The organism is Microbacterium sp. FW305-3-2-15-F-LB2 (genome assembly GCF_058787255.1).
Genome location: NZ_JBYSZO010000001.1, coordinates 783,551 through 1,009,214 on the forward strand (window position 1 = coordinate 783,551; position 225,664 = coordinate 1,009,214).

At 70.2% G+C, this 225,664-nt stretch carries 204 protein-coding genes, 1 tRNA gene, 1 pseudogene and 1 riboswitch (2 of these 207 cut by a window edge); of the genes and pseudogenes, 102 read left to right on the forward strand and 104 right to left on the reverse strand.

The window, feature by feature from the left end:
• On the forward strand, positions 1-1,108 hold the 3' portion of the coding sequence (gene hpaB / locus AC3WLZ_RS03815) for a 4-hydroxyphenylacetate 3-monooxygenase, oxygenase component (RefSeq protein ID WP_492469117.1). It extends 347 nt beyond the left edge of the window; the window shows 1,108 of its 1,455 coding nt (coding positions 348-1,455); its start codon lies off the left edge, out of view; it ends in the stop codon at positions 1,106-1,108.
• Between the two features lie 39 nt (positions 1,109-1,147).
• On the opposite strand, the gene AC3WLZ_RS03820 is transcribed toward hpaB, so the two are convergent.
• Positions 1,148-1,546 (reverse strand): HtaA domain-containing protein, encoded by a 399-nt coding sequence (locus tag AC3WLZ_RS03820; protein ID WP_492469118.1) that lies wholly within the window; start codon positions 1,544-1,546, stop codon positions 1,148-1,150.
• Entirely contained in the window at positions 1,543-2,457 is a 915-nt protein-coding gene (locus AC3WLZ_RS03825; protein ID WP_412923767.1) for a LysR substrate-binding domain-containing protein, read from the reverse strand. Before AC3WLZ_RS03825 ends, AC3WLZ_RS03820 begins: the two co-directional genes overlap by 4 nt.
• Positions 2,458-2,577: 120 nt before the next feature.
• Between AC3WLZ_RS03825 and AC3WLZ_RS03830 the strand changes: the two genes are divergently transcribed.
• Positions 2,578-5,556: a cytochrome P450 gene (locus AC3WLZ_RS03830; protein WP_492469120.1), complete on the forward strand. Its 2,979-nt coding sequence runs from the start codon at positions 2,578-2,580 to the stop codon at positions 5,554-5,556.
• A 13-nt stretch (positions 5,557-5,569) separates the two neighbouring features.
• On the opposite strand, the gene AC3WLZ_RS03835 is transcribed toward AC3WLZ_RS03830, so the two are convergent.
• The 6 genes from AC3WLZ_RS03835 to AC3WLZ_RS03860 are packed head-to-tail and all read right to left on the reverse strand — an operon-like array spanning position 5,570 to position 12,008.
• Positions 5,570-6,373, reverse strand: coding sequence for an HpcH/HpaI aldolase family protein (locus AC3WLZ_RS03835; RefSeq protein ID WP_492469122.1), 804 nt, complete (start codon positions 6,371-6,373; stop codon positions 5,570-5,572).
• A complete protein-coding gene (locus tag AC3WLZ_RS03840; protein WP_492469123.1) occupies positions 6,358-7,143 on the reverse strand; it encodes a 2-keto-4-pentenoate hydratase in 786 nt (261 codons plus the stop codon). Before AC3WLZ_RS03840 ends, AC3WLZ_RS03835 begins: the two co-directional genes overlap by 16 nt.
• 1 nt (position 7,144) lies before the next feature.
• Positions 7,145-8,296 carry a 3,4-dihydroxyphenylacetate 2,3-dioxygenase gene (gene hpaD, locus AC3WLZ_RS03845; RefSeq protein WP_412923771.1) on the reverse strand — a complete coding sequence of 384 codons (1,152 nt, stop codon included), beginning with the start codon at positions 8,294-8,296 and terminating at the stop codon, positions 7,145-7,147.
• 1 nt (position 8,297) lies between these two features.
• Positions 8,298-9,794, reverse strand: a complete 1,497-nt coding sequence (hpaE, locus tag AC3WLZ_RS03850; protein WP_492469124.1) for a 5-carboxymethyl-2-hydroxymuconate semialdehyde dehydrogenase — start codon at positions 9,792-9,794, stop codon at positions 8,298-8,300.
• Positions 9,795-9,837: 43 nt separating this feature from the next.
• Positions 9,838-10,524: a GntR family transcriptional regulator gene (locus tag AC3WLZ_RS03855; protein ID WP_412923773.1), complete on the reverse strand. Its 687-nt coding sequence runs from the start codon at positions 10,522-10,524 to the stop codon at positions 9,838-9,840.
• Positions 10,521-12,008 carry a fumarylacetoacetate hydrolase family protein gene (locus tag AC3WLZ_RS03860; protein WP_492469125.1) on the reverse strand — a complete coding sequence of 496 codons (1,488 nt, stop codon included), beginning with the start codon at positions 12,006-12,008 and terminating at the stop codon, positions 10,521-10,523. The genes AC3WLZ_RS03855 and AC3WLZ_RS03860 overlap by 4 nt, the downstream gene beginning before the upstream one ends.
• A 101-nt stretch (positions 12,009-12,109) precedes the next feature.
• Between AC3WLZ_RS03860 and AC3WLZ_RS03865 the strand changes: the two genes are divergently transcribed.
• Complete coding sequence (locus tag AC3WLZ_RS03865) at positions 12,110-13,501, forward strand: MFS transporter (protein WP_492469126.1); 1,392 nt, start codon at positions 12,110-12,112, stop codon at positions 13,499-13,501.
• An 80-nt stretch (positions 13,502-13,581) separates the two neighbouring features.
• Here the strand turns inward: AC3WLZ_RS03865 and AC3WLZ_RS03870 are convergent, their stop codons facing one another.
• Together AC3WLZ_RS03870 and AC3WLZ_RS03875 are read right to left on the reverse strand one after the other, a co-directional pair.
• Entirely contained in the window at positions 13,582-14,997 is a 1,416-nt protein-coding gene (locus AC3WLZ_RS03870) for an aldehyde dehydrogenase family protein (protein ID WP_492469127.1), read from the reverse strand.
• Positions 14,998-15,110: 113 nt separating this feature from the next.
• Entirely contained in the window at positions 15,111-16,085 is a 975-nt protein-coding gene (locus AC3WLZ_RS03875; protein WP_492469128.1) for an AraC-like ligand-binding domain-containing protein, read from the reverse strand.
• Positions 16,086-16,280: 195 nt separating this feature from the next.
• Here AC3WLZ_RS03875 and AC3WLZ_RS03880 point away from each other — a divergent pair, with 195 nt between their 5' ends.
• The 6 genes from AC3WLZ_RS03880 to AC3WLZ_RS03905 all read left to right on the forward strand — a co-directional run bounded on the left by AC3WLZ_RS03880 (position 16,281) and on the right by AC3WLZ_RS03905 (position 21,348).
• Positions 16,281-16,706 carry a carboxymuconolactone decarboxylase family protein gene (locus tag AC3WLZ_RS03880; RefSeq protein ID WP_412923778.1) on the forward strand — a complete coding sequence of 142 codons (426 nt, stop codon included), beginning with the start codon at positions 16,281-16,283 and terminating at the stop codon, positions 16,704-16,706.
• Positions 16,703-17,626 carry an NAD(P)-dependent oxidoreductase gene (locus tag AC3WLZ_RS03885; protein WP_492469129.1) on the forward strand — a complete coding sequence of 308 codons (924 nt, stop codon included), beginning with the start codon at positions 16,703-16,705 and terminating at the stop codon, positions 17,624-17,626. Before AC3WLZ_RS03880 ends, AC3WLZ_RS03885 begins: the two co-directional genes overlap by 4 nt.
• Position 17,627: 1 nt before the next feature.
• A complete protein-coding gene (locus AC3WLZ_RS03890; RefSeq protein ID WP_492469131.1) occupies positions 17,628-18,179 on the forward strand; it encodes a TRAP transporter small permease in 552 nt (183 codons plus the stop codon).
• A gap of 31 nt (positions 18,180-18,210) precedes the next feature.
• Positions 18,211-19,671, forward strand: a complete 1,461-nt coding sequence (locus AC3WLZ_RS03895) for a TRAP transporter large permease (RefSeq protein ID WP_492469132.1) — start codon at positions 18,211-18,213, stop codon at positions 19,669-19,671.
• Positions 19,672-19,793: 122 nt separating this feature from the next.
• Positions 19,794-20,942 carry a TRAP transporter substrate-binding protein DctP gene (gene dctP, locus AC3WLZ_RS03900; protein WP_492469134.1) on the forward strand — a complete coding sequence of 383 codons (1,149 nt, stop codon included), beginning with the start codon at positions 19,794-19,796 and terminating at the stop codon, positions 20,940-20,942.
• 76 nt (positions 20,943-21,018) lie between these two features.
• Positions 21,019-21,348: an EthD family reductase gene (locus tag AC3WLZ_RS03905; RefSeq protein WP_492469135.1), complete on the forward strand. Its 330-nt coding sequence runs from the start codon at positions 21,019-21,021 to the stop codon at positions 21,346-21,348.
• A gap of 54 nt (positions 21,349-21,402) precedes the next feature.
• Here the strand turns inward: AC3WLZ_RS03905 and AC3WLZ_RS03910 are convergent, their stop codons facing one another.
• Complete coding sequence (locus AC3WLZ_RS03910; RefSeq protein WP_492469136.1) at positions 21,403-23,052, reverse strand: thiamine pyrophosphate-binding protein; 1,650 nt, start codon at positions 23,050-23,052, stop codon at positions 21,403-21,405.
• A gap of 201 nt (positions 23,053-23,253) precedes the next feature.
• Entirely contained in the window at positions 23,254-23,958 is a 705-nt protein-coding gene (locus AC3WLZ_RS03915) for an IclR family transcriptional regulator (RefSeq protein WP_492469137.1), read from the reverse strand.
• A 97-nt stretch (positions 23,959-24,055) separates the two neighbouring features.
• On the opposite strand from AC3WLZ_RS03915, the gene AC3WLZ_RS03920 reads away from it, so the two are divergent.
• Positions 24,056-25,909 carry an FAD-dependent monooxygenase gene (locus AC3WLZ_RS03920; RefSeq protein WP_492469138.1) on the forward strand — a complete coding sequence of 618 codons (1,854 nt, stop codon included), beginning with the start codon at positions 24,056-24,058 and terminating at the stop codon, positions 25,907-25,909.
• A gap of 185 nt (positions 25,910-26,094) precedes the next feature.
• On the forward strand, positions 26,095-27,567 hold the full coding sequence (locus tag AC3WLZ_RS03925) for an NAD-dependent succinate-semialdehyde dehydrogenase (protein WP_492469139.1): 1,473 nt from the start codon (positions 26,095-26,097) through the stop codon (positions 27,565-27,567).
• 178 nt (positions 27,568-27,745) lie between these two features.
• On the opposite strand, the gene AC3WLZ_RS03930 is transcribed toward AC3WLZ_RS03925, so the two are convergent.
• Complete coding sequence (locus AC3WLZ_RS03930; protein WP_412923788.1) at positions 27,746-29,194, reverse strand: helix-turn-helix domain-containing protein; 1,449 nt, start codon at positions 29,192-29,194, stop codon at positions 27,746-27,748.
• A gap of 117 nt (positions 29,195-29,311) precedes the next feature.
• Between AC3WLZ_RS03930 and AC3WLZ_RS03935 the strand changes: the two genes are divergently transcribed.
• Positions 29,312-31,204 carry a phosphoenolpyruvate carboxykinase (GTP) gene (locus AC3WLZ_RS03935; RefSeq protein ID WP_492469140.1) on the forward strand — a complete coding sequence of 631 codons (1,893 nt, stop codon included), beginning with the start codon at positions 29,312-29,314 and terminating at the stop codon, positions 31,202-31,204.
• A gap of 285 nt (positions 31,205-31,489) precedes the next feature.
• Here AC3WLZ_RS03935 and AC3WLZ_RS03940 read toward each other — a convergent pair whose 3' ends face one another.
• The 10 genes from AC3WLZ_RS03940 to AC3WLZ_RS03985 form a co-directional block, all read right to left on the reverse strand.
• Positions 31,490-33,370, reverse strand: coding sequence for an ABC transporter ATP-binding protein (locus tag AC3WLZ_RS03940; protein ID WP_492469141.1), 1,881 nt, complete (start codon positions 33,368-33,370; stop codon positions 31,490-31,492).
• Positions 33,371-33,389: 19 nt separating this feature from the next.
• The gene (locus AC3WLZ_RS03945) at positions 33,390-33,602 is read right to left on the reverse strand and encodes an AsnC family protein (RefSeq protein WP_492469142.1); all 213 of its coding nucleotides are present in this window, start codon (positions 33,600-33,602) and stop codon (positions 33,390-33,392) included.
• A gap of 117 nt (positions 33,603-33,719) precedes the next feature.
• Positions 33,720-35,174 (reverse strand): MFS transporter, encoded by a 1,455-nt coding sequence (locus AC3WLZ_RS03950; RefSeq protein ID WP_492469143.1) that lies wholly within the window; start codon positions 35,172-35,174, stop codon positions 33,720-33,722.
• Between the two features lie 177 nt (positions 35,175-35,351).
• Positions 35,352-35,705 carry a Fe-S protein gene (locus AC3WLZ_RS03955; RefSeq protein ID WP_492469144.1) on the reverse strand — a complete coding sequence of 118 codons (354 nt, stop codon included), beginning with the start codon at positions 35,703-35,705 and terminating at the stop codon, positions 35,352-35,354.
• 83 nt (positions 35,706-35,788) lie between these two features.
• The gene (gene ribH / locus AC3WLZ_RS03960) at positions 35,789-36,262 is read right to left on the reverse strand and encodes a 6,7-dimethyl-8-ribityllumazine synthase (protein WP_412923794.1); all 474 of its coding nucleotides are present in this window, start codon (positions 36,260-36,262) and stop codon (positions 35,789-35,791) included.
• Positions 36,262-37,530, reverse strand: a complete 1,269-nt coding sequence (gene ribA, locus AC3WLZ_RS03965; RefSeq protein WP_492469146.1) for a GTP cyclohydrolase II — start codon at positions 37,528-37,530, stop codon at positions 36,262-36,264. The genes ribH and ribA overlap by 1 nt, the downstream gene beginning before the upstream one ends.
• On the reverse strand, positions 37,527-38,183 hold the full coding sequence (locus tag AC3WLZ_RS03970; RefSeq protein WP_492469148.1) for a riboflavin synthase: 657 nt from the start codon (positions 38,181-38,183) through the stop codon (positions 37,527-37,529). Before AC3WLZ_RS03970 ends, ribA begins: the two co-directional genes overlap by 4 nt.
• Positions 38,183-39,214, reverse strand: a complete 1,032-nt coding sequence (gene ribD, locus AC3WLZ_RS03975) for a bifunctional diaminohydroxyphosphoribosylaminopyrimidine deaminase/5-amino-6-(5-phosphoribosylamino)uracil reductase RibD (protein ID WP_492469149.1) — start codon at positions 39,212-39,214, stop codon at positions 38,183-38,185. Before ribD ends, AC3WLZ_RS03970 begins: the two co-directional genes overlap by 1 nt.
• 57 nt (positions 39,215-39,271) lie before the next feature.
• Positions 39,272-39,421: riboswitch (FMN riboswitch) on the reverse strand.
• Between the two features lie 69 nt (positions 39,422-39,490).
• Complete coding sequence (locus tag AC3WLZ_RS03980) at positions 39,491-40,354, reverse strand: Fpg/Nei family DNA glycosylase (protein WP_492469151.1); 864 nt, start codon at positions 40,352-40,354, stop codon at positions 39,491-39,493.
• Positions 40,355-40,445: 91 nt separating this feature from the next.
• Positions 40,446-41,468: an aldo/keto reductase gene (locus AC3WLZ_RS03985; protein ID WP_492469152.1), complete on the reverse strand. Its 1,023-nt coding sequence runs from the start codon at positions 41,466-41,468 to the stop codon at positions 40,446-40,448.
• An 83-nt stretch (positions 41,469-41,551) separates the two neighbouring features.
• Here AC3WLZ_RS03985 and AC3WLZ_RS03990 point away from each other — a divergent pair, with 83 nt between their 5' ends.
• Positions 41,552-42,136, forward strand: a complete 585-nt coding sequence (locus tag AC3WLZ_RS03990) for a TetR/AcrR family transcriptional regulator (RefSeq protein ID WP_412923800.1) — start codon at positions 41,552-41,554, stop codon at positions 42,134-42,136.
• 102 nt (positions 42,137-42,238) lie between these two features.
• On the opposite strand, the gene AC3WLZ_RS03995 is transcribed toward AC3WLZ_RS03990, so the two are convergent.
• The 8 genes from AC3WLZ_RS03995 to sdhC all read right to left on the reverse strand — a co-directional run bounded on the left by AC3WLZ_RS03995 (position 42,239) and on the right by sdhC (position 49,753).
• Complete coding sequence (locus AC3WLZ_RS03995) at positions 42,239-42,802, reverse strand: GNAT family N-acetyltransferase (RefSeq protein ID WP_492469153.1); 564 nt, start codon at positions 42,800-42,802, stop codon at positions 42,239-42,241.
• Between the two features lie 38 nt (positions 42,803-42,840).
• Positions 42,841-43,845, reverse strand: coding sequence for a tryptophan--tRNA ligase (trpS, locus tag AC3WLZ_RS04000; protein ID WP_492469154.1), 1,005 nt, complete (start codon positions 43,843-43,845; stop codon positions 42,841-42,843).
• 58 nt (positions 43,846-43,903) lie between these two features.
• The gene (locus AC3WLZ_RS04005) at positions 43,904-44,752 is read right to left on the reverse strand and encodes an exodeoxyribonuclease III (protein WP_492469155.1); all 849 of its coding nucleotides are present in this window, start codon (positions 44,750-44,752) and stop codon (positions 43,904-43,906) included.
• Positions 44,753-44,888: 136 nt separating this feature from the next.
• Positions 44,889-46,085, reverse strand: coding sequence for a YihY/virulence factor BrkB family protein (locus tag AC3WLZ_RS04010; RefSeq protein WP_412923804.1), 1,197 nt, complete (start codon positions 46,083-46,085; stop codon positions 44,889-44,891).
• 117 nt (positions 46,086-46,202) lie between these two features.
• Positions 46,203-46,985, reverse strand: a complete 783-nt coding sequence (locus AC3WLZ_RS04015; protein WP_492469157.1) for a succinate dehydrogenase iron-sulfur subunit — start codon at positions 46,983-46,985, stop codon at positions 46,203-46,205.
• 1 nt (position 46,986) lies between these two features.
• Positions 46,987-48,816 carry a succinate dehydrogenase flavoprotein subunit gene (gene sdhA, locus AC3WLZ_RS04020; RefSeq protein WP_492469158.1) on the reverse strand — a complete coding sequence of 610 codons (1,830 nt, stop codon included), beginning with the start codon at positions 48,814-48,816 and terminating at the stop codon, positions 46,987-46,989.
• A 47-nt stretch (positions 48,817-48,863) separates the two neighbouring features.
• A complete protein-coding gene (locus AC3WLZ_RS04025) occupies positions 48,864-49,319 on the reverse strand; it encodes a succinate dehydrogenase hydrophobic membrane anchor subunit (RefSeq protein ID WP_412923807.1) in 456 nt (151 codons plus the stop codon).
• A complete protein-coding gene (sdhC, locus tag AC3WLZ_RS04030; RefSeq protein ID WP_013583715.1) occupies positions 49,319-49,753 on the reverse strand; it encodes a succinate dehydrogenase, cytochrome b556 subunit in 435 nt (144 codons plus the stop codon). Before sdhC ends, AC3WLZ_RS04025 begins: the two co-directional genes overlap by 1 nt.
• A 213-nt stretch (positions 49,754-49,966) precedes the next feature.
• Between sdhC and AC3WLZ_RS04035 the strand changes: the two genes are divergently transcribed.
• The 8 genes from AC3WLZ_RS04035 (at position 49,967) to AC3WLZ_RS04070 (ending at position 59,567) form a co-directional block, all read left to right on the forward strand.
• Complete coding sequence (locus AC3WLZ_RS04035; RefSeq protein WP_412923808.1) at positions 49,967-51,085, forward strand: mannose-1-phosphate guanylyltransferase; 1,119 nt, start codon at positions 49,967-49,969, stop codon at positions 51,083-51,085.
• Positions 51,086-51,280: 195 nt separating this feature from the next.
• Positions 51,281-52,381 carry a BMP family lipoprotein gene (locus AC3WLZ_RS04040; protein ID WP_412923809.1) on the forward strand — a complete coding sequence of 367 codons (1,101 nt, stop codon included), beginning with the start codon at positions 51,281-51,283 and terminating at the stop codon, positions 52,379-52,381.
• A gap of 148 nt (positions 52,382-52,529) precedes the next feature.
• Positions 52,530-54,050: an ABC transporter ATP-binding protein gene (locus AC3WLZ_RS04045; RefSeq protein WP_492469159.1), complete on the forward strand. Its 1,521-nt coding sequence runs from the start codon at positions 52,530-52,532 to the stop codon at positions 54,048-54,050.
• Positions 54,047-55,411 (forward strand): ABC transporter permease, encoded by a 1,365-nt coding sequence (locus AC3WLZ_RS04050; protein WP_412923812.1) that lies wholly within the window; start codon positions 54,047-54,049, stop codon positions 55,409-55,411. Before AC3WLZ_RS04045 ends, AC3WLZ_RS04050 begins: the two co-directional genes overlap by 4 nt.
• On the forward strand, positions 55,408-56,706 hold the full coding sequence (locus AC3WLZ_RS04055; protein WP_412923813.1) for an ABC transporter permease: 1,299 nt from the start codon (positions 55,408-55,410) through the stop codon (positions 56,704-56,706). Before AC3WLZ_RS04050 ends, AC3WLZ_RS04055 begins: the two co-directional genes overlap by 4 nt.
• 43 nt (positions 56,707-56,749) lie before the next feature.
• Positions 56,750-57,151 (forward strand): cytidine deaminase, encoded by a 402-nt coding sequence (locus AC3WLZ_RS04060; RefSeq protein ID WP_412923814.1) that lies wholly within the window; start codon positions 56,750-56,752, stop codon positions 57,149-57,151.
• Complete coding sequence (locus tag AC3WLZ_RS04065) at positions 57,148-58,437, forward strand: thymidine phosphorylase (protein ID WP_412923815.1); 1,290 nt, start codon at positions 57,148-57,150, stop codon at positions 58,435-58,437. Before AC3WLZ_RS04060 ends, AC3WLZ_RS04065 begins: the two co-directional genes overlap by 4 nt.
• 23 nt (positions 58,438-58,460) lie before the next feature.
• Positions 58,461-59,567, forward strand: coding sequence for an adenosine deaminase (locus AC3WLZ_RS04070; protein WP_492469160.1), 1,107 nt, complete (start codon positions 58,461-58,463; stop codon positions 59,565-59,567).
• Positions 59,568-59,970: 403 nt separating this feature from the next.
• Here the strand turns inward: AC3WLZ_RS04070 and AC3WLZ_RS04075 are convergent, their stop codons facing one another.
• The 8 genes from AC3WLZ_RS04075 to AC3WLZ_RS04110 all read right to left on the reverse strand — a co-directional run bounded on the left by AC3WLZ_RS04075 (position 59,971) and on the right by AC3WLZ_RS04110 (position 67,589).
• Entirely contained in the window at positions 59,971-60,813 is an 843-nt protein-coding gene (locus tag AC3WLZ_RS04075) for an endonuclease domain-containing protein (RefSeq protein WP_492469161.1), read from the reverse strand.
• A gap of 275 nt (positions 60,814-61,088) precedes the next feature.
• Positions 61,089-61,868 (reverse strand): alpha/beta hydrolase, encoded by a 780-nt coding sequence (locus tag AC3WLZ_RS04080; protein WP_492469163.1) that lies wholly within the window; start codon positions 61,866-61,868, stop codon positions 61,089-61,091.
• Between the two features lies 1 nt (position 61,869).
• Positions 61,870-63,021 carry a mannitol-1-phosphate 5-dehydrogenase gene (locus AC3WLZ_RS04085; RefSeq protein ID WP_492469164.1) on the reverse strand — a complete coding sequence of 384 codons (1,152 nt, stop codon included), beginning with the start codon at positions 63,019-63,021 and terminating at the stop codon, positions 61,870-61,872.
• Complete coding sequence (locus tag AC3WLZ_RS04090; protein ID WP_492469165.1) at positions 63,018-63,458, reverse strand: PTS mannitol transporter subunit IIA; 441 nt, start codon at positions 63,456-63,458, stop codon at positions 63,018-63,020. Before AC3WLZ_RS04090 ends, AC3WLZ_RS04085 begins: the two co-directional genes overlap by 4 nt.
• A 100-nt stretch (positions 63,459-63,558) precedes the next feature.
• The gene (locus AC3WLZ_RS04095; RefSeq protein ID WP_492469166.1) at positions 63,559-65,208 is read right to left on the reverse strand and encodes a PTS mannitol transporter subunit IIBC; all 1,650 of its coding nucleotides are present in this window, start codon (positions 65,206-65,208) and stop codon (positions 63,559-63,561) included.
• Positions 65,209-65,264: 56 nt separating this feature from the next.
• A complete protein-coding gene (gene ptsP, locus AC3WLZ_RS04100; protein WP_492469167.1) occupies positions 65,265-66,947 on the reverse strand; it encodes a phosphoenolpyruvate--protein phosphotransferase in 1,683 nt (560 codons plus the stop codon).
• A 16-nt stretch (positions 66,948-66,963) separates the two neighbouring features.
• Positions 66,964-67,239 carry an HPr family phosphocarrier protein gene (locus AC3WLZ_RS04105; RefSeq protein ID WP_412923823.1) on the reverse strand — a complete coding sequence of 92 codons (276 nt, stop codon included), beginning with the start codon at positions 67,237-67,239 and terminating at the stop codon, positions 66,964-66,966.
• Positions 67,240-67,262: 23 nt separating this feature from the next.
• A complete protein-coding gene (locus AC3WLZ_RS04110; protein ID WP_412923824.1) occupies positions 67,263-67,589 on the reverse strand; it encodes a PTS sugar transporter subunit IIB in 327 nt (108 codons plus the stop codon).
• A 166-nt stretch (positions 67,590-67,755) separates the two neighbouring features.
• On the opposite strand from AC3WLZ_RS04110, the gene AC3WLZ_RS04115 reads away from it, so the two are divergent.
• Entirely contained in the window at positions 67,756-69,684 is a 1,929-nt protein-coding gene (locus AC3WLZ_RS04115) for a BglG family transcription antiterminator (protein WP_492469168.1), read from the forward strand.
• Positions 69,685-69,726: 42 nt separating this feature from the next.
• Here AC3WLZ_RS04115 and AC3WLZ_RS04120 read toward each other — a convergent pair whose 3' ends face one another.
• The 5 genes from AC3WLZ_RS04120 to AC3WLZ_RS04140 all read right to left on the reverse strand — a co-directional run bounded on the left by AC3WLZ_RS04120 (position 69,727) and on the right by AC3WLZ_RS04140 (position 74,894).
• On the reverse strand, positions 69,727-70,203 hold the full coding sequence (locus AC3WLZ_RS04120) for a nucleoside deaminase (protein ID WP_492469169.1): 477 nt from the start codon (positions 70,201-70,203) through the stop codon (positions 69,727-69,729).
• Positions 70,200-71,651, reverse strand: a complete 1,452-nt coding sequence (locus AC3WLZ_RS04125; protein WP_492469170.1) for a purine-cytosine permease family protein — start codon at positions 71,649-71,651, stop codon at positions 70,200-70,202. The genes AC3WLZ_RS04120 and AC3WLZ_RS04125 overlap by 4 nt, the downstream gene beginning before the upstream one ends.
• 99 nt (positions 71,652-71,750) lie before the next feature.
• On the reverse strand, positions 71,751-72,293 hold the full coding sequence (locus AC3WLZ_RS04130; RefSeq protein ID WP_492469171.1) for a hypothetical protein: 543 nt from the start codon (positions 72,291-72,293) through the stop codon (positions 71,751-71,753).
• An 88-nt stretch (positions 72,294-72,381) separates the two neighbouring features.
• Complete coding sequence (locus AC3WLZ_RS04135) at positions 72,382-74,064, reverse strand: phospho-sugar mutase (RefSeq protein ID WP_492469172.1); 1,683 nt, start codon at positions 74,062-74,064, stop codon at positions 72,382-72,384.
• Positions 74,061-74,894, reverse strand: coding sequence for a purine-nucleoside phosphorylase (locus AC3WLZ_RS04140; protein ID WP_412923828.1), 834 nt, complete (start codon positions 74,892-74,894; stop codon positions 74,061-74,063). Before AC3WLZ_RS04140 ends, AC3WLZ_RS04135 begins: the two co-directional genes overlap by 4 nt.
• 67 nt (positions 74,895-74,961) lie before the next feature.
• On the opposite strand from AC3WLZ_RS04140, the gene AC3WLZ_RS04145 reads away from it, so the two are divergent.
• Positions 74,962-76,422, forward strand: a complete 1,461-nt coding sequence (locus tag AC3WLZ_RS04145; RefSeq protein ID WP_492469173.1) for an NAD(P)H-quinone dehydrogenase — start codon at positions 74,962-74,964, stop codon at positions 76,420-76,422.
• A 322-nt stretch (positions 76,423-76,744) separates the two neighbouring features.
• On the opposite strand, the gene AC3WLZ_RS04150 is transcribed toward AC3WLZ_RS04145, so the two are convergent.
• Entirely contained in the window at positions 76,745-78,511 is a 1,767-nt protein-coding gene (locus tag AC3WLZ_RS04150) for an acetyl/propionyl/methylcrotonyl-CoA carboxylase subunit alpha (protein ID WP_492469174.1), read from the reverse strand.
• Positions 78,512-78,588: 77 nt separating this feature from the next.
• On the reverse strand, positions 78,589-79,236 hold the full coding sequence (locus tag AC3WLZ_RS04155; RefSeq protein ID WP_412923831.1) for a Maf family protein: 648 nt from the start codon (positions 79,234-79,236) through the stop codon (positions 78,589-78,591).
• Positions 79,237-79,293: 57 nt separating this feature from the next.
• Here AC3WLZ_RS04155 and AC3WLZ_RS04160 point away from each other — a divergent pair, with 57 nt between their 5' ends.
• From AC3WLZ_RS04160 to AC3WLZ_RS04175, 4 genes are all read left to right on the forward strand, one after another.
• Positions 79,294-80,541, forward strand: coding sequence for a class I SAM-dependent RNA methyltransferase (locus AC3WLZ_RS04160; protein WP_412923832.1), 1,248 nt, complete (start codon positions 79,294-79,296; stop codon positions 80,539-80,541).
• A gap of 61 nt (positions 80,542-80,602) precedes the next feature.
• Positions 80,603-81,268 (forward strand): response regulator transcription factor, encoded by a 666-nt coding sequence (locus AC3WLZ_RS04165; RefSeq protein ID WP_412923833.1) that lies wholly within the window; start codon positions 80,603-80,605, stop codon positions 81,266-81,268.
• Positions 81,261-82,517 carry a sensor histidine kinase gene (locus AC3WLZ_RS04170; protein ID WP_412923834.1) on the forward strand — a complete coding sequence of 419 codons (1,257 nt, stop codon included), beginning with the start codon at positions 81,261-81,263 and terminating at the stop codon, positions 82,515-82,517. The genes AC3WLZ_RS04165 and AC3WLZ_RS04170 overlap by 8 nt, the downstream gene beginning before the upstream one ends.
• On the forward strand, positions 82,514-83,554 hold the full coding sequence (locus AC3WLZ_RS04175; RefSeq protein ID WP_412923835.1) for a hypothetical protein: 1,041 nt from the start codon (positions 82,514-82,516) through the stop codon (positions 83,552-83,554). The genes AC3WLZ_RS04170 and AC3WLZ_RS04175 overlap by 4 nt, the downstream gene beginning before the upstream one ends.
• Positions 83,555-83,813: 259 nt before the next feature.
• Here AC3WLZ_RS04175 and AC3WLZ_RS04180 read toward each other — a convergent pair whose 3' ends face one another.
• Both AC3WLZ_RS04180 and AC3WLZ_RS04185 read right to left on the reverse strand, forming a co-directional pair.
• Positions 83,814-84,044, reverse strand: coding sequence for an acyl-CoA carboxylase subunit epsilon (locus tag AC3WLZ_RS04180; RefSeq protein WP_492469175.1), 231 nt, complete (start codon positions 84,042-84,044; stop codon positions 83,814-83,816).
• Positions 84,041-85,630 (reverse strand): acyl-CoA carboxylase subunit beta, encoded by a 1,590-nt coding sequence (locus AC3WLZ_RS04185; protein ID WP_412923837.1) that lies wholly within the window; start codon positions 85,628-85,630, stop codon positions 84,041-84,043. The genes AC3WLZ_RS04180 and AC3WLZ_RS04185 overlap by 4 nt, the downstream gene beginning before the upstream one ends.
• 158 nt (positions 85,631-85,788) lie before the next feature.
• Between AC3WLZ_RS04185 and AC3WLZ_RS04190 the strand changes: the two genes are divergently transcribed.
• From AC3WLZ_RS04190 to AC3WLZ_RS04220, 7 genes are all read left to right on the forward strand, one after another.
• A complete protein-coding gene (locus tag AC3WLZ_RS04190; protein ID WP_412923838.1) occupies positions 85,789-86,571 on the forward strand; it encodes a biotin--[acetyl-CoA-carboxylase] ligase in 783 nt (260 codons plus the stop codon).
• A 59-nt stretch (positions 86,572-86,630) separates the two neighbouring features.
• Entirely contained in the window at positions 86,631-87,185 is a 555-nt protein-coding gene (locus AC3WLZ_RS04195; protein WP_412923839.1) for a PH domain-containing protein, read from the forward strand.
• A gap of 65 nt (positions 87,186-87,250) precedes the next feature.
• Positions 87,251-88,384 carry a 5-(carboxyamino)imidazole ribonucleotide synthase gene (locus AC3WLZ_RS04200; RefSeq protein WP_412923840.1) on the forward strand — a complete coding sequence of 378 codons (1,134 nt, stop codon included), beginning with the start codon at positions 87,251-87,253 and terminating at the stop codon, positions 88,382-88,384.
• A gap of 94 nt (positions 88,385-88,478) precedes the next feature.
• Positions 88,479-88,946: a 5-(carboxyamino)imidazole ribonucleotide mutase gene (gene purE, locus AC3WLZ_RS04205; RefSeq protein WP_492470940.1), complete on the forward strand. Its 468-nt coding sequence runs from the start codon at positions 88,479-88,481 to the stop codon at positions 88,944-88,946.
• Complete coding sequence (locus AC3WLZ_RS04210) at positions 88,943-90,409, forward strand: LCP family protein (RefSeq protein WP_492469176.1); 1,467 nt, start codon at positions 88,943-88,945, stop codon at positions 90,407-90,409. The genes purE and AC3WLZ_RS04210 overlap by 4 nt, the downstream gene beginning before the upstream one ends.
• Complete coding sequence (locus tag AC3WLZ_RS04215) at positions 90,406-91,509, forward strand: glycosyltransferase (protein ID WP_492469177.1); 1,104 nt, start codon at positions 90,406-90,408, stop codon at positions 91,507-91,509. The genes AC3WLZ_RS04210 and AC3WLZ_RS04215 overlap by 4 nt, the downstream gene beginning before the upstream one ends.
• Positions 91,510-91,618: 109 nt before the next feature.
• Positions 91,619-92,776: a hypothetical protein gene (locus tag AC3WLZ_RS04220; protein ID WP_492469179.1), complete on the forward strand. Its 1,158-nt coding sequence runs from the start codon at positions 91,619-91,621 to the stop codon at positions 92,774-92,776.
• A gap of 78 nt (positions 92,777-92,854) precedes the next feature.
• On the opposite strand, the gene AC3WLZ_RS04225 is transcribed toward AC3WLZ_RS04220, so the two are convergent.
• Together AC3WLZ_RS04225 and AC3WLZ_RS04230 are read right to left on the reverse strand one after the other, a co-directional pair.
• Positions 92,855-93,595: an ABC transporter ATP-binding protein gene (locus AC3WLZ_RS04225; RefSeq protein ID WP_492469180.1), complete on the reverse strand. Its 741-nt coding sequence runs from the start codon at positions 93,593-93,595 to the stop codon at positions 92,855-92,857.
• Positions 93,579-94,442 (reverse strand): ABC transporter permease, encoded by an 864-nt coding sequence (locus AC3WLZ_RS04230; RefSeq protein ID WP_492469181.1) that lies wholly within the window; start codon positions 94,440-94,442, stop codon positions 93,579-93,581. Before AC3WLZ_RS04230 ends, AC3WLZ_RS04225 begins: the two co-directional genes overlap by 17 nt.
• 152 nt (positions 94,443-94,594) lie before the next feature.
• On the opposite strand from AC3WLZ_RS04230, the gene AC3WLZ_RS04235 reads away from it, so the two are divergent.
• Positions 94,595-95,362, forward strand: coding sequence for a LasA N-terminal domain-containing protein (locus tag AC3WLZ_RS04235; protein WP_492469183.1), 768 nt, complete (start codon positions 94,595-94,597; stop codon positions 95,360-95,362).
• A 287-nt stretch (positions 95,363-95,649) separates the two neighbouring features.
• Here the strand turns inward: AC3WLZ_RS04235 and AC3WLZ_RS04240 are convergent, their stop codons facing one another.
• On the reverse strand, positions 95,650-96,732 hold the full coding sequence (locus AC3WLZ_RS04240; RefSeq protein ID WP_492469184.1) for an IS110 family RNA-guided transposase: 1,083 nt from the start codon (positions 96,730-96,732) through the stop codon (positions 95,650-95,652).
• 68 nt (positions 96,733-96,800) lie between these two features.
• Between AC3WLZ_RS04240 and AC3WLZ_RS04245 the strand changes: the two genes are divergently transcribed.
• The gene (locus AC3WLZ_RS04245; RefSeq protein ID WP_492469185.1) at positions 96,801-98,471 is read left to right on the forward strand and encodes a hypothetical protein; all 1,671 of its coding nucleotides are present in this window, start codon (positions 96,801-96,803) and stop codon (positions 98,469-98,471) included.
• Positions 98,472-98,507: 36 nt separating this feature from the next.
• Here the strand turns inward: AC3WLZ_RS04245 and AC3WLZ_RS04250 are convergent, their stop codons facing one another.
• Genes AC3WLZ_RS04250 through AC3WLZ_RS04285 form a run of 8 tightly spaced genes read right to left on the reverse strand, consistent with a single transcriptional unit; the run spans position 98,508 to position 106,806 of the window.
• Complete coding sequence (locus tag AC3WLZ_RS04250) at positions 98,508-99,929, reverse strand: sugar nucleotide-binding protein (protein ID WP_492469186.1); 1,422 nt, start codon at positions 99,927-99,929, stop codon at positions 98,508-98,510.
• A gap of 3 nt (positions 99,930-99,932) precedes the next feature.
• Complete coding sequence (gene rfbB, locus AC3WLZ_RS04255; protein ID WP_492469187.1) at positions 99,933-100,931, reverse strand: dTDP-glucose 4,6-dehydratase; 999 nt, start codon at positions 100,929-100,931, stop codon at positions 99,933-99,935.
• On the reverse strand, positions 100,931-101,800 hold the full coding sequence (rfbA, locus tag AC3WLZ_RS04260; protein ID WP_492469188.1) for a glucose-1-phosphate thymidylyltransferase RfbA: 870 nt from the start codon (positions 101,798-101,800) through the stop codon (positions 100,931-100,933). The genes rfbB and rfbA overlap by 1 nt, the downstream gene beginning before the upstream one ends.
• Positions 101,801-101,843: 43 nt before the next feature.
• Positions 101,844-103,619 (reverse strand): hypothetical protein, encoded by a 1,776-nt coding sequence (locus AC3WLZ_RS04265; protein ID WP_492469189.1) that lies wholly within the window; start codon positions 103,617-103,619, stop codon positions 101,844-101,846.
• Positions 103,616-104,536 carry an NAD-dependent epimerase/dehydratase family protein gene (locus AC3WLZ_RS04270; protein ID WP_492469190.1) on the reverse strand — a complete coding sequence of 307 codons (921 nt, stop codon included), beginning with the start codon at positions 104,534-104,536 and terminating at the stop codon, positions 103,616-103,618. Before AC3WLZ_RS04270 ends, AC3WLZ_RS04265 begins: the two co-directional genes overlap by 4 nt.
• A complete protein-coding gene (locus AC3WLZ_RS04275; protein WP_492469191.1) occupies positions 104,526-105,533 on the reverse strand; it encodes a glycosyltransferase in 1,008 nt (335 codons plus the stop codon). The genes AC3WLZ_RS04270 and AC3WLZ_RS04275 overlap by 11 nt, the downstream gene beginning before the upstream one ends.
• Positions 105,530-106,360: a glycosyltransferase family 2 protein gene (locus tag AC3WLZ_RS04280; protein WP_492469192.1), complete on the reverse strand. Its 831-nt coding sequence runs from the start codon at positions 106,358-106,360 to the stop codon at positions 105,530-105,532. Before AC3WLZ_RS04280 ends, AC3WLZ_RS04275 begins: the two co-directional genes overlap by 4 nt.
• Positions 106,357-106,806, reverse strand: a complete 450-nt coding sequence (locus AC3WLZ_RS04285; RefSeq protein WP_492469193.1) for a GtrA family protein — start codon at positions 106,804-106,806, stop codon at positions 106,357-106,359. Before AC3WLZ_RS04285 ends, AC3WLZ_RS04280 begins: the two co-directional genes overlap by 4 nt.
• A 374-nt stretch (positions 106,807-107,180) precedes the next feature.
• Between AC3WLZ_RS04285 and glf the strand changes: the two genes are divergently transcribed.
• Together glf and AC3WLZ_RS04295 are read left to right on the forward strand one after the other, a co-directional pair.
• Entirely contained in the window at positions 107,181-108,317 is a 1,137-nt protein-coding gene (glf, locus tag AC3WLZ_RS04290) for a UDP-galactopyranose mutase (RefSeq protein WP_492469195.1), read from the forward strand.
• Positions 108,318-108,331: 14 nt separating this feature from the next.
• Positions 108,332-110,230, forward strand: a complete 1,899-nt coding sequence (locus AC3WLZ_RS04295) for a glycosyltransferase (protein WP_492469197.1) — start codon at positions 108,332-108,334, stop codon at positions 110,228-110,230.
• 54 nt (positions 110,231-110,284) lie between these two features.
• Here the strand turns inward: AC3WLZ_RS04295 and AC3WLZ_RS04300 are convergent, their stop codons facing one another.
• Positions 110,285-112,504: a hypothetical protein gene (locus tag AC3WLZ_RS04300; protein WP_492469198.1), complete on the reverse strand. Its 2,220-nt coding sequence runs from the start codon at positions 112,502-112,504 to the stop codon at positions 110,285-110,287.
• A 77-nt stretch (positions 112,505-112,581) separates the two neighbouring features.
• On the opposite strand from AC3WLZ_RS04300, the gene AC3WLZ_RS04305 reads away from it, so the two are divergent.
• The 3 genes from AC3WLZ_RS04305 to AC3WLZ_RS04315 all read left to right on the forward strand — a co-directional run bounded on the left by AC3WLZ_RS04305 (position 112,582) and on the right by AC3WLZ_RS04315 (position 117,813).
• A complete protein-coding gene (locus AC3WLZ_RS04305) occupies positions 112,582-114,609 on the forward strand; it encodes a DUF6541 family protein (protein WP_492469199.1) in 2,028 nt (675 codons plus the stop codon).
• 167 nt (positions 114,610-114,776) lie between these two features.
• Positions 114,777-116,882 carry an acyltransferase family protein gene (locus AC3WLZ_RS04310; RefSeq protein ID WP_492469201.1) on the forward strand — a complete coding sequence of 702 codons (2,106 nt, stop codon included), beginning with the start codon at positions 114,777-114,779 and terminating at the stop codon, positions 116,880-116,882.
• 82 nt (positions 116,883-116,964) lie between these two features.
• The gene (locus AC3WLZ_RS04315; RefSeq protein ID WP_492469202.1) at positions 116,965-117,813 is read left to right on the forward strand and encodes a hypothetical protein; all 849 of its coding nucleotides are present in this window, start codon (positions 116,965-116,967) and stop codon (positions 117,811-117,813) included.
• A gap of 22 nt (positions 117,814-117,835) precedes the next feature.
• Here the strand turns inward: AC3WLZ_RS04315 and AC3WLZ_RS04320 are convergent, their stop codons facing one another.
• The gene (locus AC3WLZ_RS04320; RefSeq protein ID WP_492469203.1) at positions 117,836-118,837 is read right to left on the reverse strand and encodes a glycosyltransferase family 2 protein; all 1,002 of its coding nucleotides are present in this window, start codon (positions 118,835-118,837) and stop codon (positions 117,836-117,838) included.
• A 78-nt stretch (positions 118,838-118,915) separates the two neighbouring features.
• Positions 118,916-120,334, reverse strand: a complete 1,419-nt coding sequence (locus AC3WLZ_RS04325) for an O-antigen ligase family protein (RefSeq protein WP_492469204.1) — start codon at positions 120,332-120,334, stop codon at positions 118,916-118,918.
• 63 nt (positions 120,335-120,397) lie between these two features.
• On the opposite strand from AC3WLZ_RS04325, the gene manA reads away from it, so the two are divergent.
• From manA to AC3WLZ_RS04345, 4 genes are all read left to right on the forward strand, one after another.
• On the forward strand, positions 120,398-121,552 hold the full coding sequence (manA, locus tag AC3WLZ_RS04330) for a mannose-6-phosphate isomerase, class I (RefSeq protein WP_412923862.1): 1,155 nt from the start codon (positions 120,398-120,400) through the stop codon (positions 121,550-121,552).
• 140 nt (positions 121,553-121,692) lie between these two features.
• Complete coding sequence (locus AC3WLZ_RS04335) at positions 121,693-122,016, forward strand: WhiB family transcriptional regulator (protein ID WP_492470941.1); 324 nt, start codon at positions 121,693-121,695, stop codon at positions 122,014-122,016.
• A 91-nt stretch (positions 122,017-122,107) separates the two neighbouring features.
• Positions 122,108-124,945 (forward strand): glycosyltransferase, encoded by a 2,838-nt coding sequence (locus tag AC3WLZ_RS04340; RefSeq protein ID WP_492469206.1) that lies wholly within the window; start codon positions 122,108-122,110, stop codon positions 124,943-124,945.
• Entirely contained in the window at positions 124,942-126,339 is a 1,398-nt protein-coding gene (locus AC3WLZ_RS04345) for a DUF5719 family protein (protein ID WP_412923864.1), read from the forward strand. The genes AC3WLZ_RS04340 and AC3WLZ_RS04345 overlap by 4 nt, the downstream gene beginning before the upstream one ends.
• Positions 126,340-126,369: 30 nt before the next feature.
• Here the strand turns inward: AC3WLZ_RS04345 and AC3WLZ_RS04350 are convergent, their stop codons facing one another.
• Positions 126,370-126,801, reverse strand: a complete 432-nt coding sequence (locus tag AC3WLZ_RS04350; RefSeq protein WP_412923865.1) for a hypothetical protein — start codon at positions 126,799-126,801, stop codon at positions 126,370-126,372.
• Positions 126,802-126,925: 124 nt separating this feature from the next.
• On the opposite strand from AC3WLZ_RS04350, the gene AC3WLZ_RS04355 reads away from it, so the two are divergent.
• Complete coding sequence (locus AC3WLZ_RS04355) at positions 126,926-127,132, forward strand: DUF3499 family protein (RefSeq protein ID WP_412923866.1); 207 nt, start codon at positions 126,926-126,928, stop codon at positions 127,130-127,132.
• Between the two features lie 38 nt (positions 127,133-127,170).
• Here the strand turns inward: AC3WLZ_RS04355 and AC3WLZ_RS04360 are convergent, their stop codons facing one another.
• Positions 127,171-128,013 carry an RDD family protein gene (locus AC3WLZ_RS04360; protein WP_492469207.1) on the reverse strand — a complete coding sequence of 281 codons (843 nt, stop codon included), beginning with the start codon at positions 128,011-128,013 and terminating at the stop codon, positions 127,171-127,173.
• Positions 128,014-128,029: 16 nt separating this feature from the next.
• On the opposite strand from AC3WLZ_RS04360, the gene AC3WLZ_RS04365 reads away from it, so the two are divergent.
• From AC3WLZ_RS04365 to katG, 3 genes are all read left to right on the forward strand, one after another.
• Positions 128,030-129,025 carry a stage II sporulation protein M gene (locus AC3WLZ_RS04365; RefSeq protein ID WP_492469208.1) on the forward strand — a complete coding sequence of 332 codons (996 nt, stop codon included), beginning with the start codon at positions 128,030-128,032 and terminating at the stop codon, positions 129,023-129,025.
• 70 nt (positions 129,026-129,095) lie between these two features.
• Positions 129,096-129,557: a Fur family transcriptional regulator gene (locus tag AC3WLZ_RS04370; RefSeq protein WP_412923869.1), complete on the forward strand. Its 462-nt coding sequence runs from the start codon at positions 129,096-129,098 to the stop codon at positions 129,555-129,557.
• Complete coding sequence (gene katG, locus AC3WLZ_RS04375; RefSeq protein ID WP_492469210.1) at positions 129,554-131,812, forward strand: catalase/peroxidase HPI; 2,259 nt, start codon at positions 129,554-129,556, stop codon at positions 131,810-131,812. Before AC3WLZ_RS04370 ends, katG begins: the two co-directional genes overlap by 4 nt.
• A 164-nt stretch (positions 131,813-131,976) precedes the next feature.
• Here katG and AC3WLZ_RS04380 read toward each other — a convergent pair whose 3' ends face one another.
• From AC3WLZ_RS04380 to AC3WLZ_RS04415, 8 genes are all read right to left on the reverse strand, one after another.
• On the reverse strand, positions 131,977-132,936 hold the full coding sequence (locus AC3WLZ_RS04380) for an NAD-dependent epimerase/dehydratase family protein (protein WP_492469211.1): 960 nt from the start codon (positions 132,934-132,936) through the stop codon (positions 131,977-131,979).
• On the reverse strand, positions 132,933-135,581 hold the full coding sequence (locus AC3WLZ_RS04385) for an alpha/beta fold hydrolase (RefSeq protein WP_492469212.1): 2,649 nt from the start codon (positions 135,579-135,581) through the stop codon (positions 132,933-132,935). Before AC3WLZ_RS04385 ends, AC3WLZ_RS04380 begins: the two co-directional genes overlap by 4 nt.
• Positions 135,578-136,600 carry a 3-oxoacyl-ACP synthase III gene (locus AC3WLZ_RS04390; RefSeq protein WP_412923873.1) on the reverse strand — a complete coding sequence of 341 codons (1,023 nt, stop codon included), beginning with the start codon at positions 136,598-136,600 and terminating at the stop codon, positions 135,578-135,580. The genes AC3WLZ_RS04385 and AC3WLZ_RS04390 overlap by 4 nt, the downstream gene beginning before the upstream one ends.
• Positions 136,601-136,822: 222 nt before the next feature.
• Complete coding sequence (locus AC3WLZ_RS04395) at positions 136,823-138,124, reverse strand: DUF58 domain-containing protein (protein WP_492469213.1); 1,302 nt, start codon at positions 138,122-138,124, stop codon at positions 136,823-136,825.
• Entirely contained in the window at positions 138,124-139,053 is a 930-nt protein-coding gene (locus AC3WLZ_RS04400) for an AAA family ATPase (RefSeq protein ID WP_412926106.1), read from the reverse strand. The genes AC3WLZ_RS04395 and AC3WLZ_RS04400 overlap by 1 nt, the downstream gene beginning before the upstream one ends.
• Positions 139,054-139,178: 125 nt before the next feature.
• A complete protein-coding gene (locus AC3WLZ_RS04405; RefSeq protein WP_492469214.1) occupies positions 139,179-140,342 on the reverse strand; it encodes a DUF4350 domain-containing protein in 1,164 nt (387 codons plus the stop codon).
• Positions 140,339-141,010, reverse strand: coding sequence for a DUF4129 domain-containing protein (locus AC3WLZ_RS04410; RefSeq protein ID WP_492469215.1), 672 nt, complete (start codon positions 141,008-141,010; stop codon positions 140,339-140,341). The genes AC3WLZ_RS04405 and AC3WLZ_RS04410 overlap by 4 nt, the downstream gene beginning before the upstream one ends.
• Positions 141,007-142,314, reverse strand: a complete 1,308-nt coding sequence (locus AC3WLZ_RS04415) for a DUF7847 domain-containing protein (RefSeq protein WP_492469216.1) — start codon at positions 142,312-142,314, stop codon at positions 141,007-141,009. The genes AC3WLZ_RS04410 and AC3WLZ_RS04415 overlap by 4 nt, the downstream gene beginning before the upstream one ends.
• Before the next feature lie 161 nt (positions 142,315-142,475).
• Between AC3WLZ_RS04415 and mtrA the strand changes: the two genes are divergently transcribed.
• From mtrA to hpf, 5 genes are all read left to right on the forward strand, one after another.
• Positions 142,476-143,156: an MtrAB system response regulator MtrA gene (gene mtrA / locus AC3WLZ_RS04420; protein WP_412923878.1), complete on the forward strand. Its 681-nt coding sequence runs from the start codon at positions 142,476-142,478 to the stop codon at positions 143,154-143,156.
• A gap of 7 nt (positions 143,157-143,163) precedes the next feature.
• A complete protein-coding gene (gene mtrB, locus AC3WLZ_RS04425; protein ID WP_412923879.1) occupies positions 143,164-144,849 on the forward strand; it encodes an MtrAB system histidine kinase MtrB in 1,686 nt (561 codons plus the stop codon).
• Positions 144,846-146,504: an LpqB family beta-propeller domain-containing protein gene (locus AC3WLZ_RS04430; RefSeq protein ID WP_412923880.1), complete on the forward strand. Its 1,659-nt coding sequence runs from the start codon at positions 144,846-144,848 to the stop codon at positions 146,502-146,504. Before mtrB ends, AC3WLZ_RS04430 begins: the two co-directional genes overlap by 4 nt.
• A gap of 92 nt (positions 146,505-146,596) precedes the next feature.
• Entirely contained in the window at positions 146,597-147,250 is a 654-nt protein-coding gene (locus AC3WLZ_RS04435; protein WP_492469217.1) for a ComF family protein, read from the forward strand.
• A gap of 116 nt (positions 147,251-147,366) precedes the next feature.
• The gene (gene hpf / locus AC3WLZ_RS04440; protein ID WP_412923882.1) at positions 147,367-148,029 is read left to right on the forward strand and encodes a ribosome hibernation-promoting factor, HPF/YfiA family; all 663 of its coding nucleotides are present in this window, start codon (positions 147,367-147,369) and stop codon (positions 148,027-148,029) included.
• Positions 148,030-148,090: 61 nt separating this feature from the next.
• On the opposite strand, the gene AC3WLZ_RS04445 is transcribed toward hpf, so the two are convergent.
• Complete coding sequence (locus tag AC3WLZ_RS04445; protein WP_412923883.1) at positions 148,091-149,401, reverse strand: coiled-coil domain-containing protein; 1,311 nt, start codon at positions 149,399-149,401, stop codon at positions 148,091-148,093.
• A gap of 180 nt (positions 149,402-149,581) precedes the next feature.
• On the opposite strand from AC3WLZ_RS04445, the gene secA reads away from it, so the two are divergent.
• Positions 149,582-152,383: a preprotein translocase subunit SecA gene (gene secA, locus AC3WLZ_RS04450; RefSeq protein WP_492469219.1), complete on the forward strand. Its 2,802-nt coding sequence runs from the start codon at positions 149,582-149,584 to the stop codon at positions 152,381-152,383.
• A gap of 114 nt (positions 152,384-152,497) precedes the next feature.
• Positions 152,498-153,724 carry a pyridoxal phosphate-dependent aminotransferase gene (locus AC3WLZ_RS04455; RefSeq protein ID WP_412923885.1) on the forward strand — a complete coding sequence of 409 codons (1,227 nt, stop codon included), beginning with the start codon at positions 152,498-152,500 and terminating at the stop codon, positions 153,722-153,724.
• Between the two features lie 6 nt (positions 153,725-153,730).
• Here AC3WLZ_RS04455 and AC3WLZ_RS04460 read toward each other — a convergent pair whose 3' ends face one another.
• The gene (locus tag AC3WLZ_RS04460) at positions 153,731-154,162 is read right to left on the reverse strand and encodes an Rv3235 family protein (protein ID WP_412923886.1); all 432 of its coding nucleotides are present in this window, start codon (positions 154,160-154,162) and stop codon (positions 153,731-153,733) included.
• 516 nt (positions 154,163-154,678) lie between these two features.
• Between AC3WLZ_RS04460 and AC3WLZ_RS04465 the strand changes: the two genes are divergently transcribed.
• Positions 154,679-156,175 carry a sensor histidine kinase gene (locus tag AC3WLZ_RS04465; RefSeq protein WP_412923887.1) on the forward strand — a complete coding sequence of 499 codons (1,497 nt, stop codon included), beginning with the start codon at positions 154,679-154,681 and terminating at the stop codon, positions 156,173-156,175.
• A 198-nt stretch (positions 156,176-156,373) separates the two neighbouring features.
• Here the strand turns inward: AC3WLZ_RS04465 and AC3WLZ_RS04470 are convergent, their stop codons facing one another.
• Entirely contained in the window at positions 156,374-156,622 is a 249-nt protein-coding gene (locus tag AC3WLZ_RS04470) for a WhiB family transcriptional regulator (RefSeq protein WP_013583608.1), read from the reverse strand.
• Positions 156,623-156,839: 217 nt separating this feature from the next.
• On the opposite strand from AC3WLZ_RS04470, the gene AC3WLZ_RS04475 reads away from it, so the two are divergent.
• Complete coding sequence (locus AC3WLZ_RS04475; protein WP_412923888.1) at positions 156,840-157,220, forward strand: histidine kinase; 381 nt, start codon at positions 156,840-156,842, stop codon at positions 157,218-157,220.
• 154 nt (positions 157,221-157,374) lie between these two features.
• Here the strand turns inward: AC3WLZ_RS04475 and bcp are convergent, their stop codons facing one another.
• Genes bcp through aroA form a run of 3 tightly spaced genes read right to left on the reverse strand, consistent with a single transcriptional unit; the run spans position 157,375 to position 160,256 of the window.
• Positions 157,375-157,848, reverse strand: a complete 474-nt coding sequence (bcp, locus tag AC3WLZ_RS04480; RefSeq protein WP_412923889.1) for a thioredoxin-dependent thiol peroxidase — start codon at positions 157,846-157,848, stop codon at positions 157,375-157,377.
• Positions 157,845-158,909: a ribosome small subunit-dependent GTPase A gene (gene rsgA, locus AC3WLZ_RS04485; protein WP_412923890.1), complete on the reverse strand. Its 1,065-nt coding sequence runs from the start codon at positions 158,907-158,909 to the stop codon at positions 157,845-157,847. Before rsgA ends, bcp begins: the two co-directional genes overlap by 4 nt.
• Before the next feature lie 3 nt (positions 158,910-158,912).
• Complete coding sequence (aroA, locus tag AC3WLZ_RS04490) at positions 158,913-160,256, reverse strand: 3-phosphoshikimate 1-carboxyvinyltransferase (RefSeq protein ID WP_492469221.1); 1,344 nt, start codon at positions 160,254-160,256, stop codon at positions 158,913-158,915.
• Between the two features lie 32 nt (positions 160,257-160,288).
• Between aroA and AC3WLZ_RS04495 the strand changes: the two genes are divergently transcribed.
• Genes AC3WLZ_RS04495 through AC3WLZ_RS04515 form a run of 5 tightly spaced genes read left to right on the forward strand, consistent with a single transcriptional unit; the run spans position 160,289 to position 166,401 of the window.
• Entirely contained in the window at positions 160,289-160,951 is a 663-nt protein-coding gene (locus AC3WLZ_RS04495; protein WP_492469222.1) for a sigma-70 family RNA polymerase sigma factor, read from the forward strand.
• Positions 160,948-161,190: a zf-HC2 domain-containing protein gene (locus AC3WLZ_RS04500; RefSeq protein WP_412923893.1), complete on the forward strand. Its 243-nt coding sequence runs from the start codon at positions 160,948-160,950 to the stop codon at positions 161,188-161,190. Before AC3WLZ_RS04495 ends, AC3WLZ_RS04500 begins: the two co-directional genes overlap by 4 nt.
• 48 nt (positions 161,191-161,238) lie before the next feature.
• Positions 161,239-162,537 carry a GNAT family N-acetyltransferase gene (locus AC3WLZ_RS04505; protein ID WP_492469223.1) on the forward strand — a complete coding sequence of 433 codons (1,299 nt, stop codon included), beginning with the start codon at positions 161,239-161,241 and terminating at the stop codon, positions 162,535-162,537.
• A gap of 37 nt (positions 162,538-162,574) precedes the next feature.
• Positions 162,575-165,100 (forward strand): phosphatidylglycerol lysyltransferase domain-containing protein, encoded by a 2,526-nt coding sequence (locus AC3WLZ_RS04510; RefSeq protein WP_412923895.1) that lies wholly within the window; start codon positions 162,575-162,577, stop codon positions 165,098-165,100.
• Positions 165,097-166,401 (forward strand): alpha/beta hydrolase, encoded by a 1,305-nt coding sequence (locus AC3WLZ_RS04515; protein WP_492469225.1) that lies wholly within the window; start codon positions 165,097-165,099, stop codon positions 166,399-166,401. The genes AC3WLZ_RS04510 and AC3WLZ_RS04515 overlap by 4 nt, the downstream gene beginning before the upstream one ends.
• Before the next feature lie 61 nt (positions 166,402-166,462).
• Here AC3WLZ_RS04515 and AC3WLZ_RS04520 read toward each other — a convergent pair whose 3' ends face one another.
• Positions 166,463-170,155, reverse strand: a complete 3,693-nt coding sequence (locus tag AC3WLZ_RS04520) for a multifunctional oxoglutarate decarboxylase/oxoglutarate dehydrogenase thiamine pyrophosphate-binding subunit/dihydrolipoyllysine-residue succinyltransferase subunit (RefSeq protein ID WP_492469226.1) — start codon at positions 170,153-170,155, stop codon at positions 166,463-166,465.
• Positions 170,156-170,294: 139 nt separating this feature from the next.
• Here AC3WLZ_RS04520 and guaB1 point away from each other — a divergent pair, with 139 nt between their 5' ends.
• Complete coding sequence (gene guaB1, locus AC3WLZ_RS04525; RefSeq protein ID WP_492469227.1) at positions 170,295-171,749, forward strand: GMP reductase; 1,455 nt, start codon at positions 170,295-170,297, stop codon at positions 171,747-171,749.
• Here guaB1 and AC3WLZ_RS04530 read toward each other — a convergent pair.
• Complete coding sequence (locus AC3WLZ_RS04530) at positions 171,739-172,713, reverse strand: glycoside hydrolase family 76 protein (protein WP_492469228.1); 975 nt, start codon at positions 172,711-172,713, stop codon at positions 171,739-171,741. The two genes, guaB1 and AC3WLZ_RS04530, sit on opposite strands and share 11 nt — an antisense overlap.
• Positions 172,714-172,863: 150 nt before the next feature.
• On the opposite strand from AC3WLZ_RS04530, the gene AC3WLZ_RS04535 reads away from it, so the two are divergent.
• Both AC3WLZ_RS04535 and AC3WLZ_RS04540 read left to right on the forward strand, forming a co-directional pair.
• Positions 172,864-174,207 carry a hemolysin family protein gene (locus tag AC3WLZ_RS04535; RefSeq protein ID WP_492470942.1) on the forward strand — a complete coding sequence of 448 codons (1,344 nt, stop codon included), beginning with the start codon at positions 172,864-172,866 and terminating at the stop codon, positions 174,205-174,207.
• Positions 174,204-175,265: a hemolysin family protein gene (locus tag AC3WLZ_RS04540; RefSeq protein ID WP_492469229.1), complete on the forward strand. Its 1,062-nt coding sequence runs from the start codon at positions 174,204-174,206 to the stop codon at positions 175,263-175,265. Before AC3WLZ_RS04535 ends, AC3WLZ_RS04540 begins: the two co-directional genes overlap by 4 nt.
• 49 nt (positions 175,266-175,314) lie before the next feature.
• Here the strand turns inward: AC3WLZ_RS04540 and AC3WLZ_RS04545 are convergent.
• Positions 175,315-176,372, reverse strand: a pseudogene (locus AC3WLZ_RS04545) (NADH:flavin oxidoreductase/NADH oxidase).
• 29 nt (positions 176,373-176,401) lie between these two features.
• Between AC3WLZ_RS04545 and AC3WLZ_RS04550 the strand changes: the two are divergent.
• The 4 genes from AC3WLZ_RS04550 to AC3WLZ_RS04565 all read left to right on the forward strand — a co-directional run bounded on the left by AC3WLZ_RS04550 (position 176,402) and on the right by AC3WLZ_RS04565 (position 180,362).
• Positions 176,402-177,253 (forward strand): ADP-dependent NAD(P)H-hydrate dehydratase, encoded by an 852-nt coding sequence (locus AC3WLZ_RS04550; protein ID WP_492469230.1) that lies wholly within the window; start codon positions 176,402-176,404, stop codon positions 177,251-177,253.
• Between the two features lie 114 nt (positions 177,254-177,367).
• A complete protein-coding gene (locus tag AC3WLZ_RS04555) occupies positions 177,368-178,672 on the forward strand; it encodes a hypothetical protein (protein ID WP_492469231.1) in 1,305 nt (434 codons plus the stop codon).
• Between the two features lie 9 nt (positions 178,673-178,681).
• The gene (locus AC3WLZ_RS04560) at positions 178,682-179,005 is read left to right on the forward strand and encodes a thiamine-binding protein (protein ID WP_492469232.1); all 324 of its coding nucleotides are present in this window, start codon (positions 178,682-178,684) and stop codon (positions 179,003-179,005) included.
• Between the two features lie 76 nt (positions 179,006-179,081).
• Positions 179,082-180,362, forward strand: coding sequence for an MFS transporter (locus AC3WLZ_RS04565; RefSeq protein ID WP_492469233.1), 1,281 nt, complete (start codon positions 179,082-179,084; stop codon positions 180,360-180,362).
• Positions 180,363-180,385: 23 nt separating this feature from the next.
• Here AC3WLZ_RS04565 and metX read toward each other — a convergent pair whose 3' ends face one another.
• Positions 180,386-181,591, reverse strand: a complete 1,206-nt coding sequence (gene metX / locus AC3WLZ_RS04570; protein WP_412923906.1) for a homoserine O-acetyltransferase MetX — start codon at positions 181,589-181,591, stop codon at positions 180,386-180,388.
• Between the two features lie 96 nt (positions 181,592-181,687).
• Here metX and AC3WLZ_RS04575 point away from each other — a divergent pair, with 96 nt between their 5' ends.
• Positions 181,688-182,386, forward strand: coding sequence for an SDR family NAD(P)-dependent oxidoreductase (locus AC3WLZ_RS04575; protein WP_492469234.1), 699 nt, complete (start codon positions 181,688-181,690; stop codon positions 182,384-182,386).
• Positions 182,387-182,516: 130 nt separating this feature from the next.
• Here AC3WLZ_RS04575 and AC3WLZ_RS04580 read toward each other — a convergent pair whose 3' ends face one another.
• Positions 182,517-183,839 carry a bifunctional o-acetylhomoserine/o-acetylserine sulfhydrylase gene (locus tag AC3WLZ_RS04580; protein ID WP_412923908.1) on the reverse strand — a complete coding sequence of 441 codons (1,323 nt, stop codon included), beginning with the start codon at positions 183,837-183,839 and terminating at the stop codon, positions 182,517-182,519.
• A gap of 152 nt (positions 183,840-183,991) precedes the next feature.
• Between AC3WLZ_RS04580 and AC3WLZ_RS04585 the strand changes: the two genes are divergently transcribed.
• Positions 183,992-184,774 carry an SDR family oxidoreductase gene (locus tag AC3WLZ_RS04585; RefSeq protein ID WP_492469235.1) on the forward strand — a complete coding sequence of 261 codons (783 nt, stop codon included), beginning with the start codon at positions 183,992-183,994 and terminating at the stop codon, positions 184,772-184,774.
• A 13-nt stretch (positions 184,775-184,787) separates the two neighbouring features.
• Here the strand turns inward: AC3WLZ_RS04585 and AC3WLZ_RS04590 are convergent, their stop codons facing one another.
• Entirely contained in the window at positions 184,788-186,275 is a 1,488-nt protein-coding gene (locus AC3WLZ_RS04590; protein ID WP_492469237.1) for an MFS transporter, read from the reverse strand.
• Between the two features lie 79 nt (positions 186,276-186,354).
• Between AC3WLZ_RS04590 and AC3WLZ_RS04595 the strand changes: the two genes are divergently transcribed.
• The 3 genes from AC3WLZ_RS04595 to AC3WLZ_RS04605 all read left to right on the forward strand — a co-directional run bounded on the left by AC3WLZ_RS04595 (position 186,355) and on the right by AC3WLZ_RS04605 (position 188,222).
• Positions 186,355-186,849 carry a phosphoribosyltransferase gene (locus tag AC3WLZ_RS04595; RefSeq protein WP_412923911.1) on the forward strand — a complete coding sequence of 165 codons (495 nt, stop codon included), beginning with the start codon at positions 186,355-186,357 and terminating at the stop codon, positions 186,847-186,849.
• Positions 186,846-187,532 carry a uracil-DNA glycosylase gene (locus AC3WLZ_RS04600; protein WP_492469239.1) on the forward strand — a complete coding sequence of 229 codons (687 nt, stop codon included), beginning with the start codon at positions 186,846-186,848 and terminating at the stop codon, positions 187,530-187,532. The genes AC3WLZ_RS04595 and AC3WLZ_RS04600 overlap by 4 nt, the downstream gene beginning before the upstream one ends.
• A 78-nt stretch (positions 187,533-187,610) precedes the next feature.
• A complete protein-coding gene (locus AC3WLZ_RS04605) occupies positions 187,611-188,222 on the forward strand; it encodes a GNAT family N-acetyltransferase (RefSeq protein WP_492469240.1) in 612 nt (203 codons plus the stop codon).
• 17 nt (positions 188,223-188,239) lie between these two features.
• Here AC3WLZ_RS04605 and AC3WLZ_RS04610 read toward each other — a convergent pair whose 3' ends face one another.
• The 8 genes from AC3WLZ_RS04610 to AC3WLZ_RS04645 form a co-directional block, all read right to left on the reverse strand.
• Complete coding sequence (locus tag AC3WLZ_RS04610; RefSeq protein WP_492469241.1) at positions 188,240-188,560, reverse strand: protealysin inhibitor emfourin; 321 nt, start codon at positions 188,558-188,560, stop codon at positions 188,240-188,242.
• Positions 188,547-189,605, reverse strand: coding sequence for a M4 family metallopeptidase (locus AC3WLZ_RS04615; protein ID WP_412923915.1), 1,059 nt, complete (start codon positions 189,603-189,605; stop codon positions 188,547-188,549). The genes AC3WLZ_RS04610 and AC3WLZ_RS04615 overlap by 14 nt, the downstream gene beginning before the upstream one ends.
• 61 nt (positions 189,606-189,666) lie before the next feature.
• On the reverse strand, positions 189,667-190,458 hold the full coding sequence (locus AC3WLZ_RS04620) for an ABC transporter ATP-binding protein (protein WP_412923916.1): 792 nt from the start codon (positions 190,456-190,458) through the stop codon (positions 189,667-189,669).
• Positions 190,455-191,273: an ATP-binding cassette domain-containing protein gene (locus AC3WLZ_RS04625; protein ID WP_412923917.1), complete on the reverse strand. Its 819-nt coding sequence runs from the start codon at positions 191,271-191,273 to the stop codon at positions 190,455-190,457. Before AC3WLZ_RS04625 ends, AC3WLZ_RS04620 begins: the two co-directional genes overlap by 4 nt.
• Positions 191,270-192,139, reverse strand: a complete 870-nt coding sequence (locus tag AC3WLZ_RS04630) for an ABC transporter permease (RefSeq protein ID WP_412923918.1) — start codon at positions 192,137-192,139, stop codon at positions 191,270-191,272. The genes AC3WLZ_RS04625 and AC3WLZ_RS04630 overlap by 4 nt, the downstream gene beginning before the upstream one ends.
• Positions 192,136-193,086 carry an ABC transporter permease gene (locus tag AC3WLZ_RS04635; RefSeq protein WP_412923919.1) on the reverse strand — a complete coding sequence of 317 codons (951 nt, stop codon included), beginning with the start codon at positions 193,084-193,086 and terminating at the stop codon, positions 192,136-192,138. The genes AC3WLZ_RS04630 and AC3WLZ_RS04635 overlap by 4 nt, the downstream gene beginning before the upstream one ends.
• The gene (locus AC3WLZ_RS04640) at positions 193,083-194,594 is read right to left on the reverse strand and encodes an ABC transporter substrate-binding protein (protein WP_412923920.1); all 1,512 of its coding nucleotides are present in this window, start codon (positions 194,592-194,594) and stop codon (positions 193,083-193,085) included. Before AC3WLZ_RS04640 ends, AC3WLZ_RS04635 begins: the two co-directional genes overlap by 4 nt.
• 124 nt (positions 194,595-194,718) lie before the next feature.
• Complete coding sequence (locus tag AC3WLZ_RS04645; RefSeq protein WP_492469242.1) at positions 194,719-195,636, reverse strand: alpha/beta fold hydrolase; 918 nt, start codon at positions 195,634-195,636, stop codon at positions 194,719-194,721.
• A 124-nt stretch (positions 195,637-195,760) separates the two neighbouring features.
• On the opposite strand from AC3WLZ_RS04645, the gene AC3WLZ_RS04650 reads away from it, so the two are divergent.
• The 3 genes from AC3WLZ_RS04650 (at position 195,761) to AC3WLZ_RS04660 (ending at position 197,526) form a co-directional block, all read left to right on the forward strand.
• On the forward strand, positions 195,761-196,273 hold the full coding sequence (locus tag AC3WLZ_RS04650) for a carboxymuconolactone decarboxylase family protein (protein WP_412923922.1): 513 nt from the start codon (positions 195,761-195,763) through the stop codon (positions 196,271-196,273).
• Positions 196,273-196,980, forward strand: coding sequence for a tyrosine-protein phosphatase (locus tag AC3WLZ_RS04655; RefSeq protein ID WP_492469243.1), 708 nt, complete (start codon positions 196,273-196,275; stop codon positions 196,978-196,980). The genes AC3WLZ_RS04650 and AC3WLZ_RS04655 overlap by 1 nt, the downstream gene beginning before the upstream one ends.
• Before the next feature lie 81 nt (positions 196,981-197,061).
• Entirely contained in the window at positions 197,062-197,526 is a 465-nt protein-coding gene (locus AC3WLZ_RS04660) for an SIP domain-containing protein (protein WP_492469244.1), read from the forward strand.
• Positions 197,527-197,535: 9 nt separating this feature from the next.
• Here the strand turns inward: AC3WLZ_RS04660 and AC3WLZ_RS04665 are convergent, their stop codons facing one another.
• The 4 genes from AC3WLZ_RS04665 to AC3WLZ_RS04680 all read right to left on the reverse strand — a co-directional run bounded on the left by AC3WLZ_RS04665 (position 197,536) and on the right by AC3WLZ_RS04680 (position 201,746).
• Positions 197,536-197,991 carry a Fe-S oxidoreductase gene (locus tag AC3WLZ_RS04665; protein WP_412923925.1) on the reverse strand — a complete coding sequence of 152 codons (456 nt, stop codon included), beginning with the start codon at positions 197,989-197,991 and terminating at the stop codon, positions 197,536-197,538.
• Positions 197,988-198,803 carry an arginase family protein gene (locus tag AC3WLZ_RS04670; RefSeq protein ID WP_412923926.1) on the reverse strand — a complete coding sequence of 272 codons (816 nt, stop codon included), beginning with the start codon at positions 198,801-198,803 and terminating at the stop codon, positions 197,988-197,990. Before AC3WLZ_RS04670 ends, AC3WLZ_RS04665 begins: the two co-directional genes overlap by 4 nt.
• A 58-nt stretch (positions 198,804-198,861) precedes the next feature.
• Positions 198,862-199,614: a PspA/IM30 family protein gene (locus tag AC3WLZ_RS04675; RefSeq protein WP_412923927.1), complete on the reverse strand. Its 753-nt coding sequence runs from the start codon at positions 199,612-199,614 to the stop codon at positions 198,862-198,864.
• A 92-nt stretch (positions 199,615-199,706) separates the two neighbouring features.
• Positions 199,707-201,746 (reverse strand): TPM domain-containing protein, encoded by a 2,040-nt coding sequence (locus AC3WLZ_RS04680; RefSeq protein ID WP_492469245.1) that lies wholly within the window; start codon positions 201,744-201,746, stop codon positions 199,707-199,709.
• Positions 201,747-201,869: 123 nt separating this feature from the next.
• Between AC3WLZ_RS04680 and AC3WLZ_RS04685 the strand changes: the two genes are divergently transcribed.
• The 4 genes from AC3WLZ_RS04685 to AC3WLZ_RS04700 all read left to right on the forward strand — a co-directional run bounded on the left by AC3WLZ_RS04685 (position 201,870) and on the right by AC3WLZ_RS04700 (position 205,909).
• Positions 201,870-202,703, forward strand: a complete 834-nt coding sequence (locus AC3WLZ_RS04685) for a DUF3097 domain-containing protein (RefSeq protein WP_412923929.1) — start codon at positions 201,870-201,872, stop codon at positions 202,701-202,703.
• A gap of 74 nt (positions 202,704-202,777) precedes the next feature.
• Entirely contained in the window at positions 202,778-203,497 is a 720-nt protein-coding gene (gene trmB, locus AC3WLZ_RS04690; protein WP_492469246.1) for a tRNA (guanosine(46)-N7)-methyltransferase TrmB, read from the forward strand.
• Positions 203,494-204,366: a CPBP family intramembrane glutamic endopeptidase gene (locus tag AC3WLZ_RS04695; protein WP_492469247.1), complete on the forward strand. Its 873-nt coding sequence runs from the start codon at positions 203,494-203,496 to the stop codon at positions 204,364-204,366. Before trmB ends, AC3WLZ_RS04695 begins: the two co-directional genes overlap by 4 nt.
• A 217-nt stretch (positions 204,367-204,583) precedes the next feature.
• Positions 204,584-205,909, forward strand: coding sequence for a glycosyltransferase family protein (locus tag AC3WLZ_RS04700; protein ID WP_412923932.1), 1,326 nt, complete (start codon positions 204,584-204,586; stop codon positions 205,907-205,909).
• 79 nt (positions 205,910-205,988) lie between these two features.
• On the opposite strand, the gene AC3WLZ_RS04705 is transcribed toward AC3WLZ_RS04700, so the two are convergent.
• Positions 205,989-206,264, reverse strand: a complete 276-nt coding sequence (locus AC3WLZ_RS04705) for a hypothetical protein (protein ID WP_412923933.1) — start codon at positions 206,262-206,264, stop codon at positions 205,989-205,991.
• Between the two features lie 111 nt (positions 206,265-206,375).
• Between AC3WLZ_RS04705 and AC3WLZ_RS04710 the strand changes: the two genes are divergently transcribed.
• From AC3WLZ_RS04710 to AC3WLZ_RS04720, 3 genes are all read left to right on the forward strand, one after another.
• On the forward strand, positions 206,376-207,557 hold the full coding sequence (locus AC3WLZ_RS04710) for a sensor histidine kinase (RefSeq protein WP_412923934.1): 1,182 nt from the start codon (positions 206,376-206,378) through the stop codon (positions 207,555-207,557).
• Between the two features lie 134 nt (positions 207,558-207,691).
• A complete protein-coding gene (locus AC3WLZ_RS04715) occupies positions 207,692-208,195 on the forward strand; it encodes an SRPBCC family protein (protein WP_412923935.1) in 504 nt (167 codons plus the stop codon).
• Positions 208,192-209,673, forward strand: a complete 1,482-nt coding sequence (locus AC3WLZ_RS04720; protein WP_492469248.1) for a phytoene desaturase family protein — start codon at positions 208,192-208,194, stop codon at positions 209,671-209,673. The genes AC3WLZ_RS04715 and AC3WLZ_RS04720 overlap by 4 nt, the downstream gene beginning before the upstream one ends.
• Positions 209,674-209,695: 22 nt before the next feature.
• Here AC3WLZ_RS04720 and AC3WLZ_RS04725 read toward each other — a convergent pair whose 3' ends face one another.
• The 3 genes from AC3WLZ_RS04725 to AC3WLZ_RS04735 all read right to left on the reverse strand — a co-directional run bounded on the left by AC3WLZ_RS04725 (position 209,696) and on the right by AC3WLZ_RS04735 (position 210,751).
• Positions 209,696-209,857, reverse strand: a complete 162-nt coding sequence (locus tag AC3WLZ_RS04725) for a hypothetical protein (protein ID WP_412923937.1) — start codon at positions 209,855-209,857, stop codon at positions 209,696-209,698.
• 182 nt (positions 209,858-210,039) lie between these two features.
• A complete protein-coding gene (locus tag AC3WLZ_RS04730; protein WP_412923938.1) occupies positions 210,040-210,381 on the reverse strand; it encodes a hypothetical protein in 342 nt (113 codons plus the stop codon).
• 1 nt (position 210,382) lies between these two features.
• A complete protein-coding gene (locus AC3WLZ_RS04735) occupies positions 210,383-210,751 on the reverse strand; it encodes a DUF7882 family protein (protein ID WP_412923939.1) in 369 nt (122 codons plus the stop codon).
• Between the two features lie 115 nt (positions 210,752-210,866).
• Between AC3WLZ_RS04735 and AC3WLZ_RS04740 the strand changes: the two genes are divergently transcribed.
• The 5 genes from AC3WLZ_RS04740 to AC3WLZ_RS04760 all read left to right on the forward strand — a co-directional run bounded on the left by AC3WLZ_RS04740 (position 210,867) and on the right by AC3WLZ_RS04760 (position 215,404).
• A complete protein-coding gene (locus tag AC3WLZ_RS04740; RefSeq protein WP_492469249.1) occupies positions 210,867-211,421 on the forward strand; it encodes a MarR family winged helix-turn-helix transcriptional regulator in 555 nt (184 codons plus the stop codon).
• Positions 211,418-211,597: a hypothetical protein gene (locus tag AC3WLZ_RS04745; protein WP_076490945.1), complete on the forward strand. Its 180-nt coding sequence runs from the start codon at positions 211,418-211,420 to the stop codon at positions 211,595-211,597. Before AC3WLZ_RS04740 ends, AC3WLZ_RS04745 begins: the two co-directional genes overlap by 4 nt.
• A gap of 74 nt (positions 211,598-211,671) precedes the next feature.
• Positions 211,672-212,025, forward strand: coding sequence for a hypothetical protein (locus AC3WLZ_RS04750; protein ID WP_412923941.1), 354 nt, complete (start codon positions 211,672-211,674; stop codon positions 212,023-212,025).
• A gap of 55 nt (positions 212,026-212,080) precedes the next feature.
• Entirely contained in the window at positions 212,081-212,713 is a 633-nt protein-coding gene (locus tag AC3WLZ_RS04755) for a hypothetical protein (protein ID WP_492469250.1), read from the forward strand.
• Positions 212,714-212,956: 243 nt separating this feature from the next.
• The gene (locus AC3WLZ_RS04760; RefSeq protein ID WP_492469251.1) at positions 212,957-215,404 is read left to right on the forward strand and encodes a bifunctional lysylphosphatidylglycerol flippase/synthetase MprF; all 2,448 of its coding nucleotides are present in this window, start codon (positions 212,957-212,959) and stop codon (positions 215,402-215,404) included.
• A 12-nt stretch (positions 215,405-215,416) separates the two neighbouring features.
• Here the strand turns inward: AC3WLZ_RS04760 and AC3WLZ_RS04765 are convergent, their stop codons facing one another.
• A complete protein-coding gene (locus tag AC3WLZ_RS04765) occupies positions 215,417-215,809 on the reverse strand; it encodes a DUF5684 domain-containing protein (RefSeq protein WP_412923945.1) in 393 nt (130 codons plus the stop codon).
• Here AC3WLZ_RS04765 and AC3WLZ_RS04770 point away from each other — a divergent pair.
• The 5 genes from AC3WLZ_RS04770 to AC3WLZ_RS04790 all read left to right on the forward strand — a co-directional run bounded on the left by AC3WLZ_RS04770 (position 215,808) and on the right by AC3WLZ_RS04790 (position 217,197).
• Positions 215,808-215,942: a hypothetical protein gene (locus AC3WLZ_RS04770; RefSeq protein ID WP_492469252.1), complete on the forward strand. Its 135-nt coding sequence runs from the start codon at positions 215,808-215,810 to the stop codon at positions 215,940-215,942. The genes AC3WLZ_RS04765 and AC3WLZ_RS04770 overlap by 2 nt on opposite strands.
• Positions 215,939-216,376, forward strand: coding sequence for a hypothetical protein (locus tag AC3WLZ_RS04775; RefSeq protein WP_412923947.1), 438 nt, complete (start codon positions 215,939-215,941; stop codon positions 216,374-216,376). The genes AC3WLZ_RS04770 and AC3WLZ_RS04775 overlap by 4 nt, the downstream gene beginning before the upstream one ends.
• 83 nt (positions 216,377-216,459) lie before the next feature.
• Positions 216,460-216,633, forward strand: coding sequence for a hypothetical protein (locus AC3WLZ_RS04780; protein ID WP_492469253.1), 174 nt, complete (start codon positions 216,460-216,462; stop codon positions 216,631-216,633).
• Positions 216,634-216,711: 78 nt separating this feature from the next.
• A tRNA-Arg gene (locus AC3WLZ_RS04785) sits at positions 216,712-216,787 on the forward strand.
• A 122-nt stretch (positions 216,788-216,909) separates the two neighbouring features.
• Entirely contained in the window at positions 216,910-217,197 is a 288-nt protein-coding gene (locus AC3WLZ_RS04790) for a hypothetical protein (RefSeq protein WP_412923949.1), read from the forward strand.
• Between the two features lie 56 nt (positions 217,198-217,253).
• Here the strand turns inward: AC3WLZ_RS04790 and AC3WLZ_RS04795 are convergent, their stop codons facing one another.
• The 3 genes from AC3WLZ_RS04795 to AC3WLZ_RS04805 form a co-directional block, all read right to left on the reverse strand.
• Entirely contained in the window at positions 217,254-218,360 is a 1,107-nt protein-coding gene (locus AC3WLZ_RS04795) for a fatty acid desaturase family protein (RefSeq protein WP_492469254.1), read from the reverse strand.
• A 28-nt stretch (positions 218,361-218,388) separates the two neighbouring features.
• Positions 218,389-218,889 carry a hypothetical protein gene (locus AC3WLZ_RS04800; RefSeq protein WP_492469255.1) on the reverse strand — a complete coding sequence of 167 codons (501 nt, stop codon included), beginning with the start codon at positions 218,887-218,889 and terminating at the stop codon, positions 218,389-218,391.
• A gap of 105 nt (positions 218,890-218,994) precedes the next feature.
• Positions 218,995-219,159, reverse strand: coding sequence for a hypothetical protein (locus AC3WLZ_RS04805; protein ID WP_412923952.1), 165 nt, complete (start codon positions 219,157-219,159; stop codon positions 218,995-218,997).
• A gap of 204 nt (positions 219,160-219,363) precedes the next feature.
• On the opposite strand from AC3WLZ_RS04805, the gene AC3WLZ_RS04810 reads away from it, so the two are divergent.
• The 7 genes from AC3WLZ_RS04810 to lysA form a co-directional block, all read left to right on the forward strand.
• Positions 219,364-219,618: a DUF6458 family protein gene (locus AC3WLZ_RS04810; protein WP_412923953.1), complete on the forward strand. Its 255-nt coding sequence runs from the start codon at positions 219,364-219,366 to the stop codon at positions 219,616-219,618.
• A gap of 31 nt (positions 219,619-219,649) precedes the next feature.
• Entirely contained in the window at positions 219,650-220,783 is a 1,134-nt protein-coding gene (locus tag AC3WLZ_RS04815; protein ID WP_492469257.1) for a serine/threonine-protein kinase, read from the forward strand.
• Positions 220,780-221,301, forward strand: coding sequence for a hypothetical protein (locus tag AC3WLZ_RS04820; protein ID WP_492469259.1), 522 nt, complete (start codon positions 220,780-220,782; stop codon positions 221,299-221,301). The genes AC3WLZ_RS04815 and AC3WLZ_RS04820 overlap by 4 nt, the downstream gene beginning before the upstream one ends.
• Positions 221,302-221,345: 44 nt before the next feature.
• A complete protein-coding gene (locus AC3WLZ_RS04825) occupies positions 221,346-222,155 on the forward strand; it encodes a transglutaminase-like domain-containing protein (protein ID WP_412923956.1) in 810 nt (269 codons plus the stop codon).
• A 40-nt stretch (positions 222,156-222,195) separates the two neighbouring features.
• Positions 222,196-223,860 carry an arginine--tRNA ligase gene (gene argS / locus AC3WLZ_RS04830; RefSeq protein ID WP_492469261.1) on the forward strand — a complete coding sequence of 555 codons (1,665 nt, stop codon included), beginning with the start codon at positions 222,196-222,198 and terminating at the stop codon, positions 223,858-223,860.
• Between the two features lie 2 nt (positions 223,861-223,862).
• Entirely contained in the window at positions 223,863-224,633 is a 771-nt protein-coding gene (locus tag AC3WLZ_RS04835) for an LmeA family phospholipid-binding protein (protein ID WP_492469263.1), read from the forward strand.
• Positions 224,634-224,812: 179 nt separating this feature from the next.
• Positions 224,813-225,664 carry the 5' portion of a diaminopimelate decarboxylase gene (lysA, locus tag AC3WLZ_RS04840; RefSeq protein ID WP_492469265.1) on the forward strand. It continues 597 nt past the right edge of the window, so the window shows 852 of its 1,449 coding nt (coding positions 1-852); its start codon is at positions 224,813-224,815; the stop codon falls past the right edge of the window.

Sequence of the window (225,664 nt, forward strand, 5' to 3'; positions counted from 1 at the left end):
GGGCTCGTCGGCGTTCTTCGCGCGGGCGGGTGATGTCTACGCCGAGCGCGTGCTCGCCTACGCCGAGCGCGTGCGCGCCGGCGACCTCGTGCTCTCGCACACGCTCCTGCCGCCCCAGGTCAACCGCGCGGTGCCCGCCGTCGGACAGGGCGACGGGCAGCTCGCGGCACGCGTGGTCGAGGAACGCGCCGACGGCATCGTGGTCCGCGGGGCGCGGATCCTGGCGACCTCGGCTCCCGTCGCCGACGAGCTGCTCGTGCTTCCCTCGACCGTGCTGCGCAACGTCCCCGAGGATGCCGCCTACAGCTTCGCCTTCGCGATCCCCACTGATGCCCCCGGCCTCCGGCTGCACTGCCGCACTCCGCTGCACCGCGGAGGCTCCGCGTTCGACGAGCCCCTCGCATCCCGCTTCGACGAGATGGATGCCGTGGCCGTCTTCGACGACGTGTTCGTCCCCGCGGAGCGCGTGTTCATCCTGGGCCGACCCGATCTCTGCAACACGCTCTACACCGAGACCGGTGCGGGAGCGCTCATGACCCACCAGGTCGTCACGCGCACCTTCGTGAAGACCGAGTTCTTCCTGGGCCTGGCATCCACGATGGCGGAGGCGATCGGCATCCAGGGGTTCCCTCACATCCAGCAGCAGCTCGCCGAGCTCATCACCTACGTCGAGATCGAGCGGGCCCTGCTCCGTGCCGCCGAGGTCGACGGGGAGGCGAACGAGTTCGGCGTGTTCCTGCCGCGCTGGGCGACGCTGAACGCGGCCCGCAACTGGTACCCCACGCACGTCGCCCCGCGTCTGACCGACATCATCCGCACGCTGGGGGCATCGGGACTCATGGCGACCCCGAGCGACTCCGAATTCGCGTCCGACGTCCACGGCGATCTGGAGCAGTACCTGCAGTCGGCGACGCTCGGCGCGCGCGAGCGCACCGCCCTGTTCCGTCTCGCGGCGGATGCCGCCGTCTCCTCGTTCGCCGGCCGGCAGTCGCTGTACGAGTACTTCTTCTTCGGCGATCCGGTACGCATGGCGTCCGCGCTCGTGGGCTCGTACGATCTCGGCGGTGCGCGTGCGCGGGTGCGCGGCATCCTCGACCGCTCGGAATGACGCCCGCGCCGCCCTCACGGGGTGACGGATGACGCACCGTCATGCCCGGATGGTGAAGTCCTCCAGCGGCGTGCCCGCCTCGTAGGGGCCGAAGAACAGATCAGCGCCCGCCGCCGTCAGCGAGACGCCCGTGCCGGTCGATCCGTCGAAGCTCGCGACCTCGGCGAAGGGCAGCCGCAGCGCGGCGTCGTCGGGGTCGGCGATCTCCAGCATCCAGGTCTCCCCGTGCGCGGTGAGAGACGGGTCGGCGAGGACGACGCGCATCATGCCGCCGTGGCCGGTGAAGGTGACGCTGCCCGAGAACACCACGCCCTCGCCGGGGAAGACGAAGCCGGCGGGGTCTTCCTGGGCGCCGCCCGTCGTCGCCACCACTCCGTCGCTCATCCCGCGTACGTACCCGAGCAGCGACCGTTTCACGGCCCACACGAGGGCGCTCACGCCGACGTCCAGCTGATCGAGCGGGCGAAGGACACCAGCGCCCGCACGCGCTCGGGCGGATCGATCGTCGCCGACCAGATCACGTCGATGCCGACGGGCTCGACGGGCGGGGAGATCTCCTTCATGGCGACAGGGTAGCCCTCGTAGCTCGCCGGATTCGCGGGACGTTGGACGAGGATGCCGTACCCCAGCCCCCTTCCCACGAGCGTGCGAACCGCCTCGTAACTTGCGGTGCGATGACGGATGCGAGGGGTGAGTCCGCGGGCTTCAAACAGGGAGAGCGTGTGCGCGGAGGACGGAGGCGCGTCCAGCAGGATGAGGTCTCGCGACGCGACGTCCTCGAGCCGGACGGTGTCGGCCTGGGCGAGCGGATCGTCAGCGGCCAGCAGCACGTGTGCGGGCAGCGCGAACAGGCGTTCGCGGCGTGGGTGGCCCGGGACGAGCGTGTCGTAGACGAACGCGACGTCGACCTCGCCCGATTCGATCCGCCCCTCGAGCTGGTCGTGGGTGGCCTCGCGAATGTGCAGGTCGACGCGGGGATGGGCCTCCCCGAAGTCGTGCAGGAGCGGGGGGAGGACGGTGGGGGCGAGGGTCGGATAGCAGCCGATCGTGATCGGTCCGACGAGTTCCCCGGGATCCGCGCGGAGCCCGATCATGATCTCGCGCGAGGCCGCCAGCAGCGGGCGGGCGCGGTCGACGACGTGAACTCCCGCGCTGGTCAGGGAGACGCCGTGCGCGCGCCGCCGCACGGTGAGCGCGGTGCCGACGACCCGGTCGAGTTCGGCGAGAGCCTCGGAGAGCGTCGAGGAAGACACGCGCAGTTCGGCGGCCGCGGCGGCGATCGTGCCGGCATCCGCCACCGCCGTGAGGTATCCGAGTTGCCGCAGGGTGAAGTCGGGAACGGGGAGCACGGGGACACCTCACATCGGATATGACGAAGACAAAACCCGGAAAAAGCCGCTTTCCCCGGTGTTTGACTCGAACGATACTCGAAGTGTTCGCCGCTGAACCACGACACGAGGAAGTGCGCCGTGAGCCGACCCGCCCCCATCGCCGACTGGGTGACGATCCCCGATCTCTACCGTGACCCGTTCCCGATCTACGACCGTCTGCGTGCCGAGGGCGGCGTGCACTGGGTGCCGAACGTCGGGCGTTACCTCATCACGAGCTACGACGCGGTGCACACGACCGAGTTCGACCAGGAGACGTTCTCGGCGAACGAGGAGGGATCGCTCCAGATCCGCGCCATGGGGCACTCGATGCTTCGCCGCGACGATCCGGAGCATTACCCGGAGCGAAAGGCCTGGCAGCCGGTGCTGCGGCCAGGCGTGGTCAAGCGCACGTGGACGAGCGTGTTCGAGCGCAACGCGGATCGCTACCTCGACGAGATGATCGCGAAGGGACCCGGAGCCGACATCGTCTGGGACTTCGCCGCGCCCTACTCCGCGGAGAACCTGCGGGAGATCCTCGGCTTCCACAATGTGCACCAGGAAGACCTGCAGCGCTGGTCGCAGACACTGATCGACGCCACCGGCAACTACGCCGACGACCCCGAGGTCTGGGCCAAAGGAAAGCGGTCGTTCGACGAAGTCGACGCCGCGCTGGACGAGATGCTCGCGTGGCATGCGAAGAACCCCGACCACTCGCTCATCTCGACGCTGCTGCGGATTCCCGACTACGAGATGCCGATCGAGAAGATCCGGGCGAACGTCAAGATGACGATCGGCGGTGGCCTGAACGAGCCACGCGACGCCCTCGGCGTCGCCGCGTGGGCGCTGCTCGAGCACCCGGATCAGCGCCGGGCGGTCGAGGCCGATCCCTCCCTCTGGCCCGCGGTCTTCGACGAGGCCATCCGCTGGATCGCGCCCATCGGGCTCTATTCGCGGCAGGTCACCACCGACACCGTGCTCGCCGGGGTGCAGCTTCCCGCCGGGGCGAAGCTCGGCATCTGCGTGCTCTCGGCCAATCGCGACGAGAACGTCTGGGCGGATGCCGCGCGGTTCGACATCCGCCGTGAGGTCAAGCCGCACCTGGCTTTCAGCAAGGGCGTGCACGTGTGCCTGGGGGCGTGGGTGGCGAAGGCCGAGGTCGCCACGGTCGGCCTTCCGCGCCTGTTCGAGCGCCTTCGCGGGGTCGACCCGCATCCCGAACGGCCGGCCGTGATCGGCGGCTGGGTGTTCCGCGGCATGCTGGAGCTGCCGGTCACGTGGGACGCAGCCGCTGCCGCCACCCCCGCGACAGAGATGCGACCCACTGATCCCGGCGTGGCGGCGCCGCGTGTCGCCATCGTCGGGTCGGGTCCCGCGGGCTGCTTCACCGCGCAGGCCGTCCGCCGCTCCTTTCCCGCAGCGGAGATCGACGTCTTCGAGCGGCTGCCCGTACCGTACGGTCTCGTGCGCTACGGCGTCGCCGCCGACCATCAGGGCACGAAATCGGTGGCACGCCAGTTCGACCGACTCTTCACCGAGGAGGGCGTGCGTTTCCACGGGGGCGTCACGATCGGGCAGGAGGTCTCGCTGGACGCGATGCGCTCGGCCTTCGACGCCGTCGTGCTCGCGTCGGGGCTGTCCGCGGACGCGCGCCTGAACATGCCCGGGGCCGATCTCCCCGGGGTCGTCGGCGCGGGAACGCTGACACGCGTGCTCAACGGGCACCCCGATCACTCGGACGACGACATCGCTCTCGGGCGGCGGGTGGTCGTCATCGGCCACGGCAACGTCGCTCTCGATGTCGTGCGACTGCTATCGCGCACGAGCGCCGACCTCGACGGGAGCGATGTCGACGACGCCGTCCACGCGCGGCTGGCCGGCGCCGTGCGCGTCGTCCACGTCGTCGGACGCTCCGCCCCCCAGGTGGCGAAGTTCGATCCCGTCATGGTGCGCGAACTCGCGAGCATCGCCGGGGTGGGGCACACGGTGCACCAGCCCGACCTCCTCGGCGTCGCCGACGGGAAGGATGCGCGGGTCGACGCCGTCCGCGCCCTGGCAGCCGCATCCGACGATCGCGCGCGAGTGCAGGTGCACTGGTGGTTCGGTCTCGCTCCGCAGGAGATCCAGGGTGCGGCGTCGGTGCAGAGCGTGGTGTTCCGGGGGGACGGCGGTGAGGTGCGCCTCGAAGCCGATGCCGTGGTCACCGCCGTCGGCTTCGCCGCCGGCCCGGCCACCCTCGTCGAGCCGGGAGCGCACCCGGATGGCCGCATTGAACCCGGGCTCTACGTGGCGGGCTGGCTGCGGCGGGGGCCGCGAGGGACGATCCCCGACCAGCGTTCGGACTCGCGCGCCCTCGCCCGCGCCCTCGCCGACGATCTCGCCTCGGGCGCGCTCGCCGGGGGCTCGAGAGGCATCGACGCCCTCGAGCTGCCCGCGCGCGTCGACTTCGACGGATGGCGGCGCATCGACGTCCGCGAGACGCTCAGTGCGGCGCCCGGGCGCGTTCGCGCGAAGCTGCGCACGCGCGAGGAACTGCTCGCCGCCGCGACGGACCCGTCGATCCCGCTTCCCGTGGCCGAGGTGTCGCGCCCGGGAGCAGGCGGCGCGGGCGCGGAGCACGTCACTATTCTTTTCGGCACCGAGTCGGGCAACGCCGAGCTCGTCGCGGAGGATCTCGCGCGCCACCTCGGCGATCGCGGCGAGACCCGTGTCGTCGACCTGGGCGACCTGGACCCCGCCGATCTCGACCCCCGACGCGTGCACCTGATTGTGTGTTCGACCTACGGCGACGGTGAACTGCCCACCAACGTCCGGGGGCTGCGTGAACGCCTCCTGGCCGAGCGTCCCGCGCTGGATGGCATCCGGTATGCGGTGTTCGGTCTCGGCGACCGCAGTTATACCAAGACGTACTCGCGGGGCAGCGAGATGATCGACGAGGCACTCGCCGCGTGCGGGGCGTCGCGGGTCGGCGAGTACGGTCGCCACGATGCCGGCGGCCCGTTGGATGCCGCCGAGGTGGCGCGCGAGTGGGCGGACGGCGTGCTCGCCGAACTGTCCGCCCGCGAACTTGCCACCCGCTGAGGCGGACGGGAGGTCAGTAGCTCGCGCGCCCCTCGTCGGCGGCATCCGACGACCAGCGCGCCGCGAGGGCCTCCGACCCCCGGGCCAGGAGAGCGACATCGGCGCCGACGAGGAGGAATGACGCTCCCGCCTCCACGTACGCCTGCGCGGCGAGGGGGTCGAAGGCGTTCACCCCCACCGGCTTCCCGACGGTGCGCACCGCCTCGAACGCCCGCAGCGCGGCGGCGACGACATCCGGGTGCGTCTGCCGGCCGAGGAGGTCCATGGATGCCGCGAGGTCGCTCGGGCCGACGAAGACGCCGTCGATGCCGTCGACGGCAGCGATCTCGCCCGCCGCGTCGACGCCGTCCAACGTCTCGACCTGGACGAACAGCGAGACGTGATCGTCGGCGCGGGTGAGGTAGTCGTCGACGCGGTTCCACCGGGCCGAGCGCGCGAGCGCCGACCCCACGCCCCGGACGCCCCGGGGCGGGTAACGCACCGCGGAGACGAGCTCCCGCGCCTGGTCGGCGGAGGACACCATCGGCACGAGGATGTTCTGCGCGCCGAGGTCGAGCACCTGCTTGAGCGTCACGGTGTCACCGATGGGGACGCGCACCACCGGCGTCGCCGGGTACGCGGCGATCGCCTGCAGCTGGCCGAGGACGGAGGTGAGCCCGTTGGGGGAGTGCTCCATGTCGACGAGGACCCAGTCGGCGCCCGACCCCGCGACGATCTCGGCGACGAGCGGGCTGCCCGAGCACACCCAGATCCCCGCGAGGGGACGGGAGGCGTCGGCCAGACGCTCGCGGAAGGTGGGGTCTAGACGAAGCGGCATTCGATTCTTCCCATCGGTCCGTAGTCGCACAGCACGCTATCGCCCCGCGACACCCACATCGGCCGAGTGAACGAACCGGCCAGGATGATCTCGCCGGCTTCGAGCCGGGCACTGTGCTGCGCGAACTTGTTGGCCAGCCACGCGACGCCGGTCGCGGGGTGTCCGAGCACGCCCGCGGCGACGCCGGTCTCTTCGATGTCGCCATTGCGGGAGAGGACACCGGGTACCCAGCGCAGGTCGATCTCGTCGGGACGCTTTCGGATGTCGCCGAGCACCATCGCGCCGTAGGCGGCGTTGTCCGAGATCGTGTCGACGATCGTGCGACCCTCGAGCTCGATGTGGGAGTTCAGCACCTCGAGCGCGGGGACCGCGTAGTCGATGGCCGCGAGAGCCTCCTCGAGCGTGCAGCCGGGCCCCTCGAGGGGATGCTTCAGCACGAACGCGAGTTCGACCTCGATGCGGACGTTCGAGAAGAGCTCCACCGGGATCTCATCGCCGGAGCGGTACACGGTGTCGTCGAACATGACACCGTAGTCCGGCTCGGTGATGCCGGTGGCCTGCTGCATCGCCTTCGAGGTCAGCCCGATCTTGCGCCCCACCAGGGTGCGCCCGGCGGCGACCTGCGCGTCGCGCCAACGGCCCTGGATCGCGTACGAGTCCTCGACCGTGGCATCCGGGAATCGCGCCGTGATGCGCGGGATCACCGAGTGGGTGCGGTCGGCCTCGGCGAGCTCCGCCGCGATCGTGCGGATCTGATCGTCCGACAGCATGTCAGAGCTGGTTGCCGAGCTTGAACTCGGGCGTGGGTGCGGTGTCCTCGGGAGCACGCGTGTAGCTGAAGCCGTCCGCGCCGATCGTCACGGCCATCTCGCTCGCGTCGGTGCGCGCGCGCACCGGCTGCGGGTTGCCGTCGAGGTCGAGGACGAGCGAGGCCTCGGTGTACCAGGACGGCACGACGGGGTTTCCCCACCAGTCACGTCGCTGGTTGTCGTGGACGTCCCACGTGACCACGGGGTTGTCCGGGTCGCCGGTGTAATAGTCCTGCGTGTAGATCTCGACGCGGTGACCGTCGGGGTCGCGGAGGTACAGGTAGAACGCGTTCGAGACGCCGTGGCGGCCGGGACCCCGCTCGATGGCATCCGACCGCCGGAGGGCGCCGAGCTTGTCGCAGATCGCGAGGATGTTGTGCTTCTCGTGGGTCGCGAAAGCGACGTGATGCATGCGGGGGCCGTCACCCCCGGTCATGGCGGTGTCGTGCACGGTGGGCTTACGGCGCATCCACGCGGCGTACACCGTTCCCTCGTCATCCTGGATGTCCTCGGTGACGCGGAAGCCGAGCGACTGCATGAAGTTCACCGCGCGGGGCACGTCGGGGGTGACCTGATTGAAGTGGTCCAGGCGCACGAGCTCCCCGGGGGTGTGCAGGTCGTAACGCCACGACAGGCGCTCGACGTGCTCGGTGGCGAAGAAGAACTCGTAGGGGAACCCGAGGGGGTCCTCCACGCGGACCGAGTCGCCGATGCCCTTCGTGAAGCCGCCGGGGCGCCGCTCGACGCGGCATCCGAGTTCGGAGTAGAAGGCGACCGCTTTGTCGAGGTCATCGGCGCTGCGCACGCGGTACGAGAACGCGGCGACGGCCGCGACCGGGCCCTCGCGCAGCACGAGGTTGTGGTGGATGAACTCCTCGGTGGAGCGGAGGTAGATCGCGTTCCCGTCCTCCTCCGTAACGTACAGGCCGAGCACGTCGACGTAGAACTCGCGGGATGCCGCGAGGTCGGTCACCACGAGCTCCATGTACGCGCAGCGAAGGATGTCGGGCGCCGGCGCCACGGGTGTCGGGATGGGGTTCTCGGCCTGGATCGGCGCCTCCTGCGAGACGAAGAACCCCGAGGAGGTGCGGGTCATCTGGCTGCGGTCGGTCATCTCAGGCTCCTTTGCCGAAGGTGGGGTTGTGGGCGGGTCCGAGCGTGATGTGCACGGCCTGCTGGTCGGTGTAGAAGTCGATGGAGCGGTACCCGCCCTCGTGGCCGAGACCGGAGGCCTTCACCCCGCCGAACGGCGTCCGGAGGTCGCGGACGTTGTTGGAGTTCAGCCACACCATGCCCGCCTCGACGTTCTGCGCGAACAGGTGGGCGCGCTTCAGGTCGTTCGTCCACACGTAGGCGGCGAGGCCGTATCTGGTGTTGTTCGCCAGCGCGAGGGCTTCCTCGTCGGTGTCGAAGGGCGTGATCGCGACGACCGGGCCGAAGATCTCCTCCTGGAAGATGCGGGCATCGGAGGCGACGTCGGCGAACACCGTGGGACGGACGAAGTTCCCCTCGGCGAAATCGTCCGGACGACCGCCACCGGCGACCAGACGCCCCTCGGTCTTGCCGAGCTCGACGTACGACATGACCTTCTCGTAGTGCTCGGGGTGCACGAGCGCGCCGACCTCGGTCTCGGGGTCGTCGGGGTACCCGACCTTGACGCGGTCGGCCTGGGCGGCATACCGCTCGACGAACTCGTCGTACACCGACCGCTCGACGAGGATGCGACTCCCCGCGGTGCAGCGCTCGCCGTTGAGCGAGAACACGCCGAAGATGGTCGCGTCGATCGCGGCATCCAGGTCGGCGTCGGCGAAGACGATCGCGGGGCTCTTGCCGCCCAGCTCCATCGAGAGGCCCTTGAGGAAGGGCGCGGCGTTGGCGAAGATGATCTGCCCCGTGCGGCTCTCGCCCGTGAACGAGATGAGCGGCACGTCCGGGTGCTTCACCAGGGCGTCGCCGGCGTCTTCGCCGAGGCCGTTGACCAGGTTGAAGACGCCCTCCGGGAGTCCCGCCTCCTCGAAGATCCCCGCCCACAGCGAGGCGGACAGCGGCGTGAACTCCGCGGGCTTGAGGACGACGGTGTTTCCCGTCGCGAGGGCCGGACCGAGCTTCCACGACTCGAGCATGAACGGGGTGTTCCACGGCGTGATGAGCCCCGCGACGCCGATGGGCTTGCGGTTGACGTAGTTCAGCTGTCGCCCGGGCACCTTGAACGCGTCGTCGGTCTGCGCCACGATCAGGTCGGCGAAGAACCGGAAGTTCTCGGCCGCGCGCCGCGCCTGCCCGAGCGCCTGGGTGATCGGCAGGCCCGAGTCGAAGGACTCGAGCTCCGCGAGGCGTGCGTCGCGCGACTCGACGATGTCGGCGATGCGGTGCAGCACGCGGGAGCGCTCGCGGGCGAGCATGCGCGGCCAGGGCCCTTCGGTGAAGGCGGTGCGTGCGGCAGCGACGGCGGCGTCGATGTCGGCCTTCTTGCCCGCCGCGGCGCGGACGTACGTCTCGTTGGTGACGGGGTCGAGGACGTCGAACTCGTCACCGTCGATCGAGTCGACGAAGCGTCCGCCGATGTAGTGCTGGATGCGCGTGGGCAGATCGGCCGGAGTGCGGCGGGTCATGGATGCTCCTTCGATGGAGGGGTGGATGCCGGTGGCATCCGGTTCAAAAGGCGGGGAGACCGAGCGACTCGTCGGGGTGCTCGTGGATGAGGTAGGCGTCGAGCGTCGCGGACCTGTGGCGACGGGCGGTCTTCTCGATCTCGGCGAGCGGAGCGCCGGTCTCGATGAGGACGAGGATGTTCTCGTGCTCACGCACCGACTCGGCGGCGCGACCGGGCACGAAGCTGAACGTCGAGTCGCGCAGATGCCCGAGGCGGGCCCATTCGGCCCGAACGAGCTCGAGCATGCGCGGGTTCGCGCACTTCTCGAAGAGGATGGCGTGGAACTCCTGGTTCAGCGCCGTGAAGGCCCGGGGGTCGAAATGCTGCAGGGTCTCGACCATCAGTTCGTTCACGGCGCGGGCTCGACGGACGTCGTCGACGGTGAGCGATCTCGCCGACAGCGCGGTCGCGGCCCCCTCGAGGATGCTGAGCGACTGCATGCTGAACCGGTACTGCGAGTCGTCGACCATGGACACCCGCGCCCCGACGTTGCGCTCGAAGGTCACCAGCCCCTCGGCCTCGAGCTGGCGGATCGCCTCGCGCACGGGGACGACGCTCATGTCGAGGTCGCCCGCGATCGAGCCGAGGACGAGCCGATAGCCGGGGGTGAACTCCTGACGCGCGATGCGCTCCTTGATCCAGTGATATGCCTGCCGTGACTTGCTGAGCGTCGCGTCGGGGGTGCTCACGAGCGCTCCTCCTCGAAGCGGGCGCGCCACTGCGCGTTCATCGGAAAGAGCCCCTCCACGGGGTGCCCGGCCGCCACTTGGTCCGCGATCCACGCGTCCTCCTCCTCCTGGGCGAGCGCGGCGTCGACGACCTCCTCGACGAGCGCGGGCGGGATGACGATGACCCCGTCGCGGTCGCCCACGATGACGTCGCCGGGCTGCACCGTCGTTCCCCCGCATCCGATCGTCACGTCGGTGTCCCACGGCACGTGCCGCCGACCCAGGACGGCCGGGTGGGCGCCCCGGGAGAAGACCGGAAGACCGACCTCTGCGACGGCGTCGTAGTCGCGCACGCCCCCGTCGGTCACGATGCCGGCGGCACCGCGGACCTTCGCGCGCAGCGCCAGGATGTCGCCGAGCGTGCCGGACCCCGACTCGCCACGGGCTTCGATCACGATGACCTCGCCCTCGCCGACGGTGTCGAACGCGCGCTTCTGAGCGTTGTAGCCGCCGCCGTGCGAGGCGAAGAGGTCTTCGCGGTGGGGGACGAAGCGGAGCGTGCGGGCGAGCCCGACGAGCGGGAGGCCGGGGTGCATCGCCGCCACGCCATCGATCGTGACGTCGTTCAACCCGCGCTTGCGCAATTGTGCGGACAGACCCGCGACGGGGACGCGCCGGAGTTTCTCCCGCAGCTCGCTCGTCAGGCGGAACGGTTCGGGGACGGGGGGAAGGCCCGCGCTCTCGCGCGAACCCCATGCCTCGGTGCGCTGGTGGTCGTCGACCGACGGCAGGGAACCGAGTGCGCCGTCGAACGCCGCGTCGCCCTGGACCACGGTCGTGACCAGGCGTCCCGAGCTCGGGGCGCCGGGCGCGCCGGGTGCGTCGACCTCGACCTCGACCACCGACCCCGGGAGAACCACGCTCGACCCCGCCGGGGTGCCGGTGAGGATGACGTCCCCCGGTTCGAGGGTGAAATGCTGCGAGAGATCGGCGACAAGCTGCGCGAGGGGGAAGAGAAGATCGCGGGTCGTGTCGTCCTGGACGAGCGCGCCATCGACCCACGTGCGCACGCGCAGTTCGGTCGGAGAGACGGTCGCCGCGGGAATGAGCCGAGGGCCGAGCGGGGTGTACCCGTCGCGACCTTTCGACCTCACGTTCGAACCCTTGTCGTTCGCGCGCAGGTCGTAGACGCCGAAGTCGTTCGCGGCCGTCACCGCGGCCACGTGGCTCCACGCGTCCGCCGCGGAAACACGGCGAGCGGGGGCTCCGATCACGAGGGCGATCTCGCCCTCGAAGGCGAGGAGCTCGGTGCCCGCGGGACGCTCGATCGTCGAACCCGAAGGTGCGAGCGAGCTCGAGGGCTTGAAGAAATAGGAGGGGTCGGCCGGACGTCGACCCCGTTGGTCAGCGCGAGAGCGATAGCTCAGGTGGACCGCGATGATCTTCCCGGGCCGGGCGGGCAGCGCCGCGAATCGCGGGTCGGCGGCATCCGTCGTGCTCACCATCGGGCTCCTTCGCTCGTTGCGTCGTATTCGAAATCGTATATGATCCGAGACGGCGGTTCAACCGACCACCTGACAGTGACGTCGAAAAGGGACACCCAACGATGAGTTCTCCAACCTCACCCACAGCGGGCGGATTCACGCCCACCGGCACCATCTCCACCACCGCCGACCGGAGGCGCGTCGTCTTCGCCACCGTCGTCGGCACCACGGTCGAGTGGTACGACTTCTTCATCTACGCGCAGGCCGCGGGGCTCGTCTTCGCCGCGGTCTTCTTCGAACCCGCGGGCCCGGGTATCGCGCTGATCCTGTCGTTCCTGACGGTGGGTCTCAGCTTCCTGTTCCGCCCCCTGGGCGCCTTCCTCGCCGGACACTTCGGCGACAAGTACGGGCGCCGCGTCGTCCTCATGGTCACGCTGATCCTCATGGGCGTGTCCACCACCCTCGTGGGTCTGCTCCCGACCTACGCGGCGATCGGCATCGCCGCTCCGATCCTGCTCATCTTCCTGCGCATCCTGCAGGGGATCTCCGCCGGTGGAGAGTGGGGCGGCGCCGTGCTGATGGCCGTCGAGCACGCCCCGAAGAACAAGCGCGGGCTGTTCGGCGCCTCCCCGCAGATCGGCGTGCCGATCGGCCTCCTCCTGGCATCCGGGATGATGGCGATCATGGCGCTCATCGCGCCCGGGGACGCCTTCCTCGAGTGGGGATGGCGCGTGCCGTTCCTCTTCAGCGTCGTCCTGATCTTCGTCGGCTACTACATCCGCAAGCGCGTCGAGGAGAGCCCGGTGTTCGTCGAACTCGCCGAGCGCCGCGAGGGGACGAAGACCCCCATCATCCAGCTGTTCCGCAAGCACTGGGCGCTCGTGATCATCGCCGCGTTCGTCTTCGCGGGCAACAACGCCGCGGGGTACATGTCCACCGGCGGGTACATCCAGAACTACGCGACCAACCCGGCGGGCCCGCTCGGTCTCGACCGTGGCCCCGTGCTGTGGGCGGTCGCGGGAGCCGCGGTGGGCTGGCTCGCCTTCACGTGGGTGTCCGGTTGGCTGAGCGACATCATCGGCCGGCGCACCACGTACATCATCGGCTGGATCGCCCTGGCGATCGGTGCGGTGACGCTGTTCCCGCTCGTGAACACCGGCTCGATCGGCCTGGTGTTCTTGGGGCTCCTCATCCTGACGGTGGGCCTCGGCTTCACCTACGGCCCGCAGGCGGCGCTCTACGCGGAGCTGTTCCCCGCCTCCGTGCGCTTCTCGGGGGTGTCGATCTCGTACGCGATCGGCGCGATCCTCGGCGGCGCGTTCGCCCCCACGATCGCCACCGCGCTCGTGCAGTCCACCGGCACCACCTGGTCGGTCTCGATCTACCTGGTGGGGATGGCGGCGCTCGGTCTGATCGCCACCCTCCTGCTGCGGGATCGCCGTGGCATCCCCCTCGGACCCGACAACGAGGCAGAGCAGGCCCTGTCGCCGATCTACGGCGTGTCCCGGTCCTGAGACCGCGGGTCGTCGCCGACCCTCACCGGCGCACCGGATGGGCACACGCCCACCCGGTGCGCCGGCGTTCACCGCCGGAATCACCGCGTGATGACCTTGGGGGCGGCGACGGCCTTCAAACCCTCCCGGCCGAACTCCATCCCGTACCCCGACCCCTTCACGCCGCCGAACGGGACGAGCGGGTTGAGTGTGCCGTGCTGGTTGATCCACACGGTGCCGGCCTCCAGTCGCGCCGCCACGACGAGCGCTTCGTCGACATCGGCGCCCCACACGGAGGCGCCGAGTCCCTGGTCGGTCGCGTTCGCCCGGGCGACGGCGTCATCCAGGTCGGTGTAGCGCAGGACCGGGATGACGGGGCCGAACTGTTCCTCGGCCACCAGTGCTGCGTCGTCGTCGATGTCGGCGACCACGGTGGCGCGGTAGAAGTGCGGTCCGAGTTCGGGGGCCGCCTCACCGCCCGTGACGATGCGTGCGCCGCGCGTCCGAGCGTCGTCCACCAGACGGGAGACGATGTCGAACTGCTGCGCCGTCGACAGGGGACCGAGGGCGCTGCCCTCGTCGGTCCCCGCACCCATGGGCGTCGTCTCGGCGAGCTCCGCGAGCGCCGACACCACGTCGTCGTACAGCGAGTCGTGCACGTACAGGCGCTTGAGCGCCGCACACGTCTGACCGGTGTTGATGAAGATGCCCCAGAACAGTCCCTGGGCGATCGCCGCGACATCCGTGCCCGGCAGCACGATGCCCGCGTCGTTCCCGCCGAGTTCGAGGGTGAGCCGGGCCAGATTGTGCGCCGAGCCCTCGATGATGCGGCGGCCCGTGGCGGTGGAACCGGTGAACATGATCTTGTCGAGGTCGGGGTGCGAGGCGATCGCCTCGCCCACGTCGCGCCCGCCGGCCACCACCGTCAGAACACCGTCCGGCAGGTGCCGATTCAGCAGCGCCGCCACCGCGAGAACGCTGAGCGGCGTGTACTCGCTGGGCTTCGCGACCACCGTGTTTCCCATGCGGAGCGAGGGAGCGATCTGCCAGATCGCGATCAGGTCCATCCAGTTCCACGGGCCGATCGCGCCGACGACGCCGAGCGGGGCGTAGTGCAGCTCGGAGCGCGTGCCCTCGGCCTCGAACAGCACCTCCGGCTCGAGCGCGGTGTCCGCCGCTTGACGGACCCACACGGCGCACCCCCCGGCTTCGAAGCGGGCGCCGGGGCCGTTGAGCGGCTTGCCCTGCTCGCGCGCGATGATCTGCGCGAGCTCTTCGGCGTGCAGATCGATCTCGTCGGCGGCCCGATGCAGGATCGCCGAGCGTTCGGAGTGCGTGAGGGCCGCCCACGCCGGTTGGGCGGCGCGCGCCGTCGCCACCGCCCGATCGAGGTCGGCCGCGGTGTGAACGGGCGCGTAGCCGATGGTGTCTCCGGTGGCGGCATCCGGGATCGCTCGGCCGACCGCTTCGTCGACCGTGATCTCGGCGAGCAGCGTCGCCGTCTGTGTCTGAGTCATCTGATCCTCCCTGAGCAGATTCGTGCGCCCAGTCAAGCCGCGCGGGCCGGATCGCTCTCGGGCTGTGGCGCACGCCACGTGTCGTGGAGCGAACAGTCCCGCGGCGCCGGGGATCAGCCGGCCAGAGCCGCGGCGTCGAGGTGCTGCAGACGGTGGTCGCGTGGGCCGTGCCCGTAGGTCGACTTGAACAGCTTGCTGAAGTGGCTCGGGTCGATGAAGCCCCAGGCTTGGGCGATCTGCACGATCGACCGTGAGGTCTGCGCGGCGTCTTCGAGATCGAGCCGGCAGCGCTCGAGGCGCCGGGAACGGATGTAGCCCGAGACGGTCTCGCCCTCCTCTTGGAAGAGGTACTGCAGCTGTCGCGCGGAGATGAAATGCGCCCGGGCGATCGAGTCGGTGTTCAGGCCGGGGTCGTCGAGGTGCCCGTCGATGTAGTGCGCGACGGCGTCGAGTGTCACACGCCAGGGTTCGCGGGCGGTCGAGCTCTGCAGCTCCGCCGAGAGCAACGCCGTGATGAGGTCGAAGGCGCTGCGGATGATGCGGGCGCCGTTGACGCCGTCCAGCTGATCGAGGTCCTCGGCCAGGTGCTGCATGAACGGGCAGATCACGCGGCCGATCCCCGTGTCACCGCGCAGGCGTACGGCCGTGACGGTGGGCACGAGGTTGGCGGAGAGCCCGAGCATGCTGTGGGGGAAGATCATCACGAGCGAGCGCATCTGACCGGCGTACTCGAGCGTGTACGGCCGGGCCGTGTCATAGATGGCGACGTCGCCGGGGGAGAGGTGGGCGCTGCGGCCGTCCTGCATCACGAGCGCGGTGCCGGTCAGCTGCATGCTGAGCTTCAGGTGGTGGGGGTCGTCGTCGCTGATCGATGCCCGGGAGCGGTGCACCCGGTGCGAGGATGCCGCGATGTCGGTGACGCACGTGCCGTCGACGACCCGCGTCCGAAGGCTTCCGGAGAATCCGTCGGGGTCGATCGTCGACAGGACGAGTGGCACGAACCGGTTGCCGACCAGTCGGACCCATTCGTCGAACCTCACACCGTCGTAGTTCTGCATGTCGCGTGCGGTCGTGTCGGTGTGCTCCATCGCCTGCCTCCTTGCAGTGACGTCGAAACGTGAACCCAGACTAAGTGCGCTCGCGCACGGGGGCGCGGTCACCCGATCGGTGTGCGCCGAACACCATGGCGCGTGCGCCGCCCGCCATGTGGTCGTGGCATCCGACCCGCCACACTGGTCCGACGGGACGCCGGTCCCGGACGAATCCATGCGAGGGAGCATCAGGTGATCCGCGACGAACTGTACGACACCGGTCTACGCCAGCGGCGTGACATGTTCGGGCCCGAGGGGGCGGAGGGACAGGTCGAGCACACGACCGACCTGAACGACAAGATCCAGGACTTCGTCACCCGCTACTGCTTCGGTGACATCTGGCAGCGCGACGGCCTGACCCTCACGGACCGCAGCAAGGTGACCCTCGCGATGCTGATCGCTCAGGGCAAGTCCCACGAGCTGCGCATCCACGCGCGCGGAGCGCTCGCCAACGGCGTGTCCGTGCTGGAACTGCGCGAGGTCATCGTGCACTCGATGCTCTACTGCGGGATCCCCGCCGCGGTCGAGGGGCTCCGCGCGCTCGAGGAGGTGCTCGCCGAGAAGGGGCTGCCTTCCAGCGTGGACGGCGAGGCGGCGAAGGCCGGGGTGCCGGCATGACCGGGGGCACCTCCGCGGCGGCCGACACGACGACCACGCGCGTGCGGACCGTCGGGTTCATCGGTCTGGGCACCATGGGCGACCCCATGGTCACCAACATCGCCGGGTCGGGCTCGTTCGAGCGCGTGCTCGTGCACGACGTCGATGTCGAGCGCGCCGCAGCCCTGGCCGCGCGCATCGGCGCCGAGGCGGCGGCCGACATCACGCAACTCGCGGACTGCGAGGTCGTCGTGCTCATGCTGCCCACGAGCGCGATCGTGCGCTCGGTGCTCGTGGACGACCATGGGACGCCGCGCATCCCGTCCGCGCGTGGCACGGTGTACGTGGACATGAGCTCGTCCGATCCGACCGAGACGGTCGAGACCGGACGCCTTCTCGCCGCGGCGGGACTGCACCTCGTGGACGCTCCCGTGTCGGGCGCCCGCGAGCGCGCGATCGCGGGCACCCTCGCGATCATGTTGGGGGCGGACGACGAGGATGCCTCCGAACGTGCGGTTCCCGTCATCGACACCATGAGCGCCCGCATCTTCCGCACCGGCGGCCTGGGCACGGGACACGCGATGAAGGCGCTGAACAACTTCGTGGCGGCGGCCGCGTACACCGCGTCGACCGAGGCGCTGACGGCCGGCGCCCGATTCGGACTCGACCCCGCGGTGATGGTCGACATCTTCAACGCGTCGACCGGGCAGAGCTTCGTGACAACGCACGTCCTTCCCGACCACATCGTCGGCGGCCGGTTCGCCTCGGGCTTCGCGCTGCCGCTCATGACGAAGGACGTGAGGATCGCGCAGAAGGTGCAGCGGGCGACCGGACACGAGGCTCCCGTGTGCGACGCGGTCGCCGGTGCGCTCGGCGATGCGCTCGATGCCCTCGGCAACGTCGACCACACCCGCGCGTACGAGTTCTGGAACGAGCGCTGACATGACCGTCACCGCCCCCGCGCCGGTGAAGACGTCGCGCTTCGACACCTACCTGCGTCGACAGAGCGCCGTCCTCGGGGTCGTCGCCGCCGGCGCGCTCGTCGTGCTGATGCTCGCCACCGTCCTCGACGTCGTCGTGCGCTTCATCGCCCGCGCGAGCGTTCCCGGAATGCTCGAGGTCGCCGAATCGGCCCTGGTCGCCTCGGTGTTCCTCGGCCTGGCGTGGACGTCGATGCAGGGCGGGCACGTCGCGGTGTCGATCGTCACGGACCGCCTGCGGCCCGCGCTCGCGCGCGCCGTGTCCGTCGTGATCTGGGTGCTCAACGCGGGACTGCTGGCCTGGATGACGTATGCCTCGGTCGCGCGCGCGATCCAGGCGACGACGCGGAACGAGACGCGATTCGGTCTGGTCCAATGGCCGGTCTGGCCCCTGCGCTGGGTGATCGCGATCGGACTCGGGCTGTGGCTCGTCGTCGCGCTCGCGAACGTCGTGCGCACCATCCGAGGACGTGGGGCCTACGGCGACGACGCCGAGGCCACGGTCGACGCGTGAGCGTCGGCCGAAACGACAAGGGAGTGAATCCATGCTGGTGACGATCATCGTGCTCGCGATCGTGGCGCTGCTCATCCTGCTGCTGATGGCCCGGATGCCGGTGGCCCTCTCACTCGGTCTGTCCGGGGCCGTGGGTCTCGCGGTCCTGCAGGGCACCACGTACACGACGAACGTGCTCGGATCGGTGCCGTTCTCCGCCACCGCGAGCTTCTCGCTGACGATCATCCCGATGTTCATCCTGATGGGGATGCTGGCGATGCGCGCGGGGATCGCGGAGCACGTGTTCGCCATCGCCAACCACTTCGTGAGCCGGTTCCCGGGGGGCCTCGGCGTCGCGACCGTCATGGCGTGCGCGGGGTTCTCGGCCGTCTCGGGCTCGAGCATCGGTACGGCCGCGACCATGTCGAAGCTCTCCGTCGGCGAGATGCGCGCCTACGGCTATCCGGCGGCACTCGCGACCGGAATCGTCGCCATCGCCGGCACCCTCGGCGTCATCATTCCGCCGAGCACGTTCCTCGTGCTCTACGCGATCATGACGGGTGAGTCCGTCGCGCAGATGCTCGCGGCCGGCATCATCCCGGGCCTGCTGACGGCGGCGGGCTACATCACGTACATCCTGATCCTCGGCCACCGCCAGATCGTGCGGAACGACGTCGGGCTCGCCGACGTCGTGGTGGAGGCGCGCGCGGCGGCGGCGACCGCCGCGCGCGGCGGTGCCGGAGAGCCCGCGCCGGTGCACTCGGCGTCGGTCGACGCCGCGCTGCACGCCGCGCCGACGACAGGGGTGGTTCGCCAGTCTTACGGCCTCACCGCACGGACCCTTCCGTGGCGCGGACTCGTGCGCCTCGGGGTGATCTTCCTCATCATCCTCGGCGGAATGTTCTCGGGGGTCTTCACCTCGACCGAGTCGGCCGCCATCGCCGCGTTCGTGGCCCTACTCATCCTGTTGTGGGAGTTCCGGCGCGCGGGCGTCGCCTCCCTGTGGAGCAACGTCAAGGGCGCACTCCTGGACACCGCGCAGACGACGTCGATGGTCTTCATGATCCTCGTCGGCTCGAGCATCTTCTCGACCTTCCTCATCGCCGCGCATGTTCCCGACACGATCACGACGTGGATCGCCGGTCTCGACATCCCACCGCTTCTGACGATCGGGCTCCTTCTGCTCCTGCTGTTGCCGTTGGGCACGGCGCTGGACGAGATATCCGTACTGATCATCACCATCCCGATCATCTATCCGGTCGCGATGGAGCTGGGGTTCGACGGCGTCTGGCTGGGCCTCATGATCGTCAAGCTCACCGCGATCGGGATGGTCACTCCGCCGGTGGGTATGACCTGTTTCGTCGTCTCGGGGGCGACCGGAGTGCCGACCGAGACGGTGTTCCGAGGCGTCCTGCCGCTGATGTCGATGGACATCATCGTCTCGGCGGTGCTGTTCTTCGTTCCCGCGATCGTGCTCTGGCTCCCCTCGCTCGTCGCGCAGACCGCGGGCTGAATAGGACGTGCGCGGATGACCCGGCGGTATGCGGCTGCAGCCATGGGGATGCCGCCGCGTGCCGCGCAGACTGAACCCATCCGCGACCCGTTTCCCGGCGGTGCGGACCGACAGAAAGGACGATGATGTTCTCACAGCACCTCACCCGCCGCTCGCGGCGAACCCTCGCGCTGGCCGGGGGTCTGGCCGCGGCCGCGCTCACGGTCTCCGGCTGTGCCGGTATCCAGAACTCGGCCGGCGGCGATGCCGGCGGCGACAGCGTGACCTTCACCCTCGCCACCGGCGCACAGGCGGGGACGCCGAACGCCGCGGTGCAGGACTGGTTCCTTGACCGCGTCGAGGAGGTGACGGAGGGGCGTATCTCCTTCGAGCGCACCGCGACCGAGGCGCTGTGCAAGGCCGCCGAAGTCGCCGACTGCGTCCGCGACGGCCGCGCGCAGATCGGCGTCACCGTGCCCGACTACACGCCGCAGTACTTCCCGTCGACCAGCATGGTGAGCATTCCGTTCCTGAGCCAGAATTCCCAGGCCATCATGCAGTCCATCTACGACCTGCACACCGACTACGACCCCGCGATCGCGGTGATGGACGGCAACAATCTGCACCACGTCGCCACGTGGCCCGTGGGGCGTTTCCTCCTCGGCAGTCGGGAACCCCTCACCGCCGCGGAGCAGTTCGCCGGGCTGCAGATGCGCGCCTCCGGCCCGATCATCCAGCAGGTGCTCAGCGACGCCGGCGCCAACATCGTCGCGATCACGGCGCCCGAGACGTACGAGGCCGTCGAACGCGGGGTGGTCTCCTCGATCGGCGGCGCGATCGACTTCCCGGTGAACTACAAGATCATGGAGCTGCTGCCGTACTGGAGCGATCCGGGTGTCGGTCAGTACTCCACGTTCGGCATGTGGGTGTCGAAGGACGCCTACGACTCCCTGCCCGACGACCTGCGCGCCCAGTTCGACAGCGTCGTCGAGGAGCTGAACACCGGTGCGGGCATCGCGGCGTTCAACGAGACCGCCGCCGGCCAATGCCAGGAGATGCTGGACGCGCCCACCGTGAAAGGCCTGACCGCGTGGGAAGAGTCGGCCACGAAGGCCTGGCAGGACTCGGTCGGCGACACCGGCGCCCAGAAGTGGGTCGAACTCGCCACGGGCCAGGGGCTGCAGGATGCCGAGGGCGTGCTCGAGCAGTACAAGGCCGGCCTCGACACCTACGCCGACGCTGAATACGACGACGCGACCAGCGACTGCGTGACGGCGTTCGCCGGCCGCTGACCGTCTGACCCGTGCTGTCGGGCCCCGGCATCCCGCCCGGGCCCGGCAGCACCCGCTTCATCGAGAGGATGCCGTGATGCACAAGATCGTGGTGCTGTACCCGCCGCCCGCCGACCGTGCGCACTTCGCGGAGTACTACCGCGAGACGCATCTCCGTCTCGCCGCGCGGCTGCCGGGTGTCGTCGAGATGGGCTATGCCCTCGATCTCGACGCCCGGGGCGGTCCTTACTACGCGATGTTCGAGGCGACCTTCGCCTCGCCGGAGTCCGCCCAGGCGGCGATGGCCTCGCCGGAAGGCCGCGCGGTGGAGGCCGACGTGCCGAACTACGCGACCGGAGGAGCCGTGGTCATCGGGGTGCCGCTCGTGGCCGTGAGACCCGCCGTCGCCCGCCCCCCGCCCGACTGACGACACGGTCACGCCCGTGCTGGCCCTCGCGGCCTCGCCCGGCGCGCCGGGCGACTAGGAGTTCACCCGGATGATCTCGCGCTGGTACGGCGCGATGACGTCCCCGCTGATCCGGAGATCGAGGAGGAGGAACGGGCGTTCGTGCGGCTCGCGCGCCGTCCACCGAGCGAGGGCGTCGAGGTCGGCCAGGTCGCGCACCACCACACCCTCGGCGCCGAATCCTCGGGCGACGGCGGCGAAGTCGACCTCGGGGATGAGCATCGGCTCGCGCGCGAGTCCCTTCAACCCGTACAGGTTCACCTCGGCGCCGTAGGCGGCGTCGTTCCAGACCACGGCGAGTCCGCGACCGCCCGCGACGCGCACGGCCGATTCCAGGTCGGCGATGGCCATGAGCCCCCCGCCGTCGCCCGTGGTGAGGACGATGGTCGACTCGGGTCGGGCGGCCGCCGCTCCCGGCACGCTCGGGAACCCCAACCCGATGGACTGGTACGCCGTGCCGACCATCATGACGCGGTCGGGGGAGGCCACCGGCCAGTACATGTTGGACCAGCCGAGGAAATGCCCGCCGTCCGACACCACGACCCTGTCCGCCGGGAGGAGCTCGCCGATGCGCTGCGCCACCGTGCGCGGGTCGAGTCGACCGTCGGCGGCGATGCCGTCGCCCGTCTCGTGGGCGCGCAGCGCCGCGATGTCGACGCTCTCCCGCCATCCGGACGGCTGCGCGCCCCGGGACCGCAGGCGTTCCAGGATCGCGGTGGCGGCGTGGGCGGCGTCCGCGCGCACGAAGCCCCCGACCTGGGGGTGTGTCGCCGAGGCGGCCGTGTCGATCTGGAACACCCGCGTCCGCGGGTCGAACAGTTCGCCGAAGCGCATCGTGAACTGGTTGAGGCCCGCGCCGAAGACGACGGCCACGTCGGCCTCACGGATGAGCTGCATCGCTCCCTCGGCGCCGAAGCCGCCGGTGACGCCGAGGTCGTAGCGCTGCTCGGGGAAGATGCCTCGGCCAAGGGCCGTGGATGCCGTCACCGCCCCGGTCGCTTCGGCCAGGGCGCCCAAGGTCTCCCCGGCGTCGGCGAGCCAGGCGCCCCGGCCGGCGAGCAGGAACGGGCGCTCCGCGCGCGCGAGCGCGTCGGCGACCCGCTCGATCGCCGCCGCGGTGAAGGGGATGGCGGGTGTCGCCGGGGCGGTCGGCGTCAGCGGGGTCGCGGAGGGAACCTCGCCCGCCTCGCGGGCCGCCACGTCGTACGGGATGGCGAGGATCGCCGGCCGACGGTAGGTCAACGCATGCTCGAGCGCAATGGCCGTCGTGGCAGCGGCATCCCGATCGCCCACGGTGTACGTGCGCACGCCGACGGCCGAGCCGAGCGCAATCTGGTCGACGCCCCAGGGGCGCGGGCCCGACGTCGGCTCGTCGCCGACGACGAGCACGAGCGGTGTTCGGGCTTGCGCCGCCTCGGCCAGGGCGGTCAGCGTGTTCGTGAACCCCGCCCCGTAGGTCGCGGTGGCCGCCGCGATGCGGCCGCTGGCGCGGTGGTAGGCATCCGCGGCCACCACGCCCCCGGCCTCGTGCCGCATCGCGGTGAACGTTGCGCCGGTGCGGTCGAGCTCGTCGAGGAAGTAGGCGTTGCCGTTGCCCATGACGCCGAAGACGTGGTCGACGTGGGCGGCGAGGGTGCGGGCGACGTGCGCGGAGACAGAGGGCATGGGGGAGCCTTTCGAGACGGAACGGGAATCAGCCGTATGTGTCTCGCGCTCCTCGCGCTACGTGCCCCTTTTTCGAGCAGCGACGCACCGCTTCGTGCGCCTGACGGGACGAGTATAGGCCGCGATCGTCGACAGGGCTCGTCGCTTACGGGGACCCCCGGCGACGCATCCTGGTGACTCACGCGGGGAGGCCGACGCGGGTCAGAGGCCGAGGCGGATCTCTTCCCGCGCGGAGGTCAGCCGAGCCGCGATGGCGGCGTCGTCGAGATCGGTTGCGACGTAGACGGCGGCGACGGCCGCGGGTGGGCGCCCCTGCACCGCGAGCGGCACCGCGACCGCACGCAGCGACGGCACCACCTCGTCGTGACTGGTCGCCCAGCCGCGCTCGGCGGCATCCGCCACTTCCGCCGCGAGCCTGGCGTCGACCTCGTCGGGCCAGCGCCGCGGCGGCAGCTGTGCGAGGACGGCGCGTCCGGGCGCGCCGCGGGTCACCGGATGCCGAGCCCCCGGCCGCTGCGCCACCGCGGTCACCGCGTGCCGAGGTTCGACGCTCGCGAGGGTGACGCACTCGTCGTGGTCGAGCACGACGAGGAAGCAGGTCATGCCCAGGTCGTTCGCCGCGGCGGTGAGCTCGGGCAGGGCCTCCGATTGCAGGTCGGCGGCCACGCCGGCGGCGAGGGCGGCGAGACCCGTCCCCAGGCGTACGGCGCCCGTGGCATCCCTTGAGGTCAGGCCGTGATCTTCGAGCGTGCGCAACAGGCGGTAGGCCACGGAGCGGTGCAGGCCGACGCGCGCGGCCAGGTCGTCGATCGACAGGGGAGTACCGGCCGCGGACAGTTCTTCGAGCAGCCGGATGCCACGGCTCAGCGTCTGCGACGCGGGCGCGGCGTCTTGCCCTGCGGACATGGAACGGCTAGCCTCTCGTTCGATAGGAGAACGTTGCGTTCGAATATAGAACACCGCGTCGCCGCGGTGCAACCCCGACATCGACGTCAGGAGAAGCATGCAGTTCCACCACCACGGATACGTCTCGGGTGATCCGCGCATCCAACCCGCCGCGGGCACGGGCATCGACCGTCCGGCGGACCTGCCCGACGAGGTCGACGTGCTGATCGTGGGGTCCGGGCCCGCGGGCATGCTGCTGGCCGCCCAGCTGTCGCAGTTCCCGCAGATCACGACCCGGCTCATCGAGAAGCGCGACGGTCGGCTCGTCCTGGGGCAGGCCGACGGCATCCAACCCCGTAGCGTCGAGACCTTTCAGGCGTTCGGGTTCGCCGACCGCATCACCGCCGAGGCCTACAACATCGGCTGGATGAACTTCTGGGCGCCCGATCCCGAGGCGCCCGATCGCATCGTCCGCACGACGCGCACCGAGGACTACGCCCTCAAGATCAGCGAGTTCCCGCACCTCATCGTCAATCAGGCGCGCGTGCTCGACTACTTCGCCGAGGCGGCCGCGAACGGCCCCGCGCGCCTCACCCCCGACTACGGCGTCGAGTTCCTCGGCCTCACCGTCCAGGCCGACGGTGAGTATCCCGTCGAGGTGCGAGTGAGGGATGCCGACGGTGAGCGGACCATCCACGCGAGGTACGTCGCGGGGTGCGACGGCGCCCGCAGCGGCGTGCGCCAGGCGATCGGCCGCACGCACGTCGGCGCCGCCGCGCAGCACGCCTGGGGTGTCATGGACGTGCTCGTCGAGACCGACTTCCCCGACTGGCGCATCAAGTGCGCGATCACCGCCGCCGCGGGCAACATCCTGCACATCCCGCGCGAGGGCGGATACCTCAGCCGCATGTACATCGACCTCGGCGAAGTCGCCGCCGACGACGACCACCGTGTCCGGCAGACGCCGATCGACGAGGTCATCGCCCGGGCGAACGCGATCCTGCACCCGTACGCGATCGACGTGAAGCAGGTCGCCTGGCACAGCGTCTACGAAGTGGGGCACCGGGTGACCGATCGCTTCGACGATGACGAGCAGAACCCGCGGGTCTTCCTCACCGGCGACGCCTGCCACACGCACAGCGCGAAGGCCGGACAGGGCATGAACGTCTCGATGCAGGACGGCTTCAACCTCGGCTGGAAGCTGGGCCACGTCCTCACCGGCCTCGCGCCGGCCGACCTGCTGCGGACGTACTCCGCGGAGCGCCAGCCCGTCGCCCAGCAGCTCATCGACTTCGACCGCGAGTGGTCGTCGCTCATGGCCCGTAAGCCCGGTGAGATCACCGATCCGGACGAACTGTCGACGTACTACCTCGCGACCGCAGAGTTCCCTTCGGGGTTCATGACGCAGTACGGTCCCTCGTCGATCGTCGGGGCTGACGCGGCGCAGGAGCTGGCATCCGGGTTCCCCGTGGGCAAACGTTTCCAGAGCGTCGAGGTGGTTCGGGTGTGCGACGGCAACCCCGTGCACCTCGGTCATCACGCGAGAGCCGACGGACGCTGGCGCCTCTACGCCTTCGCGGATGCCGACGGCGGGGCGCTGCGGACCTGGGCCGAGGCCGCGCGGGGGATCGTCGAACGGTTCACCCCTGACGGGGCGGACCTCGACGCGGTGTTCGATGCGAAGGTCGTGTACCCCGGCCGGTGGGAGGACGTCGTCGACGTTCCGGAGCTGTTCCGGCCGCGGTCGGGCCCGCTCGGGCTCACCGACCTCGAGAAGGTGTTCGCCGCGACCCCCTCGGCGTGGACGACCGCCGACATCTTCGCCGAGCGGGGGATCGGCGCCGGCGGCGCGGTCGTCGTCGTCCGCCCCGACCAGTACGTCGCGCACGTGCTGTCGCTCTCGGATCCCGAGGGTCTCGAGCGCTTCTTCGATGGCGCCATGGCGCCCGCCGTCGCCCACTCCGGGCGATAAACGCGCGCTGCACTCGGACACGCTCGCTGCGAGCGTTTCCCGGTGCATGACGCGTTTATCGAGAAGGCCGCAGCGACCGGACGTCGCGGCGACCCACGCGCCACGGTTGTACGGCACGTATATCGGCACCGCCGCGCGGGCTGACCAGAATGAGCGGGGAGACCCGCACCGACCCAGGAGGACCCATGACCGATTCGCGCGAGAGCGAGCTGCTGGCATCCGTACCGACCGGCCTGCTGATAGGCGGCGAGTGGCGCGCGGCCGAAGGTGGCAAGACCGTGAAGGTCAGCGACCCCGCCACCGGCGAGGTCATCCGCGAGATCGCCGACGCCTCCGTGGCCGACGGTGTGGCGGCGATGGATGCCGCCGCCGACGCGTTCCCGTCCTGGGCGGCGACCCCCGCGCGCGAGCGGGCCGAGATCCTTCGCCGGGCCTTCGACCTGCTGCAGGAGCGCAAGGAGGACGTCGCGCTGCTGATGACGCTCGAGATGGGCAAGCCTCTCGCCGAGGCGCGCGGCGAGGTCGGGTACGGCGGCGAGTTCCTGCGCTGGTTCAGCGAGGTCACCGCGCACGCGCAGGGCCGTTACGGCGCGAACCCCGAGGGCACCGGCCGCATGATCGTGACGCAGCACCCCGTGGGGCCGTGCTACCTCATCACGCCGTGGAACTTCCCCCTCGCCATGGCGACGCGCAAGATCGCCCCCGCGCTCGCCGCGGGCTGCACCGTCGTGATCAAGCCCGCGACGCTCACGCCGCTGACCACGCTGTTCTTCGCGCAGATCCTGCAGGACGCGGGCGTTCCGGCCGGTGTCGTCAACGTCGTGACCACCACGAGCACCGCCGCGGTCTCGGAGCGCATCATCTCCGACCCGCGCCTGCGGAAGCTCTCGTTCACGGGCTCGACCCCCGTCGGAGTGAAGCTCCTGCAGCAGGCGGCCCCCGGCGTGCTGCGCACGTCGATGGAGCTCGGCGGCAACGCCCCCTTCGTCGTGTTCGAGGACGCCGACCTCGACAAGGCGGTCGAAGGGGCGATGCTCGCGAAGTTCCGCAACATCGGTCAGGCGTGCACGGCGGCCAACCGCTTCATCGTGCAGCGCTCCGTCGTCGAGGAGTTCACCCGCCGCGTCACCGAGCGCGTCCAAGGCATGAAGATCGGCCGGGGCACCGAGGACGGCGTGCAGATCGGACCCCTCATCGACGACCGTGCTGTCGACAAGGCCAAGACCCTCGTGGGGGATGCCGTCGAGCGCGGTGCCACCGTGACCACCGGTGGTTCGCCGATCGACGGACCCGGGACGTTCTTCGAGCCGACCGTCGTGTCCGATGTGAAGCCCGGCAGTGACATCCTCCGCGAGGAGATCTTCGGACCGGTGCTGGCGATCGTCCCCTTCGACACCGAGGACGACGCCGTGCGCATCGCCAACGACACCGAGTACGGCCTGGTCTCGTACGTCTTCACCGAGTCGCTCGCGCGGGGGCAGCGCATGATCGAGCGTCTCGAGACCGGGATGATGGGCCTGAACGTGGGCGTCGTCTCCAACGCCGCGGCGCCGTTCGGCGGCTGGAAGCAGTCCGGCCTCGGCCGCGAGGGCGGCGACGAGGGCATCCACGAGTACCTGCAGACGAAGTACACGCTGACCGCGAACCCCTTCGCCTGAGAACACCGGATGCCACGGCGTCGGCGCCCTTCGGGTCGTCGGCGCCGTGGCATCCGTCGTTCTGCCGCCTCGCGTCGGGCGAAACTCCTGAGTTTCGGACGGGGATCGCGCGCGGGAGCTGAGGGAGGCTCGGGCGACTCAGGTTTCTCAGGAGTTTGGCCCGCTCACGCTGCGCGACTCATTCGTCCGATGGGGAGGCGTGACGATCGAGGAAGGCGAAGACCTCGGCATCGTCGACGCCGGGGAACATGCCGCGGGGGAGCGGCGAGAACATGTGCCGGTGAACGCGGGCGCTCGGCCACGCCTTGCCCTGCCAGCGCTGCGCGGCCTCGGAGTCGGGGCGGCGGCAGCACGACTCGTCGGGGCAGCGTGAGATTCCGCGCGTCGTGGTCTCGCGGCCGCGGAACCACCGTGCGTCGTCGAAGGGCACGCCGACGGTGATGGAGAAGTCGCCGTCCGAGGTCGTGCCGGTCTGGGTCGAGCACCAGAATGTCCCGGCGGGGGTGTCGGTGTACTGGTAGTGCTCGGTGGTGCGGTTGTGCTCGGCGAACGCGGCGCGCGCCGAGAACTTCTTGCACACGATCTGTCCCTCGACCGACCCCGTGACGTCGGTGGGGAGCGGGAGGCCATCGTTCTCGTACACGCGCGAGATGGCGCCGTCGCCATCCACGCGAAGAAAATGCTGACGGATGCCGAGGTGAGTGGTCATGAGGTTCGTCATGCGCATCGCGGCGGCTTCGTGCGTCACGCCGAACGCGTCGCGGAAGTCCTCGACGGCGAGGTTGCGGTCCTTCTTCGCCTGCGAGAGGAAAGCGACGGAGTTCGTCTCGGGCATCAGGCAGCACGCGGCGTAGTAGTTGATCTCGAGCCGCTGCTGCAGGAAGTCGGCGTAGTCGGTGGGCGGGCGGTGGCCGAGGAGCCGGTGCGCCATCGCCTGCAGCGCCATCGAGCGCAGGCCGTGGCCGCCGGGGATGGATGCCGGGGGCAGGTAGATGCGGCCGTTCTCCAGGTCGGTCACCGAGCGCGCCGAGTGGGGGAGGTCCGCGACGTAGATCAGCTCGAAGCCGAGCTGCTCGGCCATGATGCTCACGGTGCGGTGGGTCAGCGCGCCAGAAGTGTGCCCGGCGGCGCGAAGCTGCTTCTCGGCGAGCTTCTCGATGTCGGGGAGGTGGTTGTCGAGTCCGCGCATGCGCAGGCGCAGCTCGGTGTTCGCGCGCCGGGCTTCTTCGGGGCTGGCGATCGTCTCGCGCTCGCGGCGCTGGAGCTCGCGGTGAAGACCCAGTACCGCCTCGATCGTCTCGTCGCTCGTGCCCTTGGTGATCTTGATCGCCGGGATGCCGAGCTGCCGGAAGAACGGGCTCGACTGGGCCCGCTCGAGCTCGATCTCCAGCGCCGCGCGCCGGTTCGGCGGCTCGGTCGAGAGGAGCTCGGTGACCTCGGTCTCGGTCGCGCGCGCGATCTCCTGGAGCAGCGACAGCTTCGGCTCGCGCTTGCCGTTCTCGATCAGGCTCAGCTGGCTGCCGGCGACACCGACGAGCGCTCCGAGTTCGTCGAGTGTGTAGCCGCGGGCCAGGCGATGGTGCCGGATGCGGTGTCCGAGCGTGGTCAGTTCGAGCGACGAGGCCATTCCTTGACGTTACCGAAAGATCAGCGATTCTTGCGGAGGAAATCTGCTGAAAGTCGAGGAGGATCGTCCCACAGTGGAGGAAGACCACCGAATTCGCTCTCAATCGAGGAGATCGACATGGCACTCGCCGACATCTTCGCCGGACGCCCCTCCGGCCGCTCCGCCGCAACGTCCGCGGTTCGGGCCACTCGCCCGGGGCACGGCATCCGCCCCTCCGTCGAGGGTCCGGGCCTGGCAGCGCTCACCGCCTGGGTCGACCAGGTCGCCGCGCTCACCCAGCCCGACCGCATCCACTGGGTCGACGGCTCCGCGGCCGAGAACGACGCGCTCCTGCGCGAGATGGTCGACGAGGGGAAGCTCATCAAGCTCAACCCCGAGTGGCGTCCGGGCTCGTACCTGGCCCGCTCGCACCCGAGCGATGTCGCCCGTCTGGAGTCGCGCACCTACATCGCCTCCGAGCGCGAGGAGGATGCCGGTCCCACCAACAACTGGATCGCGCCGGCCGAGATCCGTCAGACGCTGGACGGCGTCTTCGAGGGCTCGATGCGCGGACGAACGATGTACGTCGTGCCCTTCTCGATGGGTGCCGTGGGCGGGCCCCTCAGCCACATCGGCGTGCAGATCACCGACAGCGCCTACGCCGTGGCATCCATCGGCATCATGACGCGCGTCGGCACGTCGGTGCTCGAGCGGATCGCCGCTGGCGCGCCGTGGGTCAAGACGGTGCACTCGGTCGGTGCGCCGCTCGCGCCGGGCGAGGCGGATGTGGCGTGGCCGTGCAACGACGACAAGTACATCGTCCACTTCCCGGACACCCTCGAGGTGTGGTCGTACGGGTCGGGCTACGGCGGCAACGCGATCCTGGCGAAGAAGTGCTTCGCGCTGCGGATCGCCTCGGTCATCGGTCGCGACGAGGGATGGCTCGCAGAGCACATGCTCCTCATCCGCGTCACCGACCCGAAGGGCAAGGCGTACCACGTCGCGGCCGCGTTCCCGTCGGCGTGCGGAAAGACGAACCTCGCGATGCTGCGCCCGACCATCCCCGGCTGGCGCGTCGAGACCCTCGGCGACGACATCACCTGGATCCGTCCCGGCGAGGACGGGCGGCTCTGGGCCATCAACCCCGAGGCCGGCTTCTTCGGCGTCGCCCCCGGGACGGGGGAGTCCACCAACGTCACCGCCGTCGAGACGCTGTGGGGCAACACGATCTTCACGAACGTCGCGCTCCGCCCGGATGGCGACGTGTGGTGGGAGGGACTGACGGACGAGGCTCCGCCGCAGCTCATCGACTGGGAGGGCAACGACTGGACCCCGGCATCGGGGCGTCCGGCCGCTCACCCCAACTCGCGCTTCACCGTCGCCGCCGCGCAGTGCCCGCAGATCGCGGCCGACTGGGAGACCCCCGAGGGCGTTCCGCTGGATGTCATCCTGTTCGGCGGTCGTCGCGCCACGAACGTGCCGCTCGTCCTCGAGGCCACGGACTGGTCGCACGGCGTCTTCCTCGGCTCGACCGTGTCGAGTGAGAAAACCGCGGCCCAGGAGGGCACCGTCGGCGAGCTCCGCCGCGACCCCTTCGCCATGCTGCCCTTCTGCGGCTACAACATGGGCGACTACTTCGGGCACTGGCTCAAGGTCGGCGAGAAGCTGCGCTTCGACCGCGCCCCCCGGATCTTCCAGGTGAACTGGTTCCGCAAGGGCGACGACGGTCGGTTCCTCTGGCCGGGCTTCGGCGACAACGCGCGCGTGATCGACTGGATCATCCGCCGGGTCGACGGTCAGGTCGAGGCGGTCGACAGCCCGATCGGCCGGCTGCCCCGCGTCGAGGACCTCGAGCTGTCCGGTCTCGACCTGCCGGCCGCCGACCTCGAAGAGCTGTTCTCGATCGACACGGAATCGTGGTTGGCCGAGGCCGACCTCACCGAGGAGTTCTTCGACACGTTCGGCAGCCACCTCCCGGCGCCCCTGCGCGCCGAACTCGCCGCGCTCCGCTACCGTCTGCAGCGCGCGTAGCCGCATCGACCCGCTCGCCCCGCCCGCCGCGTCGCGGTGCGGGGTGGGCGCACGCTCGACGCCCCTCCCTGCTCTTGGCGCGCGGGAGGGGCGTCGTCCTTCCTCCGCGCCTCCCCGTGCGGTCCGCGGGTGGCGCCGCCGCCCCCCCCCCCCGTGCGCGTTCCGCGGGTGTTCTCCCGCGAGACTTCATCGCGCCGACGATTCCCTTGCAGCCTGCGCCGCATTTGTCGGCGCGATGAAGTCTCGGCGACCCGACAGGGGCACCGAGGGGGCAGAACGCGGACCTCAGACGAGGAGCTGGTGCTTCGCGAGCTCGCGGTAGAGGGGGACGGATGCCACGAGCTCGCTGTGCGTTCCCTGGCCGACGACGCGTCCGTGCTCGAGGACGACGATGAGGTCGCTGTCGACGACGGTCGAGAGGCGGTGCGCGATGACGAGCAGCGTTCGGCCGGTGGCGACGGCGTCGATGGCCTCCCGCATGCGCTGCTCGTTCACGCCGTCGAGCGACGACGTCGACTCGTCGAGCAGCAGCACGGGAGGAGCGGCAAGCAGCGCCCGCGCGATCGCGAGCCGCTGACGCTCGCCGCCGGAGAGCATGACGCCGTCCTCGCCGACCGGTGCGTCGACGCCGAGCGGGCTGCGCTCCAGGACGTCTCCGAGGTTGACCGCGCGCAGCACCCGCTCGCAGTCGGCGTCGGATGCCTCGGGCGAGGCCAATCGCAGGTTGTCGGCGATCGTGCCGGCCAGGGTCGGGGCGTCCTGCTCGACGTAGCCGAAGCGGGCGCGCAGGGCGTCGCGGTGCAGGTCTCGGGCGTCGATGCCGTCGACGAGGATCGCTCCCGCCGTCGGGTCGTAGAACCGCTCGACGAGCGAGAGCACCGTGCTCTTGCCGGCGCCGGACGGTCCGACGAGGGCGACGCGAGCCCCGCGCGGAACGGTGAACGAGACCCCGCGCAGGACCTCGTGCTCGGTCTCCTCCGCCTCGACCGCGGTCTCGTCCGCCGCGCGGTCGAGATGCGCCTGGGCGAGCACGGAGCGCGCTTCCTTCGCCGCGGCCTCGCGCGCCTTGATGACGTGGTCGGGGTAACGGAACCGCACGTCGCGGAACTCGATCGCCGCGGCATCCGCCCGGGGTTCCGTCGCGCCCGGCTGGTCACCGTCCTCCTCGAGCGGAAGGTCGAGCACCTCCTGGATGCGACCGAGTGCGCCCAGGGCCTGGTTGACCGACGTGATCGCGCCGATCGCCGAGGCGAGCGGCTGCACCAGCAGGAACAGGAAGATGACGAAGGTCACGAGCGCGGCGACGTCGATGGCTCCGGATGCCACGCGAAAACCGCCGACGCCGAGCACCACGAGCAACGACACCTGGAGGGCGATGCCGGCGACCGGAACGATGAGGGCCGACACCTTCGCAATGCGCACCCCCGCGCCGTACGCCTCGGTCGCGGCACCCGTCACCGACGCGACCTCGCGCTCGGTGGCGCCCGCGGCGCGGATCGTACGGATCGACCCGACGGCGCGCTCGACCCCGGATGCCAGCTCGCCCACCTTCTCTTGCTGGGCGGCCGACGCGGCACGGATACGGGTGCTCAGGATGCCCACGGTCGCGATCGACGCGCCGAGCACCAGCACGATCAGGCCCAGGAGCAGCGGGTCGATGAACGCCATGGCGATGATCGCCCCGACGAGGATGAGCGCGTTGCCGACGGCATCCGCGAGCCCCTGCGTGAGGACGGCGTAGAGCAGCGTCGTGTCGGTACCGACGCGCGAGACGAGGTCACCGGTGCGGCGCGCGTCGAACTCGCTGACCGGCAGGTGGAGGATGCGCGCGATGAGGCGCCGCCGTGACGAGTAGACGACGGCGGTGCCGGTGCGCTGCAGGAGGTAGTGCTGGTAGCCCGAGATGACCGACGACAGCACGACGAACCCGACCAGGAGCCACACGAGCGCGCCGAGCGGCACGGACGCCTGAACGCGCGAGATGACCTGACCCACGAGGAGCGGCTGCACGAGCGTGGCTCCCGCACCGAGGATGCTCAGCACCCCCACGACGACGAGCGTGCGGGTGTGCTCGGTCAGGAAGGGCAGGAGTTGGCGGAAGGACGCGCGCGGGCCCTCGGGCGCGCGACGGCCGCGACGGCCGCGCGCGGGAGCGGACAGAGACATGCTCACCTCGTTCTGGGGATCAGATTCGACCGTACTTCTTATGGGCGGCCTGTTTGGTCACGCCGAGGGCGCTCGCGATGGCGAGCCAGGAGTATCCGCGCAGCCGAGCGCGGCGCACCTGCGCTTCTTCGAGACGCGCGATGTCCCGTCGCAGGGCCCCGAGGCGTCGGAGCTCGGCGAGAGGCTCGTCGTCGCCGAGTCCGCCGAGGGCCGTGTGGATCGCTTCGCTCATGCCGTCAATCCTGGTTGACATCCTCGGGTGTGTCAACTCACGTTGACTTCGCCTTGAGTGAACGACGGATGCCACGAGGCCGGGGCCCCGTGGCATCCATCGATCCGGTCGCGGGAATTACGGCGCGGTCGCTCCGGCGGCGATGTTGGCGTCGTAGTCGACGTCCTTGGTCTCGGGCGAGAGCGCGACCGCGATGAGCGTCAGCACGCCCATCACCGACAGGTACACGCCGACGAGCCAGGGGTTGCCTCCGCCCGCGGCCCACAGGGCCACCGCGACGATCGGCGCGAGAGCCGCACCGAGGATCGACGACACGTTGTACGAGATGGCCGAGCCGGTGTAGCGGGTGTTCGTCGGGAACAGCTCGGGGAGCACGGCCCCCATCGGGCCGAACGTCGTGCCCATGAGCAGGAACCCGATGATGAGGAATGCCTGCACGTAGACCCGGGTCAGGTTGGCATCCGCCTGCGGCAGCAGGAAGAACGCGAACGTCAGGCCGAACAGGATGATCGCGATCGTGACGCCCGTGAGTAGGCGCTTGCGTCCGATGCGGTCGGCGAGCGGGCCGGACAGCAGCGTGAAGATGCCGAAGAACACGACGCCGACGATCTGCATGATCACGAAGTCGGTGTAGCCGAAGCCGAGGCCGGGCACGTACGCGGCGGCATCGAACGGCGTTCCCGCCTTCTCGGCCGCAGCCGCGGCGCCCGCCGCGGTCGGCTTGGTGCCGTACGACAGTGTGAAGCTCGTCATGAGGTAGAACAGCACGTACGTCGCCAGCATGATGAACGTGCCGAGGATCAGCTGCACCCAGTTGCGACGGATGACTTCGCCGAGCGGGAACTTGCGGATCACGCCGCTCTTCTCGGCCTTGGCGAACGACTCGCTCTCGACGAGGCGGAGTCGCACCCACAGGCCCACGATGACCATCACGGCCGAGAACAGGAACGGCACGCGCCAGCCCCACGCGAGGAACTCGGCCGACCGCTGCGCGGTGCCGTCGGGGTGGGGGAGGGCGAAGTTGATGATGAGGAAGACGCCGTTGGCGATGATGAAGCCGATGGGCGCGCCCAGCTGCGGGAACGTGCCGTACCAGGCGCGCTTGCCCTTGGGGGCGTTCTCCGTCGCGACGAGTGCCGCGCCCGACCACTCCCCGCCGAGGGCGAAGCCCTGCGCGAGGCGCATGATCAGCAGAAGCACCGCCGCCCAGACGCCGATCTCGTTGACCGTCGGGAGGCACCCGATGAGGAAGGTCGCGACACCCATCGTGAGCAGGGATGCCACGAGCGTGGCCTTGCGGCCGAAGCGGTCGCCGAAGTGGCCGAACACGATCGCGCCGAGGGGACGCGCGACCATGGCCGCGCCGAAGACGCTGAAGGACAGCAGGAGCGAGGTCGTCTCGTTGCCGGTGGGGAAGAAGAGGACCGGGAAGACGAGGACCGCGGCCGTAGCGTAGGCGTAGAAGTCGTAGAACTCGATCGTCGTGCCGATGAGGCTCGCGGTGATGACACGCGAGCGGGGATTAGCGGGAGTCGACGAGGAGCGGGTGGCGGGGGACGAGGAAGTGGTCATGGGGGCCTGACGAGAGATCGAGCGATCGCGTCCGTCGTGAGGGCGCAGCGGTGGCGCGGAGTCGGAGACGGTGGTGTCGTGTCCGAACGCGCGAGGGGCACCGGGGGAGGACCATGGTGGGGGTCCAGACCCTCCAGTCTATGCGCTCGCTCAGAGGGCGTCGGCGCTGAGGCGGCGTCAGCGCCAGATGACCGCGATGGCCGCATTCGCCAACGTCAGCGGGCCGATGAGCCAGAAGAGGATCGGCGGCACCGCGCCGGTGCGCTTCTGCCGCGCCGAACCGATGCCGAGGAGCGCGCCGATGACGATGAGCACGACGAGCTTCACACCGAGCTTGGTGTAGTTGAGGTCGTACTCCAGCCCCCAGGGAGCCGCGAGAGCGAGCCCGGCCACGAGCGAGATCAGAAGCCCGTAGCTCATGAGCCGCGTCACCTGGACGCGGCGCGCGACGGCCTCCACGACCCATGTGCCGAACAACACCGCGAATCCGACGAGGTGGATGACGACGACGACGTGACGCAGGATCTCCATGCCCGTCACCTTAGGGATGCCGGCACCCCACCGCCAGCAAGGCGCGCCTCACCCCGCGGGGAGGCGCGCCGTGCGGGAGACGGTCAGCCGCGCAGGTCGCGCAGCAGGAGCGCGGTACGCAGGGCGGCGTCGGCCGCTTCGGCGCCCTTGTCCTCCTTCGAGCCGTCGAGTCCGGCCCGGTCCAGACCCTGCTGCTCGTCGTCGAGGGTCAGCACGCCGAACCCGACGGGCTTCCCGGCGTCGATCGCGACACGGGTCAGACCGTCGGTCGCCGCCGACGAGACGTACTCGAAGTGCGGGGTCCCGCCGCGGATGATGACGCCGAGCGCCACCACCGCGTCGGCGCCGCCCGCGAAGGCGGCGACCGCGGCCACGGGCAGCTCGAACGAGCCCGGCACGCGCACCACGCGGTACGTCGCCCCCGTGGCATCCAGAACTCGCTTCGCCCCGGCGATCAGGCCGTCGGTGATGACTTCGTGCCATGTGCCCGCGACGACGACGACGTTCAGTCCCGTCGCGTCGACGCCGCCGGTCTGAGGTGCTCCGCTTCCCGCCATCAGACGAGTCCTTCCTTCATGTGCGCGAGCGCGTCGCGCAGATCGTCCTCGTCGATGATGTGACCCATGCGGTCGCGCTTCGTCTCGAGGTACTGGTGGTTGTTGGGACCGACGCCCACGAGCAGGGGAACCTGCTCGACGACGTCGAGGCCGAGGCGGCGCAGTTGCGCGACCTTGTCGGTGTTGTTCGTCAGCAGACGGACCTGCTCGACGCCGAGATCGGTGAGGATGCCGGCGGCGGCGGCGTAGTCGCGGGCGTCGGCGGGCAGGCCCAGGGCCAGGTTGGCATCCACCGTGTCCAGGCCGCGTTCCTGCAGGCTGTAGGCGCGCAGCTTGTTGATGAGGCCGATGCCGCGACCCTCGTGGCCGCGCATGTAGATGACGATGCCGCCCTCGCGGTCGATCGTGTCGAGCGCTGCCTCCAGCTGCGGGCCGCACTCGCACTTGAGGGAGCCGAACGCCTCGCCCGTCAGGCACTCCGAGTGCACCCGCACGAGCGGAGCCTCGTCGGTGATCTCGCCCGACACGACCGCGAGGTGATCGGTGCCCGTCACGCGGTCCTTGTACGCGAGGAAGCGGAACGTCCCGTGCGAGGTCGGCACATGCGCTTCGGCGCGGAGGCTCACGCGCCGCCGGGGCACCGGTGCGGTCGCGACGGGCTCGGTCTCGTTGAGGTAGGCGATGAGCTGTTCGATCGTCACGACAGGAACGCCGACGCGCTCGCCGAGCTCGATGAGCCCGGGCAGACGCATCATGCTGCCGTCTTCGGCCACGACCTCGGCGATCGCGCCGACCGGCTGCAGACCCGCGAGGCGCATCAGGTCGACGGCCGCCTCGGTGTGACCCGCGCGCTCGCGCACGCCGCCGTCGACGGCGCGCAGCGGCAGGACGTGACCGGGGCGGATGAGGCTCGACGGGACCGACTCGGGGTTCGCCAGGACGTTGAGCGTGCGAGCGCGGTCGGCCGCGCTGATGCCCGTGCCGACGCCCTCCGCCGCGTCGACGCTCACCGTGTACGCGGTGCCGCGGGCATCCTGGTTGACCTCGACCATCGGGGGGAGGTCGAGACGGTCCGCCCAGTCGGCGGGCATGGGCGCGCACACGTAGCCGCTCGACCAGCGCACGGTCCACGCGAGCCATTCGGGTGTCGCGAGCTGGGCCGAGATGATGACATCGCCCTCGTTCTCGCGGTTCTCGTCGTCGGCGACGAGGACGGGTCGTCCGGCGCGAAGGGCGTCGAGGGCCTCGGGGATGGTGGACAGGCTCATGCGGAGCCCCTCTCGGTCGATGCGGCCGCGGCCGCGGGGTTCTCAGTGGTGCGGAAGGCGAGCATGCGCTGCACGTGGCGGGCGAGGATGTCGGTCTCGAGGTTGACGGGTGTGCCCGCCTCGGCGCGGCCGAGGGTCGTCGCCTCGAGGGTCTCGGGGATCAACGAGACCTCCAGCCACGGCTCGGGGTCGCCGGCCTCGCTCACGTCGCTCACGGTGAGCGAGACGCCGTCGATGGCGATCGAGCCCTTGTCGACGACGAGCGGGGCGAGGTGGGCCGGGATGCCGATGCGCACGACGCTCCACTGGTCGCCGGGACGCACCTCGCGTACGACGCCCGTGCCGTCGATGTGCCCCTGGACGATGTGACCGCCGAGGCGTCCGTGCGCCGCGGTGGCACGCTCGAGGTTCACCGGGCGCCCGGCGGCCACGCCGGCGAGCGTCGACATGTCCAGCGTCTGCTTCATCACGTCGGCGGTGAACCAGTCGGGTCCTTGCTCGACGACGGTGAGGCACACGCCGCTGACCGAGATCGAGTCGCCGTGGCCGGCGTCCGACACCGACAGGGGCGCCTTCACGGTCACCCGCACGCCGTCTCCGGCGGGCTCGACCGCGGTGATCTCGCCGATCTCTTCGACGATTCCGGTGAACATCAGGAATCTCCTTGGGTGTCGTGGACGGGACGAGCGACGACGCGGATGTCGTCGCCGAGAATGTCGATGGATGCCACCTCGAGCCGCCGAGCGGCCGAGATGTCGGGGACGCCCAGGTCGCCGAGCGCGAGTCGCGACCCGCCGAGCAGGACCGGGGCGACGTAGACCAGCACCTCGTCGGCGAGCCCTTCGCGGGCCAGGGCGCTCTCGAGAGTCGGCCCGCCCTCGACGAACACGCGCTGGATGCCGCGGCCGCCGAGGTCGTCGAGGACGGCGGGAAGATCGCGGGTGGGGAAGAACAGCGCTTTGCGCGGGTGGTGATGCACCGCGGCATCCTCGGGGATCGGGGTTTCGCCGACGATCACGGGCACGGGTTGCGACGGCAGAAGCCCGCCGTCGGCATCGCGCGCAGTCAGTGCCGGATTGTCGGCGACGACGGTGCCGGTGCCGGCGAGGATCGCGTCGGCGGCGGCCCGGCGCTCGTGCACGTCGCGGCGCGCTGCGGGTCCGGTGATCCACTGGCTCGACCCGTCGTCCGCCGCGGCGCGGCCGTCGAGGCTCTGCGCCCACTTCACGGTCACCCACGGGCGTCCCGTGAGCTGCAGGTGCACCCAGTCGCGGATGAGCTCGGTCGCGGCCTCGCGCTCGAGACCCGCCTCGACGTCGACGCCCCCGCCGCGCAGTCGCTCGGCCCCGCCCGCCGCAGCATCGGTCGGGTCGTCGAGCGCGTAGACGACGCGCGCGACGCCTGCCTCCAGCAGCGCGACGGCGCAGGGACCGGTGCGACCCGTGTGGTTGCACGGTTCGAGCGTGACGACCGCCGTGGCCCCACGGGCGGCGCCGGGCGCGAGCTTCGACAGGGCGTCGACCTCGGCGTGCGCGGTGCCCGCTCCTCGGTGGTAGCCCTCGGCGAGGACGTCGCCCGCGGGGGAGAGGATCACGGCGCCCACCTGCGGATTGAGTCCGCGGGGGCCGTTCCGCGCGAGACGCAGCGCGCGGCGCATGGCGTCTGTTTCGGCGGCGGATGCCATCTTCCCTGTCCTTCCCGTCGTCAACGGGGCAGGAGGGCAGGACGACGCAGCGCGCCGACCGTGCTGCCTCCTATCCGGACTAGAGGAGATCTCTCGCCTCATCACCGTCGGTTCCGGAATTCCACCGGATCGGCCCCACCGCGTGATGCGGAAGGGTTCGCGGACTGTCACCGCCGGTTCGGATTCACACCGACCCCGGAGCACGTATTGCTTGTTCGAAGTCTAATCAACACCGCCGACACGGATTCATTCCCGCCGACTCTGGGCGAAACCGTGCTACTTCAGCAGCCGCGACAGTCGCCGGTCCGCGAGGATCTTGCCGCCCGTCTGGCACGTGGGGCAGTACTCGAGGGAGTTGTCGGCGAAGAACACGCTGCGTACCTCGTCGCCGCACACCGGGCACGCCTCGCCGCGTCGACCGTGCACGCGCATGCCTCGGCGCTTGGCATCCTTCAGATCCGCCGGAGGCTTGCCGCGGGCGGCCTCGATCGCGTCGGTCAGTGTGCTGATCATCGCCGCGTACAGCGTGTCGATCTCGGCGTCCGTGAGGGCGGCGGCGAGGGCGTACGGAGACATCTTGGCGGCGTGCAGGATCTCGTCGGAGTACGCGTTCCCGACACCGGCGATGATCGACTGGTCGCGCAGGACGCCCTTGATCTGGGTGCGACGGCCCGCGAGCAGCGCCGCGAACGCGTCGCGGTCGAGGGAGGCGTCGAGGGGATCGGGCCCGAGACGCGCGATGCCGGGCACGTCGATGGGAGAGCGGACGACGTACACCGCGAGCGACTTCTTCGTCCCGGCCTCGGTGAGGTCGAACCCCGAGCCGTCGTTGAAACCCACGCGCAGCGCGATCGGGGTCTTGCCCGGTTTGATGAGCGTCGTCGGCAGCGCGTCGTACCACCGGAGCCATCCGGCCTTGGCCAGGTGGAACACCAGATGGATGTCGCCGCCCGCGGTGAGGTCGATGAACTTGCCGTGGCGGTCGACGCCGGTGACGGCCGAGCCGACGAGCGCGTCGATCGGCGGGTCATACGTCTTGAGGGCGCTGATCGCCGACACGGCGGCCTTCGCGACCGTCAGCCCCGTGATGCAGCCGCGGAGGAACTCGACGAGTCCTTGAACCTCGGGCATCTCGGGCATGGGACACATCATGGCATCCATCCCCACCGGCGGGGAGGGGGTGGCGCGGCAGGCGGGAGGGTCATCGGGTCGTTGCCGATGACCCTCGCCGTCACGCCGCTGAGCGACTCGGGAGGGGGCGCCGTCGAAGCGGGGGATCGGAGACCTCGGGCCCGCGGTAGACCATGTCCATCGCGCCGATGGACTCGCCGGGCGGGACGATCTCGTCGATCCGGTCCAGAACGTCGTCGCTCAGGACGACGCCCACGCCCGACAGGGTGTCCTCGAGCTGTTCCATCGTCCGCGGGCCGGCGATGGCCGCCGTGACTCCGGGGTGGCTGATCGCGAAGGCCATCGCGAGATGGGACAACGGCAGACCGGCATCCTGCGCCAGTTCCACCAGCTGCTCGATGACGGCGAGCCGGCGCTCATCGCGGAAGTGTCGCATGCCCGTCTGTGCGCGGAACGTCGCGTTCTCCTGCCCGGCGCGATAGCGGCCGCTCAGCGCTCCACCGGCCAGCGGGCTGTAGACCAGCGAGCCCATTCCGTAGCGCTGGACGACGGGCAGGATCTCCCGCTCGATCTCGCGATCGAGGATCGAGTAGTTGGGCTGCTCGGTGCGGAAGCGTTCGAACCCTCGGCGTTCCGCCGCCCACTGCGCCTCGACGATCTCCGAGCCCCGCATCGACGACGTACCGATCGCGCGTACCTTCCCCTGGTGGACCAGATCGGTGAGCGCGGACAATGTCTCTTCGATGTCGGTGTCGGGGTCGGGGCGATGCAGCTGGTAGAGATCGATCCAGTCGGTGCGCAGATTCCGCAGAGAGCGATCGACCGCTTGGACGATCCAGCGCCGGGACGCACCGCGGTGGTTGATGTCGTCATCCACCGGTCCGAAGAACTTCGTCGCGAGGACGACCTCTTCACGCCGTCCCTGAATCGCCTCCCCGACCACCTCCTCGGAGTCTCCGTAGCGATCAGCCGTGTCGATGACGTTGATTCCGGCGTCGAGGGCCCGACGGATGATCCGGATGCCCTCCTCTCGGTCGGGATTCCCGAACGAGCCGAGCATCATCGCGCCCAGTGCGAACGGCGTCACCTTGATTCCGGTGCGTCCCAGGTTTCGGTACTGCATGGCGGCTCCTCTAAGCTGTATCGGAACGTTGTTCCGTATCAAGCACTATACGGAACGTTGTTCCGTTTATGCAAGGGGTCATCATGACGGCGACGCGGGCTCGGGCCGCACGGGCGGATGCGCGGCAGAACCTCAACGCGCTGCTCGACGCTGCGCGGGACGTTTTCGCGCGCTCCGGTGTCGACGCACCGGCCCGCGAGATCGCGGCCGAGGCTGGTGTCGGCGTCGGCACGCTCTATCGGCATTTCGCCAATCGTGCAGCGCTCGTCGCCGCAGTCTTCACCAGTGAGATCGACGCGACCGCGGCGGCGGCGGCTGAGCTCGCAGCCGCCCACCCGCCCGGCCGAGCCCTCGACCTCTGGGTGGAGAGGTTCACGCGGTTCGTCGCCACGAAGCAGGGGCTGTCCGCCGCGCTTCACTCCGACGATCCCGCCTTCGCGGCGCTGCCCGCACATCTCATCGACACGCTCGGGCCGGCGATGACGACACTGCTGGACGCCGCCGCCACCAGCGGGGAGGTGCGGGCCGGGGTCGATCCGCTCGACTTCCTGATGGCCGTCGCCGATCTCAGCCACCGCGCGCCGTCGAACGACGGCAGCCCGAACCAGATGGTCCGGCTGCTGCTCGACGGGTTGCGCACCCCGCCGGAGGAACGGCGCGGCGACTGAGACGGCCGCCCGGCGCGGTCGCTGTCGTTCGTCGGATGACGTCTCGAGTCGCGCTCGCCCGCGACGGAATCGCCGTGGCCCGTGGCCCGCGGCGGTCGGCCTTCAGCCGAGGGCGAGCGGCCAGTCCTGAGCTATGCGGTCGTCGTTCCGCAGAAGCCCGCCGATCCACAGGTCGGCGCGACCGAGGCTGTTGATGTGCGCGTGACGGAGCAGACCCTCGTAGCGGAAGCCGAGACGACGGGCGATCCGCGCCGAGCCGATGTTGCCGACCACCGCCCGCCATTCGATCCGTTCGACCGCGGGTCGGTCCTCGGCGAACGCCCAATCGATCACGGCGGCGGCCGCTTCGACGGCGACCCTCTGCTGCCGCGATTCGCGCGCCACCCAGTAGCCGATCTCGGGCGCGCCGCTGTCGAGCTTCGCGAGACCGATCATTCCCGCGAGGCGCCCGTCGCGTCGGATCGCCCATGTGGGCTGCGTCCCGTCCGCCCACCACTCGCCCGTCAGCTCGACGAAGCGCACTGCGTCCTCGAGCAGGTACGGGGACGGAACCGTCGTATAGCGCTGCAGGTCGGCATCCTGACACGCCGCATGGATGGACGCGATGTCGGCTGTCGTCGGGGCCGAGAGCTCCAGGCGGGCGGTGTACAGGTGGTCGGGCTCCATCCGCCCACGGTATCGGCCGTCGGTGGCGGAGCCCGGGATCAACCGCGGCGCAGCAGACCCACGCGGTCGTAGACGTCGGCGAGGGTCTTCTCGGCGACGGATGCCGCCCGCTCCGCGTTCGACGCCAGGACGCGGTCGAGTTCGGCGGGGTCGTCGAGCAGCTCGAGGGCGCGCTCTCGCACCGGCTCGAACTCGGCGACCACCACCTCGGCGAGGCCCTTCTTGAAGTCGCCGTAGCCGCGCCCGGCGTACTCGTCCTCGATCGACGAGACCTCGCGGCCGGTAAGGGCCGAATAGATCACGAGCAGGTTCGAGACACCCGGCTTGGCCTCGCGATCGAAGCGCACCGCGCCCTCCGAGTCGGTGACGGCGCGCATGATCTTCTTCGCGCTCACCTTCGGCTCGTCGAGCATCCACAGCACGCCCGCGTCGGACTCGGCCGATTTCGACATCTTGGACGTCGGGTTCTGCAGGTCGTAGATGCGGGCCGTCTCGCGCTGGATCATCGGCTTCGGCATCGTGAAGGTCTCACCGAATCGCTGGTTGAAGCGCTCGGCGAGGTCGCGCGTGAGCTCGATGTGCTGCTTCTGGTCGTCGCCGACCGGCACGACGTCGGTCTGATACAGCAGGATGTCGGCGGCCATCAACACCGGGTAGGTGAAAAGGCCGACATTCGTGGCATCCGCGCCGTAGCGGGCCGACTTGTCTTTGAACTGCGTCATGCGTCCGGCCTCGCCGAAGCCCGTCAGGGTCGACAGCACCCACTGCAATTCGGCGTGCGCCGGGACATGCGACTGCACGTACAGCGTCGAGCGCGACGGCTCGATGCCGGCGGCGATGTACTGCGCCGCGGTGCGACGCGTCTTCTCGCGACGCTCGGCAGGGTCGCCGGGCTGGGTCAGGGCGTGCAGGTCGACGACGGAGAAGAACGCGTCGTACTCGTCTTGCAGCGCGCGCCACTGCAGAAGGGCCCCGATGTAGTTGCCGATCTGGAGGCTGTCGGCGGAGGGCTGCATTCCGGAGTAGAGGCGCTGCTGGGTCACCGTATGATCCTAGGGCGCTCAGCCGGTGCGGATCATGGCGCGGCTGCCGCCGCGGGACTCATCTGCCGAGCGTGTAGTCGGCGATGACCGGGGCGTGGTCGCTCCATCGCGTGTCGTAGGAGGGGGCGCGGTCGACGCGGTAGCCGGTGACCCGCTCCGCCAGGGCGGGGGTGACGACGTGATAGTCGATCCGCCAGCCCGAGTCGTTGTCGAACGCTTTTCCCCGCATCGACCACCAGGTGTAGGGACCCTCCACCTCGCCCGCGTGGCGACGGCCCACGTCGACCCATCCGAGCCCGGGCCCGGTGGAGCCGTCGACTCCCTCGACCTGTTCGCCCGCGGGCCCGAAGAACCGGTCGAAGTAGGCGCGTTCGCGCGGCAGGAACCCCGCGTTCTTGCGATTGCCCTTCCAGTTCTTGATGTCGAGCTCGCGGTGCCCGACGTTCAGGTCGCCCATGAGGATGGCCAACGGCTGCGTCGCCGCCAGCTCGGCGAGACGCGCCTCCATGGCATCCAGGAACAACCACTTCGCGTCTTGCTTCGGGGTGTCGACCTCACCGCTGTGCACGTAAGCGCTCACGACGGTCAGGGTCTCGCCGTCGATGTCGAAGTCGGTCTCGATCCAGCGGCCCGAGGCGTCCAGCGGCTCGGGGCCGAGGTGGGTGCGCGTCTCGACGCCGGGCAGGCGGCTGACGATCGCGACGCCCGCGCGGCCCTTCTGCAGGGCCTCGTCGTTGACGATCTGCCACCCGGGAAGGGCTTCGGCGAGCTGTTCGGCGGTCGCCCGCACCTCTTGCAGGGCGAGGATGTCGGCGCCCGAGGCGTCGAGCCATTCAGTCATGCCCCTGCGGACGGCGGCACGGATGCCATTGACGTTGACGGAGACGATGCGTACGGAACGAGCCACCCGTCGAGCCTAACGGCGGCCTCCGACATGGCGAGGCGTGGGCCGACCTGCCGCCGAATCGCGGCCGCTCCGGCGCCCCGCCACCTGCGGCGCCGGGCGTCGCCGCCCCGCCACCCGCGGCGCCGGTCGACCGCGCTCAATCCAGCAGCAGGGTCGAACGCCGCGGTGCGGGCAGTTCCGCCTCCAGCCGTGCCAGGTGGGCTCGGGCGGCCCGGAGGCGGCGCCGAGCCATCCACCGCCGGGGCCAGGGGGCGAGCGCTGCTCGTTCCTCGGCTTCGCGAACGGCGACCTGCGCGGCGATGACGAGGGCGGTCTGCTCCATCGCCCGCCGATCCTCGGGAGAGCGCAGGGGCACGTCCCGGTCGTCGGCCGCCACCGCGATCCACGCGGCGGCGACGAGGATCACGATCCCCACGAGCCGGAACCACAGCAGGAACCCGATGAGCACCGTGAATGTCGCCAGCAGCGGGTTCGAGGGGGTGTAGACGAACAGGAAACCCGCGGCGACCTGCAGCACGACGAGTCCGGCCGAGCCGACGAGCGCGCCGGGCCAGGTGCGCCGCCAGGTGAGCGCCGTGCCGGTGAGGAAGCGGAACAGCGACGCCAGGGCGAGGGTGTTCACGCCGAACGCGATGATCAGCGACACGCCCCGTGCGCCGAGCGACCACCACGCGGTCTCGCGCGTCCAGCCGATGAGACCGAAGATCAGGTCGACGGCGCCCGTCGTCACCGAGCCGAGCAGAGCGCCGATCAGCAACGCGACGCCGAACAGCACCGACGCGAAGAAATCGCGCGCCTTCAACAGGAGATAGTTGCGCAGATCGAAGGGGAGACCGAAGGTGTCGCGGACGGCCCGCCGGGTGAAGGTGACGAACCCGATGGTCGTCCAGATGACGACGACGCCGGCCACACCACCGGTCACGCCGAGGAGCTTGCCGCTCTCCTGCGCCACTGCCTCGACCTGCTCGGGCTTGACCAGGCCGTTCGCGCTGATGATGCCGGGGATGTAGCTGTTGACGATGCGGATGAGCCCGTCGATCGCCGTCTTGCTGCCGCCCAGCCAGATGCCGACCCCGGCGAAGGCGAGGTACAACGCCGAGAACATGGCGAACAGGCCCTGATAGCTCATCCCGGCGGCGAGCAGGAATCCGTTGTGCCGCAGGAAGTGGCGCCACACGCGCACCGGGAACAGCTGCGCGACCTTCGCGGCCCGCGCGAGGGGCTGATCCAGACGTCCTCGCACGGCGCTCTGCGCCGCCTCGAGACGCTCGCGCAGCGACGTCTCCTCGCTGGCCGCGCCGGGCAGCGGTCGAGGGTCGCGGCGGTCGTTCACCTGACGAGCCTAATGAATGGATGCCTCGGCCGGCATGCGTCCGGCCTCGCGCCGCGTCCTCTCGCAACGACGAACGGCGGGGCGCCGAAGCGCACCCGCCGTTCGAGAAGACCAGGCTCAGCGACCGCGAAGGACCGCCTGCTTGACCTCGGCGATGGCCTTGGTGACCTCGATGCCGCGGGGGCACGCCTCGGTGCAGTTGAAGGTGGTGCGGCAACGCCACACGCCTTCCTTGTCGTTGAGGATGTCGAGGCGCACATCGCCCGCGTCATCGCGCGAGTCGAAGATGAAGCGGTGCGCGTTGACGATCGCCGCGGGGCCGAAGTACTGGCCGTCTGTCCAGAACACGGGGCACGACGAGGTGCACGCGGCGCAGAGGATGCACTTGGTGGTGTCGTCGAAGACCTCGCGGTCGACGATCGACTGGATGCGCTCCTTGCCCGGCTCGGGCTTGCTGTTCGCGATCAGGAAGGGCTGCACCTCGCGGTAGGAGGCGAAGAATGGCTCCATGTCGACGATGAGGTCCTTCTCGAGCGGCAGGCCCTTGATCGCCTCGACGTAGATCGGCTGCGAGATGTCGAGGTCCTTGATCAGCGTCTTGCAGGCCAGACGGTTACGGCCGTTGATGCGCATGGCATCCGATCCGCAGATGCCGTGCGCGCACGAGCGGCGGAACGACAGCGTGCCGTCGACCTCCCACTTGATCTTGTGCAGGGCGTCGAGAACGCGGTCGGTGGAGTACAGCTCCACGTCGTAGTCGACCCAACGCGGCTCCTCGTCGACCTCGGGATCGAAGCGGCGGATGTTGAACGTGACCAGGAACGACTGGATGCCGGTGTCTTCCGGGGTCTGCTCGACGTCGTCGGAAGTGTCGACGGTCTCAAGGACGGTGGATGCCATCTCAGTACTTCCTCTCCAGGGGCGGGTAGCGCAGTTCGCCGGCGTCATTCTTGGTGAAGACGACGGGCTTCCAGCCGAGTTCGATGCGGTCGGCGGGGTGCGACGAGTGCGGGTCGCCGGTCAGGTACGCCATGGTGTGCTGCATGTAGTTCTCGTCGTCGCGCGTCGGGAAGTCGTCGCGCATGTGACCGCCGCGGCTCTCTTCACGGTTCTGCGCCGAATAGACGACGACCTCGGCGAGGTCGAGGAGGAACCCGAGCTCGACGGCCTCGAGCAGGTCGGTGTTGTACCGCTTGCCCTTGTCGTCGACGTGGATGTTCTTGTATCGCTCGCGCAGGTCGGCGATGATGTCGAGCACCTCGGCGAGGGAGTCGTGGGTGCGGAACACCTGAGCACCCTTGTCCATCTCGTCCTGCAGCGTCTTGCGCAGGACCGCGATGCGCTCGGTGCCACCGTTGTTGCGCAGGCCCTCGATCATCTCGCGGACCTCCTTCGCCGGGTCCTCGGGGAGGGCGACGAAGTCGGCGGTCTGGACGTACTCGACGGCGTTGCGACCGGCACGCTTGCCGAAGACGTTGATGTCGAGCAGCGAGTTGGTGCCGAGACGGTTGGAGCCGTGCACGGAGACGCAGGCGCACTCGCCCGCGGCGTACAGACCGGGCACGACCGTGTCGTTGTCGGACAGGACCTCGGCCTTGATGTTCGTGGGGATGCCGCCCATCGCGTAGTGGGCGGTCGGCATCACGGGAACCGGCTCGACGACCGGGTCGACGCCCAGGTACGTCCGGGCGAACTCGGTGATGTCGGGGAGCTTGGTTTCGAGGACCTCGGCGCCCAGGTGCGTGCAGTCCAGCAGCACGTAGTCGCGGTGCGGGCCGGCGCCGCGACCCTCGGCGACCTCCTGGACCATGCAGCGCGCGACGATGTCGCGAGGCGCCAGGTCCTTGATCGTGGGCGCATAGCGCTCCATGAAGCGCTCACCGCTCGCGTTGCGCAGGATCGCGCCCTCACCGCGGGCGCCCTCGGTCAGCAGGATGCCGAGACCGGCGAGGCCGGTCGGGTGGAACTGGAAGAACTCCATGTCTTCCAGCGGCAGGCCCTTGCGCCACACGATGCCGACGCCGTCGCCGGTGAGAGTGTGGGCGTTCGACGTGGTTTTGAAGATCTTGCCGAAGCCACCGGTGGCGAAGACGACCGCCTTGGACTGGAAGACGTGCAGGTCGCCCGTGGCGAGCTCGTAGGCCACGACGCCGGCGACCTGGGTGTTGCCCGCGTCGTCCTTCACCGTGATGAGGTCGAGCACGTAGAACTCGTTGAAGAAGTTGATGCCGAGCTTGACGCAGTTCTGGAACAGCGTCTGCAGGATCATGTGGCCGGTGCGGTCGGCCGCGTAGCAGGCTCGGCGGACGGGCGTCTTGCCGTGGTCCGCGGTGTGCCCGCCGAAGCGACGCTGATCGATCTTGCCCTCGGGCGTGCGGTTGAACGGCAGGCCCATGTTCTCGAGATCGATGACCGCGTCGATCGCCTCTTTGGCGAGGATCTCGGCGGCATCCTGGTCGACGAGGTAATCGCCGCCCTTGATCGTGTCGAAGGTGTGCCACTCCCACGAGTCCTCTTCGACGTTCGCGAGCGCCGCGGCCATGCCGCCCTGCGCCGCGCCCGTGTGCGAGCGGGTCGGGTAGAGCTTCGAGATGACGGCCGTTTTGGCTCCCGGCCCGGCTTCGATCGCCGCGCGCATCCCGGCGCCGCCGGCGCCGACGATCACGATGTCGAACTGGTGGTAGTGCACGCCGTCCTTGACGATCGTGTCCGCGCTGTTCTGGGTGCTCACGTGTGCAAAGCCTCTGCTGTCTCAGTCGGGAAGGAGGATGCCTCGGCTCACGCCTGGCAGATCTCCCACAGGGAGCTGCTCTCGGTCACGCCGAGGCAGGGGTCGAAGGTGAAGACGACGAGCGTGCCGAGCAGGATGAGGAACGCCGCGGACAGCACGATCGCGCCGACGAGGATGCGACGGACCTGGGGCGTCGTGACGTAGTCGTTGACGATGGTGCGCATGCCGTTGGCGCCGTGGATGAGCGCGAGCCAGAGCATCAGCACGTCCCACCACTGCCAGAACGGCGAGGAGAGCTTGCCGGCGACGAACGCGAAGTCGACCTGGTGGATGCCGTCGCCGGTCATCAGGTTGACGAAGAGGTGACCGAAGATCAGGACGATCAGCAGCACGCCCGAGGCGCGCATGTAGATCCATCCCCACTTCTCGAGGTTGGAGCCCTTCTTCCGCACGGCGGGCGTGCGGGGTGCGGGGATCGTGCTGGCTTCCTGGGCGACGGACATCAGTGGCTCCCCGTGACGGCGCTGAAGACGTTGATGAGGTGGCGCGGCGTGAAGCCGAGCATCGTGACGACCCAAAGGCCCAGCACGCCCCACCAGAGCTGACGCTGGTGACGCGTGGCCCACGGCCAGAAGTCGACCAGGATGATGCGCAGGCCGTTGAAGGCGTGGTAGGCGATCGCACCGACCAGGGCGACCTCGCCCAGGCCCATGATCGGGTTCTTGTAGGTGCCGATCACGGCGTCGTATGCCTCGGGGGAGACGCGGATGAGGGCCGTGTCCAGGATGTGGACCAGGAGGAAGAAGAAGATCGCGACGCCTGTGATCCGGTGCAGGACCCAGGACCACATGCCTTCGCGGCCTCGGTAGAGAGTGCCGCGTGGCCTCTTCGAGGTGGTCTCTTTCACCGACGGCGTGGCACGTGCTGGTGCTGACACGGTCGTCCTCCCTGATCGAACACGGTGTGGGGGCCTGCGCAGGCCCTGAGCGTCACACGGGCGCGACTGAATACTACGTCGGGGCTATGAATCCGGGGGATGAGGGTCGCCTAACACTCTCTCGATGTCGAGATAGTTTCGCCTCCGTTTCTTCCCGATTTTGTTTCCCGCCGGGTGGGGGAGGGCGGCGGCTCGCCCGTTAGTGTCGGTGCCATGGCCGAACCTGCTATCGACGACTTCTACGCCGTGATCCCCGCCGGTGGGATCGGCAGCCGCCTCTGGCCGCTCTCCCGCGCGGACGCCCCGAAGTTCCTCCACGACCTGACGGGCTCGGGGCAGACCCTGCTCCGCGACACGTGGGACCGGCTCGCGCCGCTCTCCGGTGCCGACCGGATCGCCGTGGTCACCGGCCGCGCGCACCGCGCCGCGGTGGAGCGCGAGCTGCCCGGCGTGCCCGACCACAACGTGTTCCTCGAGTCCGAGCCGCGCGACTCCAGCGCCGCCATCGGCCTGGCCGCGGCCATCCTCGTGCGCCGCGAACCCGACGTCATCATCGGCTCGTTCGCGGCGGATCACGTGATCCGCCAGACGCGACAGTTCGATTTCGCCGTGCGTCAGGCGGTGGCCGTCGCCCGCGCCGGTTACATCTGCACCATCGGCATCCAGCCCAGCGAGCCCTCGGTCGGGTTCGGCTACATCAAGAAGGCCGACGAACTGATCGTCGACGGGGCGCCCGAGGCGTACACGGTCGAGCGCTTCGTCGAGAAGCCCGACCTCGACACCGCGAAGGAGTATTTCTCCGACCGCGCGTACCTCTGGAACGCGGGCATGTTCATCACCCGCGCCGATGTCCTCTTGGCGGAGCTCGCGGTGAACGAGCCCGAGCTCCACGCGGGACTCATCGAGCTCGCCGAGGCGTGGGACGACCGCGATCGCCGAGGCCCGGCGGTCGATCGCCTCTGGCCCAGCCTGAAGAAGATCGCGATCGACTACTCCGTCGCCGAGCCCGCGGCCGAGAAGGGTCGCCTGGCGGTCATCCCGGGCCACTTCGACTGGGATGACGTCGGAGACTTCGCGAGCCTGTCCAAGCTCAACTCCTCCGGCGGGCGAAACGAGCTGGCGATCCTGGGGGAGGACGCGCGTGTCCTGGCCGATTCCTCGAGCGGGATCGTCGTGACCCAGACCAAGCGCGTCATCAGCCTCATCGGGGTGCGGGACATCGTCGTGGTCGACACCCCCGACGCGCTTCTCGTCACCACCAGCGAGCACGCTCAGCGCGTCAAGGGCGTCGTGGACGCGCTCAAACTCACCGGTCGCGGAGACGTCCTCTGACACTGGATGCCGCTGTCCGAGGCATCCAGTCCCGGATCGACGGTCGCTGTGTGGCGCGCGCGTCACGCGAGATTGCGTCTTTGTAACCATTGGCGTGGACGGCACGTCCTGGTACGCAACCGGTTCGTCACAGTGGGTAACGTGACTCCATCGTCCCCCGAACCCGTTGGGGGCCCCCGTCTTGGAGGACCATTCGTGAAGACCACGAAGAAGGCCGTCGTCAGCGGCCTCGCGATGATCGGCACGGCCGTGCTGCTGGCCGGCTGCGGTGCCGCGCCCGAGAGCACCGATTCGTCGGCGGCCGCCGGTGCCAGCGACTACCTGCCCTGCATGGTGTCGGACTCGGGCGGGTTCGACGACAAGTCGTTCAACCAGCTCGGCAAGGAGGGCCTCGACGCCGCCGCCGCCGAGCTCGGCTCGAAGAAGCCGATCGAGGTCCAGTCGCAGGCCGAGACCGACTTCGCCTCCAACCTCTCGAGCCTCGTCGACCAGGGGTGCAACACGATCATCACGGTCGGCTTCCTCCTCGCTCCGGCTGCCCTCGAGTCCGCGAAGGCGAACCCCGATCTGCAGTACGTCTCGATCGACGACACCGTCGACCAGGACTTCGACGGCAAGACCGATGCCGACAACATCAAGCCGATCATCTTCGACACCGCGCAGGCCGCGTACCTGGCCGGCTACCTCGCCGCGGGCGTGTCCAAGACCGGTGTCGTCGGCACCTTCGGCGGCATGAACATCCCCACCGTCACGATCTTCATGGACGGCTTCGCCCAGGGCGTCGAGAAGTACAACACCGACAACGGCACCTCGGTGCGCGTGGTCGGTTGGGACCGCGCCGCGAAGGACGGCTCCTTCACCGGTGGCTTCGAGGCCAACGACACCGCCCGTCAGACCGCTCAGGCGATCATCGACCAGAACGTCGACGTGCTCCTGCCCGTCGGTGGCCCGATCTACCAGTCGGCCGCCGTCGCGATCCAGGACGCGGGCCGCGAGATCGCGCTCGTCGGTGTCGACGCCGATGTGTTCGAAACCGACCCCTCGATCGGCAGCCTGCTGCTGACCTCGATCCTCAAGGGCATCGATGTGGGTACGAAGGACGCCATCGTCGCCGCCGGTAACGGCGAGTTCGACACCACCCCGTTCATCGGCACGCTCGAGAACGACGGCGTCGGAATCGCTCCGTACCACGACTGGTCGGACCGGGTTCCCGCCGACCTGACCACGAAGATCGACGCCCTCAAGGCCGACATCGTCTCCGGCAAGATCACGGTCGAGTCCTACCTGGCCGGCTGAGGCATCCATTCTCCTGGGGGAGGCCGGCTCCGTGCCGGCCTCCCCTCCCTTATGGGGTCGTCGTGCGGCCCCTGGACCGGACCCGCTCACGAGGCGGTTCCTCCGCCCGCACCCCGGATGCGGTGCCACAGAACTTAGGATCGGGAACATGAAGCTCGAACTCCGCGGGATCACGAAAACCTTCGGATCCCTGGTGGCGAACGATCACATCGACCTCACCGTCGAGGCCGGCGAGATCCACTGCCTGCTCGGTGAGAACGGTGCCGGCAAGTCCACCCTGATGAACGTCCTGTACGGCCTGTACCAGGCCGACGGGGGAGAGATCCTGCTGGACAACGCCGTCCAGCACTTCGCCGGGCCCGGCGACGCCATGCGCGCCGGCATCGGCATGGTGCACCAGCACTTCATGCTCATCCCCGTCTTCACCGTCGCCGAGAACGTGATGCTCGGACACGAACCCACGAAGTTCGGCGGACGACTCGACCTCGCGGCGGCGCGCGCGAAGGTGAAGGAGATCTCCGACCGCTTCGGTTTCGACGTCGACCCCGACGCGCTCGTCGACGACCTGCCCGTGGGTGTGCAGCAGCGCGTCGAGATCATCAAAGCGCTGTCGCGGGATGCCAAGGTGCTCGTGTTCGATGAGCCGACCGCCGTGCTCACACCGCAGGAGACCGATGAGCTGATGGCGATCATGCGTCAGCTCAAGGCATCCGGGACTTCCATCGTCTTCATCACGCACAAGCTCCGCGAGGTCCGCGAGGTCGCCGACCGCATCACGGTGATCCGCCTCGGCAAGGTCGTCGGCGAGGCCGACCCGCGCGCCTCGAACGCTGAACTCGCGTCGCTGATGGTCGGCCGCGCGGTCGAGCTCACGGTGCAGAAGGAAGCGCCGACACTCGGTGACGTGGGCCTGTCCGTCTCGCACCTCACCGTGGTCGACGCGATCGGTCAGCTCGTCGTCAATGACGTGAGCTTCGACGTGCGGCGCGGTGAGGTCTTGGCGATCGCCGGCGTCCAGGGCAACGGCCAGACCGAGCTCACCGAGGCGCTGCTGGGACTCCAGGAACGCGTCGAGGGATCCATCGTGCTCGATGGCGCCGAGCTGAACGGGCAGAAGGTCCGGGCGGTGCTCGACGCCGGCGTCGGATTCGTTCCCGAGGACCGCAAGGAAGACGGGCTCGTCGGGGAGTTCTCGGTCGCGGAGAACCTCATGCTCGACCGCGCCGACGGTGCACCGTTCGTCAAGGGCGGGGCCCTCCAGCTCTCGACGCTCGCCGACTTCGCTCGCGAGAAGGTCGACGAGTTCGATGTGCGCACGCCCTCGATCGAGACGCCCGTCGGCCGTCTCTCCGGCGGCAACCAGCAGAAGGTGGTCCTCGCGCGTGAGTTGAGCCGCGACCTGCGTCTGTTCGTCGCTGCCCAGCCGACCCGAGGTGTCGACGTCGGCTCGATCGAGTTCATCCACAAGCGCGTCATCGAGACCCGTGACACGGGGGTCCCGGTGATCGTCGTCTCCACCGAGCTCGACGAGGTCACCGCTCTCGCCGACCGCATCATGGTCATGTACCGGGGCCGCGTCGTCGGCATCGTCCCGGGCGACACCTCGCGCGACGTCCTCGGCCTCATGATGGCCGGCGAAGCGCCTCAGACCGAAGGAGTCGCCGCGTGAGCGATTCGCACAGCCCGCACGACCCGACGGCCGCTCGTGCCGAGCGCGCGACCGATGTCGCATCCGCGACCGACGCTGACATCGCGCTCGAGGGCGGGGCGGCCGTCGACCCCGCTGCCGGCGCCCGCGTCGTGACGCCCCCGCCGGCACCCGAAGAGAACCGGTGGAGTCGCGCGCTGCGCGAGATCGCCACGGGCAACGCGATCATCTCGGTGCTCGCCGTCATCCTCGCCCTGGTGGTCGGCGCGATCATGATCGCTGCCACCGACGAGAACGTGCAGGCCGCCTCGGCGTACTTCTTCGCCCGGCCGGGTGACACGCTCGCTGCCATCTGGCAGTCCGTGTCCGGGGCCTACGCCTCCTTCTTCCAGGGGGCGATCTACAACTTCCGCCGCCCCGAGTTCGCCACCGGCATCAAGCCGTTGACCGAAACCCTGACCTTCGCGACGCCCTTGATCGCGGCGGGCCTGGGTGTGGCCCTGGCGTTCCGCGTCGGCATGTTCAACATCGGCGGCCGTGGGCAGATGCTCGTCGCCGCGGCCGCGGGCGGGTGGGTCGCCTTCTCCTTTGACCTGCCGTGGGGCATCCACATGCTGATTGCCCTCGTCGCCGGTGTCGCCGCGGGCGCGATCTGGGCCGGTATCGCGGGCGTCCTGAAGGCACGCACGGGCGCGCACGAGGTCATCGTGACGATCATGCTCAACTACGTGGCGTACTACCTCGTGTACTACATGCTGCGCACGCCCGGCCTGCTGCAGGCGCCGGGGTCGAGCAACCCCACGACGCCGCCGATGAAGGACACCGCGGTCTTCCCCGACCTCTTCGGCTCGGGCTACAACCTGCACTTCGGGTTCATCCTCTCCCTCGTCGCCGTTGTGCTGGTGTGGTGGATCCTGGAGCGTTCGTCCCTCGGCTTCCGGTTCCGCGCGGTCGGCTTGAACCCGAACGCGGCGCGCGTGGCCGGCATCAACGTCAAGTCCATGTACGTCTACGCGATGCTCATCTCCGGTGCCCTCATCGGCCTCGCCGGCGTCGACCAGGTGCTCGGCACCGTCACGACCGGATTCTCCAGCGGCATCGACGCGGGTATCGGGTTCGACGCGATCACGGTGGCGTTGCTGGGCCGCTCCACCCCGGTCGGCGTGCTCGTGGCCGGCATCCTGTTCGGTGCGTTCAAGGCCGGCGGCTTCGCCATGCAGGCGGCGAACGGTGTGCCGATCGACATCGTCCTGGTCGTGCAGTCGCTCATCGTGCTGTTCATCGCCGCACCCCCTCTGGTGCGTGCGATCTTCCGTCTGCCGGCTCCCGGGGCACGCCAGCCCAAGGTCCGCGCCGCCAAGAAGAAGGAGGCGGCCCGGTGAGCACCACAGCCGCACACCCCCAGGCCGCTCCCGCGGCCGATGCGCTCGACACCGCCGTGGTCGTCAGCTGGAAGGCTCCGATCGTCTATGGCGTGATCACGGTGCTCGCCGCCGTGCTGTTCGTCGTCGCGCGGCAGGACGGCGACGCCGTCTTCCGCATCTCGAGCCCCGGAGAATTCATCCAGCTGCCCGAACTGGTTCTCGGCGGCGTGGTCACCGGCGCCGTGTGCACCGTTCTGCTCGCACTGGTGACGGTCGCGAGCGTCCTGATCGTGCGCGCGCACCGTCGCCCGCCGATCTGGTTGGCCGTGATCTTCGCGGTCGTGTTCATGGTCGGGTTCCTCACGTGGGCGGCCGCCGGCGCGACGACGGCGGTCATCCCGCTCACGGGTCTGCTCGCGGGCGGACTCAGCCTGTCGGTGCCCCTCATCTTCGGCGCCATGGCGGGCGTGCTCAGCGAGCGTGTCGGCGTGGTCAACATCGCCATCGAGGGTCAGCTGCTCGCGGGGGCATTCACCTCTGCGGTCGTGGCCACCGCCACGGGCAACCTGTTCCTCGGTCTTCTCGCCGCCTGCATCTCGGGCGTCCTGGTGTCGTTCGTGCTGGCCGCGTTCGCGATCAAGTACTTCGTCGACCAGGTGATCGTCGGTGTCGTGCTCAATGTGCTGGTCGTGGGGCTCACGAGCTTCCTGTTCTCGCAGCTGCTCTCCCCGCACGCCGACACGCTGAACTCGCCGCCGCGCTTCGCACGCCTGCCGATCCCTGTGCTGGCCGACATCCCGATCATCGGGCCGATGCTGTTCAACCAGACGATCATCGTCTACCTGATGTACGTCACGGTGGTCGCGGTGTACGTCGGGCTCTTCCACACCCGCTGGGGCCTGCGTCTGCGCGCCGTCGGTGAGCACCCGCAGGCGGCGGACACCGTGGGCATCAACATCGCCCGCACGCGATTCTGGAACGTCTCGCTGGGTGGTGCGATCGCCGGTCTCGGCGGCGCGTTCTTCACGCTCGGCTCGGTGGGAGCGTTCAACAAAGAGATGACCGCCGGCGCCGGCTACATCGCGCTCGCGGCCGTCATCTTCGGTCAGTGGGACCCCATCCGCGCGACCCTCGCGGCGCTGCTGTTCGGCTTCGCCTCGAACCTGCAGAACACGCTCGGCGTCATAGGCTCGCCGGTGCCCAGCGAGTTCATGCTCATGCTGCCGTACGTCGTGACGATCTTCGCCGTCGCCGGTCTCGTCGGGAAGGTCCGCGGCCCCGCGGCCGCCGGCAAACCGTATATCAAGGGCTGATCCGGCCCACCTTCCCCTTCACGAGAGGACCCTCCGCTCCACGATGACCGACATCGACTGGGACGAACTCCGTTCCGCCGCCACCGAGGCGATGCACCGCGCCTACGCCCCCTATTCCCGTTTCAAGGTGGGCGCCGCGGCGCTCGTCGCCGACGGGCGCATCGTCGCGGGCTGCAACGTCGAGAACGCCTCGTACGGGGTGACCCTGTGCGCCGAGTGCGGTCTGGTCTCCGAGCTGCACATGACCGGTGGCGGACAGCTCGTGGCATTCGTCTGCGTCGACGGTGAGGGGCGCACGCTCATGCCGTGCGGCCGGTGCCGTCAGCTCCTATTCGAGCACGCGATCCCGGGCATGCTGCTCGAGACCGTCAGCGGCATCCGGACGATCGACGAGGTCCTCCCCGACGCCTTCGGTCCCCGCGACCTCGAGGAGGCCGCCCGGTGAGCGCCGAGCAGTACGACGCCGTCGACATCATCCGGGCCCAGCGCGACGGTCGCGCGATCTCGGAGGGGGAGATCCGCTGGCTGGTCGACGCGTATACGCGCGGCTACGTCATGGACGCGCAGATGTCGGCGTTCACGATGGCGGTGCTCCTGAACGGTCTCGGGCGCGATCAGATCCGCGTGCTGACGGATGCCATGATCGCCTCGGGCGAGCGGATGGACTTCTCGTCGCTCGGAAAGCCCACGGTCGACAAGCACTCCACCGGCGGCGTGGGTGACAAGATCACGCTGCCGCTGGCGCCGCTCGTCGCCTCGTTCGGGGTGGCCGTACCGCAGCTGTCCGGCCGCGGCCTCGGGCACACCGGCGGGACGCTGGACAAGCTGGAGTCCATCCCGGGCTGGCGCGCCGCGCTCTCCAACGACGAGATCCTCGCGCAGCTCGCCGAGGTCGGTGCCGTCATCTGCGCGGCGGGCACGGGACTCGCCCCCGCCGACAAGAAGCTCTACGCGCTCCGCGATGTCACCGGGACGGTCGAGGCGATCCCGCTGATCGCGTCGAGCATCATGTCGAAGAAGATCGCGGAGGGCACCGACTCGCTCGTGCTCGACGTCAAGTTCGGTTCCGGCGCGTTCATGCAGGACATCGACCGGGCGCGCGAGCTCGCCGAGACGATGGTCGCCCTGGGCACCGATTCGGGAGTGAACACCACCGCACTGCTCACCGACATGAACACCCCGCTCGGTCGCGCCATCGGCAACGCCAACGAGGTGCGCGAGTCTGTCGAGGTGCTCGCCGGAGGCGGTCCCGCCGACGTCGTCGAGCTCACGGTCGCGCTCGCCCGCGAGATGCTCACGCTCGCGGGGCAGCCCGACGCCGACGTCGAGGCCGCCCTCGCCGACGGCCGTGCGATGGACGTCTGGAAGCGCATGATCCGGGCGCAGGACGGCGATCCGGATGCCGCTCTCCCCACCCCCCGCGAAACGCACACGGTCGTGGCCGATCGCGCCGGCGTCGTCACCCGCGTCGAGGCTCTGCCGTTCGGCATCGGAGCGTGGCGCCTGGGCGCCGGGCGCGCGCGGGCCGAGGACGCCGTCGTGCACGCCGCGGGTATCGATCTCCACGTGACGGTGGGCGACTCCGTCGCGGCCGGTCAGCCGCTGTTCACCCTGTCGGCCGATGATGAGGCGCGCTTCGATCGTGCGCTCGCCGCGGTCGACGGTGCGTGGGAGATCGGCGACACCGCTCCCGCGCGCACCCCGCTCGTGCGCGAGCGCATCACCGCGTGATGGCATCCGACCCGAGGAGCACCATGGCAACCGACGACGTCCGCATTCAGGGCAAGAAGCTGAAGAACCTGCCGAAGGTGTCGCTGCACGACCACCTCGACGGGGGAATGCGGGCGCAGACGGTGCTCGAGCTCGCCGACGACATCGACCTCGAGGTTCCCGCCGACGATGCCGAGGGCCTCGCAGATTGGTTCTCCGACCACGTCGAGTCGGGCTCGCTCGAGGACTACCTCGAGAAGTTCTCCCTCACCGTCGGTGTGCTGCAGACCCGTGAAGGACTCGTGCGGGCCGCGAAGGAGTTCGTCGAAGACCTCGCCGACGACGGCGTCGTCTACGGCGAGGTGCGGTGGGCGCCCGAGCAGCACCTCACGCGCGGCCTGAGCCTGGACGAGGTCGTCGACGCCGTGCAGGAGGGCATCGAGGAGGGCGAGGATGCCGCGGACGCACGCGGCAAGGACATCCGGGTGGGGCAGCTGCTCACCGCGATGCGGCAGGGGTCCCGCTCCCGCGAGATCGCCGAACTGGCGGTCGCGTGGCGCGGGCGCGGCGTCGTCGGCTTCGACCTCGCCGGTCCCGAGGACGGCTTCCCGGCCTCGAACCACCGCGCGGCGTTCGACTATCTCGCCGATCAGTTCTTCCCCACGACGGTGCACGCGGGCGAGGGTGCGGGGCTGGCATCCATTCGTTCCGCCCTCATCGACGGTCGGGCCGTCCGTCTCGGGCACGGTGTGCGGATCGCCAACGACCTCGACGTCGTCTCGCGGGAGGGCGAGGAGGTGCTCGTCACGTTCGGCGACATGGCGCGCTGGGTGCGCGACCGCGAGATCACGCTCGAGCTGTCGCCGACGTCCAATCTGCAGAGCGGCGCCATCACGGCGTGGGGCGACACCTTCGACGCCCACCCGTTCGATCTGCTGTATCAGCTGGGCTTCTCGGTCACGGTGAACGTCGACAACCGCCTGATGAGCCGCACCACGCTGACGCGCGAGCTCGGGCTGCTGGCGCAGGCGTTCGACTACGACCTCGACGACCTCGAGGCGTTCCAGCTCAATGCCGCCGCCGGCGCTTTCCTGCCGGTCGAGGAGCGCGAGGAGCTCATCGAGATCATCGCCGAGGGCTTCGCGCGCTGACGCCACAGCCGTGCCGGGCGCGGGCGCTCGTGCGCGGCCGGAGGTGTGGCGCGTGTACCGCGTTCCGGCGGCGGTGCGTGCGGCGCGGGAGGGCGCGGCGGCGGCGGTGCGTGCGGCGCGGGAGGGCGCGGCGGCGGCGGTGCGTGCGGCGCGGGAGGGCGCGGCGGCGGTGCGTGCGGCGCGGGAGGGCGCGTGCCGAACTCCTGAGTTTCCGGGCCGGATGCCGCTCTGTGCGGCGTCCCGCGAGGCTCGAGCGAGTGTTTTCAGGAGTTCGGCACGCGGCACTGTCGTCCGCCGGACGGCGGCGTCCCGATCCCACGGCGGTGTCGCCCGGGCCGAACTCCTGAGAAACCGCTCCTCCGCAGCTCCGGCCCCGGCAGCGCGGCGCCCGCGGGCCTGAACCTCAGGAGTTCGGGCCGGGCGCTCCGTGCGCGACGATCCGTTCGAGAGCGGCGCGGACCCGATCGGGGTGGTACAGAACGTCCTCGGCCAGGAGTCGCACGGTCGCGAAGCCGCGCTCCAGGGCGGCGAGGTCGCGTCGACGGTCATTCTTGTGGCTGTGCCAGGTGCCGTGGAACTGCTCGCTGTCGCACTCGACGATGAGCCACCCGTTCACGACGAGGTCCACCCGCCCGACCCCGGCAATCCGCACCTGCAGTTCGACATGGCATCCGAGGCTCTTCAGGATGAGTCGGACGAGAGTCTCGGTCCCCGTCTCGCTGCGCGGGTCGAGCAGCCGCTGTAACACCTGAAACCTCCGTGGCAGGCGCTGGAACACCTCCGCGATGCCTGATTCATCGACGAGCCCGAGGTGCCACGCGCTGTCGAGGGTGGCCACCGCTGCTCGCGGCGTCTGGCATCGGACGGCTTGAGCCAGTGCCTCGACGATGTCGACGACGGGAGTCGTCGGCGTCGCTCGCGTCGGACGCCAGTGGTAGCGCACGCCGCGGGCGGCAGGAGGACGACGGCTGGCGAGCGGATCCTGCTGAAGGTGGAGACCGTCACGGTGCAGAACGAATACCCCCGACATCTCGAGCAGACTGATGCAGTCCAGGCGTCCGCCGACGCGAGCGGCCTCGACGATGCGGGGATCCGTGTCGGCGGCGAGGTACCGCCCCCGGCGGACCCGGATGAGCATTCCGTCTTCGGCGGCGCGCGCAATGGCACGCTTCGACCACCCCACAGCCCGCAATCGACGGGTCGACCAGACGACGGGTGCCGCGTGATGCGGGAGAAGGGATGCCATCGAGCCACCCTCGCCGCACCGGACGTGCGACGTCGGGGCCTCAGGGGGATCTGTGGATGACCGCCCGGGCTGTGGAGGAGGGGTGACCACGCCGCGCCGAACTCCTGAGTTTCTCGCCGCGTTCGGCTAAGCGACACCACGCACCGGCGAAACCGCGGGAGAACTCAGGAGTTCGGCGCGGAGGCCGAGCCGGGGCGACCAGGCCAGGGCGACCAGGCCGGCGCGGGGTTCGGCGCGGAGGCCGCGGGGCGACCGCAGCACGGCGCGTCCCGGCGTCAGGGGGCGGGCAGGAAGACGTCGAGCTGCTCGGCGATGATCCGATCGACGTTGGCGGGGTCGGCGGTCGGGCTGCCGTCGCCGGGCTGAGGTCCGTAGGCGCCGAACGACGCGTGCGAGGCGCCGGGGATCTCGACGAAGGCCGCGTCGGCGGGGAGCTGCGAGGCGGCGTCGACGATCTTCTGCGGGGTCGAAAGTCCGTCTTCTGAACCCGAAAGGCTGAGGACGGGCAGTCCGGATGCCGACAGGTCGTTCGCGCAGTACGAGGCGAACAGCACCAGGGCATCGGCGTCGCCGGCGAGCTGGCAGGCCCGCACGCCGCCGAGGGAGTGCCCGCCGACCGCCCACGCCCGGACGTCGGGGGCGAGGTCGGTGAAGGTCGACAGCGGTCGCGGGTCGAAGAAGGCCAGGTTCAGCCACGGGCGGGTGATGACCACCGTCACGCCGTCATCGACCACGGTGTCCGCGAACGTTGCGACGTAGCCCAGCGCATCGACCTTCGCACCCGGGAGGAAGACCAGACCACGACCGGTGTCGCCGGCAGCGGGGGAGAGCACGATGCCCGCGCCGTCCTCGGTGATCGTCAGGCCCGGGTTCGCACGGGCCTCGGCGAGCGGATCGGGTTCGGCACCCATCACCCCGACCTGGCTGTAGATCAGGATGCCGGCGACGAGCAGCAGCACGACCCCGCCCAGCCCCGCGAGGACCCATCGCAGGACACGAAAACGCCGACGGGGCGCACGGGGCGCCCCGTCGGCGGACGGGCTGGTGTCGGTCACCTCACGAGCGTAACGCCGCCTGTCGTGCGGCGACGATCTCCTCGACCGGTGCGAACAGCGGGTGCTCGGGGTCGAGCCCGGTCACCTCTGCCGTGAAGCCGCGGGCGTCGAGCTCGCCGAGCAGCCGCTGCAGTTCCACGGCCTGCGCGTCCTCGGCATCCTGGAACTCCAGGGCCGCGGCCATCGCCGCGACGAGTGCGTCGACGGACAAGTCCCGCTCGATCGCCTCGGCGGCGGGACCGACGAAGCGCTCGTGGCGCGACAGCTTCCGCAGGGGCTGACGACCGACCCGCCACACGGTGTCGGGCAGCGCCGGGTTGCGGAAGCGCCGCAGGATCGTGTGGCGGTACTCGCTCTGCACCTCGGGGTCGAGTTCGTGCTTCTGCACGAGCAGCGCGCTGGTCTCCTCGAGCGCCGCCTCGACCTTCGCCGCGATCGCGGGGTCGGCGAGAGCGTCGGAGATGCGCTCGATGCCGGCCTGCGCCCCGAAGTACGCCGTGGTGGCGTGCCCGGTGTTCACCGTGAAGAGCTTGCGCTCGATGTAGGGCGTGAGGTCGTCGACGAAGTGGGCGCCCGGGATGTGTGGCGGGTTGTCACCGAACGGACCACGCTCGATCGCCCACTCGTAGAACGGCTCGACCGTGACGTCGACGCCGCCGACGGCCTGCGCGGGGACGATGCGGTCGACCGCGGTGTTGGCGAACGCGGCGCGGGAGTCCAGCGCATCCCACGATTCCGCGGCGATGTCGACGACGTGCTCGCGCAGCTGGTCGGTCGCGCCGATCGCGTTCTCGCACGCCATGATCTGCAGCGGCGGAAGCGAGGGGTCGCGGAGGGCCAGGCCCGCCACGATGTGCGGGGCGACGAACTTCAGGATCGTCGGGCCGACGGCGGTGGTCACGACGTTCGCGGTGGCGATCTCGTCGATCAGCTCCGCGGCATCCGTCGAGCTATCGATGGCACGGAAGCCGGTCACCGTCTTGTCGGTGCCGCCCTCGCCGACCTCGTGGACGGTGTACTCGGATGCCGCGTTGATCGCGGCCACGAGCGCACCGGAGACGTCGGAGAAGACGAGCTCGTAGCCGCCCTCGTGCAGGAGCAGGCCGACGAAGCCGCGACCGATGTTGCCGGCGCCGAAGTGGACGGCCTTCATGCGTTGACGGAACCCGAGAGGGCCTCGAACAGCTCCTCGGGGGAGGAGGCGGCCTTCAGCCGAGCCACGTCGTCCTCCTCGGAGAAGAGGATGGCGATCTGCGACAGGATCTCGAGGTGCTCGTCGCCCTTGCCCGCGATGCCGATCACGAAGGTCACGGGCTCCCCGCCCCAGTCGACGCCGCCGTCGTAGCGGACCACCGACAGGCCGGAGGAGAGGATCGCCTGCTTGGTCTCGTTGGTGCCGTGCGGGATGGCGAGCTCGTTGCCCATGTACGTGGACACCGTCTCCTCGCGCTGCTGCATGGCGGCGAAGTACTCGCCGGTGACCGACCCGGCGGCCTCCAGCAGGTCGGCGGCTTCCTTCATCGCCTCCTCGCGGGTGGCGCTGCCGGGGTGGATACGAACGGATTCGATGCGCAGGACGTTGCTTGCCATGGATCTCGCCTTTCTCGTCGTACCGCCAGCCTCGCAGGAAGCGGGGCGGACGGGAAGCCGGAGGGGCCGGAACGAATGCCCCGGCCCCTCCGTGTGGGTGTTACTTCGTTTCGTGCTGGGCGCGGACCATCTCCACGACCTCGTCGTACTTCGGCGAGTTCATGAAGTTGTCCACCGAGACGTGGATCGCCTCGGGGTTCTGCGCCTTGGCGCGGTCGGTGAGCTGGTTCTGCGTGATGACCAGGTCGGCGGTGCCGTCGAGGTTCGCGATCGCCGCATTGGTGACGGTGACCCCTTCGATGCCGGCCTTCTTGATCTTGTTGCGCAGAACGCTGGCACCCATCGCCGAGGAGCCCATGCCGGCGTCGCACGCGAACACGATGGCGTTCACCTGCTTGGTGGCGACGGAACCCCCGAGGCCGCCCAGGGCGCCCTCGACATCGCGGTCGGCCGACGCGGTCACGTCGCTCGAGCTGCGGTTGCGGAGCGCACCGAGAGCCGAGGACTCCTTGCCCTTGTTCGCCTCGGTCTGGTCGATCGCGGCGGCGAAGGTGTCGCCCTCGGCCGCGAGGTCGCGCTTGCGCGACGCACGCAGGATGACACCGGCGACGAGGAACGTCACGACGGCGGCGACGATCACCGAGAGGTACACCACGAGCAGGTTGCCCGGTCCCGCACCGATCGCGGCGGCGGTCACGGCGATGATGCTTCCGGGGGCGGCCGGGAAGACCAGTCCACCGCCGAAGATCATGTTGGTCGTGACACCGGCGGCGCCACCGGCGATGAGCGCGAGGATCGTCATGGGCTTCGCGAGGGCGTACGGGAAGTAGATCTCGTGGATGCCACCGAAGAACTGGATGATGATCGCGCCCGGGGCCGAGGCCTTGGCCGCGCCGACACCGAAGAAGGTGAAGGCGAGGAGCAGACCGAGGCCGGGGCCGGGGTTGGCCTCGATGAGGAACAGGATCGACTTGCCCGACTCAGCGGCCTGTTCGATGCCCAGCGGGGTGAAGACGCCGTGGTTGATGGCGTTGTTCAGGAACAGCACCTTCGCCGGCTCGACGATGATCGACAGCAGCGGGAGCAGGTTGAACTGCACCAGCCACCCGACGATGCCGCCGAGGACCGCGCTGATACCGAGGAACACGGGACCGAAGGCGAAGAAGCCGACGATCGCGAGGATCATGCCGAGGATGCCGGCGGAGAAGTTGTTCACCAGCATCTCGAAGCCGGGGCGGATCTTGCCGTCCCAGATGCGGTCCATCTGCTTGGTGACCCAGGCCGCGAGCGGTCCCATGATCATCGCGCCGAGGAACATCGGGATGTTCGTGCCGACGATGACGCCCATGACGGCGATCGTGGCGACCACGCCACCGCGCGCACCGTAGACGATGCGTCCACCGGTGTTGGCGATGAGCAGGGGCAGCAGGTAGGTGATCATGACGCTCACCAGACCGACGTAGCCCTGGTAGGTGCCGTCGGTGCCCTCGGTGAGCGCTGTCATCGCGCCCGGCCAACCGATGGCGGCCGCGTCGCCGCCGCCGCCGATGATCTCGGCGACGGGGGCCCAGTGCCAGCCGAACGGGCTGTTCGCACCGAAGAACCCGGCGGGGATGAAGAGCATGGTGATGAAGCCCCACGCGATGAAGGCCGCGATGTTGGGCATGATCATGCCGGAGAGGAACGTGCCGAATCGCTGGACCGCGACCCGTGCACCTCCCGGCTTCTTGGCTGTAGACGCCGTCGTCATTGCTGTGTCTCCTTGTTGTGGGATGCGACCGGGGTCGCGGGATGGGGACCCGCGGCTCAGGCCGCGGTGGATGCGGAGGCTGCCTGAGCGGCCTCCCGGGCGGAGGCCGCGTCATCGGCGGCCAGGGCTGCCTCGGCGATGCGGCGTGCGTCGTCGAGAGTGTGGGTGAGCAGGGAAGCGCGCACGTCGGCGAGGGCGGTGGGTGCCATCGACAACGTGGTGGCGCCGAGCCCGACGAGGACGACCGCGAGCAGCGGGTCGGCCGCGGCCTCGCCGCAGATCCCGACGGGCTTGTTGTTCGCCCGGCCGGCGGCGCCGACCTCGCGGATCAGGCGGAGCACGGCCGGATGCCACGGGTCCTGGAACGACGCGACGGAGCCGAGCAGCCGGTCGGCGGCGAGGGTGTACTGCGTCAGGTCGTTCGTCCCGATCGAGGCGAAGTCGGCGATCTGCAGGATGCGATCGGCCAGCAGTGCCGAGGAGGGAACCTCGACCATGACACCCGTGGTCTTCAGACCGTAGTCCTTCGCCAGAGCGGTGAAGTAGCGCGTCTCCTCGACGGTCGAGACCATCGGCGCCATGACCCACAGGTCGGCCGGGCCCGCTTCGGACTTGCGGGTCTCGGCATCCGCCTCGGCAAGGGCCGTGAGCTGCTCGCGCAGGATGTCCTCGCTGGCGCGGAGGGCGCGCAGGCCCCGGAGGCCGAGGGCCGGGTTCTCCTCGTGCGCGTCGTTGAGGAACGGCAGCGGCTTGTCGGCGCCGGCGTCGAGCACGCGCACGACGACCTTCTTGCCGGGGAAGGCGCTGAGCAGCTCGATGTAGGCGGCACGCTGTTCTTCGACGGTGGGGGCCGAGCTAGAGCTGAGGAACAGGAACTCCGTGCGGAAGAGGCCCACGCCCTCCGCCCCGAGCGCGACCGCCTCGGCGGCGCCGCCGGGCTTGCCGAGGTTCGCCAGCAGCGGCACCTTGGTGCCGTCGGCGAGAGCGCCGTCGGTGATGGGCGCGGCGGCGGCGGATGCGCGGGCCTCGGCGCGGTTCGCGGCGCGCGCGAGATCCTCGTCGCTCGGATCGACCGTGACGACGCCGGCGGCGGCATCCACGATCACCGTCTGACCGTCGACCAGGTCTTTCGCGCCGGAGGCGCCGACGATGGCGACGATGGACTTCTCCCGCGCGAGGATCGCGGTGTGCGAAGTGGGGCCGCCCTCGGTCGTCACGAGCGCGAGGACCTTGTCGAGGTCGAGCAGCGCGGTGTCGGCGGGGGCGAGGTCCTTCGCCACCAGCACGAAGGGGTGGCCCGGGTCGGGCACGCCGGGAGCCGCGACGCCGCTGAGGCGCGCGATGACGCGCTGGGCGACGTCGTCGAGGTCGGCCGCGCGCTCGCCGAGGTAACCGCCCAGGGCGACCAGCTGCTCGCGGAACGAGGCGAAGGCGTCGTGGACGGCGAACTCGCCGGTCTTGCCGGCCGCCAGGCGGGAGTCGACCTCGGCTTCGAGGGTCGGGTCCTCGGCGATCATGGCCTGCGCCTCGAGGACTTCGCGTGCCGCGCCGCCGGCCTGGGCACCGCGCGCCTCGAGCTCGCGCGCGACCGCACCGACGGCCTCGCGCACCCGCGCCGTCTCCTCGTTCACCGAGCGCTCGCTGGGGGTGTCCTTCGGGGCGGGCAGGGGTTCAGCCATGCGCGCGATGGGGCCCTGGGCGACGCCCAGTCCGATTCCGACTCCGCGAAGTTCCGTCATAGTCCTGTGTGTTCCTTTACTCGGCGTCGTGGTCGGTGGTCAGCAGTTCGGCGAGGCGCTCCAACGTCGCCTCGGCGCTGTCGCCGTCTGCGGTGAGCGTGACGTAATCGCCCTGCTCGAGGCCGAGGGCGATGATCCCCAGGATGCTCGCGGCGTTCACCGGGGCTCCGGCATCCTTCACCAGCGTCACCGGGATGCCGGACTCCTTCGCCGCCTGGGCGAAGAGCTTCGCGGGGCGGGCGTGGAGGCCGTGCGACGAGCCGATCCGGACCGTCCGGGTGATGTGGGGCATGCGTGTTCCTTTCCGGCGGCGGGTCAGACGGTGTCCGCGGATTCCCGCGCGCCCATCGCCTCTTCGACGAGAGCGAGCGTGCGGGTACCGGTCAGGTCGGAGAAGACGTCCTCGGGGAGCAGCGCGACACGCACCCCTCGTGTCGCGGCATCCTGTTGGATCCGTTCGAGCTCGGGACCGAGGTGCGGGCCGACGAGAACGATGTCGGTGGCGAGCAGGTCGATCGGGTACGACTGCACGGTCCCCGCCGAAGCGGAGTAGGGGAGGCCGCGATCGTAGGCTGCGCGTTGAACGCGCTGTGCGACGAATGTGCTCGACGCACCCGCGCCACACACCACGAGGATCTTCATCGACCCGCCTCCTTTCCCTCGATTCTGTGCGTCGCGGTTCACAGGAGACAACCAGGTTCGTTTCCCACCCCCCGGAACGCGGATGCCGTGGTCCCGCGCCGCGAAGGGAACCGCGTGGTTGGATGGAGGGAGCGCTGCCATTCGGGGACGGCGCGGAGGACGGATCGTGACGACGAAAGCTCGCCAAGACCGCCTGCTGGCCCTGTTGTTGCGGGACGCGGAGTGGTCCACGGCCGCGTCGCTGGCGGATGCGCTGGGCGTGACGCCGCGCAGCGTGCGCTCGTACGTCACCGCGGTCAATGCCCGTGTGGCCGGGGGATCGGCGATCGAATCCGGCCCGCTCGGATACCGCGCCGGGGCGGATGCGGCCGTCGCGCTGCGCGCCGGTTCGCCCGCCGACAGCGGCACACCGCGCGACCGCCTCCACACGCTCGTGCGGAGCCTGCTCGATTCCGCGGAGGGCATCGACGTCTACGAGACCGCCGACTCGCTTCACGTCAGCACGGCGACCCTCGAAGCCGATCTCGCGCGCGTGCGCGGCCTGCTGGGCGGCACCGAACTGACCCTCGAGCGCTCGGCATCCACGGCCCGCTTGCGCGGAACGGAGGTCGCCCAGCGGCGGCTCCTGTCCAAGCTCGCACACGACGAGATGGATGCCGGGATGTTCGACCTCGACGCCCTGCGGCGAACGCTCGGCGAGAGGTCCGTCGGGGCGCGGGCGTTCGGACCGTTCAAGGCCGAGCTCGTCACCGAGCTCGGTGCGCTCGGGTACTTCGTGAACGAGATCGGCATCGGCGACGTCGTCATGCACATCGCGATCGCCGCGGACCGCGTGACGCGTGATCGGGGCCTCGGGGCTGCGGCGGGGGAGCGCTCGGACGCCGTGGACGCGGTCGCGGACCTGCTCGACCGCCTCACCCTCAAACACATCGGTGTTCAGCTCGGCGCGGGGGACCTCCGACACCTCGCCACCCTCGTGCTCACCCGCATCGTGGCACCGGGTGCTCCCGCGGCCGACGACGTCCGCTCGCGCCTGGACCCCACGGTCGAGGAAGCCGTGCGCGCGGTCGTCGAGGCAGCGGCATCCCAGTTCCTCGTCGACATCGCGCACGACGACTTCGTGCTGCGCCTGGCGCTGCACGTGCAGAACCTCCTGCACCGATCGCGGGAGCAGGCGTGGTCGCGCAACCCCCTGACCCGGTCGCTGAAGTCGACGTACCCGATGATCTTCGAGGTCGCCGTATACATCGCCAAGGGCCTGCAAGATGCGCTCGGCATCCCGATCCTGGATGACGAGATCGCCTACATCGCGATGCACGTCGGTGGGCGGCTCGAACGCAGCCGCCGCTCTGACCAGCTGCTCACCGCCACGATCGTGTGCCCCGGGTACTACGAACTCCACGAGCTGCTGCGCTCCAGCGTCGACCGTTCGCTCGGTCAGGCCATCGAGGTGGTCGGTGTCGAAACCCGGATCGATCCGACCTGGGATTCCATCGACACCGACCTCGTGCTGACCACCATCGACCCGCCGCGTCCGAGCGAGCGGTTCGTCCGCATCCAGCCGTTCCTCACCGACGCCGACATCGAACGCGTTCAGGCCGCGGCTTCGAGGGTGCGTCGAGGGCGCCGCCTCGCGCGGCTCCGAGCCGAGCTGGAGCGGTACTTCTCGCCGGACGCCTTCGTGCGGGGCCTGGACGCGGCCGAGGGCGAGGCCGGTGTCATCCGTCGGCTCGGGGGCCTCCTGGTCGCCGAGGGGGTGATCGACGACGACTACGTGGCTCGGGCCGTCGAGCGCGAGGCGATCTCGTCGACGGCGTTCACCGATGCGCTCGCCGTGCCGCACGCGATGGGGATGACCGCGACCCAGACCCGCATCGCGATCGGCATCGCCGACCCGTCGGTCGTCTGGGGCGAGGGGCGCGTGCAGGTCGTGGCGCTCGTGGCGTTCTCGGAGGCCGACCGCGAGGCGTTCCAGACGGTGTTCGAGCAGTTCGTCGAGGTGTTCAGCGAGCGCGACAGCGTCCAGCGCATCGTCCGCCGCGCGACGGATTTCCCCGCGTTCCTCGACGAGCTGGTCGCGGTGATCGACGGCTGACACGGCGGCGATTCGCCGCCGGCGGCCGAGGGTGTCGCCCGGTCACTCCTCGCCGATGTCCTCGTTCCAGAGTGAGGGGTTCTCGTCGATGAACGTCGCCATCATCTCGATGAGCGCGGGGTCCTGCAGCACGTGGACATCGACGCCGTTCTCGCGCAGCCAGTCCTCGCCGCCGTAGAACGTGGTGTTCTCACCGATCACGACGCGCCCGATCCCGAATTGGCGGACGAGGCCCGAGCAGTACCAGCAGGGGGAGAGCGTCGTCACCATCGTGGTCCGCCGGTAGGAGCGCTGGCGCCCCGCAGCCAGGAAGGCCGACGTCTCGCCGTGCAGCGCGGGATTGTCGCCTTGCACGCGTTGATTGCGGCCCGAGCCCAGGAGGCGGTCCTCCTGGTCGAACAGCGCGGCTCCGATCGGGATGCCGCCTTCCGCGCGGCCCTGGAGCGCCTCGTAGCGGGCGACCTCGAGCTTCTCTTCGTCGGTGGCGTACACGGCTCCGACGACGGGGGCGGCGCTCACGCGGCGTCCTCCGCGGCGTCGACGTGGTCCACGATCTCGTCGTCGGTGAGGGGACCCCCCACATTCGGCGCGAACGCGCGGAAGAGGACGAAGTAGAGCACGCCGGCGAGGAGGAAACCCGCCGCCGGAGTGAGGTCACCGAGGGGCGACGTGGCGCCGCCCGTCGCCTGGACGACGAGGCCCAGGAACAGCGTCTGGTTGGAGAACAGCACGATCGAGACGACCATCGCCACCACGAACGAGATCGGCCCGGCCGGGTTCCGGTACTTGGCCGTGTCGCTGACGAGCGCGGCGATGGAGGTGCCGCGACGCAGGAAGCGGTCGACGAGCACGATTCCGAGCCAGGGGGCAATCCAGTACGCGATGACCAGGAGGAAGTTCTCGTAGATCGTCGTTACGTCCGCGAGGATCGAGACGAGGGCGATGACGAACCCGAGCACGCCGAACCCGAGCGCGATGATGGCGCGGCGCAGCGAGAAAGGAATCCGCACGCCGGCCGCGAGGAACGACATGGCGCCTGAGTAGACGTTCAGCGCGTTGGCGGCGATGGCGCCGACCGCGATCGCGGCCAGGGTGAGCGCGCCGATCCAGCCGGGCATTCCGTGCACGAAGGCGTCGGTGGGGGAGGCGTCCTCGGGTGCGACGATCAGCGCCGACGCGGCTCCGGTCGACATCAGCACGGTGCAGGACACGAAGATGCCGAGGGCTGCCGCCCAGCCGGTCGCCGGGAGGCTGACCGTGCGGGGGAGGTAACGGGTGTAGTCCGCGGCGTACGGCGTCCATCCCGCCGAGTAGCCGAAGGCGGCGGCCGCGGTGAGCAGGAACCCCGCGAAGGAGAAGTCGCCGCCCGAGATGCCCGCGCCGACCTCCGGGTTGGCGAAGATGGCGATCGTGGCGAGGAGGAAGATCACGCCGAGCACGATGCTCGCGTACCTCTCGAAAACCTGCACGAGGTCGTGACCGACGAAGGCGAGGAGCACTTCGAGCACGACGATCACGACGAGACTCAGCCACACCGGCAGTCCCGTGAGAGTGGTCAGGGCGAACGCGCCGGACACCGAGTTGACGGCGAACCACCCCAGGCCCGCCATGATCGTGTTCAGACCGGCCGGGAGGATGTTGCCCCGCAGCCCGAACGCGGTGCGGCTGAGCACGAGCTGGGCGAGTCCCTCCCGCGGGCCCCAGGTCGAGAGCACGCCCTGTGCGACGGCCGCCAGGGCGTTGCCGACGACGATCGCCAGAACCGCCTGCCAGAAGCCGAGGCCGAAGAAGGCCACGCCGATGAACCCGACGAAGATGGTCGCGAACTCGAGGTTGGGGGCCGACCAGGTCGACAGCAGCTGCCACGGTGAACCGTGTCGGTGCTCGTCCGGGATGGCTTCGATGCCACCCGCCTCGATCTTCGTGGGCCGCGTCCGGGCCTCACTCGCGTGTGTCGTCGCACTCATGGGCTCACCGTACGACGCGACTGTTACCGGTACGTTTTCGCGGCGTTAGGGGTGGCGTCGCTGCGCGCGGAGGCAGTGACTCACCCTAGAAGCGTCGGGTTAGCGGTTCGACCCTGGTGGGTCAGCGGTTCGAGGAACATCATCGACCGCTCGTTCGATGGGGATCGCGGCGTTCGCGATAGGTCTAGCCGCCGACCACACCACCGCGACCACAAGGGCGAGCCCTGCTCCGAGCCACCACCACATGACGATCGTGCCCGCAGGAGACGAGCTTCCCAGGGGAGGGTTCTCGTTGAAGAAGTCGAAGAGCTGAACGTCCCAGGCCATCCAGGGATAGGCCCATGGCGCGCCGATCGCTCCCCACAGCCAGATCGAACCCCGCACGGCTGTGAGGCGCACTCCGGGTTCGTTTCTCGCCAACCAGCGTGCCCGCCACAGCGCCGCAAATGTCACGGCCACTGCCCACACGGCCCAGACGGTAGTGAAGAATACGGGTCTGTAGTCCAGCACGGCCAGCGCCTGCGCAGTCGTCATCCCGTAATTCGCCGGTATCCCGATCGCGGCGCCGAGTACTCCCAGCGCGATCGAAATCACGCACACACCGCTGAACGCGATGGTCGTCCCCGCGTTTGACCGCCCCATGGCGGGAATGTACCGGATACGAGTGGGGCTGGCAGCCGGACCACCGAGTCAGGGGGGCGGGCGGCACCCGGCCCCCCGACCGCCCGCGTCAGCGCACCGCCGCGAGCAGCTCCTCGGCACCGGAGCGCAGCGCCTCCAGACGTCGGCGGGCCTTCTTCGCCGACGAGCCGCGCACGTCGAGATACAGCTTCAGCTTCGGCTCGGTGCCGCTGGGACGCACGATGAGGCGCGAGCCGTCCTCGAGCCAGATGCGCAGCACGTCACCCGGGGGCAGCCCGTCGACGCCCTGCAGCAGGTCGTCGACCTTCGACACCGCGACCTCGCCGACCGCGGCGGGCGGCTGGGCGCGGAGGGATGCCATGATCCCGCCGATCTCGCTCAGGTCGGTGACGCGCACCGAGATCTGATCGCTCGCGAACGCGCCGAAGGTGTCGCGGAACTCCAGCAGCAGATCGGCGACCGTGCGGCCCTCGGCGCGAGCTGCGGTCGCGAGCCCGAGGAACGCGACCGCGGCGGAGATGCCGTCCTTGTCGCGCACGGTGTCGGGGTTCACGAGGTAGCCCAGGGCCTCCTCGAAGCCGAAGATGATCCCCGGGGCGCGCGAGATCCACTTGAAGCCCGTGAGCGTCGCGTGGAAATCGAGACTGTAGTGCTCGGCCACGACCTGCAGCCCGGGCGACGACACGAGCGAGCAGGCGAGGGATGCCGGCTGCGCGGCGCCGTGATCGGTGTGCGCGTACGCACGGGCCGCACGCCATCCCAGCAGGAGCCCGATCTCGTTCCCGGTCAGCCGGCGCCATCCGCCGGCCGAGTCGGCGTCGGGGATCGCGACGGCGAGGCGATCGGCATCCGGGTCGTTCGCGATGACGAACTCGGCGTCGACGGACCGGGCCGTCTCGAACGCCAGGTCCATCGCCCCCGGCTCCTCGGGGTTGGGGAAGGCCACGGTCGGGAAGCGCCCGTTCGGGTGGATCTGCGCCTCGACGACCACCGGCGCGGGGTAGCCGGCCTCGGCGAGGACGCGTGACACCGTCTCCCATCCGACGCCGTGCATCGCGGTGTAGACCCACCGCAGGCCCTCGGCGCCGGCCGGCGCGGGTGCCACGGCAGCCGTGGCAGCGACGTACGCCTCGACGAGCGACTCCGGCGCGTTCTCGTAGCCGACCGAGCGGGGGAGGATCGTGACGTCGCCGGCATCGGCCACGCGCTGGATGTGCGCGGCGATCTCGGCGTCGGCGGGTGAGACGATCTGCGCGCCGTCGTCGGCGCCGCCGAGGTAGACCTTGTAGCCGTTGTCGTCGGGCGGGTTGTGGCTCGCGGTGACCATGACGCCGGCGTCGGCCCCGAGGTGCCGCACCGCGAACGCGAGCACCGGCGTGGGCAGCATGCGCGGCAGCAGGATCGCCCGGAGCCCCGCGCCGGCGAAGATCTCGACCGAGTCCCGCGCGAAGACGTCGGAGTTGCGGCGTCCGTCGTACCCGACCACGACCGTGGGCGTCCCCTCGGGCTGCTTCTCCCGCAGGTAGGCGGCGAAGCCCGCCGCGGCCTGCGCGACGAGCACCCGGTTCATACGGTTCGATCCCGCGCCGAGCGTGCCGCGGAGACCGGCCGTCCCGAAGGCGAGGCGCGTCGCGAAGCGGTCCTCCAGATCGGCGGCCGCGTCGGCATCCCCTTCGTCCACCCGGGAGAGCAACGAGGTGAGCTCCTCGCGGGTCGTGGCATCCGGATCCTGGGCGAGCCACGCGCGGGCCGCCGCGACGAACTCGCTCACAGCGCGCCGATCACACGGGCCAGGAGTGCGGAGATCACGGGCTCGGCCTCGCGCCCGGCCTCCAGGACCTCCGCGTGGCTGAGGGGCGTCTTCTGGATGCCGGCGGCCAGGTTCGTGATGAGCGAGAAGCCGAGGATCTCCATACCCGCCTGCCGCGCCGCGATCGCCTCGAGCGCGGTGGACATGCCCACGATGTGCCCGCCGATGGTCTTGGCCATCTGCACTTCGGCCGGCGTCTCGTAGTGCGGGCCGCGGAACTGCGTGTAGACGCCCTCGTCGAGGGTGGGGTCGATCGTCCGCGCGAGGTCGCGCAGCCGCTTCGAGTACAGGTCGGTCAGGTCGATGAAGGTTGCGCCCTCCAGGGGCGAGTCGGCGGTGAGGTTGATGTGGTCGCTGATGAGGACCGGCTGACCGGGCTTCCAGGTCTCGCGGATGCCACCGGCGCCGTTGGTGAGGATCATCGTCGTCGCACCGGTGGCCGCGGCGGTGCGGACGCTGTGGACGACCCGGCGCACGCCGTGGCCCTCGTAATAGTGGGTGCGGGCGCCGATGACGAGGACGTTCTTGCCGCCGGGGGTGCGGACGCTGCGGAGCGTGCCGACGTGCCCCTCGAGGGCGGGCTTGCTGAAGCCGATGACCTCGGTCGCGGGGAACGCCGCGGTCTCCTCGCCGATGAGCTCTGCCGCGCGACCCCAACCGCTGCCGAGGGTGACCGCGATGTCATGACGCTCGACGCCGGAGAGGCGTGCGATGTCGGCGGCCGCCGCCGCGGCGATCTCGAACGGGTCGGCCGCCGGGTCGTCGAGCGGGTGAAGTGTGCTGTGTGCCATGGACCCACTCTAGAAAGCCGCGGCAGCAGAGGCCAGGCGAACGGGGCGCGCGTCGCACTAGGCAAGAATGGATGTCATGGTGCAGAGCTTCGAGCGCAAGCAGTCCGTCGCGATCGTCGGCGGTGGCCCCGGTGGCTACGAAGCGGCACTGTCGGCCGCGCAGTTGGGTGCCGACGTGACCCTCGTCGAACGCGCCGGCGTGGGCGGTTCCGCGGTCATCACCGACGTGGTGCCCTCCAAGACGCTCATCGCCACGGCCGACGCCGCCGTCGCGATCCGCAACGCCAGCGAGCTCGGCGTGCAGCTGTTCGCCAAGGACGACCGGGGCAAGCCCATGACGCCCGAGGTCGCGATCAACCTCGCCGCCGTGAACCAGCGTCTGCTCTCGCTCGCTCGGCAGCAGTCCGACGACATGCGGTCGTCGCTGCTCGAAGCCGGAGTGCGGATCATCTCCGGTCACGGACGTCTCGACGGCTCCGGCGCCGTGGTCGTCTCGACCGAAGCCGGCGGCACGGATTTCGACCGCATCGAGGCCGAGACCCTCGTCGTCTCCGTCGGCGCCTCGCCGCGCGAGCTGCCCTCGGCCCGCCCCGACGGGGAGCGCATCCTCACCTGGACGCAGCTCTACGGCATGAAGTCGGTGCCGCAGCACCTCATCGTCGTGGGCTCGGGTGTCACGGGTGCGGAGTTCGCGTCGGCGTACATGAACCTCGGCGCCAAGGTGACGCTGGTTTCCAGCCGCGACCAGGTGCTTCCCGGCGAAGATCAGGATGCCGCCGCCGTGCTCGAGCGCGTCTTCCAGCGCGGTGGCATGACGCTGCTGGCGAAGGCCCGCGCGGACTCGGTCGTGAACACCGGCGACGGTGTGACGGTGACCCTCGCCGACGGCCGGACGATCGAGGGCAGCCACTGCCTCATGGCGGTCGGCTCGATCCCCAACACCGCGGGCATCGGCCTGGAGCAGGCGGGCGTCCAGATGACGCCGTCGGGACACATCCGCGTCAACCGCGTCGCCCGCACCTCGGTGCCGAACATCTACGCCGCGGGCGACTGCACGAACTTCTTCCCCCTGGCCTCGGTGGCATCCATGCAGGGCCGTCAGGCCGTGTTCCACGCGCTGGGCGACGTGGTGATCCCGCTCGAGACACGTCGTATCACCGCGAACATCTTCACCGCGCCCGAGATCGCCACGGTCGGCTTCAGTGAGCAGGACGTCGTCGACGGCAAGATCGCCGGTGTCGTGAAGAAGCTGCCGCTTTCGGCCAACCCCCGCGCGAAGATGCAGGGCATCACCGACGGCTTCGTCAAGATCATCGCGCGGCAGGGGAGCGGCACCGTCATGGGTGGCGTCATCGTCGCCCCGCGGGCGTCCGAGCTCATCTACCCGATCGCGATCGCGGTCGAACGTCGCCTCACCGTCGACCAGGTCGCCCGCGTCTTCGCGGTGTACCCGTCGCTGACGTCGAGCATCACGGATGCCGCTCGCGCGATGCACATCGTCGATCGCGACGACCCCGGCGAGGACTGATCGATTCCGGATGCCGGGTCTCCCGGCATCCGTCCCCGCCCGGGCCGGTCCCGGCCCAGCGGAGCGACGCGCGCGAGGACGCTGCACTGCGGCGAGGTCGACGTGGCGAGGCCGCGGTGCGAGGCGTGTGCGGTGATAAACGCGCGCTGCACGGACAAACGCCCTCGGCGCGCGTGTCTCGGTGCAGGGGGCGTTTATCAGGCCCGGGCCGGCCCGCCTCAGCCCGCCCCCGCTCCGCCCCGCGCTCCCGGCCCGCCTCAGCCCGCATGAACGACGGCGCCGCACCCCCGGAGGGACGCGGCGCCGTCGATGAAGGGATGCCTCAGCTGATGATCAGCAGCTGGTGGCCCGCCGACACCGTGGCACCGGGGCTGGCGTCGATACCGCCGATCGTGCCGTCCTTGTGGGCCTGGATGGGCTGCTCCATCTTCATGGCCTCGAGCACGACGACGAGATCGCCCTTGACGACCTGTTGACCTTCCTCGACCGGTACCTTGACGACGGTGGCCTGCATCGGCGACTTCACCGCGTCGCCGGTGGCCCCGGCGGTGGGCGCCGCGGAGTGCGACCGGCGCGAGGGCGGAGCGGCCGCGGGGCGCCCGGTCTTCGCGGCGGGAGCGGAGATGCGGTCGGGGAGGCTGACTTCCAGACGCTTGCCGCCGACCTCGACGACGACCGTGTGACGGCCGGGAGCCTCGCCGGGGGCCTCGAGCTCGCCGTCCCACGCCGGGATGTCGTTGACGAACTCGGTCTCGATCCAGCGGGTGTACACGCCGAACCGCCCGTCCTCGGCGGTGAAGGCGGGGTCGCGCACGACCTTGCGGTGGAAGGGGAGGACGGTCGGAAGACCGGCCACCTCGAACTCATCCAGCGCTCGGCGCGCGCGTTCGAGGGCTTCGACGCGGTCGCGGCCTGTGACGATGATCTTGGCCAGCAGCGAGTCGAAGGCGCCCGAGACGCTGTCGCCGGCGGTCACGCCCGAGTCGAGTCGCAGACCCGGCCCGCCGAAGGTCTTGAAGACGTGGATCGGGCCGGGCTGGGGAAGGAAGTTCCGGCCCGGGTCCTCGCCGTTGATGCGGAACTCGATGGAGTGGCCGACGGGGGCGGGGTCGTCGTATCCGAGCTCCTCGCCCTCCGCGATGCGGAACTGCTCGCGCACCAGGTCGAGTCCCGTGACCTCCTCGGAGACCGGGTGCTCGACCTGCAGGCGCGTGTTCACTTCGAGGAACGAGATCGTGCCGTCGGCCCCGATGAGGAACTCGCACGTCCCGGCGCCGACGTAGCCGACCTCGCGGAGGATCGCCTTGGATGCCGAGTAGAGGACGGAGATCTGCTCCTCGGTGAGGAACGGCGCCGGGGCTTCCTCGACGAGCTTCTGGTGCCGGCGCTGCAGCGAGCAGTCGCGCGTGGAGACGACGACGACGTTGCCCGCGGCATCCGCCAGGCACTGGGTCTCGACGTGCCGGGGCTTGTCGAGGTACTTCTCGACGAAGCACTCGCCGCGGCCGAAGGCGGCTACGGCCTCGCGCGTGGCGGATTCGAACATCTCGGCGACCTCGTCGAGTTCGCGCGCGACCTTCAAGCCGCGACCGCCGCCGCCGTACGCGGCTTTGATCGCGATGGGCAGACCGACCTGTTCCGCGAACGCGATGACCTCGTCGGCCCCGGCCACGGGGCCCGGGGTCCCGGGTGCGAGCGGTGCGCCGACCTTCTCGGCGACGTGACGCGCGGTGACCTTGTCACCGAGGGCCTCGATGGCCGCCGGCGACGGACCGATCCAGATCAGACCCGCATCGATGACGGCGCGCGCGAAGTCGGCGTTCTCCGCGAGGAAGCCGTACCCGGGGTGAACGGCGTCGGCGCCGGAGCGGCGGGCGATGGAGAGGATCTTCTCGATGGAGAGGTAGGTGTCGGCGCTGGTGGCGCCGTCGAGCGCGTAGGCCTCGTCGGCGAGGCGGGCGTGCATCGCGTCTCGGTCCTGGTCGGCGTAGACGGCGACGGAGGCCTTGCCCGAATCGCGTGCGGCGCGGATGACACGGACGGCGATCTCGCCGCGGTTGGCGACGAGAACCTTGGCGATCTTCGGCATCCTCCCAGCCTAGCGACGGGCCGCCCGGGTCTTTTGACCCACCTCCACAAGAAACGCCGAAAAACGTGTGGGAATGTCTACGAACGGTTCCAGAGGGCGGTCCACGAGCCGCCGAGCTCGCGAACGAGCCCGCGGATGGTGGACAGTGACATGCCCACGACGGTCGACGGGTCGCCCTCCACACGCTCGATGAAGGCACCGCCGAGACTGTCGACGGTGAACGCCCCCGCCACGTGCAGGGGTTCGCCGCTGGCGACGTACGCCGCGATCTCGTGGTCGTCGATGTCCGCCGCGAAGCTGACCGAGGCCTCCGCGACGGCGAACGCCTCCTTCGGCTCAGCACCGGGGACGAGTCGGAAGACGCTGTGCCCGGAGTGCAGCACACCCGTGCGCCCGCGCATGTCGCGCCAGCGGGCGGTCGCCGCTTCCTGCGTGTAGGGCTTGCCGAGGATCTCGTCGCCGAGCGCGAACATCGAGTCGCCGCCGATGACGAACCCGTCGAACGACGGGTCGTCGGCGCGCAGCCGCATTGCGACGTCGGCGGCCTTGCGTCGCGCGAGCAGCAGCACGTGCTCGGGGGCGGGGAGGGTACGGGCCTCGGCGGCCTCGACCGCGGCGATCACCGCTTCCTCGTCGACGTGCGGGGCGAGAGCCTCGGGTTCGATTCCGGCCTGCCGCAGCAGCATGAGACGAGCGGGGGAGGTGGATGCCAGGCACACGCGCATGCGCCCACGCTACCGACGACGGGACCCCGGGGTGTCGCCGTGTGACAGGCTCAGGGGATGCAGAACGGCGACCTCATCGATCTCGACATCACCGGAGTCGCCCACGGTGGCATCTTCGTCGGGCGCTACGACGGCCGCGTCGTCTTCGTTCCGGACACTCTGCCGGGCGAGCGGGTGCGCGTGCGGCTGACCGACACTCGGAAGAAGGCCTTCTGGCGCGCGGAGGCCCTCGAGGTGCTCGAGCCCGCCCCGGAGCGGCGGCCGCACGTGTGGGCCTCGGCGGCGATCGATCGATCCCCCGAAGAACGCGTGGGCGGGGCGGAATTCGGCCACATCGAGCTCGGCCACCAGCGCGCCCTCAAGGAGCGGGTCCTCCGAGAGTCGCTCGAGCGGGTCGGACGGCTCGAACTGCCCGTCGCGGTGAGCCCCGCCGGCGCCGACGAGACGAGCGACGGCACGGGATGGCGGACCCGCGTGAGCCTGCACGTCGACGAGCACGGAAGAGTCGGTGCCTTCGCTCCGCGAACGCACCGGATCGTGGAGACCCCTGACCTGCCCCTCGCCACGGCCGCGCTCGCCCGGGTCGCCGCCGATCTTCGCGGCGCTGCGCCCGGCCGCATCGACCTCGTTCAGCCCGCCGACGGGCGTGTCCGTGTGATTCCGCGGCCCGACGGCGCGCGCACCGCCCCGGCGGGAGAGGTCGTGGAGGAGCGCGTCGGCGACCGTGTCTTCCGTGTCGATGCGGGTGGGTTCTGGCAGGTGCACCGGCTTGCGGCCGATGCCCTGACCGAGGTGGTTGCCGATCGCATCCGCGCCTCCGCCGGAGATCTCGACCCGGATGCCACTCACCTCGACCTCTACGGAGGGGTGGGACTGTTCGCGGCCACATTGGCTGGGCTCGGCGGTCCCTCGACTCGCGTCGTGAGCGTGGAGAGCGACGCACGAGCGACCGAACACGCGGGGGAGAACCTCGCCGAGTGGATCGGAGCCCGGGCGGAGACGGCGCGGGTCGACCGATACGTCGGACGGCTGCGGGCCGAGGCTTCCGAACGCGAGCGGGAACGCCTGTCTCGCGGTGTCGTCGTGCTCGACCCTCCGCGAGCGGGCGCGGGTCGCGAGGTCGTCGACGGGATCGCCGCCCTGGGCCCGCGTGCGGTGGTCTACGTCGCCTGCGATCCGGTCGCGCTGGCGCGCGACCTCGCGACCTTCGCCGCACACGGGTATCGCGCCGATGGCGGGGTCCGCGGGCTCGATCTCTTCCCGAACTCTCATCACGTCGAAGCCGTGGTCGCGTTGAGGAGATGACCCGCCGATCGGCGGGTGTGCACTCCCGGCCGGGAGGGGGTCGCGCGGATACGATATGGGGATGACGCGCGTCGCCCTCATCGATGACCATGAATCGGTCCGGCTCGGCCTCGAGGCGGCGCTCGCTCAGACCGAGTCCTTCCACGTGGTCTCCTCCGGCGCGAACGTGGCCGCCTACCTCGATTGGCGTCGTACGGCGGGCGAGGCCCCGGCGGACGTCGTCGTCCTCGACCTGACTCTCGGTGACGGGACGACGGTGTCCGAGAACGTCGACCGGGTGGTCCGTGACGGCTCGAGCGTCATCATCCACAGTGTCGCCGACCGTCCGGCCGCGGTGCGCGAGGCGCTCGCCGCCGGTGCGGCGGGCATCGTGAGCAAGTCGTCTCCCACGCACGAGGTCCTCGCCGCGATCGACACCGTCGCCCGCGGCGAACTCCTCGACAACGTCGAGTGGGCCAGCGCCGTCGAGGGCGACCGTGATTTCGCCGATGCGCAGTTGTCCGCGCGCGAGCGCGAAGTGCTTCGGCTGTACGCGGCGGGTCTTCCGTTGAAGGCTGTCGCGGAGCGTCTGGGCGTGGCGTATTCCACGGCGAAGGAGAACATCACGCGTGTCCGCGTGAAGTACGTGGAGGTGGGCCGGCCCGCCCCCACGAAGGTCGATCTGCTGCGGCGGGCGATGGAGGACGGCATCCTTCACGAGACGCCCGAGACGCCCCGAGATGCCTGACGTCGACCGATCCGTTCTCGACGAGGCCTGGGGTCGCATTCCCCACACTCGCGAGACCAGCGATGACCCCGGTTCCTTCACGCAGAAGCGCATCGAACGCGTCATCACACTGTTGGTAGGCCCCGCGTGTCTGGTCCTCGGCGTGCAGGCGTTCGTGGCCGCTTTCGGGCCGAGCGACGAGGCGGAGGGGTGGCACCTGCCGCTGGTCGTCGGGGTGTTCGTGCCGCTGGTGGCGATGGTCGTGGCGTGCGGCGTCGGCCGGTTCGCGCGCCTGTTCTCCGGTGTTTTCGCTGTCCTGTTCATGGTCGCTCTGGCCCTCTGGCCCCTCGCCACGTCCGGCGGGCAGGCGCCCTCGCCGACCGAGAACCCCTGGATCTTCTACCTCATCAACGTCGCCACGGTGGCAACCGTGGTCGCGTTCCCGCTCTCGCTCCAGGTGGCGTGGACGGTCGCCGCGCCGCTTCTGTTCGGAGTGGTCCGACTGCTGCAAGCCGGCGGCCGTCCCGAATTCCTGCTTCCCGTTGCGCTCGACGTCTCCTTCGCGTTGCTGCTGGGCAGCGTCCTGGTGACACTGACGTGGATGTACCGGTCGATCGCGGCCAATGTCGATGAGACCCGGGCACGCGCCGTCGCCAGCTATGCGTCGGCGGCGGCGACCGCGGCGACCGAACACGAACGTGTCGCCGTGGCCGCGCTCATGCACGACAGCGTCCTCGGGGCGTTGCTCGCCGCCGAGCGCGCGAGCACCCCGCGTGAGCGGACGCTCGCGGTCAGCATGGCGCGCGAGGCCCTCACCCGGCTCGCCAACGCAGAGAAGGATGCCCTCGAAGGCAGCGACGAGCCGATGGACGCCACTGCTCTCGCCGACGACATCGAGACCTCGGCGCGTGATTTCGGTGTGGAGCTCGTCGTGACGCGGCGGGTGCAGGAGGGCGCGCCGCGGGTTCCGGGTCGCGTCGCACGCGCATTGGTGTTGGCGGCGATGCAGGCCGTCGCGAACGCGGTGCAGCATGCGGACGCGCAGGCGCTCTCGGTCGAGGTGAGCGGCTCTGCCGAGCCCGGTGGCGTCACGATCCGAGTGCGCGACGCCGGTCGCGGGTTCGACGTGAACGCGATCCCCGCCGACCGGCTCGGCATCCGTGGCTCGATCATCGCTCGCGTGACCGCCGTCGGGGGTCGCTCGACGGTGGATTCCTCTCCCGCCGGCACGACGGTGACGCTCGAGTGGGAGAGCGGGGACCGCTGGTGACGGTCCGCTCCATCCTCTCCGGCATCGCCCTGGCCTTCACGGCGTATCTGTCCGCGCGCAGCCTGCTGTGGACGCTGCCCGAGACCGTCGAGCGCGGGTGGCTCCTGATCGCCGCGCTCGTGATCTATCTCCCGATCACGTGGCTCTGGGTGCTTCTGCCGACGCGGCACCACGAGGCCGCAACCGGGGGTGCGAGCGCGGACACGCGCGCTGCCCCTCCGCGCTGGGCTCTCGCTCTCGCCGTGCTCGCCGCTGTGCTGGTGCCGAACGCGGCGTTCGCCGCGGTGAATGACGCCGGCCGGGCGCAACCGTTCGTCACGTGGGTCATCGGCGGGATCGGCGCGCTCATGACCGTGGTGATGGTTCGTCGACGTCCCGCCATCGCGTGGATCGGGACGGGCTTGTTGTCCCTCTCGGCCGCCGTGTGGCTCGGTCCGCTGTCGGCCCTGAGTCTCGGCCTCGTCGGTTCCCTCGTGTGGGTCGCTGCGGCGCAGTTGATCACGTTTGCGCTCGATCGTGTCGCCCGCGACGCCGAGCAGCTCTCGGAGCTGCAGCAGGCGGCGTCGGCGTGGCAGGCTTCGCAGAGCGGGCGTCAGCGCGAACGTCGCCTGCACGTGCAGCGCGCGCTGCACGTCGCCGGCCCCGTGCTGGGCCGCACGATCGAAACCGGGGGCAATCTGCGCCCGAGCGAGAAGAGCGCCGCACGTCTGGCCGAGCAGAGTCTCCGCGATGAGCTGCGCAGCCCACGCCTCCTCGACGACGGCGTCCGCGCCCAGATCGACGCGGCCCGCCGGCGCGGGACGATCGTGATGCTCTTCGACGAGGGCGGGCTCGAAGATCTCCCGGCGTCCGCTCTCAGCGACATCCGCACCGAGCTGGCTCGCGTCGTTCGCGACGCGGCGTCCGAACGCCTCATCATCCGCACGTCGCCGCATCACGAGGTCGCTGTGACCGTCGTGGGGCGCACCGCGACGGCCGGTGCCGGCGCCGACGAGGACGACGTCGACCTGTGGCGGGAGATTCGTCGCCCCTCGTGAGGCAAAACCAGAGTGCCCCCCGCGGCGCGAACGCCGCCGGGGGCACCATCGGGTATTTGCATCCGGGGAAGAGTGCGAAAGATGAGGGGTGAGGGGCGGCGATGTCGCCTGCCCCTCACCCATGCGAACGGCTACCCGAAAACCGTCCGCGTGGCCGGAACCGGCTCGATGGAGCGGTCCGACCGAACGCGTGATGCGTTCCAGCTCCACCAGTATTCGCGAACGATCTCGCGACGTCTGTAGGTATTTCGGGGGACAGTCAGCCGGTGAAGCTGTGCCAGCCGGCCAGGCGATTGAGGGGGCGGCGCAGTCCGCGCGCGGAGAGCTCCCATCGGGACCGCGGGGCGGCCTCGGGTGCCGTGGCGTCCGCGGTCTCGCGGGCATACGTTTCACCCACGACGACGATCGCCGCGGCGAGCTCTTCGGGGGTCGCTGTCCCGCGGATCACCCGCGCGACGGTCTCTGCCGAGGGGGCGGCGACGTCGCTCACAGCGGGATGTTCCCGTGCTTCTTGGCGGGCAGGCTCGCCCGCTTGTTGCGCAGGGCACGCAGAGCCTTGGCGATCGACACGCGCGTCTGCGCCGGCTCGATGATGCCGTCGAGCTCACCGCGTTCGGCGGCGAGGAACGGTGAGGCGACGTTGTAGGTGTACTCGTTCGCCAGTCGCGTGCGGACCGCCGCGACGTCCTCGCCCGCCTCCTCGGCGCGCTTGATCTCGCCGCGGTACAGGATGTTCACCGCTCCCTGACCACCCATGACGGCGATCTCGGCGGTGGGCCAGGCGAGGTTGATGTCGGCTCCGAGCTGCTTGGAACCCATGACGATGTAGGCGCCGCCGTAAGCCTTGCGGAGGATGACGGTGACCAGCGGAACGGTCGCTTCGGCGTAGGCGTAGAGAAGCTTCGCGCCGCGGCGGATGACCCCGGTCCACTCCTGGTCGGTGCCGGGCAGGTAGCCGGGGACGTCCACGAGCGTCACGATCGGAACGGAGAACGCATCGCAGAAGCGGACGAAGCGGCTGGCCTTCTCACCGGCGTCGATGTTCAGCGTTCCTGCCATCTGCGAGGGCTGGTTCGCGATGATGCCGACGGTGCGTCCCTCGATCCGGCCGAAGCCGATCACGATGTTGGGCGCGAACAGCGGCTGAACCTCGAGGAACTCCGCACCGTCGACGATCCCATCGATGACGGTGTGGATGTCGTACGGCTGGTTGGGGGAGTCCGGGATGACGCTGTTCAGAGCGCGATCGGCATCCGTCGTCTCGAACTCGAACGGCGTCTCGTAGAGCGGGAGCTCGGCGAGGTTGTTGTCGGGAAGGAAGCCGATGAGCGTGCGAGCGTAATCGAGGGCGTCGTCCTCGTCCTCGGCGAGGTAGTGCGCCACGCCCGAGCGGGTGTTGTGCGTGTGCGCACCGCCGAGCTCCTCCATGCCGACGTCCTCGCCGGTCACGGTCTTGATGACGTCCGGGCCGGTCACGAACATCTGGCTGGTCTTGTCGACCATGATCACGAAGTCGGTGAGGGCCGGCGAGTAGACGGCACCGCCGGCCGCGGGTCCCATGATGATCGAGATCTGCGGGATCACGCCGGAGGCGGCGGTGTTCAGACGGAAGATCTCGCCGTACTTGCCGAGCGCGACGACACCTTCTTGGATGCGCGCGCCGCCGGAGTCGAGCATGCCGATGATCGGGATGCCGCTGCGGAGAGCGAGCTCCATCACCTTGATGATCTTGTCGCCGGCGACCTCGCCGAGCGAACCGCCGAAGGTGGAGAAGTCCTGGGCGTATACCGCCACGGTGCGGCCGTGGATCGTGCCGGTGCCGGTGACGACGGAGTCGCCGTAGGGGCGGGACTTGTCCATGCCGAACGCCGTCGTGCGGTGACGCACGTACTCGTCGAGTTCAACGAAGGAGCCGGGATCGACCAGCATCTCAATGCGCTCGCGGGCGGTGAGCTTGCCCTTCGCGTGCTGCTTGGTGCGCGCGGCGGTCTCGGCGTCGACGACCGCCTCCTGGAACCTCGTGCGCAGGTCGGCGATCTTGCCGGCGGTCGTGAAGAGATCGGGCTGGTCGGTCACGCTTTCCACCCTAGCGACCGGTTCCCCGCCGATGTTGGAGGGTGCGCACAAGCGCCCGGGCGGGACGCTGTGGCATCCATCCATCCCGTGCCCGGAGTGGCGCGGCCGATCACGGCAAGTGGATGCCGAGCCCCCCGCGTCGTGCCTAGGGTGTGCACATGCCGATCCACGCTGCCGGGTACCCCCTCACCGCCGCGCTCAGCCCGCGCGTCCAGGTCGTCGAGACCACCGATTCCACGAACGCCGACGTCGTCGCCGCCGTCACATCCGACCCCGCGGGGTGGCCGCATCTGTCGTTGCTCGTGACGGACGACCAGCGCGCCGGGCGTGGACGTCTCGACCGCACGTGGACCGCCCCGGCGGGCACCGCGCTCGCGGTGTCGGTCGTCGTGGACGCCGGTCGCATCCCTCCGGAGATGCGCGGGTGGATCCCGCTGGCCGCCGGCGCGGCGATGACGCGTGCGGTCGGTGCACGTCTGGCCGGCCACGGGTCGAGCGCGCAGCTCAAGTGGCCCAACGACGTGCTCGTGGACGGCGGCAAGATCTGCGGCATCCTCGCCGAGGCCGTTCCGGGCACGCTGGACACGGTCGTCGTCGGGTCGGGCGTGAACACGCGCATGACCCGTGCGGATCTGCCGGTGTCGACGGCCACGTCGTTCGCCGCGATCGGCGTCGAGGTCGACGAGGACCGGCTGCTCGCGGACTACCTCGAGGCCTTCGCGGGATTCCTCGCCGCTCTCTCCGAGGGTGACATGGCGCGCGTGCACCGGGACATCGAGAAGGCGTGTTCGACGGTCGGACGCGAGGTGTCGGTGTCCCTCCCCGATGGGACGACCGTTCAGGGACGAGCCGATCGCCTCGATGCCGAGGGACGTCTGGTCGTGGAATCGGGCACGATCCAGACCGTGGTCGCCGCGGGAGACGTCGTCCACGTTCGCTGACCCGCGCCCTCCCCGCGTGTGCGGGCGGCGGCGGGGGCCCGGGCCCGCAGAATGGGTACGTGACCCAGCCGACCAGCTACGGAGGGCGCCCGCGCACGCCGGCGCCCGGCACGGCGGCGCCCGAGCGGCGCATCGCGCGCTTGCGAGGACACGGGCGTCGGCTGCTCTTGTCGGCGGTCGTTCTCATCGCGGCGTCGGGGGCGACCGCCTACTACTACGACAATCTCCCCGCACCGTTCGAGAACTGGATGCTCCTGAGCGCGGCCGGTGCGACCGTGCTGTTCCTCGTCGTCATTCCGTACTTCTCCTGGTTGTCGCGATCGTGGACGATCACGACGCGCCGGGTGATCGAGCGCTCGGGCTTCTTCGGGTCGAACAGTCGCGAGATCTCGCACGTCCGCGGATACGCGATCCAGATGCGTCGCGGCATCCTCCAGCGCTTGTGGGGGGCGGGGACCCTCACGCTCTCCAACGGAGCCGAGCCCCCGATGCGCTTGAAGAACGTCCCCCACGCGGCCCTGGTCCACGAGACGCTCGTCGACCAGGTCGAGGTCAACCAGATCCTCGCGCACCGCGACTCGCAGGCGCAGGGATCGGGTTCCGTCGAGCTCTGACCTCATCGCCCCGGTGTGCGCGTGCGCGCTGCGGCGTCCACAATGGACGGGACGGAAGGAGCGGCATGGCGCTGCGAGTCGGAGTGGTCGGTGGCGGACAACTGGCGCGGATGATGATCGCGCCCGCCGAGGAGCTCGGGATCGACATCCGCGTCCTCGCCGAAGCCGAGGGCATGTCGGCCGGCCTCGCCGCGACCGCCGTCGGTGACTACCGCGACGCCGACACCGTCCTCCGGTTCGCGAAGGACGTCGACGTCCTGACCTTCGATCACGAGCACGTGCCCCAGGACGTGCTGTCGGTGCTCGTCGGCGCCGGTGTTGCGGTGCACCCGGGTCCGACGCCGCTCGCCGTCGCCCAGGACAAGCTCGTCATGCGCTCTCGCATGGCGGAACTCGGGATGCCGCAGCCCGAGTGGGCCGCCGTCTCCGACGTCGCGGCGCTGCAGGACTTCCTCGATGCCCACGGCGGCCGCGCTGTCGTGAAGACCCCGCGGGGTGGCTATGACGGAAAGGGTGTGCGCGTGGTCTCGGCCGCCACGGAAGCGGACGACTGGTTCGCCGCGCTCGCCGAGGACGCCAACGGCGGCGCGCTGTTGGTGGAGGAGCTGGTCGACTTCACGCGCGAACTGGCTCAGCAGGTTGCGCGCCGCCCCTCCGGCGAGGTGCGGGCATACCCCCTGGTGGCCACCACTCAGCGAGACGGCGTGTGTGCCGAGGTGATCGCCCCGGCCCCCCGCGCGGGGGAGCGTCTCGAGCGCGCGGCGGCCGAGATCGGTGTCGCGGTCGCCGAGGGACTCGGCGTCACCGGAATGCTGGCGGTCGAGCTGTTCGAGACCTCCGACGACCGCATCCTCATCAACGAGCTCGCGATGCGTCCGCACAACAGCGGCCACTGGACGCAGGACGGCGCCGTCACGAGCCAGTTCGAGCAGCATCTCCGGGCGGTGCTCGACCTTCCTCTTGGATCCACGGATGCCATCGCTCCATGGACGGTCATGATCAACATCCTCGGGGGGCCGGCCGAAGGCGGGCTGACGGAGCGCTTCGCCCCCGCCATGGCGGCGCACCCGACGGCCAAGATCCACACGTACGGCAAGGATCCGCGACCGGGTCGCAAGGTCGGCCACGTCAACGTCTCGGGGGACGACCTGGACGACGTCGTGTACGAGGGTCGTGCAGCCGCGGCATTCTTCGACTGAGCGCGCCGTTCCGGGATCTTCCAGCCACCCGCCCTACCCTGGACCGGTGACCCGGCCGCTGCATTCCTCCGAAACGCCGCTGGTCGGCGTCGTCATGGGCTCCGACTCCGATTGGCGCGTGATGAGCGACGCCTCGCAGGTACTCACGGAGTTCGGCATCCCCCACGAGGTGGAGGTCGTCTCGGCGCACCGCACACCCGACAAGCTGATCCGCTACGGCCGCGAGGCGCGGGCGCGCGGGCTCCGCGTCATCATCGCCGGGGCAGGCGGCGCCGCGCACCTGCCGGGGATGCTCGCGTCGGTCACGGCGCTGCCGGTCGTCGGCGTCCCCGTTCAGCTGGCGACGCTCGACGGACTCGACTCGTTGCTGAGCATCGTCCAGATGCCGGCCGGGATCCCGGTCGCGACCGTCTCGATCAACGGTGCGAAGAACGCCGGTCTGCTGGCGGCCCGCATCCTCGGCACCGTCGACGCCACGCTCGGCGACGGCGTCGAAGCGTACGCTGTCGACCTCGAGGGACAGGTCGAGGAGAAGAACCGCCGCCTGAAGGAGTCCCTGTGAGTGTGGCGGCTCCGCCACGCCCGCGGCCTCGGGAGTCGCTCACGGAGTCGCGCCCGATGCGGAACCCGGATACCTCTTCCCGCGAGGTCATGACCCGGCGTGGGTGGTGGCTCGTGGTGCTGAACCTTCTCGTGCCGGGATCGGCGCAGATCCTCGCGGGGAACCGTCGGCTCGGCCGCTTCGGTCTCGGCGCGACGCTCTTTCTCTGGGCCGCCGTCGTCCTGGCGGCGCTGGGTGCCCTGCTGTGGCCCAGCGGGCTCTTCGCCCTGGCCACCGGTTCGTTCATTCCGGACTTCCTCTCCTGGTTCCGCTGGGTTCCGCTCACCCTCGTGCAGATCGTGCTCGTGGCGTACGTGGTGCTGTGGGTCGTTCTCACGATCGACACGCTCCGAATCGTGCGGCTGGTGCGCACGGGCCCGATCGCGCGATGGGCCATCGCCGTGGTGTCGGTCGGCATGCTCGTGCTCACCGGTTCCGGGGCGGCGTGGGCCGCTCAGGCAGCCGGAACGACGAGGGACGCGTTCGCGCAGATCTTCGCCGAATCGGCTCCCGTCGTCCCGCCCTCCGACGGGTACTACAACATCCTCCTTCTGGGGGCGGATTCGGGTGAGGGCCGCGACTCGATGAGGTTCGACTCCATCTCGGTGGTGTCGGTCAACGCGTCGACGGGGGCCGTCACCATCACGGGGATTCCGCGTGACATGCCGAACTTCCCGTTCGCCCCCGGGCCGATGCAGGACGAGTATCCGAACGGCCACGAGGGCAAGTTCGGCGAGACCTGCGGCTGGGGCAGCGGCATCAATCAGCTCCGTACCGAGGTCGAGGTGTGTCAGGACGGCGACGCGCTGTACCCGGACGCGCGGGCCAACGGTTCCGAGCCGGGCATCGAGGCGACGAAGGATGCCGCCGAGGGCATTCTCGGCATCCAGATCCCGTACTACGTGCTCGTCGACATGAAGGGTTTCGCCGACCTCGTCGATGCTCTCGGCGGCGTCGACATCACGGTCGACGAGCGCCTTCCCAAGGGCGGGCCCGCGTACGACGGCCAGCCCGTCGACGACTGGGCGTTCGGCTGGATCGAGGCCGGTCCGCAGCACATGGACGGCGACACCGCGCAGTGGTACGCGCGTTCGCGCTACACCACGAGCGACTTCGACCGCATGCGCCGTCAACGTCAGCTGCAGGAAGCGATCCTCGCTCAGTCCACGCCGCAGAACGTGCTCCAGCACTTCCAGCAGGTCGCGGCCGCGGGGACCAACATCGTCGAGACCGACCTCCCCCAGGGCCTGATCGCCCCGACCCTGGTCGACCTGGCTCTGAAGGCGAAGGACCAGCCGGTCACGACGATCGAGCTCACCCCCGAAGGCGGCGTCGACGAGTTCGACCCCGATTACGCGCAGGTCCAGCAGATCGTGCGCGACAAGCTCCACCCCCCGACCGAAACGGAGAGCCCTGCGCCGTGACCGTCACCCTCCGCGTCGTCCTCGACCAACTCGTCGCACCGACCTCGCGAGATCTCGAAGAAGCCTCGGCCTCACTCACTCAGGCCCTGGTCGACACCGCTCCCCGCGGCTGCGACGTCGCAGCGATCACGCCCTCGCCGGGTCTGCCCGACGACGCGAGAATCACCGGGCTGTCGGCCGAGACCCGTCTGTCGATGCGGCGTCGCGAGCTCGCGGCGTCGTGGCAGCTGGGGGTCGCCCCCGGGATCGGCCGGGGCCTCATCCACTCGCCGACCCCGCTCGCGCCCCTCGTCCGCCATGACCGCGTGAACGAGACGCACCAGATCGTCGTGACCCTGTGGGACCTTCGCGCGTGGGAGACTCCGGACGAGTTGCCGCGCGCCGAGGTCCTCGCGTCGCGTGCGCTGCTTTCGAGGATCGGCAAACACGCCGACGCCGTCGTGGTGCCCTCGCACGCCATGGCCGAGCGGCTCGCCGAGATCGCCAAGGCCAAGCTCGTGGCGAAGGTGCGCGTGATCGGCGGTGCTCCCGCCACGGGCTTCCGGGTGCCCACGGATGCCGTCGGGCGTCTGCGCGCCCTCGACCTCCCGTCCTCCTTCCTCGCCGTCTCCGGCGGCGCGGCGACCTCGGACGGGCTGTCCGGGGCCTTCGCCGGGATCGCCGCCTCCGGGTGGGACGGCGACGTCGTGGTCCTGGACGTCCCCGAGGGGGAGGAGCCGGCCGTCGTCGACCTGGCCTCCGCCGCGGGGATCGCCGAAGCCCGCGTCCACGCGCGCGGGTCCCTCGATCAGTGGGACCGCGCGGCGGTGCTGTCCCATGCCCGGGTGTTCGTCGCCGGCAGCACCCGTACCGACTGGCCGTGGCGCGCCGTCGACGCGCTCGCTCTGGGTGTGCCGATCGTTGCGGCCGACACCGCCATCCATCGCGAAGTGCTCGCGGATGCCGCGCTGTACGCCTCCGGCGACGACTTCGGCTCCTCCGTCGCCGGCGCCCTGGGCGATGATGCGGATCGCCTGCGGGTCCTCGCCGGTGATCGGGCGAAGGGCTTCTCCTGGCAGGCGAGCGCCGACCGCGTGTGGGCGTTGCACGCCGAAATATAGATTCCCCTAGGCTGAGTCCCCGGCAACGCTGCCGGGTCAATATGGGGGATAAATGGGTGCTCAGAATATTCGCGCGCGCCGCGACTTTCATCGTGGTTTGTGTGCGGTCGTGACGGTTGCGACCGTCTTGACGGTTCTCGTCGCAGGGAGCGCGGCGCATGCCGCAACAGCGGAGGTAACGGCATCCGCGTCGGCTTCCTGCGACGGCAAGAATGGAAAGCTCGTCGTCTCCGTGACGAATGCTCCCGATGCAGCCCGGAACATCGAGGTGGCCATCGACCGCGGCAATGACGGTTCGCCTGATTTCGGTGACGGGCCCCCGTTCCAGCCGGGCCAGACGATCGTGTTCGACTACGGCACGCAGCCCGACGGCTGGTACGGGGTGCGCGTCACGGCCGGAGACACGGTCGTTCTCGATCAGGCGGTTCAGGTCGTCTGTTCAGCGCCCGCACCGAAGTATTTCCGCACGGCCTACGACGGCACGATCTGGCGGATCACGGATTCCGAGATCCATGCGCTCACGTTCGACGAGTGGAAGTCCGCCGGCTTCCCCGCCTTTGCGCCGGCGCCGACCGACTACGTGAAGTACGCGTGGTCCTCCACGATCAGCGCGGTCACGTTCTTCGGGCAGACCCGCGATCGGTGGGTCTGGAAGCACGTCAGCTACGACGAGTGGAGTCGTGCCGGCCGCCCCTACCCGCGCAACGCCGGGTGGATCGAGGGGTCGACGTACTACCAATGGGCGACGTCGTCACAGATCTTCGTCCAAGACGTCGGGGGAGTCCGGCATGCCCTCACGTACGACGAATGGCGCGACTCCGGGTTCGAGCCGTTCGAACGCCGCGCCAATCAGGGATTCGTCAAGCTCACGTGGGACGACTCGATCGCATTCCTCACCGACGTCTCCCGCGGACAGGGTGGCCCCATCGGATTCGATCGCTGGAGTGGTGAGGGGTATCCGCAGCCGACGGTCGCCGCCCGCTTCGCGGGCGACCAGGTCTGGCGAAACTACGGCTCGCCCGACATCTGGTACGCGGGGCCCACGACGTTCAAACGGATCAACGGCGCCGAGTGGGCGGCGATGGGCCGGCCTTCGCCGAACGTTCGGAATGTCCCGGCCAATCCGGGCGACATCAAGAACTGCTCCTCGTACGGATCCCAGGCCCAGGCGCAGGCGGATTTCCTGTACTACTACGAGGCGTACGGCGACGTCTTCCGCCTCGATGGGAACAACGACGGGGTCGCCTGCGAGTCGTACCCGTACTAAGCCACGTGAGGGGCGCTCGCTCGCGCGCCCCTCACCCGGCTGGCCCGCGCATCGTCGCCGGCCGACCGTGCACAAGTTCTACTGACGCATGAGGGCGACGGCATCCTTGCTGTCCCCGTCGAAGGCGACACCGCCGTCGCGGAGCAGGATGCCTCGTGCGCACAGGTCGGACACCATGTCGAGATCGTGAGAGACGACGACGAGCGTCTTGCCATCGGCGTGCAGCTCACGGATTCGGGCGATGCACTTCTGCTGGAACGGTTCATCGCCGACGGAGAGGATCTCGTCGATGAGCAGGATGTCGACCTGCGTGTGGATGGCGACGGAGAAGGCCAACCGCAGGAACATTCCCGACGAGTAATGCTTGACCTCGGTGTCGATGAACTGCTCGATCTCGCTGAACGCCACGATTTCGTCGTAGCGCTCTTCGGTCTCCCGCTTGCTCATCCCGAGGATCGCAGCATTCAAGTAGATGTTCTCGCGACCGGAGAGATCGGGATGGAATCCCGCGCCGACCTCGATCAGTCCCGCCACGCGACCGCGCGTGAGAACCTGCCCCTCGTCAGGGCGCAGGACGCCCGAGATCAGCTTGAGGAGAGTCGATTTTCCCGAGCCATTGAATCCGAGAAGTGCGACCGACTCCCCGGGACCGATGTCGAAACTCACGCCGTTCAGAGCGTGGAAATCCGTGGTCAATTGTTTGCGACGGACGGCCGCGAGGAAGGTCTCCTTGACGGAATGCGTGTGACGAAGCTTGAAGTCTTTGTGGACGTCGCGGACCCGGATGCGGGGGTCGGTCGCCTCAGAGGTCCTGAGCAAAACGCCCCTCCAACCGTCGGAAGACCAGCTGCCCCGCGAACAGGAGCAGAAGGGATGTCAGGGTTGCGATACCGGCGTACAACCACATGTTCGGAATCAGTTGACCACCCGCGGGTGACAGCGGATACCAGATGCCGTAGTGGAAAAGTTCGACGGAAACCGTGAGCGGGTTCAACCGGTAGGCGACGAACAGCCATTGAGGCACCTTGTCGGCCACCATCTCCCACTGGTACATCACGGGCGAGGCCCACACTGCGCACATCGTGATGATCTCGACGAAGCTCTGCGCGTCGCGGAAGGTGACGTTGACCGCTCCGAAGAGGAGGCCGAGGCCCGTCGCCAGGGACGCGATGATGAAGAGGGCGAGAAGCAGAGCGGCGATGTGGAGGATGGAGGGCACCCAGCCGAAGAACAGCGCGATCACGACCAGGACGGCGATTTGCGGGAGGATGTTGACCCCCGCGATCATCATGCTCGCCACGGGGAACATCTCGCGTGGCAGATAGATCTTCTTGATCAGGGCCGCATTGTCGACGAGCGATCGCGTCCCGTTCGTGAAGGCCTCGTTGAAGAAGGTGACGATCGTGATACCCGACAGCAGATAGAGCGGGAAGAACTCCACGCGGCCGTTCATCCCGAGGAACACGCCGATCGCAAGGTAGAAGACGGCGAACTGCACGAGCGGCTTGACGTACGACCACATCCACCCGAGGACGGACCCGCGATACCGGATCTGCACTTCCTTGCGGACGATCAGCGACAGCAGATAGCGGCGTCGGAACACATCGGCGAGACCGATGCCTCCGCCGGGGGCAATCAGGACGTCGTCGCTGGTGGCAGCGCTCATAGGCCTACTTTCGGGTGATCGGCGACTAGCGCCCGAGCAATCATAATGCGGTTGTCGTCGCGGGTCTGGCGGCAGGCTGGGAGACCCGCCGGTCGCGGCGCGTCGGAGCGAAAATGCCCGGGTGTTCCGGGGGAGCAGGTCAAACTAGGTCGGTGAATCACCGACGGCCGCGGACGACGGTGCCGCGCGTTCTCTCCATGCTCGCGGCGACCGTGGTGCTCCTCCTCGTCGCCACTCCGGCGCCGGCGACCGCAGCCACTCCCGCGCAAGCCGTGACCGCGCAGACCGTCGCCACACAACCGTCCGGGCCGTTGGGGCTGCCGCGCTTGGCCACGCTCGAGGGCTTCGATCCGGGCAACATCATCGACGACGCCGTGTTCTTCAACTCGGCGACGATGACAGAAGCAGAGATCCAGAGTTTTCTCGAGGCGCGCGTCCCCCGCTGCGACAGCGGCTACACGTGTCTCCGAGACTGGCGGGACACATCGCGCACCGTTCCGGCGGACGCCATGTGCGCCGCCTACTCGGGTGCGAGCAATGAGCGGGCCTCTCGCATCATCTACAAGGTGTCCCAGGCGTGCGGGATCAATCCGCAGGTCATTCTGACGACGTTGGAGAAAGAGCAGGGGCTGGTCACGCACACGTGGCCGAGCGACTGGCGTTACGAGATCGCGATGGGACAGGGCTGTCCCGACACCGCGGCGTGCGACACGAAGTACTACGGATTCTTCAATCAGGTGTACGGCGCCGCGTGGCAGTTCAAGCGCTACGCCAACCCGCCGGGGACCAGCCAGTACTTCACCTGGTATGCACCGGGAAAGACCTGGAACGTCCGCTACAGCCCGGATGCCGCGTGCGGGTCGTCTCCGGTGTTCGTGGCGAATCAGGCGACGTCGGACCTCTACTACTACACGCCCTGATATGGGAGTGGGGTTTGTCAAGGGGCAGGGGTGAGCGGACGCCGTGCCCGTCGGCTGCGGCGTCCGCTCGTTCCGGTCGTGTCGGGTGGTGACGCGCGTGTCGTGTTCGACGCGTTGTCACTCTGATATGCGCGGGTTGGTTACCGCATGACGGCTTGTTCGGCGGGGCGTTCACGCGAGTCTAGAGATCGAGCGTGGCCTGCTGGGCGGGTTGCTCATAGGGCGTGTCGCGAGTCGCCCGGACGCTGCCGTCACCACCGTCGGCGGCCGGAAGCTCAGGGCCGGGGTCAGGTCATGACGGCCAGGGACCAGCACCAGCCGGCCAGCTCGCGGGCGATCGCGGCGTTGGCGACGACGCTGCGCTTCCTGCGCGCCTGGAACCTGACCCACCGGTCGTGCAGACGCTGGTTGCCGGCATGCCCGCGGGCTCTCGCCTGGGCGCTGGCCCGGTCCCAGCGGGCGCGCATGACCGGTGAGGTGGGACGGTAGACGGGGCGGTGATGCCAGGCCGCTTCGATCAGCAGGCGACGGGCGTGGCTGTTGCCGGTCTTGGTGATCCCGCCCAGTGCGCGAGACGCGCCGGAGGAGGACTCTGACGGGGTCAGCCCGACATAGGCGCCGATGCGGTGCCCGTCCAGCCGGGTCCAGTCGCCGATCTCGACCGCGAGAGCGAAGCCGGTCAGCGTGGACACTCCGCGCAGGCAGCAGAGCCTGTTCACGACGTCGGTGAACTCGCTGTCCGCGGCCATGCGTGCGATCGCCGCGTCGAGTCGGTCACGGCGGTCGACGGCCTGGATCATCGCCTCGTAGGCAGCGTCGAACGCGGCCTGCAACCCGACCAGCTCAAACCGCTGGGATCGCAGCCACCCGTCGTGCGCGACGGTCCATGCCTTCCCGCCCGAGTACTGGATTCCCTGCCGCAGCAGCAGCTTGCTGACCCGGTGACGGGCGGACATCAGATCCCCGCGGGCATCCTCCCGAGCCCGCACCAGATCCCGGGCCGACTCCGCCTCGATGCTCGGGACCACCACCTCGACGACCTCGCCCAACCGCAGCAGCCGAGCCAGATGCACCGCATCCCGCGCGTCGGTCTTCACCCGGTCGCCCACCGGGCGCTGCAGCTTCGACGGAGCCGCGACCACGCACCGCGCTCCGGCAGCCGTGAGAGCGCGCGCCAACCCGAATCCGGTCGGCCCCGCCTCGTAGGTCGCAGCGACCGGCCCCGGAAGACCCGTCACCCAGGCGACGATCTCCTCGATGTCGGAACCCATGCGTCGCTGCACGAGCTCCCCGGTTCGCTCATCGATCGCGGCTGCGACCACGCTTCGCGCGTGCACATCCAGCCCGACACTCGTACGCTCAGATATCAACTGGGGCCTCCCTCACGTATGTGGCTCGGCAAGCCGGAACACCGGCCCGCAACCCACGGTCTACGCGAGTGGAGGCCCCAGGCTCAACCACTCATAGCGTCTATCAGCCCAACTCCGCTGCCCTGCGAGCGGGTCGCGGTCTCGGCGATGACTGCTCGGCATACGGCAACCGGAACTTCTACAACAACTTCACGGACTGGTTCGGCACCACCCGCGGCACGGGCGTGGTGCTTGCGCGGACATCGGGCGATCCCGCCGTCTATCTCCTCTCCGGCGGGCGGCGGTGGCACATCCTCAACGGCGACGACCTGACGTCGCTGTCGAGCGTGTTCGGTCGCGTGTACACGGTCTCCGACGCCTACCTCAAGCAGTACGCCCAGGCGGGGGACACCGGTCCCGTTCTGCGTGACGAGTCCACGGGCGAGATCGCGTACTTCCAAGATGGCCAGCGCCACCGATTGGCATCCTGCGATCTCGTGGCGCGCTGGGGCGCCGACTGCTCCGCCCCCGTCAGTATCGCCACCGCGCTGTTCAGTCGAGCCCCCAGCGGCGCGGAGATGACGGCGTTCTACCGCGTTCGCGGATCCTCGCAGTGGGGCCGGCTCGATTCGCCCACGACGGTGACGCCCCTGTGGAACGAGGCCGCCGCTCGCTCCGCGAACGGCGATCCGGCCACTGCGGTGTACGGGGCGTACCTCGGCACATCGGCACTGGCATCGAAGCAGAAGAGCCCGCTGCTGTTCGCGCCGGCTCAGGTGGTCAAGTCGTCGGGGTCGGACAAGGTCTACCTCACGCTCGACCAGAGCACGCTCGTCTGGATCCGGTCCTGGCGCGACGTGGCGGAGTTCAACCGTGATGCGTCGAGCATGGCGGTCGTGTCCGACGCCGATCTGTTCGCGAGGTACCGCGAGAACGGCCAGGTGCAGCCGACGCTTCGGTGCGACGGCACGACGTACTTCGCCGGATCCGGCATCATCTATCCGGTCGCGGACCCCGCTCGTACCGGCCTGGCGTCGATGGAGGCCGGCGCGGCGACGTGCGCGCAGTTCACGCAGGGACCCAGCATGGGCAAGGCCCCGCTGATCAAGGTCAGCGGGCGCAGCGCAGTCGCCGCGATCGACGGCGGGAAGCGTCGCGTAGCGGTGAACTGGAATGCGCTCATGACGTACATGGGCAAGACCCCCGCGACCATCGCGACCGTCTCGGCGGCGACCTTCGACGCGTACGCCGCGGGGGCGCCGATCGCGGACGGCGAGATCGTGAAGGGCTCGTCGCCCACGCTGTCGCTCGTCTCCGGGTCGACGGCCTACGCGGTACCGAGCTTCGACTTCGCCCGCGACGCCGGGCTGACCATGGCGTGGCTCGGCCTCACCGACGCCGACCTCACCGGCCTGAGGTTCTCTGACGCCCCTCTCGGCCTGTGGTTCTCGTGCGCGGGCACCATCTACGCGGTGGGTTCCGGCGGGGTGACGGCCGTCTCCCCGGCGGCGGCACAGGGCTTCACCGTGCCCGAGCTCTCGCGTGCGGCGTGCGCCCGGTTCGTCGTGCGACCGGGCAACCTGCCCGTGGTGTTGGTCAAGTCCGCGAACAGCGACGCGGTGTACGTGGCCAGCGGCGGTGTCTATCGCCACGTGTTGTCGTGGAGCACGGTGACCAGCCTCGCGCAGGGCACACCGACGATTCTGACGCTCTCGGCCTCCACCGTGTCGGCCTTGCCGCAGGGTCCGGACCTTCCCTGAGAGCGCGTCGCTGAGCGGCTGGGCCCCGATCGGGCTTCAGCTTCGGGAGAGGTATTCCTCGAGACGCGACTCCCATGACGGGGTCGGGATGCCGAGCTCCTGAACGCGCGAGAGGTCGAGAACGCTGTTGCGGGGTCGCGGCGAAACGGGTGCCGTGGAGGCTGCGAAGTAGTCGCTGGTGCTGACGCCCGAAACGCGTTCCGGATCATTGCCGGTGAGCCGGAAGACCTCGCGCGCGATGTCGCACCAGGTGGCGGGCTCGCCGGAACCCGTCACGTTGTAGATACCGCTGGGCGCGTCCTGCTCCAGCAGGAGGCGGATAGCGGCCGCGATGTCGACTGTGAACGTCAGCCGACCGGTCTGATCGTCGACCACGCGCGGGTCGATGCCCCGCGACGCAAGGTCGGCCATCGTCCGGACGAAGTTGCGTCCCTCGCCGATGACCCAGCTGGTGCGGATGATGAAGTGGCGGGGGACCGTGGCGGCGACGACGTCTGCGGCGGCCTTCGTTTGACCGTAGACACCGAGCGGGCAGACCGGATCGTCTTCCGCGTAAGGGAGCGACTTCTCCCCGTCGAACACGTAGTCGCTGGACACGTGGACCAGCGTGATGCCGTGCGCCGTGGCGATGCGTGCCAGTGATGCGGCGGCAGCAGCGTTGCCTGCCCAGGCATCCGCGCGTCCTTCTGGCGTCTCGGCCGTGTCGACCTGCGTGTAACCGGCGGCATTGATGATCGTGCCGTACTCCCGCCACCGCCGTGCCGTCGAGATGTCGGCCGACGTCAGATCCAGGTCGGCTCGGGTGGCGTACTCGATCCAGGGGTGATCGCCGAGTTCCGTTCGAAGGGCGCGTCCGAGCTGGCCTGCGGCGCCGGTCACGAGGATCTTGCGCGGGGGCATCGGGATGACGTCGTCCAGGCGCGGGTGATTCTTGTCCTTCTCGCTCACCTCGGCCTCGGACAGCGCGATCGGCCAGTCGATCGCGACCGTCTCGTCCGCGAGATTGAGGAAGGTGTACGACGCCTCGGGGGACCAGTGGTCGTTGACGAGATAGGTGTACGCGGTGTCGGGTTCCAGAGTCTGGTAGGAGTTGCCGACGCCGCGCGGAACGAAGATCGCCGTCGACGGATCGAGCTCCGCGGTGAAGACCGTGCCGAACGTGTCTCCTTCACGCAGGTCCACCCAGGCGCCGAAGATGCGGCCGGTGGCGACGGAGACGAACTTGTCCCACGGCTCGGCGTGGATGCCCCGCGTCGTTCCGACCGCGTCGTTGAACGAAATGTTGTTCTGCACCGGGGCGAAGTCGGGAAGGTCGATTCCTTCCGCGGTCATCTTCTCGCGCTGCCAGTTCTCTTTGAACCATCCGCGCGCGTCCCCGTGGACCGGCAGATCGATGAGGAGGAGGCCAGGGATCGGGGTGGACTCGCTGCGCAACGCGCGTCCGAACTGCAACGGCAAGAGTCACTGCCCCTTCGAGGCGTAGAAGGCTTCGACGCCGTCCTTCGAGGGAGCCCACCACGACTCGTTCGCGCGGTACCAGTCGATCGTCGCGGCCAGGCCCGACGCGAAGTCGCCGTAGGACGGTGACCAGCCGAGCTCGGTCCGCAGCTTCGTCGAGTCGATCGCGTAGCGGAGGTCGTGTCCGGCGCGGTCGTTCACGTGGTCGTAGGCGTCGGAGGGCTGCCCCATGATCTCGAGGATCATCTCGACGACGGTCTTGTTGTCCTTCTCGCCGTCGGCGCCGATGAGGTACGTCTGTCCGATCTCGCCCTTGTCGAGGATCGTCAGCACCGCGGAGGAGTGGTCGTCGGCGTGGATCCAGTCGCGCACGTTCTCGCCGGAGCCGTAGAGCTTCGGTCGGATGCCACGGATGACGTTCGTGATCTGGCGCGGGATGAACTTCTCGACGTGCTGGTAGGGCCCGTAATTGTTCGAACAGTTGCTGATGGTCGCCCGCACACCGAAGGAACGCACCCACGCGCGGACCAGCAGGTCGGACCCCGCCTTCGTCGAGGAATACGGCGAGGACGGGTTATACGGGGTGGACTCGGTGAACCGTGCCGGGTCGTCGAGTTCGAGGTCGCCGTACACCTCATCGGTGGAGATGTGATGGAAGCGGACGTCGTGCCGCCGAGCCGCTTCGAGCAGCGTGTACGTGCCGATGATGTTCGTGTCGAGGAACGGCCGCGGGTCGTGCAGCGAGTTGTCGTTGTGCGATTCGGCGGCGTAGTGCACCACGGCGTCGGCGTCGGCCACGAGGGGGTCCACCACCGCCGCGTCGGCGATGTCGCCGACCACGAGGCGCACCCGGTCTTCGGGCAGTCCGTCCAGCGAAGCGCTGTTCCCGGCGTAGGTGAGCTTGTCGAGAACGGTCACGGTGTGGTCGGTGTGGCTGACGACGTGGTGGACGAAGTTGGAGCCGATGAAGCCGGCGCCGCCGGTGACGAGAAGGTGTGCCATCAACGGCCCCTTTCCAAAATCTCGAGCAAGTAGGAGCCGTATCCGGACTTCACGAGCTTGTTCGCCCGCTCCCGGAGTTCGTCGTCGGTCAGGAAGCCTTGGCGCCAGGCCACCTCTTCGGGGACGCCGATGCGCAGACCGGTGCGTCGTTCCATGGTCCGGACGTAGTCGGCCGCATCCGACATCTGGTCGAACGTGCCGGTGTCCAGCCACGCGGTGCCGCGCGGAAGGACCTCGACGCGGAGCCTTCCGCGACGGAGATACTCGGCGTTGACGTCGGTGATCTCGTACTCCCCACGGGCGGAGGGCGCGAGGTTGCGGGCGATGTCGATCACGTCGTTGTCGTAGAAGTACAGACCGGGGACGGCGTAGTTGCTCTGGGGCTTCGCCGGCTTCTCTTCGAGAGACACGGCGCGGCCATCGGAGTCGAACTCGACGACTCCGTACGCCTGGGGATCGGCCACCCAGTAGGCGAACACGGCCCCGCCGTCGACGTCGGCGTAACGCTTGAGCTGCGTGCCCAATCCGGGCCCGTAGAGCAGGTTGTCACCCAGGACGAGAGCGACCTTGTCGTCGCCGATGAAGTCCGCGCCGATCGTGAACGCCTGCGCGAGTCCGTCGGGCGAGGGCTGCACCGCGAAAGTGAGCGAGACGCCGTACTGAGAGCCGTCGCCGAGCAGGCGCTCGAAGAAAGGAGCGTCGTGGGGGGTGGTGATGACCAGAATCTCCCGGATGCCGGCGAGCATGAGGGTCGACAACGGGTAGTAGACCATCGGCTTGTCGTACACCGGGATGAGCTGCTTCGAGACGCCGAGCGTAATCGGGTGCAGTCGCGTGCCGGAGCCGCCGGCCAGAATGATGCCCTTCACGGATTCCATCCTGCCAGGTGAAGGCAGCGATCCGAGACCGCCGTCACGGTAGCCGCCGTAGCTGGAGGGTGAGTCCCTCGCCGTAGGTCCGCTGATCCACCAGTGTTCCCGGCTCGCCGATGACTCCGGTGTGCGCGACGCAGGCGCTGTCGAGAAGAACCCATCCGATGCCGGCGGCGTCGGCTTGGTCCGCCGTGATCGGGAGGGAGCGGAAGCGCGCGTCCATCACCGCCTGCATGGCATCCCGGTTCTCGGGCCAGGCCATACCGAGGTAGTAGAAGGGCATCGATGCGCCCGACGTCGCCTTCACGGTGCGATCGTCGACGCAACTGTCGACGAGGAGGCGGCGCGAGTCCGTGTCGACCGTGGAGCGGGCCATCTCGCTGATCGCCGCGGCCCGGGGACTCTGCGGGTTCCACGTTTCCTGCATGTCGGGGTCGGAGGTGAAACGCGCGAAGTCCACGAGGCCCGCTGCGTACACGATCACGCAGGCTCCAGCCAGGACGGCGGGGAGGAGGTCGATGCGCGGATCTTCGCTCGATCGGACGGGTGGGGTCCGGCCGATCAGGGATGCACCGGCGATCACGGTCAGCACGCCACACAGAAGGAAGCAGTCGATCCAGAAGCGGTACGGCTCGGCATTGGCGCCCCAGACGTCGTTCAGACTCAGGACGATCCACACGGCCGCCGCGGCAAGGGCGATGGCGGCCGGGACGCCCGCGCGACGACGGACGGAGACGACGAGGACAGCGACGAGGGGGAGAGCCACGACGGTCGCGGCGAGCAGCGCGTCTGGCCGCGCCACCCCGAGGTCGACGTTGGACGCGACGCGGTAGGTCAGAAACGGATCCTGCCTCCGGATGCCCGAAAGCGTCCAGAGGATCTGCGGTGCCGCTGTCACGCAGAACGCGACCGCGTACACGGCGAGGACCCCGCGCGTGCGAATGAGCCCGCGAACGAGGCCGGGCACCGCGGGGAGCAGACCGAAGACCAGGGTGGGCAGCTGGCCCGCCGCGCTCGCGACATGGGGTCCCGCCACGAAGACGGCGAGCAGGGCCGCGAGCGTGGCGACGACCCACCCGCGCCGACCCGCGCGAACGAGGAAGAGGGCCGCGGCGGCGTAGGCGACGACGTAGGCGCCGGCCAGGAAACTGTATGTCTGGAAACTCGAAAGCGCCCCGAGTGCCAGCAGGGCGAGGGCCGATGTCATGACCCGGGCCGGCCGCGAGGTGGGGCGCAGCCAGACGGCGGCGAGTGCGCTCGTCGAGACGATGACGGTGCACAATCCGGCCGTCTCGGCGTTGTTGGAGAAGAGCGCCCCGTACGGTCCCCACAGGACCGCATGGGAATCGAGGGGGCGGTACCACCCTTCTCCGTCGGGCGCGGCGAACGAGAGCACTCCGGCGAAGAATGGGAGCGGGGCGAGGAACCCGGCCCAGGGCCGCCGCGAGAGCCGGATCAGGCAGATGGACAGCGCGGCCACCGCGGCGATCTGGAAGAGGAGCGATACCGCGTTCCACGCGGTGATGGGCTCGAGGTGGAAGATCCGCGCGACGAGTCCGACGACTGTGTAGTAGGCCCGCGGGTAGTGATTGACTCCGCTCTCGGTGACGGGTTCGCGGTCCGTCAGATTGCCGTCGGCGACGTCGACGACCATGGACAGGTATCCGAGTTGGTCGTGCCAGGCGAACCGGCGGATCGCCTGCAAGGGGCCTGGAGCGGCGGACAAGAGCGTCCAGAACATCGCCGCGACGTACACGATCACCGAGCAGGCGACGCCGAGGATAGCCGTCCGCAGGCCGGGGGTCGAGCGGTTCACCGGCGGGGGGAGCCCTGCGCCATCAACCGAGCTCGAAACACCTTGTCGAGGCCTTCGGGGAGGGTCGTCGAGACGAGGGCGTCGAGATCAGGCCAGACGACGGACCGAACCCGCAGATCGGATGCCTGCCCTCCGGCACGGCCCATGCCCAGGGTGATTCGGGACCGCTGGCGCCGCAGGCGCGTTGCCTCGCCCAGAAGTGCGCCGATGGACACGGCTGTCATCGCGCCGATGATCTTGACGACGCTGGAGCCGGCCGGTTCGCCGCTCAGGCGACCCATGGCCGCGACGATGACGCGGGCGCAGTCGTCTTCGTAGATGTAGTCGCGGAGGGTGTCCAGAGAGACGTAGAGAGAGACCGGCTTTCCCGTGACGTAGCTGTCCGTGATCACCGAGATGAGTCCTTGGCCTTTGGCCATATCCTGTCCCGGGCCGTAGAGGTTGGTGATGCGTCCGGCCAGCGTCCGCCAGCCCATTCGCTCGGCGACCGCCGCGAGCCGGTCTTCCATCTCGAGCTTCGCGACGCCGTAGTGCGACCCCGGCGAAACGGGCGTGTGCTCGGTGAAGGGCGGTTCGGGGGCGAGCGCATAGGCCCCTCCGACCGAGGATGCGAGGAAGACGCGCACATCGCGCCGGCCCAGGACGTCGGCGAATTCCTGCAGTGCACGGTCGAAGACATCGACTTCGACGTCGAGCTCTTCGCGCGGCGTGGAGGTGACCCCGCGTCCGGCGCACCAGTAGATCTCCAACGGGCCGGGGGTCTCGGCGAACTCCGCTACGTGGGCGCGAAGGTCGGCGATGGCGGTCGCGGGATCACTCCAGCGCACCGCACGGTTCGTCGGTTCGACCCCGCGTGCCTTCTCTACCGCGCGCCCGAGCAGACCGCGGCCGATGACCCAGGCGTTCTCACCGTTCATCGTCAGCGTGTCCGAGCGGACCCGACGACGGGTCGCGCACGATGAGATAAGGCGGGCGCCCCATCGCCATGTTGACCGCAACACCGAGGTACTCCGCCACGATGCCCAGCGACACCAGGACCAGCCCGGTGCCGAGCGCGGTCACCACCATCTGTGACGTCCAGCCCTCGGGGATGTCGCCCGACGCGAAGCGCATGACGATCAGGTAGATGGCGAAGAGCACGCCACCCACGAAGAAGATCACCCCCGCGGCCGTCACCAGACGAAGTCCGCGCGTCCCAGAGGTCAGGATCATGCGCCAGAAGTGCGCCATCAGTCGCCGGTAGGAATACCCCGACCGGCGATCTCCCTCTTCTCGCAACTGCACGGGCGAGGTGACGATGCGCGCCGCGACCCATCCCAGAGCGACGTCGAGGTAGACCCCCGTTCCCGCGTACGCGGCAACGCTGCGCGCGACTTCGCCGAGGATGAGGCGGTAGCTGTTGAAGTGGGATGCGCGGCCGCCGCCGAAGACGGTTTCGAGGATGCGCTTGGACGCCTTCGACGCGGCGTTGCGAACGGCACCGTGAGGGGGGCGGTTGGTCGGCTCCGCGTAGACGACGTCAGCTTGCTGGTCGAGCGCGGTGTCGAGGAGGCTGCCGATGAACGTCGGATCATGCTGACCGTCCTCGTCGAGGGTGACGACCCAGTCCCCGCCCGAGGAGGCGATCCCCGCGAGGGTCGCGGCGTGTTGGCCGAAGTTTCGGCTCAGCCAGACCGGGCGCACCCAGGAGAATTCGCTCGCGAGCTCGCGGATCACCGCGTCGGAGCGGTCCGGGCCGTGATCGTAAGCCGTGATGACTTCGCTGACCCGAGCGAGCCGACCTTCGGGCGTGCGGAAACCCTCCGTGAGGGGCACGATCTCCTCGAGAACTCCGCGGAGGGTGCGCTCCGCTTGATAAACGGGGATCACGACCGTGATGCCGTGAACGTACGGCGCCGTGTCAGCGGAACTCATCGCATTCTCCGTTTCAGGATCCAGTACGACACCTGTCGCGCCCGCGCCATCAGCGCGGCCCGGGCGTTGCCCACCACGACATCGATCGCCGACACGGCCTCCGGGTGCTCGCGGTGAAGCGCTCGGTGGAAGGCCTTGGCCTGGGCGGCTTGGTCGCGGACGAGGGCGACGCTCCACTGGCTCGCGCTCATCCGGAATGTCGCACCCGTGGTGAGGTCAGGCGCGAACCCACCTCGGAGGAGAACGTTGGAGTACGTCGCCTGGTCGATGAGGTAGGGGAAATCCGCTCGCCAGCCGCCCACGGCGCTGAGCGCTGAGCGCCGCATCATGACCGACGCCGGCTCGCCGAAGAGATTGGATCCGGCGCGAACCGCAGCAGCGACGGCCCGCGCTCCCGGCATGGGGCGTCCCAGACCACGGAGGCCCCATCCGGAGAACAAGACACGACCGCTCGCATCGACGATGTCGCGTCGGCAGGCGGTGAGGACGGCCGTCGGGTCATCGAGGAGAGAGATCTGACGCTGCAATGTTCCGGGCAGCACGATGTCGTCGCCGCAGACGAGCTTGATGAGCTCGCCCCGCGCGGCATCGGTCACCCTGTTCCAGTTGCGGGGCGCTCCACCGCCGGACGGCGTGTGCAGAATCGTCACCCGCTCATCGTCCTCGAACTGCGTGATCTCGGCGAGGGTGTCGTCGGTGGAGGAGTGGTCGGCGACGATCAGCTCCAGGTCGACGGAGTCGTCCGACAGCACCGAGCGCATGGTCTCGGCGATGGTCTTGCCGTTGTTGTAGGCGGGGATCACGACGCTGAGTCGGGGTGCCGTCATGAGACCTTCTTCCTTCGGAACGAGAAGCGACTGTGGCCGACGTAGCTGACCAAGGTCGTCACGAACACGATCAGTGCCTGGGCGACGATGGGCACCAGCCCGGCCAACTCCACCAGCAGGGGGAGAAGGACCGCGTTGATGCCGAGCGACACCAGGTAAATGCTTTCAAACCGAGCGAGGTCGAGCCAGACGTGCCCGCGCACACGGAAGACGAACCGCCGGTAGAGCACGAACGCGCAGAGCACCGAAGCGACGTGCGCGAACAGCAGCGTCGCCATGTAGCCCCACAGTCGGCCGACGGTGAGCTCAAAGATGGCGAACCAGAGGAAGCCGACCACGGTGTTGATCACACCGACGACGAGGAAGGCGACGCGTCGGTCCTTGATGAGGCGGAGGAGGGGGCCGTCGGGCCCGGTCATTCCACCGACGGTCTCGCGCTCAGCCACGTGGCGCGTCCTCTCGTCCGCGGATGCCGGCAGGGCGAGAGCCCTTTCGGGAGGGCCGCGGGGTCATGGCGGTGCTCATGGGCGCGGACCTTTCCTTCGGTGCCGGGTGGTGCCGCACAGGCGACGAGAGACCTCGGCCGACCCTGTGGTGCTCGAGCGCGTGGTCGACGGACGACACCGAGGCTAGCTCCTCGAAGCTGGGCGATAGTCGACAACACGGCAGGATCGGCATCCAGCCTACCGTTTCGCCTCTACCGCCCCGCGCCGCGGGTTCGGGCTCTCCGGTTCACGCGGGTACACTCGCGAGAGCGCATCGATGACCCTCTGCGTCTCGTATGCCCCCCACGGATCGCGAACGGAAGTAGTTGCACAGTATGGATCTCCTGGTCGTCGGCTCAGGTTTCTTCGGCCTCACCATCGCTGAGCGGGCGGCGGCCGCGGGCCGCAAGGTCACCGTGATCGACCGCCGCCACCACATCGGCGGCAACGCGTACTCGGAGGCCGAGCCGGAGACGGGGATCGAGGTGCACCGGTACGGCGCGCACCTCTTCCACACGTCGAACCCCGCGGTGTGGGAGTACGTCAACCGCTTCACCGAGTTCACCTCCTACGTGCACCGCGTGTACACGACCCATAAGGGCGTCGTGTTCCCGCTACCGATCAACCTCGGCACGATCAACCAGTTCTTCCACGCGGCCTACAGCCCCGGCGAAGCACGGGCGCTCGTGCAGGAGCTCGCGGGCGAGTTCGATGCGAAGGACGCCGCCAACCTCGAGGAGCGCGGCATCGGTCTGATCGGCCGACCGCTCTACGAGGCGTTCATCCGTGACTACACGGCGAAGCAGTGGCAGACCGACCCGAAGGATCTGCCCGCCGAGGTCATCTCGCGCCTCCCGGTGCGCTACACCTACGACAACCGCTACTTCAACGACACCTGGGAGGGTCTGCCCGTCGACGGGTACACGGCCTGGCTCGAGCGCATGGCGGACCACCCGAACATCGACGTGAAGCTGTCGACGGACTACTTCGACGAATCGCAGCCTCTGAGCAAGAAGTCGACCGTCGGACAGGTTCCCGTGGTCTACACCGGACCGGTCGACCGCTACTTCGACTACGCCGAAGGCGAGCTCTCCTGGCGCACGCTCGACTTCGAGCAGGAGGTGCTTCCGATCGGGGACTTCCAGGGGACGAGCGTGATGAACTACGCCGACGCCGACGTGCCCTACACGCGCATCCACGAGTTCAAGCACTTCCACCCGGAGCGGGCCGACCGCTATCCGTCCGACAAGACCGTCATCGTGCGGGAGTTCTCGCGCTTCGCGACGAAGGCGGACGAGCCCTACTACCCGGTCAACACCTCCGACGACCGCGCTGGTCTGTTGGCCTATCGCGAACTCGCCAAGGGGGAACGGGACGTGCATTTCGGCGGACGACTCGGGACCTACCAGTACCTCGACATGCACATGGCCATCGGGGCCGCACTGTCGATGTGGAACAACACGCTCGCGTGAGCGGAGAGAGAAATATGCAGCCGACCACGCCCGTAGCGACCTATACGACCGTCAACCACACCGTGTTCCCCATCCGCGGTGTGGCGGAGGTGTCGTCCCTGTACATCGACACCGGGGACGGGAGCGGCTCGCAGCCGGGGGAGAACTACGAGATCCAGGGTCGCCGCTCGATCAAGGTCTTCCCGCACCGTCGGGTCTCGATGGGCACGTTCTTCAACGCTTTCCCCGCGAGCTACTGGCAGCGCTTCACCGAGGTCCGCGCCGTCCGCCTCTCAGCGAAGCTGTCGGGCCGAGGGCTGCTCTCGGTGTACAAGTCGAGCGCGCGCGGCCGGTCCTCCGCCGTGGCATCCCGCTCCTTCACCGATGAAACGGTCGAGATCGACCTTCCCTTGACCTCGTTCATCGACGGCGGGTTCTACTGGTTCGATGTCGCCTGCGCCGGCACCGAGGCCACCCTCGAAGCGGCGGAGTGGCAGGTGCCCGACACGCAAGAGCGCGCCGGCACCGTGACGGTGGGCATCACGACCTTCAACCGCCCGACCTATGCGCTGGACCAGCTCATCGCTCTGGGGGAGGACGAAGGCATCGCGGACGTCCTCGACACGGTTCTGCTCATCGATCAGGGGACCGACCTCGTCTCCGATCAGGGCGGATTCCCTGCGGCAGCAGACGTGCTCGGCGACCGCCTGCAGGTGATCCGCCAGGCCAACCTGGGCGGCTCCGGCGGCTTCGGACGCGCGATGCTCGAGACCCTCAAGGCAAAGAAGAGCGACTACGTCCTCCTGCTCGACGACGATGCCATCTCGGAGCCCGAGGCGATTCTCCGCAGCGTCCGCTTCGCCGACTTCTGCGTCAAGCCGACGATCGTGGGCGGTGGCATGCTCCATCTCGACGAGCGAGCCGTTCTCTACACCCAGGGTGAGACGTGGGATTACGGTCGAAGCTGGATGCGGCCCTCCGGTGAGAGCGAGTACGACCACGACTTCGCCGAGGACACTCTCCGCGCCACCCCGGAACTGCACCGCCGACTCGCCGCCGACTTCAACGGTTGGTGGATGTGCCTGATCCCGACGGAGGTGCTCGAGCGGATCGGCCTCTCGCTGCCGGTGTTCCTGAAGTTCGACGACATCGAGTTCTCCCTGCGGGCGGGTGACCAGGGCTACCCGACGGTCTGCCTTCCGGGCGTCGCGGTCTGGCACATGGCCTGGCACGACAAGGATCCCTCCCGCACGTGGGAGGAATACTTCATCCACCGCAACCGGTGGATCACGGGCATGCTGCACCCCGGCGGAAAACGCGGCGCGGCCCTGCCGTTGCTGTCTTTCCTGGGCGACATCAAGCTGCTGTTCATGCTGCAGTACTCCACGGTCCGACTTCGTCACGAGGCACTCGGAGACGTGCTTCGCGGGCCCGAGGCCCTCGCCGAGCTCCTTCCCCGACGGCAGGGCGAGGTTCGCGGCATGCGCGGTCAGTACAGCGACGCGCGCGTCGTGGAGAACCTCGCCGACCTGCCGGTGGTGCGCCGCGCTCCCGGTGCGCGTGGAACGGTCCGCCGGCCGACCAATCCGGTTGCGGCGCTGCTCCTCGCCGGTCGGGTCGCTGCCCGCCAGCTCCTCGTTCGTGAGACTGCCCACAGCAAGAGTCATCCCGAGCGGATCATCCCCGCGCCGGACATTTCGTGGTGGCGCTTCTCGGACATCGACTCCGCCCTGGTGACGTCTCCGGATGGAATCGGCGTCGCGTGGTACCAGCGCGACCGTGCTCTGATGCGCCGGTTCCTCTTCAAGAGCCTGATGATCCACTTCAAGCTGTGGCGCAAGTTCCCCACGCTGTCCGAAAAGTACCGTGACGGACTGGATGGGATCACGAGCCCTGAGGCGTGGGATCGGATCTTCGCCGACACTTCGTCCTGAGCGATCTTTCGAGAGGCGGCAACGGCAGCTCGGCTGCCGTTGCCGCCTCCACGTTTACGCTCGTGCGGTCGAGCGGCGCGCCCGGCGGCGCAGCGCGAACACCGCAACGACGATGGTGAACACCACGCTGCCGATCATGCTGGCGAGGATGAGGCCCCATCCCGGCGGTGCGAAACTCACGGTGATCGTCGACCCCATCGACCCCGGCGGGACGTCGACGCTGGTCAGGTAGCCACGAACGGGCGCCGCGAGCGCGCCGCCGTCTACGGTGTACCCCGGCCACGCGAGGCGGCTGAGCGCCACGCGGCCGCCGTCCGCAGGAACGCCCGTCACCCGGAACGTGGTCTTCAGGGGGGTGTCCTCGATGACCTCCACGCTCGTGCCCGGGCTCGTCCACGTGACCGATCCCACGTCGGCGGTCGGACGGTCGCGTGTCCACACGACGCTGTGGTCTCCGACGAACGACTGCGACCATCCTGCTGGCGGCGTGAGAGCAGCGAGATCGGCCACTCTCCGGTCGGCGTCCTCGATGAGCTGCACCGAATCCAGGGACAGCAGATCCGCGACGGTGGAGCCCGTGTCGGGATCGGTCTCGAACAGTGTGTCCACGGCCTCCGGACAGGTCCGGCCGTCGTAGGCGAGGCAGAGATCCTCCGCCATGGCCTGATACTCGACGGGAGTGTAGAGGTTGAGCACGTTGACCCGGTCCGTCAGGTACCACATGTTGGCGAACTCGACTTCGTCGAAGACGGTGTCGGGCATACCGAGAGGTGAACCGATCACCATGCCTTCGCCGTATCCGGTCGGCATGCCTTCGGTGTACGCCGATGCTTCGTCCTCGTACGGCGCGCGCGAGACCAGGGAGTCCGCGAAGACGGCGGACTGAAGACCCACGACGACGGCGCTGGTCGCCGCGATGATCGCGAGCGTCCGTTTCCGGGCATCGGGACGCGCGCGGCGCAGCAGCACGATCGCGAGAAGCGCCGCGCCGGTGAGCGCGGCGAAGACGAGGTGCCGGCGCCAGCCGAGAGGGACCTGACTGAACGCCAGCCAGAACGGGCCGGCCCAGACGATCCCCAGCGCCAGCAGCCTCCCACGGCTGAGCACCCATCGTCCGTCGGCGCGCGAGAGCAGCAGGCAGGTGACGCAAATGATCACGAGCGCGACCCAGGGCATGGTGCGGGCCGGGAATCGGAGCGGGCCCAGCATCGAGGGGCCGACGGCGAGAGCCGTCGCCAGACCGCCGAAGATGAGGAGCGGTGTCCAGTCGGCCCATGCTTTCCGCACCCGAGACCAGGGGACGACGACGAGGAGCGGCAACAGCCAGAACACATAGAGGAGGGGCACGTCCGTGTACCGCCCCCACCACCCCATGAGGTCGACCTGCCCCGAGGGAACGGATGAAGTCGCGAGGCCGGTGAGGCTCACGACGAGGAACCCGTCGTTGGAGATCCCGCTGGATCGAGCGGTCACGGACGCGGTCAGAACGCCGGGCAGATAGACGGTGAGGGCGATGAGGGCCGCAGGCACACCGGCGAGCACCGCGCGAACGGCCTGCGTCCCGTTGCGGCGGAAGGCAGCCTCCACCAGCAGCGCGACGAAGAAGAACACGAGCATGATCGTGCCCTGGACGTATCCGACGGTGATCAAGAGGTAGATCGCCGCGAAGGCGGCGAGGATCCACAGACCGCCTCGGGTGATCCAGACCCTGAGCGCCGCCACCGCCCAGGCGAAGAACGCCCAGGTGATCATGTTGGTCACCCAGCTCGTGGCATCCATGAAGAAGGTGAAGCCCGCGAAGGGAGCGGCGATCCCCGCGACCATCGCCCACGGACGCCGCGCGCCGTAGGTACGAGTCAGTGCGTAGACGCCGAGCGCGCCGACGACGAGGAAGAACACCTTGATGACCGTGGATGCCACGACCGCGTTGCTCGCGGACGCGACGAAGAGGCCGATGGCCAGGATGATGGGGTTCCAGAGTCCCCATTGCCCTTCGGCCACGTAGTTGCCCGCCATCCAGGCCGCGGGGTTCATCAGCGGCCAGTTGCCGCCGGCGATCTGCTGCCCGAGTTCATACCACTGGCCGTACGCGCCGTCCGGGGTGTCCGCGAAGAAGTAGAACTGGCGGTTGAACAGGACCGGGAGCAGGGCGACGGCGGCGGTGAAAACACCGACCAGAACCATCGCGACCGCCTCCCGGCGAACGGACGGTGCGCGGCCGGGTCCTGGGCGTTGCGCGGCGCCGGAAGGCGCAACGGCGACAGGTGCAGACATGGTGAATCAGTCTAGGTCCGTGCCACCGAGAGCCACCTGAGCCATTCCGACAGGTGGGCCGTCTAAGCTGGCGCGCGATGTTGCAGGAGTGGGGCTGGGGTCTGGTCGTCGCGGTGGTCGCGGTGCTGATCCTTCTGGTCCCCGGGCTCGTGATCACCTTCCCGCTGCGCGTTGGCGTCGTCGCGCGCGCGGCCTCCGCCGGTGTCGGCTCGGTCGTGGCGATCGGTGTCGCCGGCGTCGTCGGCGGGTTTCTCGGCGTTCCGTGGGAGCCGTGGCATCCGCTCGTCCCCGCCCTGATCGGTGCGGGGCTCGTCAAGCTCCTGGCGCCCGCGGGCGCCGCCGCCGGCGAGCGCGACCCCTGGCGGTGGGGCATCGCCCTGAGCTGGGCGCTTTCGGCGGTTGCTCTGGTGCTCGTGACGTTCTCGTCCGTCTCCGAGCCGTCGTACGTCTCTCAGACGTACGACAACGTGTTCCACCTCTCGGCGACGGCGGAGATCCTCGCCGGAGGCGACGCGTCCTCCGTGACCTTGCGTTCGCTCATCCAGCCTGCGTCGACATTTGCGTATTACCCGGCGGCATGGCACACGCTCGTCGCGTCGGTGGCGATGACCACGGGCGCCTCGGTGCCTGTCGCGGCGAACGCCTCCTGGATCGCGGTGGCCGTGGGCATCTGGATGCCGGGGGTGGCATTCCTCACGCAGGTCCTGCTCCGGCCGATCGCCCCCGGCCCGGCGGCTGTGGTCGCGCTGCCCCTCTCGGTCGCGTTCGTCAGCATGCCGTACGGGCTGCTGACGTGGGGCTCGCTCTACCCCACGTTCCTCGCGACGGCCCTGCTTCCGGCCGCGGTGGCGCTGCCCATCGCGATCGCGCGCCGGGCGCGCGAAGCCACCGCGGGCCGGAGGTGGCGTTCGACGGCACTGGGGTCGATCGCCCTGGCCGCGACCGTCTTCGCTTTGGCGTTCGCGCAGCCCCGCGTGATCGCCTCCTGGGCGCTGCTGCTCGTGCCGGCCGCCGCGTTCGCCCTCGTGCGCGTGGCGCGGGATGCCTGGCGCGCCGGGGGGACACAGCGGCGGCGTCTGATGCGTGTCGTGGTGGGCACGGGGATCGTGCTGGCCATCGCCGCCAGCGGCGCTCTGGTCGTCGCGGTGCGCGTGCTGCACGTGTTCGACCGTCCGATCGAAGACAGGCTGGGTGGCCCGCAGGCGCGCGCGACGCAGTCGGTCGCCGAGGGGATTCTCAACGCGCTACTCCAGTCGTGGCCGACGGGGGTGGGCCTTCAGATCACGTTCCCGTCGCTCCTGCTGGCCGCCGCAGTCCTCCTCGGCGCCGTCTTCGCCCTGAGGATTCCGAGGTTGCGGTGGGTGGTGGTCGCCTACGTCGCCGTGATCCTCCTGTTCGCGCTCGCCGCGGGATCCGACGACGTCTTCGCCAAGCTCGTCACGGGGATCTGGTACAAGGACCGGTATCGGCTGTCGTCGTTGATCCCGGTCCTGGGGGTGCCGCTGGCGGCGCTCGGCATCCTCGCGCTCGGCGAACGATTCGCCATCGCCGCGCGCAAGACCTCCGTACGCTCGCGGTCCGCCGCCGTCGTGATGACCGCGGTCGTGGCGGGGGCGTCGTGCGTGGTGCTCATCGCCGGGGGAGTCACGGCGGCCGTCGGCGAGGTGTTCCGGATGCCGGCGGATCGGGCGACCACGGAGGTCGTCTCGCAGGCCGAGATCCAGCTTTTCGAGCGGCTGCCCGACATCGTGCCGGTCGGTCAGCGCGTGCTCGGCGACCCGTGGGACGGGTCGGCGTGGACGCGGGTCTACGGCGATCGTGAGCCCGTCTTCCCGCACGTCAACGGCACCTGGGATGCCGATCGCACGGTGCTCGCACGTGAGTTGACAGCGATCGGCGACGATCCTCGCGTGTGCGATGCCTTGAACCGGTTGCGTGTCCGATTCGTCTTGTACAGCCCGCATGCCCTCGCCGGGGGCGATCCCGCCGGCAACCTCTTCCCGGGCCCGCATGCCGCGGTCGAGGCGGGGCTTTTCACTCCCGTGGCCAGCGAGGGCGACAGCGTGCTGTACCGCATCGATCAGTGCGGTCCGTTGCCCGGCTAGAGCCAGACTGGGCTGCCGGATGCCCGTGATAGCGTCGAAGACACCCGCTTTTCCCTCGTCAGCGTCGCGGCCGTTCCGCTCCATCAGCGGCCGTGTCCTTGCCGCTCGCACCACGCATGGGATCCTCCGTGCCACCGACCGCAGGCGAGCCGGTGCAGGAGACCCGAATGATTTCACCCTTTCCCGTCGCGCGCTCGCGCCCCCCGGTAACGGTGCGACGGCACGACCTCGACGGCCTGCGAGCACTGGCCGTGCTTCTCGTCGCCGTCTACCACGTGTGGATCGGGCGCGTGTCGGGTGGGGTCGACGTGTTCCTTCTGCTTTCCGGGTTCTTCGTCGGCGGCGGCATCGTGCGCTCCGTGCTCCGCGGCGATTTCGCGATCGGATCGTTCCTCGTTCGGACGGGGCGCCGTCTGCTGCCGGTCCTCTTCTTCGTCCTCTTGGTGATCCTCGCCGTGACAGCGATGTTCGCGCCGGTGCCACGGTGGTCCGAGGCCGCCCGCCAAACCTTGGCATCCGCGTTCTCCGTGGAGAACTGGTACCTGGCTGGTTCCGGCCGCGACTACGGTGCGGCCGCCGTGGTGGACTCGCCCAATCAGCACCTCTGGTCGATGTCGGTGCAGATGCAGCTCTTCGTCGCGATGGCCACGGTCGTGGCGATCGTCGCCGTCGTCCTTCGACGACGATCAGTTCAGCCCACCTGGCGCGCGGCGTTTACGGTGACCGCCGTGGCGTGCGGAGCATCCTTCCTCTGGGCGTCGGTAGGGGTGGCGATCGACCCGGCGTGGGCGTACTTCGACACCGTGGGGCGCGCGTGGGAGTTCCTCCTGGGCACGGTGCTCGCCCTGCTCCTCGACCGCGCGCGGTCGACGGGATCGCTGACGACACAACGGGTAGGGCCCGCGGTCGCCACCGTTCTCGCGTGGTGCGGTGTGGCGGCGATCCTCGTGACCGGCCTCGTGGTCGACGGCGGAACCGCGTTCCCGGGCCCGGCAGCGCTTCTTCCGTTGACGGGGGCCGTGCTCCTGGTGCTGTTCCCGGGCGGTCGATGGAGCCCCTCGCGCGTGCTCGCCTGGCGACCGATAGCCGCCGCGGGGATCTACGCGTACGCGTTCTACCTGTGGCACTGGCCCGTTCTGGTCTTCGCCCTGCGTTTGCGCGATGGCGAGGAACTGGGGTGGCTCGCGGGTTCAGCCGTGCTCGGACTCAGCGCGGCACTGGCGTGGGTGAGCGTCCGATTGGTCGACCAGCGCCTCCGTCCCGCCCGGTCTTCCGTACCCGCCGTGGACCCGGCCCCGGCCCGCCCCGTTCGGCGCGCGAATTCCTCTCGCAGCGTCGCGAGCCCGTGGGGGCTCGTCGCCATCGTCGGCTCCCTCGTCGTCGCGGTGCCCGCGGCGTGGCTGACGAACGTCGAAATCGGTCGGGCGCACCTGGGCGACATCGTCGGCGACCTCGACCGGTATCCGGGAGCGTCCGTCGCCGCCTTCCCCGGGCTGTTCTCGTGGGACCCGTCTGACGGCCGCATCCCGTCTTCCGCTCTGGCCGCCGAGGACAAGTCGAAGGCGGTGAGGGATGGCTGCAACTCGGTCGAAGATGAGGTCGTGCTGTGCTCGTACGGCGATCTGAATGCCTCCCGCGTCCTGGCGGTCGTGGGTGGGTCGCACACCGAACAGTGGGCCGATGCTCTTGACACGTTGGGGGAGGAGCACGGGTTTCGCGTCGACACGATGATCAAGTGGAGCTGCGAGCTCGTCGACGGTCGACAGGGCGTGGAGTTCTTCGACGACGCATGCGTGGCGTGGTCCGCGCATGCGCTGAAGACCCTGCTCGAGAGACACCCGGACGCGGTGTTCACCACCGGCACCCGCCCCAACAACACCGACGAGGATCGCCGGGAGATGGTTCCCTGGGCGTACGAGCGGGCCTGGATGCGGCTCGCCGACGCGGGGATACCGATCGTCGCCATCCGCGACAATCCCTGGACCGGCAGCGACCCTGTGGGATGCGTCGTCGACACGTCGATACCGGACGAGGAGTGCGGGATCGCCCGGGCCGCGGTGCTCGACGTGTCTCCTCCGCCCACCCGGATGGACCCCGCCCAGTTGGGACTGCTGCCTCTCGATCTCACGGACGTGATGTGCTCACCGGAATGGTGTGCGTTCTCCCAGGGCGGGCGGCTCGTCTATCGGGATGACCACCACCTCACGAATACGTGGGTGATGTCCACCGTGCCGATTCTTCGTGAACGGATGCTGCCGTTGCTGGGATGGTGACGCGGATACGCTAGCTTTCTCCCAGGGGATTCATAGGCAGGCCGGTTCGCGCGCACCTCCCCACTGTGGAGGGGGAGTTCTCGTGGGTATCCGTTCTGTCCTCGCGGTCGCTGCGGCGGCTCTTCTCACGGGTGCCGTTGCGGCGCCGGCGTACGCCGAGCCCGCGGCTCCGGATTATGTCCGGACGACGTACGACGGGACGATCTACGAGGTCACGGACGACGATGTGGTCCCTTTGACGTTCGAGGAGTGGTCGTCGCTCGGGTTCCCGGGGTTCTCCACGGCATCCACGTCGTTCGAGAAGGTTCTGACGTTCCCCACGGTGACGGCGGTCACGATCTTCGATCGTCCGGGGATGTACCTCGAGGTGGATGTCACGTGGGAGGAGTTCCAGGCCGCGGGCTACCCTCCGGTGGCCGTGCAGCCGTGGGGCCCTGACATCTCGGTGCACAAGTGGGGGACGTCGCCCGAGCTCCTCGCGGAGGATCGCGCGGGCGACATCCTCAAACTCACCTATGACCAGTGGCGCGGCGCGGGCTTTCCGTCTTTCACCGCACTCGAGGGCCGCGGGTTCGTGCACCTGTCGTGGGATGCCAGCGGGGGCATCGCCTACATGTGCGACACCGGCGCCGGAAAGGGCGGCCGCCTCACCTACGAGCAGTGGGTGAGCCTGGGGTCGCCGACGCCGTTGAACGTCACGCGGACCGCGAACGACGTCGTCTTGAGATGGTTCACGGGGCAGGCCCAACTCAACTACATCGGAGCGATGAACTTTCCCTACGACCCGGGGGCGGCCGTTCAGCTTCCAGATGTCCGCCCGCTCACGTACGGAGAGTGGCTCGGCATGGGCTCACCCGCTCCGGTCGACCACATCTCGCCCGCGTCCGCTGACCACTCCTGCCGGTCCGATTCACTGCTCCCGTGGGAGTGACGGCGCACGCGACCCGCGGCGGCTACCCGACGGGCTGAGCCGGGGCCAGCGGCGGCATCGGCCGCCACGACGCGTCGCGCGAGATGCGGCGCCCCTCTCGCAGGCCGCGGAAGAGGTGGCTGGTTCCGCGGAGCTTGCGCTCGACGACGACGAGGCGGATGAGCTCCTTCACGAACGTCAGTGCGGTACCGGCAGTGAACGGCAGGGGCTTGTAGACGCCGAGCTCGCGGTAGTACTTCGCGAGATAGGCGCGGTTGCGCATGATGTAGAACCGGTAGGCGTCGCTCGAGGCGTTCATGTGGCGGATGCCCATGTCCCACTGCTTGATCTCGCGGGTGCGCCGCAGGACGAACTCGTCGACGATCACGGAGTCGGTCACGCGGGACGCGAGCCAGCCGTACAACTGGTCGTCCCAATAGATGAAGAAGCGCGGATCGGGCAGGCCGATTGTCGCCACGACGTCGCGGTGGATGAACATCCCCTCGAAGCATCCCGAGTTCATCGGCTTGAAGCCCGAGGAATCGAATCCCGCGGGCGCGAAGGGGATGGGGATGGCCATCGACTCGGCGACCCGGTACTGCCAGTAGAACTCGCTGCCGTCGTAGTCGTACCGGCGTCCCTGGATGCTGCGGAAGCGCGGGGCCCAGTGGCCCATGCGCGCGAGGCCGTCGGAGACCACCTCGACGTCGTCGTCCATCAGCCAGATCCACTGCGACCCCAGCTCGTACGCCACCCGCATGCCCTCGCTGAAACCTCCGGAGCCGCCGGTGTTGGTGTCGAGTCGTCGGTAGACCAGCTCGGTGGGGAGCCGGTCGCGGAAGGACTCGACGACTTCGGTGGTGTCATCCGTCGACGCGTTGTCGATGATCACGAGGTGGCCGGGGGCCGGCGACATCCGCTCGATGCTCTCAAGCAGCCGGGTCAGTAGCGGCGTCCGGTTGTAGGTGACCACCACGATCGTCGCCGACGCCGGGTCGAAGGGGGAGCTCGGGGGGGCTGGGGTGGCTTCGGCGTGCGAGGTCATAGCAGCCCCGATCATAGCTGGCCCACCTGCGTCCAACCCGTGGCCGTGCGCCCGTCTCGACGGCGACAGCGGCACGGGTCAGGGGCGACGCCGGTTCGCGACGATCGCCGCGTGAAACTCACCGCGCTCGATCGCGATGCTCTGCTCGGCGGGACCCACGCCCACGAGAGGGGATTGTTTGATCTTTGCTCCGAAGAGCACCACGAACAGCCAGCCCCACAGCAGCAGCGGAGCGGAGTCGGTGAGACCCTGCACGACCAGGAGTGCTCCGATCAGCGTCGGCAGCAGAGTCAAGGGGGAGTAGGGGCGGTCGTCGCGCAGATCCCACCGCGGACGATCGATCGCGAAGAACCACGACCGCCACACGTAGGCGAGGAACACGAGCGCCAGCAGCACGACTCCCACGCCCCCGAGCTGGAAGTAGGCGTCGAGCCACATGCTGTGCGCCTGCGCCACCGTCTGTCCGTGATCGACGATCCATCCGTCGATGAGGGGTTCGGAAGCCAGCCACGGAGTCGAGAAGCCACAGCCGAGGAAGGGATGCTGGTCGGCGCGGGCGAGCACATCAGCCCAGACGCCTTCGCGTCCCGTCAGATCCGCACCCCGCCCGAGGAGCCCGAAGATCCCCTCGCGCCCGAACCACAGCGCGGCACCGCCGCCCACGCCGATGAGGGCGTACAGCACGTACCACCGGGTGCGCTCGCCGGGTCGACGTGCCGTGCGCATGACCAGCACGGTCGCGAGCACGAGGGCGACGAAGGCCGCGGCGACGACGGCCGTGACGGAGCCGGCGCGGAAGAACAGGAAAGCGGCGACGGCGATCCACCCCCACAGCAGCGAACGGCGCGGAGCTCGAGCGGCATAGCGGATGCCGAAGACGATGATCGCGACGACCATCACGGCACCCAGCAGGTCGGCGTTTCCGAAGATGCCCCGGAGGGGGCCGCCGTCGAAGAGGTTGCCGGCGGACCACGGCGCGATCGGATCCGCGTCGCTCTCCGCCATGACGAAGCCGGGAAGGAGGGGCCCGCGTACGAAGAGCGCCACGGCGAGTTCGAACAGCAGCGATGACGCGACGATCCACTTGGCGGCGGATGCCACGGCGCCCACGACGTCGCGCCACGTCAGGACGGCGCCGATGAACAGGCCCTGGAGGGTCGTGACGACCAGGAGGAGCCAGGTGAGGAGGGATGCCGCCGGCCACGCACTCCAGATGATCGACAGACCCGCCCAGGCGACGTAGCCGAACGCGAGGAAGGGCAGGCGTCGCAGTGCCACCGGAGGGCGGATCGAGGCCCACACCGCGCCCGACACGACCGCGGAGGCGAGGGCCACGATGCCGGCGGCGGTGGGGCCGATGGCGTGGACGACGCCGACGCCGCCCAGCGCGAGGACGAGGACGACGACGCACCACGCGCGCAGCAGAAGATGCCCCGTCGTCTCGCGCGGCGGCGCGGTCGGCAGCGCCGAGACCGGGTGGGTGGTGTGCATCGCCATCGTGAGTTCAGGCTACCGCCCGTCCGCTCGGGAGCCGAGGGTCGCGACGCTAGGCTGACGCCCGTGCTGATCGAGATCTCGAACACTCCCCGTGACTACGCGTGGGGCAGCTCCACGCTCATCGCCGGCCTCGAGGGCCGGACGCCCTCCGGGGCTCCCGAGGCCGAGGTGTGGTTCGGGGATCACCCCGGGTCGCCCGCGCTCGTGCACGACGGCTCCGATCGGACCCTCGACGCCTGGCTGTCCGAGCACGCGGCCGCCGCGGGCGTGCCCGCCCGGCTTCCCTATCTCTTGAAGCTCCTGGCGGCGGGGGCGCCGCTGTCGATTCAGGTGCATCCGTCGAAGGATCAGGCCGTCGCCGGTTTCGCCCGGGAGGAAGCTGCCGGGGTGCCGCGCGAAGCGGGGGACCGCAACTACAAGGACGACAATCACAAGCCCGAGGTCATCGTCGCGCTGAGCGACACCTTCACCGCGCTGGCGGGACTGCGCGATCTCGGCGCCACTCGACGGCTGCTCGCGACGCTCGGCGAGAGCGACGGGGTCCGCGCCCTTCGTGAGCGACTGGATGCCACGGAGCCCGCCGACGCTCTGCGCGCGGCGATCGGGTGGGTGCTGGGGGAGGCGGACGTCGCCCTTGTCGAGCAGATCATCGAGGCCGCGGCATCCGCGGAGTCCGACGAGTTCGCCGCCGAGTCAAAGCTGACTCGCACGCTGGCGTCCGCCTACCCCGCCGATCCGGGCATCGTCGTCGCGCTGCTGATGAACCTCGTCGAACTGCGACGCGGTGAAGCGATCTTCGTTCCGGCGGGGGTGCTGCACGCTTACGTCGGGGGCCTGGGGGTGGAGATCATGGCCGCCAGCGACAACGTGCTGCGCGGTGGCCTGACCCCCAAGCACATCGACGTGGCGGAGCTGCTCACCCTCGTCGACTTCCGGCCCGCGGCCCCGCCGGTCCTCGCGGCGCGCGACGCGGGCGAGGGGGTCGAACTGTTCGCACCCGGCATCCCCGACTTCTCGTTGGCGCACGTGACCGGTGCCGGAACGGTCGACCTCGACGGCGTGTCCATCGCCCTGTCGGTCGACGGCGAGGCCGTGGTCACCGGCGCTTCGGGAACGCGTGTCGCTCTCGCGCCGGGACGGGCCGCGGTTCTCACCCCGGACGAGTCTCCGGTAGCAATCGCGGGTGGTGAGGTGTTCGTCGCGATGCCGGGGAAATGACGCGCGACACGCCGAGACGCCGTCGTGAAGGTTCACCTCGCCCTTGAGGGTTTACGATCCGCGACTTGACCAAACCGAATGACACGGGTGTAATTACTCGTACGCGGCAGCGTCTGGGATCGAACGAGGGGGAGGACGAGATGGCGACATCGCAGTACCGGTCCGGTGTCCCGGACAACTGGTTCGTCGATCCGGTAGACCTCGGTGTCCCCGGCGTCCGGCGTGACATCGATGCCACCGAAGAGAACACTCTCGCCTGGCAGACCGATGCCCTGTGTGCGCAGACCGATCCCGAGGCCTTCTTCCCCGAGAAGGGCGGCTCGACCCGTGACGCCAAGCGCATCTGCACCTCGTGCGATGTGCGCTCCGAATGCCTCGAGTACGCTCTGCAGAACGACGAGCGCTTCGGCATCTGGGGCGGCCTCAGCGAGCGCGAGCGTCGCAAGCTCAAGCGTCGCGCCTGACACACGGCATCCGTTTTCCTTTCCTGAGGATCCAGGGCGGATCGGCGCGGCGTCCGCGATCACCGAGCCCCCCGCCTAGGCTGACCACGCCATGCCCGCCCGTGTACACGCCGTCCTCGTGGTCCGCCCCGAAGGGCGCATCCCCACCGCCCCTCATCTCACGCGCACCCTCGATGCGCTGGCCGCTCAGACGCGTCCGGTGGACGCGCTCACCATCGTGCTGTGCGGGAACGACCCCGCGCTGACCCGCATCGCGGCGGAGTCGGGCGCTGAGGGAGTCATCACGGCATCGGCGGGCACGTCCTTCGCCGCGGCGACGGCCCTGGCCACACCCCGTCTGACGGGGGATGCCGTCTGGCTCCTGGCCCAGGACACTGCGCCTGACCCCGACGCCCTCCTGCGTCTGGCCGGGGCGCTGGAGCTGTCGTCGTCACTCGCGCTTGCCGCTCCCAAGCTCGTGGCGTGGGACGACCCGGCCGAGATCGTCTCCCTCGGCGTGAGCATGACCCGCTACGGTCGCGCCGTCGAACTGGCCGCGGGTGAGCTCGACCAGGGCCAGCGCGACGGAGACGCCGACGTGCTCGGTGCGGACGTGCGCGGCATGCTCGTGCGCCGAGAATCGTGGCGGGCGCTCGGCGGCCTCGACCCGGCGCTCGGCGGCGCGGACGAAGGCCTCGATCTCGCGGTCCGGGCGCGGCTCGCGGCCGACCGGGTGTCGCTCGTGCCCGCCGCGCGAGTCGCCGTCGCGGGCGACGGTGTCGCGGCGATGGCGCGCGGGCGCAAGTTCGCCCGGCGCCGGGCGTTCTCCGAGCGCACCGCGGCGCTCCACCGCCGCCTGGCATACGCGCCCGCGGCGACCGTCCTTCTGCACTGGTTGTCGTTGCTGCCGCTCGCGCTCTGGCGCACGATCGCCCACTTGGTCGGCAAGGTCCCGCACAAGGTGATCCCCGAGTTGGCGGCGACCCTGCTCGTCATGGTCAGGGTTGCCGCGGTCGCCCGCGCGCGGCGCCGGATCCGGGCGGTGCGGACCGTGGGATGGTCACGGCTCGCCGCCCTCCGCGTGTCGCGGTCCGAGATGCGGCTGCGGTGGGAGAGCGACGCCGTCGAGAGCGACGCCCCGGTGCGATCCGAACTCCGCTTCTTCGTCGGCGGCGGAGCCTGGGCCGTCCTGGGGGCGCTCGCCGTCTCCGCTCTGCTGTTCGCCCCGCTCCTGGCGTGGCCCGTGCTCGGTGGGGGCGGCCTCGAACCGTTGCGCGCGACGGTCGCGCAACTCTGGCAGGACGCCGCGTGGGGTGCGCGCCCGCTGGGGCTGGACGTCGTCGGTCCGGCGGACCCGTTCTCGGCCCTGCTGGCCCTGATCGGCTCGCTGTCGCCGGCGGAGCCGTCGCGCGCGCTCGTCGTGCTGTGGATCCTCGCCCTGCCGCTGGCGGTTCTGGGTGGGTGGTTCGCCGCCACCCGCGTCACCGAGTCCTCCCTCCTCCGCATCACCGCCGCGTTCGCGTGGGCACTGGCCCCGACCTTCCTGGCGGCGATCGTCGAGGGACGTCCCGCACCGCTGCTCCTTCATCTGCTGCTGCCCTGGCTGTTCTTCGCGGCGAGTGTGGCGCACCGATCGTGGGCGCCCGCGGGAGCGGCATCCATCGTTCTCGTCGCCGTGCTCGCCTGCGCGCCCTCGCTGGCGCCGGCGGTCGTGGTGCTGTGGTCGGCCGCCCTCGTCGTGGTGGCGCTCGTCGCGCCGCGCGGGATCGCTCGGGTCGTCTGGTTGCTCGTGCCGTCGATCGTGGTGTTCGCCCCGCTGATCTGGACGCAGGTCAGGCTCGGCAACGCGTGGGGGCTCCTGGCCGACCCGGGCGTGCCGTTCGCCGGAGACGAAGCCACCGCCGATCCGCTCGGGCGCGCTCTGGTCGCGGCCGGGTTCCCCAGCGCCGACCCGGGTGGCTGGGCGGCCCTGACCGATGGCCCGGTGTGGTGGGTGGGTCTGCTCGTGGCCCCCCTGGCGGCGCTCGCGCTGCTCGCGGTTCTGACCCCCCGTTGGCTCACCGCGACGGGCTTGCTGCTGATCGCCGCGACCGGGTTGGCGACGGCGTTCGCCGCGGTCGGGATAGCGGTCTCGTTCGATCACGCGACGCCGGTGGCGCTGTGGCCCGGTTTGGGCCTGAGCCTGGCGTGGATCGGCGTGGTGGGGGCGGCGGTCACGGCCCTGGACGCCGGCATCGTCGAGCGCGTGCGTGCACTGCGACCGATCGGCGCCGTGCTGGCGCTCGTCGCGCTGATCGTCGCGGTCGCTCCGTCATTAACCGCGATGACGCCCGAGACGCCGCGCGCCGCGCTCACCAACGGCCCCGTCTCGACCCTTCCGGCGTTCGTGGCGGCGGAGGGGCGCGGCTCGACAGCGGTGGGGACCATCGTCCTCGATCCGCGTGCCGACGGACTGCGCGTCGACGTGGTCTGGGGCGGAAGCTCGACCCTCTCCGGGCAGAGCACTCTCGAAGCCACGCGCACCGAGGCTCGCCCCGCCGACCAGGAACTGGCCTCGTTGGCCGCGGACCTGGTGACACCGTCCTCCCAGGATGCCGTCGCCGCACTCGCCGCCCGCGGTATCGGTTTCGTCCTGCTCGAGCCCGGCCCCGCGGGTGAGGACGACGTCATCCGGGGAGCCCGCCTGAGTGCGGCCACCTCGCTCGACCAACGGGACACCCTCGACGGCGTGGGCGCGACCGCGCGCGGCGACCTGTGGCGGGTGACGACGGCCGTGGAGCCTCGCGCCGCCCTCAGCGCTCAACAGGTGCGTCTGCAGCAACTCGTGGCGGCGGGGTCGCTCGGCGTGCTCGCCGTGGCCCTGCTCCTGGCCGTTCCCACGGCCGCGTCGCGCCGCGTCGCGCGCCGCACCCCGCGCACCGTCGGTATCGTCCGGGGAGGTTCTCGATGAGCGACCGTCGCGTGGCCCGGTGGGCCACCACCAGTGCCCGCGTCATCGCGGGGAGCGCCGTCGCGGCGGCCGTCGTCGTCGGAACCGTCGCCGGCATCGCCGCCCCGTGGCCCACCAGGGTCGCCGATCCCGTCCGCGTGCAGGTGACGCCGGCCCCGTCCGACACGGTTCTGGCGTGCGACGGTCCCCTCTTCGCTCTCGGTCGCACCGCCGAGTCCGCCGGAGGGCTGAGCGTCGCCGCCGCGCAGGACATCGTCGCCGGTCCCGATTCGGCCGGGGCGGAGACGTCGCGTCTGACGGGAGCGACCGGCGACGGATCGGGGGATGCCACGGCGTTCCGCGCGTCCCCGACGGACCGCACGGCCACCGCGTACGCCGCCGCCGGGTCGGCCACGGCCGCCTCGAGCGACCTCATCGGCTTCAGCGCTTCCGCCTGCCGGCCGCCCCTCGCGGAGTCGTGGCTCGTCGCCGGCGCCAGCACGACGGGAGCGAACGATCTCGTGATCCTCAGCAACCCGGGCGACGTGGCGGCGACGGTGCAGCTGTCGATCTATGGGGCGCAAGGCGTGTCGTCGCCGCCCTCGGGTGCGGACATCGTCGTTCCCGCCCGCGGCCAGCGCGTGATCCCTCTGGCGGGACTGCTGCTCGGTGAGGAGAGCCCGGTCGTGCGTGTCGTCGCCACCGGCGCACCGGTCCGAGCGTCCCTGCAGGCCACTCTCACCCGCGTGCTGCTGCCCGGCGGCAGCGATCAAGCCGCGCCCCTCGCCCAGGCAGCGACGTCACTCGTCCTCCCCGGCGTGCAGGTGCTCACGAGCGGCGGAGGGGATACCAGTGCGCTCCTGCGGCTCCTCTCTCCCGGGACGGACGCGTCGGCAACGGTCACGATCACGCCCGTGGGCGGTGACACCCCGGCCGAGGAGCCGCGGACGATCGACCTCCCCGCCGCGACACCCACCTCGCTCGACCTGTCCGGACTCGCGCCCGGCGCCTACACCGTCTCCGTCGAGGCGACGCAGCCGATCGTCGGCGGCGCGTGGTCGACCACGGGGTTCGGCGAGGGCGCCGACTTCGCCTGGTACGCCCCGGCCCCGGCCTTCCCGGCATCCGGTCTCGTGGCCGTCGCCCCCGGTGCGGGCGGATCGCTCGTCATCTCCGCGGATGCCGCCGGGGGAGCCGCCTCCGTGACACTGACACCGCTGGCGGGCGGCGACCCGCTCACCGTGTCGGTGCCCGCGGGCGGGTCCGCGGCGGCGAGCGTGGCCGCCGGAGTGTACGAGCTGGCGCCCGATCGACCCGTCCACGTCGCGATGTCGTACTCGGCGCCGGGAGCGCTCGCCGGTTATCCGCTCTGGCCGGCGGACGCCGCCGCGGGAGCCCTCACGGTTCTGCCGTGAGCCGGTAGCCGTCAGAGCCCCGACACGGGCTCAGAGGAAGCGGAAACGCTCGGAGCCCAGATCCCATGGGTCGCGGTCGAGATACTCCGCGGCCGCCCGGAAGACGGCCGCTTCGATCATCATGCGACGGTGCAGGTCGTCGTCGATGTGCGGGTGCCCGAGGCGTTCGATCGGTACGCGGTAGAGGATGATGCGCTTCTGCTCCCGCAGCACCTGCCAGCGCGGAATCGCTCCGGTCGCGGCGGGGGGCATGATGCCGATCTCGAAAGACACCTCGCGCAGGTCGCTCCACGCGGAGCGCAGGAACTCGGCCGCGGTACTCACCGCGACGTCGAACCGCTCGATTCGCGTGTCCAGCGGCGGGAGCGGCGGCCGGACGACGGGGCTGCGGTTCTCGCGACCGTGGCGGCCGTGGCGCGAGGGGCGCGCGACCGGCCGGGCCTCACGGGTTCGACGACGCATGCGCCCATCCTACGTTCGTCGGGGCGGCCGAGCGGTCCGCTGCCCGGCTGCGCGCCGACCCGCCCCGGTCCGCGGCGGCGCGGCGTCGACGGCCGCGCGCCGGGTCGGCCTAGGCTGACCCCCGATGCGCGACAGACTCTGCTCGAAGGTGGCCTGCGCCCGCGAGGCGGTGAGCACCCTCACGTACGACTACGGCGACCAGATGGCCGCCCTCGGCCCGCTCGGTCGGGCCGGAGATCCGCACGCCCACGATCTGTGCGCCCTGCACGCCGATCGCCTCTCGGTTCCGCGCGGCTGGGTTGTCGTGCGGCACGAGACGCTGCGCACCTGACGCTGTCGCGCCGCGCCTCACGCCTGACGCCGTCGCGCTCACGCGGGGGTGGTGAGGGCGGCGGCGCGCTCGTTCTCCAGAAGCAGGGCGCGGTATTCGCGCTCGCGTCGGACGGCCGCCACGGCGCGGACCAAGGTCTCGGGGTCGACGGCGGGAAGAGGCGCGACGTAGGGCCTCACCGCATCCGCGAGACCCGCGGCCACGCGCGCGCGGGCGGCCGGTTCGAGGCTGTCGGCCCCGCGCACGAATTGCGCCATCCGCGCCGCCACACGGTCGGGGAGCCGTGACACGTCGGCGACCGCCGCCCACCCTTCCATCGCCGGCGGGATACCCGGCGCGGCGGCCGGCAGGGGGCGGGTGCGGGTCCGTTCGGATGCCGTTCCCGCCAGCAGGTCGCCCAGCCGCTGCGCCCGCGGGGTGAACATGCCGACGATCGCCGCGATGCCGCCGATCGTGAACCACAGTTCCAGCACACCGACGAGCGCGCGAATGAACGCCTGTCGGAAGCCGGCGGCCCCGCCGTCGACGCGCACGATGCGACCCCCGACCGCCCAGCGGCCCAGGCTGCGCCCGCGCGAGAGCGTCTCGACGGTGGTGGGGACCACGACCATCACGACCACGAGGAGGGCGACGAACCCGATGCGCAGGGTGCTGTCGGGGATCGTTCCGCTCGCGACGAGCGCCGTGAGCAACAGCGCGCCCGCGATCAGCAGCACGATGCCCGCGACCATGTCGATGAGGCATCCGACCGCCCTCAGGAAGAACCCGAGCGGCTGGATGTCGAGCGCGACGGCTTCTCCGGTGAGCGTCTCGTCCTCCGCGGCGTGCACGCGCACGGTGGCGGGAGTCGGGACCGTCGGGGATGCCGCGGGGGATGCCATGCGTACAGTTGACCACATGGACCTCGACGCCCTCACGGCTGCCCGGCGGCAGGAGTGGGCGCGACTGGATGAGCTGGGCCGGACGCGGCGACTGACCGGGCCGGAGGTCGACGAACTCGTCACCCGGTATCGCGCCGCCTCGGCGGACCTCGCCGACATCAAGACCTCGGCGGGGCGGACGCCGCAGGGGGACTACGTCTCGATCCTCCTCGCGCGCACCCGGCTGCGGCTCACCGGGGTTCGCGAGAACGTGCTGCGCCAGGCGCCGCGCTTCTTCCTCCGGCAGCTTCCCGCCGCCCTCTATCGCGTCCGCTGGACGACGATGGCCATCGCCCTCGCCTTCCTCGTCGTGGCGACGCTCGTCGCGCTGTGGATCTCGTCGGACCCGCAGGCGGTGGCGGCGCTGGGCTCGCGGAGCCAACTGCAGAACTACGCCGACGAACAGTTCGTGCAGTACTACCGCGAGAACCCCAACGCGATCTTCGCCGGCACGGTGTGGACGAACAATGCCTGGATCGCGGCGCAGTGCGTGCTGTTCGGCGTTACCGGCTTCTGGCCGCTGATGGTGATGATGCAGAACGCCGTCGGGGTGGGATCGTCGGCGGCGATCATGATCGCGTTCGACCGCGCCGACGTGTTCTTCCAGTTCATCCTCCCGCACGGGCTCCTCGAGCTCACGGCGATCTTCGTCGCCGGGGCCGCGGGGTTGCACATCTTCTGGGCGTGGGTGGCGCCGGGCCGTCGCACGCGCGCGGCGGCGCTCGCGGCGGAGGGTCGCGCGCTGGCGACGGTGGCGGTGGGGCTGGTGTTCGCCCTCGGTCTCTCGGGGCTCGTCGAGGGGTTCGTCACGCCGTCGATGCTGCCGTGGCAGGTCAAGGTGGCGATCGGCGCGGTGGCTCTCGGCGTCTTCCTGGCGTACATGCTCGTGCTCGGCCGGCGCGCCTTCCGGGCGGGGGAGACGGGCGACGTCACCGAGTACGAGGGCGGCACTCCGACGCTCACCTCGGGCTGAGGCATCCGAGATTCTCGCCGTTCCCCGGCGCGTCATTTTTGATTAACTCAAAAATACGTAGGGTGGAGACATGCTCGACGATCGGACGGATGCCACTGCGGACGCGCTCCTGCGCGGCGCGGGGCTGCGGGTCACCGCGACCCGCATCGCGGTGCTGGGGGCCTTGCGTTCCCGCCCGCACGCGACCGCCGACGACGTCTTCGACACCATCCGGGGCACGCTCCCGGGTACCAGCATGCAGTCGGTGTACAACGCGCTCGGCGACCTCGCCGACGCGGGGTTGGCGCGACGCATCGAGCCGGCCGGGCACCCCGGCATGTTCGAGTTGCGCGTCGGGGACAACCACCACCACGTCGTGTGCACCGGCTGCGGTCGGGTCGACGACGTGGACTGCGTCGTCGGCGAAGCCCCGTGCCTGCACGTGCCCGAAGGCAGCGGTTTCCTCATCGAGACCGCCGAGGTGACGTTCTGGGGCGTGTGCCCCGATTGCCGAGCGAAGTCCGAAGCCGAAAAACCGAGAGGATCCCGATGAGCGACGCTCTGAACGGGTGCCCCGTCTTCCACGACGGTGCCGCCCCCGACGACAACCGACTGCCGGTGGGCGAAGCCCCCGCCGACAGCGAGCCGGCCGGTGCCCTGCCCCACCCGACCCGCGGGTCGGCCAACCGCGTGTGGTGGCCCGACAGCCTGAACGTGAAGATCCTCGCGAAGAACAACGAGAAGCGCGATCCGCTCGACGCGGGCTTCGACTACGCGGCCGCCTTCGAGGCGCTCGACCTCGCCGCCGTGAAGGCCGACATCCAGCAGGCACTCACCACATCGCAGGACTGGTGGCCCGCCGACTTCGGTCACTACGGTCCACTCATCATCCGCATGGCGTGGCACAGCGCGGGCACGTACCGCGTGACCGACGGCCGCGGCGGCGCCGGCGCCGGCATGCAGCGGTTCGCGCCGCTGAACAGCTGGCCCGACAACGTCAACCTCGACAAGGCCCGCCGTCTGCTGTGGCCGATCAAGAAGAAGTACGGCCAGTCGATCTCGTGGGCCGACCTCATGATCCTCGCCGGCAACGTCGCGCTCGAGGACATGGGCTTCCCGACCTTCGGCTTCGCCGGTGGACGCGCCGACGTCTGGGAGCCCGACGACGACGTGTACTGGGGCCCCGAGACCACGTGGCTCGGCGACGAGCGCTACGCCGGCAACCGCGAGCTCGAGAAGCCGCTCGCGGCCGTGCAGATGGGTCTCATCTACGTCAACCCCGAGGGCCCCAACGGCAACCCCGATCCGCAGCTGTCGGCACACGACATCCGCGAGACGTTCGGCCGCATGGCCATGAACGACGAGGAGACCGTCGCGCTCATCGCCGGTGGCCACACGTTCGGCAAGACCCACGGTGCCGCCAGCGACAGCAACGTCGGCCCCAACCCCGAGGCATCCGACATCGAAGACCAGGGCTTCGGGTGGAAGAACAGCCACGGCACCGGCAAGGGCGACGACACCATCACGAGCGGTCTCGAGGTCACCTGGACCTACCACCCGACCCGCTGGGACAACGAGTTCTTCCACATCCTCTTCGCGTACGAGTGGGAGCTCTTCCAGAGCCCCGCGGGTGCTCACCAGTGGCGCCCGAAGAACGGTGGGGGCGCCGACATGGTTCCGCTCGCCCACTCCGAAGGCCGCCGAGAGCCCCGCATGCTCACCAGCGACCTGGCGCTCCGCGTCGACCCGGCGTACGAGAAGATCTCGCGCCGGTTCGCGGAGGACCCGGCCGCCTTCCAGGATGCCTTCGCCCGCGCGTGGTTCAAGCTCACCCACCGCGACATGGGCCCCCGCGCCCGCTACCTCGGCTCCGAGGTCCCGGCCGAGGTCCTCGACTGGCAGGACCCCGTGCCCGCCGTCGACCACGCGCTCATCGACGCGGCCGACGCGGCGGCGCTGAAGCGGCGGATCCTCGACAGCGGTCTGTCCGTGCAGCAGCTCGTCACCACGACGTGGGCCGCCGCCTCGACCTTCCGCGGCAGCGACAAGCGCGGCGGCGTCAACGGCGCGCGCATCCGTCTCGAGCCGCAGAAGAGCTGGACCGTCAACAACCCCGAGCAGCTGGCATCCGTGCTTTCGGTCCTCGAGGGCATCAAGGCCGAGTTCGACGCGCAGGCGGCGGATGGCAAGAAGGTCTCGATCGCCGACCTGATCGTGCTCGCCGGCAACGCCGGTGTCGAGCAGGCCGCCCGCACCGGCGGCGTCGAGGTCGAGGTGCCCTTCACCCCGGGCCGCACCGACGCGACGCAGGAGCAGACCGACGTGGAGTCCTTCCGCTGGCTCGAGCCCCTGGCCGACGGCTTCCGCAACTACGCCTCGCGCGAGACACGGCTCCCGGCCGAGTACCTGCTCCTCGACAAGGCGAACCTGTTGACGCTCACCGCGCCGGAGACGACGGTGCTCGTCGGTGGCCTCCGTGCGATCGGCGCGAACTGGGACGGCTCGGACTGGGGCGTGTTCACCGCGACCCCCGGTGCGCTGACCAACGACGTGTTCGTGAACCTCCTCGACCTCGGCACGACGTGGAAGCCGCTGGATGCCGGCAAGCACGCGTTCGAGGGGACGAAGGACGGTTCGGGCGAGAAGGTCGGCATCGGCACCCGCGTCGACCTCGTGTTCGGCTCGAACTCCGAACTCCGTGCGATCGCCGAGGTCTACGCCTCCGACGACGCGAAGGAGAAGTTCGTGCGCGACTTCGTCGCCGCGTGGCGCAAGGTCACCGAGCTCGACCGGTTCGACCTGGTCTGAGTCCCGCATCCGGAAGGCCCGTCCCCGCTGGGGGCGGGCCTTCCGCGTCCCGTCTGACTGCCGATAAACGCCGTACCTCTCGAGACACGCGACGACACCGCGTGTCTCGAGAGGAATCGCGTTTATCGGGGAGGGGGCGGGGGCCGGGGGACGGATGCCGGGTGTCAGGCGATGGACAGGCGGCGCAGGCCCTCGTCGATCGAGACGGCGGGCGTCCAGCGCAGGTCGCGGCGGATGTCGGTCTGATCGAACCAGTGCGCGGTGGAGAGTTGCTCGGCGAGGAAGCGCGTCATCGGCGGCTCGTCGCTGCCCGGGCGCACGGCCCACGCCCGCTCCACGAGCCCACCGGCCGTACGGGCCAGCCCCGCGGGCACGCTGAACCGCGGAGGCCGCACGCCCGAGGCGCGGCAGATCCCCGCGAGCAGGTCGCCGACGGGCCGCGGCTCGCCGTTGGTGAGGACGTACACGCGACCGCTGACCTCGTCGACGCGATGGAGGGCGGCGACGATGCCGCTCGCGGCGTTGTCGACGTACGTGGAGTCGATGAGGGCCGTGCCGCCGTTGAGCAGCGGCAGCCGCCCGCGACGTGCGCGGTCGACGACGCGCGCAATGAGCTGCGTGTCGCCCGGTCCCCACACGAGGTGCGGCCGGATCGCGACGAGCGAGGTCGCGTCGCCGCTCCGGGACAGGGCGAGCAGTTCGGCCTCGGCCTTGGTCCGGGCGTACTCGCCGCGGGCGGCGGACGGGTCGGCGGGCTCGGCGCCCACCCCGGCCAGGGCGTGTCCCGCGTGGGCGACCGAGGGCGACGAGACGTGCACGACGCGTGACACCCCGGCCGCGGCGGCCGCGTCCAGAAGTGTCCGGGTGCCCTCGACGTTGACGGCGTGGAACTCGGCGGGATCGCCCGCGAGCGACACCTTCGCGGCCAGGTGCACCACCGCGTCGACCCCGGCGACGGCGGCGGAGGTGGCATCCGGGTCGGTCACCGAGCCCCGGTGGTCGTCGGCGCCGGGAACGCCCGAGGGGCGGCGCTGCAGGGTGCGGACGTCGTGCCCGTTCTGCTGCAGCGCGCGCACGACCGCGCGCCCGAGGAACCCGGACGCGCCGGTGGCCAGGACCTTCACGGTGCCGTCGGCCGTTCGCCGGCGAGCACGCGCGCGGCCCAGGCCGCGAGCCGTGTCCGGTCGATCTTGGAGTTGTGCCGGATGTCGGTCGGAAGGGTTGGCACGGCGAGCACGGCCGCGATCTTCTGATCCGTCGCGCCCCGCACGACCTCGGTGAGACCCGCGGATGCCACTCCCGCACGCCGCACGCCGGGGTCGCGTTCGATCACGACGACGACCACCTGACGGCCGACGGGGCCGACGCCGACCGCGGCGGCGCGCACGACGCCGGGCACGGCTTCGACGTCCTGCTCGATGCCGACGGGCGTGACCGGCCCCTCGGCGGTCGTGATGACGTGGGGGAGACGCCCCTCGATCCACAGGCGACCAGCGGCGTCGAGGTGTCCGACGTCGCCCGTCCGGTGCCACCGGCCGCGCAGATCGCCGAGGTCGCGGGTGGCCTCGCGGTCCGTGAGGAAGAGGCGGAAGTAGCCGCGCTTGAGGTGGGGTGCGCTGATCACGACCTCGCCGGTGATCCCCGCGTCCGTCGTCGGTGCGCCGGTCGCGCGTCCCTCGGCGTCCACGGCGGAGATACGCACGCGACCGCGGCCGATGGGGGTTCCCACGCAGACGCCGTGAGCGCCGGAGGCGGTGGCATCCTCGATCTCCGGGAGCGTGACGTCGGCGACCAGGAGGCACTCGGTCATGCCGTACGGGGTGTGCGCCGTGGCGTTCGGCATGAGCTCTTGCGCCCGCCGGAGAAGCGCCGTGCCCACCGGGGCGCCCGTCGACAGGAACGTGCGCACCCGCGCGAGCGCCGCGCGGTCATCGGCGGTGAGCACATCGGCGGTGGCGACGACGTTTCGGACGGCGGCGGGGGAGAGGAAGACGATCTCCGCGTCCGAGGCACGGACGGCGGCGGCCACGGCGGTGGCGGTGAGCGTGCGCGGCGCCGAGACGTCCATGTCGGGCGTCGCCGAGCGCGTCCCCAGCGTCGGCCCCAACAGGGCGAACGGGGCGAACCCGGTCACGAGTCCCGTGTCGGGCCGCACGGCGAAGTGCTCGGCGAGGGCATCGCGCAGCCCCGAGAGTTCGCGATGCGTGTAGACGACGCCCTTCGCCGGTCCCGTCGATCCGGAGGTGAACAGGATCGCCGCGTCGGCGTCGGCGGTGGGTGGCGCGGGCAGCGTCCGCCCGCGGCCGGCGCGGGCCACGTCGGCGAGCGTCGCCTCGACGCCCAACGCGCGCATCGCCGCAGCCGGCAGTGCCGCGGCTGACAGGCGGCGTCCCGGCCAGCCGAGCGCCCGCGCGGCGGCGAGGCCGGCGACCTCGCCGATTACGACGTCGGGGACGGCGCCTCGGACGGCGCGGGAGAGCCCCCGGATGCCGAGCCCGCGGTCCGCCACGACGACGACCGCGCCGATCCGCAGACACGCGTACAGCGCGGCCGTGAGCGTGGGCCCCGGGGGGACCAGGAGCGAGACGCGGTCGCCCGCGCGGACGCCGAGGACATCGAGTCCCGCGGCGAGCTCGTCGACGCGGGCGGCGAGCTGCCGCCAGCTCACCCGCAGCGGGGCATCGCCGCGGCGCGTGGCCATGTCGATGACCGCGACATCGTCGTCGTCGCGACGGGCCGTGAGCGCGTCCCACAGGGGAGCCGGCGCGGGGGTCTCGTCGACGGGCGCGGGCGCGGGGGCGGCCGCGCCGGGGACGACCCGCTCAGCGAGCCAGTCGAGCACCGCGTCGGCGTAGGGGCGCTCCTCGGCCATCAGATGCCCGGCACCCTCGTACCGGTGGACATCGGCGTGCGGCAGCCGGTCGACGAGATCATCGAGGTGCATCTCGAGGAACACCGGGTCTTTCGGTCCGCGGAGCAGAAGCGCGGGCACCGCCAGGTCGCGCAGACCCTCGGCCAGCGCACGCAACGCTGGGGTGCTCTCGTCGGCCGCCGTGGCGGGGATGTCGGCGACGAACGCACCGACGCCGCGTCGGCGTGCGGCCGTGGCATACGGCGCGCGGAACGCCGCGCGCACCGCCGGGTCGAGGTCGGCGAGCGCGAGGGTGGTGTCCAGGAATGCCGTCGTCCCGGTGGTCCCGGCCGCGAGCACCCCGCGCGCCGTGGCGACACGGAGCGGGAAGGGGAGCGGGGCGTCCTCGGGATGGTGCACCGCGGTGTTCAACGCGATGACGGCGGCCACCCGTTCGCTGTTCTGCACGGCCCACCCGAGCGAGACGGGTCCGCCCCAGTCGTGCCCGATCGTCACGATCGGCTCGTGGATGCCGAGGGCGTCGACGAGGCCGGAGAGATCGGTGATGCGCTGCGCGAGCGTGCGCCGCAGCTCGGTGCGCTCGGAGAAGCCCATCTCGAGCTGGTCGATCGCGACGACGCGCCACGCGGGGCCGTTCGGCGTGGCGCGCGCGAGGGAGGCGTTCACGAGCGCTCGCCAGAGGTAGGACCACGTCGGATTGCCGTGCACGGCGATGATCGTGCCGACCGGGGTGAGGCCGCGTTCCGCGAGCGCGGCACCCGTGTCGAGCACGTGCCACGTGCGCCGGTTTCCGGCATCCGCACCGCCGCCGTCGACCTCGACGAGTCGGGAGAGGGAGGGGTCGAGGCCCGGGAGGCCGACCGGGGGGAGAGTCGCGGAGAGGCCCGTGACCGTCACCAGGCCAGCTCCAGCATCCCGGTGTTCAGCCCGGAGCCCACTCCCATCAGCAGCACGCGATCGCCGCGACGCAGGGTCTTCTGCTCGGCGGCCAGGGTGATCGGGATCGACGCGGGGCCCACGTTCCCCAGGTGCGGGTACGTGACCGGGACCCTGGCCCGATCGAGCTTGGCGGCGCGGACGATCGCCGAGGTGTGCACCGAAGAGACCTGATGGGTGACGTAGCGGTCCATGCCCGACCACGAGAACTCGCCCCGCGCCTCTTTCCACGCCGAGACGACGAGATCGAGACCGCCCTTGAGCAGGGCTTTCGCGTCCGTGAACATGCCGTCGACGCTCCCCACGCAGAGGTCGTAGAACTCCGTCGCGGCGCGCGTGACGCCGCCGACGATCCGGTGCCCCTCCGGGTGGTCGCTCGCCCGGCCGAGCACCGCGGCGGCCGCACCGGAGCCCAGCGTCAGCGAGGCGAATTCCTGCATGAACGCGTCGCGGTCGAGGTCTTCGCGCACCAGTCGATTGATCGTGTTGACCTGGATCTCATCGGCATCCTCGCCGTTGACGATGAGAGCGTACTTGACCTGGCCGGACTGGATCATGCCCGCCGCGAGGCTCATGCCGTTGATGAAGCCGAGGCACGCGTTGGCGACGTCGAAGTTGATCGCCGAACTCGGCAGACCCAGGCCGTGGTGCAGCCGCACCGCGACCGACGGCTCGAGGTGCTTGCGCGTGACGGAGGTGTTGATGATGAGCCCGATCTCGCTCGGGTCCACTCCCGCTTCGGCGAGCGCCTGCTTGCCCGCGGCGATCGTTGCCTCGTCGGACGACTCGCCCTCCGCCCAGTTGCGGCGCTCCACCACTCCGGCCACGCGTCGGAGGAGTCCCGGCTTCAAGCGGAGACGCGAGAGCGCGGGCGCGAGTCGCTCCTCGATGTCATCGGAGGTGGTCACGCGACTGGGCAGCACGCTCGCCACCGACACGAGGGCCACGTCGTCGAAGCGGGTTGTGGCGTTTCCTGGCAAGAGAGCTCCGCATCCTGTGCGTAGACGGCCGAACCCAGCGCGAACGGACGCGCCGGCGGCGGGAAGGGTACCCCCCAGGATAAGCCGCGATGTATACGAGCGGATGCATGGCCGGCTGTGTGCTACTCACGGAACGCCTCGGGGCTCGCTCCGCGGGGCCGGTCCGCGGTTCGACGCCGCCAGCCGCGACGTGCGGTGCGCGCCGCGGTCGGGCGGCCGCTCCTACAGACGCCCGGCGGCTTTGAGCGCGAGGTAGCGGTCTGCCACGAGGGGCGGCAGGTCGTCGGCCGACGCGGCGACGGCATCGCCGCCCGCGCGCTCGACCGCCGAGCGCACACGTTCGGCGTCGGACCGGGCCCGTTCGACGGCCGCGGCGGCGTAGACGGCCGCTGCGTCGTCGCACGCCGGTGGCTCGCCCGGTCCGTCGGTGGCCGTCGCCACGAGGAGGCGGGAGCGTGCCGCGATGGCCGGCAGCGATGCCAGGAACCCGCGGGCAGCCTCCGGATCGTCCGCCGCGGTCAGCAGCACCACGAGGGCCGGGCGCTGAGTGAGACCACGGACCTGGGCGAAAGCGGCATCCCAATCCGTGTCGATGAGCTGCGGCTCGACGGGGGCCATCGCGTCCACGAGGGCGGGGAGGAGCTGCGCGCCGTCGACGCGCGTGACGCGGGCCCGCGTGACACGGTCGAACATGAGCAGGTGCACATGATCGCCCGCGCGCGCCGCGAGCGCGGACAGCAGGAGCGCCGCTTCCATCGCGGCATCCAGGCGCGCCCCGTCGCCCACCCGCGCGGCCGCCGTGCGGCCGGTGTCGATGAGGATCACGACGTGACGATCGCGTTCGGGTCGCCACGTGCGCAGCATCGTCGTCCCTGCCCGTGCGGTCGCCCGCCAGTCGATCGAACGCACGTCGTCGCCGCGAACGTACTCGCGCAGACTGTCGAACTCGGTGCCGGCACCGCGCACCTGAAGGGTGGTGTTTCCATCGAGCTCGCGCAGACGTGCGAGCCGCGAGGGCAGGTGCCGTCGCGAGGTGAACGGGGGAAGCACGCGCAGGCGGGCCGGGGCCGGGATCGTCGCCTGTCGTCCGGCCAGGCGCAGCGGCCCTTCGGAACGGATGACGACGAACTCGCTCCGCAGCTCTCCTCGGCGTCGCGGGAGCAGCGACAGCGCGGCGCCCCGACGTTCACCGGGCGGCACGACGAGCGACAGCCGTTCGAGCGGTGCGCCCGCGGTCGGCTGCCACGCATCGCGGACGCGTGCCCGCAGCATCCGTCGGCCGCCGTTGCGCACGCGAAGCTCGCCGGTGACCGGCTGATCCCGCAGCGCACGCTCGGGGAGCACGCGGGAGACCTCGAGGGTCCGCGCGTTCGCGGCGAGAAGGACGTCGGCCGCCGCAAGCCCGGCGCACAGCAGCACCCATCCGCCGACCACGGCCCAGGGCGATGCCCCGGCAGTGGTCAGCAGGATCACGGGGACGACCCCGACCGCGACGAGCAGGGCCAGACGGCCGGTGACGTACATCAGAGGGGGACGCGGGTCTGCTGCAGAACCGACGTCAGAACGGCATCCACCGACACGCCCTCGATCTCCGCCTCGGGACGAAGTCGGATGCGGTGGCGCCACACGGGCACGAGCATCGTCTGCACGTGGTCGGGGGTGATGGCGGGGTATCCGCCGAGCCATGCCCACGCCTTCGCGGCGGCGAGGAGGCCCGTCGAGGCGCGCGGGCTCACCCCGAGCAGCACGGACGGGCTCTGCCGCGTCGCGCGGGCCAGATCGACGACGTACCCGAGCACGTCATCGGCCACCGAGACGGATGCCGCTGCGCGCTGCGCCGCGAGGATCTCGGACGGCGTGATGACGGCATCCACTCCCGCCTCCCCGAGACGGCGGGGATCGAATCCGTCGGCGTGGCGACGGAGAACGTCGACCTCGGCGTCGCGGCCGGGCAGATCGACGACCAGCTTGAGGAGGAACCGGTCGAGTTGCGCTTCGGGCAGCGTGTAGGTGCCCTCGTGCTCGACGGGGTTCTGCGTCGCGGCGACGAGGAACGGGTCGGGGAGCGGCCGGCTCACGCCGTCGGACGAGACCTGACGCTCCTCCATCGCCTCGAGGAGCGCGGCCTGCGTCTTCGGCGGGGTGCGGTTGATCTCGTCCGCCAGCAGCACGTGCGTGAAGACGGGGCCGGCGCGGAACTCGAACTCTCCGGACCGGGCGTCGTACACCAGCGATCCCGTGACGTCGCCGGGCATCAGGTCGGGGGTGAATTGCACCCGTCGCGTGTCCAGCCCGAGCGCGCGGCTGAACGAGCGCACGAGCAGCGTCTTCGCGACCCCCGGCACACCCTCCAGCAGAACGTGGCCGCGGGCGAGCAGCGCGATCAGGAGGCCCGTGATCGTGCCGTCCTGGCCGACGACCGCTTTGCCGACCTCGGTGCGAACGCGGTGCATCGCCTGCCGCAGTTCGGCGTCGCGAACCTCCCGGCGAGGAGCGACCGAGGCGCTCGGCGAGGGCTCGACGGCGTCGGCGGCGGCCGGGAGATCGTCGGAGGCGGGGGAGCCGAGAGGACTGTCGGTCATCGGGGGGTCCTTTCCGTTCGGAGGGTCGCACGCACGCTCGTCTCGAGATCGCGCAGGCGGTCGCTGGCCGCGACGAGCTCGCGGTCGGTGCGGGGGGAGTCGTCGATCAGGATGCCTCGTACCACCGCGCGGTCGGCGCCGAGCCGTTCCGCGACGGCGTCGGCCACCTGTTGCGCCGGTGTGCGCGCGGAGAGGCCCAGAAGGCGCACGAGGCGGCGGCGCGCGGCGCGACGCAGTTCGTTCAGCGCGTGGTCCGCGTCGCCCGAGGCGGCGTAGAGGCGGGCGCGGCCCTCCGTCGTCTCGCTCGCTCGCACCGTCACGGGCAGCCGCTCGGCTACGAGCGGTCCGAACCGTCGTCCGCGCCAGACGGCCGCCGTCAGCCCCGCCGCCAGCAGGAGCACCATCGCCGGCGTCACCCACGGGGGAGTGAGGTCGCCGAGGGTGGGAACGGCCGTGCCGGTGTCGGCATCGGCGGGCGACGGGACGTACCACACGAGCGTGGGGGACCGGCCGAGGAGGCCGAGAGCGATAGCGGCGTTGCCGTCGAGGGGGAGAGCACGATTGGTCAGGACCGACAGGCCGTCGAGCGCCGCCGTCGTGCCCTCGCCGTTCTCCCGGACGAGGACGCCGAACCCGCCCTCCGCGGGATAGCAGCCCGTCACCCCGTCCCCGGGGCGGTAGAGCTCGCCGACGCGGCTGGGTCCGGCCGCGCGGGCCGCGGGCACGTCGCAGGACGGATCGACCGGACGCTCCTCGACGACATCGGCGAGCGACGAACCGTTCACCAGCAGGTCGAGACTCCGGGAGCGGGGCTCGATGAGCACCACGTCGCGAGCTTCCGCCGCGAGCCGCGCCAGGCCGGCATCCGAGAGCATCGGAGCGTCGCGCAGGACGAGCGTGGCGGGGGCGGCCGCGAGTTCGCGCTCTGCGGTGGCGCGATCGCGCGCGATGACGACACGCATGCCCTGCTGCTCCAGGACGCGGACGAGCGCACGCGTGCCCTCGGGCGCGGGGGAGCCGGGGTCGAGGGCGTCGCGCGGAGTCCATCCCCCGAACACCAGCGTCGTTCCGATCAGCCCGACGACCGCCAGCGCGGCGACGAGGGCGAGCCAGCCCGCGCCGATCCGACGGCGGGTCTTCAGAGCGGTCGTGGACGTCACGGGACGACCGCCCCGGCGCCCGGCGCCCCCACGCGGGATCGCACGGCGTCGTCATCGAGTCGGCGGACGAGGTCGTAGGCGGCGGCGGTACCGGTGCGCCCGAGGTAGCGGACGTCGTCGAACGCCGCGGCGCCCCGCGCAGCGGAGGCATCCAGAGTCGGGAGTGTCTCGCCGGCGGACCGGGCGAAGGCGCGCGCGGTCGCACCCGGCGGGGGATCGACGATGCCGCGCTCGGTGAGTCCTCGAGCGAACGCGCGGAAGCGCAGAACGATCGCCTCGTCCCAGTCGGCGCGGTCCGCTGCGGTCGCGGCGTCTGCGCGGAGCTCGTCGGCGGAGCGCCCGTCGTCCTCGTCGAACACGGCACGTGCGGGTGGTCGCCCTCGAGCAGGCGTGCGGGGGCGCCCCCAGATCAGCAGGCCGACGATGATCGCCGCGACGACGAGGACGGCCAGAACCACGAAGGCCCACGGGCCCCAATCGCCCGAGAGGGGAGCCGTGAACAGCCCCTCGATGAAGTCGCGGACGGCCCGCGCCGCACGGTCGAAGGCCGTCGGTTCGGCCGCGCGATAGACAGGGTCGGCGAGTTCGCGCTCCGCCCACTCCCGCGCCTGGTCGGCGTCCGGGAGCAGCGGCACGAACGTCGACCGCGACCCGATGCCCAGGATCACGGGCTCGGGGGAGGGCTGCCGGGAGCGGCCCAGGCGGTCGGGTCGGACGGCGCAGGAGGGGTGGGGGGCTGCGGCGGGCGGGGCGCCCGCGCCGGTGCGCCGGAGGGCTGGACGGGTGGCGGCGGCGCGGGCCACGACCCGTGGGGAGCTCCGGCGCCGGGGGCTCCCGGGACGGCCGATGCCGGTGCCGGCCAGGATGGCGCGGCGGCCCCGGGTACGGGCGACGCGGGGAACGGGGCCGTCCTCCACGCGGGCGCGGGCCGGGGCGCGCGACCGAGCCCGATCCGGTACGGGTCGATGAGCCCGGCTGCACCCCCGTCGCGCGCCTCCACGTAGGTGGCGAGGTCGTGGTCGAGACCCTCCACCCGCATCCGCGCGTCGACGTACACCAGCACCGCGGACGTCGACTGGACGACGACGGCGATGCACTGCACGAGCAGGATGCCGATCTGCCCGACGAACTGGATGACGATGAAGGCGACGAGACCGCTCGGGTCGTCGGCACCGGTGGGCGCGACGATGGCCGAGATCCCGCCGGACAGAAGGCTCAGGGGGATCGAGATGACCTGCGCGACGAACCCGAACGCGAGCGAGATGATGACGATCACGCCGAACGTCGACCAGAAGCGCCGACGCGTCAGCACCCAGGATCGGACGATGGCCCGGCGGATGCCCACGCCCTCCAGGATCATGGCGGAGGGGACGAGGAACAGCTTCGTCGCCAGCCACAGGTACAGAGGGACGAGCGCCAGCGCGAAGAGGACCCCCAGCACGATTCCGAGCGGAAGGACCGCGAGTCCGACCAAGACGGCGATCCCGCCCAGCACCGCGATCACCACCGTCGCGGCGAGCAGGGTCAGGAGGGCGTACCCGAGGAGGGGAAGGAAGACCGGTCGAACGCGGCGCCACGCGTCGCGCAGCGTCGGCTTCTCGGCCACGACGGCGGAAGCGACCTCGGAGACCACGACCGCTTGCACGAGCACGCTCAGGGTGCCGGCGAGGGCGCCGAGCACGAGAGCTGCGACGCCGGTGAGGGCGATCGATCCGGTCAGGACGGCGTCGAACTCGTCGCTGCCCTCCACGAGTGTGTCGAGTCGCGAGAAGCTCGCGACGGCGACGGCGGCGAGCGCGGCGCTGACAATCAGATAGGCGACCGTCTGGACGACGAGGGCGAAGCCCAGCAGCACCCGCGGATTGTGGCGCAGTGCCACGAAGGAGCGGCCGAGGATCGTCCCGAAGCCGTAGGGGTGCAAAGGCACGATCCCGGCGCGCGAAGCCGGCGTCCAGGCGGGGTACGCGGTCACGATGGTGGCCTCCTCGGCGGTCGGCTGTGGATTCATCGTGTCACACACCCCCGACACGCTCAGCCTCTTCGCGCGCACGTCGACTACGCTCGGGGTGATGCGCCCCGCCCGCGGCGCATTGCCCGTTTCCGAATGGGGCCGAGACGGAAGACGCACACCCGATGACTTCACGGATCCTGGTTGTCGACGACGACACCGCGCTCGCCGAGATGATCGGCATCGTGCTGCGCACCGAGGGATTCGAGACGGCGTTCTGCGCCGACGGTGCCCAGGCGGTCGAGGCATGGCGCACCGAGCGTCCCGACCTGATCCTGCTCGACTTGATGCTGCCGGGCGTCGACGGAATCGAGATCTGCACGCGCGTGCGGGCGGAGTCCGGCGTCCCGATCATCATGCTCACCGCCCGCACCGACACCGCCGACGTGGTGAAGGGACTGGAATCGGGGGCGGACGACTACATCGTCAAGCCGTTCAACCCGAAGGAGCTCGTCGCGCGCATCCGCACGCGTCTGCGTCCCGCGCAGGCTCCGATCGACGAGACCCTGCGCATCGGCGACCTCGTCGTGGACGTCGCCGCTCACGAGGTGCGGCGCGGCGACGCTCCCATCGCCCTGACCCCGCTGGAGTTCGAGCTCCTCGTCGCCCTCGCCGAGAAGCCGCAGCAGGTCTTCTCGCGCGAGATGCTTCTCGAACAGGTGTGGGGCTACCACTACAAGGCCGACACCCGTCTGGTGAACGTGCACGTCCAACGTCTGCGCGCCAAGATCGAGGCCGATCCCGACAATCCCCGAATCGTCACCACGGTGCGCGGGGTGGGCTATCGCGCCGGCGCGGTGGCTTGAGGCTCCCATGACGGGCGCGGGACGCACGATCCCGGTCTCCCGGGTGAGGCGGCCGATCGACTGGCGTGGTCTCCGCGACCGCGTCTCGACACTCTGGCGCAGGTCGCTGCGTTTCCGCACCATCGTGATCGCCGTCGCGCTCACGGCCACGACGATTCTGGTGACCTGTGTCGCCATGGCCCTCGTCATCCAGAACGAGCTGTTCACGGCGCGCAAGGATCAGGTGCTTCTGGAGGCGCAGCGAGCGACGGCGGCCGCCCAGGCGACCCTCGACGCAGCGGTGGACTCCACCGACCCCGCGGCGGCGCAGACGCTGATGAACGGGATCGCGACGCGCCTGTCGCAGCAGTCCTCCAGCGACCTCATCGCCCTGTACCGCATCGGGCCGCCTTCGCCGCTGGCCCCGCAGCCCTTCATCTCGCCGTCGTTCGACTCGCGCATCGTCACCGACGCCCTCCGCACCCAGGTGCAGTCCAACCCCGACCTGCAGTGGTGGCAGTCCGTGGCGCTGCCGTCGGACACGGGGCGCGAGGTTCCCGGCATCCTGGTCGGGCATCAATTGCGCTTCCCGGCGCAGGACGGCGTGGACTATTACGAGCTGTACATGGGGTACGACCTCACGAGCGCTTCCCAGACGCTGGCATTCGTCCAGGTTCTGCTGTGGGTGGTGGGCCTGGTGCTCGTCGTCCTCATCGGGGCCATCGCGTGGGTGGTGCTGAGGTCGGTGACGACGCCGATCGCGGACGCTGCCGAGACCAGCGCCAAACTCGCGGCGGGCGACCTCGGGGTGCGTCTGCCCGTGCGGGGAGAGGATGAGCTGGCGACCCTCAACCGTTCGTTCAACGCCATGGCCGACAGCATCGAGTCGCAGATCAAGGAACTCGCGGACCTCTCGCTCGTGCAGCAGAGATTCGTGTCGGACGTTTCGCACGAGCTGCGAACGCCGTTGACGACGATCCGTCTCGCCGCCGACATGATCAACGACCAGCGCGCGGATTTCGAACCGACCACGGCACGTGCCGCCGAGCTGCTGCACGCGCAGGTGCAGCGGTTCGAGCTTCTCCTCACCGACCTGCTGGAGATCAGCCGGTATGACGCCGGGTCGGTTCAGCTCGAGCTCGAGCCGACGAGCATGGCCCACCTGGCCGAGGACGTCATCGCCTCGATGGAGCAGCTCGCCCACCAGCACGGCAGCGACGTGCGCCTCGTCGCGCCCGGGGGCTATACGCCCGTCGACATGGACGGGCGGCGGGTGCGGCGCATCGTCCGCAACCTTCTCGGCAACGCGATCGAGCACGGTGAGGGGCGTCCGATCGTCGTCACGGTCGACAGCGACCGGGATGCCGTCGCCCTCAGCGTCCGCGATTTCGGCATGGGCATGCGGGCCGACGACGTGGAGCGCGTGTTCGACCGGTTCTGGCGGGCCGATCCGTCGCGCGTGCGCACGATCGGGGGCACCGGTCTCGGCCTCTCGATCGCCCTCGGCGACGCGCGTCTGCACGGCGGCACGCTGTCGGTATGGTCCGAGCTCGGGCACGGGTCGAACTTCCTGCTCACGCTTCCGCGCGACGGCCGCCCGCTCGGCGGTTCGCCGTTGCGTCTGGTGCCGGAGGACGAACAGGGCGGCGCTCTCGAGGCCCTCGGGCTGACGCAGCCCATCTCCCTCGGACGGACGGGGAGGACTCCCTCGTGAAACGCATCCTCGCCGGGCTCAGCCTGCTCCTGGTGCTGGCTCTGACCGCCTGCACGGGTCTCCCCACGACCGGCTACGTCAATCCGGGGCGCGGTCCGCAGGGCGACGAGGCGCAGCAGTTCGCGTTCGTGCCCGACGGTCCGCAGGACGACGCCTCCCCGACCGAGATCGTGGAGGGGTTCCTCCGGGCCGGCTCGGGGCCGGCGGACGACTGGGCGACGGCGAAGCTCTTCCTGGCTCCGGGAACGTCGTGGGACCCCCGGGCGCGTGTGACGATCGACCGTCTCGCCGACCGTCGGGCGACCGCGAACGCCGACGGGTCGAGCGTCGGCGTCCAGTTGACCACCGTCGCCGGGGTGGATGCCAACGGGGCCTACGCCCCGGCGGTGAACGGTGCCACCGAGGCCCTGTCGTTCACGCTCGCGCGCGTAGACGACCAGTGGCGGATCACGTCCGCGCCCGACGGTGTCGTGCTGTACGAGGAGGTCTTCCCGACCGTCTACCAGGCGGCATCCGTGGCCTACTTCGACCCGTCGTACAGCTTCATCGTCCCGGACGTGCGCTGGTTCCCTCGCCCGCTCGTGGCCAGTCGCGTGACGACCGCGCTCGTCGACGGCAAGCCTAGTACCTGGCTCGCGGGCGCCGTCAAGAGCGCGTTCCCCGACGAACTGTCGCTGGTGGGACGCTCGGTGACGCTCTCGTCCGACGGGGTGGCGCAGGTGCAGCTGCCGCAGGCGGCGCTGAGCCTGGACCGCACGACGCTGGACCGCATGCAGACGCAGCTCACCCGCAGTCTCGTGACCGCCGGGATCAGCGAGGTGCAGATGACGGTCGACGGCACGCCCATCGCCGCCAGCGAGCTGCCGGTCAAGGTCACGCGTGTCGATCCCTCACCCGCCGTGCTCACCGCGGACGGCACCTTCGGGGTGCTCAGCGGCGAGACCGTGGACACCATCCCCTCGCTCTCGGACGCGGTGGAAGCCCTTTCCCCCGTCAGCATCGAGCTGGAAGCCGACCGCAGCCTCGCCGCTGTCCTCACGCAGGAGGGTGTCGTGGCGAGCGTGCTCGCCGACGGGGGGAGCTTCGCGCTCGACACCCGACCGGGGCTCCTTCCCCCGTCGATCGACGCGCAGGGCGCGATCTGGAGCGTTCCCCGCTCTGCGCCAACACAGTTGCGCGCCTACACGCCGCAGGGCGTGCCGCAGGAGATCGGCAACGCGTGGCCGGATGCCTCGGAGGTGGTGTCCTTCCAGATCTCGCGTGACGGGACACGCGTGGCCGCGGTCGTGACGGTCGCGGGGGTCCGCGAGGTGTGGCTGGCGGGAATCGTCCGTGAGGGCACCGCGGTGAGTCTCGGACCGCCGCACGTCCTCTCCTTCTCGGAGCCCGGGGCGTTCGACCTCGCCTGGCTGGATGACACCACCGTCGGCGTGCTCACCTCGGTCGACGGCGCGGCGCGCCTCGACGAGCTCAGCGTCGGGGGACGCGGAACGGTCGGCGCGGTTCCCGAGAACGCTCAGGCGATAGCGGGCGGGAGCGCGAGTGTGCGCGTCCTCGACGACACCGGGCGGCTCTTCAGTCGCCGTGGAAGCTCGTGGACCCTCGTCGCGAGCGATGTCCGCGTGCTCGCCGTGCAGCAGGGCACCACGTCCTGACCCCTCCTCCCCGGTCGGCGAATTTCGCACTCCCTCCCCGGATCGGGTCGGCGCACCGGCGGGCGAGCGGTGCGAGACGGCATCCTTCCCCCATGAGCACCGTTCCGGTTTCCTGGTCGCATGGGGTCCGCGCGGCGGTCGCCGACGCGGTGACGTTCTGGTTCCCGGTGGCGTGTGCGGGGTGCGGGGCGCTCGACGTCGACGTGTGCGAGGGATGCCGGGCCGCCGTGACGCCCCGTCCGCGACGGCTCCCTCTCTTGCCCGACGTCGATGTCATCTCCGCCGTGGAGTTCGACGGCGCGGTGGCCCGGATGATCCGCGCGTTCAAGTCCGACGGCCGCACGAGCGTGGCCCGGGTGCTCGCGCCGGCGCTCGCCGCCGCGCTGGCCACCGCACCGGCCGGGGCGACGGTGACGACCGTGCCGACGTCCCGGGCCGCTGACCGCCGTCGGGGGTATCGTCCCGTCGACCTTTTGCTGCGCCGGGCCGGTGGGCGTCCCGTGCCGCTGCTGCGGGTGCGCCGTGCATCGGCGGATCAGCGCGGGCTGGGGCGCGATGCCCGGCGGGCGAATGTCGCCGGGGTCTTCGCGGCACGGATCCCGCCCGAGGGAACCGTCGTCGTCGTGGACGACGTCGTGACCACCGGCGCAACGCTCCGCGAGGCCGTCGGAGCGCTGCGTGCGGCCGGAGCGGAGCACGTGCTCGCCGTCACACTCGCGTACACGCCGCGGCGGACCCACACATGAATCGGAGGTGATTAAAACGTGACAGCGCGGTGTCGACGCGACTACCGTGGGGATGACTGAAGGCGACGGCTGTTCCGCCCTTAGACCGGGCGGAACCCGGAACAAGGAGGTCACGGATGGACACCAGCATCGTCGGCGTGGGGGTCGGTATCACCGACCGATTCCGCTCGGTGGTCGAAGAGAAGGTCAGCCGGATCGAGCACCTCGCGCCCCGCGCGAACACGCTCGAAATCAAGGTGACGCATCGCTCCTATCGCAATGGCCGGATGGAGGACGACACGGTCGAGCTCACGCTCGATGGCAAGGGCCCCGTGGTCCGGGCGGAGGCGACGGATTCCGATAAGTTCGCCGCGCTCGACCTGGCCGTCGACAAGATCTCGGAGCAGATCCGGCGCGCGAAGCAGAAGCGCGTGGACGCTCGGAACCACCCGCGCGGTGCCAAGTTCGAGAAGGGTACGGGCGAGCTCGCGGGCATCGATGTCGAGCCCGCGTCCGTGGACGTGCTCCGCGCCGTCGCGACGGGCTCCGTCCCCGTCCAGGACGAGGCCGCCGAAGAAGAGGAGTACTGCCCGGTCGTGATCCGGCAGAAGCAGTTCGATGCCGAGTGGATGACGGTGGAAGATGCCGTCGACCGCATGGAGCTGGTCGGGCACGACTTCTTCCTCTTCATCGATGCCCGCTCCGACCACCCCAGCGTCGTCTACCGCCGCAAGGGGTGGGACTACGGCGTCATTGCGCTGGGCACCCAGGCCCCACCGGAGGTCGCGGTCGCGTCCTGAGACCGGAGAATTGAACGGGGCCTCGTCCGACGGACGGGGCCCCGTTGGCGTCCGTGGAGGCTCAGCCGTCGAAGATGTCGCCGAGGAGAGACCCGATCACGAGACCCCCGAGCATTCCGCCGACCATGTTGCCGCCGCCCATGCCGCCACCGCGGCCGTACCCGCCGCGACCGTAGCCGTCGCCGCCCCAGTCGTTCGGGCGGGACTGGTCGATGTCGCGCTGAGCCAGTTGGAGGGACTCGGATGCCAGCGCTCCCGCGCGCCGTGCCGTAGCCAGCGCCGTCTCGCGCTCGTCCTCGGCGATCGGGCCGAGGGGGAGGCCGGCGCGCAGCCGCTCCGCTTCGACGAAGCGCGTGCGGGCGTCGGCCCCGATCCAGCCGCGGTGGCCGGTGATGAGGCCGCGGGCGACGGCGAGCTGGCTATCGGCGTCGTCGATGGCGTGCTCGACCTGTGCCTGCGAGGGCACCGGCCGCGCGGCGCGCTCCCGCGCGATATCCAGATCGGCGTTGGCCTGGCGCAGGGACGAGAGCGCGGCGAACGGATCCGTGCGCGTTCCGGCCGCGGGCAACGCCGCGAGCTCACGTTCGAGCGTGGTCATCGCCTGCCGCACGACGGGGGTCTGCGGGCCGCGGCGAGCCTCGACGAGGTCGCCGCGGGAGTCGTCGATCACGGCGGCGAGCGTCGACTCGGCGCGCAAGGCCTCGATCTCGAAGGTGTCGACGGCATCCAGCAAGGATTCGGCGCGACGCACGGCCTCGGTCGCGGCCTCCAGTGCCACGGAGGCCTGCTCGCGCTGGCCGGCCTCGCGGCGGCGCTCGGAGACGCCGGCGGTGTGCACGGCGAAGTCGAGGAGCTGCTGCACCTCCTCGGGGTTGCCCGCGACCTGCTGCATCGCCGAAGGGCTGTAGCGCTGCGCGAGTCGCTCGACCACCTCTCGGGCGTGGGGCACGAGCTCGGCGAGGCGGTCACGGTCGGCACGCACCCGCGCGAGCGTCTCGGGGGCCCGGCGCACCGCGTCGATCTTGGGCTGCAGGACGAGGGTTCGCTCCTCGAGGAGGTCTTCGGCCCACTCGGAGAGCTGGATGATGCGGGCGTTCCGCGTCCGCAGCTCTTCCTTCGTGTCGGGGATCTCGTCGTGGTTCAGCTGGTGGAGCTGGAAGGCTTCGGCCAGGTGCACCTTGACCGACTGCAGCGCCGCAGCGAGGTCTTCGGTCGCCTTGTCGCCCAGTTCGGCGCGCGCGAAGTCGAGTTCGTCGGAGGTCAGCCGGACGCGCTCGTCCGCGGCGACGATGGCGAGTTCAGCGCGGCGTGCCAGATCGGCATCCGCGGCATCCTGCTCTTCGCGCTTCCTCTTACCCCAGAAACCGGCCATGGGTCGATCCTAGGCCGGGTGTCCGCGCGCCAGCCCGGTGTTCGCTTGAGGCGCGAGGGACGGGACGAAAGCCAGCGGGCTCGCAGGTCACGAACGGGTAACACGGATAACATGAGTGGGTATGCCTGTGCGCAGGCCGGCGTCCAGAGGGACGCCGCACCCGACAGATGGAGATGCTTCGTGGCCAATCCGCTCGAGAAACTGCTGCGCGCCGGAGAGGGGCGCATCCTCCGCCGACTCCAGGGTGTCGTGAAGGCGACCGGAGCCCTCGAAGAGGACTACGAGCAGCTCACCGACGAGGAGCTGCGCAACGAGACCGTCGAGCTGCGTGCGCGGTACGAAGCCGGCGAGACGCTCGACCAGCTGATGCCCGAAGCCTTCGCCGCCGTCCGCGAAGCGGCCAAGCGGACGCTCGGCCAGCGCCCGTACGACGTGCAGGTCATGGGCGGCGCGGCCCTGCACCTCGGCAACATCGCCGAGATGAAGACCGGTGAGGGAAAGACGCTGACCGCCGCGCTCCCGGCCTACCTCAACGCGATCGCGGGCAAGGGCGTCCACGTCATCACCGTCAACGACTTCCTCGCGACCTACCAGTCGGAGCTCATGGGTCGCGTGTACCGCGCGCTCGGCATGACCACGGGGACCGTCGTGTCGGGTCAGACGCCCGAGGTCCGGCGCGAGCAGTACGAGGCCGACATCAGCTACGGAACGAACAACGAGTTCGGCTTCGACTACCTGCGCGACAACATGGCCTGGCGCAAGGAAGACCTCGTGCAGCGCGGTCACTTCTTCGCGATCGTCGACGAGGTCGACTCGATCCTCATCGATGAGGCGCGCACGCCGCTGATCATCTCGGGTCCCGCGTCGGGCGAGGCCAACCGGTGGTTCACCGAGTTCGCCAAGCTCGCGCGCACGCTCGAGGCCGGCGTCGACTACGAGGTCGACGAGAAGAAGCGCACGATCGGCGTGCTCGAGCCCGGTATCGAGAAGGTCGAGGACTACCTCGGCATCGACAACCTCTACGAGTCGGCCAACACTCCGCTGATCTCGTTCCTCAACAACTCGATCAAGGCGATCGCGCTGTTCAAGCGCGACACCGACTACGTCGTCATGAACGACGAGGTCATGATCGTCGACGAGCACACGGGGCGCATCCTCGTCGGGCGCCGCTACAACGAAGGCATCCACCAGGCGATCGAGGCGAAGGAGGGCGTGCCGGTCAAGGCCGAGAACCAGACCCTCGCCACGGTCACCCTGCAGAACTACTTCCGCCTGTACGAGAAGCTCTCGGGCATGACGGGTACCGCCGAGACCGAGGCGGCGGAGTTCATGTCGACCTACAAGCTCGGCGTGGTGCCCATCCCGACCAACAAGCCGATGGTCCGCAAGGACCAGCCCGACCTCGTCTACAAGAACGAGACGGCGAAGTTCGCGCAGGTCGTGGAAGACATCGTCGAGCGTCACGAGAAGGGCCAGCCGGTCCTCGTGGGGACGACGAGCGTCGAGAAGAGCGAGTACCTGTCGCGCCTGCTCTCCAAGAAGGGCGTCCGACACGAGGTCCTCAACGCCAAGAACCACGCGCGCGAAGCCGAGATCGTCGCCCGCGCCGGTCGCCTGGGCGCCGTGACCGTCGCCACCAACATGGCCGGTCGCGGTACCGACATCATGCTCGGCGGCAACGCCGAGTTCCTCGCCGTACAGGAGATGAAGGCGAAGGGTCTCGATCCCGTCGAGACGCCGGACGCGTACGAGGCCGAGTGGGACTCCGTCTACCAGGCCGTCCGCGACACCGTGGCCGAGGAGGCCGCGAAGGTCACGGAAGCGGGTGGTCTGTACGTGCTGGGCACCGAGCGGCACGAGTCGCGACGCATCGACAACCAGCTGCGCGGTCGCTCCGGCCGTCAGGGTGACCCCGGTGAGAGCCGGTTCTACCTCTCGCTCACCGACGACCTCATGCGCCTGTTCCAGTCGGGCGCGGCCGAGGCGATCCTCGCCCGCACGAACTTCCCCGACGACGTCGCGATCGAGTCCGGTCTGGTCTCGCGCGCGATCAAGAGCGCGCAGTCGCAGGTCGAGGCGCGCAACGCCGAGATGCGCAAGAACGTCCTGAAATACGACGACGTCCTCAACCGTCAGCGCGAGGCGATCTACGCCGACCGTCGGCACATGCTGCAGGGCGATGACATCGCCGACCGCGTGCAGCACTTCATCGAGGATGCCATCACCGCGATCATCGACGACCACACCGGCAGCGGTCACACCGAATCGTGGGACTTCGACGCCCTGTGGACCGAGCTCAAGACCCTCTACCCGGTGAGCGTGACGATCGACGAGGTCGTCGCGGAGGCGGGCGGAAACAAGGGACGCATCACCCCCGAGGGGCTGAAGCGCGAGATCATCTCCGATGCCCGCATCGCGTACGAGACCCGCGAGCAGGCGCTCGGAGCCCCCGCGCTGCGCGAGCTCGAGCGCCGCGTCGTCCTGCAGGTGCTCGACCGCCGGTGGCGCGAGCACCTCTACGAGATGGACTACCTCAAGGACGGCATCGGCCTGCGCGCCATGGCCCAGCGCGATCCTCTCATCGAGTACCAGCGCGAGGGGTACCAGATGTTCCAGTCGATGATGGGGCAGATCAAGGAGGAGTCCGCCGGATTCCTCTACAACCTCGAGGTCGAGGTCCGAAAGGGCGAGGGCGTCGAGGGCGCCCAGGTCGAGGCGAAGGGTCTCGCACCCACCGCGGTCGAGGGCCAGCGCCTGGAGTACTCCGCCGCGAACGACGCCGGTGAGGTCGAGGTGCGCAACGACCGCGGCCAGGTGCAGCAGGCGGCGACCAACCGTCTTCGACAGGCCGGTCAGGCCGCCGCGCCGGTCGCCGAGGCCGCGCCATCCGGCCCGCGCGGAGCTTTCGGCCAGCGCACCGCGGCCCCCGAGCCGGCCGCGAACAACCGCGCCGACCGTCGCGCCGCGGGCAAGAAGAAGTAACGCCGGTCTCTCGGATGCCGTGTCCCCGCCGTCTCGCGGGGGCGCGGCATCCGTGCGTTCGGGGAGGCCACGCGTGGTCGATTGGCTGGTTCGGCCCGGGGATATCCTGAGGCGATGAGCCCGCTGCGCCCCCTCGATCAGTCATCGAAGTTGAAGGATGTCCTCTACGAGATCCGCGGGGAGGCCCTCGTCGAGGCCGATCGACTCGAGGCCGAGGGGCACTCGATCCTCAAGCTCAACACCGGCAACCCCGCGATCTTCGGGTTCGAGGCGCCGCATCAGATCGTGCGCGACATGATCGCGTCGGTCCCGCACGCGCACGGTTACAGCGACAGCCGTGGCATCCTGTCGGCTCGGCGCGCGATCGTGTCGCGGTACGAGCAGGAGCCCGGTTTCCCGCACGTCGATCCCGACCACGTGTACCTCGGCAACGGGGTGTCGGAGCTGATCACGATGACGATGCAGGCGTTGCTCGATGAGGGTGACGAAGTGTTGATCCCGGCGCCGGACTACCCGTTGTGGACGGCGATGACGAGCCTGGGCGGCGGCACCCCGGTGCACTACCTGTGCGACGAGTCGCGGGAGTGGCAGCCCGATCTGGAGGACATCCGGTCGAAGGTCACTCCGCGGACGAAGGCGATCGTCGTGATCAACCCGAACAACCCCACGGGTGCGGTCTACTCGCGCGAGGTGCTGGAGGGGATCGCCGACATCGCCCGCGAGCACTCGCTGCTGCTGCTGTCCGATGAGATCTACGACCGGATCGTGTTCGACGACGCGGTGCACATCCCGATGGCGACCGTGGCTCCCGACCTGCTGTGCCTGACGTTCAACGGCCTGTCGAAGACGTACCGGGTGGCGGGGTACCGGTCGGGATGGCTCGTCATCACCGGCCCGAAGGCCCACGCCGAGGGCTTCCTGCACGGCATCAACCTGTTGGCATCCACGCGGTTGTGCCCGAACGTGCCGGCGCAGTTCGCGGTACAGGCTGCGCTGTCGGGGGTGCAGTCCATCGACGCGCTGATCGCTCCGACGGGGCGTCTGCACGAGCAGCGGGATGCGGCGTGGGAGGGCCTGGAGGCGATCCCGGGGGTGTCGTGCGTGCTGCCGCGGGGTGCGTTGTACGCGTTCCCCCGGTTCGATCCGGAGGTGTACGAGATCCCCGATGATGCGAAGTTCGTCCGCGACTTCCTCGTTGCCGAGCACGTCCTCATCGTGCAGGGCTCGGGCTTCAACTGGCCGACGACCGACCACGTGCGCATCGTGACGCTTCCCGAGGCGCGCGTGATCTCGGATGCCGTCGAGCGCCTGGGCAACTTCCTGTCGTCCTGGCGGGCCTGACACGCGTCACAGGAGAGCGAGAGCGGTCACGCGCCACCGTCCGTCGAGTCCTTCGATGCGCAGAGCGACAGCCCGCGTCCGTGTGCGCGCGGAGGCGATGACGGTCGCCTCGACGACCCCGTCGGTTGGCGACGAGAGGTGCACGGAACGGATCTCGTGCACGTCACGCGGCGCGGGCATCCGGCGGGCGCTGCGGGCGCGGGCGGCGAGACCGGCGCGCACCACCACGGCTCGGTAGACCTCCTCGGTGGTCCATCGGGCCAACTGCTCCGCCTCGCGGACACCGGCGAAGACCTCGAGCACACCGCGAACGACGTTGCGCGTGAAGACCTCGGCGGAGGGGAGACGCTCCGACGAGGTGCGTTGCGGGGCGAAGAAGGCGTCCGGGCGGACGGCGGCGGAGGTGGTGGCCGAGCCGCGGGGGAGAGATGCGGGCATGGGGGGACTTCCGTGTCTCAGGGTTCCGGTGGGGCAGTCACACGACCGTAGGACGGGGCCGGCCGGTGAAGCGAGCATCCCCGACGACCGCGCATCGAACCATCCGCGGGTGAAACCCGTCCGGCGTTCCGCCCGCACGACGCGTGTCTCCGCGACCCCGGAGTCCGGGGCAGCTCGCGACCTGTGACTGCTCCGACAGGGCGGTGCGACAGGCGCTTTCTTCCTGGTCATCGAGAGAGTCCTCGACGCGGGCGTTCTCGACGCGCCGCCGACCCCGTGGCCCGGGAAGAACCCCTCCGATCCGCCCCTCACCCACGAGCGACAGCACGCCCGTGGCATCAATCTCCCGCACCTGCGCGACGAATTCCGGGGATCCGAACCGGTCAGGGGGTGACGGCGCTTCTGGTGCGCGATCATCATGTCCCCCGAGTTGCCGGTCCGGCCGATTCACCTGTGTTCTTCACCCGGTCCGCCAACCGGCCCGGCTCGAGGGCCCGCGCGGCTTAGGGTGAGAGAGTGTCGACACTCAGCGAACTCGTCTACGCCCAGGGCCGCTCCAGCGAGGCCGACGTCGAGTGGCTGCACCGGCTCGCCGGCGATGGTCAACTGCTGGCCGACCTGGCGTTCGCCGACATCGTGATCTGGGTGCCCACGCCCGATGACTCGTTCGTCGCCGTCGCGCACACCCGGCCCGGTGGCGCCGCGACCCTCTTCTACCGTGACATCGTGGGCGACCGCGTGCGTCCGCAGTGGCGTACGCAGGTGCGCGAGGCGTTCCAGAGCGGGCGCATCGTGGACTCGGCATCCCCGGACTGGTTCGAAGAGACCCCGACGCGCGTGCGCGCGGTGCCCATCGTCCGCGAGCTCTCGCGCGAAGGACACCCCGTGACGACCGTCGGCGTACTCACGCGTCACACCAACCTCGGCGAGACGCGCACGCCGTCTCGCCAACAGATCACCTTCAACGACTGCGCCGACGACCTCTTCGGCATGATCTCGTCGGGGGAGTTCCCCGATCTCAAGGCTCCGACCTCACCGCGTCGCGGCGCCCCGCGTGCCTCCGACGGCCTCATCCGCCTCGACGTCGACGGCATCACCACCTTCGCGAGCCCCAACGCGCTCTCCGCGTTCAACCGCATGGGCTTCGACGACGAGCTCGAGGGAGAGTCCCTCGCGGAGGTCACCGAGCGCATCCTCCCCGCCAAGCGGCAGGACGTCGACGAGTCGCTCCCGATCGTCGTGACCGGCCGGGCGCCGTGGCGCGCCGACATCGAGGCGCGGGGCGTCCAGGTGTCGCTGCGCACGATCCCGCTCCGCGACCGGGGCACGCGCATCGGAGCGATCGTGCTCAGCCGCGACGTGACCGAGATCCGCCACCAGGAGCAGGAGCTCATCACCAAGGACGCGACGATCCGCGAGATCCACCACCGCGTCAAGAACAACCTCCAGACCGTGGCATCCCTCCTGCGCATCCAGGCCCGGCGCACGCACTCGGACGAAGCCCGGGATGCCTTGACCCAGGCCATGCGACGGGTGTCGGCCATCGCGGTGGTCCACGACACCCTGTCCGAGGGACTGGCGCAGAACGTCGACTTCGACGACGTGTTCGCCCGCGTGCTGAAGCTCGTCGCCGAGGTCGCCGCGGCCCCCAACACGCGGGCGCGCACGCGCAGCACGGGCCGGTTCGGGACGCTGCCGAGCGAATACGCCACACCCCTCGCGCTGGCGCTCACCGAGCTCGTGACCAATGCCGTCGAGCACGGGCTGGCGGGTCAGGAGGGCGACGTCGAGATCTCCGCCGAGCGCGGTGACGAGATGCTCGAGGTGCGCGTGCGCGACACCGGGGTAGGGCTGCCGGAGGGTCAGGTCGGTCGCGGTCTCGGGACGCAGATCGTGCGCACCCTGATCCAGGGCGAGCTCGGGGGAACCATCGACTGGCACACCCTCATGGGTAGCGGCACCGAGGTCACGATCGAGATCCCGCTGCGCTACATCGATCGCATCAACGCCTGACGCACGCGGAGTCGGCGCGGCGCGGGGGGCGGCATCGTCGGCGTATCCTCAGCGATCCGCGCAACGTCAGCTCAGAACGGCGTCAATCCACTGAGGTCGTGCGGATCGCGGACCTCGTGCGGCGGCCGTGGTCGCTGCGACCGCCGCCGCAAACGAAAGGAGCCCACCCGGAAGGGTGGGCTCCTCGGCGACGTGGCGTCAGGAAGCGCGGCGGGCGCGAGCGGCGCGGCGCTTGAGGGCCCGGCGCTCGTCCTCCGACAGACCGCCCCACACGCCCGAGTCCTGGCCGGACTCGAGGGCGTACTGCAGGCAGACCTCGGTGACGGTGCAGCGTGCGCAGACCGACTTGGCCTTCTCGATCTGGTCGACCGCGGGACCGGTGTTGCCCACGGGGAAGAACAGTTCGGGGTCGACGGTCAGGCAGGCTGCTTTGTCGCGCCAATCCATAGGGGTGCTCCTTGTTGCGGGAAAATTACTGATGGCGGGCACCGGGGTTCGGGTCCGGTACCCTGGTGGGATACGCGAGCGATTGCTCGCCCCACGTCGCTGTGGGAGCACACGGCTTTTTCCATGCTCCCACAGCGCTTCCGGCCGATCAAGAGGTAACCGGCAGGTTTCCAGGTTGCAACGCCGGGGAAACACTTGTCGGGAAGGATCGCGGGTCATGCCGGTTCGTCTTCTGGCCGCGCTCGTCCTCGGGCTCGAGGCGATCGGTGTCCTGGCGCTCGCCGGCTGGCAGGTCGTGGCGCTGCTCGGGGGCGATACCGACTCCGTCGTCAGCTCGATCGCGCTCATCGTGCTCACCGTCATCGGGGCCGCAGCCGTCGGCGCGTTCGCCGTCGCGACGGCCCGCGACGTCTCCGCCGGCCGATCGGGCGGCATCGTGACGCAGCTGCTGATCCTGTCGGTCGCGATCGGCGCCGTGACGGGGGAGTGGGCGGCGCCCGGCGTGGCGCTGCTGATCGCCGCGCCCGCGGTCGTCGGCCTGGTCCTGCTGGTGCTCGCCGTGCGTGCGGCCGCGCCGCGCCGCCGCGACGACGCCTGACGCTCCGCCGTACCGCGGCATCCATCGCGCTTCCCCTGGGTTGGGGCGGGATCCTGCGTTCGGGGCGGAAATTCGCCGCCCTGAAGAGGGGAATGCGCCCCACACCGGAAGGCGCGCTGCCGGCGCCGTGCCGGCGGCCGGACGGGACCGGGTGTCAGGCCGCGGCGAGACCGAGCGCCTTGCGCAGGCGCGCGACGTGACCGGTGGCCTTGACGTTGTACTGCGCCTCGACGATGCGGCCTTCTTCGTCGATCACGAAGGTCGAGCGCAGAACGCCCGTGACGGTCTTGCCGTAGTTCTGCTTCTCGCCCCACGCTCCGTAGGCCTCGTGCACGGCGTGGTCGGGGTCGCTCAGCAGCGGGAACGTGAGACCGTCGCTCTCACGAAAGGCACGCAGCTTCTCGGGGGTGTCGCGCGAGACGCCGAGCACGGTGTACCCCGCGCCCTGGAGCGAGGAAAGGCTGTCGCGGAAGTCGCAGGCCTGCGTGGTGCATCCGGGCGTCTGCGCGGCGGGGTAGAAGTACACGATCACGCGGCGACCGCGGAAGTCGCTGAGCGAGACGGGGTGCTCGTCCTGATCGAGCAGGGTGAAATCGGGAGCGGCCTGGCCGGCTTCGAGAGTCGTCACCCCTCCAGCCTAGAACGCTCGATCGACTGGAACGTCGTGAGCAGCCGCTGCAGCGAGTCCAGTCGCGCCGCCCCGCCCGGCCCGAGGCGGCCGGATGCCACGGCCTCGATGATCGCGCAGTCGGGGGCGTCGGGCAGGTGCGTGCAGCCGCGGGGGCACTCCTCGGCGATCTCGGCGAGGTCGGTGAATGCGGCGAGCACGTTCGCGGGGTTCACGTGCCCGAGACCGAAGGAGCGGACGCCGGGGGTGTCGATGACCCATCCCGATCCGGCCGGCCCCCGGTAGCGCAGCGAGACGGTGGATGACGAGGTGTGGCGCCCGCGTCCCGTGACCTCGTTCACGTGCCCGGTCGCGCGCACCGACCCGGTCAGCGCGTTCACGAGCGTCGACTTCCCGACGCCCGAGTGCCCGACGAACACCGTCGAGTGCCCCACCAGCGCCTCGCCGATCCGCTCGAGGGGCATTTCGTCCTTGCCGCTGGTGAACACCCGCAGGTCGACGCCGTCGAAGTGCGAGAGGAAGTCGCTCGGGTCGGCGAGGTCGGTCTTGGTCACCACCAGCAGAGGGCGGATGCCGGCATCCAGGGCTGCGACCAGGTACCGGTCGACAAGGCGCTCGCGCGGCTCCGGGTCGGCCGCGGCGACGACGACGAGCATCTGGTCGGCGTTGGCGACGATGACGCGTTCGACCTGGTCGGTGTCGTCGGCGCTGCGGCGCAGGAGCGACGTGCGCTCCTCGATGCCGATGATGCGTCCGAGTGTGCCCTCGGCGCCGGAGAGGTCGCCCACGACTCGCGCGCGGTCGCCGTTGACGATCGGCTGTTTGCGCAGTTCGCGTGCGCGGGTGGCCAGGACACGACGTTCGTCGGGGCCGTCCTCGTCGACGAGCACGGTGTACCGTCCTCGGTCGACGCCCAGCACCCGCGCGATCTGCGCATCCGCGTGCGCGGGACGGCGCTTGGTGCGCGGCCGGTTCGCCTTGGGGTTGGGGCGGACCCGGACCGACGACTCGTCGAATTCGAGGTCGTCGTCGTCATCGGCTGCGTCGTCGAGCCAGCTCACGCGTCAGTCCGTGGCATCCGTGCCCACCATCATCTGCCAGAGCGCCGCGAACTGCGGGAGCGTCTTCGCCGTCGTGCCGATGTCGTCGATGACGATGCCCGGCACGCGGAGACCGATCAGTGCGCCCGTCGTCGCCATGCGGTGGTCGTGGTGCGCCTTCCACTCGCCGCCGCGCAGGGGAGAGGGAATGATGCGGATGCCGTCGTCGAGCTCGTGCGCTTCGCCGCCGAGCCCGCGGAGGTTGCCCACGAGCGCGGCGATGCGGTCGGTCTCGTGCCCGCGGATGTGCCCGATCCCGTGGAGGGTCGTCGGGCCGTCCGCGAACGCGGCGAGACCGAAGATCGTCGGCGCGAGTTCTCCGGCGGCCGAGAGGTCGAGCTCGGCGCCGAGGATGGCCTCACCCGCCGTGACCGTGAGCGTGCCGCCCCGACGGTGCACCTCGGCGCCCATCTCACCGAGGATCTCGGGGAGCAGGGCTCCGGGCTGGGTGCTGTGCGCGGGCCAGCCGGTCACCGACACGGATCCGCCGGTGACCATCGCGGCGGCCAGGAACGGCGCGGCGTTGGAGAGGTCGGGCTCGATCGCGACGTCTTTCGCCCTGATCGGCCCGGCGGGCACGATCCACTCGCCGACCGCGGGGCGCTCGACGTGGACGCCCCGGTGTGCGAGGGCCTCGACGGTCATGTCGATGTGCGGGATGCTCGGCAACCGCGACCCGACGTGACGCAAGTGCAACCCCACGTCGAATCGGGGAGCGACCAGCAGGAGACCCGAAACGAACTGGCTCGACTGGCTGGCGTCGATCTCGACCTCGCCGCCGCGCACGTGCCCGTGTCCGCGCACGGTGAAGGGGAGCGTCCAGCTGCCGCCGTCGTCGATGTCGACGCCCACCTCGCGCAGGGCCGAGACCATCGCTCCCATCGGGCGGTGCAGGGCGCTCGCGTGCGCCGTCACGTAGACGTCGCCGCGCGCGAGACCGGCGATCGGCGTGACGAAGCGCATGACCGTTCCGGCCTGGCCGCAGTCGACCGTCGTCCCCGCGCGGAAGGCCGGCGGCGGGGTGACTCTCAGGTCGGGGCCGAACGGAGATCCCTCGTCGATCTCCTCGACCTCGGCACCGAGAGCCCGCAGCGCGTCGATCATGCGCGCGGAATCGTCGGAGTGAAGCGGGGCGTGCAGCACGCCCGGTCCGTCGGCGAGCGCCGCGAGCACGAGTTCGCGGTTGGTCAGCGATTTGGATCCGGGCACGGTGACCGTGGCATCCACCGCCGCGAGCGCGACGGGTGCTGCCCATTCGCCGCGCGGCGCGGCGGTCGGGGAAAGGGGGGAATACCCGAGGTCGCTCATCGGTTCCTAGCCTACTGAAAGGGGGACGACACATGACCGCACTTCTCGAGCGCCCGGTGCTTCGGTGGGCCGAACATCCGGCCGACGTAGACTGGCCGTTGATGGACGACAAGGCAGATGCGACGGAGCCTCGCGCACAGTTCGAAGAGCAGGCTCTGCCCTTCGTGGATCAGCTGTACGCGGCGGCGATGCGCATGACGCGCAACCCGGCCGACGCCGCCGACCTCGTGCAGGAAACCTTCGTGAAGGCTTTCGGCTCGTGGTCGACCTTCACGCAGGGCACCAACCTCAAGGCGTGGCTGTACCGCATCCTGACGAACACGTACATCAACACGTACCGCAAGAAGCAGCGCGAGCCGTACCAGAGCGCCATCGACGACCTCGAGGACTGGCAGCTCGGTGGCGCCGAGTCGACCACGGCCACGAGCGCCCGCTCGGCCGAGGCCGAAGCGATCGATCACATGCCTGCGTCCATCGTCAAGGACGCCCTGCAGTCGATCCCCGAAGATTTCCGGTTGGCGGTGTACCTCGCCGACGTCGAGGGCTTCGCCTACCAGGAGATCGCCGACATCATGAAGACCCCGATCGGCACGGTCATGAGCCGCCTGCACCGCGGCAGGCGGCTGCTGCGTGACCTGCTGTCGGACTATGCGAAGGAGCGCGGCATCCAGGCCGCGACGGGAGTGAAGAAATGAGCGACTGCGGCTGCGACAAGGCACGGCGCGACCTCGAGGAGTACCTCCGCAACGAGGTGTGCAAGACCGAGCACAACGACATTCGCGAGCACCTCGAAAATTGCCCCGAATGCCAGGGCGAGGCGCTGGTGGCGCGCACCCTCACCGATGTGGTCGCTCGGGCATGCAAGGAGACGGCTCCCGACGAGCTCCGCGATCAGGTGCTGGCGCGGCTGAGGTCCCTGCAGGCCGCTCACTGACCCGTGCGGCTCGCGCGCCGCGAGGCAGGTCGTCCGTAGGCTGGGGTCATGGCCACCGCACAGACCTCGACCCTTCCCCTGGATGCCGAATCCTCGGCGGCGTTGGCCGACCGCGGCCTCGAGTACGCACTCGTCGACCGTGACGGCGACGCTTTTGCGCCCTTCCTGAGGTCGGTCGCGCGCGGATTCCTCGGTGAGGAACCGACGGCGGAACAGATCGAGAGTTCGCGCGACGGCCTGCGCGGGCGGCGTCTCACGGGCGTGTTCGACCGCCGTGGGGTCGAGCCCGATGCCCCCGTCGCGACGGTGGATTCGTGGGTGAACGAACTGACGGTGTCGCCCGGGCGGACCGTTCCGATCTGGTCGATCAGCGCCGTCACGGTGGCTCCGACGCACCGTCGGCGCGGCATCGCCACCGCGCTGCTCACCGGTGAGCTGCGCACCGCGGCGGCCGCGGGGTACGCGCTGGCGGGTCTCACGGTCACCGAGGCGACCATCTACGGCCGCTGGGGATTCTCGCCCGCCGCGTGGGCGTCGAACGTCACCGTCGACACTCGCCGGGCCCGCTGGACCGGTCCGGTCGCCCCCGGTCGCCTCGACTTCGTCTCGCGCGAAAGCCTGCCCGCGCGGATGACCGCCATCCACGAGCGTCTGCGCGTTCGTCGACCCGGAGCCGTCCCGGGCTGGGAGGGCCGCTGGCGCGGCATCGCCGGGCTGACCCCCGAAGCGCCGGATGCCAAGAAGGTCCGGGCCGTGGCCTACACCGATCCGGGGGGCGTCGAGCGCGGCATCCTCGTCTACACGATCGCCGAGCGCGAGGAGTTCACCGCCCACGAGCTGGAGGTGCGCGCGCTCTTCGCGGACGGCGATGAAGCGCTGGGCGCGCTGTGGCGATTCGCTCTGGAGCACGACCTCGTCGGCCGCGTCACGGCGGAACTCCAGCCGGCGGTACCGCCGGTGCAGTGGATGGTCTCCGATCGGCGGGCGGTCACGGCCACGCTCACCGACCATCACTGGCTGCGCGTTCTCGACGTGCCGGGTGCTCTGGCATCCCGCGCCTATGCCGGCCCGCTCGACCTCGTGATCGGGGTGGGCGATCCGCTCGGGTTCGCGGACGGCGCGTGGCGCGTCCGCATCGATACGTCCGGCCAGGCGACCGTGGAGCGGGCCCACGCCGAACCCGATGTGCGGATGCCCGTCGGATCGCTCGCGTCGCTCCTGCTGGGCGGCGTGCGTGCCACCGAGCTCGCCACGGCGGGGCTCGTCGAAGGAGAGCCGCACCAGCTGGGAGCGATCGACGGTGCCTTCGCGGCCGAGGCGACGCCGCTTCTGGACATCTGGTACTGAGCGCCTGCCCATAGAGTCCCCGAGTAACATCCCGCCGATGTCCGCGCCGCTCCACACCGCCGCCGCCGCCCCGCGGCGCGGTTGGCGTACCCGCGGACGCTCGAGGGCCTTCCTGCGGGCTGCAGGGAGGTATGTCAGGACGCATCCCGTCTCGTTCGCGTTCGTCATCCTGATGCTCTCCGCCGCCGCTCTCACCGGGACGCTCTGGGGTGAGGATGCCTCGATCTGGGGCGCCGGCCCCCTGGCGACGTTCGGCGCGGGGCGGTGGTGGACGCTGCTGACGGCCCTCCTGATCCCGGACTCGACGATCGACGCGCTGGTGTCGGCGGCGCTGGCGGTCACGGTGCTCGCCTACGCCGAGAGACTGCTGGGATCCGCTCGTGCCGCTGGTCTGCTGATCGTGCTGGGCCTCGCCGGGCTCCTCACGGGCATCGGCCTGCACGCGGCCGCGTGGGCCCTCACCGATCTCCGGCCCGTGATCGCCGCCGAGGTGCCGGTCCTCGACCCGACGACACCGATCGCGGGGGTCGTGATGGCCGCCGCGGCCTTCGCTCCGACGCTGTGGCGCCGCCGGCTCCGGTTGGTCGGCTTCGCGATGCTCGCCCTGTTCGCCCTCTACGCCGGGGATGCCGACTCCTGGTATCGCCTGAGCGCCGCCGTCCTCGGCCTGGCCGTGGGCGAGGTCCTCGCGCGCGGTCGGGAGCGTCGGGCGTGGCACCGGAGCTCCACGCGCGAGACGCGTACGCTGCTCGCGCTGGTCGTCGCGGTCGTGGGCAGCGGACCCCTCGTCGCCCTCATCAGCGGTGGCGGCCGTGGTCCTCTCTCGCTCGTCGTGGATGCCTATACGCAGTACGACGACGAACTGCTGGCGCGCTGCGACCGGGTGGCCTCGTCCGTGTGCGACGAGCAGCTGGCGCTGCTGATGACACGCGGGCTCGGTCCCGCGCTCTTGGCCGTCACACCGCTCGTCCTCATCCTGGTCGCCGCCTGGGGCCTCCGGCTGGGGCGACGCGCGGCTCTCATCCTCGCCGTCCTCACCCTCGTGGCCACCGCCGTCATCCCCGTGGTCTCACTCGTGGACGGCCGGTTGCGCATCGACCCGTGGGTGGACGGCAGCGGCGCGGAGTACGTGCTGTGGGCCCTGGCCACCGTGGTCATCCCGTTGACCCTCGCCGGCGTTCTCGTCATCCAGCGTCGGAGGTTCCCCATCCGGGCGACGCGCGGTGCGGCGCGGACCGTCTCGGTCGTGATCGGTGTGGCCTTCGTCGCGTGCGCGACGACGTTCTTCGCCATCGAGGCTCTCGGGCGCCGTTCCTTCGACCGCGATCCGTCGGTCGTGGATCTCGTCCTCCTCACGTTGCGACGCTTCCTGCCGCCGGCCTACACCAACCCCGCGGGCGTCGCGAATTTCCCGCATCACGGCCCCGCACTGTTCGCCTATCAGTGGGTGGGCGTGCTGTTCTGGGCGATCGTGATCGCCGCCGTCCTGTGGCTGTTCCGCCGGGTGCAGCGCCCCGACCCCGGCGACACCCGGCTCTACCGCGAGCTGCTCCAACGGGGCAGTGACACTCTCGGATTCCTCGGAACATGGGCCGGCAACCGGCACTGGTACTCGGATGACCGCGAGTGCGCGGTCGCGTATCGCCTCGTCGGCGACGTCGCCCTCGCCATCGCCGACCCGCTCGCACCGGTCGGTCGGAGGGTGGAGACCCTGCGGACCTTCTCGGATTTCTGCGTCGAGCACGGCTGGACCCCCGCCTTCTACAGCGTTCACGACGACACCGCCGCCGACCTCGAGGGGCTCGGGTGGCGAAGGGTGCCGGTGGGCGTGGAGACGGTGATGGACCTCCCGGGACTGACCTTCGCGGGCAAGGCCTGGCAGAAGGTCCGGCAGCCGTTGACGCGAGCCGAGCGCGAGGGGTACACGGCGGTGTGGACGCGCTGGCACGAACTCACGGTCTCGCAGTCCTCTCAGGTCATCGCGATCGATGAGGAGTGGGTGGCCGACCGCGCACTGCCCGAGATGGGGTTCACGCTCGGCTCGCTCGACGAGCTGCGCGACCGCGACGTCCGGCTGCTCCTCGCGGTCGGGCCGGACGGGCAGATCGAGGCCGTGACGAGCTGGATGCCGAGCTGGACGGACGGAGCGGTGACCGGGTGGACGCTCGATTTCATGCGACGTCGCACAGACGGACCCAACGGCATGATGGAGTTCCTCATCGCCAAAGCGGCGTTGCAGCTGCAGGAGGAGGGGGCGGCCGTGCTGAGTCTCTCCGGCGCTCCGCTCGCCGAGGCGCCCGATGCGCCCGCGGACGGCGATCAGGCCCCCCTGCGCGCGCTGCTGCGCTGGTTGGCCGAGGTGCTCGAGCCCGCGTACGGTTTCGCCTCCCTGTTCCGCTTCAAGGGCAAGTTCCGGCCGCGGTATCGCGAGCTCGCGCTGGCCTACCGTGACCCGCTCCATCTTCCGGCCATCGGAGCGGCCGTGGGCCGTGCGTACCTGCCCGACGCCTCGCGTCGGGAGATCGTCGCGCTGGCGCGTACCGCCTGGGAGGGCCGTCGATGATCCGTCACATCCTCGCGCTGGAACTCATCACCTCCCCCCTGCTGGCGATCGCGGTCGCCGTCGCCGCGGTCGGAGTCCTGCTCGTCATCCTCTGGCGGCCGCGCCGTGTCATCCGCACGCTCGTCATCGCGCTGGCCGCCGGCGTGGCGATGTACATCGCGGCGGCCGTGCTGGAGGCCCTCGGCACCTTCCAGGGGCCCTTGCCCGCGGGAGCGGCGTGGTGGGCGGCGGGCGGAATCACGGCGGCGGCCATCGGTGTCGTCGGCATCTTCCGTGGGCCATGGGGACGCCGTCTCGTCGGCGTCGTCACCGTCGTTTCCGCGCTCGCCGCGGCGGCCCTGGGGGTCAACACGTCGTACGGCGTGACGCACAATCTCGCGGCGATCCTCGGCATCCAAGCACTCGACCCGGCGGTCCTGCCCGCGAACGGGGGCGTGATCGAGAGCGACCCCGCCACCCTCTACCAGAGCTGGCAGCCTCCGGCCGGGATGCCGACCCAGGGAACGGTGAGTGCGCTCAACGGAGGGACGCATATCCCGACAGGCCAGTACGCCGCGCGTGACGCCTCCCTCTACCTGCCGCCCGCAGCGCTCGTGCCGAACCCCCCGGCGCTGCCGCTGCTGGTGTTCATGATGGGCCAACCGGGGTCGCCCGACCCGCTGCCCCTGGCGAAAGCGCTCGACGCCTTCGCGGCGCAGAACAAGGGGCTCGCGCCCATCGCGATCGTCGTTGATCAGCTCACCGCTCCCGACCTCGACCCCGCGTGCGTGGACTCGGCGAAGTTCGGTGCCGTCTCGACCTACATCAACCAGCTCGTGCCGCAGTGGGCCGAAGCGAACCTGAACATCGTCAAGGACCACCGCTACTGGACGATCGGCGGCTTCTCGAACGGCGGCTCCTGTGCGGCGTTGTACGGCTCGAAGTACCCCGACACGTGGGGGCAGATGCTCGACGTCATGGGCAACGAGTTCCCAGGCTCCGAGCACGTGGATCAGACGGTGGCCGACGTCTACTCCGGTGACGCGGCGGCCTTCCAAGCGAACAAGCCCTCGGTGGTGATGGCCGCGGCTCCCGCGGGTACCTACGCCGGGCACACGGCCGTCTTCACGTGGGGCAGCCTCGACACCACGTACGGCCCCGGGCAGCTTGCGAACTCGCAGGCGGCCCAGGCGGCCGGCTTCACCGTGCTGACGTACATCGTCGAGGGAGCGGGACACACCGGCGAGGCGCTCGACGGGAGTCTCGCTTTTGCGATCCCGGCGCTGGCCCCGACGCTCGGCCTCGCGCCCCCGGCATCCTGAGTTCCTGAGAACGACGAAGGGGCCCGGTCGAGATGACCGGGCCCCTTCGTCGTTTCGGTGATCAGCGCGCGAGCGCCGCCTTCATGATCTCGGCGTGCTCGTTCGCGTGGACCTTCGGCGAGCCCGTTGCGGTGGAGGCCGCGGAGGCGCGGGAGATCACGCGGATGCCGCGGCCACCCAGCTGGTCGGCGACCTCGAGCGCGATGAACGGCCAGGCTCCCTGGTTCTCGGGCTCGTCCTGGACCCACACCAGCTCGGCGTTCGGGTAGGTCTCGAGGACGCGGTTGAGCTCCTCGACGGGGGCCGGGTAGTACTGCTCGAGGCGGACCAACGCGATCTCCGGGTTGGGGTTCTTGTCGAGCTCGGCACGGAGGTCCCAGTGGATCTTTCCGGCGTGAAGCAGCACGCGGGTGACGGCGCCGCGGTCGAGGTCGCGGTTGTCGTCGATCACGGGCTCGAAGCGACCCTCGAGGAAGTCTTCGACGGGGCTGGTCGCACCGCGCAGGCGCAGCATGGCCTTCGGGGTGAAGACGATGAGCGGGCGGCGCGGACGCTGGTACGCCTGGCGGCGCAGCAGGTGGAAGTACGACGCCGGCGTGGACGGACGCGCGACGATCATGTTGTCCTGCGCGCACATCTGCAGATAGCGCTCGATGCGAGCCGACGAGTGGTCGGGTCCCTGACCCTCGTAGCCGTGGGGGAGGAGCAGCACGACGCTCGACTGCTGCGCCCACTTCTGGTCGGCCGAGGAGATGAACTCGTCGATGACGGACTGCGCGCCGTTCGCGAAGTCGCCGAACTGCGCTTCCCACAGCACGAGGGCGTCGGCACGCTCGACCGAGTAGCCGTACTCGAACGCCATCGCGGCGTACTCGCTGAGCAGCGAGTCGTAGACCCAGAAACGGCCCTGGTTCTCGCTGAGGTTCGCCAGCGGCAGCCATTCCTGACCGTTGTTGCGGTCGTGCAGAACCGAATGGCGCTGCACGAACGTGCCGCGACGGGAGTCCTGGCCGGCCAGACGCACCGGCGTCCCCTCCATCAGCACCGAGCCGAAGGCGAGGAGTTCGCCGAAGGCCCAGTCGATGCCGCCGTTGCGGCTCATGTCGAGTCGCTTCTCGAGCAGCTGCTGCAGCTTGTTGTGCACCGTGAAGCCGTCGGGCTTGTTGACGAAGGCATCGCCGATGTGGTGGACGACCTCGCGCGAGACACCGGTGGTCTCGGGGGCCCCGACGACCACGTCATCGGACGCGTCGGTCGAGACGATCGGGGTGGAACCGGTCTCCGCCGCGTGGGTGTCGGCGAACGCGACCTCGAGGCGGTTCTGGAAGTCCTGCTTGGCCTGCTCGTACTCGTCTTCCGTGATGTCGCCGCGGCCGACGAGCGACTCGGTGTAGAGGCGCCGCACCGAGCGCTTCGCCTCGATGAGGTTGGTCATCAGCGGCTGGGTCATCGAGGGGTCGTCGCCCTCATTGTGACCGCGACGGCGGTAGCAGACGAGATCGATGACGATGTCGCGGTGGAACTCCTCGCGATAGAGGAACGCCAGATCGGCCGCGCGGACGACGGCCTCGGGGTCGTCGCCGTTGACGTGCAGGATCGGAGCCTGGATCGTCTTGGCGACGTCGGTGGCGTACACCGAGGTGCGGGCATCGGTCGGCGTGGTGGTGAATCCGACCTGGTTGTTCACGACGACGTGGATCGTGCCCCCGGTGCGGTAGCCGCGCAGCTGCGACATCTGCAGCGTCTCGACGACCACGCCCTGGCCCGCGAAGGCCGCATCGCCGTGGACGAGGATCGGCAGCCACGAGAACGTCCCGATGGGCTTGCGGTCCTGCTTGGCGCGGACGATGCCCTCGAGCACGCCGTCGACGGTTTCGAGGTGCGAGGGGTTCGCCGCGAGGTAGACGGGCAGTTCGTCGCCGGAGTCGCCCACGAAGGTGCCCTCGGTGCCGAGGTGGTACTTCACGTCACCCGAGCCGCGCTTGCTGCCCACGGCGACGGCGCCCTCGAACTCGCGGAACACCTGGCCGTAGGTCTTGCCGGCGATGTTCGTGAGCACGTTGAGGCGGCCGCGGTGGGCCATGCCGATCGCGGCACCGTCGAGGCCCGCGGATGCCGCGCCCTGGAGGATCTGGTCGAGCAGCGGGATGAGGGACTCGCCGCCCTCGAGGCTGAAGCGCTTCTGACCGACGTACTTCGTCTGCAGGAACGTCTCGAACGCCTCGGCCTGGTTCAGCTTCGACAGGATGCGCAGCTGCTCATCGTGGCCGGGCTTGGTGTACTTGACCTCGATGTTGCGCTGGAACCACTGGCGCTGCCCGGGGTCCTGGATGTGCATGTACTCCACGCCCATGGTGCGGCAGTAGGAGTCGCGCAGCACGCCGAGGATGTCGCGGAGCTTGGCGACGCGCTTCGCCCCGAGACCGCCGGTGACGAACTCGCGGTCGAGGTCCCAGAAGGTGAGCCCGTGGGACTCGATCTCGAGGTCGGGGTGGGTGCGCTGGACGTACTCGAGCGGGTCGATGTCGGCCATGAGGTGGCCGCGCACGCGGTACGAGTTGATGAGCTCCTGCACGCGGGCGCTCTTGTCGATGCGCTCCGAGAGGTCGACGCTGATGTCGGCCGCCCAGTGGATCGGCGCGTAGGGGATGCGCAGCGCCGCGAAGATGTCGTCGTAGAAGCCGCGCTGCCCGATGAGCAGTTCGTGCACCTTCTTCAGGAACTCGCCGGACCCGGCGCCCTGGATGACCCGGTGGTCGTAGGTGCTGGTGAGGGTGATCGTCTTGCCGATCGCCAGCTCGTTGAGCGTCTTCTCGCTGGCGCCCTGGAACTCGGCGGGGTACTCCAGCGCGCCGGCGCCGATGATCGCACCCTGGCCGCGCATGAGACGGGGGACCGAGTGCACCGTGCCGATGCCGCCTGGGTTCGTGAGCGAGATCGTGGTGCCCTGGAAGTCGCCCGGCGTGAGCTTGTTCGACCGTGCACGGCGGACCAGGTCTTCGTAGGAGGCGAGGAACTCGCCGAAAGACAGCGTGTCGGCGCGCTTGATGCTGGGGACCAGGAGCGCGCGCGAGCCGTCGGGCTTGGGCATGTCGATGGCGATGCCGAGGTTGATGTGCGCGGGCGCCACGACCGAGGGCTTGCCGTCGATCTCGGCGTAGTAGACGTTCTGGCTCGGGAACTCTTTGAGGGCCTGGATGAGCGCCCACCCGATGAGGTGCGTGAAGCTCACCTTGCCGCCGCGGGTGCGGGCCATGTGGTTGTTGATGACGATGCGGTTGTCGATCATCAGCTTCGCGGGGATCGTGCGCACGCTCGTGGCGGTGGGCACCGTGAGCGAGTCGTCCATGTTGCTCGCGAGCGCCTTCGGCATGCCCTTGAGGACGGTGACCCGGTCTTCTTCGGTGCTGTCGCCGCCGGCCGAGGGAACGGCGTTCGGGGCCTGCGCGGGAATCGGCTGCGGCGCGGCGGGCTTGGCCGTCGTGCGTGCCACGGGCGCCTGGCCGACCACCGGGATCGGTGCGGTCACGGGCTTGGGCTCCGACGGTGCCGCCTTCGCCGGGGCCGGTGGCGGCGAAGCGGCCGGGGCGGATCCGTCGACGACCGGGTGGTACGCCTCCAGGATGGGCCACCAGGCCTTGTCTACGGAGTGCTTGTCGACTTTGAACTGTTCGTAGAGCTCGTCCACGAGCCACTCGTTCGCGCCGAACTCGCCCTCGCTCGAAGTACCGACGCCCGTCACCTGGCTCGACACAGTCGATCGCCTGCTTTCCTCGATGAAGATTCGTGTGGATGCACGCAGTGATCTTCGTTGCGCACTCGTTCCAGCCTAGCCGAGGAATACCGGCTCATCCCGGGGTCTCCCCATGATCGGATGTGATGAGGTGGATCACATGGAGTTCTCCGGTGCACAGCCCGACGTCGATCTGACCTACTCGGACGTCTTCCTGGTTCCCCGTCATTCGGAGGTGGGCAGTCGTCTGAGCGTCGACCTGGCTCCCGGTGACGGGAGCGGGGCCACCCTGCCGCTGGTCTCGGCCAACATGAACTCGGTCACCGGCCCGCGCCTGGCCGCGACGCTCGCGCGCCGGGGAGGTCTCGGCGTGCTGCCGCAGGACCTGGCCCTGCCGCGCCTGGTCGAGGCCGTGAAATGGGTCAAGGCGCAGCCGGTCGCGTGGGACGCCGCCCTGGTCCTGCCGCCCTCGGCCACGGTGGCCGAGGCGCGCCTCGTGCTCCCCGCCGTTCCCGGGCGGGGGATCGTCGTCGCCGAGCAGCGCGAGGACGGCACCGTCCCCCTCGACGGCTACCGGGGAATCGTCCCGGCCCCGCGTCTGGCCACGGCGCTGCCGGATGCCACTCTCGGCGACATCGCCCGCACGGACGCGTCGCCGGTCGAGGTCGACCGGATCGGCGACCCGCACGAGGTCTTCGCGCTCGTGGGAGCGGCCGACATCGTCGCGGTGGTCGACGGCGACCGCATCGTCGGCACGCTCTCCGCGCGCAGCGCTCTGCGCGACTCGGTCTACCGCCCCGGCGTCGACGCGGACGGGCGTCTCATCGTCGCCGCCGCCGTCGGGATCAACGGCGACGTCGCCGGGAAGGCCCGCGCGCTCGCCGCCGCCGGTGTCGACGTGCTCGTCGTCGACACCGCCCACGGGCACCAGGAACAGATGCTGCGGGCGCTGCGCGACGTCGCGGCGCTGGACCTCGGCATCCCGATCGCCGCCGGGAACATCGTCACCGCCGACGGGGTGCGCGACCTCACGGCCGCGGGCGCCTCGATCCTCAAGGTGGGCGTCGGCCCCGGGGCGATGTGCACCACGCGCATGATGACGGCCGTCGGACGGCCCCAGTTCTCGGCGGTGCTCGAGACGGCGGAGGCCGCCCGCGCCGCGGGGGCCCACGTGTGGGCCGACGGTGGCGTCCGCTACCCGCGCGACGTCGCCCTCGCGCTCGCCGCGGGCGCCGCGTCGGTGATGATCGGGTCGTGGTTCGCGGGGACCATCGAGTCGCCGGGTCGACTGCGAACCGACGAGGACGGCCGCATCTACAAGGAGTCGTGGGGCATGGCCTCGACCAAGGCCGTGCAGGGGCGTTTCCAGGCACTGGATGCCTTCGAGCGTGCCCGCAAGGAGCTCTTCGCCGAGGGCATCTCGTCGTCTCGCATCTACCTCGATCCCCAGCGCCCCGGGGTGGAGGACCTGCTCGACATGATCACCTCGGGCGTGCGGTCCTCGTTCACGTACGCGGGAGCGGCGACAGTGGCACAGTTCCACGAGCGCGCCCGCGTGGGGCTGCAGTCCGCGGCGGGCTACGAAGAGGGCAAGGCGCTGCCTGTCAGCTGGTGAGCTCTCCCGAGGCCGTGACGTCGGCCTCCAGTGTGATCCAGGCGCCCAGCTGAACCGAGAGGTCGAGGTCTTCGCCGGATCGGACCGCGGGCCGCCGCGGATCCGCCGGGAACAGCCCGTCCGCGCGGTTCGCCCACAGGGCCTCGGCGTTTCGGTGCACGAGCCGGCGCGCACGGTCGGCATCCTCCGGGTCGAGGCCGGTGGCCGCGACCGCGAGGTATCGGGCCAGGATGCCGGCGAAGAGACCGCCGTCCCCGCCCCCGGCCGCGGGGAACAGTCCGTCGTCGGCGGCGCACCAGCGCTCGACCGCCCGGACGACGGCGGCGGCGCGTCGCCGGTCGCCCACGGCGATCGCGGCTCCGATCGCGACGCCCTGGTTGTAGGTCCACAGATCGGGGCGGACGACGCCGTGTTCGATCCCATCGCGCACGAGTCCGGTTCCCGGATCGTCGAGGGTCGCGGCGACCCACGCGCTCAGCTCGGCGGCGCGGCGGCCGTAGCGGCTGGGGGCGAGGACCATCGCGGCCGGACCGTTCGCGGGGGCGTTGTACAGCACGCTCCCCGTGCGCCAGGGCAGGGCTCCGACCGCGGGATCGATCGCCCGCTCCAGCACTCGCGCGATGCGCGCGCGGGCGTGGCCGCGGGGCCGCGCCTCGGCCAGGGCCAGACCCATCCACGCGATGTCGTCGTAGAACGGCGTGATCCACGTTCCCGCGGTACGCACGGTCACGCCGCGCAACAGGGCGCTGATCAGTCGGCGCCGCTTCGCCGCGGGGCGGTGGCGCTCCGCTTCGGCGAGCCCGTGGATGAGATGGGCGTGCCACCAGTAGTGCCACGTGCGTGCGCCCTCTCCCGCGAGCGCGCCGTGGGCCCACGCGATCGGACCGTAGCGGTGCACGTAGGCGGCGACGACCGCTTCCTCGGCGAGAGCGGCGCGCCGCTGGGGGGAGCGGGTGGCATCCATCACCCCATCCTGTCGGGCCGATGCGGATGCCACCCGCCCCGTGCCCGCCCGCGCGAGAGGCCCTAGAATCGGGGGCACGATGGACGACCCTCCCAGTTGTAGACCCGAGCCCCGACGACCCACTCCCGCTGCGAGCGGGGGTGACGCGTGATGGATTACGTCATGTTGGGCGTGGGGCTGCTGCTTACGGTGGGAACGGGCCTCTTCGTCGCGAGCGAATTCGCCCTGGTGAACCTGGATCGCGCCGACCTGGAGGCGCGACGCGACGCGGGTGAGAGTCGACTCTCCCTCACGATCGATGCGCTGCGCATCACGTCGACGCACCTCTCCAGCGCGCAGCTGGGCATCACGCTGACGACTCTCCTCACCGGTTACACGATGGAGCCGGCGATCTCGAACCTCCTCCGCCCCGTCTTCCTGTCGTGGTCGATTCCGGAGGCGGTCGTCGTCCCGGTCTCGGCGGTGCTCGGTATCGGCATCGCCACCGTGCTGTCGATGATCCTCGGCGAGCTCGTCCCGAAGAACTTCGCGCTCGCCGTCCCGCGTCAGGCCGCCAAGCTCGTCATGCCCTTCCAGGTGGCCTTCACGATGGTGTTCCGTCCGGCCGTCGCGGTGCTCAACGGCAGCGCCAACGGCGTGCTGCGCGCCGTCGGAGTGGAGCCCAAGGAGGAGCTCTCGGGCGCGCGCACCGCGGAGGAGCTCTCGAGCCTGGTGAAACGCTCCGCGAGCGCCGGCATGCTCGAGCAGGACACCGCCTCTCTCCTGGACCGCAGCCTCACCTTCGCCCGGCTGAGCGCCGCCGACGTCATGACGCCCCGCCCGAGCGTGCACGCGCTCGCCGCCGGAGAACCGGTCGACGCCGTCATCCAGCTGGCGCGGCGCACCGGGCACAGCCGCTTCCCCGTCTACGAGGACTCGATGGACGACATCGTCGGCGTCGTGCATCTCAAGGCCGCCGTGGGCGTGCCCCGCGACCGTCGCGCCGACGTCCCCGTCGCCGCCCTCGCCACCGAGCCGCTCCGCGTGCCCGAGACCGTGCACCTCGACACGCTCGTGTCGGAGCTGCGCTCCCGCGGGTACCAGATGGCCATCGTCGTCGACGAGTACGGCGGCACCGCCGGGGTCGTGACGCTGGAAGACCTCGTCGAGGAGATCGTCGGCGAGGTGCTCGACGAGCACGACCGTTCGCGTGCGGGCGTCGTGCGCACCGCGGCATCCCTCACCTTCCCCGGCGACCTGCGTCCCGACGAACTCCTCGACCGCGCCGGGGTGCGCGTGCCCGAGGGCGAGGTCTACGACACCGTCGGCGGATTCCTCATGGCCGAACTCGAACGCATCCCGAAGGTCGGAGACACCGTGGCGATCGAGGACGGCATCCTCACCATCCATCGCATGGACGGTCGGCGCGTGGACCGTGTGCAGTTCACGCCGGCGCCCTCCGAGGAGAATGTCGACGACCTCGTGCGTGCCGCGAAGGGGGGTAACCAGCGATGAGCGACTGGGCCGGAATCGCCTGGCTGGTGGTGCTGCTGGCCGCCAACGCCTTCTTCGTGGGATCGGAGTTCGCCGTCATCTCCGCCCGCCGTTCACAGGTGGAGCCGCTCGCCGAGCGCGGCTCGCGGTCGGCCAAGACCGCGCTCTACGCGATGGAGCACGCCACGCTCATGCTCGCGACCTGTCAGCTGGGCATCACCATCTGCTCGCTGCTGATCCTGAACGTCTCCGAGCCCGCGATCCACCATCTGATCGCCGAACCGCTGGGGCTCACCGGGCTCTCCGAGACGGCCGTGGACGTCGTGGGCTTCGTCGTGGCGCTTCTGCTGGTGTCGTACCTGCACGTCGTGTTCGGAGAGATGGTGCCGAAGAACCTGGCGTTCTCGCTGCCCGATCGCGCCGTCCTGATGCTCGCCCCGCCCCTCGTGGCGGTGTCGAAGGCGTTCTATCCGATCATCGTCGCGCTGAACTGGACCGCCAATCACATCGTGCGTCTGTTCCGGGTCGAGCCGAAGGACGAAGCGACCTCGACCTACACGCTCGACGAGGTCGCCACGATCGTGAACCAGTCGCGCCGTGAGGGCGTCCTCGACGACGCCGCGGGCACCGTGACCGCGGTGGTGGAGTTCACCGAGAAGAAGGCATCCGACATCGCGGTGCCGATGGCCGACCTCGTGACCCTCCCCGAAGAGACGACGCCGGCCGACATCGAACGGGCCGTGGCCCAGCACGGCTACTCGCGGTACGTGATCGTCGACGGGCACGGGCACCCGACGGGGTACGTGCATCTCAAGGACGTGCTCCGTGTTGCCGAGGGGCCCGACGACGAGGCCCGCATGGCGCGGCCCATCCCGGCCAAGCGCATCCACCACATGGTCTCGGTGCGCGAGTCGACCGACCTCGAGGACGCTCTCGCCCTCATGCGCCGATCGGGCCGTCACCTCGCGCAGGTGCGTGACGACGCCGGCCAGGTGCGCGCGGTGCTCTTCCTCGAGGACGTGATCGAGGAGCTCGTGGGCGAGGTGCAGGATGCCACCGCCCGCCGCCGGTTCGTCTGACGCACACCGTCGAGGGGTCCCGGGTCGGACCCCTCGACGCCGTCGTGAGTCAGTAGGCGCGCAGGTACTGCGCGGGCGCGGGGAGATCGGCACCGAGCTCGGCCGCCGCGCGCAGCGCGTAGTGCGGGTCGCGGAGCCACTCGCGCGCGGAGAGTACGGCGTCGGCGCGGCCGTCGGCGACGATCGACTCCGCCTGTCGGGCGTCGTCGATCATGCCGACCGCCCCGACGAGGAGCCCGGTCTCGCGACGGACGGTTTCGGCCAGGGGGACTTGGTAGCCGGGACCGGGGTGAATGTTCTGGTGCGGCACCAGTCCGCCGCTGGAGACATCGATGAGGTCGGCTCCCACGGCGGCGACGCGCTCCGCCGCGCGGACGGTGTCGTCGATGTCCCACCCGCTCTCGGCGGCATCCGTCCCGGAGAAGCGGACGAAGAGCACGGCGTCCGGCGCGGCATCGCGCACCGCCGCGGTGACGCGTTCGAGCAGACGGACGCGTCCGTCGAACGACCCGCCGTACTCGTCCTCGCGAAGGTTGCTGAGGGGCGAGAGGAACTGGTGCAGCAGGTAGCCGTGGGCGGCGTGCACCTCGAGCACCTCGAAGCCGGCCGCGACGGCGCGGCGGGCGGCATCCGCGAAATCGCTCACGACTTTCTCGATGCCCGCGGCGTCGAGCTCGCGCGGCTCCGCGAAGCCGGGGTAGGCGAGGGCGGACGGCGCGACGGTCGTCCACCCGCCGTCCTCGGGCGCGACGGATCCTCGGCCGCCGGTGAGGGGCGAGGTGGTGGAGGCCTTGCGGCCCGCGTGGCCGAGCTGCACCCCCGGGACCGCACCCCGAGCGCGGATCGCGGCGACGATCGGCGTCCACGCCTCCGCCTGGGCGTCGTTCCACAGGCCTACGTCGTCGGGCGAGATGCGTCCCTCGGGCGAGACAGCCGTGGCCTCGGCGATCACGAGGCCGGCGCCCCCGGCGGCGAACTGGGCGAGGTGCACGTGGTGCCAGTCGTTCGGGAGGCGTTGACGGCGCTGTACTGGCACATCGGCGAGACCCACAGCCGATTGCGCATCTCGATACCGCGGATCGTCAGGGGAGTGAAGAGGGTGCTCACGTCGGCCTCTCTCGTTCTAGGGTGACGCCATGACGGCGAGGGATTGGACGGGGCACGATGCGGCCCGCACACTTCGAAGGCCAACCGACGCCGACGACAAGTATTCCCGCGGGGTCGTAGGCATGCGCACCGGATCCGCGCGGTACCCGGGTGCGGCGGTGCTGGGTGTCGAGGCGGCCTGGCGCACCGGCACCGGGATGGTGCGCTACGTCGGGCCGGAGCGAGCGCAGGACCTCATCCTGCAGCGGCGTCCGGAGACCGTCACGGCGGACGGGCGCGTGCAGGCGTGGGTCATCGGATCGGGCACGGATGCCACCGAGCGCGACGCCGCGGAGACCGCGGCGCTGCGCGGCATCCTTTCGGGTGACGTGGCCGTCGTCGCGGACGCGGGCGCGCTGGACCTCGTGCCGGCCGCCTCGGCACCGGTGATCGTGACCCCGCACGCGCGTGAGCTGGCTCGGCTTCGCGAGGCGTTGGGGCTGGATTCCGGGTCCGGAACCGGGGACGAGGCCCGCGAGCGGGTGGCGACCGAGACGGCGGAGGCCCTCGGCGGCGTCGTGCTGTCGAAGGGCGCGGTGACGATCGTCGCGGCGCCCGGGGGATGGGTGCGCCGCGTCGTAACGGGAACGCGGTGGCTGGCGACGGCCGGGACCGGGGATGTGCTGGGTGGCGTCCTCGGCGCGGTCGTGGCGGGCGCAGCGGCGGAGGGTCGCGCCTCGCTCGACGACCTCGCGGCGTGCGCGGCGACCGCCGCGTGGGTGCACGGCACCGCCGGGACGGCTGCGGCGGACCGATACGGCGCGGGAGGCGGCCCGATCACGGCGCTCGACGTCGCGGAGGCGGTTCCTCGGGTCGTCGCGGGTCTCCTCGGCGCGCACTGACGGACTCGATCGCATAACGAATGCCGTCCCGCACGCCCGGCGGGCCGCGGGCACGCGCGGTCGACGGCATCCACCGGTCAGGGTCGCGCGAAATCGCCCGCTTAGGATGATCCGGTGGTGAGGCGTGTCGTCATTCTGTTGCTGGCGTTCGTCGCCGTCCACGTCACGGTGGGGATTCTGGGCTTTCAGCAGCCCAACGAACCCATGGGCGACGTGTATCTGGTGTACGAACCGTGGTCGCGCTGCGCCCTCTTCGGCAGCGTCGACGTCACCTCGTGCACCCGCTCGGTCGCGTGGGAGTGGCCCGGCATCACCGAGAAGTGGATCTACCCTCAGCTCGCCTTCCTGCCGATGACGTTCGCGTGGCTCTTCGCCTGGGCCATCTCGTACACCCCGGCGTGGGCGTTCACGGTGTCGCTCGCGAACCTCATCGCCTTCGTCGTGCTGGTCGGTTCGGCCCGGTCGCGCGGTCGCGTGATCGCCGCCTCGTTCTGGCTCGCCGCGATCCTGCTCATCGGTCCCGTCGGCATCTACCGGATCGACGGCATCACCGTCCCGTTCGCGATCCTCGGCGGTATCTGGCTGGTGCGCCGGCCGTTCGTGGCATCCGTCCTGTTGTCGATCGCGGTCTGGATGAAGGTGTGGCCCGCGGCGATCCTCGCGGCCGGATTCGTGGCGATCCGTCGTCGCCTCGCCCTCGTCTGGGGCGCGGTGGCGGTATCTCTCGCGACGATCATCCCCGTCGTGGCCCTCGGCGGCGCGCCCTACGTCTTCGGCTTCGTGGGCGATCAGACCTCGCGCGGCATCCAGATGGAAGCCCCGGTCGGCGGGCTGTACATGTTCCTGGCGTCGTTCTACGTCCCCGGGTCCGAGGTGTACTACGACGGGACCGTCCTCACGTTCCAGGTCACCGGCCCCGGCGCCGACGTCGTCATCGCCGCGATGACGCCGATCATGCTGCTCGTCATGCTCGCGGTCCTCGTCGTCGGGGCCCGCAAGATGTGGCGTGGAGCCACCTTCCTGAGCCTCTTCCCGCCGCTCTCGCTCGCTCTCGTGACCGCGTTCATCGCGCTCAACAAGGTCGGCTCCCCGCAGTACTACGTGTGGCTGTTCCCGCCGGTGGTCCTCGGCCTGATGCTCGACCGGCGTCGCTGGTACGGGTTCGCCGCCCTCACCCTCGCGATCGCGGGCGTGACGCAGTGGGTGTACCCGCTCGTCTACGACGGGCTCATGGCGACCCATCCCGCCCCCTTCCCGGTGTTCCTGCTGGAGATCCGGAACCTTCTGGGCGTCGTGCTCATGGTGTGGGCCATCGTTCGTGTCTTCCGCGCTCCCACCGAGCGCGTCGCGCGACCGAAGGATCTGCGCGAGTGGGTCATCGGGCGCCGTTCGGTTCCGGCGCGGGTCGCGGCGAAGTAGCCTCGAACCATGCTCGTCGCGTTCTCTGTCGCCCCCTCCGGAGTCGGTACCGCCTCGGCGGAGAACGCCGACGGATCCGTCCACGATGCCGTCGCGGCGGCCGTGTCCGTCGTGCGTGCGTCAGGTCTGCCGCATCGGACGACCTCGATGTTCACCGAGATCGAGGGGGAGTGGGACGAGGTGTTCGACGTCGTGAAGCGGGCGACGGATGCCGTTCTGCCGTATGGCTCCCGCGTCTCCCTGGTGTTGAAGGCCGACATCCGCCCCGGTCGGACCGGCGAGATCGACGGCAAGATCGAGCGCCTGGAACGGGCGATCGACGACGCGTCCTGAGCGCGACGCCGTCCGGCGACACGCTCGGTCCCGAAACGATTCGACAGGCGCGGTTCCGCGCGACTAGCATCGCGGAGTGACCTCTTCGACAACCTCGAAGGGCGCGGCGACGCGGGCGCTCCTTTCTCTCGCCATCGGCAGTTTCGGCATCGGCATGACGGAGTTCGTCGTCATGGGCCTCCTGCCCAACATCGCACGCGATCTCCTTCCCTCCGCCTGGGCCGCATCGCCCGACGACGCCATCGCCCAAGCGGGCTGGCTCGTGTCGCTGTACGCGCTCGGCGTGGTCGTCGGTGCCCCCACGATCGCGGGGTCGGTCGCGCGGTTCCCGCGGCACCGGGTGATGATCGTGCTCGCCGCCGCTCTCGCCTTCTTCACGCTGCTGACCGTGATCGCTCCGACGTTCGAGCTGGTCGCGGCATCCCGGTTCCTGGCCGGTCTACCGCACGGCGCCTACTTCGGCATCGGCGCGCTCGTCGCCGCCGATGCGCTGGGCCCCGGCAATCGCGCGAAGGGTGTCGCGTTCGTCCTCACGGGGCTCACCATCGCCAACGTCGTGGGCGTACCCCTGGGCACACTCCTGGGGCAGCAGGTCGGCTGGCGCGCCGCGTTCGCGGTGGTCGCCGGCATCTTCCTGCTCGCGACGCTCAGCATCGCGCTGTTCGTGCCCGCCCACCCCGGGATGCCGGGCCGTCGACTTCGCGACGAGCTGCGCGTCTTCCGCCTCGGGCAAGTCTGGTTCGCGCTCGGGATCGGGGCGATCGGGTTCGGTGGATTCTTCGCGATGTACAGCTACATCGCCCCCATGGTCACCGACGTCGCCGGGCAACCCGAATGGGTCGTGTCGCTGGTCCTCGTGATCGTCGGCTTGGGGATGACGGTCGGCAACGTGATCGGCGGCAGTCTGGCCGACAAAGACCTGCGCTTCTGGCTGCGGGTCGGGCTCGTCTCCCTCTCCGTGACCTCCATCGGGCTGGCCCTGACCGCCGGGTGGATCGTGAGCCTCGTGGCGTTCGCGTTCCTCGTCGCGTTCTGCGGGTCGGCGCTGAGCCCCGCGATCCAGACGCGGCTCATGGACGTCGCGGAGGACAACCAGTCGATCGCGGCCGCGCTCAACCATTCGTCCCTCAACATCGGCAACAGCCTCGGGGCGTTCCTCGGCGGCCTGGTGATCGCCGCCGGCTTCGGACTCGTCGCGCCCGCGTGGGTGGGCGCGGTGCTGGCGCTGGCCGGCCTCGTCGTCGCCCTCATCTCGTACCGCGTGGAAGACCGCAGCGGCCGCCATCCGGCGCACCGTGTGCCGGCGTCGGAGGCCGCGACGACGGCCATCACGGGCTCGATCCCGACGCAGGGCTGAGCCCGCGGCCGCGGCACCGCGGATCAGGCGGTGAAGAGCCGCCGAAGGTGGTGGTCGACGGCGGCGGTCTCGATGAGGAACCCGTCGTGGCCGAAGTCGCTCGTGAGCACCACCGCCTGGTCGCCGTCGAGGGTGTTCCGGATGCCGCGGGCGATGCGGTGCTGCCCGTCCACCGGGAACAGCCGGTCGGTGTCGACTCCCAGGACCAGGGTCGTGGCCGTGACACGACGCAGCGCGTCCTCGACCCCGTCGCGGTCGCGGCCCACGTCGTGGGAGTTCATGGCCTCGACGAGGGTGAGGTAGCTGTTGGCGTCGAAGCGCCGCGTGAACTTGTTGCCGTGGAAGTCGAGGTACGACTCCACCGCGAAGCGTCCACCGTGCCCGAGCGGGCTCACCCCCGACTGCCACGACCGCTGGAACCGCTGGTTGAGCTCGGTGGGGCTGCGGTAGTTCAGCAGAGCCATTCGGCGGGCGAGCGCGAGCCCACGGTGCGGTCCGTCGCCGTCCCCCGCGTCGTAGAAGGCACCGCCCGCGAAGCGGGGGTCCATCCGGATCGTGTCGGCCTGCACGGTGTTCAGCGCGATCTGGTCGGCGGTGGTGATCGGCGGCGACGACAGGATCGCTGCCCGCTCGACACGGTCGGGGTGTCCGACCGCCCATTCCAGCGCGTGCATGCCGCCCATCGATCCGCCGATGACGGCCGCCCAGCGCTCGATGCCGAGCGCGTCGGCCAGGTGCGCCTGGGCGCCCACCTGATCGCGGATCGTGAGGTACGGGAAGCGCGCCGCCCACTCGTAGCCGTCCGGTGCGATGCTCGCCGGTCCCGTCGAGCCCTGGCATCCGCCCAGCATGTTCGGGGCGATCACGAACCAGCGGTCGGTGTCGATCGCGGCGCCGGGCCCGACGAGGTCGCCCCACCAGCCGGCGGTGGGGTGGCCGGGGCCGGCGGATCCGCGCACGTGGCTGTCGCCGGTCAGCGCGTGAAGGACCAGGACGGCGTTGTCGCGAGCGGGGGACAGCTCGCCCCAAGTCTCGTACGCGAGGCGGAAGCCGGGGAGACGCTCGCCGTTCTCGGTGCGGAACTCCCCGAACGTCGCGAAGCGCCGGTCGCCGACCGGGTCTCCGTCGCGCCACGCCCCCGTCGCCGGGGGGCGGCCCAGGAGGGACCGCGCGTCGGCCTCCGTGATCGGCGCCGAGGGCACCGTGTCTTCGGAGATCTGCCAGTCCATGGCATCCATTCTCCCGGGTCGCGTCGCCGGTGAGACGACTGTTACGCGCTTGTCCAGCCCCCGTCCGCCGAGCGCGGCGTGGGCATGATCGGGGGCATGGCGACATTCCTCCTCATCGCGGCCTCGAGCGACATCGGCGCGGCGACGGCTCGTCACCTGCGCGACGCGGGCCACCGGGTGGTCACGACGGCGCGGGATCGCTCGGTGATCGAGCCCGACGTCATCCTGGATGCCACCGACTTCGACGCCGTCGACCGGGTCGTGGCCGAGGCGGGGGAGCTCGACGGCATCGCGGTGTTCGCGGGTTCGATGCTGCTCAAGCCCGCGCACCTCACCTCGCGCGAACAGTACGACGGCATCGTCGCGGCCTCGCTCACGACCGCGTTCGCGGCGGTGCGGGCGGCGGGCAAACACCTGCGCGGTGGGGGTTCCGTGGTGCTGACCTCGTCGGCGGCGGCGCTGGCGGGACTGTCGAACCATGACGCGATCGCGGCAGCGAAGGCCGGGGTGATCGGGCTGACCCTCTCTGCCGCGGCCAGCTACGCCTCGCACGGCTTGCGCATCAACGCCGTCGCGCCGGGGCTCGTGCAGACGCGACTGACCGCGGGGCTCACCGGCAGCGACACGTCGCGCAAGGTGTCGGAGGCGATGCATCCGCTCGGGCGCCTGGGCGAGCCCGATGATGTCGCCCGCGCCGTCGAGTTCCTCCTCGACCCGGCCAACGCCTGGATCACCGGTCAGGTGCTGGGCGTCGACGGCGGCCTCGGCAGCCTCCGCCCGCGGCAGCGGATGTGACCTCGACGTCGCGTGACCCGCGGGGCGGGGCGCGGTTCGTGGTGAAGGGAGGAGATTCGGGGGAGGGAGGATGCCGTAGGACGGTGTCGTCCTCCCGTCGCCGAATCTCCTCCCGCGGCGCCGGTGCGGGTCAGGCGCGCGCGGCCTCCGACAGCCGGCGAGCGGCGGCGAGGGCCTGGTCGAGGTCGGCCTTCAGGTCGGCGATGTTCTCCAGACCCACCGACAGGCGCACGAGACCCGGGGTGACACCCGAGGTGAGCTGCTGCTCGGGAGTCAGCTGCGAGTGGGTCGTCGAGGCGGGGTGGATGACGAGCGAGCGCACGTCGCCGATGTTGGCGAGGTGGCTGAAGAGGGTCAGCGAGTTGACGAACTCGCGTCCGGCTTCCACGCCGCCCTTCAGCTCGAACGACAGCACCGCGCCGACGCCCTTGGGCGCGTAGTTGTTGGCGGCGGCGTACCAGGGCGACGTCGGCAGACCGGAGTAGTTCACGCTCGCGACGTCGTCGTGCGCCTCGAGCCACTCGGCGATCTCCTGCGCGTTCTGCACGTGGCGCTCGATGCGCAGCGACAGCGTCTCGAGACCCTGGATGAGCAGCCACGCGCTGTTCGGCGAGATCGCGGCACCGAGGTCGCGCAGCAGCTGCACGCGGGCCTTGATGATGTAGGCGAGGCCGTCGCCGACCGCGGTGGTGTAGCTCGCGCCGTGGTAGGACGGGTCGGGCTCGGTGAGGCCGGGGAACTTCTCGACGTTCTCCGACCACGCGAACTTTCCGCCGTCGACGATGACGCCGCCGATGGTCGTGCCGTGGCCGCCGATGAACTTCGTCGCCGAATGGATGACGATGTCGGCACCGTGCTCGAAGGGACGGATGAGGTACGGCGTCGCGATCGTGTTGTCGACGATCAGCGGCACGCCGTTCTCGTGGGCGACGTCGGCGACCGTGCGGATGTCGAGCACGTTGATCTTCGGGTTGCCGATGGTCTCGGCGAAGAAGAGCTTCGTGTTGGGGCGCACCGCTGCGCGCCAGGCCTCGGGGTCGTCCTGGTTCTCGACGAAGGTCGTCTCGATGCCGAGCTTGGCGAGGGTGTACTTGAACAGGTTGTACGTGCCGCCGTAGATCGAGCTGGACGAGACGATGTGGTCGCCCGCCTGAGCGATGTTGAGGACCGCGAACGTCTCGGCCGCCTGGCCGCTCGCGACCAGGAGGGCGCCGGTGCCCCCCTCCAGCGCGGCGATGCGCTGCTCGACGACGTCCTGCGTGGGGTTCTGGATGCGGGTGTAGATGTTGCCGAACTCTGCCAGTGCGAACAGGTTGGCGGCGTGATCGGCGTTATCGAACACGTACGACGTGGTCTGGTAGATCGGGGTGGCGCGGGCCTTGGTGACCGGGTCGGGCTGGGCGCCGGTGTGGATCTGCTTGGTCTCGAAACGCCAGTTCTCGGGTGCGGACACGGCTTCTCCTTCGGAAAATCTCGGCGGCCGATGACGGATGCCACGGCCTGCTGCGAGCGTAGAGAGAGCCGACGACACCGACAACAGGGATGGACACGCGCCGTAACGTTCGCGGCGATCCCGTGTCACCGCTCGCCGGTAGCGTGGATGCCATGACGAGACGCGCAGTGGTGACCGGGGCCAGTTCGGGGATCGGCGAGGCGACCGCGCGGGAGCTGCGCGCGCGGGGCTGGGACGTGGTGGGCGTGGCCCGCCGCGCGGAGCGGCTCGCCGCGCTGGAGGCGGAGACGGGTGTCGTGGCGCACGTGGCCGATCTCACCGACGGCGACGCTGTCGCGACCCTCGCCGGGTGGCTGGACGAGACCGGGGGTGTCGATGCCCTCGTGCACGTGGCCGGCGGCGCCCGGGGCGCCGACCGTGTCGAGGATGGCGACCCCGAGCACTGGCGGTGGATGTTCGAGGCCAACGTGCTGTCGTCGCAGCGGCTCGTGGCATCCCTCCTGCCGCTCCTGCGACGCTCGGCCGAGGCCGACGGGTATGCCGACCTGCTGTTCGTGACGTCGACGGCGGCGCGGGTGGCCTACCCCGGCGGCGCGGGCTACAACGCGGCGAAGGCGGGAGAGCAGATGCTCGTCGCAGCGCTTCGGCAGGAGCTGAACGGCGAGCCGCTGCGCGTGATCGAGATCGCCCCCGGAATGGTGCGGACCGAGGAGTTCACCCTTAACCGACTCGGCGGCGACCAGGCCAGCGCCGATCAGCTCTACGAGGGCGTCGAAGCGCCGCTCGTCGCCGAGGACGTCGCGGATGTCATCGTGTACGCGCTCGATGCTCCCGGACACGTCAATCTCGATCTGGTGACCGTCCGACCGGTCGCGCAGTCCGCGCAGCACCTGCTCGCGCGCGGACCCCTGCGCGTGCGCGGCGCGCAGGGCTGAGCCGACCCGGGCCTCAGGCGATCTCGCCGGCCGCGGCGGCGGACTCGGGGGCGTCGGCGAAGGCGACCTTCGGCACGAACAGCAGGAGCACGACGGCGAGGAATCCGCCCGCCGCGCAGATCGACCACACCGTGATGTAGCCGGCGAGCGGGGCAGCGGTCGCCGCGACGGCCGCCCCCGCACCCCCGGCCAGGACGACCCCGAACACCGCGGACGACATCGTGCCGCCGACCGTCTTGGTCGTGTTCGTGAGGGCGGATGCCACACCCGTCTGCCCGCGGGGAGCGGCGGCCGCGGCGGCTGCCGGCATCGCGGCCACGAGCGCGCCCGAGCCGAGACCGGCGATCACGAGGCACAGCAGAACCTGCCACAGCTCGGCGTGGAGGGGGACCAGGAGCAGGTACCCGATGCCGACGAGCGCGGCCGCGCCGATGAGGACGGCGCGGGGACTCGCCCGCCGGGACGTCACGGCGAAGACGATCGCGCCCACGATCAGCGAGACGAGATAGACCCCGATGATGTTCGAGCGGTCGGTGGCATCCAATCCCAGGCCGTACCCGAGGGAGCGATCCGTGCCGGCATAGGTCGCCAGGGGTCCCTGCGCTCCCAGGAGGCTGATGCCGACGAGGAACGAGGTCGCCTGGACGGGCCACATCTCCGGGCGGCGGAGGACGCGGATGTCGACGGCCGGATCGGGGCGGCGCAGTTCGTACCGCGCGAACACGACGAGGAGGCCGGCGCCCACCACGAGGAGCGGCACGATCACGAGGAGGCCCGGACCCTCCGGGAGGCGTACGAAAGACAGCGCGCCGGTCAGACACAGGAGTGCGGCGGCGAGCAGAACGAAGCCCCCGATATCGAGCCGCCGTTCGCCCGGCGCCCGTTCGGACTCGGGGACGCCGAGCCAGATCACGAGGCAGACGAGCGTGACGGCGATCGCGGGGATCGTGAGCGCCAGACGCAGGTCTCCGCCGGTGGCGGTGAAGAGCCGTCCCGCGGTGAGGGCACCGAGGATCGCGCCGACCTGCAGACCCACGACGAGGAGGCCCGCGGCGCGACGGGTCTGGGAGACCCCTCGGCTCTGCCGACGTCCACGATCGAAGATGAGAGCGATCTCCAGCGGCAGCCACACGACGTAGAAGCCCTGCAGAGCCCAGGCGATCAGGAAGGTCGGGAACGTGTCGGCGAACACCAGCCACCAGCTGGCGGCCGCGGTCGCGAGCGCCGAGACCAGCAGGATGCGCTTGTGCCCGAAGACGTCGCCGAGCTTGGCGAGGATCGGGAGGACGAGCGCGGAGAGCAGCAACTGGGCCGCCTCGAACCAGTTGACGTCGGCGTCGCGGATACCCAGGTGCACGACGATGTCGGGAAGCAGCGGGACGTAGTACCCCTGCAGGATGCCGCTGGCGAGCTCGACCAGCACGAACCACCCGATGAGTCCCGCGGTCACCCCGAGCGCGGACCCGCGCACCCGACCGACCGCGCCGGAGACGCGCGACATGGCGCGAGGCTAGCACCGCGCGGGGCGGCATTCGGGAGACACCCTAGGGTGAAGTGACACAAGACGAGAGGGGATCCGCGTGGCGGAAACGACCGACGAGCGCGAGCGACTCACCTGGGACGACTTCGGGGCCGCGACACGCGACATCTCCCGGGCCATCGTCGCCGACGGATTCCACCCCGAGGTGGTGGTCGCGATTGCGCGCGGGGGACTGCTCCCCGGCGGTGCCATCGCCTACGGCCTGGGCGTGAAGAACTGCGGCGCCCTGAACGTGGAGTTCTACACCGGCATCGGTACCGTGCTCGACGCTCCCGAGGTGCTGCCGCCGGCGCTCGACCTGTCGTACCTGGAGGGCCGCCGCGTCCTGCTCGTCGACGACGTCGCCGACAGCGGCCGGACGCTCGATCTCGCGGTGAAGTTGCTCGACCGTCATGGTGCGGAGGCCCGTTCGGCCGTCATCTACACGAAACCCACCACCGTGATCGTCCCCGACTATTCGTGGAAAGACACCTCGCTGTGGATCGACTTCCCCTGGTCGCATCAGGGGTCGGTGCACGAGGAAGACGCCGCGTGACGGCGAAGTCGCTCGCCGAACTCGCCGACGCCGGTCTCATCCACCCCACGTGGGTCGAGCCCCTGGCGCCGGTCGCGGGCGACATCGCCGCGATCGGCGAGCGGTTGCGGACGGAGGGTGAGGCGTACCTCCCCACCGGCGATCTGGTGCTCCGGGCCTTCCGCACACCGATCGACGCGGTGCGTGTCCTCATCGTGGGCCAGGATCCCTACCCGACGCCCGGACACCCGATCGGTCTGGCCTTCGCGGTGGACCCGCACGTGCGCCCCCTGCCTCGCAGCCTGGCGAACATCTACCGCGAGCTGTCGGACGACCTCGGAATCGCTCCCGCGGCGCACGGCGACCTGTCGGCGTGGGCCGATCAGGGCGTGATGCTGCTCAACAGGGTTCTCACGGTCGCGCCCGGCGCGCCCGCGTCCCACCGGGGCTGGGGGTGGGAACGCGTCACGGAACACGCCATCCGCTGTCTCGTCGCCCGCGAGACGCCGCTCGTCGCAATTCTGTGGGGGAGGGATGCCGCCGGCCTCACCCCCCTGCTGGGAGACACCGCGATCGTGGCTTCGCCGCACCCGTCACCGCTGTCGGCGAGTCGCGGGTTCTTCGGCTCCCGGCCGTTCTCGCGCGTGAACGCGTCGCTCGAGAAGCAGGGGGCTGCACCGGTGGATTGGCGTCTTCCCGCCTGACCCCGGCGCGGGTCGAGCCGCGTGCCGTCGGCCGTGGCGGTTACTCGCCCGAAACCGGCATCGCCGTAGAGTGGCGAGGTGCTGGAAGAGGAGTACGAGAAGAGTCGGCGGCGCCTGCCCGTGCATCTGCGACGCGCCCCCGAACCGGAGCGGCCGTTCTCGTATGTGATTCGGCCGGCCACCGAGGCCGATATCCCCGACATCCGCGAGATCTACAACTACTACGTGCGCAACTCGGTCGTGACGTTCGACGAGAAAGCGTGGACGATCGCGAAGTGGCGTGACAAGTTCGCCACGTTGAAGCAGCTCGATCTGCCGTTCCTCGTCGCGGAGGCTCCGAGCGGACAGGTCCTCGGCTATGCGTTGGTGCAACCGTGGCAGTCCAAGTCGGCCTACCGCTACACCGTCGAGAACTCCATCTACCTCGGACAGGCGGCCTCCGGCAAGGGGCTCGGGCGAGCCCTGTTGGAAGCGCTCATCGATGCGTGCGCCGAGAAGGGGATCCGCGAGATGGTGGCGGCGATCAGCGACAAGGGCGCGGATGCGTCGATCGCGCTGCACCTGAAGCTCGGCTTCACCGAGGTGGGGCGGATGGGGCGCGTCGGTTTCAAGTTCGGCCGGTGGCTCGGCGTGGTCTACCTGCAGAAGAGCATCCCCTCGAAGAAGAAGCGCCGGAGGCTGTTCGGCTGACCGGGCGCTCCGTCGGATCAGCGCCTCTTCTGCGGCGGGGCTGCTTGCCGGACCTCGTCGATGAGCGCGCGCCACGGGCCTTCGATCTGCGTGTCGCTCAGTTGCGCACGATGAACGGCTGCCTCTCCCTGGTTCACCTCGATGCGCCACTGGTATCGGTCGGCGCCGGATGCCGCGGGTGGGGGAGCGTCCCAGGGGCAGCTCTCGACGAGCTTCCACCAGTGCGGGGCGCGACTCGGGTCGGGTTCGGTCCGCCATTGCTTGGACAGACCGGCGATGCCGCCCGATCGCACCACGATGATGACGAATCGACCGTCGGTGGTGTCAGGCTGTGGCATCCTCCGCGACGCCGACTCCGGCCCACGCGGCGCGGACGGCGGCGACCTCCTCCGACTTCTCACCGTACTCCGCCGTCGCGGTGGCGAGAGTGGCGGCGGCGAACGCCGCGAAGTCGGCGGCGGGGGTGAGGGAACCGCCGGTCAGGGTTCGGTACCAGATGAGCCCGGCCCGTTCCCACGCGAAGCCGCCCAGTCGCGTGGCGGCGAGGAAGAACGCGCGGTTCGGGATGCCGGAGTTGATGTGCACGCCCCCGTTGTCGTCGGACGTCTCGACGTAGTCGCGCATGTGCCCGGGCTGAGGGTCTTTGCCCAGGACGTCGTCGTCGTACGCGGTCCCCGGGGCGGCCATGGATCGCAGCGCGACGCCCTGGACGTCGTCGGCGAAGATGCCCGCTCCGACCAGCCAGCTCGCCTGCTCGGCGGTCTGCCCGAGCGCGTGCTGTTCGGCGAGCACGCCGAAGACGTCCGACAGCGATTCGTTCAGCGCGCCCGACTGCCCCTGGTAGTCGAGCCCTCCGGAGGCTTCGGTGACACCGTGTCCGAGCTCGTGGGCGATGACGCTGAGCGACCGCGTGAAGCCGATGAAGACGTCGCCGTCGCCGTCGCCGAAGACCATGCGCTCGCCGTTCCAGAACGCGTTGTCGTAATCGTCTCCGAAGTGGACGGTGGCCAGCAACGAGCCGCCGGCGCCGTCGATTCCGTCGCGCGTGAAGGCATCCCAGAAGAAGTCGTAGGTCGAGCCGAGGCCGTCGTAGGCCTCGTCGACGGAGCGGTCTCCGGTGGGCGCATCGTCTTCGGTGCGCACGCGGCGGCCGGGCAGACGCTCGGTGTTCCCGGCATCCGAGATCACACGATCCGGTGCGGGAACGGCCTCGGCGACGAGGGCGTCACCGTCGATGGAGAGCTGCAGGCGCGTCCGGGATCGGCGGTCGGGACGAGGGACGGCGAGGGTCTTCCGCGCCGCGGCGGCCGCGCGAGCCAGGCGCGGATCGTCGGTGGAGGCGAGCCGATCGAGGAGGAACGGGGGAACGATGCCGGGGGTCATGGGGCGAGGTTAGCGCCGGCCACCGACACCGAGGATCCCTTGTGGAAGGAGGCGTCCGGTGTCAGGCGGGCAGAGTCGGCACGGATGCGAGCAACTGGCGCGTGTACGCCGCCTGCGGTTGGAGGAGCACCTTCTCGGTCGGTCCCTGTTCCACGACGCGGCCGTCCTTCATGACGACCACCTCGTCGCACACGCTCTGCACGACGCCGATGTCGTGCGAGACGAGCACGAGCGTGAGCTGCTGCTCGGCGCGCAGCTCGTCGAGGAGTCGGAGAATCTGCGCGCGCACGGTGACGTCCAGGGCCGACAGCGGTTCGTCGCCGACCAGGATGCGCGGCCGGTGCACGATCGCGCGGGCGAGAGCGATGCGCTGGCGTTGACCGCCCGAGAACTCGTGCGGAAAGCGCTCGGCCGCGTCCTGCTCGAGCCCGACCTGTGCGAGCACCTCGCGGACCCGCGCCCGCCGATCGCCCTCGATCCCCAGCGCCCACAGGGGCTCGCCGACGATGCGGCCGACGCTCATCCGCGGATCCAGCGATGCGTACGGATCCTGGAAGACGATCCCGGTGCTCCGCCGCAGCCAGTGCAACGACCGCGCCGAGCCGTGCGCCTTCACCTCGCGGCCGTCGACCTCGACGGTGCCGGCCGTGGGGGTGTCCAGGCCGAGCATCAGACGCACCAGGGTCGACTTCCCCGACCCGGACTCGCCGATGATGCCCACGGCCGACCCCGCCCGAACCGACAGGTCGACGTCCTGCAGGCCGACGGTGCGTTCGGCGCCGCCGAATCCGCGCGTCCGGGGTGTCAGGTACGTCCGGGAGAGCCCCCGGGTGTGCACGATCACGTCGCTCATCCGGTGCCCTCGTCCCCGTCCGTCGCGTCGTGCGCGATCTCCGGATGCCACAGCGTCGCCGTGGCATCCCGCAACAGCGCTCGCGTGACCGGCGAGGTCGGCGATCGCAGCAGATCCTCGACCGCCCCCTGCTCCACGACGCGACCGTGTTCGAGGACGACGGCGTGCGTCGCGACCTGCGCGAGGACGGCGAGGTCGTGCGTGATGAAGACCAATGACATCCCGGCATCCTGAACCAGGGAGCGCAGGAGAGACAGGATGCCGGCCTGAATCGTCACGTCGAGGGCGGTGGTCGGTTCGTCGGCGATCAGAAGGCGGGGGCGGCTGGCGAGGGCCATCGCGATCGCCACCCGCTGGCGCTGCCCACCGGAGAGCTGGTGCGGGTAGCGCGCGACGATGCGCTCGGGATCGGGGAGGGCGACGCGTTCCGCCTCCGCGACGGCGCGACGCAGGGCCTCGCGCCGCGAGACGCCCTCGTGGATGCGGACGGACTCGCCGATCTGACGTCCCACGGTGCGGATGGGGTTCAGCGCGGTTCGCGGTTCCTGGAAGACGATGCCGATCTCGTCGCCGCGGAGCCGGGCGAGCTCACGGTCGGGCAGGCCCAGGATCTCGCGACCGTTCCATCGGACGCTCCCGCTGGCGGTCGCGGCATCCGGGAGGAGCCCCAGGACGGCCAGGGCCGTGAGGGACTTGCCCGACCCCGACTCGCCGATGAGTCCCACACGGGCCCCGTCCGCAACGGCGAAGCTCACGCTGTCCACGACCGCTCGTCCGCCCACCTCTATGCGCAGATTCTCGACCTCGAGGCTCACGCGACCACCCCCGGGACATGCGTCCGGGCCTGCGGAGCGCGTTCGGAGAGTGTCGGATCGGCGGCATCGCGCAGCGCGTCGCCGAGGAGGTTCAGGCCGAGCACGGTGAGGGTGATCGCCAGGCCCGGCCATACGACGGTGAGGGGGTGGACCGAGATGTACGCCTGGAGGTCGCTGAGGAGCACGCCCCACGACGGTTGTGTGATCGGGGCGCCGAACCCGAGGTAGGACAGTCCGGCCTCGGCGAGCACCGCGACCGCCATGCCCCACGACAGTTGAACGATGAACACCGGGGCGACATTGGGGAGGAGGTGTCGGACGAGGTTCTGCAGCGGACTCAGCCCGCTCGCGCGACCGGCCAGCACGAAGTCGCTCTGGAGGACGCGGCGCAGTTCCGGCCGGGTCACCCGCGCGATGTTCACGCCGAAGCCGATGCCGACCGAGAAGATCACCACGCCGAGCGAGCCGCCCCACACCGCGGAGATCATCATCGCGATGATCAGGACCGGGAACGCGACCAGGATGTCCACGAGCACCGCGACGCTCTCGCGCACCCATCGCACCGTCAGCGCACCCAGCGCGGCCAGGGCGAGGCCCAGGAGCGAGGCGACGATCCCCGCGCCGACGGCCACGACCACCGTGGTGCGCGCGCCCGCCATGAGCAGGCTCAGGATGTCGCGGCCGTTGCCGTCCGTCCCGAGGACGTGCGGCCACGACGGGTCGCTCCACCGGGAGCGGGCGTCCACGCTCGCCGGGTCGAAGGGCGTCCACACCAGCGACACCAGCGCCGTGAGGGCGATCACGACGACGACCAGGATGCCGAAGCGCCCCGTGCCGATTCCCCATAGTCGACGCAGCGTCCTCACGAGGCCTCCCTCTGTCGCGGGTCGACGAAACGGTGCACGAGGTCGACGAGGAAGCCGACGACGAGCACGAACCCGGTGAGCGCGAGGAGCTCGCCCTGCACCTTCGGCAGATCGCGCGCGGAGACGTCCGCGACCAGCATGCGGCCGACCCCGGGGAGGGTGAACAGCTGCTCGATCACGACCGCGCCCACGATGATGCCGGCGATCTGCAGCCCGAGGACGGTGATCACGGAGAGGCCGACGTTCGGGAGGCCGTGGCTCAGGAGCGCCCGCGTGCGGGTGAGCCCCTTCGCGGCGGCCGTGCGGACGTAGTCCTGGCCCATCGCCTGGAGCGTCGCGCTGCGGACGAAGCGGAGCAGCATCGCACCCTCCACGACGCCGATCGTGACGGCCGGGAGGACGAGCGCTCGGAACGCCGCCGCCGGGTCGTCCCACCCGGAGCGGGGGAAGCCCTGCGGGGGCAGCCACCCGAGCCAGACCGCGAAGACCACGACGAGCATCATCCCCGCCCACACCACCGGGACCGCCGCCAGCGCCTGGGCGCCGACGTTCAGCGCCGTGCCGTCGGCGCGACCCCGGCGCAGGGCCGCCAGCACGCCGAAGGGAAGGCCGACCGCGAGCGCGACGGTCAGCGACATCGCCGCCAGCGGGACGGTGACCTGGGCTTTGTCGGCGAGTTCTGCGCTGACGGACACGCCCGTCACGAGCGAGGTGCCGAGATCGCCCCGGAACACACCGCCGATCCAGTCGAGGTACTGCTGCGGGAGCGGACGCGTCAGGCCGAGGCTCTCGCGCAGCGCATCGATCTGGTCGGGGGTGGCTTGCGTGCCACCGATCAGCAGAGCGACGTCGCCGGGCAGGACGCGCAGCGAGAAGAAGATCAGCACGCTCGACACGGCCAGGCCCAGGACGAGCAGGCCCAGCCGCGTCAGCGTGTAGCGGATCACTCCGACGAGACCGTCACGCCCGCCAGCGGCAGGCGCACGTTGAGGGAGTTCTTCGGGAAGTTCTGGACGTTGTTCGCCACGGCGGTCAGCGGCGTCGAGAGGAACAGCCAGTCGGCGGCATCCTCGTCCGAGACGATGCGGGCGGCCTCTGCCAAGTAGTCGGACGACTGCTGCTCGTCGGTCGTGGCGAGGGCCTGCGCGTACAGGCTCTGCACCTTCGGGTTGTCGTATCCGAAGTAGTAGTTCGGGTTGGCGAAGTTGCTGAAATCTCGCGCCTCGACGTGGCGCACGAAGCTGAGGTCGTAGTCATGGTTGGTGTAGACGTTCTTCAGCCACGTCGGGAAGTCGACGGAATCGACCTTCAGCGTCACACCCACGTCGGCGAACGAGGAGACGAGGAACGTCGCGATCGAGCTCGGGTACACGCTCGGGATCGTGAGGGTCAGCGTCAGGTTCTCGGCATTCGCTTCGGCGAGCAGCTCCCGCGCACGGTCGGGGTTGTACGAGATGCTGTCGGAGAGATCTTCGTAGCCCGGGTCCAGCGGCGGGATCGGGCCGTACAGCGGCTGGCCGGCGCCGAGGGTGTCGATGAGCGCCTGGTGATCGATCGCCAGGCGCAGGGCCTCGCGGACGCGCTGGTCGGTGAGGGGCGCGCGGGCGTTGTTGAACGCGAGTGTGCCCTTGTCCGTGGTCAGACCCGATTCGATCTGGAAGTTCCCGGTGCCCTCGATCTGACCCCGCAGCTCGGGATCGACCTCGAGCGCCGCGTCGAGATCTCCGCTGACGGCCGCGTTGACCGCGGCGGTGCGGTCGGGGATGTAGTCGATGACGACCTCGGCCACGCCCGCCTTGTCGCCCCAGTAGGCGTCGTTGCGGGTGAGCGTGAGGCTCTGACCGGTGTTCCACGCCGAGACCGTGAAGGGACCGGTCCCGTTGGTCGCGGTCTCGAAGTTGGTGGTGTCGTTGGTCTTGAAGATCAGACCCGCACGACCGGTGAGGGCGAACAGGAAGTCGATGTTCGGCTGCGCGAGGGTGATGACGACCGTGGTCGGGTCGGGAGAGGCGATGGATGCCACGCCGGCGAGGTCGGCGCTGTTCTGGATCGTCGCGTCGTCCTTCGCCGTCTGCAGCGAGGTCACCACGTCGTCGGCGGTGAGCGCGCTGCCGTCGTGGAACGTTACGCCCGGGCGCAGCGTGAAGGTGTAGGTGAGCCCGTCGGGGGAGATGGTCCAGTCGGTGGCGAGCTCGGGGACGATGGCGTTGTCGTCGTCGCCGTTGCGGGTCACGAGCCCCTGGTAGACGTTGTCGATCAGCGCCTGTTCCAGGGCCGCGCCGCTGGTGCGGCGGATGTCGAGGTTCGACGGCTCGAGCGAAAGGCCGACGGTCAGCGTGGCGTTCGGGTCGGGGGCGCCGGTCGGGCCGGACGCGGTCGACGTGCCGGTGCACGAGGTGAACAGGAGTGCTCCGATCAGGAGCGCGCTCGTGGCGACGGCGGTTCGGCGCAGCATTGCGGGGGTGTCCTTTCGCAAGGCCCACGGCATCCGGGTGCTGTGGTGCCGTGGAGTGGGGTGAGACCAGCCTACTTTCACCCGCCGAGAGGGACTCCGCGTGTGACTCTCCGCGACGTCGGTGTCAGTCGCGCGGGATCGTCTCCCGCACCAGCGCGGCGAGGGTCGCGGGATCCTCCTCCTGCACGTTGTGGCCGGTCGCCAGGACGCGGACCTCGACGTCGTGGGCGCGGCGGGTCAACTCGTCGGCGTCGTCGGCCGTGACGAAACCGCGCTCTCCGCGGACGAACAGGATCGGGGCGCGCGTGGCTTCGATGTCGTCCCACCCGGTCGACGCGAGGACGGCGCGAACGGCGTCCGGGGTGCCCAGGTCGGCACCCGATGCTGCCGCAGCGGCGGCCAGGTGGGCGAAGTGGTGCTTCCACTCCACCCGTCCGTCCGCCCGCACGCGCGTGTTCAGGAAGACCCCGCGTTCGGCGGCCTCACGTGCTCCGCCGAGCCCGAACGACAGCGCCTTCTCGACCAGTTCGTCGCGGCTCGCCCAGTCGGTCGGGCCGGCGAAGAAGGCTCGGAGCTGCGCCGGTCCTCCGCTCGGATCGATGCCGGGGGTGATGTCGACGATCACGACCCTCGCGACGAGATCGGGACGGGATGCCGCGAGGGCTGCCGCCGTGAGTCCGCCCAGCGACTGCCCGACGACCACCTGCGGTCGGTCGGTCCAGGCCTCGATCGCAGCCGCGACGTCGGGGGCGAGCACACGACCGACGTAGGCGGCATCCTCTCGCCACGAGGAATCGCCGTGACCGGCGAGGTCGAGTGCGAGGGCCGGTTCGCCCAGGTGCAGCAGCGTGGTGTCCCACGTATGGGCGTTGAGTCCCGCGCCGTGCAGGAACGTCACGACCGGCGGGGCCTCGCCCCACCGCAGGCCGCTGAGCGTGCGGCCGTCGGGGAGCGTCAGGCTCACGCGGGTGACGACCGGGATGTCGACGCCGGCGGCATCCGCCTGCGCGGGGAGGAAGGAGAACTCGTCGGTCTCGGGCATGACGTCAGCCTGTCATCGCGCCCGGGAGGTCGCCAGCCCGGCGCAACTGCGCGACACCTCGGTCCGCGCAGATGCGGCGCCCGGGGTCGGTCCCTGCGCGCGAGCACCGCCGTAGGCTGTGGCCATGGGCGAGGAACGACGCGTGCATCTGTCGAAGAAGGCTCCTGAGGCGTATGCCGCGTTGCGGTCGTTCTCCCAGGCCGTCGGAGGGGTCGCCGACGCGGCCGGGATCGGTGCCCGGCTGCGCGAGATCGTGCAGATCCACGCCTCGCAGCTGAACGGCTGCGCCTACTGCGTCCGTGTCCACGTCGATCGCGCCGTGGCGGCGGGAGTCGACGCCGATGTCATCGCGCAGATCGCGACCTGGCGCGAGTCGGGGGTCTTCGACGAGCGGGAACGCGCCGCCCTCGAGCTCACCGAGTCGTTCACCTTCATCCACGAGGACGGCATCCCCGACGACGTGTACGACCGGGCGGGCGGCATCCTGAGCGAAGCGGAGTACGTGGCGCTCAGCTGGGTGCTCGTGTCGATCAACGCGTTCAATCGCGTCGCGATCGCGGGGCGTTACCCGGTCCCGCCGCGGCCGGCGGCGGCGTCCGAAACCCCCACCGCGCACGACCACGGCGGTACCGCGTAATGTCCCTCGTCTCGGGCGCGACGAACTTCCGCGACGTGGGTGGCCTGCCCGCCGGATCCCGTCGCACCCGGAGCGGGGCGCTGTACCGCTCGGGCAACCTCGTCCACGTCGATGAGGCGGGGCTTCAGACGCTCGCCGACCTCGGGCTGCGTCGCATCATCGACCTCCGCGACGACGACGAGGTCCGCTGGGCGCCGAGTCGCATCGAGGGGCTCGACGTCGAGGTGCAACGGGTCCCGCTGTTCCTGGGGTCCGTCGAGTCGTTCTTCGAGCGCGACGTGAGCCTGGGCGAGCTGTACGCCGAACTCGTCGAGGGCTCGGCCGCCCGCATCGCGGACGCCGTGAGGGGGATCGCGGACGCGCAACCCGTGCTCGTCCACTGCACGGTTGGCAAGGACCGCACCGGCGTCACCGTCGCCATCGCGCTCGCCGCGGTCGGTGTCGACCGCGACGCCGTCGTGGACGATTACGCGCGGACGGAGGGTCTCCTCCCCGCCGCGCGCAATCGTCAGGTGGTGGCCGGCATCCGGGCACTGCACCCCGAGAACCGGCACGCGGAGGAACTCGCGACGCGATCACCCGCACCGGTCATGCGCGCGCTCCTGGAGACCCTGGATGCCGAGTACGGCTCGCCCGCCGCCTTCCTGCGGGCGCACGGCCTGACCGAGGCCGAACTCGAGCGTTTGCGAGCCGCCCTGATCGAGTGATGTCTCGCTCTCGCCCTCGATCGATCCACGGCGGCAACACAGGTTAGGCAACCCTTGGTCGAGGGTATAGTGGATGCCATCATGTCCATCTCCGCCGAGCACAACGCCGCCGCCTGCCGATCGTCGCGTCACACGCGCGCACAGCACCTCATCACGGCCGACGAGACGTCGCTCGCCGAGATGGAGGCGCTGCTGGCGACGCTGCCGATCTGCTCGACCGGCCGCATCTTCGTCGAGGTCCCGGACGCGTCGTGGATCACGACGATCGCCGCCCCGGCCCGCATGACCGTCACGTGGCTCGACCGTTCGCGCCGCGCAGGTGCCCCGGGGACGGGCCGTGTGTGTGCGCCCGGCCAGGCCCTGACCCGCGCGGTGGCCGGATGGGCCGGCGAGATGCTGTGCTGCGACGACGACGCCACGCGGATCTTCCTCACGGGCGGCTACCTGGGCACGGCCGAGATCGTGGACGAGCTCACGTCGCGCCACGGTGTCGACGCGACCGCGATCCACACCCCCGAACGCTTCGGTCTCGCCACCGCTCGCTGACGGCGCGTTTCACGCTCCGCGCGGGACGTAGTTCCCCTCGACGAGACCGGCCTCGATCTCGAAGCGGTTGCGCAACGGGTCGCGACCGGCGAAGAAGTAGAGCAGGGGCATGAGGAAGCCGTAACGCTGCCACTGGCGGGCGTGCACGGCCTCGTGGCGGAGCACGGCGGCGCTGGGCGCCGCGTCACCGGTGAGGAAGCAATCGCCCACGCAGACGCCGCCGCGAGGGAAGGCCCACGCCGGGAGACCCCGGAACACCCACAGGCCGTTCCTCCGTTCGATGCGACCGGTGCTCCACACCGAGCCCCATACCCAGCCGACCGTGCGGCCGTACCAGAAGCCGACCCGGCTGACGGGGGAGTCGAGCAGGACTGCGGGGATGAACCGGTCGATGCGACGACCTCGCGCGACGGCTCGATCGGCACGCTCTCGCCATCCCTCGGGCGGCCGGGGGATGGGGCTCACGCGAGCGCCCCGATGAGGCGGAGAATGGTGCCGAGGTCGTCGACGGCGGCGGCGGGCGAGGCGGGGGAGAACTCCGTGATCGTCGCACCCGCCAGCGGCAGCCGCTCCCGGAGGCGGCGGATCGATGCCGCGACGTCGGTCGCCCGAGCTCCGAACGGCTCGGGGAGGGCGACCCCCGCGATCTCCGCGGGGTCCAGTACGTCGAGGTCGAGGTGCACATAGACCCGCGACGCCCCCGTTGCGGCGACGGCATCGGCGAGGGCTTCCGGCTCCGACAGCTCCGCCGCGGTGATCACGCGGATCCCGTGCTCGTCGACATACCGCTGCTCCTCGGCATCCAATGCGCGAGTACCCGCCAGGACGACGCGGGACGAGGGGATGCCGGGGCTCAGGCGCAGGAGGTCGGTGCCGTCACCGAGGATCGCTCGGAGCACCATGCCGTGGAACGCGCCGCTGGGGGAGGACTCCGGGGTGTTCAGGTCGGCGTGCGCGTCGATCCACACGATCGCGACGTCGTCAGCGGCGACCGCGGACACCGCTCCGAGCGCGACACCGCAGTCCCCGCCGATCGTCACCGCGTGCTCACCCGTCACCCCGGCGACGGCGTCACGGATGCGCTCGCGCATGCGGACGAGCGCGCTCGCGCGGAGCACCCGGGTGCCTTGGGCATCGCCGGCCTCGGAAGGAACCTCGACGGTCGTGGTCGCGGCGCGGGGAAGATCACCGGCGATGGCTTCGGCGCCGTCGATGAGCTGCATCGCGCGCGAGGACGACGAGCCCTGCCACTGCGGGGCGATCACGAAACGCGTCATGGCCTGCCTGTCGGAGAGGAGGAGCGCACCGCCTCGGAGGCGGTGCGCTCCCGGTCGATCAGAGGTCGGGGCTCGGCGCGTCGATGGCGGCGCGCTGCGGGCCGCCGGTCTTCAGCGCGGCCAGGCGCGCCTCGACCTCGGTCAGCTCACCCACGTCTTCGAGCGCATTGAACTGCGCGTCGATGCTCGAGGCGGCCAGTTCCTGCTTGCCGGCCGCGAGGGCCTCTTCGCGGCGGATCTTGTCTTCGAACCGGCCGAGCTCGCTCGTCGGGTCGAGGACATCGATCGACTTCACCGCGTCGTGCACCTTGTTCTGCGCCTCGGCGACCTTGGCGCGCGCCAGCAGCTCGCTGCGCTTGGACCGCAGCTGCTCGAGCTTGGCCTTCATGCCGTTGAGGCCGTCCTTGAGCTTGTCGACGACCTCGGTCTGCGAGGCGATCGTGGGCTCGGCGGACTTCGCCTCGCTCTCCGCGCTGATCTGGCGCTGCAGAGCGATCTTGGCCAGGTTGTCGAACTTGTCGGCCTCGCCGGCGTTGCCGGCGGCGCGCAGTTCGTCGCCCTTGCGACTGGCGGCCAGGGCCTTGTTCCCCCACTCGGCGGCCGCCTGGACGTCTTCCTGGTGGTCGCGCTCGAGAAGACGCAGGTTGCCGATGGTCTCGGCGATGGCCGACTCGGCGTCGGCGATGGAGTTGGAGTAGTCGCGGACGAGCTGGTCGAGCATCTTCTGCGGGTCCTCGGCCTGGTCGAGGAGCGCATTGATGTTCGCGCGGACGAGGGTCGAGATGCGACCGAAGATGGACTGCTTGGCCATGCGGGGTTTTCCTTCCTGGGGCGACACTGTCGAGTCTGGTGCCGGTTTCTACGAGTTGTCTGTGACGGCCGTTGCGGGCCGCGGGGCGAGCGTCAGAATCGACCCCCTCCGCGACGTGAACGCGACCCGGCCGACGAGGAACCGCGCGAGCGACCCGAGGAGCCGGACGAGCGTGAGCCGCCCCCGAGGCCGCCCATGCCTCCGAGCATGCCCCCCAGGCCGCCCACTCCGCCACCGCCGAATCCGCCGCGCGAACGCGACCCCCCGAGGATCGCGTTGACGGCGATGCCGCCGAGGATGGCCCCCATCATGTCACCGCCGCCGCCCCCGCCGCGGGTGCCGCCGAAGGCGCCGACGTCGTTCTGCGCGAGGGATGCGGCCTGGGCCGCGAGATCGGCGGAGCGTTGCGCGAACGGGAGGGCGGCGGCCGGGTCGGCGGCGCGCAACTGCTCGGCCTGGACGAGAGCCGCCCCGGCTTCGGCCAGCCGTGTCCGGGCGGTCGGCCCGACGGCGCCGCGGCGAGCGGAGATGAAGTCCTCGGTGGCGGTCACCTGCGCGCGCGCCTGGGCGAGGACGCTGTCGAGTTGCGACTCGGCGCGCCGTCGGCGTTCGGACTCGTCGCGGGCGGCGGTGAGCACCGCGTCGATCGCGGTGTTGGCCTGGTCGAGCGCGGCGAGGGCGCGCAGCGGGGCCGTGCGCGGGGGTGTCAACGCGGCGCGTCCGGCATCCAGCTGTGTCCGCGCGGTCGCGATGGCCCCCGCGATGCGGCCGTCGCTGTCAGGCAGAGCCGACGCGGCCGCGAGGTCGCCCTCGACCTCGGCGATGAGGTCGGCTGCCCGCGTCTCGGCAGACGAGAGGTCGGCCGCGAGGGAGCCGATGGCCCTCTCGAGACCCTCGGCCTGGGCGACGGCCGCTTCGCCGGCGCGGATCGCGACCGCGGCCTCCCCGTTCGATCCGGCGGCGACGGCCGCATCGGCGGCGGTGAACTGCTGCGCGGCCAGGTCGAGCCGCGCGCGGGCCTGGGCGGGATTGTCGTTCACGGTGACGAGGGCGTCGTCGGCGTACCGCTCCCGGAGCGCCGCCAGATCTCGGTCGGCGCCCTCCAACGCCGAGCGCGCAGCCCCGTGCCTCTCTCGAGCCCTCGCCAGGGCTCCGGGTGCGTCGGATTCGAGGGCGCGGAGCTCATCGAACGCCGCGGCCTTGGCATCCAGCGTCTCGTCCGCCGTAGCGCAGAGGCGGAGGATCTCCACGTACCCCGCACGTCTCTGGTCCGCCGTCTCGGGGACGTCGTCGTCGAGCTGCTGCGAGATCGTGAACGCGCGCTCGAGGTCGGCCTTCGCCTGCGCGAGGGCCTCGGAGTAGGGGGATGCCGCCGCGTCACCGAACTGCGCCCGGGCGAAGCCGAGGTCCTGTTCGCTGGTCTTGATGGCGTCGTCCGTCGCGACCAGGGCGGAGCCGGCGCGACGCGCGAGGTCGTCGAGGCTCTCGGTCGGGGGCGCGCCGGTGGCGGTGGCGCCGCGGCGGCGCCGCAGCCACAGCCACACCAGCCCGCCGACGAGCGCCAGGATGAGGAACACCACCAGGGCGATGAGCGAGACGTTGGGACCGCTACCGGCCGGGGTGGGCGGTGGAGCGGGCTGGGCCTCGCGCGCGGCGGCGGTGATCCCGGTCGCGGCGGCATCCGCCGCGCCGGCGTAGTCACCCGCCGCGAGGGCGGGCTGGACCCGTTCCTGCTCGATCGCGGCGAGCTGATCCGCCGTCAGGGCCCCGTCATCGACGTCGCCGGAGAGGTAATAGGCGCGGCCATCGACCGAGACCGCCAAGAGGTACTGATGAGGACCGAGGTTGTTGCGGTTGGCGGCCTCGTTCGCCCAATCCGCGGCGCTCACCGGTTCGGTGAAGTCGTCGACGAACACCACCCACATATCGAGCCCGGTCTGATCCGATAGGCGCAGCAGCCGCGTCTGCACCTCGGCTTCTTGCGCGTTGGTGAGCACGTCGGCCTGATCGAGGACGTAGCTCGACCCGAGCGAGGGTGGTGGGACGGCCCACGCGGGAACGCCGAGACCGAGGACGGACACCGCCGCGACCACGAAACCCGCCATGATCGTCGCCGCCTTCGGCTTTCGCATGCATTCCCCTTCGGCGCTGAGGACCCCACTCTATAAAGGGCCGTGGACACCGGGGAAGGTTCGGCGCGTCCGCCCTCAGCGCACGCGCGCGCCGCATAGGCTCGTGCGTTCGGAGGGAGCCCCATGGACGATCGCTACGGAACGGATGTACTCGCCCGCGGATGGCGCGAGGCGGGCCGCAAGAAGGCGGCTCAGGTCGCGGCATCCGCCGATCTCGTGGTCGAGGTCGCCGGTGACGGGTTCTGCGGAGCGGTGACCCGCATCGACGGCATGCACGTGGAGCTCGAGGACAGGCTCGGCAAGCGCCGCCTGTTCCCGCTCGGCGGAGGGTTCCTCGTCGACGGCGAACCGGTGGTGCTCGTGGCACCGTCGGCAGCCCCGAAGGGGCGCACACGGACGGCCTCCGGGTCGTTCGCCGCTCCCGAACAGCGAGCCCGGACGGCACGGGCCAGCCGCATCCTCGTCGAGGGCAAGCACGACGCCGAACTGGTCGAGAAGGTATGGGGCGCTGACCTGCGGGCCGAGGGCGTGGTCGTCGAATTCCTCGAGGGCGTCGACCTCCTCGGACAGACACTGGATGCCGAACCCCCCACCGCCGAGCGCCGGTACGGCGTTCTCGTCGACCACCTCGTGCCGAACTCCAAGGAATCCCGCATCGCCGACACGATCGCCCGGGGACGCCACGGCGCGTACGTGCGCATCGTCGGGCACCCCTTCGTCGACGTCTGGCAATGCGTCACGCCGCGGGCCCTCGGCATCGCGGCATGGCCCGAGGTGCCGCGCGGCATCGAGTGGAAGGTGGGGGTGTGCCGCGCCCTGGGGTGGCCCGCGGAGGAGCAGGCCGACCTCGCCCGGGCCTGGCAGCACATCCTGTCGCGCGTGACGACCTTCCGCGACCTCGAGCCGGCGCTGCTCGGCCGCGTCGAGGAGCTCATCGACTTCGTCACGGTCCCGTGAGCGGCCGGAAACCGCGCGAGCAGTCGCGCGACGATCAGGGGGAGCCCGGCGACGGCTCGCCTACCCTGGATACCATGGAGACCCCCGTCTATCGCGATCGCCCGGTGTCGTTCGTCCGGCGCAGCGGCCGCATGTCGGAGGCGCAGGACCGTGCGTGGGCGGAGCTGTCGCCGTTCTACCTGCTGCGGGTGGAGCGGGATTCCGCGGCCACGAGCGTCCGCCCGGGATCCGCCATCGACCCGGCCGAGGTCTGGGGCCGCCGGGCGCCCCTGATCGTGGAGATCGGATCCGGCCAGGGACACCAGATCGTCTCGGCCGCGGCCGCGCGGCCGGACGCCGACTTCCTCGCCGTCGAGGTCTTCGCCGCGGGACTGGCCCGCACGATGCTCGACGCCGAGCGAGAGGGACTTCGCAACCTGCGTCTCGTCGAGGCCAATGCGCCCGAGGTCCTGGAGCACATGCTGCCCGCGGCATCCGTCGACGAGCTGTGGGTGTTCTTCCCCGACCCCTGGCACAAGAAGAAGCACACCAAGCGCCGCCTGGTGGCTCCCGAGTTCGCCCGGATCGCCGCACAGGCTCTCGTCCCCGGCGGCACCCTGCGCCTCGCGACCGACTGGCAGGACTACGCCGACCAGATGCGCGGCGTCCTGGACGACGCCCCAGAATTCGAGCGAGCCTTCGCGGGGGAGTGGGCCGAGCGTTTCGACGGTCGGGTCCTGACCGCCTTCGAGCGCAAGGGGCTCCGCGTCGGCCGAGACATCCGCGATCTGACGTACACCCGGCTCGCGCCATGACCGCCCACGCCGCCGCACCCGAGCACGTCCGCCGTACCTGGACGCCCACGCTCGTGCCGGCGGCGTTGGTATGCCTGGCCGCTCCGGTGCTGTTCGTCGTCCAGGTCGTGTGGCTCGGGTGGATCGTGCTGGCGCTCGCCGTGGCATCCGCGATCCTCGTCGACCGTCGCGGCGGCATCGCGATCCGGCCGGCCCGGGATGCCGAGCCCGTGCCGAGCATCGCGCGCGACGTGTTCCTCATCGCGCTCGGTCAGTGCGTCGTGAGCCTCATCCCGCTGAAGGCCGAGCTGGACGATGCGGCCTTCGTGCGCTTCACGCTGGGGCTCGGGGGCGCCGTCGTCCTTCCCTACGTGATCTCTCGCTTCGTCTTCCGAGATCGGGCGATCCGCTTCCCCTGGCGGGGAGGCGGTCGATGGGCGTGGTGGCAGTGGGTGTGGCTGCTCGGGGTCATCGTGCTCGGCTGGCTGATCCTGCCGTTCTACTTCGTCACGTCGGGCGTGTACATGAACTGGCCGGTCGTCGACACGCCGGAGCTGATCGGTCGTCTGTTCGTCGGCGTGGGTGCCGTCGGCATCTGGGACGAGTTGTTCTTCGTCTGCACCGTGTTCGTCCTACTGCGGCGGCACCTCCCCGACGTGACGGCGAACGTGCTGCAGGCGATCGTGTTCGTATCGTTCCTGTGGGAGCTCGGCTATCAGGCCTGGGGGCCAGTGCTGACGATCCCGTTCGCTCTCATCCAGGGGTTCCTGTTCCTGCGCACCCGCTCTCTGGGGTACATCGTGACGGTGCACCTGCTCTTCGACGCCGTCGTCTTCGGTGTCCTCGTCCACGCCCACAATCCCGGGGCCGTGTCCTTTTTCCTCGTCTGACGGCGGCCGTCGCGATCCGCCCCGGTCCCCGCCCGGGCGCAGGAAGGATGCCGGTGCGCGCCGTCCGGCCGGGGTCGGCGACGCCACTGACCAGGCGATTTCCTGAATGTCAACCGGGAAGACGGGGTGGGGGCATCCGGTACGATCTGCCCTAATGCACCTGTCCGGGCCGGACACCGTCGTCAGCAGCCCACTTCCTCCCCGTGAAAGGTTCCGAGTGAGCGCACCGCCGAGCGAGCTGGTCCCTACGGTACGACCGGCCCCCACCGACGATCGCCTTGCGCCGCTGCGCGACCGCGGGCGACGCCTGCTCGACTCCCGCGCCGGTCGGGCTCTTCGCCAGTACGGCGAAGACGTCCTGCGTGCGCCGCAGGGCATCGAGCCGATCGAGCGCGGCTCGTTCACGCGTGTTCTGCTGCTGTGGGGCATCGCCCGCGTGGTGAACTTCGGCCTTCTGTGGGGTTTCTACTCCATCGCGAAGTCCGCCCGTTGGGGGTTCGGCCCCGACAGCGAACGCCTCGGCACGTTCTTCGACTACCTCACCGGATGGGACGCCGACCGCTACGGTCAGATCGCTGCGCAGGGGTACCCCATGTCGCTGCCGATGAACGTGTCCGGCGACATCCTGCCGAACAACTGGGCGTTCCTCCCGGTCTTCCCCTTCCTCGTGCGGACGCTCTCGGGCGCCACGGGGCTCGGCTGGCAGCCGGTCGCGGTCCTGATCAGCCTCGCCGCGAGCCTCGGTGCGACCTGGGTGCTGTTCCGCCTCCTCCGCTCGGTCACGAAGCCGCGGGCGGCCTGGTGGTCGGTCGTGTTTTTCTCGTTCGGCCCGATGTCCTTCCTCTTCGCGCTCGGCTACAGCGAAGGCCTGTTCATGCTGCTGATGTTCAGCGGCATGCTGCTGGCTCTCCAGCGCAAATACCTCTGGATCCTCCCGATCGGGCTCATCGCGGCCTACACGCGTCCCGGTGTGCTCGCGCTCGGTCTGGCCCTCGGCATCGTCTTCCTCGTGCGTTTCTTCCGTCGGCGCGTCGACCCGTTCCCCGTGCGCGAGTGGGCTTCGCTCATGGCCACGGGACTCACGATCGCGGTCGCCGGCCTGTCGTGGAATCACATCGCGCAGTACATCACCGGTACGCACAACGCCTACATCCGCACCGAGCTCGGGTGGTGGCTCGACTACGTCGGCAACGACGAATTCACGCCGTTCACACCGTGGTTCCGTCAGGCCGGGACGCACCTGGGCGTCGTCGGCATCATCCTGGTGATCGCGCTCCTCGTCGCCTTCGCGGCGCTGCTGTGGTCGCGTCCGGTACGGCGGCTGGGCCTCATCGTCGTCGCCTACGCCTTCAGCTACGGCACCTACATCTTCGCGGTCTTCCTTCCGCAGCAGAGCACGTTCCGTCTGCTCATGCCCATGGCTCCGCTGACGGCCGACGATCGCTGGTCGTCGACGCCCCGGCGACGCACCGCCATCCTGGTCGGCTGCATCGTCCTGCAGGCCGTCGCGATCCTGTTGCTCTGGACGCGCGGGAACCCGTAAGCCGCACGGCGGTCCGAGTTTCCGGAACCACGAAGGGGCGAGCACGCGTGTGCCCGCCCCTTCGTTATTCTCCGTCCGGTCAGTCCGGGCTTCCGCCCGGGTCGACGGCGTTGACGGTGTCCGCTTCCACGGCGTTGTCCGCCTCCGGTTCCGCGGTCCCGGTCGGTTGATCGACCTCGCCGGCCCCCGAAGGGTCGGTCGCGGGCTCGGGCGGAAGGGGGACCGTGGGCTCGTCCGGGCTCGGCGCCAGGGGCTCGGCGGGGGCCGCGGGGGAAGGATCGCTCGGAACCGTGGGAGTACCCGGCGTTCCCGGGGCGGTGGGCGGGTCGAGGGGTTCGGGGGTGGGGAGGGTCATGTCTCCAGCGTCGACGGTTGTGTGCCGTCCCGCGAGGGCCTACCGATCGACGGCGCCAGGGTGTAATCGTGCGGCTAGGCTCGGGCGGGGACAGATTCGCGAGGGAGTGCCGTGTCCACAGCTCACGAGGTCACGCGCCGCGAAGCCATCGACCAGTACCGCATCGTCGGGGCCCTGCCCGAGCCCGATCTGCAGGGGCTGGTGGAGCTCGCGGCGACCGTGTGCGGCGTCACGACCGCCGTCATCAACATCATCGACGACCGCGCCCAACATCAGGTCGCGGCGGTGGGCGTTCAAGCGGCGTCCTGCTCCATCGAGGATTCGATGTGCGCCGCGGTGCTCGTCGACCCGCGCCGGGTCGTGGTGCCGGACGCGCGGGAGGATCCGCGGTTCCGCGACAACGCCTTCGTGACGGGCGCGATCGCGGCCGTCCGCTTCTATGCGTCGAGCCCCCTCATCACCCCCTCCGGGGTGGCGATCGGAACGCTGTGCGTCTTCGACGAGGAGGTCGGCGAACTCTCGGATGCCAGCGCCCGCGCCCTCGATCTGCTCGCGCACCAGGTGATCGACGTGCTCGAACTTCGTCGACTGTCCCGTGATCTGGCGGAGTCGAACTCGCAGCTCGAGCAGTTCGCCACACAGGTCAGCCACGACCTCCGGAACCCCCTGACCGCGTTGTCGGGCTTCCTCGAGCTCGCCGCCGACAGCCCCGAGATGGTCGGTGCTCCGCGGGCCGCGCGCTCGCTGGCCCGAGCCGAGTCGGCGGCGGCACGGATGACGTCGATGGTGACCGACCTCCTCGACTTCGCGCGCATGGGCGGTGCTCGACCGCACTTCACTCAGGTGGACGTGGGGGAGGTCGTCGACGAAGTGCTCGAAGACCTCGACGGGGCTGTCGTGGGTGTCGGAGCGGAGGTCGTCGTGGATGCCTCGGTATTGATCCGCGCCGACGACACGCTGCTGCGTGTGCTGTTGCAGAATCTCATCGCCAACGCCGTGAAGTTCACCTCGGCGGCGGGGCGGACACCGCACGTGTTCGTCACGGTGCAGGCGATGCCCGACGGGTGGCGCATCCTGGTGGACGACAACGGCGAGGCGGTCGATCCGATGCTGCGTGACCGCATGTTCGAGCCGATGCAGCGCGGTCACGACGCCGAGGTACAGGGTCTCGGCATCGGGCTCGCGACGTGTCGGCGCATCGCTCAAGCACATGGCGGCCACATCGGGCTGGACCGATCGCCCGCCGGGGGGACCCGTGCCTGGGTCGTCCTCCCGGCCGACGTGGCGGCGTGATCGTCTAACGGTCGCGGTGCGCGCGCGCAACCACCGTGACCCGCTGGCGCGGGGGCCCGTAACGTGGCAGGCATCCGGTCGGGAGTCCGGGCTCATCGCCGTTCTCCGCGTCCGGCGACACGAAGGTTGCCCCCATGGCTCGGAACGTCCGCCTGCTGCACTGTCCGCCCGATGCGGTGTTCCGCGTGCTGGCGAACGGGTGGCTCTATCCCCTGTGGGTCGTGGGCGCGTCGCGCATGCGGGACGTGGCCGAGAACTGGCCGCAGGAGGGCTCGGAATTGCATCATTCGTTCGGATCCTGGCCGGCTGTCATCAATGACACCACCGTGATGCGCGTGTGGGATCCTCCGTACCGCGCGGTCATGGAACCGCACGGGGGTCCGATCGGTATCGCCCGCGTCTCCATCGATGTCAAGGCGCGGGGCGACCAGTGCGTGGTCCGTCTCCAGGAGGAGCCCGTGACCGGGCCGACGAAGCTCCTCCCCGATGCGGTTTTCGACGCGATCACGCGGTGGCGCAACGCCGAGACGCTGCACCGTCTGGCGTACCTCGCCGAGGGTGGAGCCCCGGGAACGACCGGGGGTGCTTCCGCGATCGGCCAGGCGTCGACCGCGGAGAAGGAGCCGATCCAGCGATGAGCGAGAGCTACGACGCGATCGTCGTGGGGTCGGGCCCCAACGGCCTCGCCGCCGCCGTCACCCTCGCCCGTGCCGGGTTGTCCGTCGCCCTGAACGAGCGCCATACCTCACTCGGCGGCGCGGCTTCGACCGCGGAGATCACCCTCCCGGGATTCCGTCACGACCTGGGGTCGGCCGTGCATCCGCTCGCGCTGGAGTCGTGGTTCTTCCGGGAGTTCGGTCTGGACAAACGCGTGCCCTTCGTGGTGCCGGAGGTCTCGTTCGCCCATCCGCTGGATGGCGCACGTGCGGGTCTGGCCTACCGCGACCTCGACCGTACGGCGGAGGCGCTCGGCCGCGACGGGGCGGCGTACGCGCGGATCCTCCGGCCCCTCGTTTCCCACCTGCGTGGAGTCGCCGACTTCACCGGCAACGCCCTGCTCCGCGTACCGGGCGACCCGCTCGCGGCGTTCTTGTTCGGCATCCGATCGCTGGAACAAGGCGGTCCGTGGTGGAACGCGAGGTTCCGTGACGAGGTCGCTCCCTCGATGCTCACGGGGGTGTCGGCGCACTCGATCCTCGCGCAGCCGAGCCTCGCGGCCGGGGGCGCGGGCCTCGTTCTCGCCACCTACGCGCACGGGCGGGGGTGGCCGATCCCCGTCGGCGGCAGCCAGTCGATCGCCGACGCCATGGTCGCCGATCTGAGGGCCCACGGAGGAGTCGTGCACACGGGAGTCGACATCGCCGACCTCCGTCAGCTTCCGGCCGCCCGCGCGGTGCTGTTGGACATCACCCCTCGCGCTCTCGTCGGATTGGTGGGAGATCGGATGCCCGCTCCCTACCGGCACGCGCTCGAGCGCTTCCGCTACGGCGGTGGGGTGGCGAAGATCGACTTCGCGCTCTCGGACCCGGTGCCCTGGGCCGATCCGGACGTGTCGCGGTCGGGAACCGTGCACGTGGGCGGGACGCGGGCGGAGATCGCCGCCGCCGAGAACGCCGTGGTGCGCGGGGAACTGCCGGACGCACCGTACGTGCTGGTGTCGCAGCCGACGTTGTTCGACACGACCCGGGCGCCCGCGGGACGCCACGTACTGTGGGCGTACACCCACGTTCCCGCCGGGAGTCCTGCCGACCGCGAGGAGGCGGTGGTGGCGCAGATCGAACGGTTCGCGCCCGGGTTCCGCGACACGATCCTGGCCACGTCGTCGCGCACGTCCGTGGACATCGCCGCGTGGAATCCGAACTTCCCGGGCGGGGACATCTCGGCGGGTGCACCGTCGCTGACGCAGCTGATCAGCCGACCCGTTCCGCGCCCCGATCCGTGGCGCACGCCGGTGCCGGGGATCTACCTGTGCTCCTCATCGACGAGCCCCGGCCCGGGTGTGCACGGTCTCGCGGGCTGGCAGGCGGCGTTGAGCGCGCTGCGGCACGAGTTCGGCACACGTCTGCGACCGGGGCTCGCCCCGCGGGACGACCAGGTCGTGACGACGGCCCGGTGATCGTGACATCCGACGTCGTGGATCAGCCGATCTCGCCCGAGGGCGAGCTGTTGGTGTCCGAAGCCTCGTCGGCGTCCTGCTGAGCGGCGGCGCCCTCCTCAGGGGACTCCGAACCCGCGCCGTTCGATTCGGGGTCGGGGGCCGCGTCGCCGTCGGGGCTGCCGGATCCGGTCTGCTCGCTCATGGGAGTTCCCTTCGTGGTGCGCCGACGATCGGCGGCGCGAGCGACGGTGCCACACGTCCTCCCCGCTGTCCAGGGGCTGGCGTATCAGAGTGGATGAACGCCGTAACGCTCCGTGAACTCGACCCGCGCGGCATCCTCGATGTCATCGGCCTCGTCGCGGAGGTCGATGACCGGGATCGCGTTCACAGGTAGGGCGCGAGCGCGCCGGCGGTGAGGGCGAACGCGAGGGCGGCGCTTCCGGCGGCCGTGGCCAGGGCGATCGTGGCGCGTTCGGTCCGCCCGCGGCGGGCGAGATTGACCGGATCGCCGGTGGACCGCAGCGATGCCTTGGCGGCCTCGAGAGTGTCGTAACGCCCGACCGGGACGCCGTGCGCGTCGCGGGCGACGAACCCGCCTTTCACGCTGTCGACGCAGCCGTAGTACTCGCCGCCGCGGTGAGCGACCCAGAATCCCGAGTCCACCTTCGCCCACATGACGCGGGCACCCGAGAGAGGCGGGAGGGAGTTCGTGCTGTGCGCGGGCATGTCAGGCAGCCGATCGGAGAGTCGCGCGGCGGGCCGCGGGGGCGGGGGTGCGCGCGGGCACCGAGGCTTCCGGGATCACCGCGTCCAGGGCGACGACGAGACCGGCGGAGGAATTGGCCATGTCGGCCATCTCCTTCAGGGTCTGTGCATTGAGCTGCTCAGGCTCGGCGCTGTCGAAGACGAAGCGCAGAGCAATGGCGGGCTGCAGCCAGAGGGTGGAACGACCGGGGGTGCCGTCGACGTGCGTCCAGCTCAGTGTGAAGCTCTCGTTGCGGCGGAGCTTGGTCGCGACCACCACTTTCAGGTGGGCGAGCAGGCGGTCCGGAATGCGCATCGGCTCCGGCGTCGTGCCGTAATAGAGGTGACCCATGAGGAACTCCCTTCGCTGGCTTAGCTGTATGAAGAACATACTCGGTTAGTAACTAGTTTGTCGAACTATTTGTTTCGATGTATGATTTCGAAATCGACAGCAAGGGGCGAACACCATGACGGATACGCGCGCGGTGTCGCAGAGCCTTTCTCCCGGCGGAGACCGCGACTCGGGCACCTATTGGTACGGCGACGAGCCCGCCGATCGGCGTGTGCGCAGCAAGGCGGTGCTCGAGGCGCTCCGCGTCTACCGAGCGGCTGAACTCGCCATGCGCCGTCGCACGCGCGAGTCGATGTCGATGGGTGAGAACGAACTACTCGTCCTCCGATTCCTCCTCCGCGAACCCGGTCGTCAGGTGCGACCGGGGGAGCTGACCCGCTATCTCGGACTCTCCACGGCCTCGACCACGGCGATCCTGGATCGTCTCGAGCGGTCCGGACACATCACTCGGGTGGCGAACCCGGACGATCGCCGAAGCATCTTCGTGCAGGCGACCGACCGCGCACACGCCGAAGTCCGCCAGACGCTGGGCAACATGCACGACCGGATGCTCGCCGCTGTGATCGACATGTCGGCCGAGGAGTCCCAGATCGTCGTCAACTTCCTCCACCGGATGAGCGATGCTGTCGACGGCGTCGCGGTCGACGCCGGATCGCACGCGTCACCGTGATCTACGTGCTCGTCGGCGGCCCGCGCGACGGACAGCACGTGGATGACCTTCCGCGGGGATACCGCCTCAGCCTCGACGAACCGGCTCCCGAGCGGTTCGCCGAATTCGACACCGTGCGTGCCGTCTGGTTCGAACTGGATGCCGCGATGTTCCGCTCCGCGCAGCGGCGCGACTGACGCGCCCGTATCTCACGGGCCGAGGCCGTGCAACCCGGTCCTCCCCGCACACGTCCCGCCGCACGCTAGAACCCATGAGATGCGTGACGTATGCCGGAGAAACCGTGATCACGACCGATGACGTCGCCGCGTCGCTCATCGAGTTGACCGCCGCCGTCGCGAAAGAGGGTCAGGCTGAGGCCGTCAGCATCCCGATCGTGACGGAGGACAAGAAGGTCGGGCAGGCGGAGCTCGTCATCGGCGTCGGAAACGACGTGCTGTCGGCTCCGGTGGACTGGTCGGGCGAGGAGCCGGACTTCGCGGCGTGGTCGGAGGACCTGCGCAATCATCGGCTCTTCCCACGCTCGGCCCTCCGCATCGTCGAGCCCGAGCCCGACGGCGACGATGAGCCGGTCGATTGGGACTTCGACCAGCCGACGCAGGCCTGACGCCCTCCCGACACGCCCCCTGAGCGCTTCAGACGCTCCCCCTTAGGGTGGAGTGATGGGCAGGCGGAGCGTGACGTGGCGGGTGGGCGGAATCCTCCTCGGCGTCTGCGGCCTCCTCGGCCTCGCTGGTGCGCGGATCATCGGGGCATCGGTCGTGCAGCAGATCCTCATCGACGTGCTGTGGGCCCTCGGCATCCTGGTCTTCGCGATCGGCTTCAGCCGTGCGGGGAGCGTCGTCGCCCGCCGACCACTGGGAGTCTCTGCCCTCGTCGTGCTGGCGCTCGCGCCGCTGACGGTGAATCTCTCTTACGCCCTCGCCCCGGTGCAGGTGATCTCGGCGCAACCTTCGACCGCGTGGACCGCGTTCGCCGTCAGCCTGACCGCGTCGGCCGTCTCGGTCGCCGCCGGGGCGGTCGCGGCGACACAAATCGCCCGCCTGGGTGCCGTCCCCGCGCGCTGGCGCTGGGCACCCCTGTGGGCGCTCGGCATCAGCGTGGGCTGCGCCGTCCTGGTGCAGGGAGTGTGGGTTGCGCTTGGCGCCGCCGGCGCTGACCAGGGCGTCCTGGTCGCGGCGGGTGCCATCGGCTGGCTCGGCATGCTCGCTCCCACCCTCGGACTCGGCGTCGTCGCGCTCATCGCGGCCGCGACCGACCGCCCCGACAGCGTCGAGGTGTTCCGCTCCTCCTGACGCCCGTCGATGAGCCCCCGCCGGTCAGCGGGGGCGGATACACCCCGGGGTGGATGACGACCGGCCGGCGTCGAAGAGACGATGAGTCGTCGGATCGTTTCTCGCGATCGATGCTCACCCGATCGGAGCCCCATGCCACCGACCGTCGTCCCTTCGCCCCCACACGTCGTCGAGGCCTCTCCGCCCCGCCCGCCGGAATCCCCTCGCGCCGAGGCGTCGTCCGCCTCCCCGAACAGGACACGGATGCCGCGCGCGAGCATCGCGCTCGCCGCGGCCATCCTGGTGGTCAGTCTCGTGCAGCTTCGAGGGAGCGTGTTCGTCGGGGACGGCCCGTTCGACGTCCGTGAACTGGCGCGAAGTGTGTTCACGGTCGAGCAGCCCCTGCTGCTCCCCGTCGTGCTGCTCGCCGTCCTCCTCACCGGGGGCCTCGCGGAACGGGTGATGGGCGCGCGCCGCGTTCTCGTGGCCTTCCTCGGGGGAGGCCTGGCGACCTCTGTCGCCGGGCTGGCGATCGGTGCCGTCGAGAGCGCCTTCCTGCCCGGTCTCCCGTTGAACTCCGAGGTGTTCACCGGGGCACCTCCCATCGCCGCGCTGCTCGTCGTGGCGATGACCGCGAGCGGCTTCGTGGGCGCCCTGTGGCGCCGGCGTGTGCGGTGGGCCAGTACGGCGCTCGCGTTGACACTGTTCCTCTACTCCGCGTCGGCCAGTGACCTCTATACGCTCATCGCGCTTCCGATCGGTCTGGGCCTCGGCGTCCTGTCGGGCGGTCGTCCGGTGACTTTGCGCGTCCAGCGCAGCTCCCACCACGAGACAAGGGTGCTCCTGGCAGCGCTGACCGCCGTGACCGCCATCGGTCCGATGGTCGCCACGCTGTGGGGGAGCGGTGCCGGTCTGCTGTCCGTGTACGGATGGCTGTCCTACGACCCGCTCACGGTCGTAGACGGGCAGGTATGCGTCGCCGGGTCCACGCTGCTCGCGTGCCCGGCCGACGGGTGGTCTTTCGGTCCGCTGCAGCCGCTCGCGGGGTGGATCGCCGCCCTCCCCCTCATCGTGCTGCTCGTGGCATCCTGGGGCATCCTGCGGGGGCGTCGCGGGGCCCTCGGCATCGCCATCGCCGTGAACCTGCTCGTGTTCGCGGGGATGGCCTACGTCTTCGCCGTCACCGAACCCGACACTTTGGCGACGCTCGCGCTCAGCCGTGACGCGGACGCGACGTCGGCGGTGTGGCAGATCCTGGTCGGGGTGGCGGTGGGTGCGTCGGTGCCGCTCGCCGTCGCCGTGACGCTCTTCGTCTTCCGTCGGGCGGCGCGGATCGGTTCCGCTCCGGGGGCACGATCGCTCTTCCTGGGGACCGTCGGTCTCGCCGGTGTGGGGAGCATCGTGACGGCGTTCGCCGGCACGATGGCGTTCTCGCGTCACTTCAGCCCCGAGCCCGGACTCGAGGCGATCCTCCACGCCACTGCGCTGCGTCTCCTCCCGCCGTCCCTCCTCCCCTCGGAAGCGATCGCCTTCGTGCCGACCACGGGCTGGGCGCAGGCGCTTTGGTATCTGCCGTCCGCGGTCTTCTGGACCGTGTGCGCCTTCGCCTCCGTGCGGTTCGTCCTCAGTCCGGGATCGACGGCCAACAGCGGCGACCGTGCGCGGGCGCGCGCCGTGCTCGAGCGCGGAGGTGGTGGGACTCTGTCCTTCATGACGACCTGGGCGGGCAACGGGTACTGGTTCGCGCCCGATGTCGATGCCGCGATCGCCTACCGCGTCCGCGGCCGCATCGCCGTGACGCTCGGCGGCGCCTTCGGCCGCGACCGCTCGGACCCGAGCGTCGCCCCCGCCTTCGTCGATTTCTGCGGGGAGCGCGGCTGGACCGCCGTCTTCTACAGCGTCGACGGTTCCGAGAGCGCCGCCCTCGATGCGCTGGGCTGGAGCCGGACCCAGGTCGCTGAAGAGGCGAGGCTGGACCCGGCGACGTGGACACCCGCCGGCAAGAAGCGTCAGGACGTCCGCACGGCGACCCACCGCGCGGCGAGAGAGGGCGTACGCGCCGAATGGACGACGTGGGCGGACCTGTCGTTCCGCGATCGCACCCAGATCCGTGAGATCTCCGAGTCGTGGGTCGCCGACAAGACGATCCCCGAGATGGAATTCACGCTCGGTGGAGTCGAGCAGATGGCAGATCCGGCGGTGCGCCTCATGGTCGCGCGCGACGCGCAGGAACGCGTGGTGGCGGTGACCAGCTGGCTCCCCGTGCGTGCGGCATCCCGAGTCCAGGGGTACGCGCTCGACGTGATGCGTCGCCGCCACGACGCAATGAACGGCGTGATGGAGTTCGTGATCGGCGCCGTCGTGGAGCGTCTGCGCGCCGACGGGTTCTCGATCCTCAGCCTGTCGGGCTCGCCGCTCGCCTTTCATCGAGACGGTCCGGATGCCGAGCGGGATCCCGTGGAGCGCTTCCTCCGCCAGCTCAGTGCCCTGCTGGAGCCCGCTTACGGCTTCCGGTCGCTGGCGAACTTCAAGAAGAAGTTCCAGCCGGAGTTCACCCCGATGTGGATGGTCTACCCGGACCCCGCGCAGCTGCCGTCCATCGGACTCGCCCTGATGCGGTGCTACGCGCCCGGGCTGACCGTCGCACGCGCGGCACGCATCGCCGCGGGGCTGCGCGCCTCCGCGCGTACGACCAAGACGTCGGTCAGATGACGGGCGAGGGGATCAGATCCGCTCGGGGCGATACTTGTCGCCGCTGAAGCCGACGATGAGATACCCGATGATCCAGAAGATGACCAGCAACAGGAGCGAGAAGAACCATCCGTGGCCGAAGGCCCGTCCGAGTCGGATCGAGACGATGATGTGGAAGACGATGTTGACGATCGGGATGAGGTAGAGCAACGTCATCCATCCCGAGAAGCCCGCGACCTTGACGACGAAGATCGCGTTGACGATGGGGATGATCGCGAGCCAGCCGGGATACCCGGCCTTCGTGAACACGCGCCACAGGGCGATCACCACGAGCACGTACACCACGAACGCGAGGAAAGAGTTCGTCGTGTTCAGGGCGAAGATCGAGGTCTGGTCGAAGATGTTGTTCGGCGAGGAGGCGAGCATGCCGCTCATCGTAGAGGCACGCTCGGTATTGTTCGGGCCCGACTTCGCCGCATCCGTCGCCCCGACCCCATCGAGCTCGGCGCGTTACGCTCGCGTCATGCCGTTCACCGCCGTCGCCCCGGGGATGCCATGACCCCCGACCGCAAGTTCGAGTGGGGCGGGCTGAGCGCGGGGCGGGCCGACTTCGTCACCGCCGCGGAGGCGCTGGCCACGCTCGAGGGCGTCGTCGCCGCTCACGCCGACCTGTCGCCGGAGACCGGACTCTCGGACGGCGACGCGTTCGTGCGGTTGTCTGCGGGTGAGCGATGGGCGGTCGTGTCCACCCCCGGGACGCGGTGGTTCTCCGTGCGGGTGGACTCCGGCCATCGCGTCCGACTCGACGACGCCACGTCCACGCGCGCCGAGGCGTCGATGCTGCTCGAGACGTACGTCGCCGTCGGGGCCGCATACGTGCGTGGAGAGGCCGTGGAGCAGGGTGATCGCCTGACGGTTTCGGCGAACGGTCGCTCGCTGTCCCTGACGAGGCCGCTCGGCGCCCGCCTCCGCGCGTGGGTGGGCCGACGCTGAGGCCTCGCGGGCCGCGGGTCAACCCTCTGCATCCGGACGCCTGGCTTTGCCAGGCTGGGTGTCCGCGTACGAAGGGATGATCCATGAGCGATCCGCAGAACAGCGCCTCTGGCAGCGACGCCGAAGACCTCGGCGACGACCAGACGGTGGCGCCCAGCCAGACGAACGACGTGGACGAGCAGTCGAAGGCTCCCTCCGGCGATGACCCGAACGCCGACCACCAGGCGACGGGCATCGGAGTCGTCGGCGAGGAATGAGCCCGACGGGATGCCGGCCCGGCAGGCCGCCGGCGGGGTCGGGGTCGCCAGCCTCGCGGTGCTAACCTTGACCGGTCCGCCTCCGTAGCTCAGGGGATAGAGCGTTGGTTTCCGGTACCAAAGGTCGCAGGTTCGATTCCTGTCGGGGGCACCAGTAAAGAGAAGGGGTCGCGGGTCTTACAGACCTTGCGGCCCCTTGCTCGTTGAAGCGAGTCGATTCGTCGCCGAGCGCAACCCCCGCCCGCGATCGCCGACGCGCGGCCTAGGTTCAGCGCCATGTCTGAGACGATGGAACGCGCTTGTGCCGAGATCAATGACAGCACGCTCGCGCTTGCCCAGAGCGAGAACATCACCGAGCTGAAGCGGAGCATCGTCCGGGCCGTGGTCGACGGGGGCGGTTTCGTCGACATCATGGTGGTGGGTAACCGGGTCGCGAGCGTCCTCTTCACCGTTCACACCGCCGTCGTCATCACCACCGCCACCGTCGAGTTCGATGCGCGAGACGACGGTGACAGCGATGCGCCGTTCGGCTCGGGCGCGGTCTCCGTCCACTACGCCGCGTGAGCCGAGGGGGCCGTGTGGGGGGAGTCCTGCGCGCCGCGTGAGCGTCGCGCCCGCCGCTAACCGGCTGCCGCGTCGGGCATCGGCGGGCGGATGCGCTGGTCGACGAGCGGGCACGTGAAGACGTCGCGTTCCCCCAGCCCGACGCGGTTGATGTAGCGGACGACGATGGCGTAGGACGCGAACAGCCCGGTCTGCGTGTACGGCACCCCGTGCTCGCGGCAGTAGGCGGAGACGATCGGGGCTGCCCGCCGTAGATGCGGTCGAGGCATGCTCGGGAACAGGTGGTGCTCGATCTGGTAATTGAGACCGCCCATCGCCACGTCGAGCAGCCGGGTGCCGACGACGTTGCGGCTGGTCGTCACCTGGCGGCGCAGGAAGTCGATTCGTGCGTTCTCCGGCAGGATTGGCATCCCCTTGTGATTCGGGGCGAACGACATCCCCATGCAGAAGCCGAAGACGCCGAGCTGCACGCCGAGGAAGGCGAAGCCGATCCCGGGCGACAGCGTCAGGAACACCAGCACGGGCAGACCGGCGAGCCGGACCGTCAGGAAGACGATCTCGACCCAGCGCCGGGCGAGCTTGCCGCGCGAGAACACCTCGCGAACGCCGGACGCGTGCAGCGAGAGCCCCTCCAGCAGGAGGATCGGGAAGAAGAACAGGCCCTGGTGCGCCCGCACCCACGCCAGTGCGGGATGCCGTGACGGGGCGCCGCCCGGAGCGACGACGATGACGGGGAGCTCGATGTCGGGATCGGCTCCCATCGTGTTCGGACGCGCGTGGTGCCGGGTGTGCTTGTGCTGCCACCACCCGTAGCTCATCCCCACGAGCAGATCGCCCAGGATCAGGCTGATCCAGTCGTTCCACTTGCCCGACGTGAAGATCTGCCGGTGGGCGGCGTCGTGTCCGAGGAAGGCGATCTGGGTGAACAGGATGCCGAGGAACGCGGCCGTGAAAAGCTGCCACCACGTCTCCCTGATGAGGGCGAAGGCCGCGAGGGTGACGCCGAGTATCACGGGGAGCCCGAGGATCTTGGTCCAGTAATACCCGTGTCGCCGGCGCAGGAGACCGAGCTCGCGGATGGTCCTCGCGAGTTCGGTGAAGTCGCTTCCGGCGGAGCGTCCGATCGCGGAAGTCCGGGGGGTCGTCGTGCGGTACTCGTTCATGATGCGACCGGGTGAGGCGGGGTCCAGGTCAGTCCGACGCGGGAGTGGGGTCGAAAGCGATGCGGCCGGCTCGCTGGATGACGTCCTCGGCTCGTGTGTGCTCGATGTCGGCAGCGGCTGCGGCGCGGTCGAACGCCGCGGACTGCGCTTGCCGGACGCGCCCGGAGATTCCCGCGAGGAGGTCGGCGAGCACGGTGGCGAGGCCGTTCTCTAACTCTTCAAGGTTCGAGTTGCCGATCTCGAGCCGTCGATCGGTCACGCGGAGGGTGACTCCGGGGTATCCGGCGGCCCGGAGCGCGTCGTGCGGCTCCGCGGACATGATCGCGTCGACCTCTTCGGGGAGGGGGCGGCGCCGGAAGACGGCGTCGACCTGGTACCGCTCCGGGGCGCCGGGCGTGCCGAGCGTGGGCGGCAATGAGCCGGTGAGGACGGAGCTGAGTCCGAGGTCGGCGCTGGGCGACGAACCGTCCGCTGGTGTGGCGGGGGAGGGGGTGCGTGTCCGGCTCGAAGCCGGCGTGTCGACGGTCATGGCGACAGCAGACGTCCGCGAGCAACGGGAGCGCACGACCATTGACAGAAGGCGTCGCGCGTGAGTGGGCGCCGACCTGTGCGGCGGGGGCCGCGGGGCGCGGAACTAGGAGGCGCGCCGGGCGACGCTACGGCGTACGAGCCCGAAGATCACGGTGCCGACGAACAGCACAATCCCGATGATCCCCAGCCAGAGCAATCCTTCGAACGCGAACCCCACGATCGAGAGCACCGCCCACGCGACGAGAAGAATGATGAGTACGGTCCACATGTTCGCGACTGTACGCCGGACACTCCCCGTGACCTGGCCCCCACGACCTCGGGGTTCGTTTCGCGGCCCGGGGAGGCTCTTCCGGACGGAAAGCGACAGGTCGCGGGTGTCCGGATCCGCCCCGGTGCCGGCGCCGTTGTCAAGACCCGCGGCACAGTCCGCGGGTGAGTGTCATCCTGTCCTCACCCTCCCGAAAGGACTGACATGAGTATCGGAGCCGGAATCGCGCTGATCGTCATCGGCGCCATCCTCGCTTTCGCCGTGGACCTCCCGAACGACTATGTCGATCTGACGACCATCGGCTACATCATGATGGGCGCGGGAGCGATCGTCTTCATCATCGGTGTGGTGCTGTTGGCGCGCCGTCGGCAGACCGACACCGTGACCCGCACCGAGGGAGCCGGCGGCGCGCAGGTGACACGATCGACCACGCGCTCGTCGAACGACGACATCGTCTGACAACCCCGGGGGCCTTACCGCCAGGACCCGCATGACCGACACCGAAACCACCCAACCGTTCGATTCCTCCACCTCCCACCTCTTCGACGGGCGCTACCGGCTCGGACGGGTCCTGGGCGAGGGCGGGTACGCGCGCGTGTACGAGGCGGTCGACACGTCGCTCGGCCGCACCGTCGCACTGAAAGTGATCACCGGCGACGGTGCGGATCCGGCGGATGCCGCGCGCGTGCGCTCCGAGATCCGGCTGCTCGCCTCGCTGTCGCATCCCTCGCTGGTCACGCTGTACGACGCGCGCCTGGCATCGTCACCCACGTACCTCGCGATGGAGTTGATCGCGGGCCCGACGCTCGCCGACCTCATCGCGCGCGGACCGCTTCCCGCCGCCGACGCCGCCCGCCACGGACGGGAGATCGCCGAAGCGCTCGCGGTGGTGCACGCCCGCGGAATCGTGCACCGTGACGTGAAGCCGTCGAACATCCTCCTGAGGCCGCCCGCTCACACGGGCGAACGCGCCCGGGCGACGCTCGCCGACTTTGGAATCGCCGCTCTCGTCGGCGCGACCCGCCTCACCCGCGCCGACACCGTGATCGGCACCGCGGCCTACCTCAGCCCGGAGCAGGCGCGGGGGATGCCGGCGGCTCCGGCCAGCGATGTGTACGCGCTCGGGCTGGTTCTGCTCGAGGCTCTGACGGGGCGTCGTGCGTTCGGCGGGCGCACGCCCCACGAGGCGCTCGCCGCTCGCCTCATCTCGCCGCCGGACGTCCCCGAGGACCTTCCTGCGCCGTGGCGTGTGCTCTTGGCGCGCATGACCGCGATCGATCCGGCGGAGAGGCCGGATGCCGCCGCGCTCGGCGCTGAATTCCGCGCGCTGCGCGGCGATGCGCTGCCGCCCACTCCGCTCGGCGGTGCGGCACTGGTCGACGGCCCGGCATCCGAGGAAGTCACCCGCACGCGGGTCCTCGCTCCCGTTGACCCGCCGCGCCGGGCGGGTCGCCGGCGCGCGCTGATCATCGCGGCCGTGATCGCCCTGCTGCTCGCGGGGGGAGGGGTCGCCGCCGCGATCGGACTGAGCACTTCCGCCCCCGCCTCGGATCCCGCGCTGCCGTCCCTGCCGGCGCCCCTCGATCAGCACGTCGACGACCTCTGGAAGGAAGTGGGACCGTGAGCCGGCGCGGGACCACCGCCACCTCCCTCGCGTTCGCGGCCGCGCTCGTCCTGACCGGCTGTGCGCCCACAGCGGCCGAGCCGACTCCCTGGCAGGGCGTCGTCCAGACACTCGCGAGCCAGGCGTCCGGCGGTGACTACGCCTCCGCCTCCACGACTCTCGACCAGCTCGAGGCGGACGTTCTCGCGCAGCGCGACGCGGGGACGGTGTCGGCCGCCGAGGCGGAGGCGATTCTCGCTCGCATCGCGGTCGTCCGTGCCGATCTGTCCGGTCTCGTCCCCGATCCGGAGCCGACGGCTGAGCAGAGCCCCGAGCCCGTGACGCCGGACACTCCGGAGCCGACCCCGAGCGCGGTCGACGACCAGCCCGAGACGGTCGAGGATCCGCCCACCCAGACGGAGCCGGCGGACGAGGGACCGGGAAACTCCGACAAGGGCGAGGACGGAAAGGGGAACAGTGGGAAGGGTAAGGGCGACGGCTCCCAGCCCCCCGGCGGACCCGGCAAGAAGGACGGTTGAGCGAGGCGCGCCCCGGCCCTCTTGCGCCGTGCGAGGATTGCCCGGTGCCGCGCCGAGTGACCGCTGAACTCGACCTCGATCTGGGGTCGTCCGTCGATCTCATTTTGCAGATCACCGCTGCCCAGGGAGTGCCGCTCGCGAGCGAGCATCTGACGTTCTCCAGCGGCGATCGCGTCTACACCCCGACCGAGATCGTCGACCAGTCCGGCAGCCGCCTGCACCGCCTTTCCGGTGAGCAGGGCCCGCTCTCCGTGAGGTACGAGGCCGTCGTCGCGGGTGCATCTCCGACGCTGCACACGAGCGACCTGGAGACGATCACCTACCTGCGCCCCAGTCGCTATTGCCAGTCCGACGAGGTGTTCGCGCAGGCGCGTCGGCAGTTCCGAGGGCTCGCCGGTGCGGACCTCATCGCCGCCGTCTCGAGCTTCGTGGCATCCAGCGTGACCTACACCCCAGGACTGAGCCTCGGCACCGACAGTGCCGTGACGACGCTGATGACCGGCCAAGGCGTCTGCCGCGATTACGCCCACGTGGTGATCGCCCTGCTTCGCGCCATGGACATGCCGGCCCGTTACGCCGCCTGCTACGCGCCCGGCCTGGAACCCATGGACTTCCACGCCGTCGCCGAGGCCTACCTCGACGGTGCCTGGTACGTCATCGACGCGACCCGCCTGTCCGACCGTCGATCGCTGGTGCGGATCGCCACGGGACGTGACGCCGCCGACTGCGCCTTCCTCAGCTACCACGGTGGTTACGTGGGCCTCGAGCGCATGTACGTCGACGCGGTCCTGGAGGACGAGGTCCCGGATGCCATCACCCCCGACGACCACGAGACCCTGGTGCAGATCGGCTGAACAGGGTGCGGCCTCGCGCCTCGCCTAGAATTGCAGGGTTATGGATCCCGCAGCCCTCTCCGCCGCCCTGCTCGCCGTCATCGCCCCGCTCGCCGAGGCGCGACGCGAGGGGTCGTCGGCCGGGCTCACCGCCGCCGACCTGTCCCTGGAGCGGCCCAAGAACCGTGACCACGGCGACTGGGCGTCGAACGCGGCACTGAAGCTGTCGAAGATCGTCGGGGCGAACCCGCGCGAGTTCGCGGCCGAGATCGCGGCGGGCCTCCAGAGCGTCGATGGCATCGCCAGCGTCGAGGTCGCCGGCCCCGGTTTCATCAATATCCGGCTGGATGCCGCAGCCGCCGGCGCCCTGGCGAAGACCATCGTCGAGCAGGGCGCAGCGTTCGGCACCAACGACTCGCAGCGCGGCAACACGATCAACCTCGAGTTCGTCAGCGCCAACCCGACCGGTCCGCTGCACATCGGCCACACGCGCTGGGCCGCGCTCGGTGATGCGATCGCCCGCGTGCTGCTCGCCAGCGGCGCGACGCTGGTTCGTGAGTTCTACATCAACGACGCCGGCGCCCAGATGGAGCGCTTCGGTCGCTCGGTCGTCGCGGCCCTCCACGGTGAACCGACCCCCGACGACGGTTACGGCGGCGCCTACATCGCGGCGCTCGCCGAGCGGGTCGCGGCCACGCAGCCCGACATCCGCGACCTCGACCGGGACGAGCAGATCACCGTCGCCACGGAGCTGGCCTACGGATTCCAGCTCGGAGAGATCCAGGCCTCGCTCGAACGCTTCAACGTGCACTTCGACGTCTGGTTCTCCGAGCGCACCCTGCACGCGCGGGTCGACGGCCGGCCGAGCCTCGTCGACGAGGCGGTCGACCGTCTCCGCGAACAGGGTCACGTGTTCGACGACGAAGGCGCCGTGTGGGTCCGCACGACCGACTTCGGCGACGACAAAGACCGCGTCATCCGTCGCTCCAACGGGGAGTACACCTACTTCGCCGCGGATGCCGCGTACTACCTCAACAAGGGCGACCGCGGTTTCGCGCACAAGATCTACCTGCTGGGTGCCGACCACCACGGCTACGTCCACCGTCTGAAGGCGCTGGCCGGTGCGGCCGGTGACGACCCGGACAAGGACATCGAGGTGCTCATCGGCCAGCTCGTGTCGATCAACGGCGCGCGGCTGTCCAAGCGCGCCGGCAACATCATCGAGCTCGACGATCTGCAGGAGTGGCTCGGGACCGACGCGCTGCGCTATTCGCTGGCCCGCTATCCGGCGGACTCGCCGCTCACGCTCGACCCCGAGATCCTGCAGAAGCGCACCAACGACAACCCCGTGTTCTACGTGCAGTACGCCCACGCGCGCACGCACAACGTCGCGCGCAACGCCGCCGAGTCGGGCGTCGACCGGTCGGAGTTCGCGCCGGAGCTGCTCGAGCACGAGACCGAGTCCGCGCTGCTCGGCGCTCTGCAGGAGTACCCCCGCGTCGTCGCGTACGCCGCCGAGGTGCGCGAGCCGCATCGCGTCGCGCGCTACCTCGAGGAGCTGGCGGGCCTGTACCACCGGTGGTACGACAACTGCCGTGTCATCCCGCTCGGCGACGCCCCGGTCGAGGCGGTGCACCGTACGCGCCTGTGGCTGAACGACGCGACCGGTCAGGTCCTGCGCAACGGCCTCACGCTGCTCGGCGTGGGTGCTCCGGAGCGCATGTAGTCATGACGGATGCCACGCGCCCCCGTCGCCGCACAGGACGGACGATCGCGATCGTCGCGATCATCGTCGTCGTCATCGCGGCGTTGCTGGTGGCGGCCGAGGCGATCGCCCGATCCGCCGTGGTGAACACGGTCCGCTCGCTCGTCGTGCAGCAGGTCGGGCTTCCCGCCGATCAGCAGGTCGATGTCGAGGTGCCGGGCATCGTGCTCCCGCAGCTGCTGACGGGGCGACTCGGCGAGGTCGCGGTGTCGGCGCCCGATGTCGCGCTCGGTCCGTTGACCGGCGACGTGCGTGTCGACCTGCAGGACGTGCCCGTCGCGGGCGACGCCCCGGCGGCGGGTGGTTCGGCCTCCGTGCGGCTCGATCCCGATCAGCTGCGCGGCCTTCTGTCGCAGATCCCCGACTTCCCGGCCGACACCGTCGACACCGCGGCGCCCGATCTGACCCTGTCGACGCAGCTCTCCGTGTTCGGCATCGCCATCCCGGTGGGCATCTCGGTCACTCCCGGCGCGGCGGAGGGTGACCTCACGCTCACGCCGACATCGTTCGAACTCGGCGGGAACCGGGTCGATGCCGACACCCTGCGCGGTCAGGTCGGGGGTGTGGCCGACGGCGTACTCCGGACCTGGAGTCTCTGCTTCGCCGATCGCCTGCCCGCGGGCCTCACGCTGACCTCGGTGAGCGTCCAGGGCCCGGACGTGGTGGCCACGCTCGACATCGACGGGCGCATCATCAGCGATCCGGCGCTGCAGCAGAACGGCACGTGCGGCTGATCCACGTGGGCGCGTCTCGTCGCTGAGCCCCGTCGTGGGCGGGAGCGTGCCGGCGGTGGGACGGGGGCGGCATATGCCGTGCCCTAGACTGCAAGGACTGCCTGTCGCGTGACGCCCCGCGGGGGCAGGAGCCGTGATCCGCGGCCGTCGCGTCGCCGCAAAACCCGATTGGTTCCTCCGTGTCCGCCTCGCACTCCGCGCTCGTGCCCGACTGGCTCACCGCCCCGGCCGAAGCGAACGAGCTCGTCGCCTCCGTCTGGCCCTCGTCGGCGCAGCGCCTCGGCGACGGTTCCGTCGAGATCGGCGGGGTGTCGGCGTTCGATCTGCGCGACCGCTTCGGGACCCCGCTGTACGTGCTCGACGAGGACGAGGTCCGCGCCCACGCCCGGCGCGCCCGCGACGCCTTCGGTGCGGCCGCCGAGCGGCACGGCATCCGCGCTCGCGTGTATTACGCGGGCAAAGCGTTCCTCTCGACCGAGGTCGTGCGGTGGGTGACCGACGAGGGTCTCGCCGTCGACGTCTGCACTCGCGGGGAGCTCGAGGTCGCTCTCGCCGGTGGCGCCGACCCCGCCCGTCTGGGATTCCACGGCAACAACAAGAGCGTCGGCGAGCTGGAGCGCGCGGTCGAGGTCGGGATCGGGTCCGTCGTGGTCGACAGCGCGATCGAGATCGAGCGCCTCGCCGCGATCGCCGAGCGGCGCGGGGTGGTCCAGTCCGTTCTCGTGCGCGTGCGCACCGGCGTCCACGCCGAGACGCACGCGTTCCTGGCCACGGCGCACGAAGACCAGAAGTTCGGCTTCTCGCTGGAGGGGGCGGCGGAGGCCGTGACCCGGATCCGTGAGCTGCCCAGTCTCCGGTTCGTGGGACTCCACGCCCACATCGGGTCGCAGATCTTCGATTCGGCGGGCTTCCGCGAGTCCGCCGCGCGCCTCGTCGACCTGCACGCCGACCTGCTGGCCGGCGGCGACATCCCCGTCCTCAACGTGGGCGGGGGATTCGGCATCTCCTACACCTCGGTCGACGATCCGCGC

What these genes read in the sequence shown, in the direction of transcription:
- AC3WLZ_RS03835 (WP_492469122.1), bottom strand. Translation starts at nt 6,373, where the DNA reads ATGCCGCTTCGTCTAGACCCCACCTTCCGCGAGCGTCTGGCCGACGCC.
- AC3WLZ_RS03840 (WP_492469123.1), bottom strand. Translation starts at nt 7,143, where the DNA reads ATGCTGTCGGACGATCAGATCCGCACGATCGCGGCGGAGCTCGCCGAG.
- hpaD (WP_412923771.1), bottom strand. Translation starts at nt 8,296, where the DNA reads ATGACCGACCGCAGCCAGATGACCCGCACCTCCTCGGGGTTCTTCGTC.
- hpaE (WP_492469124.1), bottom strand. Translation starts at nt 9,794, where the DNA reads ATGACCCGCCGCACTCCGGCCGATCTGCCCACGCGCATCCAGCACTAC.
- AC3WLZ_RS03860 (WP_492469125.1), bottom strand. Translation starts at nt 12,008, where the DNA reads ATGGTGAGCACGACGGATGCCGCCGACCCGCGATTCGCGGCGCTGCCC.
- AC3WLZ_RS03865 (WP_492469126.1), top strand. Translation starts at nt 12,110, where the DNA reads ATGAGTTCTCCAACCTCACCCACAGCGGGCGGATTCACGCCCACCGGC.
- AC3WLZ_RS03870 (WP_492469127.1), bottom strand. Translation starts at nt 14,997, where the DNA reads ATGACTCAGACACAGACGGCGACGCTGCTCGCCGAGATCACGGTCGAC.
- AC3WLZ_RS03875 (WP_492469128.1), bottom strand. Translation starts at nt 16,085, where the DNA reads ATGGAGCACACCGACACGACCGCACGCGACATGCAGAACTACGACGGT.
- AC3WLZ_RS03885 (WP_492469129.1), top strand. Translation starts at nt 16,703, where the DNA reads ATGACCGGGGGCACCTCCGCGGCGGCCGACACGACGACCACGCGCGTG.
- AC3WLZ_RS03890 (WP_492469131.1), top strand. Translation starts at nt 17,628, where the DNA reads ATGACCGTCACCGCCCCCGCGCCGGTGAAGACGTCGCGCTTCGACACC.
- AC3WLZ_RS03895 (WP_492469132.1), top strand. Translation starts at nt 18,211, where the DNA reads ATGCTGGTGACGATCATCGTGCTCGCGATCGTGGCGCTGCTCATCCTG.
- dctP (WP_492469134.1), top strand. Translation starts at nt 19,794, where the DNA reads ATGATGTTCTCACAGCACCTCACCCGCCGCTCGCGGCGAACCCTCGCG.
- AC3WLZ_RS03905 (WP_492469135.1), top strand. Translation starts at nt 21,019, where the DNA reads ATGCACAAGATCGTGGTGCTGTACCCGCCGCCCGCCGACCGTGCGCAC.
- AC3WLZ_RS03910 (WP_492469136.1), bottom strand. Translation starts at nt 23,052, where the DNA reads ATGCCCTCTGTCTCCGCGCACGTCGCCCGCACCCTCGCCGCCCACGTC.
- AC3WLZ_RS03915 (WP_492469137.1), bottom strand. Translation starts at nt 23,958, where the DNA reads ATGTCCGCAGGGCAAGACGCCGCGCCCGCGTCGCAGACGCTGAGCCGT.
- AC3WLZ_RS03920 (WP_492469138.1), top strand. Translation starts at nt 24,056, where the DNA reads ATGCAGTTCCACCACCACGGATACGTCTCGGGTGATCCGCGCATCCAA.
- AC3WLZ_RS03925 (WP_492469139.1), top strand. Translation starts at nt 26,095, where the DNA reads ATGACCGATTCGCGCGAGAGCGAGCTGCTGGCATCCGTACCGACCGGC.
- AC3WLZ_RS03930 (WP_412923788.1), bottom strand. Translation starts at nt 29,194, where the DNA reads ATGGCCTCGTCGCTCGAACTGACCACGCTCGGACACCGCATCCGGCAC.
- AC3WLZ_RS03935 (WP_492469140.1), top strand. Translation starts at nt 29,312, where the DNA reads ATGGCACTCGCCGACATCTTCGCCGGACGCCCCTCCGGCCGCTCCGCC.
- AC3WLZ_RS03940 (WP_492469141.1), bottom strand. Translation starts at nt 33,370, where the DNA reads ATGTCTCTGTCCGCTCCCGCGCGCGGCCGTCGCGGCCGTCGCGCGCCC.
- AC3WLZ_RS03945 (WP_492469142.1), bottom strand. Translation starts at nt 33,602, where the DNA reads ATGAGCGAAGCGATCCACACGGCCCTCGGCGGACTCGGCGACGACGAG.
- AC3WLZ_RS03950 (WP_492469143.1), bottom strand. Translation starts at nt 35,174, where the DNA reads ATGACCACTTCCTCGTCCCCCGCCACCCGCTCCTCGTCGACTCCCGCT.
- AC3WLZ_RS03955 (WP_492469144.1), bottom strand. Translation starts at nt 35,705, where the DNA reads ATGGAGATCCTGCGTCACGTCGTCGTCGTCATCCACCTCGTCGGATTC.
- ribH (WP_412923794.1), bottom strand. Translation starts at nt 36,262, where the DNA reads ATGGCGGGAAGCGGAGCACCTCAGACCGGCGGCGTCGACGCGACGGGA.
- ribA (WP_492469146.1), bottom strand. Translation starts at nt 37,530, where the DNA reads ATGAGCCTGTCCACCATCCCCGAGGCCCTCGACGCCCTTCGCGCCGGA.
- AC3WLZ_RS03970 (WP_492469148.1), bottom strand. Translation starts at nt 38,183, where the DNA reads ATGTTCACCGGAATCGTCGAAGAGATCGGCGAGATCACCGCGGTCGAG.
- ribD (WP_492469149.1), bottom strand. Translation starts at nt 39,214, where the DNA reads ATGGCATCCGCCGCCGAAACAGACGCCATGCGCCGCGCGCTGCGTCTC.
- AC3WLZ_RS03980 (WP_492469151.1), bottom strand. Translation starts at nt 40,354, where the DNA reads ATGCCCGAGATGCCCGAGGTTCAAGGACTCGTCGAGTTCCTCCGCGGC.
- AC3WLZ_RS03985 (WP_492469152.1), bottom strand. Translation starts at nt 41,468, where the DNA reads ATGCAGTACCGAAACCTGGGACGCACCGGAATCAAGGTGACGCCGTTC.
- AC3WLZ_RS03990 (WP_412923800.1), top strand. Translation starts at nt 41,552, where the DNA reads ATGACGGCGACGCGGGCTCGGGCCGCACGGGCGGATGCGCGGCAGAAC.
- AC3WLZ_RS03995 (WP_492469153.1), bottom strand. Translation starts at nt 42,802, where the DNA reads ATGGAGCCCGACCACCTGTACACCGCCCGCCTGGAGCTCTCGGCCCCG.
- AC3WLZ_RS04015 (WP_492469157.1), bottom strand. Translation starts at nt 46,985, where the DNA reads ATGGCATCCACCGTCCTTGAGACCGTCGACACTTCCGACGACGTCGAG.
- AC3WLZ_RS04025 (WP_412923807.1), bottom strand. Translation starts at nt 49,319, where the DNA reads ATGTCCGTCGCCCAGGAAGCCAGCACGATCCCCGCACCCCGCACGCCC.
- AC3WLZ_RS04035 (WP_412923808.1), top strand. Translation starts at nt 49,967, where the DNA reads ATGGCCGAACCTGCTATCGACGACTTCTACGCCGTGATCCCCGCCGGT.
- AC3WLZ_RS04045 (WP_492469159.1), top strand. Translation starts at nt 52,530, where the DNA reads ATGAAGCTCGAACTCCGCGGGATCACGAAAACCTTCGGATCCCTGGTG.
- AC3WLZ_RS04060 (WP_412923814.1), top strand. Translation starts at nt 56,750, where the DNA reads ATGACCGACATCGACTGGGACGAACTCCGTTCCGCCGCCACCGAGGCG.
- AC3WLZ_RS04070 (WP_492469160.1), top strand. Translation starts at nt 58,461, where the DNA reads ATGGCAACCGACGACGTCCGCATTCAGGGCAAGAAGCTGAAGAACCTG.
- AC3WLZ_RS04075 (WP_492469161.1), bottom strand. Translation starts at nt 60,813, where the DNA reads ATGGCATCCCTTCTCCCGCATCACGCGGCACCCGTCGTCTGGTCGACC.
- AC3WLZ_RS04085 (WP_492469164.1), bottom strand. Translation starts at nt 63,021, where the DNA reads ATGAAGGCCGTCCACTTCGGCGCCGGCAACATCGGTCGCGGCTTCGTC.
- AC3WLZ_RS04090 (WP_492469165.1), bottom strand. Translation starts at nt 63,458, where the DNA reads ATGGCAAGCAACGTCCTGCGCATCGAATCCGTTCGTATCCACCCCGGC.
- AC3WLZ_RS04095 (WP_492469166.1), bottom strand. Translation starts at nt 65,208, where the DNA reads ATGACGACGGCGTCTACAGCCAAGAAGCCGGGAGGTGCACGGGTCGCG.
- ptsP (WP_492469167.1), bottom strand. Translation starts at nt 66,947, where the DNA reads ATGACGGAACTTCGCGGAGTCGGAATCGGACTGGGCGTCGCCCAGGGC.
- AC3WLZ_RS04105 (WP_412923823.1), bottom strand. Translation starts at nt 67,239, where the DNA reads ATGCCCCACATCACCCGGACGGTCCGGATCGGCTCGTCGCACGGCCTC.
- AC3WLZ_RS04110 (WP_412923824.1), bottom strand. Translation starts at nt 67,589, where the DNA reads ATGAAGATCCTCGTGGTGTGTGGCGCGGGTGCGTCGAGCACATTCGTC.
- AC3WLZ_RS04125 (WP_492469170.1), bottom strand. Translation starts at nt 71,651, where the DNA reads ATGAGTGCGACGACACACGCGAGTGAGGCCCGGACGCGGCCCACGAAG.
- AC3WLZ_RS04130 (WP_492469171.1), bottom strand. Translation starts at nt 72,293, where the DNA reads ATGGGGCGGTCAAACGCGGGGACGACCATCGCGTTCAGCGGTGTGTGC.
- AC3WLZ_RS04140 (WP_412923828.1), bottom strand. Translation starts at nt 74,894, where the DNA reads ATGGCACACAGCACACTTCACCCGCTCGACGACCCGGCGGCCGACCCG.
- AC3WLZ_RS04145 (WP_492469173.1), top strand. Translation starts at nt 74,962, where the DNA reads ATGGATGTCATGGTGCAGAGCTTCGAGCGCAAGCAGTCCGTCGCGATC.
- AC3WLZ_RS04150 (WP_492469174.1), bottom strand. Translation starts at nt 78,511, where the DNA reads ATGCCGAAGATCGCCAAGGTTCTCGTCGCCAACCGCGGCGAGATCGCC.
- AC3WLZ_RS04155 (WP_412923831.1), bottom strand. Translation starts at nt 79,236, where the DNA reads ATGCGCGTGTGCCTGGCATCCACCTCCCCCGCTCGTCTCATGCTGCTG.
- AC3WLZ_RS04160 (WP_412923832.1), top strand. Translation starts at nt 79,294, where the DNA reads ATGCAGAACGGCGACCTCATCGATCTCGACATCACCGGAGTCGCCCAC.
- AC3WLZ_RS04165 (WP_412923833.1), top strand. Translation starts at nt 80,603, where the DNA reads ATGACGCGCGTCGCCCTCATCGATGACCATGAATCGGTCCGGCTCGGC.
- AC3WLZ_RS04170 (WP_412923834.1), top strand. Translation starts at nt 81,261, where the DNA reads ATGCCTGACGTCGACCGATCCGTTCTCGACGAGGCCTGGGGTCGCATT.
- AC3WLZ_RS04190 (WP_412923838.1), top strand. Translation starts at nt 85,789, where the DNA reads ATGCCGATCCACGCTGCCGGGTACCCCCTCACCGCCGCGCTCAGCCCG.
- AC3WLZ_RS04200 (WP_412923840.1), top strand. Translation starts at nt 87,251, where the DNA reads ATGGCGCTGCGAGTCGGAGTGGTCGGTGGCGGACAACTGGCGCGGATG.
- purE (WP_492470940.1), top strand. Translation starts at nt 88,479, where the DNA reads ATGGGCTCCGACTCCGATTGGCGCGTGATGAGCGACGCCTCGCAGGTA.
- AC3WLZ_RS04230 (WP_492469181.1), bottom strand. Translation starts at nt 94,442, where the DNA reads ATGAGCGCTGCCACCAGCGACGACGTCCTGATTGCCCCCGGCGGAGGC.
- rfbB (WP_492469187.1), bottom strand. Translation starts at nt 100,931, where the DNA reads ATGGCACACCTTCTCGTCACCGGCGGCGCCGGCTTCATCGGCTCCAAC.
- AC3WLZ_RS04270 (WP_492469190.1), bottom strand. Translation starts at nt 104,536, where the DNA reads ATGAACGGTGAGAACGCCTGGGTCATCGGCCGCGGTCTGCTCGGGCGC.
- AC3WLZ_RS04275 (WP_492469191.1), bottom strand. Translation starts at nt 105,533, where the DNA reads ATGAGTTCCGCTGACACGGCGCCGTACGTTCACGGCATCACGGTCGTG.
- AC3WLZ_RS04280 (WP_492469192.1), bottom strand. Translation starts at nt 106,360, where the DNA reads ATGACGGCACCCCGACTCAGCGTCGTGATCCCCGCCTACAACAACGGC.
- glf (WP_492469195.1), top strand. Translation starts at nt 107,181, where the DNA reads ATGGATCTCCTGGTCGTCGGCTCAGGTTTCTTCGGCCTCACCATCGCT.
- AC3WLZ_RS04295 (WP_492469197.1), top strand. Translation starts at nt 108,332, where the DNA reads ATGCAGCCGACCACGCCCGTAGCGACCTATACGACCGTCAACCACACC.
- AC3WLZ_RS04300 (WP_492469198.1), bottom strand. Translation starts at nt 112,504, where the DNA reads ATGTCTGCACCTGTCGCCGTTGCGCCTTCCGGCGCCGCGCAACGCCCA.
- AC3WLZ_RS04305 (WP_492469199.1), top strand. Translation starts at nt 112,582, where the DNA reads ATGTTGCAGGAGTGGGGCTGGGGTCTGGTCGTCGCGGTGGTCGCGGTG.
- AC3WLZ_RS04310 (WP_492469201.1), top strand. Translation starts at nt 114,777, where the DNA reads ATGATTTCACCCTTTCCCGTCGCGCGCTCGCGCCCCCCGGTAACGGTG.
- AC3WLZ_RS04320 (WP_492469203.1), bottom strand. Translation starts at nt 118,837, where the DNA reads ATGACCTCGCACGCCGAAGCCACCCCAGCCCCCCCGAGCTCCCCCTTC.
- AC3WLZ_RS04325 (WP_492469204.1), bottom strand. Translation starts at nt 120,334, where the DNA reads ATGGCGATGCACACCACCCACCCGGTCTCGGCGCTGCCGACCGCGCCG.
- AC3WLZ_RS04335 (WP_492470941.1), top strand. Translation starts at nt 121,693, where the DNA reads ATGGCGACATCGCAGTACCGGTCCGGTGTCCCGGACAACTGGTTCGTC.
- AC3WLZ_RS04340 (WP_492469206.1), top strand. Translation starts at nt 122,108, where the DNA reads ATGCCCGCCCGTGTACACGCCGTCCTCGTGGTCCGCCCCGAAGGGCGC.
- AC3WLZ_RS04345 (WP_412923864.1), top strand. Translation starts at nt 124,942, where the DNA reads ATGAGCGACCGTCGCGTGGCCCGGTGGGCCACCACCAGTGCCCGCGTC.
- AC3WLZ_RS04350 (WP_412923865.1), bottom strand. Translation starts at nt 126,801, where the DNA reads ATGCGTCGTCGAACCCGTGAGGCCCGGCCGGTCGCGCGCCCCTCGCGC.
- AC3WLZ_RS04355 (WP_412923866.1), top strand. Translation starts at nt 126,926, where the DNA reads ATGCGCGACAGACTCTGCTCGAAGGTGGCCTGCGCCCGCGAGGCGGTG.
- AC3WLZ_RS04360 (WP_492469207.1), bottom strand. Translation starts at nt 128,013, where the DNA reads ATGGCATCCCCCGCGGCATCCCCGACGGTCCCGACTCCCGCCACCGTG.
- AC3WLZ_RS04365 (WP_492469208.1), top strand. Translation starts at nt 128,030, where the DNA reads ATGGACCTCGACGCCCTCACGGCTGCCCGGCGGCAGGAGTGGGCGCGA.
- AC3WLZ_RS04370 (WP_412923869.1), top strand. Translation starts at nt 129,096, where the DNA reads ATGCTCGACGATCGGACGGATGCCACTGCGGACGCGCTCCTGCGCGGC.
- katG (WP_492469210.1), top strand. Translation starts at nt 129,554, where the DNA reads ATGAGCGACGCTCTGAACGGGTGCCCCGTCTTCCACGACGGTGCCGCC.
- AC3WLZ_RS04395 (WP_492469213.1), bottom strand. Translation starts at nt 138,124, where the DNA reads ATGTACGTCACCGGCCGTCTGGCCCTGCTCGTCGCGGTCGGGGTCGTC.
- AC3WLZ_RS04400 (WP_412926106.1), bottom strand. Translation starts at nt 139,053, where the DNA reads ATGCACCGCGTTCGCACCGAGGTCGGCAAAGCGGTCGTCGGCCAGGAC.
- mtrA (WP_412923878.1), top strand. Translation starts at nt 142,476, where the DNA reads ATGACTTCACGGATCCTGGTTGTCGACGACGACACCGCGCTCGCCGAG.
- mtrB (WP_412923879.1), top strand. Translation starts at nt 143,164, where the DNA reads ATGACGGGCGCGGGACGCACGATCCCGGTCTCCCGGGTGAGGCGGCCG.
- AC3WLZ_RS04435 (WP_492469217.1), top strand. Translation starts at nt 146,597, where the DNA reads ATGAGCACCGTTCCGGTTTCCTGGTCGCATGGGGTCCGCGCGGCGGTC.
- hpf (WP_412923882.1), top strand. Translation starts at nt 147,367, where the DNA reads ATGGACACCAGCATCGTCGGCGTGGGGGTCGGTATCACCGACCGATTC.
- AC3WLZ_RS04445 (WP_412923883.1), bottom strand. Translation starts at nt 149,401, where the DNA reads ATGGCCGGTTTCTGGGGTAAGAGGAAGCGCGAAGAGCAGGATGCCGCG.
- AC3WLZ_RS04455 (WP_412923885.1), top strand. Translation starts at nt 152,498, where the DNA reads ATGAGCCCGCTGCGCCCCCTCGATCAGTCATCGAAGTTGAAGGATGTC.
- AC3WLZ_RS04460 (WP_412923886.1), bottom strand. Translation starts at nt 154,162, where the DNA reads ATGCCCGCATCTCTCCCCCGCGGCTCGGCCACCACCTCCGCCGCCGTC.
- AC3WLZ_RS04470 (WP_013583608.1), bottom strand. Translation starts at nt 156,622, where the DNA reads ATGGATTGGCGCGACAAAGCAGCCTGCCTGACCGTCGACCCCGAACTG.
- AC3WLZ_RS04475 (WP_412923888.1), top strand. Translation starts at nt 156,840, where the DNA reads ATGCCGGTTCGTCTTCTGGCCGCGCTCGTCCTCGGGCTCGAGGCGATC.
- aroA (WP_492469221.1), bottom strand. Translation starts at nt 160,256, where the DNA reads ATGAGCGACCTCGGGTATTCCCCCCTTTCCCCGACCGCCGCGCCGCGC.
- AC3WLZ_RS04495 (WP_492469222.1), top strand. Translation starts at nt 160,289, where the DNA reads ATGACCGCACTTCTCGAGCGCCCGGTGCTTCGGTGGGCCGAACATCCG.
- AC3WLZ_RS04500 (WP_412923893.1), top strand. Translation starts at nt 160,948, where the DNA reads ATGAGCGACTGCGGCTGCGACAAGGCACGGCGCGACCTCGAGGAGTAC.
- AC3WLZ_RS04505 (WP_492469223.1), top strand. Translation starts at nt 161,239, where the DNA reads ATGGCCACCGCACAGACCTCGACCCTTCCCCTGGATGCCGAATCCTCG.
- AC3WLZ_RS04510 (WP_412923895.1), top strand. Translation starts at nt 162,575, where the DNA reads ATGTCCGCGCCGCTCCACACCGCCGCCGCCGCCCCGCGGCGCGGTTGG.
- AC3WLZ_RS04515 (WP_492469225.1), top strand. Translation starts at nt 165,097, where the DNA reads ATGATCCGTCACATCCTCGCGCTGGAACTCATCACCTCCCCCCTGCTG.
- guaB1 (WP_492469227.1), top strand. Translation starts at nt 170,295, where the DNA reads ATGGAGTTCTCCGGTGCACAGCCCGACGTCGATCTGACCTACTCGGAC.
- AC3WLZ_RS04530 (WP_492469228.1), bottom strand. Translation starts at nt 172,713, where the DNA reads ATGGATGCCACCCGCTCCCCCCAGCGGCGCGCCGCTCTCGCCGAGGAA.
- AC3WLZ_RS04535 (WP_492470942.1), top strand. Translation starts at nt 172,864, where the DNA reads ATGGATTACGTCATGTTGGGCGTGGGGCTGCTGCTTACGGTGGGAACG.
- AC3WLZ_RS04540 (WP_492469229.1), top strand. Translation starts at nt 174,204, where the DNA reads ATGAGCGACTGGGCCGGAATCGCCTGGCTGGTGGTGCTGCTGGCCGCC.
- AC3WLZ_RS04550 (WP_492469230.1), top strand. Translation starts at nt 176,402, where the DNA reads ATGACGGCGAGGGATTGGACGGGGCACGATGCGGCCCGCACACTTCGA.
- AC3WLZ_RS04560 (WP_492469232.1), top strand. Translation starts at nt 178,682, where the DNA reads ATGCTCGTCGCGTTCTCTGTCGCCCCCTCCGGAGTCGGTACCGCCTCG.
- metX (WP_412923906.1), bottom strand. Translation starts at nt 181,591, where the DNA reads ATGGACTGGCAGATCTCCGAAGACACGGTGCCCTCGGCGCCGATCACG.
- AC3WLZ_RS04575 (WP_492469234.1), top strand. Translation starts at nt 181,688, where the DNA reads ATGGCGACATTCCTCCTCATCGCGGCCTCGAGCGACATCGGCGCGGCG.
- AC3WLZ_RS04585 (WP_492469235.1), top strand. Translation starts at nt 183,992, where the DNA reads ATGACGAGACGCGCAGTGGTGACCGGGGCCAGTTCGGGGATCGGCGAG.
- AC3WLZ_RS04590 (WP_492469237.1), bottom strand. Translation starts at nt 186,275, where the DNA reads ATGTCGCGCGTCTCCGGCGCGGTCGGTCGGGTGCGCGGGTCCGCGCTC.
- AC3WLZ_RS04610 (WP_492469241.1), bottom strand. Translation starts at nt 188,560, where the DNA reads ATGCCACAGCCTGACACCACCGACGGTCGATTCGTCATCATCGTGGTG.
- AC3WLZ_RS04615 (WP_412923915.1), bottom strand. Translation starts at nt 189,605, where the DNA reads ATGACCCCCGGCATCGTTCCCCCGTTCCTCCTCGATCGGCTCGCCTCC.
- AC3WLZ_RS04620 (WP_412923916.1), bottom strand. Translation starts at nt 190,458, where the DNA reads ATGAGCGACGTGATCGTGCACACCCGGGGGCTCTCCCGGACGTACCTG.
- AC3WLZ_RS04640 (WP_412923920.1), bottom strand. Translation starts at nt 194,594, where the DNA reads ATGCTGCGCCGAACCGCCGTCGCCACGAGCGCGCTCCTGATCGGAGCA.
- AC3WLZ_RS04645 (WP_492469242.1), bottom strand. Translation starts at nt 195,636, where the DNA reads ATGCCCGAGACCGACGAGTTCTCCTTCCTCCCCGCGCAGGCGGATGCC.
- AC3WLZ_RS04650 (WP_412923922.1), top strand. Translation starts at nt 195,761, where the DNA reads ATGGGCGAGGAACGACGCGTGCATCTGTCGAAGAAGGCTCCTGAGGCG.
- AC3WLZ_RS04655 (WP_492469243.1), top strand. Translation starts at nt 196,273, where the DNA reads ATGTCCCTCGTCTCGGGCGCGACGAACTTCCGCGACGTGGGTGGCCTG.
- AC3WLZ_RS04660 (WP_492469244.1), top strand. Translation starts at nt 197,062, where the DNA reads ATGTCCATCTCCGCCGAGCACAACGCCGCCGCCTGCCGATCGTCGCGT.
- AC3WLZ_RS04670 (WP_412923926.1), bottom strand. Translation starts at nt 198,803, where the DNA reads ATGACGCGTTTCGTGATCGCCCCGCAGTGGCAGGGCTCGTCGTCCTCG.
- AC3WLZ_RS04675 (WP_412923927.1), bottom strand. Translation starts at nt 199,614, where the DNA reads ATGGCCAAGCAGTCCATCTTCGGTCGCATCTCGACCCTCGTCCGCGCG.
- AC3WLZ_RS04680 (WP_492469245.1), bottom strand. Translation starts at nt 201,746, where the DNA reads ATGCGAAAGCCGAAGGCGGCGACGATCATGGCGGGTTTCGTGGTCGCG.
- AC3WLZ_RS04685 (WP_412923929.1), top strand. Translation starts at nt 201,870, where the DNA reads ATGGACGATCGCTACGGAACGGATGTACTCGCCCGCGGATGGCGCGAG.
- trmB (WP_492469246.1), top strand. Translation starts at nt 202,778, where the DNA reads ATGGAGACCCCCGTCTATCGCGATCGCCCGGTGTCGTTCGTCCGGCGC.
- AC3WLZ_RS04695 (WP_492469247.1), top strand. Translation starts at nt 203,494, where the DNA reads ATGACCGCCCACGCCGCCGCACCCGAGCACGTCCGCCGTACCTGGACG.
- AC3WLZ_RS04705 (WP_412923933.1), bottom strand. Translation starts at nt 206,264, where the DNA reads ATGACCCTCCCCACCCCCGAACCCCTCGACCCGCCCACCGCCCCGGGA.
- AC3WLZ_RS04715 (WP_412923935.1), top strand. Translation starts at nt 207,692, where the DNA reads ATGGCTCGGAACGTCCGCCTGCTGCACTGTCCGCCCGATGCGGTGTTC.
- AC3WLZ_RS04720 (WP_492469248.1), top strand. Translation starts at nt 208,192, where the DNA reads ATGAGCGAGAGCTACGACGCGATCGTCGTGGGGTCGGGCCCCAACGGC.
- AC3WLZ_RS04725 (WP_412923937.1), bottom strand. Translation starts at nt 209,857, where the DNA reads ATGAGCGAGCAGACCGGATCCGGCAGCCCCGACGGCGACGCGGCCCCC.
- AC3WLZ_RS04730 (WP_412923938.1), bottom strand. Translation starts at nt 210,381, where the DNA reads ATGCCCGCGCACAGCACGAACTCCCTCCCGCCTCTCTCGGGTGCCCGC.
- AC3WLZ_RS04735 (WP_412923939.1), bottom strand. Translation starts at nt 210,751, where the DNA reads ATGGGTCACCTCTATTACGGCACGACGCCGGAGCCGATGCGCATTCCG.
- AC3WLZ_RS04740 (WP_492469249.1), top strand. Translation starts at nt 210,867, where the DNA reads ATGACGGATACGCGCGCGGTGTCGCAGAGCCTTTCTCCCGGCGGAGAC.
- AC3WLZ_RS04750 (WP_412923941.1), top strand. Translation starts at nt 211,672, where the DNA reads ATGAGATGCGTGACGTATGCCGGAGAAACCGTGATCACGACCGATGAC.
- AC3WLZ_RS04755 (WP_492469250.1), top strand. Translation starts at nt 212,081, where the DNA reads ATGGGCAGGCGGAGCGTGACGTGGCGGGTGGGCGGAATCCTCCTCGGC.
- AC3WLZ_RS04760 (WP_492469251.1), top strand. Translation starts at nt 212,957, where the DNA reads ATGCCGCGCGCGAGCATCGCGCTCGCCGCGGCCATCCTGGTGGTCAGT.
- AC3WLZ_RS04770 (WP_492469252.1), top strand. Translation starts at nt 215,808, where the DNA reads ATGCCGCTCATCGTAGAGGCACGCTCGGTATTGTTCGGGCCCGACTTC.
- AC3WLZ_RS04765 (WP_412923945.1), bottom strand. Translation starts at nt 215,809, where the DNA reads ATGCTCGCCTCCTCGCCGAACAACATCTTCGACCAGACCTCGATCTTC.
- AC3WLZ_RS04775 (WP_412923947.1), top strand. Translation starts at nt 215,939, where the DNA reads ATGACCCCCGACCGCAAGTTCGAGTGGGGCGGGCTGAGCGCGGGGCGG.
- AC3WLZ_RS04780 (WP_492469253.1), top strand. Translation starts at nt 216,460, where the DNA reads ATGAGCGATCCGCAGAACAGCGCCTCTGGCAGCGACGCCGAAGACCTC.
- AC3WLZ_RS04790 (WP_412923949.1), top strand. Translation starts at nt 216,910, where the DNA reads ATGTCTGAGACGATGGAACGCGCTTGTGCCGAGATCAATGACAGCACG.
- AC3WLZ_RS04795 (WP_492469254.1), bottom strand. Translation starts at nt 218,360, where the DNA reads ATGAACGAGTACCGCACGACGACCCCCCGGACTTCCGCGATCGGACGC.
- AC3WLZ_RS04800 (WP_492469255.1), bottom strand. Translation starts at nt 218,889, where the DNA reads ATGACCGTCGACACGCCGGCTTCGAGCCGGACACGCACCCCCTCCCCC.
- AC3WLZ_RS04805 (WP_412923952.1), bottom strand. Translation starts at nt 219,159, where the DNA reads ATGTGGACCGTACTCATCATTCTTCTCGTCGCGTGGGCGGTGCTCTCG.
- AC3WLZ_RS04810 (WP_412923953.1), top strand. Translation starts at nt 219,364, where the DNA reads ATGAGTATCGGAGCCGGAATCGCGCTGATCGTCATCGGCGCCATCCTC.
- AC3WLZ_RS04815 (WP_492469257.1), top strand. Translation starts at nt 219,650, where the DNA reads ATGACCGACACCGAAACCACCCAACCGTTCGATTCCTCCACCTCCCAC.
- argS (WP_492469261.1), top strand. Translation starts at nt 222,196, where the DNA reads ATGGATCCCGCAGCCCTCTCCGCCGCCCTGCTCGCCGTCATCGCCCCG.
- AC3WLZ_RS04835 (WP_492469263.1), top strand. Translation starts at nt 223,863, where the DNA reads ATGACGGATGCCACGCGCCCCCGTCGCCGCACAGGACGGACGATCGCG.